This window comes from Halococcus saccharolyticus DSM 5350, assembly GCF_000336915.1.
Classification (GTDB): Archaea; Halobacteriota; Halobacteria; order Halobacteriales; family Halococcaceae; genus Halococcus; species Halococcus saccharolyticus.
On sequence record NZ_AOMD01000021.1, the window covers coordinates 55,750 to 286,435 of the forward strand.

The window sequence follows — 230,686 nt, forward strand, 5'->3', positions numbered from 1 at the left end:
GACTTCCGGGCGATCTTCGACGCGCTCGACGACATCGGCTACGACGGGTTCGCAACGCTCGAACTCTACACCTACCCCGATCGCCCAGACGAAGCCGCACGGGAGGCGTACGAGGAACTCTCGGCGTACTGCTGAGATCGCAGTCGGCTCGGTGGGAGCGGACGGTCACGGAAAACGATCCGAGATTTTCAACACAGTCCCCTATACGGGGAGGAGTCGTGGGAAACGGGGTGAACGAGCCCGTCCGATACTCTCAAACCACGTCCCCACGGGAATCCGATATGGAGTTCCACGACGCCGCGAACTTCCTCTTCGGGCTGCGGCGCTACCCCCCAAAGCCGCGGCTCTCCGCGACGCGCGACCTCTTGTCCGCACTCGACGATCCACAGGAGGGAATCGCGTTCGTCCAGGTCGCTGGCTCGAACGGGAAGGGATCCACCGCCCGGATGACCGAGTCGATCCTCCGCGAGGCCGGTCTCGATGTCGGGCTCTACACCTCGCCGCATCTCGATTCGGTCCGCGAGCGCGTCACGGTGAACGGTCGATCGATCACGGAGGCCGCCCTCACTGAGTACGTCGAGACAGTACGGCCCTACGTCGTCGATCGCGCGACCGACGGCGCGTCGCCGACCTTCTTCGAGACGGTCACGGGACTCGCGTTCTGGGAGTTCGCGCGCCAGGACGTCGACTGTGCGGTGCTCGAAGTCGGCATCGGGGGACAGTACGACGCGACCAGCGTCGTCGATCCGGTGGCGAGCGCGGTCACGAGCGTCACGCTCGAACACACCGACGTGCTCGGCGAGACAGTCGAGGAGATCGGACGCGACCTCGCCCACGTCGCGCCCGATGACGGCCCGCTCGTGACCGCCGCGACCGGCGACGCGCGATCGGGGATCGACACGGTGGCCGACGAGGTCGTGACGGTTGGCTCCGGAACTGACACCGATGTCGCCGTGAGTTACGACGGTCGCGTCGGTATCGAGAGTCGGGTCGAACTCACCGGTACTGACTGGGACGTCGAAACCAGACTCCCGCTCGTGGGTGCACACCAGGCCGACAACGCCGGCGTCGCGGCCCCGCTTGCCCGCCACGTCGGGGACGCACTTGGGGTCGAGATCGACACAGATGATCTCGCGAGCGGGCTGCGTACGGCTCACTGGCCCGGCCGGTTCGAGGTCATGGGCCGGGAACCGCTGGTCGCCCTCGACGGCGCACACAATCCCGGAGCGTGCGAGCGCCTCGCGAGCGTCCTCCGTGAGTTCAAGTACGATGATCTCCATGTGGTGTTCGGCGCGCTCGCCGACAAGGACCATCGAGGCATGGTCGAGGCGCTCCCGACGCCGGATCGTGCCGTCACCTGCCAGCCCGACGTCGACCGTGCGGAAGACGAGGGGGTGCTCGCGACATCGTTCGAGCGCGATGGCGTCGTCGTCGAGAGTCGAAACGCCGTCACCGATGGGGTGGCCGAGGCGGTCGCGGCCGCCGATCCCGACGACTGTGTCGTCGTCTGTGGCTCGCTCTACACCGTCCGGGAGGCCCGGACCCGGTGGAGTCGCCTCGACGTCCCGAAGCGCGTCGACGATCTCGACGACGCTCGCCGGGTGCTCTCCGGGGCACACGTCACCGATCCCGGCGTCTACCGGATGCGGGGCAAAACCGTCCACCGTACCCTGAAGACACGAGTGCGACCGCGCCAGGCGCAGTATCTCAAGGAGGAACTGCTCTCGCTCGGTGGCGAGTGTGCGGTCTCGGGATTGAACGACCAGAACGAGGAGCGACTCGACGTCGTGCTTGCGGGCACGCTCGCCCAGTTCAAACGGCTCGTCGCGAAGCTCGACGCCCAGCCATACGGACTCGGCCCGCTCGCCGCCGATATCGCCCGCGCGCTCGACATCGATTCGTCGGCAAGAAGCCGTGGCGACGAGGATACAACGGCGAGACTGGATTATCCGTGGGACGACGGCACTGCCGTCATGGGGATTCTCAACGTCACGCCCGACAGTTTCCACGACGGTGGCGAGTTCGACGAGACCGATGCCGCGGTTCGGCGGGCCGAGGAGATGGTCGCAGCGGGGGCCGACGTGATCGATATCGGTGGCGAGAGCACCCGCCCCGGTGCGGAGCCGGTGTCGGTGGTCGACGAGCACGATCGGGTGGTCCCCGTGATCGAGCGCATCGCCGACGTCGACGCGTTGCTCTCGATCGATACCCGGAAGGCCGAAGTCGCCCGGGCAGCACTGGAGGCCGGAGCCGACATCGTGAACGACGTCTCCGGACTCGACGATCCCGAGATGCGCTTCGTGGCTGCCGAGTTCGACTGTCCGATCGTCGTGATGCACAGTATCGACGCGCCAGTCGCTCCCGACGCCGAGCCGGAGTACGACGACGTGGTCGAGGACGCGATTCGGGAGCTCGAACCCCTCGTCAGGCGATGTGTGCAGGCGGGGCTCGACCGCGAACAGATCATCGTCGATCCCGGACTGGGATTCGCGAAAACCGAACGGGAGGACTTCTCGCTTCTCGGCCGTCTCGGGGAGTTCCGTGCGCTCGACTGCCCCGTCCTCGTGGGCCACTCCCACAAATCGATGTTCGGCCTCGTCGGCAGCGAGGCCGGCGAGCGACTCCCGGCCACGGTGGCGGCGAGCGCGCTCGCGGCCGAGCGCGGTGCCGACATCGTCCGTGTTCACGACGTCGCCGAGACCGTCGCCGCCGTAAGCGTGAGTGAGGCCACCACCGCACCGCATACGTTCGATCGCGACGAGTGAACCGGTTCTCCCTGTCGGGTGAGCCGTTAGCGCTCATAGACGGCGCGTGACCCGCTCGGCTCACTCTCCATCGGTCTCTCCCGTCGTCCCCGCTTCGTCGGTCGTCTCCTCCTCGTCAGTCGGTTCCTCGGCTTCGGTTTCGTCGGTGCCATCGCGCTCCGTGGTCGTGGCCGCCTGCTCGTCGTTCGCTCGTTCCGGCGGCCCGTCTTCACCGGTCGTCGCTCCCTGGCCGCTCTGTTCCTGGCTCGTCGGAGACGGTGACGATGTAGTGGTTTGACTCGCTGTCGCCGTGTTCGTCGTCGTTGTCGCCGTGGTCGTTGCTGTCGCTGCTGACGTCGTGGTGGTCGTCGTTGCGGTCGGCGTGCTCGTCGTCTGACTCGCTGTGGCCGTTCCCGTAGCGCTCGGTGTAGCGGTATCCGTCGATGTGTCTGTATCCTCGGTCTCCGATGTTGCCGTGGCCGTCTGCGTCGGGGTCGATGTCGCAGTTTCCGTCGAGGTCGGCGTTTCGGTAGTCGTTGGTGTCTCGGTCGCTGTCGGTGTGTCGGTAGTCGTTGACGAGGCTGTCGCCGAGGTTTCGCTGGGTGTTGGCGTCGCGGTTGGTGACGGCGTCGATGTGGCCGTTGGCGTCGCTGTCGGTGTTGCGGTCGGTGACGACGTGGGTGTCGGTGTAGCGGTCGGCGTAGCGGTGGGGGTCGGCGTTGGTGTGGTCGTCGCTGTCGGGGATGCGGTGGCTGTGGCGGTCGATGTTGTTGTCGGCGTCGCGGTTGGTGTCTGTGTAGTGGTGGCAGTAGGTGTCGGCGTATCGGTAGGTGTTGGTGTGTTCGTTGAGGTCGCTGTCGGCGTCGGTGTCTCGGTGGGCGTCGGCATGTCGGTGGCTGTCGGTGTGGCAGTTGTCGTCGCTGTAGCAGTCGATGTCGTCACTGAGGATGTGGGTGACGCGGTGGCTGTCGGCGTTGGCGACGGTGTCTGCGTCGATCGTTCCGTCGTGGTTGGTCCCGGTGTCGTGGTGGTTTCGTTCGTGGACCGCGTCGTTGGTTCCGTCGTCACGGTCGGTGTGGTCGTGGCGTTCGCGCCGTCGACGATCGGGCCGGCTGCGGCCGGCTCGTTTTCACTCCCCCCGGGATCGTCGAGCACGCTCGTGAGGAGAAACCCGACGCCTGCGAGGAGGATGACGATTACGAGGACACCGACTGCGGGTGCCAGCCACCGCTCGATGGCGGACAGTTCGTCCTGATCAAGCAGCTCCGATTCTGGCCCCGGTTCGATCACTTGGAGTACGTACGCCGTTCGAGCTTATCTGCCTTGTCGTGGCGTACGAAGGCACGATCGCTGGAAATAGTTCTTAGCGCACCCGTCGGCCGATGACTCCTGTCGTTCGGTTTTCCCCCAACCGAAACGGTTTGTAAGTGCTCCGTGAACACTGGCCGTGCTCTCCGACATCGAGCGCTACCTCAACGTCCGCAGTGCATCGACCGGGTCGTTCGCGCCCTCGGGCGACCTCGCTTTCCTGCTCGACACCACCGGCACGCCCCAAATTTGGACGCTTCCCGAACCCGGGGGCTGGCCCGACCAACGAACGTTCGCCGACGAGCGCGTCACCTTCGCTTCGTTTTCGCCGACACGCGACGAACTGATCTTCGGGCGGGACGAGGGCGGCAACGAGCGTGTCCAGCTCTCCCGACTCGATCCCGACGGCTCGGTGACGCCGCTCACCGACCGTCCCGCAGCCAAACATAGATGGGGCGGCTGGAGCCACGACGGCGAACGGTTCGCGTTCACCGCCAACCGGCGCGACGAGTCGGTCTTCGACGTCTACACACAGGTACGCGACGCGACGGGTGACGACGCCGAACTCGTTCACGAGGGTGACGGCTGGCTCACCGTCGCCGGCTTCGGCCCCGACGACGATCGCCTCGTCGTGAGCGAGGCGCATTCGAGCTTCGATCAGGACCTCCACGTGCTCGATCTCGATACTGGGGCGATCGAGCACGTCACGCCCCACGAGAACGACGTGCGCTTCATGGGTGTCGAATGGGGACCCGACGGCGACGCGCTCTACTGCCTGACCGACCGCGACGGCGACACCCTCTCGCTCGCGCGGCTCGATCTCGGCAGTTTGGAAATCGAACCGATCGTCGACGATCCGGAGTGGAACGTCGATCGATTCGTGCTCGACGGAGACACCGGCCGGCTGGTCTACGGACGCAACGTCGACGGCTACACCGATCTCACGGTCGGGCGACTCACGGGCGAGACGACGATCGAGACGTTCCCGACGCCCGATCTCCCCGACGGCCTCGCGGGCGCGATCGAGTTCGACGACGACGCCGAGCGCTTCGCGATCACGGTGACGGGTCCGCGCGAGAACGCGAACGTCCACGTCGTCGACATCGCATCCGGCGAGAGCGACCGCTGGACGCACGCCTCGACCGCCGGCCTCGCCGAGGATCGGTTTCACGACTCCGAGCTCGTGCAGTTCGAGAGCTTCGACGCCCGGGAGATTCCGGCGTTTTTCTCGCTGCCCGCCGATCCCGCGCCGGGCGACACACCGGTCGTCGTCGACATCCACGGTGGCCCCGAGAGCCAGCGCCGGCCACGATTTAGCCCCGTCACCCAGTACCTCCTCGATCAGGGGTATGCGGTCTTCGAGCCGAACGTCCGGGGCTCGTCGGGCTACGGCAAAGCGTACACCCACCTCGACGACGTCGAAAAGCGGATGGATTCGGTGGCCGACATCGAGGCGGGCGTCGAGTGGCTCGGCGATCTCTCACCTGTAGACCCCGACCGGATCGCGGTGATGGGCGGCTCCTACGGCGGGTTCATGACGCTCGCGGCGCTCACCGAATATCCCGATCTGTTCGCCGCCGGGGTCGACATCGTGGGGATCGCGAACTTCGTGACGTTCCTCGAAAACACCGGACCATGGCGGCGTGAACTCCGAGAGGCCGAATACGGGTCGCTCGAAACCGACCGCGATCTCCTCGAATCCATCAGTCCGATCCACCGCGCCGACCGTATCGACGCGCCCCTGTTCGTGCTCCACGGCGAGAACGACCCGCGCGTGCCGGTCGGCGAGGCAGAACAGATCGCAGAGCGCGTCAGCGAGCAGGGTGTCCCCGTCGAGAAACTCCTCTTCGAGGACGAGGGCCACGGGATCACGAAACGCGAGAACCGGATCGAGGCCTACACCGCCATCGCGCGGTTCCTCGACGAGCACGTCTGATCCGATCGCTGTGACGACCGCGGAGTGGCGCTTTCGCGACGTAAAATCATGTGAAACGAACGAAAACGTCCAAACGGTTTGACATCACACGACGGGACGGCGATGAAAGATACGGCGGATTTATTCCGCTGGCGGGAAATCGTCCGTGGTATGGACGCCGCCGGTCGTTCGGAGCAGTGGGTCGAAAACCAGCTCGGGAGGCTGACCGACGAGTACGATTCGTCGTCGGTCCACCAGACGAGCTGGGCGGTGTCGGCGGAGCGCTACGAGCGGATCGCGGGCGTCGCGGCCAACGAACGCGCCGCGGCGGGGGTTCGCGTCACGAACGCCGACGACGAGGTGCTGTTGGTGCGCGACCGACGCGATGAATGGGCCGCCCCACGGGGGCGGGTCGAGCCCGACGAATCGCTCGAAACCGGAGCCATCCGGAACGTGCGCGAGGCAACTGGCGTCGAGTGTGCGATCGAGGACGTCGAACGGATCTCGATCGTCGGCGTCGGCGACGAGACCGACCGCGACCGCTCTTCGATCTACTGCCTCGTGGTGCTGTTCGCCGGCTCGTGTGGCCCCGACGAACGCGTCGATCCCGCCGAGACGCCGGTCCGGTGGCGACGGAGCCGGCCGACCGACGGCCTCGATCCGGGCGTGCTCGCGATCTGACCACGAACAGTTCGTTTTTCTCCACAGCTGGACCAGCGGACGGCGGACCGACGGACAGATACATACTCACGGGGCGCGAACCTCAAGCCGATGCTTCGATCGGTCGCCGGGCTGCTCGCGTGGGTGGTCTCGGTCGTGCTGCGGCTCGCGTTCGTGGTCGCGATAATCGGGCTCGCCGCCGGGTTCGCGTTCGGTGGGGGCGATCTTCCGACCTCGGTCGCCGAGCTGGGCGACGACGTGGGCGGGGTCGCCGACGCTGCCGCCGACGGCGTCAGCGAACTCGGTGGCGTCGGCGGGGTGAGTGGTGTCGACGGTGCGGACGCCGCCGACAACGTGAGCGTCCCCTCGATTCCGGAGTCCGACGCCAGCGAGCTCAACGGCACTCGGGTCGAGTATCTCGTCCACCAGGAGGTCAACGAGGAGCGCGTCGAGCACAACCGTTCGAAACTCGCGTTCGACACCGAACTCCGCCCGGTCGCCCGGTATCACAGCGCCGATATGGCGAACCGAAGCTACTTCGCCCACGTCGGCCCGGACGGCGAGACGCTTGGCGATCGGTACGCGAAGTTCAACTACCAGTGTCGCGTCCCCACGAGCGGATTCAAGTACGCGACCGGCGGCGAGAACATCCTCTACACCTACTACGACGCACCGGTCAGGATGAACGACCGGTCGGTCAACTACGACACGCCCGAGGAGCTCGCCCAGGGGATCGTGAACGGCTGGATGAACTCCACGAGCCATCGGGAGAACCTTCTCAAACCCTACTGGCGACAGGAGGCGATCGGGGTGTACGTCCAACAGACCGACGGCCAGACCCGAGTGTACGCCACCCAGAACTTCTGTTGAGTCAGGCGTCGTCCGAACCGTCGGGTCGTGAATGCGACTCCCAAAAGTTCGCGAGCTGTGAGTCGAGGAACATCGGCGTCATCGTGGTCCATTCCTCGCGTTCCTCGGCCGGGAGGTACTCGTGGACCGATCGCGGCGCATCGGAGGTATAGCGCTCGTCGAGAAACGCCCGGACGCCGACCTCCTCGGGGCCCCGGATGACCCGGCCGATGGCCTGCCGCGCGCGCCGGACTGCGGGCACGGTGAGCGCGTACTCGAAGGCCTTGTCCTCCCCGAACGCCGCGCCGTAGGCCCGCCGCACGGCGCGAATCCGCGGTGAGGCGACGTTCACGAGCGGGACGCCGACGACCGCGCACGCGCTCAGTTTCGCGCCGTCGTAGTCTACACCTTCGGTCAGTGTCCCGCGCGTCGAGGTGACGAGCACCTTCCCGCCACCGGCGAAGAAGTCGCGCTTCAGTGCCTCGGTCGTCTCGGCGCTCGACGGCTCGTCGATCAGGACGGGTTTCTCGACCGACTCGCGAAGGCGATCCGCCGCCCACGCCGCCTCGCGGTAGCTCGGCAGACAGACCAGCACGTTGCCCGGGCTTCGTGCGATCTCCCGGAGCGCGTAGGCGTAGGTTTCGCGGACCTCGTTCCCCGAGTCGGGCGGACCGCGGTTCCGCGCGGTGAACGCCGGTACGTCGACGATCCAGCTCGCGCGGTTTTCCGCGGGGAAGGTCAGATCGTACGTCCGCTCGGCGATCGGGCGCTCGGTTCCTGTTCCTTCGTCCCTGGTCGTCCCGTTTTCGCCGTCAGCGTTCGCTCCCTCGTTTTCGTCGCCCGAACTCTCCTTCGGGCTCGGGAGGTCGACGCCGTCGGGAACCTCTGGAATGTCGGCGGCGTCCGCCGATTCGGTCACGAGTCGATCGAGTCCCACACACTCCCGGAAGACGTCCATCGGTTCGAGCGTCGCGCTCATCAACACCCCGCCGCCGAGGTCCGCGAACCGCTCGCGGAGGTCCGCAGCCGGCAGGCAGTCGTAGCATTCGAGCGCCGCGGTGTAGTGGCGTCGCCACTCGTCGCTGTGTTCGCGGTCGGTGCGTTCGAGCGTGACTTCTCGGAAGTACGCGGCGTGGTCGCGAGTCCACCAGTTTCGCACCAACCGTCCGACGCTTCCGCAGACACAGCTTCGATCCGGGTCGACCGTTTCGAGCACGTCCTCGACCGCCGCGCCGACGGTGTGGAGCGATTCGCAGAAATCCTCGGTGTAGCCCGCCTCGATCGCCCACTCGGTGAACGCGTCGGGCTCGTCGACCGTGGGATCGCGAAGTGGGATCTCGACCCGATCGGGGAGGTCGCCGCGTTCGGCTGCACGGTCGAGATCGTCGAACTCCTCGTCGAGGTGGGTCTCGACCCGACGATCGAGCCAGTCGATGGCGTCGTCGTAGAACTCCCGTGTCTGTGTGAGCGCGTCGGTCGAGAGCTCCCAGCTCGCGAGCTGGGTAGCGATCGCCTCGCGGTTCTCGCGCGATTGGCGCGCGTACGAGGCGAGCTGGGCGATATCGTTTCGCGCTCGCCGGAGCGACACGCTACCGATCCGGTCGCTCAGCAGATCCCGAACCCGACCCTCCAGCCGGTGGGCCTCGTCGACGATCACGAACGTCCGCTCGTCGACCACACCGTCGGTGAGAACCCGAGTTCGAGGATCGAACAGATGGTTGTAGTTGCCGACGACGACATCGCTCTCTTCGAGCAGCGCTCCCATCGCGCGGTGCGGGCAAGTCCCTGCTGGCACTGCCCCGGCGAGCAACTCCTCGGTCGTAATAACACTGTGCTCGCCGTCGGCGAACGACACTGGCGATCCCTTCTCGCGGGCGTACCAGTCGGCCTCGAACGGACAGAAAACTTGCTCACGGTCGCTCTCGGTCATTGATTCGGGAACGACTGGTCGGCCCGTCGAGTACGGTGCCTCGACGCCCGCCGTCGAGAGACCCTCGTCGAGCGTGCGCCACGAGTCGGCGTCGATCCGGGCCGACTCGACGAGGTCGGCCGCACGGCCGGCGTCCCACCACGCCTCGCCACCGTCGTCGCCCGCAACGAGGCCCGCGGTAGTTTCTCGGAGGTCCTCGCAAGCGTCCTGGACCCCGCGGTCGAACGCATCCGCGCGCTCGTACGGGCAGAGCGCGGGCTTGCCGACCAGCGCGAGTCCCGAAAACGGCTCGTCGAGATCGGCGTTGATCGCTCGGAGGTCCTGGATGAACTGCCGGCGCTGCTGTTTGACCGGTGTCGCCACCACGACGTTGTCGTAGCGGTCGGTGTTCCGGAGGAGATGGCCGGCGGCCGCGAGCGCGGCCATCGTCTTGCCCGTCCCGCAGGCCCCCTCCATCACGAGATAGCCACCCTCCTCGCCGGCGTCGATCGCCGCCTCGATCGCGTCGGCCTGGTTCGCGTACGGCTCGTCGTAGCCGAAGAACTCGTGCCAGTCGTGTTCGTTCTCGTGATCGCTCTCGGCAGCGTGGCTGGCGGTCCTCTCGGCCGTGGCAACTGTCTCGTCTCGACGCTCGTCGCCGCTCATCGATCGTAGTCTGCGTTCCGGCGGCATCCGTTATAGACTGTCGGTCCGCGAAACGGCCACCGCTGTTCTGCGTGACGTTTCGTTGTCCATCCCGAACGGAGGCCCGGTGCTGACGCATCGATGGACACGGTTTTGTCGGTACTCGCCCCCGTTCTCGCATGGCCGACTACGGAAAGGTGGACGCCGGGTTCTTCGACGAGCACATCTACCCGCGTCTCGGCGCAGACCGGGCTGACGTCGCACTCGGACCGCAGCACGGGGTCGATTTCGGGGTTGTCGAGATCGCGGATCAGGGCGTCGTGGTCGCGACCGATCCGATTTCGGTCCTGCCCGAACTCGGTTACGAACGGGCTGGTCGGTTCGCGCTCGACGTGGTGCTCGCCGATGTGGCCGTCAGCGGCCTTCCGCCATCCTTTCTCTCGATCAATTTCAGCCTCCCTCCAGAGATGACCGACGAGGAGTTCGCGACGCTCTGGGCGGCGATCGATCGCGAGGCCACCGCTCTCGGAACGAGCGTCATAGCGGGACATACGGCGCGGTACGAGGGATGTTCGTTCCCGTGGGTCGGTGGCGCGACCGCGCTCGCGGTCGGAGACAGCAAGGAGATCGTGCGACCCGACGGCGCACGACCGGGCGATCGGCTCGTGCTCACGACCGGCCCCGCCGTCGAGGCTGTCGGCCTCCTGACGACGCTGTTCGGCGATCGAATGGATCTCCCCGAAAGGACGCTCGAAATCGCCAGAGAGCGGCTCGACGACACCGACACCGTCCGCGACGCGCTCGTCGCCGCGGCCGCCGGCCCGGTCACCGCGATGCACGACGTCACCGAAGGCGGGCTCGCCAACGCGCTCTGTGAGGTCGCCACGAGTGCGGGTGTCCGCCTCGATATCGACCGCGAGGCGGTGCCAATGCGCCCCGGCGTCGAGCCGATCTGTGAGTACCTCGATATCGATCCGTGGACGGCGACCAGCTCCGGCTCCCTTTTGATCGCCGTGGCTCCCGAGGGACTCGATAACGTTCTCGCGGCGCTCGACGAACGGGAGACCACGGCGGCCGTCATCGGCACTGTCGCGGAGGGAGACGGCGCGTACGTCGAGGGCGAACGGATCGAAGGGCCGATCGTCGACTCCTCGTGGGGCGTGTACGCCGACTACGCCGCTGGTGAGAACGAATCGTGAACCAGTCCGCTCTGCCCGACGAGTTCTAACTCCTCGTGGCTCGGGCGACAAACGCCCTCAGAGTGAATAGCGGATCTGTCGGCAGTATTCGTACCGAACAACGAAGACTGGTGGATTTGGGTCCATACCGACACCACCGAGACAGGTCATCAACCTTCGTAGACGGCCCGGCAGGGTGGCGCTACCTCTGGTGTCCCGGTGTCCGATCACCCTGCTCGTCGCATCACGACGCCGGCGGCTGCGATCGACACCAGCGTGAACCCACAGAGCGCCACGACCGCGACCCAGAAGTCAGCAGCCGCGACCTCGATCACGAGATCGGCGTCCGCGCCGTCACCGAGGATGCTCCAGCGCTCGGCCGCCTCGCCCTCGCCGAGTACGACGTAGTTCATCGCGTCCAGGATATACGTGATCGGCATTGCGCGGGCGAGAAGTTCGAGGGCGTCGGGGAGTTCCTCGATCGGGATGAACGTCCCACCGAGGATGACCTGTGGAGCGATGACGACCGGCAGGAACTGGAGTGCCTGGAACTCGTTCTCCGCGAACAGCGAGAGCAGGATGCCGAGACCCAGCGCGGAGAGCGCGCCGAGGAGTTCGACGGCGAAAAACAGGATCACGCCGTGTTCGAACTCGATGTCGAGGAAGTACACCGCCGAGCCGAGCAGGACGCCCGACTGCACGGTCGCGAGCACGCCGAAGCCGAGAACGTAGCCCGAAACCACGCCGGTCCGCGAGGCGGGCGAGACCAGGATCCGTTCGAGGGTGCCCGCCGTCCGTTCGCGGAGGAAGCCGATGGCGGTCAGGATGTAGGTCAGAATGAACACGATGACGCCAAGCAGCACCGGAGCGACGCCCGTCGGATCCGGGAACACCTCGCTGAACAGGTAGATGAGCAGCGCGGGAACCACGAACACGAGTCCGAGAGTGCGCCGGTCGCCACGGAGCGAGAGCAATAGCCGACGAGCGATCGGCACTGCACCCCGTGTCGGAGCCGCCACACTCATCGAACCACTTCCACGGCGTCGTCAGCCCCCGGTGTGCCAGTACCGTCCCTGTTCGTGGCCGTCCGTCGATCCAGTAGCGCGAGGAAGGCGTCTTCGAGGTCCGTCGTGCCCGTCGCATCGAGGAACGACTCCGGTGCATCGAACGCGAGCACCCGACCGTCGCGGAGGAACAACACGCGGTCACAGTTGGTTGCTTCGCCGAGGTAGTGCGTCGACACCATCATCAGCGCCCCCGCGTCGCGGCGCTCGCGAAACGACGTCCACATGCTCGCCCGGAGCTCCGGATCGACACCCACAGTCGGCTCGTCGAGCAAGAGCACGTCGGGATCGTGGACGAGCGCACACGCGAGGCTCGTTCGTCGGACCATTCCCCCGGAGAGTTCCGTCACCGCTGCGTCGGTTCGTTCCCCGAGATCGACGAACTCGATCGCGCGCTCGACGGCGGCCTCGCGGTCGCGCACGCCGTAGAGCCTGGCGAAGAAGTCGACGTTCTCTCGAACGGTAAGGTCGTTGTAGACGGCCTCGTGCTGGGGCATGTAGCCGATCCGGGCGCGCTCCGTACTCCGGAGGTCCGCCGGGTCCGTGTCGTTGACGCGTGCCGATCCGTTCGACGGGCGGAGCAGCCCGAGCAGACACCGGATGAGCGTCGTCTTCCCCGAGCCGTTCGGCCCGGCGACACCGACGATCTGTGGGCCGTCGATCGTGAGATCGACATCGTCGAGCGCCGTGATCGCCCCGAACGACCGGCTGAATCCATCGAGTGTGATCGAAACGTCGCTGGCTGTGGTCATACGTGTCTGTAGGTACGCACTCATGCTGGACGTTTCGCCGAGTATGACGAGGAGGTTTATGTGTATTCAAGTACCATGGTTAAACCTCACATGCGTCACGTCCGCTTCACGGCCACCCTCCCGCCTGACGTGCGGCCGCCGCTGTTCGACCTGATCGCGGGGGTAGAGGCAGCGTGGATAGCGGAGACGCGATTGGTCAACTGGAACATCGCCAGCGAGTATCCGGCCGTGCTGTTCGTCGTGACAGCGGACCGCGAGCGCTTCGAGGCAGCACTCGAAGCGGTGCCCGAGGTGAAAACCGCCGACACGACCGCGCTCACCGCCGATCAGTTCGCCCTTCACCTGCGGTTGGAGCCACCATCGGTTCTCGCACAGATGTTCGATGCGGTCGTCAGGAACGGGCTGATTCTCGTCCGCCCCATCGTCTACCGTGACGGCACTGTCCACGGAAACGTGGTCGGCCAGCCCGCAGAGGTCCAGGCGCTCTTCGATGCGTTGCCCTCGGAGATCGCTCCGACGATCGAGGGGGTGAGTGAGTTCGATGTACGCCGGGAGGCCCCGGCGGCAGCCCTCAGCGACCGCCAGTTGGAAGCCGTCCGAGTCGCCGTGGAACTGGGATACTACGAGTCGCCGCACCAGGCCACCCATGCGGACATCGCGGCCGAGATCGGGTGTTCGCCGAGTACCGTCACCGAACACCTCCAGAAAGCGGAGCGGAAACTCGTGACCGGAGCGCTGGCGTCCTACACGGATTGACCAGATACACGTTCTGAGAACCGTCGAATGAACACCGTGTGCCGACCGCGTTTCACGGCGTGACTACCATGCTCTCTATCCAGTGACGACGTATCGGGACGAGCGAACCACCCGCCGATCCGAGCATCGCCCGGAGGCGTCAGACGACGCCGGTCACCCTCGCGACCTCGCGTGCGGCCGCCTCGTTCATCCCGTTGCCGAGAATGGTGTAGCGGTCCCGGATCCCGTGGGCGGTCGTGAGTGCCTTGATCACGTCGTCCGGATCGACGCCGAGTCCGTTGGCAGTCGTTGGCGCACCGATCCTGGCAAGCGCGTCGCGGACGTTTCGCCACTGACCCTCGTCGCCGGTGTGGAGGTACTCGGTCAGGATCGATCCCACGCCGACCTGGTGGCCGTGGAGCGCCGCGCCGGGGGCGATCCGATCGAGTTGGTGGCTGAAGAGATGTTCCGCGCCGCTCGCCGGCCGCGAGGAGTCCGCGATACTCATCGCAACCCCCGAGGAGACCAGCGCCTTCACGACGACCCACGCCGACTCTTCGAGCCCCTGCTTGATCGAATCGGCGTTGTCGACGAGCATCTCGGCGGTCATTCGGGAGAGTGCGCCCGCGTACTCCGAATATTCGACGTTCTGGAGTCGGTTGGCGAGCCGCCAGTCCCGGACCGCGGTGTAGTTCGAGATGATGTCGGCACACCCTGCTGTGGTCAGCTCCCACGGCGCGTCGGCGATGATTTCCGTATCGGCGACGACGGCAAGCGGCGGCTCGGCGGCGACCGAGTGACGGGTGTCGCCCTCCGGGACCGAGCCGCGCCCGGAGACGATCCCGTCGTGGCTCGCGGCCGTCGGGACCGAGACGAACCCCATGCTCAGGGAATCGCTCGCCATCTTCGCGATGTCGATCGGCTTGCCGCCGCCAACCCCGACGAGGAAGCCGGCCTCCTCCGCTTCGGCGGTCCCGATCACCCGCTCGACCGCCGCGAAGCTCGCCTCTTCGACCACGACCGTCACCGGTTCGGTCCCCGTGGCGGCGAACCCCTCGACGACGCGCTCGCCGGCTACCTCGCGGGCGGTCGGGCTAGTGACGACGAGGGGCCGTCCAGCGAGGTGGAGTTCGTCGACGGCGTCGGTAGTTTGGGAGAGGACGCCGTGACCAACCACGACGTTCCGTGGGAGACGGATCCACGTCGATTTGTCGAACATGACGTTCCCTATCCGGCACGAACCAAACCGTTTGCCCTCCGCAGCGCTTCCGCACGGAAACACGACTGGGACGGCGGACCCGCTGACGTTGCACCAGCGTGCACAAACAGTTTAGCACGCCGTCGAGTACCGGCATCGATGAACGTCGCGCTCGTCGTCCTCGATACGCTCCGCTACGACGCGTTCGAGGAACACTTCGACTGGTTGTCGGGGGTTCGCTTCACGAATGCGTGGGCACCGAGCCACTGGACCGTCCCCGTCCATGCGTCGCTGTTCGCCGGGAAGTACCCGAGCGAACTCGGGGTTCACGTCGACAACCAGGCGCTCGACTGTCCCGAGCCCGTGGTCGCCGAACGCCTCGCCGAGGCCGGCTACACCACCCGCGCGTTCGCCAGCAACATCATCCTCGCCAAACCGTTCGCGTTCGACCGCGGATTTGCCGAGTACACCGGTACGTGGACGTTCCGGGCGCTCTCGGGCGACGTGTTCGACTGGGAGAGCTTCGCGGAGGACGACGACGGCCCCGAGACCTACCTCGGGGCAGTACGAGAGTGTATCGCCGGCGAGTACGACACGTGGCCGTCGCTGAAACGCGGTGCGCGAGTCGCGCTGCGTGACCTCGGTGGCGGTCGGTTCGGAGGCGCTCGCTTCGGCGGCGACCCGCTCGACGAGCAGGGGTCCCAACAGGCGCTCGACTACGTCCGCCGGACAGAGTTCGGCGACCACGAGTTCCTGTTCGTGAACCTGATGGACGCACACATGCCGCACACGCCGCCCGAGGCATACCGAACAGTCGACACCGACGAGCCGATCGGCGACGTGACCGAGTACAACGGCCTCGTGGCGACCGCCGGTGACGGCCCCGACGCCGACGTCGAGGTGCTCAAGCAGGCCTACGACGACAGCGTCCGCTATCTCTCCGATGTCTACCGCGAGATCCACGCCAGGCTCCGCGAGGAGTTCGACGTCGTGATCACGCTCTCGGATCACGGCGAACTGTTCGGCGAACACGGCGTCTGGCAGCATTCCTACGGCGTCTACCCCGAACTCACTCACGTCCCGTGCGTGATCTCCGGCGACCGCATCGAGGACGCGACGCGCGCGGAGACGGTGAGCCTCCTCGACGTCCACCGAACGATGCTCGACCTCGCCGGCGTCGACGGCGACTCGGCGGGGAACGCGCTGCTCGACGTGCCCGACGAGTCCACCGAACCCGTCACGGCCGCGCCGACCGACCGGACGTGCGCCGCGGAGTATCTGGGACCGAACCCGCGAAACCGGGCAAAGGTCGAACGCCTCGGCTACGATCCGACGCGGTTTGACAGGGAACTGTTCGGCGTCGCGGTCGAGGGGGCCTACGGCTACGAGACGACCGACCGTTTCCGGGTCGTCGGCGAGACCGACGTCGCGCTCGACGAACTGCTCGCCGACCACCGCGACCGGATCGACCGGCGCGACACCCGGGATCGAACGGCGGTCTCGGACGCGACGCGGCGTCATCTCGAGGATCTCGGCTACGCGTAGGTGGGGCCAATGCTTCTCCCGACGTACTCCGACGACAGCACCGTAGATTCACAGCCGTCGCGTTCCGGCTGCTGCTTTGCTCAGTTGCCGGCGACCGATCGAGTCGGCGACAGCTCGAATTCGGCCTGGTGCTCGGTGACGGTTTCGAGTGCGGCCCGCTGGTCGTCGGGCATGACTTCGAGGACCACCGTGCCGTCGAAGTGTCGGTCGACTAGACGACAGACCGCCCCGATGTCGATGTCGCCAGCGCCGAACGCCAGGCCGTCCTGGACCGGCGTCGAGTCACAGAGATGCAGGAGACCGATCCGATCGCCGTACTCGGTCAGCAGGTACTCGATCGCCGTCAGGTAGTCCGCCTCAGCCATGAACAGGTGTGCGACATCGAGCGCGAGGCCGTGGCCAGGCTTCAGCACCATGTGTCGGAGGTGGCGAACACTCACCCCGGTCTTGTTCTCGTAGCCGTACGCCGCGGTCAGATCGAGTGTCTCCAACTCCGGCGTGTCGACGTGGTTGAGGTGTCCCGAGTGAAAGACGACGAATGCGTCGAGCGCCACCGCGAGCTGATCTGTTCGGTGGAGGTACTCCTTCTCCGCCAGCGAGACGTGGGGCGTGTGAACCGAGACGGCCGCGACGTCCGACGCCTCGACGTGCGCGACGCACTCGGCGACCGATTCGAGGTGGTCCTTCTCCAGATACAGTTCCACCACCTCGAACCCCCGGTCGGCTGCGGCGGCGAGCGCGTCCGGTTCCGGGGGGCACTTGCCAGCGATGAGCATTGTCCGTACAGTCGGGCCCCATCGTCCTATCGATGAGACCTGCAATTGCAAGGGTCGTTTACCGACGGTGGGTCGACTGACGGTCGTCCACGCCGCTCATCCGGCGTCCGTCGGCCGGACGAGGAGTTCGTCGACGTTGACGCGTGGCGGCTGCGTGACCGCGTACCGAACCGCCGCTGCGACATCGGCGGGTTCGAGCGTGTGCATCGACTCGATCGCCGCCTCGACTTCGTCTTTCGCCGCCGCGTCGGTGATGTGATCGGGGAGTTCGGTGTCGGTCGCGCCCGGTTCGACGGTCGTCACGCGAACCCCATCGTCGGCGACTTCCTCGCGGAGCGATTCCGCGAACGTGCTCACACCGGCTTTCGTGGCGGCGTACGCACCGAATCCGGTGCCCGGACCGCGCCGCGCATCCGAGGAGATGTTGACGACGTGGCCGGCCTCGTCCTCTCGAAGCGCCGGCAGCGCGGCGCGGGTGGCGTTCATGAGCCCCGTCAGATTGATCGACACCATCCGTCGCCAGTCGTCGGCGTCGGCCCGATCGACCGGCGCGAGCAGCATGATGCCGGCGTTGTTGACGAGAACGTCGAGCCCGCCGAACGCGTCGGTCGTCGTCTCGATCATCGTCTCGATGTCCGACTCCTCGGTGACGTCCGTAGTGATCGCCAGCGCCTCCCCACCCGACGCCTCGATCCGCCCGGCGAGTTCGTCGAGCCGGTTGGTGCGGCGCGCAGCGAGACTCACACTGGCCCCTTCGGCCGCGAGCGCCTCCGCAGTCGCCGCGCCGATCCCTGACGACGCACCGGTGACGAGCGCCGTCTTTCCGTCGAGTTCGCCGGCCGTGATGTGGTTCACGCCGCGGCTACGACCGTTGGTCGAAAGAAGCTGTCCTTCGGGCTGGGTAACCTGACGAGGACACGACGACGCGGTCCGCCTGTTCAGAGCGTATCCAACACTGAGAGCACGCGCTCCTCGGCCTCCCGGTCGGGGCCGTTCTCGCGGCCGGTACGATCGCTCGCTTGGTGATTTTCGACTGTCCGTTCGAGCGCCGTCTCGATGGGTGTTGCTTCCCAGCCAAGCTCCGCGATCTTTGCGGTCGAGAGTACGTGGGGGTACGAACGGTAGAGCGGGAAGTCGCCGGGTGCGAGCTCCGCCGCAGCGAGCTCGCGCTCGTTCGCCGTCACGATCTCGACGTCGGTGTCGAGGGTGTCGGCGATCAGCTCGACCCACTCGGCAAGAACGGGCAGCCGGCGATCGCCGACGTTGTACGTCTCACCGGGTTCACCCGCTTCGGCCACCGTTCGGAGGCCGCTCGCCACGTCGGGCGCGAACACGAGATGCCAGAGGCAGTCACCGTCGCCGGGGACGATCACACGGTCGTGATTGAGGACTCGATTGATCCAGTAGTCGAACCGCTCGGTGTAGTCGTGGGGCCCGTAGACCACGGGCGGCCGGACACTCATCGCGTTCACGCCCTCGTCGGCGGCCGCAGCGACCGCACGATCGATCTCGGCCTTTCGGGGGCCGTAGCTGTCCATCGAGTCGTCGGTCGCCTGCTCGTCGGTGCAGTCGTGAAGCGTGGTCGTGTCCTCGCGTTTCGGGATCTCCTCATCGCCGTAGGCCGACCCGCTCGAAATCGCGACGTAGGCCTCACAGTCGGCGAACACCGCGGTCGCGTGGCGCACCTCGCTGGGATGGTAGGCCACGCAGTCGATCACGATGTCCGGATCGACCTCGCGGGCGGCGCGTTCGACTGCGTTCTCGTTCGTCCGGTCGCCCGCGACGTGCGCGACGGCCTCGTCGTCGGCGAACGGGTTCTCGTGGTTCCCGCGGTTGAACACGGTGACGTCGTACTCGTTGTCGAGTAGCTCCCGGACCGTGTGGCGGCCGATGAAGCGCGTACCGCCGATGATCATGGCGTGAGGCATCGACGACCCTGCGGGCGGCCGCGAGATAACAGTTGTCGGTCGCGACGACTGGTTTCACTCGGTGTGAACGACTCGTCGTGCTCGCGTTTTCGGTGGCCGGCGGCCGCCCTCGATCTACTGGTCACCGTGTGCGAAACTCACTATGTGAACCAGTATTTTGGCAATGGCCAACTTTATCTAACAGAAGTTAAATCCCTCCGGAGCTAACCACGTGTATGGACAAGCGATCCACGCAGAAGAACGACCGAAACGAGTTCAGACCATATCTTCCGGCAATGCCACAGGCCTCCGCCGAACCGACCCGAATCGAGCGGTTCCTGACGCGGCTGTTCCGCCGGCGTGGCGGTCTCCGGCGCGTCATCCGATCGAAGCGCTAACGTCGACGCCGCCATCGAGCGGCGACGAGCGTGAGATATAGATAGCTGGCCGACGCCGATCACGATATGGGCTGGCTTCGGGACAACGCGCTCGCCGTCTGGCTGGGGGTGTTGCTCGTCTCCGGAATCCTCCTGACCGTCGTGCTCGGGTACGTGGGGCTCGTGGTCACTACCGCACTCGGTGGCGGGGCGGGAGCCGTCGGTGTTCTGTCCGGACTCGCGCTCCCCTATCTCCCCATCGTGGCCGTGCTGGTGGTGGCTACCGTAATCTCGGGTCTCGGGTTCAGTTGGTCGTTGCTGCGCCGACTGTCGATCCCCCGGAGCGAGCGGCTCCAGTCGGCGGCCGAGCGGGTGGAGCGCGAGTACCCGGCGATCGACGGACTCGGCCTCTCTGAGACCGTGGCTCCGCCAGAGCCATCGACCGAGGACGCCCTCGACGATCTGAAACGCCGGTACGTCGCGGGTGAGATAGACGAGCCAACGTTCGAGCGGAAACTCGATCGGCTGGTGGCGAACGAATCGGTCGACGACGTGCGTGCCGCCCGCGAGCGCGAGGCCGTCCTCGACGAGCGCTCCAGCGAACGCTCGTCGTGAGAAATACGCTGCTTTGTGACGATCGAGTGACTGATCGACGCTGGGTGAAATCGATTACACGAATTCGTCCGATCATGAATCACGGTGCAACTGAAAAACGCAGTCCACACCCTCCCCAACCGATTCGCTCACTCCGTTCGCTCATCTCTCGCGCGCGGGAGCACCCGGCAGCGGCCGTATTCCCGATCCGTGTGTCAGTCCGCCCCGCTCTCGACGACCGGCCGTTCGCTCCCCGCGGTCGTCGCGTGGGCGGGCGGCTGTGTGCGCACGTCGGCACTCTCGCGCTCGGCGATGACCTCGGCGTAGGCGTCGGGCATTACCTTCACGATGTGCTCTAACTCCGCCTTCCAGTTGTCGAGGACGTACTCGCCGCGGTCGGAACCGGTGTACGCGACGTGGTTCTCGACCAGGCGGCGGAGCATCTCTCGGTCCTTGTCCTCTAGGTCCCGAGTGGTGCTCACCATGCCGTGGTTGACAGAGGACTCGAAGTCGCCCTCGCGGTCGAGGACGTACGCGACCCCGCCGCTCATCCCGGCAGCGAAGTTCTTGCCTGTCTCGCCGAGCACCGCGATCGCCCCGCCGGTCATGTACTCACAGCCGTGGTCGCCGACCGACTCGACGACGCCCTTCACGCCGGAGTTCCGGACCGCGAAGCGCTCGCCGGCCTTCCCGTTGACGTACACTTCGCCCTGGGTCGCGCCGTAGAGCGCGACGTTGCCGATGAGGACGTTCTTTTCGGGTTCGTAGGGGGCGCGTTCGGGCGTGTTGACGACGAGTTTCCCGCCCGAGAGACCCTTGCCGACGTAGTCGTTCGCGGTCCCGGTCAGGTTCATCGTGACGCCTGCGGCGAGGAAGGCCCCGAAGCTCTGGCCCGCGACGCCATCGAAGTCCACAGTGATAGAGTCCTCGTCGAGCCCGTCGCCGCCGTGAGCGTTCGATATCCGGTTCGAGAGGGTCGCGCCGACCGCACGATCGACGTTCGAGATCTCCCGGTCGAGGTGGACGGGTTCACCGCGCTCGATGGCCGGCTCGGCGTCGGCGATCAGATCATGATCGAGCTGGTCATCGATCTCGTGGTTCTGTTCTCTGGTCTTGGTCCGCTGCTCGTCACCACTCCTGTCTCCGTCCTCGCTCGCGTCGCCGTCGGCCCACGGCTCGGCGAGCACCGAGGAGAGGTCCAGTTTCTTGGCTTTCTCCTGGGTGACGTCGTCGCGCTGGCGGAGGTGGCTGGGCCGACCGACCATCTCCTCCACAGTACGAAAGCCGAGTTCGGCCATGATCTCGCGGAGCTCTTGGGCGATAAACGTCATGTAGTTCACGACGTGTTCGGGCTCGCCGGGGAACCGATCGCGAAGCTCCTCGCGCTGGGTCGCTACCCCGACGGGGCAGGTGTTCTCGTGGCACTGGCGGGCCATCACACAGCCCGAGGTCACGAGCGATGCGGTGCCAAAGATGTACTCCTCGGCTCCCAGCAGCGCCGCAACTGCGACGTCGCGCCCGGTCTTCATCCCGCCGTCGGCCGACACCCGGATGCGCGAGCGGAGCCTGGTCTCCCGAAGCAGCTGGTTCGCCTCGGCGAGCCCGAGTTCCCACGGCAGTCCCGCGTTCTTGATCGACGTCCGGGGGCTCGCGCCCGTCCCGCCGGAGTGGCCCGAGATGTGGACGACATCGGCGTTGGCCTTCGCCACGCCCGCCGCAATCGTGCCGATCCCCGCCTCGCTCACGAGTTTGACGTTGATGTCGGCCTCCGGATTCGCGGCCTTCAGGTCGTGGATCAGCTGCTTCAGGTCCTCGATCGAGTAGATGTCGTGCAGCGGCGGCGGCGAGATCAGTCCGACTCCAGGAGTAGCGTACCGGACGTGCGCGATCATCTCGTTGACCTTTTTGCCCGGGAGGTGGCCGCCCTCGCCCGGCTTCGATCCCTGGGCCATCTTGATCTGGAGTTCGTCGGCCGAGGAGAGATATTCGCTGGTGACGCCGAACCGGCCCGACGCTACCTGCTTGACGTTGCACTCCTTCTCGGTGCCGAACCGTTCGGGTGGCTCTCCACCCTCGCCGGTGTTCGACTTCGCTCCTAACCGATTCATCGCGATCGAGTTGGTCTCGTGCATCTCGGGCGAGAGGCTCCCGAGACTCATCGCCGCCGTCGAGAAGCGTTTCACGATCTCGTGGACCGGTTCGACTTCCTCGATCGGGATCGGTTCCCGTGAACTGTCGAATTCGAGGAGACCCCGGAGCGTCTGGAGTTCCTCGTTCTGGTCGTTCATCAGCCGGGCGAACTCCTGGTACTGCTCGTAGTCGCCCCGCCGGACGGCCTGCTGGAGCGCGCCGACGGATTGGGGATTCCATTCGTGGAAGATCCCGTCCGAGCGGTGTTCATACTCGCCCTGGCGCTCGATGTCGGGGTCGTCACCGAACGCGACCGCGTGGCGATCGTGGAGGTCCGTTTCGATCTCGTCGATCCCGATCCCCTCGGTCCGGGCGGTGGTGCCCTCGAAGTACTCCGCGACGAAATCCGAGTCCAGTCCGATGGCCTCGAAGATCTGCGCGCCCTGGTAGCTCTGCACCGTGGAAATCCCCATCTTCGACATCGTCTTCAGCAGGCCGTCTTCGAGCGCACCGACGTACGACGCGACCGCCTCCTCGCGCGCCGCGCCGTCCGCACCTGCGGTGAGGTCCGCGATGGTCCGATAGGCGAGATACGGGTTGACCGCACCAGCGCCGTAGCCCACGAGCGTGGCGAGATGATGAACCGCCCGCGGATCGCCGGACTCGACCACGAGACCGACGTGGTTGCGGAGCCCGTTGCGTACGAGATGGTGATGGACCCCGCCAGTCGCGAGCAGGCTCGGGATCGGGACTCGGTCCGCGCTCGCCGTCCGATCGGAGAGCACGAGCACGTCGTGGCCCGCCTCGGCCGCGGCGGTGGCTTCCTCACGGACGTGTTCGACCGCGGTTTCGAGGTCAGTTTCCGAATCGTAGGTGATGTCGACCGTCGCCGTGGTCAGCCCGTTCGCGCTGTCGCCGTCCATCCCCTTGATCGCCGCCGTTTCGGCGTCCGAGAGCACCGGCGAGTCACAGACGAGCTGGCGGGCGTGGGCGGGCGACTCGTCGAGGAGGTTGCGCTGGTGACCGAGTCGAGTTTCGAGCGAGGTCACGAGCTCCTCGCGGATGTAATCCAGCGGCGGGTTGGTGACCTGGGCGAACAGCTGTTTGAAGTAGGTGAACAGCGGCCGGTTGAACTGCGAGAGAACTGATAGAGGAGTGTCGTCACCCATCGACCCCACGGGATCTCTCCCTTTGGTCGCCATCGGTTCGAGCAGGTTGTCGAGCTCGTCGTGGGTGTAGCCGTAGAGTGCCTGGTGCGAACGCAGATCGCCGACCGTCTCGCGTTGTTCGCGCTTGGCGTGCTCGTGTGCCGCGTCGCCGGCGATGTCGTCGAGCTGGACCTGTTCCTCCTCGATCCATTCGGCGTACTTCGGGTCAGTGAGGTCGTCGAACACTTCCGCATCGGGCACGATCCGACCTTCCTCGGGGTCGGCCAGAAAGAGTTGACCCGGTTCGAGCCGTCCGCGCTCCTCGACCTCCGCGGGATCGAGATCGAGCGCACCAGTTTCGGACGCCATCACCAGACGGTCGTCGGTCGTGACCTCGTACCGACACGGCCGGAACCCGTTGCGATCGAGCACCGCCCCGACCCGTGTCCCGTCGGTCGCCGCTACGAGGGCGGGGCCGTCCCACGGCTCCGAGAGCGAAGCGTGGAAGTCGTAGAACGCCTCACGGTCGTCGCTCATGTCGTGCTCCTCGCCACGGAACGCCTCTGGGATCAGGAGTCGCAGCGCGTGGGGCAGGTCTCGGCCCGACTGCATGAGGAGTTCGAGTGCGTTGTCGACGCTTGCGGTGTCGGATTGGTTCTCGTCGGCGATCACGGGCTTCACGGCATCGACGTCGAATACCTCTGTACTGATATCGGTCTCACGCGCGCGCATCCAGTTGATGTTGCCCCGGATCGTGTTGATCTCGCCGTTGTGGATGATTCCCCGGTAGGGATGGGAGAGATGCCACGCGCCGAGCGTGTTGGTCGAAAAGCGTGCGTGGACGAGGACGAACGTCGACCGGAGTCGGGAATCGGTGAGATCGGGGTAGTAGCTCGCGAGCTGGTCGCCCTTCAGCAGGCCCTTGTAGACCAACGTCTGGCGATCGAGCGAACAGACGTAGAAGCGCTCGCTTCTATCGGGGTCATGCTCTGTGACGCGCTTTTCGATCGCACGCCGACCGACGTAAAGTCGATGATCGAAGGCTTTGTGGTCGATCGGTTCGTCCGTCGCTGGGACGACGAACGCCTGATAGACCGCGGGTTCGGAATCGAGCGCGGTCTGTCCGAGGTCGCCGTTGTCGGTCGGAACTTCACGCCAGTGGACTACTGAAAGGTCGTGCTCGGCGAGCGTGTCGGCGACGAGGGTTTGGAGTTCCTCGCGGGCTTGCTCGTCCTGCGGGAAGAACAGCGAGCCGACCGCATACGTCTCGGGAAGCGAGACGTCGAGTTCGTCGGCGAAGAAGTCGTGGGGAGTCTGGACCATGATCCCCGCGCCGTCACCGGTCGATTCCTCGGCCCCGGTCGTGCCGCGGTGTTCGAGGTTCGCGAGGAGTTCGAGCCCATCGGCGACGACCGAACGATCGGCCCCACCATCGAGATCCATCACTACGCCAACGCCGCAGTTCGCCCGTGCGTCCGTGGGATCGGCGAGGCCCGCGGTGGCCGCCGAACGCTCTCCGGAGGGCGGTTGATCAGTCATATGGGCCCGCTACCTCGGTGGCCAATAAGAGGTTGTCCCTGAAAGACTATATGTGTGCTTGTACCAAATAAGGTGGTTCGTATTTCACACAGAATCATAGAGATGTGTCTCAGTGGAGGGTAAACGCAGAGAAAAATTGGTAGCGTCAGTACGATTTGGCGAAATACGCCGTCTCGACTGCCGCATCGTCACAGACGACACACTCATCGTGAACGGGGTCGGTATCGCGCTCCAGCGGCACCATCACGATCTCGGCGGCGATCTCGTCTTTGATCGCGGCCTCGCAGTCCTCGTCACCACACCACCCGGTCTTCACGATCCCGCCGTGGCGACCGATGGTCCCCAACAGCTCGTCGCGGCTCTCTGCCTCGCGGACGTTCTCTTCTAAGTCCTGCTCGGCGGCGGCGTAGAGTTTGGCGTGAATCGTGTCGAGGTGGTCGCCGATTGCGTCGGCGATCCCGTCGCGGGTCTCGACCGCCGACGCGCCGTCGGGACGGTGAACGACGGTCGCTTCGTCGTTCTCGACCTCGTTCGGCCCGATCTCGATCCGGAGCGGGACACCCTTGAGCTCCCACTCGTTGAACTTGAAGCCGGGATTGCGCTCGTCGCGGTCGTCGAGCTCCACTCGAACGTCCGCCTCGTCGAGTTCGGCGGCGAGGTCGGCGGCGTACTCGAGCACTTCGTCGCGGGTATCCTCCTGCCAGATCGGCACGACGACCACCTGCTCTGGTGCGAGCGTTGGGGGGAGGCTGAGTCCCTGATCGTCGGCGTGGGTCATGATCATCCCGCCGAGCGCGCGCCATGACAGCCCCCACGAGGCGGTGTGGGCGACGTGTTCGTTCTCGTCCTCGTCGACGTAGGTCACGTCGAACGCTTCGGCGAACCCATCACCCAGGTAGTGACTGGTCGCGGACTGAAGCGCCTTGCCGTCGGGCATCAGCGACTCGATCGCCGCAGTAGTGTGCGCACCGGGGAACTTGTCGTGTTCGGGTTTTCGACCTTCGAGGACGGGGACCGCGAGCACCTCCTCGTGGACCCGGCGGTACTGGTCGAGTCGGAGCATCGTCTCCTCCCACGCGCTTGCCTCGTCGCGGTGGGCGGTGTGACCCTCTTGCCAGAGGAACTCTTTGGTTCGGAAGAACGGCTTTGTGTCGGTGGCTTCCCAGCGGACCACCGAACACCACTGGTTCAGGCGCATCGGGAGGTCGCGGTGGCTCCGGATCCACTGGCTCATGAACGGCGTGATGATCGACTCGCTCGTGGGCCGGACCGCGAGGCGCTCGTCGAGTTCGTCGTTGCCCGCCTGGGTCACCCACGCCACCTCGGGATCGAACCCTTCGACGATGTCCTTCTCGCGTTCGAGGTAGCTCTCCGGGATGAACATTGGGAAGTAGGCGTTCTGGACGCCTGTTTCCTTGAACCACCCGTCGAGATGGTCCTGAATCCGTTCCCAGAGGGCGTACCCGCGGGGGCGCGTGACGATGAACCCGCCCATCGGGGCGTAATCCGCGAGACCCGCCTTCTGGACGACTTCGGCGTACCACTCGCCGGGGCTGTGCTCCTTCGACTCGGTGATCCCGAGTTCCTGTGTCTCTGGCTCGCTCATACGTACTGCTGTTTCCGGGGTGGCTTAAACGCGGTGCGATTCGATCGAGCCGAAGAGTCTCGAGTCGGTACAGGCGACGACCGGAAGATCGCCTGACGGCCGATTGAACGTTCGACGATCTTGTGGTGTGTACGCAATCCGTTTATCGTCGTTCTCACACGTTTCGGACGATTTATCCGGTAGGTTGATCTGTGCTGGGACAAATCTATCAAGAATGGCAGAGAAAGACGCCAACGATCGACGGGAAACGACCGATCAACACCAAAACACTTCACGCCGGCGATTCCTGCAAACGGCCGGTGCGGTCGGTGTCGTGGGTGCGACCGGTCTCGCGGGCTGTAGCGGCGGCGGTGGCGGTGAGAACGGCTCGGGTGACAACGGTTCCGGTGGCGGTGAGACCGCCTCCGGCGGAGAAGACACCGAATCCGGAAGCGGCACCGAAAGCGGCGCGGGCAACGAAAGCGGAAACGAGTCCGGCGGTGGCGGGGGCGGCAGCAGCAACCTCGTCTGGGACGCTGGCGGCACCGGCGGGACGTACTTCCCGCTGTCGAACGAGGTCAAGCAAGTCGTCGAAGACAACACCGACTTCAGCCTCCAGGTTCGCTCGACAGGTGCATCGGTCGAGAACGTCGGCAGCCTCTCGGACGGCTCCGCCGACTTCGCGCTGATCCAGAACGACATCGCCTCGTTCGCGAAGAACGGCGAGGGGATCGAAGCCTTCGAGGGGAACGCCGTCGAGAGCCTGCGTGGCGTGGGCACGCTGTACCCCGAAACCATCACCGTCGTCACGCCGGGCGATAGCGACATCGCGTCGATCTCGGACCTCAGCGGCGCGACGATCAACACCGGCGACCTCGGCAGCGGGACACAGGTCGACGCACTCACGATCCTCGAAGCGGTCGGTGTCTCGGATTTCACCGAGCAGAACACCGACTTCTCGCAGGCGGCCGAGCAGATCCAGAACGGCGACATCGACGCCGCGTTCATCGTCGGCGGCTGGCCGGTCGGCGCGATCGCCGAACTCGCCGAGACGAGCTCGATCGGGATCATTCCCATCGAGGGCGAGGAACGCCAGCAAGTCAAGGAAGCCGCGAGCTTCTTCGCCGACGACGAGATCCCCGGCGGCACCTACGCGGGCGTCGACGAGGCGAAGCCGACGGTCGCAGTCCAGGCGATGATCGCCACGACCACTGAGGTCCCCGAGGCCACCGTCGAGACCGTGACCGCAGCGATCTTCGACAACGTCTCCGATCTCACGATCAAGACGGAATTCATCAGCGCCGGCTCCGCTCAGGAGGGGATGTCGATCGAACTCCACCCCGGCGCGGCAGCGTACTTCGAATCGACGGGCGGCGCTGGCAACGCTACCAACGCCTCCGGCGGCAACATGACCGAGGGCGGGATGACCACGACGGACGGAAACATGACCGGCGGCAATATGACGGACGGCAACATGACGATGGCCGAAACGACCGAATCTGACGCCGGAAACACGACCGACACCAACGCCTCGTAATCCGGTGGCGCGGCCACCGGACGAGCCGTGAAATTCACCGGCTCATCCGGCTTCGAATCGATGCGATGACCAGCATCCGAACACGATCGCTCCGAGAATGACGACCGAACGTCTTCATCGATGACACGACGGCGACGGCTCCAGCGTGGCGTCCGCGCTCTCGTCGTGTTGCTGGCGCTTATCGTCGTGATCACTGCCGTCGCCGCGGCGACGCCTGCCGGCAGCGCGCTCGTCGTCGAGGACGCGAGCAGCGGTGAACAACTGCTCGCCACCCCGGTCGACGAGGGAACGACGGTCGCGCTCAACTACACACACAGCGTCGAGAAGACGCCGGTTCACGACATCTACACCGTTCACAACGGCAGCCTCGAAATGACGAGAATGGAGTTCCAGTCGTACGGTTGGGGACTGCCCGCCCGCGAGAACGTGACACGCGAGAACGGCTGGTTCGTCTTCGACCCACCGGGCGACTACGAGGAGCTGTACGTCGAACCGGGGCGGGTCGCGGGCCACCGACTTCGGGTCGGCGACCGGACGTACGATCTCGTAGCGCTCTCGAACGCGGAGGGCGTTCGCCTTCACGTCACCGAACGCTCCGTTCTGCGGACTGCACTCGATAGAATCAACTGATGACCTCCGATCCACCGCCGACCGACGATTCCGACGTATCGACCCCCGACACGGCGACCGCCACGCCATCCACCGCTCCGGCGACCGCCGACGTACTGACTGATGGCGGCACCGCAGACGGCACGGCGACCACGGACTCCTCGCCGGAGCAGGACGCGGACGAACTCGTCGAGGAGCTCGAACGCCGGCGCTCGCTCCGCGGACCCGCCGCCATCGCCGTGCTCCTCATCGGGGTCACGTTCTCGGCGTTCCAGATGTGGCTCGCCGCGCACGGGTTCATCTTCCAGCTCTCGCTCCCGCTCGTCGGCGAGGTCAGCCTCGGCTCGCTCCAGTCGCTCCAGGTCAACAGCCTCCACGTCACGTTCGCCCTCCTGCTGACCTTCCTGCTCTTTCCGGCGACACAGGGCGACGGCGCGCTCTCACGACGGCTGTCGCGGGTCGTGCCCGCACTCGAAACCCGTCTCGGGGGGACGAACCCCGTGACGCGCGGCGCACGCGGCGTCCGCGGCGGCATTCGCTGGCTGCTACTCGACCCCGACCGCAACCGCGTGACGCCGATCGATGTCGTGTTGATGATCGTTGCAGCACTCACGTCGCTCTACATGCTCACCGAGTTCGACGAGATCAACAGCCTCCGTGCGCTCGGCCTCGACGGCGGGCGCACGACCACGGAGGTCTTCGGATTCCTCGAACTCCCCGTTCAAGTGATCTCTAGCCTCGGGATCCCGCTCGACGAAGTGTCCTATGCGTTCGTCCTCGGCGCGCTCGGCATTCTGCTCGTCCTCGAAGCCACCCGGCGAACGCTGGGTGCGTATCTCATGGGGATCGTCGGGATGTTCATCGTCTACGCCCGGTACGGCTTCCTGATCCCGCGCGACGCGCCGCTGGTCGGCGTGCTCGGCCAGATTCAACAGACCGCGTGGAGCGATGTCATTCAGAACCTTTGGTACAATACCGCGAACGGCGTCTTCGGCGTTCCGGTCCGCGTGAGCGTCCAGTTCATCTACATCTTCATCCTCTTCGGCGCGTTCCTCGAGATGAGCGGTGCGGGTCGGTGGTTCATCGACCTCGCCTACAGCGCGACCGGCCGGCGGAAGGGCGGTCCGGCGAAGGCGTCGATCCTCGCCTCCGGGTTCATGGGCACTATCTCGGGCTCCTCGATCGCGAACACCGTCACTACGGGGGCGTTCACCATCCCGCTGATGAAGCGGACGGGCTATCGCCCCGAGTTCGCCGGCGGCGTCGAGGCGTCTGCCTCCTCGGGCGGACAGATCCTCCCGCCAGTGATGGGTGCGGCGGCGTTCCTGATCGTGGAGTTCATCGGGGTTCCATTCGCCGACGTCATCGTGGCGGCGACCGTCCCTGCGCTCGTCTTCTTCTTCGGGGTCTGGGTGATGGTGCACCTCGAAGCCTCGCGAGCGGGGATCGGCGGCGTCGATGCCTCCGAACTCGTCACGCTCCGTTCGCATCTCAAGCGAGGGTGGTTCTACCTGCTTCCGATCGGGCTCTTGCTGTACTACTTGATCGGTGCACGGCTGACGGTCGCGCGCTCGGCGTGGTTCACGCTGGTCGCGATCGCCGCGCTGATCGCCCTCGTGGCGGCGTACAACGACCGGACCCGATGGCCGCTGCTCGGCACGATCGCCGGCCTCGCGGCCGTCGAGTTCGTCGCCTACCTCGTCGCCGGGACGACCGTGGTCGGTGCGCTCACCGGCTCGGGTGGGACCGGGATGGCCCCATCGGCAGCCGCCGCGGCCGTCGTAGGCGAACTCGGCTGGATCGTGCTCGCGGTGAGCTTCTTCACACTGCTCGCGCGTCCACACGCCGACGCACCGTTGCTCGACTACGACGATCAGGTCGACGAAGCGACGGAGACCGCAACCGGAGCTCTCGGCCGCCCGCAGCTCGCCGACAATCGGGCTGTCGGCTACTTCTCGTTCGTCGTGCGGTCGATGGAGGCAGGTGCACGCACCGCGACCCCGGTCGTGATCGCGGTCGCCGCCGCCGGCGTCATTCCCGGCGTGATTAGTACTACAGGACTCGGGCCGAACCTCACCACGCTAATCCTCAACGTCGCAGGCGGTTCGCTCGTCCTCCTGCTCGTGATCACTGCGATCGCCTCGATCATCCTCGGAATGGGAATGCCGACTACCGTGACGTACATCATTCTCGTCTCGCTGCTCGGAAGCGCGATCGCTTCGTTCGATATCCCGCTGCTGGCCGCCCACCTGTTCATCCTCTACTTCGGCGTGATCGCCGACATCACGCCGCCGGTGGCGGTCGCGGCGTACGCGGCCTCCGGAGTCGCGAAGTCCGACCCGTTCCAGACCGGTATCGAGGCGTTCTCGCTCTCGCTCAACAAGGTCATCGTGCCGTTCGCGTTCGTCTTGGTGCCGGGGATCGTGCTGCTCCGACGGATCCCGGGTGCAGATCCGGACGCCGATCAGGTATACCGAGTCATCGGCTTCAGCGACGTGCTCGATCTCGGGTACTTCGTTCCCGAGGTCCTCATTCCGATCGTGGGGGTGTTCCTCGGGGTTGTCGCGCTCGGGGCGACGGTCATTGGCTTCCTCTACACCGACGTGTCCTGGTTCGAGCGTGCGCTGTTTGCGCTCGCCGCGCTTCTCCTGATGGCCCCCGGACTGCTGTTCAACAGCGTCGAAAGCCTGCTCGGGCTGGTCGGGATGAACGTCGGGTTCGGGACGGTCGTGCTCGACCTCGCGCTGCGCGCCGTCGGTGGGGTGCTGTTCGCCGCGCTCGCGCTCGCCAACCGTCGTCGATCGGGGTCGGGTGCCGAGCCGTCAGAACAGACGGAGCCAGGCGCGTCGGAGGCCTGAATCGCCTCACTGACGTAACGTTCGAGCTCTTTTCGGCTCAGTCGGTTCCTGCACTGTCGGGGGTCTGCTGGGCGACCCGCTCGCTTGCGCGCGCGACGAACTCCTCAGGGAGGTCGCCGATCTCGCCGGCTTGGACCCGCCAGAGGTTGGCGTACAGCCCGTCTTCCCCGATGAGCTCCTCGTGGGTGCCGCGCTCGGCGATTCGGCCGTCGTCGAGAACGAGGACCCGATCGGCGTCGCGCACCGTCGAGAGCCGGTGGGCGATGGCGAACGTCGTCCGGTCGGCGGCGAGGTCGTCGATCGAGCGCTGGATCAGGAGTTCGGTCTCGGTGTCGACCGCCGAGGTCGCCTCGTCGAAGATCAGGATGGCGGGATCCTGGAGGATGGTCCGCGCGATCGCGACGCGCTGGCGCTGGCCGCCGGAGAGTTTGACGCCGCGCTCGCCGATGTCGGTGTCGTACCCCTCGGGGAGATTGGCGATGAACTCGTGGGCCTCAGCGCGCTTTGCGGCCTCGATCACCGCCGCGTCGTCGGCGTCGAACTTCCCATACCGAATGTTCTCCCGCACTGTGCCGTCGAACAGGAAGTTCTCCTGGCCGACGTAGCCGATCGCTCCGCGGAGGCTTTCGAGCGTGAGGTCCCGGACGTCGTGGCCGTCGACGCGAATCGCGCCCTCGTCAACGTCGTACAGCCGGAGGAGTAGTTTGAGAACCGTTGTCTTGCCCGCGCCGGTCGGACCGACGAGGCCGACGGTGTCGCCAGGCTCGGCGGTGAAATCGATGTCGTGGAGGACGCGCTCCTCGCCGTAGCCGAAGGAGACATCGTCGTACTCCACCCGTCCCGCGACGGTATCGAGCGCAGTCGCGTCGGGTGCGTTCTCGATCGAAACGGGAATGGACATCAGTCCGAGGATACGCTTGGTGGAGGCTTTGGCGTCCTCGTAGCGGTCGACGATGGTCCCCATCTGTGAGAGGGGTTCGACGAGGCGCTGGGTCAGGAGGAGAAAGATGACGAGATCGCCCGTAGAGAGGGTCCCTGTGAGAGGACCGGGAGCCGTACCGGTGATGACCCAGAGACCGCCGACGACGAAGGTGAGAACGAACGAGATCGAGATCAGCGCCTCCAGTCCGGGCCGGTAGACGAAGTTGAGCCGGAGCGCGAGCCAGTCGAGCCGGAAGTAGTTGTACGAATGCTCGCGCACGCGCTCGTCCTCGTAACCCTCGGTGTTCGAGGATTTGATGACTTCGATCCCGCCGAGGTTGTTTTCGAGGCGGCTATTGAGGTCGCCGACCGACGAGCGGACGTCGGCGTAGCGTTCCTCCGCGACCCGCATGAACCAGTAGGTGAACGCCCCGGCCACCGGGATCACGGCGAGCGTGACCGCCGCGAGCTGGGGGTTGATCGCGGTCAGGATCGCGGCCGTTCCCAGAATGAGCACCCCGAGCTGGATCGCCTCGCCCATCATCGAATCGAGGAACTGCTCCAATCGATTGGTGTCGTTCGAGAGAATGCTCATGAGCTCGCCGGTCTGCATCTCGTTGAAAAACTCCATGTCGAGGCGCTGCATCCGCTGGTAGCTCGCGGTCCGGACCTCGTGTTTGACTCGGTGGGAGAAGAGGTTGAGCGTGGACTGGCGGACGAAGTTCAGTACGGCGGCCCCGACCATCGCGACCGCCATCACGACGACTGCGAACCAGAACTGCGCCGCCGTGGTTTCGGGCAGCCACGCCGTCGGAACGTACGGCAGCGTGAACGCTTTGGTGTTCTCGAAGAGCGAATCGATCGCGACCCCGAGTAGCACTGGTGGGATCAGCGAGAGAAAGCGTGCGAGGGTGCTCGACAGCACTCCAATGGCGAACCACCGGCGGCTCCCCTGTCCGAACTCGACGAACAGTCGGAGCAGCGGGTGCTCGATCGATTCGCGTCGCTGCTCGATGTACTCGGCGTCGAGGGCGCGATCCGAACTCACGGGTGGTTCTCTGCGGTTGGCCACTGCCGGTAAAACCGATTGGGGAAACCCGCATGTCTAGCCGATACTTTCGGCTTGTCTCACTACCTCACACCACTCGCGCGACGCGAACCTGGACACGAGTAGGGGTCGTCGTCAAGAGCGGGATTCGTCGGTGTCGACCGCGAACGGGCTCTCGCTTGCAGTCCACTTCCACCCTGGAAGGCGGGTCTGGAACCCCGCCGCGAGCGCAGCATCGAGATCGTCGAGCCCTGCTGTACCCTCGGTATGCGTCGTGACGTCGGCATAGTGGAAGGTTGCCTCACCGAGCAGCCGGAGCGGTTGGTTGCCGGCGATGGTCCCTGCGAGTTCGCGGCCCAACAGCTCGTCGACGACGAAGCCCGGATAGTCGCCCTCGACGTCGAGATCGCGGAGCAGCCGGGAGAGCGCCGCCACGTTCACCGCGAGATCACCGTCGGCGAACACTGCGTCGACCTCCGCACGGTACGTCTCCGGCGAGACACTGCCGACCTCGGTATCGAAGGCGGCAGCGAGGTCGGTCCGGACGTCGTTGAGCAGCGGAACCACGGTCGGGACGCGCTCTTTGATCCACTCGCGTTCGTCGGCGACGGCAGCCGGGGTGAGTCGCATACGGTCGAACGGACTGGCGGCGGGGTACGCTTTGCGAAAGGTTTTATTACCGTCAACGGATAGGAGCAGATACACGCGGGTTCTCCGGGCTCTCAGCAGTCCATCGTCACGAGTCCGGACCCCACGGGCCCGTCGTGCGGGCCGAACGACCTCCAGAGAGTATTGTATGCCACAGTCCGTGCCTCTCGCGAACGGTTCCCGTCCACCGAACGGACCGACCCACGCCGCCGCTCAGGAGCAGGTCCGATCGAGAGCCGGGCGCGACGACGGACCGGCATACGCGTGGTCTCTCAGCACATGACCCGAATCTTACTATGAGTACGGTTGACAAGCAGCTCGACGAGCTACAGGCAACGATAGTCGACGAACTCCCGAACGACATCTCGGTGTCGGACGTGACCTACGAAGGGCCGGAGCTCGTGATCTACACGCGCGACCCGAAGAAGTTCGCGCGCAACGGCGACCTGATCCGGAATCTCGCTGGCCAACTTCGCAAGCGGATCACCGTGCGTCCGGTCCCCGACGCGCTCACCGATCCGGCGACCGCGCGCGAGAAAGTCCTGAACGTGATTCCCGAGAAGGCCGACGTCTCGGATCTCGACTTCCACGCCGACACCGGCGAGGTCGTGATCGAGGCCGCCAAACCGGGGATGGTGATCGGTCGCCACGGCTCCACACTCCGAGAAATCACCCAGGAAGTCGGCTGGACGCCCGAAGTCGTCAGGACGCCGCCGATCGAGTCCTCCACGGTGTCGAACGTCCGGAGCTTCCTCAAGCAGGAACGCGAGGAGCGCCGGGACATTCTGGAACGCGTCGGTCGGCAGATCCACCGCGAGGAGATGGCCGACGACGAGTGGGTCCGGATCTCCACCCTCGGCTGCTGTCGGGAGGTCGGCCGCGCGAGCTTCATCCTCTCGACGCCCGAGACGAGGATCCTGATCGACTGCGGCGACAAACCGGGTTCCGACGACGCACCGTACCTCCAGGTTCCCGAAGCGAACCCGCTGAACTCGCTCGACGCCGTCGTCCTGACCCACGCTCACCTCGATCACTCCGCACTGATCCCGCTCCTGTTCAAGTACGGCTACGACGGGCCGATCTACACCACCGAGCCGACCCGCGATCTGATGGGGCTCCTCCAGCTCGACTACCTCGACGTCGCGGCGAAGGAGGGCCGCAGCCCCCCCTACGACAGCGCGATGGTCCGGGAGGCGGTCAAACACGCCATCCCGATCGAGTACGGCGACGTCACCGATATCGCACCCGACGTAAAACTCACGCTCCACAACGCCGGCCACATTCTCGGCTCGTCGGTCGCGCACTTCCACATCGGCGACGGGTTCTACAACGTCGCGTTCTCGGGCGACATCCACTACGACGACACGCGCCTCTTCAACGGCGCGGTCAACGACTTCCCGCGGGTCGAGACGCTCGTAATGGAGTCCACATATGGAGGACGGAACGACTACCAGACCGATCAGGCCGACTCCGAGGAGAAGCTGATCGAGGTCATCAACGAGACCGCTGACCGCGGCGGGAAGGTCCTGATCCCGGCATTTGCGGTGGGTCGGTCCCAGGAGATCATGCTCGTCCTCGAAGAGGCGATGCGCTCGGGGAAGATCCCCGAAATGCCCGTCCACCTCGACGGGATGATCTGGGAGGCGACCGCGATCCACACCACCTATCCCGAGTACCTCCGGGACGATCTCCGAGATCGCATCTTCCACGACGACGAGAACCCCTTCCTCGCGCCGCAGTTCAACCACATCGACGAGGGCGACGACGAGCGCGAGGAGGTCGCCGCGGGCGACCCCGCGATCATCCTCTCGACCTCGGGGATGGTCACCGGCGGCCCGATCATGTCGTGGCTCGATCATCTCGGGGCCGACACCGACACCACGATGGTCTTCGTCGGCTACCAGGCCCAGGGCACCCTCGGCCGGCGGATTCAGAACGGCTGGGACGAGATCCCGCGCAACGGCCGCGGCCGCTCGAACACCCTCAATCTCGAGTTCGACGTCGAGACCGTCGACGGGTTCTCGGGCCACGCCGATCGCCAGGGCTTAGAGAACTTCGTGAAGACGATGAATCCCAGACCTGAAAAAGTGCTCTGCGTCCACGGCGACGAATCGAGCGTCCAGGATCTCTCCTCTGCGCTGTATCACAACTACAACATGCGGACGTTCGCGCCGAAGAACCTGGAGACGTTCCGATTCAAATGAAAGCCCTCGGCGCGCCTTGGTGGCGCGCCTCGCCCTTTTCATGTCCACCGGGAGAGCAAAGCTCTCCCGAGCCCTGCCTCACTTCGTTCGGCAGGACACCAGGCAGCCTCCGCAACGCATTGCGCGCGCCGGGCGCGTAGCCCGGCACGCGCTGAGGCCTCGCCCTTCCCCATGTTCGCGCGCCCGGCGCTGTCGCGCTCGGACGCGCTCACGGCCACCGCTCCGCACCGCTACCGTAACCACTCCGGAACCACTCCGCAACCCCCTTCGCAGACCGCCCCGGCAGCCGGATCGAGCAGGGAGGAAACCTTTACCCCACCCCGCGTGAGGTGAGGACATGTCCGAACTCGTTGCCGACGACATCACCGACTTTGCATGCGCGGTCGGTCCTCAGCCCGACGAAGTTCTGACCGAGATGGACGAATACGGCGAGGAGATCGGCTTTCCGACTGTCGGCCCCGCGGTCGGCGGCTGGCTCGCCACGCTCGCGCGCCTCGTCGATGCGGAACGCGTCTTCGAGTTCGGCTCCGGGTTCGGCTATTCTGCGTACTGGTTCGCCCGGGCGCTTCCGCCAACGGGTGAAGTCGTCCTCACGGAGATCGACGCCGACGAACTCGATCGGGCGCGCGAGTACTTCGATCGCGGCGACCTCACGGACCGGGCGTCCTTCGAACACGGCGACGCGATCGATTTCGCGCGGGACTACGAGGGGCCGTTCGATGTCGTCTTGATCGACAACGAGAAAGATCGGTACGAAGAGGCGTTCGACGCCATCCGCGAAAAGGTCGCGCCGGGCGGCGTCGTGATCGCCGACAACGCGATGACGAGCACCTCCGTCGACTTCGAGACAGTGCTCGAACTCGTCGAGGGCGAGACGGTCGCGGACGCGAACGAATCGACCCGTGGCGTCGCGGCGTATCTCGCACGGGTCCGCGCCGATCCCGACTTCGAGACCGCCGCGATCCCGCTCGGCGAGGGGATCACCGTGAGTCACCGCACCGAGTGACACCGGAACCACCGCGACGAGACACCGGACTGCCGACGAGACGAGAGTGAGCGATCGGCACTCGGTGGGAAGAATCATTACGGACCGGCCATTGTGAGGTTGTATGCCACGAGGCACTCCCCAGACCCTGCGCCCGTTCCGCTGGCGTGCGGAGCGGATGTACCCCGATACCGAGATCGTCTCGCGCACCGCCGACGGGATCGAACGGTACGATTATTCGGAATACGGTGATCGCGTTGCTCGCCTCGCAAACGCACTTGACACCGCCGGCATCGGCGACGAGGCTCGCGTCGGCACGTTCTGCTGGAACCACCACCGCCACTTCGAGACGTATTTCGGCGTTCCCGACTCGGGCCGCCAGCTCCACACCATCAACCCCCTTCTACCCGACGAGCACATCCAGTACATCGTCGAGAACGCGACCGACGAACTCCTGTTCGTCGACCCTTCGCTCGCCGAGAAGCTCGCCGGCGCGTACGACGCCGACGCGTTCGGCAGCGTCGAGCAGTTCGTCGTGATGGCCGACAGCGTACCGGAGATCGACCTCGATCCCGTCACGGATTACGAGTCGTTCATCGCGGAGCAGGAGCCCGAGTACGACTGGCCCGCACTCCCCGAGGACCGCGAGGCCGGGATGTGCTACACTTCCGGCACCACCGGGCGGCCGAAGGGCGTCGAGTACTCCCAACGGATGCTCTGGTCGCACACGATGGCGACGGTAACGCCACAGGGCCTCGGCATCGAGGACACGGACGTCGTGATGCCGGTCGTGCCGATGTTCCACGTCAACGCGTGGGGGATGCCCTTCTCGACGACGGCCGCTGGCGCGAAACACGTCTACCCTGGACCCTCGCCCGATCCGGCCGACATCGCGCACCTCATCGAGGAAGAGGGCGTCACCATCACCGCGGGCGTTCCGACTGTCTGGCTCGGGCTACTCGAATACCTCGAGGAGAACGACGTCGACCTCTCCTCCCTCGAAGAGATCGTCATCGGCGGGAGCGCCGCTCCAGAGGCGGTCATCCGGCAGTTCGACGAACTGGGCGTGGATGTCCTCCACGCATGGGGGATGACTGAGATGAGCCCGATCGGCTCGGTCGCGCGGCTCAAACCGGGGATGGACGAGTGGGACGCTGCCGATCGGCACGCGAAACGCGGCAAACAGGGGTTGATGGTGCCAGGCCTCGAGTTCAAGATCATCGACGAGGACGGCAAGGAGGTCGAGTGGGACGGCGAGGAGTTCGGCGAGCTCTGGGTCCGCGGCCCGTGGGTCACCACCGAGTACTTCGAGCGCCCCGAGGCCAACGAGGAGGACTTCGAGGACGGCTGGCTCAAGACCGGCGACGTGGTCTCGGTCGACGCCGATGGGTACATCCAGATCGTCGACCGCGCGAAGGACGTCATCAAGTCGGGCGGCGAGTGGATTTCGAGCGTCGAACTCGAAAACGCGCTGATGGCCCACGACGACGTCGCCGAAGCCACCGTCGTAGGTGTGCCCCACGAGCGCTGGCAGGAGCGCCCGGTCGCGTTCGTCGTGCCTGGCGGTGATGTCGATCAGGATGTCCTGTCCGACGAACTCCTCGAAATGATCGCCGAGGACTACCCGAAGTGGTGGGTTCCCGACGACGTCGAGTACATCGACGAGGTGCCCAAAACCGCCACCGGGAAGTTCTCGAAGAAGGACCTCCGCGAGGAGTACGCCGACGCCTCGCTGGTCGAGGGTGAGGCACCCGCCGAGGCCGCTCCCGAGGACGAGTAGTCGACGCCGTAGCGGCGGAGCGACAGCCGCCGAACAACCCTCGACACACGGTTTCCGGTTTACGCGACCTATTTGGGCGTCGCGCTCCCATCGAGGATATGGAGCTACTCGACGAGTCGATCGTCCCCGAGCACGCCCGCGAGGTCAAAGCCGAAGCCCGCGCGTTCGCCGACGAGCATATCGCGCCCAACGCCGAGGAGTACTTCCGAACCGGCGAGTACCCGTGGGAGATCCTCGAAGCCGGCCAGGACGCCGGTCTCGTTGCCCAAGACATCGATGAGGAGCTCGGCGGACGCGGTCTCGGATTGGAGGCAATGCTCGCGATCGCCGAGGAGTTCTACCGCGCGGATGCCGGGATCGCACTCACCCTCCAGCTCGCGAGTTTCGGAGCCGAGATCGTCGAGAAGTACGGCAACGACGACCAGCACGAGGAGTACCTCCGGCCCGTGGCGGAGTGCGATCAGATTACTGGCCTCGCGGTTTCGGAACCCCAGACCGGCAGCGACCTCGCCGGGATGACCACGAGTGCCGAGAAGGACGGCGACGAATGGGTGCTGAACGGCGAGAAGTACTGGGTCGGTAACGCGGTCGAGGCCGAGTGGCTCACCGTCTACGTCAAAACAGGGGATGCCGACGATCGCTACTCGAACTACTCGATGTTCATCGTGCCGACCGACGCGCCCGGCTACGACGCCGAACACATCCCCGAGAAGATGGGCTTTCGCGCCTCCAAGCAGGGCCACATCGAGTTCGACGATTGCCGGATCCCCGAGGCAAACCTCGTCGGCAACGAAGGCACCGGCTTCTACATGCTCGCGGACTTCTTCAACCACGGCCGGGTCGTCGTCGGCGGCCACGGGCTGGGTCTCGCTGCGGCGGCCATCGAGGAGGCGTGGGACTTCGTCCACGACCGCGCGGCGTTCGGCCGGGACGTGAGCGAGTTCCAGGCCGTCCAGCATGACCTCTCGGACATGCTCATCGAGTTCGAGCGCGCCCGCGCGCTCAACTGGCGCGCCGCCGGGAAGGTCGCCGACCAGGACAACGCGGGCTACTGGGCCGCACTCGCCAAGGCGAACTCCACCGAGGCCGCCGTCGAGTGCGCAGAACGCGGGATGCAGCTCCACGGCGGTCGGTCGGTGCTGTCCGAAAACCGGATCGCCCGTGTCTATCGCGATTGCCGGATTCCGGTGATCTACGAGGGCGCGAACGCGATCCAGCGCAACCTGATCTACCGCCAGCGCTGACTGCTGCCCCGCCGAGCCGCTGCTCCGCCGTCCCGCGAGCTGGTGTCAGCTATCGAGAACTCGGTTCGTCGTTCGGTAGATTTGTCCGTGTGTGACGCCTCTTGCCGTATATCGATGCAACAGCAAAGCGATAGCGACAGCGAACACGCTGGTTCGACCGTCGACGGCCTCCGCGAACCGGTCGACGAACACCGCGATCCCGCATACGACATCGATCCGCTGTTCGTCAATCGGTGGTCGCCGCGGTCGATGACCGGTGACACGCTGCCCGAGGACGATCTCCTCGCGCTGTTCGAGGCCGCCCGCTGGGCTCCGTCGTCGTACAACAACCAGCACTGGCGGTTCGTCTACGCGACGCCGGACGACGATGCATGGGACGACTTCGTCGATCTGCTCGCCGAAGGCAACCGCGAGTGGGCGACCGACGCCGCGGCGCTCGTCGTAATTCTCTCGAAGACCACCTTCGATCACAACGACGAGCCTGCGCCCACCCACTCCTTCGACACCGGCGCAGCGACGGAGAACCTCGCGCTGGAGGGGGCACGCCGTGGCCTCGTCGTCCACGGGATGCAGGGATTCGACTACGACGCAGCCGCCGAGCTGTTCGATCTCACCGACGAGTACGCGGTCGAGGCGATGACCGCTATCGGCGAACGCGACGAGGACGCGATCGCTCCTGGCGACGACGACGGTGAACACCCGAACCAGCGAAAGAACTTGGACGAAATCGTCTTCGCCGGCGAGTTCACGCCGAGCTGAACCTTCGGCGCAGTGTACCGTCCTCCGAAATCTTGTTTTGACGGGACGAAAGGATCGATACCGACGAGAACGGAAGTCGTCGGTTGAACCGGCCGTCCGAACAACTCTCACTGACCAATAGCAGGCCGTTTCCGAACTCCCGACCCCATTACTGTCCATCGCTGCCCACTGCCAGAACGTTCAAATACCAGTACTCAGTACGCAGCGGACGTCGACCAAGAGAATGATTGGAGCCGATCACCACGACGGAACATCCGCTGACGCCACCCTCGATGGCGATACCGACACCGACGCCACCGAATCGAGGACACAGCACGTTCTCCAGCGGGTGCTCGCCCGTATCGACGCGCCGATGATCGATTCCGCGTACCAGCTCTCACGGACCGGGACACGCCCACGCCCCGGGCGCGAGCGGTGGTTAGAGCCCCCCGGAGAGGAGTGCGTCGACGACGCCCGGCAGCGAGGTCGCCGCGGACACGACCGCTAACACGACGAGTGCGGCGTTGATAACCGAGAGCGAGCGTGTGTTTCGGTGCTCACCCATCGTTTTCTCGTCGTTGACCGCCCAAAACAGTAGGACGGCCGTGATCGGGAGCCCGACGATGGCGTTGTACGCCGGGAAGAGAATGATCATGTCGATCACGCCGAGGCCCAAAAACATCGTGATCAGCGGCGAGAATCCGCTGATACCGACGAGAACTGCGTAGATGGCTTTGAAACTCCGGCTGGCCGAATCGGCCTCGTTCCCACGAGCGTGCTGGAAGAGATACGACGGCGTCCACATGATCGGGATGATGCTGTTGAACGCCGCAGCGACCGCGCCGACCAGGAACACCGTCCGCGCCCACTCGCCGATGACGTTCCCGAGCGCGCGTCCCGGGGTGAGAAACGTTTCGAGTTCGGTGTAGCCCGCCGGCCGGAGGACGGCGGCCGCGAGGACCAAGATCGCGATCGTGGTGATCCCGCCGACCGCGTAGCCGATCCCGAGATCTCGTCGCATCGGGGCGATATCCGACCGCCCGGTCCAGCCTTTCTCCGCGACGAGGTTCGATTCGAGGAAGAAGTTCGGCCAGAGCGCGGTCGTGCCGAGAATCGACGCCACGAGCGTGAGCGCGCCGACGCCGGGAACGCTCGGGACGAACCCGGTGGCGATCGCCGACAGTGGCGGGGCTGTCGTGCCGGTGACGACGAGATAGACGATCAGCAGTCCGATCATCATCGCGGTCATCAACTGCTCGATGCCCTCGTAGTTCAACACGCCGACGGCGACGGCAGCAAATCCCGTGAGGACGGCGAGCGGCATCCAGCCGACCGCGCCACCGACTAGCAAGGAGAGTCCTTTCCCAACCGCGGCGGTCAGCTCGAACGCCCAGAGCAGACAGCCGCTCGACAGAACGACGGCGAGTACGGTCGCGAGCCGCCCGCCGAGTTTCCGCCGGACGAACACCATCAGCGGCTCGCCGAAGATGCCGAGCCGGGCGCTCATGTCCTGTGCCATGAAACCGAGCAACGCTGCGCCGACGACCGCCCACAGCAGCGCGTACCCGAATCGAACGCCGGCCGAACTGGCGATGAATATCGATCCGGAGCCGAAGTAGCTAGCAACCATCACGAACGCCAGCCCGTACTGCTGGAAGAAGCCGGACGTCGTGTCGCGAACCCGCTCTCGATACGATGAGGTAGTACCTGACATGTTCATTTCGAAAACTTCGATCGCCCGAACTGCAGTCCGCGCCGCAACCGGAATTTTCCGTCATCTATCGCCGCAGTGACCGTGACAGTTCGATAGTAGATCGCGTGCCACCTAAGAGCGTTGCTTGCGAACGACTCGTTCCACGGCTGTGCGGTGGTTCAGTGCTCGTCGGTCGACGACGAAAACTACCGTTGACGAGGTGTTTCTGTGGAGTGGAGAGCGAACGGTGTCGGAGAATCGCCAGCACCGCCGGAGGGAGGCGTTCGTCCCGAGACTCCTCTGTGGATTCGATCCTCGTCATCGCCGATACTGAATAGGGCTCGTCACCGACCACTGGTGGATCGGTCGCGGATGGCAACCGACGGCGGGGACGATCGAGGGTGCGCTATTCCTCGCGGCCCGGGATTCCGCGCTCGGTCATCGCGCGCGCATCGAGCACGTCGTCGGCTTCCTCGGCGTCGAGATACTCCTTCTCGACGACGACCTCGCGCACGGTCTTGTCTTCTTTGAGTGCTTCCTTCGCCACCTCGCTCGCCTTGTCGTAGCCGAGGTGGGCGTTCAGCGCGGTCGCGAGCGCCATGCTCCGTTCGACCTGCTCCTCGCACCGTTCGCGGTTGGCTTCGAGCTTGTCGACGAACTTCTCGGCGAAGGTCTCGCTGGCGTTCGCGAGCAGCGCGACCGACTGGAGGGTGTTGTGGGCGATGACGGGTTTGTATAGATTGAGGTCGATCTGGCCGTTCGCCGCGCCGGTCGAGACCGCGGCGTCGTTGCCGACGACTTGGACGTGAACTTGATTCACGGCCTCGGCGACGACGGGGTTGATCTTCCCGGGCATGATCGACGAGCCGGGCTGGTTTTCGGGCTGGTCGATCTCGCCGATGCCGTTTCTGGGTCCCGATGCGAGAAGTCGGAGATCGTTGGCGATCTTGTGCAGCGATCCCGACACCGTACGAAGCGCGCCGTGGGCTTCCGCCATCGCGTCGTGGGCGGCCTGGGCCTCGAAGTGATCGGTGGCCTCCTTGAACGGTAATCCTGTTTCCCCGGAGATGTACTCGGCCGCGCGTTCGGGGAACTCCGGATGGGTGTTGAGTCCCGTGCCGACCGCGGTCCCGCCAAGCGCGAGCTCCGAGAGATTGCGAGTGGTCTTGTTCACGCGGGTGATCCCCTTGTCGATTTGAGCGCGGTAGCCGCCGAACTCCTGGCCCAGTCTGACGGGGGTTGCGTCCTGGAGGTGCGTCCGACCCGTTTTCACCACCGTGTCGAACTCCGCTTCCTTCTCGCCGAGCGCCGTCCGGAGGCGTTCGAGCGCGGGAACGAGGTCGCGCTCGATCGATTCGAGCGTGGCGACGTGCATCGCCGTCGGGATCACGTCGTTCGAGGACTGGCCGAAGTTGACGTCGTCGTTCGGGTGGACAGCTCTGGAACCGACGTCCTCACCGCGGATCTCGCTCGCACGGTTCGCGATCACTTCGTTGGCGTTCATGTTCGTCGAAGTGCCCGATCCTGTTTGGAAGACATCGACCGGGAACTGGCCGTCGTGTTCGCCGGAGATGACCTCTTCCGCCGCCGCGATGATCGCCTCCGCCGTCTCCTCGTCGATCAGATCGAGGTCGCGGTTGGCCTGCGCGGCAGCCTTCTTCACGATTCCGAGCGCGCGAACGAATCGCCGGTCGAAGCCGATCCCGCTGATCGGGAAGTTCTCGACCGCACGCTGAGTTTGTGCTCCCCAGTAGGCGTCCGCGGGGACTTCCATCTCGCCCAGACTGTCGGCCTCGGTGCGGGTGTCCTGATCGCTCATACACGCCCGCTTTGCGCCGGGGTTGGTAAAACTCACGGGAACCGGTCACGCGCTCGCTACGACCCGCCCGGCAGCCATCTCGTCCAGCACTGATCCGTCTCGGCAGTCCGTCTCGATCAGGCGCTACGCTCTTCGTACTCCTCGGGAGTGTACGTCTTGAGTTCGAGTGCGTGGATGTCGGTCGTCATGTGCTCGCCGAGCGCGTCGTAAACCTGCTCGTGTTGGGCGACGAGCGTCTCGTCCTCGAAGGCCGGCGCGACGACGACGGCGGCGAGATGGTCGTCGTCCTCGCCGCGCGGCTGGGTGACGGTCGCGTCCGCATCCTCGATGCCGGATTCGATGAGTCGCTCGACCTCGGTGGTGTCCATGTCCGAACGGGCGTGAGCCAGCGGCAAAACGCTTCAGGTCGCTCGTGGTGAGACCACTACCGGCGACCGACGTTCCGTGACGAGTTCGAAGCGGGGCTGTCGATCGTTTGCGGCACTAATCCGGCGATCCACGACGTATATACGGCGGCGATCGCTCGACGAAGACATGAAACTCCGCCGGCTTCCAGCCGACGAACCCGCCGTCCGTCGCTACGTCGAGGAGCTATGGCTCCCCTTCCACCACGATCTCGAAGCGAATGTCGACCGCCACGCGCTCGCCGAGGACATCGATCTCGTCGCCGAGGAGACGGCGTTCCGACTCGACCAGCTCGACGAAGCGGGCTATCGAGCGTGGATCGCCGTCGACGGCTCGTCGACCGATGATTCGGGAGCCGACACCGACCTCGCCACCACCGACGGCGACTTCGTCGGTTTCGTCACGACCGAGATCGACGAGGCATCTTCAGTTTTCGATCGGCCGGACCGGCTGGTCGTCGGAGATATCTACGTTCGCGAGCCGTACCGTGGTACGGGTCTCAGCCACCGGCTGATCGAGCGCGCTGTGGAGCGAGCACGCGAGGCAGGTTGTGCGGAGCTCGCGCTCGACGTCGATGTCGACAACGAGCGCGCCATCGGTTTCTACGAGAAGCTCGGCTTCGAGACGCACCGTCATCGAATGACGGTTTCCGTTGATGATGTCTGAGCTGTTCCTTATGGCAAAATTTCTACCCAACCTCCGATATGCGCATTCGTCAGTGATATCGTCAGCGTTGCTGATCAGCCGTTGGCACAGGTAGTCTTCAGGTCCAGCGATCGAGTCCCGACTGGACGACGCTCTCCTCGATCCGCTCGAAGCCGCGCTCGATCTCGCTCTCGGGGATCTCCCACTCGTCGGTCACGTACTCGCGCGCCGCGTCGAGGTCGGGGTCAATGTCGGTATCGAACTTGGCGTCGGTCACATCGGGGTTCAAAAACAGCTCTCGGATCAGATCGCCGTTCTCGATGTACGCATCCTCGGCCTCCAGCGCGGCCCAGAGGTCGCCGTGCTCGCGGACGAGTTTTACTGCGGTCTTCGGCCCGACGCCTGATACGCCCTCGTTGAAGTCCGTGCCACAGAGGATACCCACGTCGACGAGCTGCTCCCACGTGAGATCGTGCTCGGTGAGTGTGGCCTCGAACTCCATACACTCGGGGTCGCCTTTGCTCGTGAGGCCGCGGAGCGTGCGGGGCGCGCCGAACAGCAGGGTGTCGTAGTCCTCGCTGCCGGCGTAGTCGACAGTTCCAGAGCGGGCCATGTGGGCGGCCTGGGCCTCACCCTCCGCAGGGGCTTCGACCACCGGCACGTCGAGCAGCCCGAGGAGTTCGCGCGTGGTCTCGTGGATCGTGTCGGTGAGGCGCTGGGTGCGTGCCTCCAGTCTGGCGGCCTCGATCGCGTCGCCCGCCTCGCGCGCTTCGACGGCGCGCTCTTCGGCCTGTTCGCGCTGTTCGCGCCGACGTTCGACCTCGTTGGTTTTGAGGTCGGTGACGCCGCCATCGAAGACGAACACCGGCGTGACGTCGTGTTCGAAGAACTTGGGAAGGCCCTGGACGATTCCGACGAGGTTCGCGACCTCTTCGCCGGCCGTCGTGGTGTAAACCGCGTCGCTCGTCCACTTGACTGTCGTGGTGAGATATCGGTAGAGCCAGTTGTGGGCGTCGATCGCCACCGTTGCGCCCGCCAGCTCCGAGAACGCGATCGGCTCGATCGCGGCGAGTTGGCGGAGGTCTGCGTTACCCATTGGCCGTCGTACGCGCGTCGCTTGCTTGACTCTACTGCAATCGAATCAACAGCGAGAAGCGGTCGTTCGCAAGCACTCAGCGCGGCGGGAAGCGGTGGCGGTCCGGGACGGCAGCGCACTCCCGTGACCCCAATCGTTAACCAACGTGCTGCGCAACTGCTGTGGGAGCCGACGATGAATGGATTAGACGGGAGGACGGTTGTCATAACGGGAGCTGGATCCGGGATCGGGCGTGCGTCCGCGCTCCGTTTCGCTGACGAGGGGGCAAACGTCGTCGTTGCCGATATTGCGGAAGAGACCGGCCGTGAAACGGCCGATCGTATCGAGGATGCCGGTGGCAACGCGATCTTCGTCGAAGTCGACGTTTCCGATCCCACGTCGGTCGAACGAATGGTCGATGTCGCTGTCGAGACTTACGGGAGCCTCGATTTCGCTCACAACAACGCGGGGATCCTCACCGGCTTCACGGAGGTGACCGACATCGAAGAGGCCGACTGGGACCGACTCCTCGACATCAATCTGAAAGGAATCTGGACGTGCCTGAAGGCCGAACTCCCCGTGATGGAGGAGCAGGGACACGGAGCGATCGTCAACACCGCCTCTGAGGCCGGTCTGGTCGGGATGGGCGGCCTCTCTAGCTATTCGGCCAGCAAGCACGGCGTCGTCGGCCTGACGAAATCGGTCGCACTCGAATACGCCGGGCGGGGCGTCCGCATCAACGCGATCGCGCCTGGCCCAACGAACACGAACATCCAGTCCGGCATGATCGGCGGTGATTTCTCCTCGATGTCGCTTACCCAGCGAGTCGTGGCAGTCGTTCGGCTGATTCGGACGGCGGTTCGGACCATCCGTGCGGATTTCGATACATCGGCGATGCGGGACGTCCCGATGGACCGCATCGCAGATCCGGAAGAGATGGCTGGTGCGGTGGCGTTCCTGTGTTCGTCCGATGCCTCCTACATCACTGGACACACGTTGCCGATCGATGGTGGCCAGGCAGCCGACTAAGTGTTTACCTCACGTAGGCGGATCGATCACCGCCGGCGGGTCCGCCTCGCTTCTCGTGGCCAGAAAGTTCTCCTCGCCGTCGGAGAGATCGCGCTCGCGGTAGACATCGAGTCCTGCTTGGTAGGCCGTGCGTGAGCGCTCGGCTGGCCGGCCTGCGGGACGTTCGAGCACGAGCTCCGCGAGCCCGGTCTCCCGACCGGTGTAGCCGAACCCAGCCTTGTGGAGGGCTTCGTAGGCGAAGGGGTTGTTGACCGCGATCCGGAGGCGCTCGTAACCTCGATTCGCGGCCCGTTCGGCGGCGAACGCCGCGAGCCGCGCACCGATCCCGTCGCCGCGACGGTCGTCCCGAACCGTGATATATCGGAACCAGAGCGTGTCCGGGTCGGTGCGGTCCTCGTTGAACGCGACCGCCGCAACGACCCACTCGTCGAACTCGCTTTCGTCCGCACTCGCGGCCGCGTCCGTCTCGCGGGCGACGGCCTTCCCGGTCTGTGACATCACGAACTTGCCGGCGTAACTGAACCGCCGGTAGTCGAGCCGGAGGGTCGGGCCGTCCTCGGGCCAGCCGCACACGACGAACTCCACGGTGTCCCGTGGCGTGCGTGTGGGATATGTCCTCCGGGGAGGTTTTTAACCGGTGGCCGGTCTACGAGGAACCATGCACACGCCCGGCGACGTTGCGTACTTCGAGCGTTTCGCGCGCCACTACGAGCGGTTCATGCCCTCGACCGACGAGCGCGCGCTCCGGGCGGGACTCGCACTCGCCGAGCGCGACATCGAGCGCGTCGTCGACGTCGGCGGTGGCACCGGCCGAGCGGTGCGCACGATCGACGTTCCCGAGCGGATCGTGGTCGACGCCGCCCACGGGATGCTCGGCGAGGCGCGACGGCTGGGACTCGACGGCGTCCGTGCGGACGGCGCGTCGCTCCCGTTCGCCGACGAATCGATGGATTCGGTACTCATCGTCGACGCGCTCCACCACGTCGCCGACAGGGCAGGGGCGCTCGCCGAGGCGACCCGCGTCCTTCGACCGGGTGGCGTGCTGGTCTGTCGGGAGTTCGACCGTGCGACGCTACGCGGGCGCGCGCTGGTCGCGGCCGAACATCTCGTGGGGTTCGACTCGGAGTTTTTCACCCCCGAAGAACTCGCCGCAGGGGTCGAGAACGCGGGTCTCGACGCCGCAGTCCCCTCTCGCGGGTTCGGCTACACGGTCGCGGGCGTCAAACGCTGATCGACGGATACATTCTGCCGCGCTTCGAACCGGATACATGAGCAGTGCCGTCGCGTCGCTCCGCGCGCGCACCGACCGCTCACCGCGAACGTTCGCGCTCGCCGTCGGTGACCTCCTCCTGATCTCGCTGTTCGTCGTCCTCGGCGAACTCCAGCACGGCTACGATCTCGTGGCCGATGCGCCGCGGGTCGTCGGCACCGCGCTCCCGTTTTTCGTCGGCTGGGCGCTCGCATCGATCCTCGCCGGTGTGTACGCACCATCGACCTCCCGATCGGTCGGCTCCGCGATCCGACGGACCGCGCTCGCGTGGATCGCGGCGGCGCTGATCGGTCAGGCGCTCCGCGCGACACCGGTTTTCCCCGGCGGGTTCGCGATCGCGTTCGTCCTCGTCTCGCTCGGCGTCGGGCTCGTCCTGCTGGTACCGTGGCGCGCAGCAGTCGCGTACGTCAGCAGTCGGAGCTAAGCCGAACGACCGAACGATTCACCGCCACGGGTTCGACACCAGCTCGGCCTGGACGGAACTCCCGACCGCGATCCGACAATCAGACCGCGGTTCTGCGATACACAGCAGGACGTAACCCGACTCGTGGTGGCGCTCCTTCAGCGCCCGCGGCGGACGGGCGTGTTCGATCCGGCCGTCGAGGAGCTTCCCGGTGCAGGTCGCACACGCACCGGTCCGACAGCCGAAGGGGAGCGCGACGCCCGCGTGTTCGGCCGCCGCCAAAATCGGCTCGCCCTCGACGACCGACACCCGTTCTTCGCGACCGTCGGACCATTCGAGAGCGACGTCGTGCGCGCTACTGCCAGACGTCACTCGTGCAGTCGCCGTCTGGCCACCGGATCTCGTGGGCGCGCGCCGGGCCGTCCGGGAGGTCGCCGAAGTCCACGAGGAACTCCTCGTCGAGGCTCATGGAGCCGTTTCGCGGATCGACATCGGCTTTGAGCATCACCGATCCCTGCTCGGCTTCCTCGGGGTAGAACTGGTTGTCCCAGCTCGAAAACAGCGAGGTGGTCCAGTAGAGACGCTCGCCGTCGAGGCTGAGCTGGAGCATCTGTGGTCCGCCCGCGAGCTCGCGATCCTGTACTGGGGCTGGGTCGCCGAAGTGGCCGCCCGCCCAGATCCGATCTGCGAGCCGGGGGTTCGCCGGGTCCGAGATGTCGTACATCCGGACGTCGCCGTGGAGCCAGTTCGAGAAGAACAGGTAGCGGTCGTCCATCGACACGAGGAGGTCGGTGACGAGACCAGGTACGGGCATGTCCCAGCCGTCGTGCTCGCGGGCCTCGACGTCGATGACCGGCTCCGTGCGCCACTCGTCGCCGTCTCGCGGCTTATCGCCGCTCGACCGTTCCGAGGCGCTTCGCGCCTCGCTGGCCTCGTGGAAGTGGAACACGTTCGAGGACAGCGCCGCACCGACGTAGCCGTGGGTCGCCTCGGGGCTGTGGAGGAAGCGGACTTCGAGCGGGATCAGCCCCTCCTCCCCGAGATCGATCGTCTGCTCGACAGTTTTGTTCTCCCAGTCCCAGACGTGGAGTTTCCGGCCGTAGTTGCCCGCCTCGACATCGTCCATATCGAACCCCGGATAGTAGGTCTTCGGGGCGGCCCACTCCGAGGAGACCATCACGTTGTGTCTGGGTTGATACCAGTAGTCGTAGTTCATCTCGATCTCGCCTGGCGGCTCCCACCGACCGTCGACCTCGAAGTTCTCATCGAGCGCGAGGAATCCCCCGGGGAGATCGCCGTCGGCATCCCCCAGCATCGAAATCAGGATCTGCCCGTCGGGGATACAGTGAACGGTGTGCGGTGCGGAGAGGTCGTGCTCGAACACCTCCTCGGGCTCGATCACCGATTCGAGTTCGGGGTTGCGCCGATCCTTCGTGTCGACGACGTGGATGCGCGAGGAGCGCTGGCCGGGGATCACGAGGTGACGGCGGGAGAGACCGTCCATGTGACACGACGACGAGCAGGCGTTCCAACCGAAGTGGTGGAGCTCGTCGCCCCGGTTCGGCATCTCGACCCGATCGATAATCTCGGTGTAGGTGTCCGAATCGGGATCGACGTCGACCACCCCGAGGAAGTCGGGCGCGTCGACATCGGTGCCGACGTATAGTCCCATGACGTAGGCGATCTCCTCTGGCTCGGACTCCTCGATCGCGGCCTGTGGCGTCGCGTAGCCCGGTCCCTCGGTGTCGTGCGATTCGTGGTCCACCTGACCCGTCGTATCGTCCGGCTGTTGTGCGTCACTCATGCCCATACAACACTCGTGGGCAGCGGTATCACCCGCCCGAAACCAGCAACATGATCCTGTTGTTGCGGGCGACGGTCGGATGGTATCGACAGGAACACCCACGAAAGTTGTCGGTTGCCCTCGAATATCAGTAACGACACGTCCGTTGGATCAGGTGGTATTGTACACTGGCCGCCTTCCCGCCGGCTCCATCTCACCTGGACGAGCGCGGCGTATCGGCCGCGCGGGCGTCGATGAGCCCGACGAGTTCGCTTCTGGTCACTGGGTGTGAACCGGTGGGAAGGTGTGCCTCCCGAGCGACGCGGACGGCCGTCGGCGGGTGGAGGTTCGAACGCGCGAGGAGTTCCTCGTCGTAGAACACCTCACGCGGCGGCCCACGTCCGACGACGTTCCCGTCACACATCACGCAGACTCGGTCGGCGATCTCCGCCGCGAAATCGAGGTCGTGCGTCGAGAGCACGACACTGACCCCCGCCTCGTGGATGCGCTCGATTCGATCGGCGACCAGGCGGGATCGCTGGGGATCGAGCCCGGCCAGTGGCTCGTCAAGCACGATCACACTCGGTTCGAGCACCAGCACGCCCGCGAGGCCGACGAGGCGCTTTTCTCCCCCGCTCAGATAGTGTGGAATGCGATCCTGCAAGTGAAGTGCGTCGACGGTTTCGAGCGCGGCTTTGGCGCGTTCGCGGGCTTGTTCGGCCGGCACACCATAGTTCCGGAGTCCGAACATCACGTCGTCCACGACCGTGGGCGCGACCAGTTGCGTGTCGGCGTCTTGGAAGACGAACCCGACCTCCCGGCGAGCGTGAGCCGGGTCCTCGTCGGTAACCCGTCGGCCGGTCACATGGAGTTCGCCCTCGTCGGGTGTGAGTGTCGCGTTGAGGTGTTCGAGCAGCGTGGACTTCCCCGCACCGTTCCCACCGACCAGCGCGACGACCTCGTCGGCGTGAACGCTGAACTCGACGTCGCACATTCCGACGGTGCCGTCGGGATAGGTATGCGATTCACATCGGAGGTCGACGAGCGGATCGGTCACGTCGTCGCTCCCTCCAGAGTCATCTCCGTCGATCATATCGGCGTCACCTCGTAGGTAATCACGAGCGCGTACCCAACGACCATGCCGAACATGAGGACGACCACCGCCGTCTCGTGTGCTGGCGGCCGGTGGACATCGCCGTAGACGGTGATGTCGCCGTCGTACCCGCGCGCCTCCATCGATGTGACGAGTCGCTCGGACCGCTCGATCGCAGTCAGCATCGTCATGCCGAGAATCCGTGCGTAGAGTTGCCTGTTAAGCCAGAATTCGCTCAAATTCGCTCCGCGCGCGAGCGAGCTTTTCACGAGGTCTTCGAGGGTTTCGAGCATGACGAACGTGAACCGGTAGGTCAACAGCGCGACCTGGTCGATCGGTGCGGGGAAGACTCGCCCGAGCAGGTACGCGATATCGTTGTACTTCGTGGTCATCGAGGCCGTGAGCGCGAACGTGACCACCGTGAGCGACCGGCAGGTCAGCTCGACGAACAGCGCCGCACCTTGCCACGTGATCGATACCTCCCCCACCGGCGTCGCGAGCGCGCCGAGGACCGGTGTACCGGGTTCGAGGAAGGCGAGCGGCCCGGCCACCGAGACGATGAACAACATTGGCAGCGAGTACCAGAGGATCAACCGACGATACGGAAGTCCGGCGATACCGTAGACGGCGAGTGTCGCGGCGTACAATCCCGCGAGAACCGCGAGCGCGTCGACGACGGTAACCGCGAGGACGAGGGTGCCGACGACGCCGAGCTTCGTCCAGGGGTTCACGCGGTGGAGCGGCCCGTCGCGGCGCTCGGCGTAGGCGGTGATGAGCCGCGGGTCCGGAACGTGATTCGAGAGGGTCGTCATCAACTCAGACCGCGTCTCGCTCGCTGTCTCGGTCGCGCTCTCCACCACTCTCGTCCCGGTACCGGGCGGCGTAAACGTACAGTCCGATACCGACGCCGGCAAGTAGAACGACGAGCGCGACGTACTCCATGACGAGCCCACCCTTGCGAATGGGGCCGGCGATGATGATGCCCCGTCCAAGGTCGACGAGCGGGCCGCTGCCCTCGCGTGCGCCCTGCTGGAGCGCGGTTGCGAACCGCTTGGCGTAGGGGAGTGCGCCGCCGGTGGAGGTGAATCCGTAGAGACCGGCGGCGAGACAGACCGCGAGCAGTCCCGCGAGACCGCCATACTGCTTCCAGCGCTGCATCACGCACCCACCCCCGCGGGGGCTTCGCGTTCCTCGCGGGTCGCGCCCGGAACGAGATCTGGGCGAACCGACGCGAGGAACTGGACGATGAACCCAGTCAGGAGACCTTCGACGACGGCGACGCCGAGGTTGATCCCGACCATGCCGGCGACGGCGATGGTGAGATCGGAGCGGGGCAGTGCGCTGCCGTTGACGCCGCTGATCACGATGATCGCGCCCATGAGGATCGCACCCGTCGAGAGCCCGATGGTGGCCGCGCTCGCGCTCGCGGGGAAGACGTCCCAGTCCATGCGCATCAGGGTACGGAAGGCGTAGTAGGCGACGATCGCCTCGCTGGCATTGATAAGAACGTTCGCGCCGAGCAGACCGACTGCCCCGTGACCGAGCGCCGCCGAGAAGACATTGACCACGAATGCGATGAGTGTTCCCAATAACGGTCCGGCGAGGATCCCGACGAGTCCAGTGAGATTCATGTGGACGCCACCCCACACCGGGATATTGAGTTGAAAGACCGCGAAACTCGCCGCCGCGCCGATGCCGGCGAGTGCGATCTGATTGGTCTTGATGCCACCCTTGCGGACGCGATACGTGACGGCCCCGAGCAAGGCGATCCCGAGGACGGTCCAGAGGACGAGCGCCCATAGCGGGAACGAGCCTTCGCCGAGATGGATGTGTGCCATACAGAATGTTAATCTGGAAGGTTAGAATAATAATCTTGCGTATTTTGGCCATCCGAGTTAGCAACGTCAGTCGGTGATCATCGATCGGGCGAGCGATTGCAGAGCTCGTTGTGTGGTACCGAAGCAATATCCGAGCCTGTTCCTACTCACACCCGTACATCCTGTTGTGGCGGGCCGCAATCGACTTGAACCGACGGTCGATGGGTGTCCTATGGACGAGTACGCCGCAACAAATCGTCGGAACTGGGACGAGCGCGCGGCCCGCCATCCCGACACCGACTTCTACGATATCGAGGGATTTCTGGCGGGGGAGTCGAGCCTCTATCCTCTCGAACGTAAAGAGTTCGTCCCGTTCGTCGAACGCGAGTCCCCCAGCCTGCTCCATCTCCAGTGTCATTTCGGATTGGACACGCTCTCGCTGGCCCGTGCGGGCGCGAGCGACGTGGTTGGCGTGGATTTCTCGTCGGTGGCGATCGACCAGGCCCGCGACCTCGCGATGGAGGCGGGGCTCGCCGACACGACGGCGTTCGTCGAGGCCGACGTGCTCGATCTAGAGCTCGATCAGAGGTTCGACGCCGTTTACACCTCTTACGGTGTGCTCGCCTGGCTTTCGGATCTCGACGCATGGGCGTCCACCGTGGCCCGTCACCTCCGCCCAGGCGGGACGTTCTATCTCGCCGAGAACCATCCCGTTGCTGACGTTTTCGAACATGTCGGCGGCGACACCGCCGAACTCGCCTATCCGTACTTCGCCGACGAGCCGGTGATGTTCGACGCTCAGGGAAGCTACGCCGATCTCGACGCCGAGTTCGAACACACCGAGCAGTACCAGTTCACACACTCGCTTGGTGAGATCGTGACCGCGCTCACGGAGCGCGGCCTCCGGATCGAGTTCCTCCACGAGTTCCCGTGGGCGACGTGGCGGATGTACGAGGGAATGATCGAGGACGACGATGGTCGGTGGTGGCTCTCAGACGACGTGCCCATCGAACTGCCGCTGACGTTCTCACTGAAGGCGACGAAGCCGGGAACGAGCGCGACGTAGCACTCAGTCGTCCACGCTTGTGATCCAACCGACGCTTTTCGAACGCCGTCGGAAGTCAGTCCGCAGTGCTCTCGACTTTCGCGCCGCCGAGCCGCCGGTCGAGGAAGTCGTCGAGCAGCTGGTACGTCCGGATCTTTTGATCGATGTCGGAGGAGCCGTGACCCTCCTCGCCGAGCTCCTCGTACTCGTAATCGCCACCCTCACCCTCGTCGAAGCCGAGGTCGTCGAGCGCCTCCCGAAAGATGCGAGCCTGGGAAACCGGCACGCGGCGGTCGTTCACGCCGTGGACCATCAAGATCGGGGCCGAGAGGTTTGCGGCGTGGTTGACGGGGCTGCGCTCGTCGTAAATTTCAGGACTCTCCTCGGGCGTGCCGAGGTTTTTCTCCATCAGTTCGGTCCGGAAGTGCGGCATCGTGTTCTCGTACATGTCCTCCAGATCTGTGAGTCCGACCGACGCGATGCCGGCGTCGTACAGCTCGGGATACATCGTCATCTGACAGTAGGCGCTGTAACCGCCGTAGGAGCCGCCGTAGACCGCCACACGGTCGTCGTCGATCCAGTCGTACTCCGAGACGAGTCGGGTCGCCGCCGCGATATCGGCCTGCTCGCCACCACCCCAATCGTCGTACAGGAGTCGGACGAACTCGCGGCCATAGTGGGCCGAGCCGCGGTAGTTGACCTGGAGCACGCTGTAGCCGCGCTTGAGCAGAAACTGGGTTCGGGGATCGAAGCGTTTCAAATCCGCCCCGCGCGGGCCGCCGTGGGGATTGACGATCAACGGTGAGGGGCGCTCGCCCGAATCGTAGAGCAGTGCGCCGATCTCCAGGGTCTCGTTGTCGCCGGTCCACGCGGCGGCCGGCCCGGATTCGGTGTCGCCAGTGCTCTCGAAGGTGAAATACTCCGCATCGGCGAATCCATCGGGGTCGAACCCGCCGTACTCCGCTGCGAGGAGAGTCTCGTGCTCGTCCGTGGCGAGATCGTACGCCAGCAGTTCGGGCCGCCGGTCGGACGTGGTGTGCATCACGAGCACCCGATCATCGTCGAGCACTGCCTCGCCAGGGAACGTCGCAACACCCTCCGGGAGGTCGAGTTCGTGCGCATCGCCGGTTTCGCGGTCGTACACCAGCGGCATCACCGCCGCCTCGCGGACTCGAAGCGCGAGAAAGCGCTCGCCGTCGGGCAGAAAGCAGACCGGCATCTCGTCGGCTGTGAGGTCTCCGTACCACGTCACGTCGTCGCTCGCCTCACGGGCCGTTTCACTCCCCGTTCGGCCGCCCGAGGCGCGCAGGGCCTCGCTCCCCAGATCGTACACCCCACATCGGCCGAAGTTCTCGGTGTTGTCGGTGACGAGCAGCGACTCGCCGTCGGGGCTCCAGTCGCTGGGGGCACATTCCGCACCCGTCTCGCCGAGAGCGAGGTTCCGGGCGTTCGACCCGTCGGCCTCGGCGACGTAGACGTCCATGTTCTCGAAGTCGTCGGACTCGTTGGTGGCGTAGGCGATCCGCTCGCAGTCGGGCGAGAGCAGGCCGGCGGCGGCCGCACGGTCGTAGTCGGTGAGCTTCGTGGTCTCGCCGGCCGAGAGGTCGTGGCGATAGAGGTTCATCTGGCCGTCGCGGGTCGCACCTAGTAAAAGCGTCTCGCCGTCCTCGCCCACGTCGGCGAGGGATATCTGGCCGTCCATCTCGACGACAGGTTCGGTCTCGCCTGCTGTGGGTCCACTCACATCGATGGCGTGGATGTCGTTTTGCTCGTTACCGTCCTCGTCGAGGTGGAAGAACACCCGTTCGCCGTCGGCGCTCCACTCGACGCCCCACCGGGCGTTGCGTGGCACCTCGCCGTGGCTGACTTGATGGCGGTCGCCGGTTTCGACATCGAGAACGTGGAGTTCGTTGCGGCCCGATTCGTCGTAGTAGAACGCGACACGATCGCCGTCCTCCGAGGCGGTCGGATGGTGGAAGCTCGGGAGACTGGCGAGAGCTTCGAGCACGTCGTCGGGGTTGGACATCGTCCGTTCGTGACTCTGTGCCGTGGTAAAAGCTTCCAGAATGTTTCTTCGGTTGCAGAGCTAACAAAAATGCAGCCCTGAACGCGACTCGATCCCTGATCAGTCGTCGGCGCTTGCGGTCGCGCCCTCGCGGAGTGCTCGTGCGTCGATCTCGCCGTCGTCGAGTTTGCGCTCGACCTTCCGGGTGGCCTCGACCATGTTCGCCATCTTACCGTAGGCTACCTCGCGTGGGAGGAGTTTCACGCCGCAGTCGGGGCTCACGGTCAAGCGCTCCGGTGGCACGATCTCGAGGCCTTTCTCGATGTTCGCCTCGATTGCCTCGACGGATTCGACCTCGGCGACGTGGACGTCGGTCACGCCGAGCGCGAGATCGAGGTCGAACTCCGGCTCTTTGAACACGTCGAGCTGTTCGTAGTCGCCGTTGGCGAGTTCGACGTCGAACTCGTCGATCGGGAACTCGAGGATTTCGGGGTAGATCCGGGAGTAATCGCCGTAACAGACGTGGAGGCCGATCCGGACGTCTTCGGGCAGCCCGGCGACGATCCGATCGAGACAGTCGCCCACGATCGCGTGGTCGTCGGGCGTCGTAGCGAGCGCGGGCTCGTCGATCTGGATGTAGCGCGCGCCCGCTTCGACCAGCTTGCCGATCTCCTCGTTCACGAGGTCCGCGAGGTCGAGCGCGAGCGCGCGGTCGTCGTCGTAGACCTCGTTGAAACACCAGCTCGCAAGGGTATACGGTCCGGTTATCGGGACTTTGACGGGTTTGGTCGCGACGTCGTTGGTGAACTCGAACTCCTCGACAAGCCACGAGTCGTCGTACGCGACCTCCTCGACGACCGAGGGCTTGTCGAAGTAGTTGTGACCCCAGACTTTGACGGGTCCGTTGAACTCGTAGCCCTCGATCCGCTCGGCGAAGAACTCCACCATCTCGTTTCTGCGCATCTCGCCGTCGACCACGGCGTCGAGGCCGGCGCGCTCGTGCTCGTGGGTGATGAGCCGCGAAGCGTCGTCGGTCGCCTCTTCCCAGTTCGCGTCGTCGAAGTCGTCGGACTCCTCGTAGCGCTCGCGCACGCGGTCGAGCCACTTCGGTTTGGGATAGCTCCCGACCACGGTCGAGAGGATGAACTGTTCGTTCGGGTGGTCGTCCGGCCGGAACTGCTCACGAGTCATGCGTTCACCTCCTCGTCGGCGTCAGCACCAGCGAGTGCGACGCCCTCCGCGAGCGATGCGAGCTTCGCCTTCGCCTTGTTCACCGGCAGGTAGAACAGCTCGGTGTTCGTGGTGGCGTAGACCGTCTCGAACTCCGCCGCGGGGACGTTTTCGGTGACCCACTCGATCCGCTCGGCGATCGTCTCGCCGTCCTCGACGTTGGTGTTCTGGCCGTCGGCGAGGCCCAGTGCGATCCCCGCTTTCGTGCCGTACTCGTTGATGTTGTAGAGGTTCTCCTCGTGGTTCGTCACGAAGTCGTACCCCACGGCGTCGATGTCGGCGTCGAGCAGGTGGGCGTGGACCTTCTCCTCCAGCGCGCCCCAGTAGGTCTGGACCACGACGTCGGCATCGGTCGCGCCCGCCACCCGATCGATCGCGTCGCTCGCACGCTCGTCGAGACCGTCTTCGGGCGGGTTCGTGACCAGCGACGGTTCGAGCACGAACAGCGTCTCGCAGTCGGGGAACGCTCGGATCTCGCCCGTGAGGAACTCCGCGATCGCGTCGAGGAATGCCGACCGATCGCCGTAGAACTCGTCCGTCGCAAGATCCGAGAGAGAGTACGGACCCGGAACGACCGCCTGGCGCGCCTCGGCCACACCGTCGAGCGCCGCGAGCGCGTCGAGGTCGTCCGCGAGGTCGCCGTCGAAGGTCAACTCGCCGGTGACCGCCGGCTCGCGGTAGAAGTTGTTGTTGTCGTAATACCGGACGATCCCACGCGTTTCGACTGCGTCGTGGACGCAGAGCGGGTGAGCGAGCATGTCGTCCCACCGGAGCTGGCCCTCTACCACGCGATCGAGGCCGGCAGTCGCCTGCCAGTCGGTGACTTCCGCACGTGCCTCGTCGTAAGCGCCGGCGATGTCGCCAGTCTCTTCGCCATCGATCAGATCCTCCTTCTGGTGGCCTTTCAGGCTTCCGAGGCGATCCTTCGCCCAGTCGGGCAGCGGAAACACACCCGGCGTCGTTGCCACAAATTCGCTCATACCCGCTCCACGGAATGACGACGCTTAATATTTGCTACTCCGTTTGATGCACCACAGTAATCGTTGCTTTGGCCGATGGTCGAAAGGGGCACCGACTCGTCACAGCGTCTCGGAAGATAATCAACGTAACAAACAGGATCGATGACCAGTGACGGTTCTCGTTGGTAAGGGTGGGGTTCGGCCGGATCGGACCCGTTGTTCGTATGAGTCTAGCTCTAAGCTGTCGAGAGGTCCGAAAATTGAGGTCTACAGGCGCTTCCAACCGTTTCAGAATCTGATCAGTTACCGACATCGATGGTTCATCTGACAACTGTTGGCATGCGCAGAACGATGGGATCGTCTGCCGAGGCACCACTCTTGCTTTAGCAGCCATGTTTTCCTTCTTTTATTCTCCCGCCGGATCCTACGTCGTAGGGAGGAGGGGAGAGAATTCGGGAGGGTTCACAGATGAGTTCCTGCAGCACTCCATCTGTTGTGAGCCTCTGGCATCACTTGTGACGCTCTCCCCTTGCTCCTCGTATCGTACTCGAAACCCACAAGCGAGGAGAGACTCAAACATGGTTGAAGACAGGGTAGATGTCGTTGAGAGTCGCTTAGTCCAGTGCACCGACTGTGGGAGTGTCCATCCGGCCACGCTCTCCAGCGACGGCGACGAACTGGTTCCAGATGCGGGGCGAGCGTGCAGCACCTGTCGGAACGACGAGTTCGTTCAGGTGGTGATCGATGTCGAGTAGGACACCACCTGAGAAGGCTGCGTATCCTGCTGGATCCGTTTCTGTATGATAGAGGCCGCTGCGAACGAGTGGCCGACAACTACAATCCTGTTGACATCCCACAACGAGTCGTACGCAAGGGGAATGAGGTGATTCACGATGGGGACCACTCAGAAGATGGCGGCTGAACCAACCGAAACCATGCGCAAGTACGAGCGAAACTGCACAGCCGAGCTGTTCGTCCGATCGTTGGCACCGACAGGGGCACATCCACAGCAAGAACGAGTCCTCGACCGAATCGAAGCGCTCCAGCAGGAAGGACAGATCGCGTCGGCGAGCGTTACCGTGTGGGGCAACGGGATCGCGCCGGAGTCGGCAACCGCCCGGACCGAGACCGGCCAGGTGATCCTCGAGACGGTCGCCGAGTTCACCCGGTGGGCGTCCCGGAACGACCGCTCGTTTCCGTCGGCGTTCGACGAACGCGAGCGCACCTCGATGATCGACGGCGATCATCGGACGATGATCCCGTTTCCGACGATGTGTCTCGCTATTCGTGACGGCGACGAACTCCAGTGTGTCGCGCCGTGTTCGGGTGACGGATTGACACATTCGGTTCACGACTGCCTCAACGAACTCGGTGTGGATGAGCAGGAATCTTCCGTCCACGATTGGGAATCGGGGCGAAATGGGCGCGGATAGAGGTGATCCTGGACCTGGTTCGGTACTCAACGGGTATATCCCTGCACAAGGGCGGGGTTGGCTGCCAGTCAGTCCTCGCTTCGCGATGAGAACGAACGGACGACGAGCGAACTGAGTCGATCTCGCGAAACGACAGCTCTCGGTGGTGAATCACCTGCTGGCGTCGAACACGATATTCATCCCCGATCAGGACGTCCTCACGTGAGGGGCCTGGGAACTCATGTGACTCCTCTTTCCTCTCTGTACTTTTTGGATGAGGGGATGGATGAGTCCGAACCCCATGATCTCAGCGACGAGCCGAACTTCGTGAAGACGGCGGTCGGTGGGGTCTTTCCCGGTCCGTGATCGGTCTTGCTGTTCTCCGCTATCAGTAGAATTGTCTATATTCTTGCTACAGGAACCTCTCAGAGACGTTTGTGTGGTTTCAAGGGAGAGGATCGGATCAAGGAGCGGTGGGGTGAGGAAGTTGATGCCACGCAACGACCGCTTCCCTGATCCTACATGCGTGTTTGCACCGTCTGCCGATAATCATTTGTCATGAGCTCCCATGCATGTGATATAGAGGAGCGAGCCAATACAGTTCGCTATCAGTCGGGGTTCCCTGCACTGGCGTGACGAAGCAGTGGTGAAGATATTTCTCGGCACTCAACCGCGACGAAGGGAGCACCGACTCGCAGAGTACTGCCAGGCGAAGATTTGGGACAATGGTTATCGTTTCGACGACTCTCCACATGGTGTCATGGGTCCCACACACGTTCTCGGATATCGTCGAAGAAGGCGTTCGTGCAGTTGAACACGCCGCCGAGATTCACGTCGATCATGCGCTGCCAGTCCTCGCGGGTCATGTTCGAGAACGTCTTGTCGACCGTGATCCCGGCGTTGTTCACGAGGACGTCGACCGGGCTAGCCAGCTCGTGAACACGATCACGCATGGTCTCGACCTCGGCCGGATCGGAAACGTCGGCCTGGAGCGGGATGGCGGTCCCACCGTCATCCTCGATCGCCTTCGCCGTATCGTAGGCGGCCTCCGACGAGCGATAGTTCGCGATCACGGTCGCTCCCTGCCGTCCAAGTTCTTCCGCGATTCCCCGCCCGATTCCCCTCGATACACCCGTGACGACGCACGTTTGGTTCGAATTCAGCTGTTGGGTTGTGGCTAGAGCGTCGGAAGCGACTATCCGATCTGCCCTTCCCTATCGGTCTCGTCGTGACCGGGCTGGTACGTAGCTTCGTGCTACCCTCAGCGTTCCTTCCCCGCTGCGCTCTGTCACAAGCGACAAACCCGCACTGGAAAATCACAAACCCTGACATCCGAGGGAGTTATTTGTACCAGCAGCACCACAGTGTCACTGGCTCGGTCGCCGAGTCAGTCACAGACACACTCTGTGCTGGTAGTTGGTGACTGAGAACGCGAGTTCGTGACGACACCTGCCAGAATCGGACGGGTTCGGTATCAAAGGCAGCAAGATCGGTCAACAACCGACGCTATAGCACCAGTCCACGAGAGCCCTGGCGAGTGCTCTGGGCCGCGGATTTCGTTCGCAAACCGCTGCGCGGTAATGACTGAATCGGATGGCCTACTCGTTCCACAGTCCCTCCGGGTGTCGGTTTCGAATCTCGCTGATTTCGACGGTGTAGTCCTGGACGGCCGCTTGTGGTGAGCGAACGTCGTAGGCTCCGACGAGTTGGACGCCGTCGTCGTTCGCTTCGGTGACGAGTTCTGCGAGTCTGGTTTCGAACTCGTCTCTATCCATCGGATCGCTTCGCTGCCTGCGTGGTGGTACCATGAGTGGCTGCCTCCGGTACGAAGGTGTGCCCGAACAGGGAGGCGATTTCACGATGCAAAGGGGGTCGGTGGATACCCACCTCGACAGCGTGAAAGAACGCATGTCGCTGTTGGGAACGTACTCCGCACTCGTATGAATGAGGGACACAGGCATACGTCTTTGTGGTTTATCTGTGATGGGCTTCGTGTGGAGAGATGGTTACAGAAGAAACAAATATCCGATTCGCCAAAATACATCGATCAACAGCGCTCTCGTGCCCGTATTGGTGGGACAGCGACTACATGATCAAATACAAACCAGGTTCTTGTGCACCCTGTTATACGTGACTATTCGTCCAACTGGAAGGTTTCGGCGAGAATCCCGCGCAATCCGCGCTGGAGTCGACGCGAATACGCTTGTCTGCTGATCCCGACCTCTTCGGCGAGTTCAGTCAGCGAACTCTCGCGTGGCACCGTGAAGTACCCCTGTTCGAACGCCAGCGCGAGCGCTTCGTATTGTTTTGGGGTGAGTCCATACGAATCGATCTCGGTCTCCGTAGGGTTGTGATACACCTGGGTGATTTCGATCGGAATGTCGCGGTCGAGACACTCGCGCTGGAAGGCTTCGAGCACCCCCGTATTGTGCGCGCGGATCTGGAACCGCCACTCGGTCGCGGTCCCCTCGGCTTCCTCGACGAGGATGTCGTTGTCCCTGAAGACACCCAAGAGACCGTCGAGTTCGGCGTCATCGGTCCACTCGATATGATATAACGTCTTGGTCACTGAGCCATCGAGATCGGTGAGCGACGCCACGTGTGGGTCGGATCGAACCTGTCGTTCGAACGCTGCGGCGTCGTAGCCCGCCCCCACCCAGAAGTACGGCAGGAGATGGTTGCCGATCGGGACGAATTGTGTCAGTTCGATGCGCGCGCTCGGGTGACTGAGAACCTCACCGAGGGAGAATTCATCGCTCGGGATCGCGAGGCCAGCGATTGTCGTCATGGCTCGTGTGTGGACACCTCGGTGTGAGAGACGGCGAAACGGCTACGGTGGGTAGCTCTCAGTTGTGACTCCTCGTGGGTGCTGGCTATTAGGCGTTATTGGTGCGAAATTGACGTCACCGAAGTAAAAGCGGCTGCCTCAAACTGTGGAGTGACTCTCGCTGGAAAGTTGAGCGTTTCTCGGCAAATGATGGTGATACCCCCCAACTGATTACTCAATCGGTGGTGTCGAGACTGTTGTCGAGATGGTTGGCGAGGCCGCGGCGCAACCGCTCGGAAGCGGCCTGATCCGAAATGTCGAACTCCGCGGCGAGTTCCGCGAGACTCACTTCGCGCGGGATGGCGAAGTAACCGCGATTGACCGCAGCGGTGAGGAGATCGCGTTGTTTGCTGGTCGCCCCGTATCGATCCCGGGCTCGTTCACCCGAGGTTGAGGCCTTCTTCAGCTGGGTGAGGCTGAACCCCCATCCACGATCGCGACAGCACTCACGGAGCTCGGCGAGAGCCGCACGGTCGGGCAGACACATTCGCACCTCCCAGTCGTTCGGCCGTCGTGTCGCGGCGAGCAACACTGCACTCTCGGTGGCCCACTCCCAGTACAGCGAGTGCTCCCGGGGAATTTCCAGTTGATAGCGGCGCTCGTCCGCGGCTTCGACACCGAGTCGCTCGACACTCCTGACTGTTTCGTCGGCAGCGAGCGCGTCTTCGAACTCGTCGAGTGCCGTGCCCCTGGCCCTGATCGTCAGCAGCGTTCCCGTGTCGTCGACCGCGAGTTCCTGTTCGACTTCGACGGTCGTGTCGCGGACACGCTGGACCGTCTGACGGAGTAACGGTGCGTCGAGGCGGAACGTCACGAGCAGGCTCGCCTCCTTGGTCGATATTGACGGCTTCTCTCCCTCCCCCTCAACTCCCCCTTCTCTATGAGCCTTTCTGCTCATGGCGTCTGTTATACTGTACCGAGGACAGTATTCGTGGTCGGTGCACATGCACCCCCGTAAAGCCAGAATCGAACCAGTGCTGGAGAGTTTATCCCTCGTTCCATTATTTCTCTTAGATTTGTCCAGAATGAGTGGAATAGAGGGAAAATGAAGCAAACAACGGTGGAAAATGAATAATAACTGAGGCCGCGATGATCAGTTACCGTCTTCGTCGCTCTACTCGCCGTCTGACGGTAGCACTTCACTGAGCACGTTGCGTAGCCCTCGCTGGAGTCGGCGCGAATACGCCTGGCGACTGATCCCGATCTCTTCGGCGAGTTCGGTCAGCGTGATCTCGCGCGGCACCGCGAAGTACCCTCGCTCGAACGCCAGCGTAACCGCCTCGCGCTGCTTTCTCGTCAAACGGTGTGACGGTCCGTCAGCCTCTTCGGGATTGTGATGGACGCGCGTAATGTCGATCGGGACCTCTTTATCGTGACATGCTTCTTGGAAGGTCGACAACGCCGCTTGATCGTGCGCGCGGAGGTGGAACTCCCACTCCTCGGCCGTCCCAGAAGCCTCCTCGACGATCAGATCACGGTTCATGAGCACACCGAGCAGGCCGTCGATCTCCTCGGCCCATTCGAGGTGGTAAAGCGTCCTGCCGACCCCCCCCCGTCCAGCGGCGTGAGGCTCGCAACGCGCGAGTCGTCGCGCACCGCCCGTTCGAACAACTCTCGATTGACGCCGTCGTCGACCCAGAAGTACGGGAGCAACGCTTCACCCATCGTCACGAACTGTGTCACCTCGACGCGGGCACCGCCGTAGCCGAGCACCTCACCCAGCACGAAGGCATCTCCCGGGACGGTGAACTGTGCGATGAGGGTCATTGGAGCGTCGAGGTCGTGTTGCGGTCTCGCCGTTGCGGAGCCAGGCTGGTTCGTATCAGGCGGTCGTGCCAGCGACTATGACATCGTCTCCATCTGGTACAACGTTTCCAGCACATACGTGCTATAGCACACAGCTTGTACGCCACTCCTGTAATAACTACCAGTTCACATGCACCCATACTAATATAGATGATCTGGGTGTACGACACGTATCTAACCGGCCAGTATTTATCAATACAAACACCGTTAGGAGAGTCAGCGAGGTGTACGCGGGTGCGGAGTCTACTCCTCGGGACCGCGGAGCATGCTACTCAGTCCGTCACCACCGAGCGTGTTCAGAAGGAGCCCCCGCAGGCCACGGTTCAACCGGCGGGAGTAGGCTTGTCGGCTGATTCCGACCTTCTCGGCGAGCTCTGTCAGCGATGCCTCACGAGGAACGTCGAAATACCCGCTTTCGAGCGCCACTGTCACCGCCTCATGCTGTTTGGGAGTGAGTTCGAAGCGGTTGCCGTCGGGATCGTCGGGGTTGTCGATGACCCGCCGAATTTCGATTGTAATGCCCTTCTCGATGCAGTCGTTTTGAAACTTCGAGAGTGCGTCGCGACTCGCGCCTCGCAGTCGGAACAACCAGGTACTGTTGGTGCCGACGCCGCGCTCGACCATGATTTCGTGATCGGCGAGCGCAGCGAGCAGTCCATCGATGCCTTGCGTCCACTCGATCCGGTAGAGGGTGTGTCCGACGACGCCGTCGAGCGCAGTGAGCTCCTCGACCCGCGGATCGTTTCGGACGTCCGCTTCCAAGGCGTCGGTCCCGTCGTCCTCGACCCAAAAATACGGGGCGAGCGTCCTGTCGATCGGGACGAACTGGGTGAGGTCGACGCGCAGGTCGTGATCGGTGTGGAGGACCTCACCGAGTTCGAACTGATCGGCCTCGACCGCGACGGTCGCGATCACGCTCATGCTGACACCTTCCCCGGCTCGTCGAGAGCGATTCGCTCGTGTTCGCCGAGTTCGTTCACGGTCATGGTGAAACTCCGTCGCCAAGCCTTTTTCTTATTGTGAGGAGCCGGCAACGGAGACCACCCAGTTGATGGAGAGAGCCACGTACCGGTCATCACGATAGTTGATATCGGAGTGTTGCCCACCATTGGATCTGGTCGTCGGATATAAAAACGATTTGAACAGTTTCCCGACATATATCAATACACCAGGTGCATCTGGCGGGGTATTTATGATCGCTGGCAGGTTGGGGGTTGACCGGGATGCTGAGACTGCTGGACGGCAGCCGACCTACCAGTTGAGCGGTCTGTGAGAGCTACCGATCCAAATGAGTGCACGAGTAGCCGTATCCTCGAATGAGATGCTATTAGCACTGCTCAGGGCATCACCGATTCTCAGTGTTGCAGCCGAGTACACTGCTTGTCCGCGGGTCGTCGTGCGCCAGTCAGCCGATCTCTCCGATCGAAAACGTTCTTGACGGGCATTGCCAGTCATGTTCTCCAACTATCCACTACTCCGGGCAACCATATCGGTGAGAAACCCGATGTACTACTGCCAGGGCTGCGGAGCGGTCGTGACTGATATGTATGCACGAGTATGCGCACCGCCGGATATTCACCGTGTCCGGGTATGTCCGGAGTGCGACGACAAAGCCCGTGATGGGGCCGACGTCCGGGAAACCTACTGTCCCCGGTATTACAATGATTAACCCGATCACTCACTCACCAACAGTATCTCGTCGCTCGTCGGGCGTCGCCGAGATGAGTAGCGCGCGCTTCGCGCTGCCAGCCATGGTGATTCTTCCACGAGCGTGCGGATGACGGGAGGTAGCAAGACGGTCTGTGAGCATTGCGGCCGACAAATCGATTGGGACGGGACAGCAGCAACGAGTATTCCGTCAGCAGTGCTCTATCGCTGCCCACACTGCTCGCGATGGACCGAATCCCTACCAGAGACGGATCAATGACATCTTTTCCGGCAATAATTGGGGGAAAGGTTCATGCGACAGCACTGAGTATTCACCTATTCAAGTAGAGATATGATGAACTCACAGTGTCCCCTGTGCAGCGAAGCGGTGAGCGAATCGTCACATCCGCGCCACCGAATCATCCTCGAAGACGAGAGCTCTTCCGCCCCGAACCGCAGATCTGAGCTCAGACTCTGTGCGGAGTGCTGGGAGACACTCTACTCAGCACCCTCTTCTGTTCACATTCCCGCCTAGGATTGCATCGGGAACGGATCTGTCTCGCTGTCAACTTCTCTTGAGACCACCTTGATTTATGAGCCACCACACTGACCGGCTCCGCACAACTTCGTTTGGACGCCGATGAAAGGGAAAGAGATGCCACATGGGGGAGAACCGAGTATCGACAAGAGCCGTCTACTCCGGTGCGGAAAGTGCGGTGTGCTCCGTCCGGCACGGCCATCCGAGAACGGACTTATTCCACATGGACCGGAGAAAGGAGGCCGTTGTGATCTCTGTGGAAACGATGACTTCGTTCAGGTAATGGTCTAACTAAGCATTTGTTTCGGAAAGTGTCGGTTCTCTTTGTTTTCATATCGTATGGTGATAAATCCCACAGTAAATCCGAGTTGTGGCAGCACTGGTTCGAAATAGCACTGATTGCCGCGAGTGCAGGTATGTCGTTACGAAACCCCTGATTGACCACCTGATCGAACTATTACCATCCGGTCTGTGTCATGGCTTTAGCCATGGCTGTCGTAGAAGAGACACGAGGAACTGGTAGTTGCTCGATGTGTGAGAAGACTCTTGATGTGAACGGGACCCAACAGATCATCCTGAGAAGCATGAGTCGGTGGGGTGTACAGGATCGGGTGACCCACCAGGTGTGTTCGAGCTGTTGGAAGAATCTGCACAAAATCTTCGAGCCGCCGGACCAATGACCAAAGGATCGACCTCACTGTCGATGCGTTCCGGAGCTATTCTCGTCCGTGTGGATTCGATCAGTCGAACGTTCGTTCCCGACTCGCTCGAGTGTCCGTACGCGTTCGGGTTGGTGGTCGGAGCGCTATTGGCCGTGATCTTCGGAAGGTGTACGTGGTGTCCGAAGTATCCTCGACGGTCCACCCTGTGAGATCGAGTGGTGCGTCGCCGGTGTTCTCGTAGGTGAGGTACTGGTCGTTCATGTTGTCGTTGTCGTTGCCGTCCGCGTCGGTCTGCAGACCGGCAAGCGAGAGGTCGCCCTCACCGACTTCCGATTCCTCACCCACCTCGCCGTCGGTTCCCTCGCTCTCATTGACTCCGTCAGTCTCCCCGCTCCCATCGCTCTCGTTGACCTCATCGTTCCCGTCGTCACAATTAGACCTGATTTGACGGCTGATGAGCCGGAGAGACGATCTCTTGATTGATCTGGAGAATTCGGTTGACCTCGAAGTAATTCTCCAGAGAGCTACACTCATTCGCCCGAAATCCCTCATCTAGACAGTGCCGCTATGAGAGATATTCCATCCAACCGTTCGATTGTTTTCCAGCGGTGATCCATTTCGTCGAGTCGAACTATAACTGGCTGCCGACGAATGGATGCGTATGCCCAGCAGAACCGAAACCGCGGATGTCGTTGTCGTCGGTTGTGGTCCTGGTGGAGCTGTACTCGCGTACCTCCTCGCGCGGAGCGGTGTCGATGTCGCCCTTCTCGAACGGGCTAGTACCTTCGAACGGGAGTATCGAGGGTTCGGCTGGAACCCGGGCGTCATTCGATTGTTCGACGAGATGGACGTTCTCGACGACGTGCTCGATCTCGCTCACGAGACCGTCACTGAGGGGTCGTTCTCGCTCTACGGCGAGGAGGTCTCGGTTCTCGATTTCGACCTCCTCGATACCGACTACTCGTATGCGCTCATGATGGAGCAGCCGGCGCTCCTCGAGTGTCTCGTCGACCACGCCAGTGGGTACGATCGGTTCTCGTTCCATCCTGCGACGACGGCGACCGACCTTCGAGCAGACGAATCGGGTGGATGTGGTGGCGTACACGCTCACGACCGGCAGGCCAACGAGGACGTCGAGTTCGAGGCGCGCGTCGTGGTTGGTGCGGACGGCCGATACTCGACGGTCCGGTCGAGGGCCGGCATCGATCCGGGACTGTTCGATTCGCCCATCGATCTCGTGTGGTTCAAACTCCCGAGCGGGACGGTCGACGCCAGCTCACAGGGTCGTATCGACCGCGACGGCGTTCTCGTCTATTTCGGGTTGGGCGGCGGCGATATTCAGGTGGGATATCTCGTCGAAGACGGTGAATGGCCCTCCATCCGGAATGCAGGGTTCGATGCGTTCCGAACCCGAGTCGCTGCGATCGATCCACACCTCGGATCCGTGATCGACACGCATCTCGATGGGTTTCGTGACACGACCCTCCTGGATGTCGCACCAGGCCTCGCGGAGACGTGGACTCGGGAGGGTCTCCTGCTGCTGGGCGACGCTGCTCACGTCGCCAGTCCGATCGGTGCACAAGGCAATCCCCTTGCCGTGGAAGATGCCGTCGTCGCTCACGACCTCCTCGTCGACGAACTCGCGAAAACCGGAGGGGTGCTATCCGCTGAGGCACTTCGTGCTTTCGAGACTCGACGGCGACCGAGTGTTGAACGCGTCACTTCGCTCCAGCGTCGTGCCGCAGCGAACCTCGCGTTCTGGCTCAACTACGGACGGTACGTCCCACCGTGGCTGGTTCGTGCGTCGACAGCGGCGTTCGGCTGGACGGTTCCACGATCGAAGCGGATTCGAGGACTGGTCGAGTCGTTCGCACTCGGTGACCGGTCGATTTCGGTCGCTCGCACGCATTTCACCGATTGACAGAGCCAAAACCATTCTCTCAGGTATCGAGAGATGAGGATTCAGACCGGTTCTCCTGTATCCCCCGGTTCGCCGACGGAGGGGGTTCGATCGGTGTAAATGTGATCGGTGAGGAACGCCGCCATCGCCGCAGTGAAGAACTCGTGGTTGTCGAGGTTGGCGGCGTGACCGGCGTTCGGGACCTTCCGAACGGTAACGTCCGGGATCTCGGCGGCGATCCGCAGGACGTGACGACGGATGAATTGCAGTTCGTTCTCGCCGTACAGCACCAGGGTCGGAACGGTGATTGCCGTGAGATCCACCGTCGTTTCAGGGAAATCCGCGATCGCTCGGATCACCTTGGCGAACTCGTCGGTCGCCATGTTCGGCTTCCCTCTCCGGAGCCGTTCGATGTTCCCGTAGTCACCGGTAGCCCCCGCGTCGAACCGCTCGTGGAACCAGTTCTTGACGCGCTCGACCCGCTCGTAGCCGACGAGTCGGGCCGGCGGAACGGTGGCTCTCAGCGCGGCGAACTGGACTCTGTCGCGCCAGTCGAGGACAGCGGCGGTGAAGGTATCGGCGAGGACGAGCCCCGCGATCGACTCGGGGTGGCGGACTGCGTACGCCTGCGCGATGCAACCGCCCGTCGAAAGACCCACGATGACGGGCTGGTCGAGTTCGAGCTCCTCGACGAGTGCTTCGAGATCGTCGACGAAGAGATCGACCGAGTACTCCTCCCTCTCGGATCTGCCGGTCAAGCCGTGTCCACGAACGTCGTACGCGATGGTCGTGTACTCGTCGCTGAGCGCCTCGAGCTGCGGCAGCCACTGGCTGGCGTCGACGATAGCCGCGTGAACGAAGAGGAGAACCGGACCGTCGCCGCGTCGTTCGTAGTAGGTGTCGATGTCGTTGGTCCGAACGATCGGCATAGTGACATCCCTATCGACCCGATTGAAATGAAGTTACCGGGGGAATCTCAGAGGGAGTGGAACCACTACAAGGGTAGTCGGGCTTCTCTATGTCCACTCCGCCAACAATGGCAGAACACGATTTTGGACCCGCGATGTATCGAAGACATCGTGTGTTACCAGCAGTCGTTTCGAGTTCGCTGTCTGAAAAGACAAAAGAGCCGCTCAGGGGACGACCGTCCCCGTTTCACTCGAAGCGGTGTGGAGGTCCTGAACCGAATCCGTCGCCGCCTCGGGGCCGCTCGCGTTCGGTTGTGTGGACGACTCGAGGTCCATTTCGACCTCGTGGCGGCTCTTCTGGAACTCGGCTTCGGCCTTGCCGACTGACCGAGCGAGCTGCGGGAGCTTGCTCGGGCCGAACAGCAGGACGATCACCGCTAGGATGACGACGAGTTCCAGCCCGCCAGGCACTCCCACGAATAGCGGGAAGACCGTTTCGAACAGTCTCGTGCTGATCATGCCGACGCACCTCCGTGGTTGTGCTGGGCACCCTCGCGACTTTGCTGAGCGCCTCCATCGCTGGCCTGGGCACTGCCGCCGCCGGAGGCGGACTGGGCGAGTGCGACGAACACTGCGCCCTTCATGCCCATCGCCTCGTGGGGCTCACAGACGTACTTGTAGACGCCTGGCCGGTCGAAGGTGAACTCGAAGGTGGTGCCGGCGTCGGTCACCGGGGGGCCGCTGTTGAACGTGCCCTCATCGGCGATGACGTTGTGGCTGCCACCGCGGCCGGTCCATTCCCACGTCACGGTGGTGTGGGGCGACACCGCTACTGCGGCGGGGCCGAACCCGAAGTCGCCCATGTTGCCCTTCGACCCCACCTCGATGGTGATCGCGTCCTGATCACGCATGTCGTGGGTGTGATCGTAGTTGCTCACGTTGTCGAACCAGCCCTTGTAGTTGGGTTCGTTCGGGAGCTGCGGGCCGCTCGGTTGGCTCCCACTTGAGGTCGCTTGGCCGGTACAGCCGGCGAGGCCGGCCGATCCCACCACCGCCACAGCGCCGGCGGCTTTCAGGAAATCCCGACGACTCGTGGTCATCTACCTCACCACTCCCTTGGGGTCGCTGGTTTCGGTTCGGGTACGGTCGGCGACCGCACTACGATGTTCACTCACGTAGAGGGTGGTGAGCAGGCCGATCAACGCCACCTGGACGGTCTTGTCAGCCACCCCGAGCAGGAAGTCGGGCATCCCGAGCATCACCCACGCACTGATCTGGGTGAGCGTGAAGACGACTCCACCGAAGTAGAGCAGACGGTGGTCGAAGCTCGTCGCCATCAGCCCTGCGAGGGTGAGGAATCCTAACCCTGCGAGCAGGAACGGGACGAAGCTCTGGGTTGCGAACAGGTACAGGTGAACGCCACCCGTGATGGCCGCAAGCACCATTGCACTCAACTGGCTGCGAGTGAGTCCGCCGAGGTTCAGTCGGATGCCGAGCGTGTTTTGTTTCACATAGGTTGCAAAGCTCATGATGTTTCCTCCGCAGATACTCTATGGAGCCGTCACAGCATCATGCTTCCCTGCGGGAATTTCCCATGGCGTGAGCACCGCTCACGAGCCGAGCGCGTCGGCATCGAGCGCTTCTGCCTCGCGCCGATAGTTATCGAGGGTCGAGACGACCCACGAACGAATCGTCGGATCGGCGGTCTCGATCAGTGCCGACGGCGCGCCCTGGTCGTTGATCAGCGCGAAATTGGCGGTATCATCGATGACCGCGAGGTTGTACGGAACCGTTCCCTCGTAGCGGTAAACGCTCCCGCGCTCGCACGCGGCGAGCTCGCGGAGCCACGTCCCGACGTCCGGGTCAGTCATGACAGCATCGAGCGTCTCAGCGGCGAAGACGACTTCGAACGACTGGACGCCGTTGACGGTCGTTCGCCAGCCAGCCTCGACGACCTGCGGGGCCGAGCCGAAGGCGAGGATGGAGACGTCCTCGCCGGCTGCCACCAACTCGGCGGCACGTTCGACGGGCGCGATCGTATCGCTCGGTTTCGGGAGCGTGATGTCGGCGTCGGCGAAGCGGTCCAACGAAAAATCGAACTCGTCGGTCGGGAGCCACTCGATAACGCCACGGAGTTTCTGCATGGTCCCGACACCCTCGACTAGCGCGCGGAACTCCGCGACGAGGAAGCCGCCGAGCGGCGACGTGCGGTAGTGGTGGCCGTCGTGGACGACCCAACCTCTGGCCTCGAACTCGGTGACGATACGTCCGACCGTCGCGCGTGGGATGCCGGTTGCTGCTTGGAGTTCGGCACGGTCGTGTGGCCCCTCGATGAGCGTTTCGAGCACCCGAACGCGGCTAGCCGAACGGGCGAGAAACGCGATGTCGTCGAGTGCCGCGATGTTGTCAAGTGCGGTCATGGCCCCATCACAGGTCCGATCAACCTATACTTCAATAAACATTTGCCCGTCCGCTGAACGGATATGCCGGATAGCCTCATCCGATTCCTGAACGAGGACGAACTCAGGCCCTCTTCTCGACGGATTCTTGGGAAGGAGTCGATTTCTGGGTGCTCCCGTCGGGGGAGAGCCCGAGTCGTCGCTCGTGCTCGTCCATTGGAACCATTCTCGCGAATTTGCCGACTCCGATGGGCGGGACGTTCCGAAAGAACGTCTCGAAGGAGTCGCCGTCGACGACGTAGAGTTCTGCCCAGAACCCGAGTCCCCCGTCCGGGTCGGCCGTCTCGTTGTACCATTTCCAGGCCGGGATGTGAGAGCCGTTCGGATCAGTCGCGAACCGCTGGAGGTCCTCGAGTGACCGCCAGTACTGCATCGCAGCCCCCTTCCGGAGTCCGAGAAAGATCGGTGTATACCCGAGGAATCCGCTGTCCGGATCCGCCTCCAACTCTCTGAACATCTTCGCGACCTTCCAGTTCGCGACCAACCAGTGCGGGAGCGCCCGGAGCGTGTTGAGCCGCATCCCGTTGATGTAGATCACGAACCCCTCGTCCATCTCCGCAGCCATCCGTTCTCGGACTATCGGTGCCATTGAGCGGTAGCTACGCTACCACCGATAATAAACTAGTCAGACGATCTATCGATGGGCACCCGGTCGCACCGCCGGAATCGAACCGACGGGCAGTGATATCGAGGTCCAGAACATGATCTTCACCCGTATCGAAGATGGGAAAATCGCCGAGAGATGGATTCAACCGGACATGCTCGGCATGATGCGACAACTCGATGTCCTCGAAGATCTCTCACAGTAATCTCGGCTCCTGAATCAGCACTCAGTACGTGACCGCACTGAGGATATGACAGCGGAGGCGTTCCCACTCAGGACAGTACCATCTCCGCGAACAGAATGCCAGATTCGACCGGTGATGTCCATCCGGTGCCGATTGCGAATGGGGATGGCGGTACTCGTTCTCGGCGGCGTCCTGTACGTTCTTGCGACGGCTCCGCCGGCGAGTCTGCCTGGGTTGCTGAGTGTGTGTTTGTATAGTACCAGACTGCGCCGTGGGAAGGGTCAACGCCAAGCCAGTCGAACACTGCAACAGTTTCCCGCAGCGACAGCCCCATCGAATGAAGACGCACCTCGAACACCGTGGCGGTGTTCGAGGTGCGCTTGTTCTCTCAAACCTCATGACAGTCCACATCCAACGTCTCTCTGAACAGGTCTTTGAGTTTCATGAGTATTCTTGCTACGATCTGCTCGCTCCTCAAGCACCCTCAACTAGACAGTGCGGACGATGGTCGAGTAAAAACTTAATTTTGGATTCTCTATAACATACCGAAATGAAGCTATTCTTGAACTTGGTGCCATCTCATCCTCCATAGATAAGGTAAAGAAGATAGTTTAGGTGATATCGTCAACTGAAGCAGGTGGATCTCGAAGAGATCAACATCCACATTTTCGAAACAGAAGTTTGTGAACTGCCACATACTATGCATAAAATCCAATTAGAAGCGATTTAAACCAATCAGTGTTGGAGACGCTATATGAAAAGGATTTTTAATTTCTCAAAACACTGGATATGGAGAACAATTCGGTGAAACTGCCGCTTGTTAGTGGGATAGAGCTGTTTCTGAGGCAGTTCTAAGTGCTGAAAGACAATTAGTCCGCCGTATAAATACAAACTTGGCCGAAAGACGGTCACGCCACGACCTGGCTAGGTCCGATCCGTTCTGCATCGGATCGGTAAGACGTATACACCGATTCGGCCCACGTCACTGCAGACTTGTTTTCGGTTTCGATGAGTGCCCGTGGAATCCCTTGTTCGTCAGTACCTTCTATTAATAAAGTCTCATCAGCTATTGCCATGGTGTATGAAATTTCATCATCACTCCTCAGCACAGCGGCTTGGTTGGAGTTGAGTATCTCCTGAATCTGGGTCGTCATGCCTGTTTCAGCACTTACGTCATCGAGAAGGCCTGCTGGAATCACGGCCTCGAACGTCTGCGCCTCTTCAATCACCGCGTCTCGAACTGCGGTTAGTACTGGAGGAATGACCGAAGATGCGAGCATCTGGATGTGACTAGCAGTACCGAGACGAGTTGCCATTCGAAGAATCGGTATGAACGGATTGCTCTGTGTCGATGTGGTGATCTCTGCGTCTTGTAAAGTAGTGATGTCAAATTCCATCTGCTCGGTCGGTAGCCAATCGATCACTTCCTGAAGTTGTTCGACGGCTTCCATTGTCTCGAGCAAGCGGGCAAACTCGCCGCCGACGAGCTTTCCGACCTGCGTTACCTCGTAGTGATGCTCGATTCTTGTGATCCATCCCTTCGCTTCGAGATCGTCGAGAACACGTCCAATCGTGGACGAAGACGCACCGATCGATTCCCGAAGATCCGCCCGATCGTGTGGTCTCTCGATCAACGCTTCCAGCGCCGCGTGGCGATGGACCGACCGTGAGAGAAACTCAACGTTGTCGAGTGACGTATCCATGCTACTTCATGAAAACACCGAGTTACAAATCAGTCAACGCTAGATAGTTAGATATCCTATATAATTCTGATGTTTGGGTGGCAATAACAACCGCGAGTATGTCCGTTGATAGTTTCGGTATTACGGTCCACTCATAGCATGAGATTTCTTTGAGGGGATGGGATCTGTTTCACGAATAGTATATGTATAAGTACGCGAAAGGGCTGATAGAGACGACGTAGAGAGAAACACCACCGCGATGAAACAGTCGAGACACTACCCACCGCAAAATGAACACCAACACATACTGCTCGGACTCAACGGCGGTCAGTAGGTGAACGGCATCAGCACAACGGAGCGTCGTCCGATTGCGCCATCCGACGCTGAGGAGGTCAACTCGACCGAGTGAACGAACGTAATAATGCGTCACTACTCCGTAAAAGATCGTAAAGAAACGGATGGAGGAACATCCGCCCCATCCCCCTTCGAAACAGCAGGCAGCTACGCCTACGATCTGTTCCTTCACGGAGCCGGCGAAGGACGGATGAACTGGGAGGTCACGGAGTTATCCGATGACGACGTTGCGGTTGCCTTCCACTACGAACTTGACAATCAAAAATTCGACACGACCGTTACAGGCAGAACAGAAGCGATTAGGGACGAACTGCTCGCCACACCTGCCTATCCGTTCGTGACGGCTGTGCTTTTTCCATCCGTGCTTCCCATGCTCGGAGTCGGAGAACTGTCGATCGGCGATCAGCTCTCGGTCCCAGTACCAGGGGGAGAGGGAACCGTCGAGATTACCGGGAAATACACACACGCAGGCATCGAGGGCTACACATCGGTCTGGAGAGTCGACGGAGAGCGGCGATACGAGGACTGTGTCGCACCCGATCTCGAACTGTTGTTGAGCGCGACCTACTATCCGCCGGGAAGCACCGTGGCATTTCTCTGGCTAGGACTCGTTACGTACGAGCAATCGGGGGACGAAACGTGAGCAGAGCTACGTGCCGTTAGGAATTCGTTGGAAAAGCGGCAGTTTCCCCACGAGGTTCGGACGGCATTAGGTCGTGACTCGATCGGATTCGGTTTCGGCGTCGGGACGCCCACTACTCTCCGGTATCGGTGACTGAGCGTTGTCGTTTCGTTTCCGCTGGGAACTCGAAGGGTGCGATGAACTCCGCTGTTTCCAACCGTTGGCTGTGGTTTCGGGCTCTCGATGGATGGTACGTCGAGCAGTGGCCGATCTCGCTTGATTGGGTTCAGCAAGTCGAATTGCACGCCCTGCGTCGGCTGAACGGTAGATTGCGTCGATTAGCCGCTGCACTGTAAGCGCCTGTTCGAGGGGGTTTTGCTCGGCTGGCTCGTCGCATGCGATCGCCGCAAGGAATGCCGCCTGTTCGGCAGCCAACCGATCGTTCTGTAGGGAGACAACGTCCGTATCCGCGAACCGCTTTCCACCCTCAGTGTCGTTTTCGTAGAGCGTGAGCGTATCGTTTTCGCGGTCGAAACGCGCGCCAGCATCGGTTCCACGAACCAAAACGGTGTCATCGGCCGGTCGAGTAGCTGCCCATGCGACTTCGAGGTTCACAGTCGTGCCGTCGTCAGCGCGGAGGAAGGCAGTCACGGAATCGTCGACTTCATACCCGGTGTTCGGCACCGAGGTTTCGATTGCGCCATCGCCGATACCGAAGTTCGAACGGGTGGTGCCAGTGACTTCGACGATATCAGGGAAATCGAGGATATAGAGCGCGAGATCGATCGCATGGACACCGATATCGATGAGCGATCCGCCACCAGCAACGTCGCCGTCGGTGAACCAGGTGCCGATTCCGGGAACGCCGCGACGTCGAATGTAGTTGGCTTCGATATGGCGAACGTCGCCGAATCGACCCGTCCGTTGGAGGGTTTTGATGGCTTCGACGGAACCGGTGTAACGATTGGTGAATCCAACCATACAGAAACCACTACTCCAGCGGGCAGCCTCGGCGATACGTTCGGCACTTTCGAGGTCGTGGGCGAGCGGTTTCTCGAGGAGAACGCTGAGGCCAGCATCGAGAGCCCCGACGGCGTACTTTTCGTGATGACGGTTCGGCGTTGCCACAACGACCGCATCGACGTCATCGTACAACTCCCGAGCCTGCCCATACGTCCTCAGACCGTATCGTTCGACGAATCGATCATCAGCTCCGGAATTCGTATCCAGACCACCCACGAGACTCACGTCGTGCTCGACGAGCCGATCGGCATGTTCACGGCCGATATTCCCGAGTCCAACGATACCGACCCGGACATCACGCCAGTTCATGCCAGACTATTCCTTCGATCCGATTTTCCGTGTCTGTTCATCATATCGTCCACCTGTCTCGTGGTTTCACCTACAGCACCGATCCATATAGAATTATTTAATGAAAGTTAGTGGTGATATGCGAGAGTTCTCAATATCCAGAATTCGTTTCAATGGATGGGTTCATTTCAGCTCGTGGGAAATAGTTGCCTGTGGATGACCTAGTCGTATTTCGAAATTACTAATATCAACAACATATTCGGTATCGTTTTCGATGGTTTGTTCGGAATTGACATCTTCGCTGAGAAGCCTACTCTTAGCCTTTTCCACGTTGGTGTTGGAAAAAGGTAGTCATATTGATATAGTCTGCACAGTCAAGCGTAGAGCATGGGTGGGCACCGGACGAACGATGATCGGCGATCAGCGAACGATAAACTGTTCGAACGACGATCATATCTGAAGCTTTCCGCTGCCGCGGCGGTGTTCGGCGTTGCTTCGACTCCGCTACAAGGACCGATGGACGGGATGTATCGGGCGGTGCAAAACGGGCAGTGGGACGATCCGTCCGTCTGGGCGGACGGTGCTGTCCCGGATGACGACGCCCGCGTGCTCATCGAGCGTGGTGTGATCGTCACAGTCGCCCACCAAGGGACAGCCCGGCTCAAAACCGTCCACGTCGACGGGACGCTGACGTTCGATCCGACTGTCGACACACATCTCCAGGTCGATACGCTGGTGACGAACCCCAGAAGCACGCTCCGGATAGGCACACCGTCGACCCCCATTGAGGCCGGAACCGAAGCCCGGATCACGTTCATCGACACCGGCCCGATCGACGAAGCGCAGGACCCCGGTCGGCGACGCCGAGGGCTTCTCGTGAATGGGGATCTGACGGTCCACGGGGCAGCGAAGACGTCTTGGACCGAGCTCGCGCGTTTCCCGGCAGTAGGGGACCGCCAACTATCCCTCCCGGCGACACCGACGAACTGGAAAGCGGGTGACCGACTCGTCGTACCAGGAGTGAACCCCAACGAAAACAGGGACGAGGAGCGGCGGATCGAGGCTGTTGCTGGAACGACAGTACGCCTTGACTGTGCACTGGAGTACGACCACATCCCACCGGCAGACGACCTCGACGGATACGTCCTCAACCTGTCTCGCAACGTCATGTTCGAATCGGAATCGGCGGAGATTCCGCGGCGTGGACATGTGATGGTCATGAACCCCGCGACCGACGTCCGGTACGCTGCGTTCCGCGAACTGGGACGGACCGACAAATCGCAGGCGATCACCGATCCAGTTCGGGGAACAGCACCCGACGACGCGGAGACGAATCCGAAAGCGAGGTACTCGTTTCACTATCACAAGACGGGGATCGAACAGGAGCCACATCGGGCCGAAGGAGTCGTCGTCGACGGCAGTCCCGGGTGGGGCATCGTCAACCACCACTCTCACGCCGAAGTGACGGACTCGATCACGTACGACGTACTCGGTGCAGGATTCGTCGCCGAAGGTGGCAACGAACGCGGATCGTTCGGACGGAACTTCGCGCTCCGATCGAAGGGAAGTGGCGACAAGATCGACGACCGTGCGTTCGGCACTCGCCACGCCTCCATCGAAATCGACGACTTCGGTCACGCTGGTCACGGTTTCTGGTCCCAAAGCCCGATCGTCGAACTCACGGACAACGTCGCTGCTGGCCACCGGCACTACGGATTCGCCATCTGGACACGCCAACTCCTCGACGGGCCGATGGCCGAATGTACACAGGTCGAAGACAGTCGAGTGACCTACTGTCCTAACCTCCCGATGGAGTACGTAGAGGGACAGAAACCACTCATGGAAGCGATTTCTGCGGGGAGGTTCAGTCATGACCACGACGAACTGATGCGGGACACCGACAAGGTTCCGTCGTGTTTTGTTCGCCTCGAACGCTTCGAGGGCAACGAGGCGTTTGCATCGGCTGGCGGGTTGGACTTCTCGCGCAACAGCTTCAAGTGGAAACACGAACGGTTCGACCAGTTCAGCGAAATCCGTGACTTCACGGTGTACAACGTCGGCCCTCACATCGATGACGAGGGGAACACACGCGGCGTCGTCAAAAATGGGGCGAAGAAAGGTGGCAACCAGGGCATCAAACTCCGATACCTGTCGAACGTCGCCGTCCGAGACTGTCGCCTTCTCGGGACCGACGGGACGGGAGTCGGAATCCCCGGTCACGACTATTTCTGGACCAATATCGTCGAGAACTGTGACATCCGGGGTTGGAATCTCGGTGTCGTCCCGGGCGAGCATCGAACAACGATCGTCCGTGACAACGTTCTCGACAACGCCGTCGACATCGATTGGAAGATCGGTAACACCGGTCCGCTCGTTGCCGAGCGCAACGACGATGGGGCAGGGAAACAGCCCTTGCTACGCCATGACCTCAGCTACGATGACGTGAAAGCTGGAGAGTTGCTGGGGCTCGCTCGAAATCGCGGAACGGTCCTCGACGGCCGAACGGTCTATTATGAGGAACAACGTCCAGATTATGTCCCGATCAAATCCGAAGCGGAACTGGTTACGGTCACAACTGGCGGGAGCTACGGACACATGACCGATGTTATCGGTCATGACGATGCTGGAGCGGTTATCGGGCTCACGAATCAAGAGTTGATGGATCAGTTCGGTGTGTCGCTTGGTGGGTCACTGCTACCTGATACTGCCGTTGGCGAAGACTACGTCACTGGTGGGGTGCTCGACCCCATCAACCGTTCGACTCCACCCGAAGCAGCGTGGTTAGACGTAGCCGCTGGTGATATTCTCTCGGGAGCAGAAGTGGTGTCCGATGCCAACACAGAGAGCGGCGAGGCTGTGCGTGTGACTACAGGAACGGACGAACCGCCAGCCGATGATGCGTCCGTTGTGTCGATAAACTTCGACGTTTCTGAAGGGACCTACTCGCTGTATGGACGGTTCTTCACCCGTAGTTGGAACGGCGACACGGTGTACACTCGAATCGACGACGGTACGTGGAACGCGTGGGAGAAGTTGAAGCCGCCAAACGGGTTCAAGTGGTACACAGCAGCCCCGAACGATGAGTCTGAGTACACGTGGGACCTCTCAGCAGGAACACACACGCTCGAGATCGGGTGTCCGAACGATGGCGTTCTCCTCGACAAACTGTTCATTGCCTCGGATGCCACCATCCTCGGCGGTTTCGGGCAACCAGCGCAGAATCGGTGATCGACCCTGGCCGCTTATTCTCGTTCTCCGGAGAGCGGTATCCGTTTGTGACCTGTCACGCTCGCTTCGGTGGTCCGTTACCTCCCATCGATGCTGCAGCTTTTGGCTCCACCGGGGGAAGATTGATATGAGAACACACGAATAGGTGAACTGAAATGACTGTGGCCGAAAAACAGCGGCAGGTCGAGCTACCCGAACGGATCGTGGAGCGTGTCGAGAAACGTCTCCCACGTACCGAGTTCGATTCGACCCCCGAATATATCACCTACGTGATGGAAGAGGTTCTGTACCGAGTCGAGCAGGAAACCGAGGACGACGACTTCGAGGCGGTCGACGAGGACGAAGTACGCGATCGACTGAAGTCATTGGGCTATCTCAACGAGTGATCTCCCGCCGCGCTACAGCCTTTCCGGAATGGATTTCCTTACACATGTATTTCTTCCGTTGACGGTTGCCTATGTGCTGTACCCGGAATTGTTCGAACAACGATACCTGCTTGCGCTCGGTGGGTTCGGGGTGCTTTCGGATCTCGACAAGTTCCTCGGTATCCCTGGAGCCCTCCACTCGCTCGTCACGCTCGTTCCGCTCTGTATCGGTCTCATCGTTGCCGAAAGAGTTCTCCGTGGGAGAACCGCATACTCGCCGCTCGTCGCGGGATTCGTGCTCAGTCACCCGCTGATCGATATCATTGATGGTGGCCCTGTCCCCCTGTTCGCCCCGCTGATCGATGCGGGAATCGGCCTTCGGTATCCGATGCAAGTCTCGTTCGGCGAAGGCCCACTCGGTATCGTGTTCGAAGGGCCGCTACTGGCGCTCGCTACCGCCACTCCGAGAGCAGGATTCAACACCTACGGGTTCATTAACGCGTTCGGCGTCACATCGGTGTTGCTGTTCGCTGTCCTCTACGTTGGCCTCGAACGCCGTTCCCGGCACACGTCGGAAGCGGCGGAGGCGACGTCACCCCACCACCGAATCGAGCGGTGATCAGGCAGCGAGCTCTTCGTAAATATCGACGTACTGGTCGGTGATCGCTTCCCACCCGAACAGCTGTGCCCGTCGCTGGCTTCGCTGTCCCATCTGCCGACGGCGCTCGGGGTTGGCAAGGAGTTCCTCGATGGCATCTGCGAGTTGCTGTACGGATCCCGGTTCGACGAGGAGACCGGTCTCGCCGTCGTCGATCTGCTGTCGCACCCCGTTGATATTCGACGCAACCGGCGGTGTTCCTGTCGCCATGGCCTCTGAGACGACCATTCCGAACCCCTCCTCGAAGGACGGCAGGACGAAAATATCGGCGGTCTTGTACGCCGGAAGGAGATCGTGATCCCGGAGATAGCCGGTGAACACCACGTTCGTCTCGATCCCACGCTCGTCGATGACCGATCTGACCCGGCGAAAATATTCCTGATCGAGGTCTGTCTCACCAGCGAGGACGAAACGGACGTCATCGTAGCCTGCGTCGACGACATCGGCCGCGGCCTGCACCAGTTCCAGGACGCCTTTGCGGGGCATGATCGTTCCAGCGAAGAAAACGATCGGACGGCCGTCGAGATCGAACGACGCACGCACTCGTTCACAGTCGGCCGACTCGACCGACGCGAACTTCGCGATATCTACCCCATTCGGAACGTGGAGCACCTGCTGGGGCGAGATCCCGTTCTGTTCGAAAATGTGTTTGACACGCGGATTCAGCACCGTCGTACATGCTACTCTCCTCGCGAGATGAATGTCGGGGGAGAACCGCTGAAGCGCAGTTGGCACATCGGGGGCAACACCGTCCGTGCCGTCAGTCAGGGCATTCAATCGGAGTTCGCCAAGTTGAGCAGTAAATACCATCCGTGATCGCAGCCATGGCGCGATCGTGACGAGGACGTTGGCGGCGAACGGGAGATGAACGTGGATGGCGTCGAACTCCAGCGTGCGAAGCAGGTTCAGCGTCTTCAGCCCGAAGTTCGTTCGGTCGACGATCAGTTTCCCGAGCCCAGTCCGCTGCTCGACCATTTCGTATGGAACCTCTTCCCACGGCGTGTCGGAGCCAGTACGAAGACGCAGCCGCCGGAAATCAACGCCCTCGCGTTCGGCGGCCGGCGCAAGCCCATCCCACTGCCGTTCGAGTATCGTTACGTCGTGCCCACGGGCAGCCGTCCGCTTCGCGACGTTCCAGACGATCCTCGGCAGCGAACCCTGCCCCTCGTAGATCGCCTCGTGGCCGTCGTAGATGTGAACGATGCGCATTGTGCTGTAGACTTTTGTATACCTGCGCACAAGTAAGTGTAATGGAAACGATGGTCACACGACGAACGAGAAGAGTGGGAAGTGCTGGTAGCGAAAACCATCTTCGACGGTCCGAACCAGATCTGTTGGTGGACGGCTATGACTCATAGACAGTCCGATACATACACGACGAATCGGTCTATCCCGCCGAATCGGTGGTGGGCGACGCTTGACGGCGAAAGAAAACCCACGAACCAGCGATAACGCCCATGTCGACGTGTTCTGGTTCCACCGAGCGCTAGTTGTCTATGAACAGGCGCTCTGCCGCCGGTTTCTGGGTCCCACGCTCTTTGCGATGCTGGGCTCGGTCGCGTTTCTGGAATGGCGGGCACAGTGAATCCAGTTTGCCTGCGACTTCCATAGGCGTGGCCAGAGCGTCAGTACCGTCGATTCCGATGGTCGGTGGCACGGTGGTGATCGGCCAATTACCCAAATCTTTTTATTGGTTGGATGAGTAATCCATTCAATGAGTCTCGCTGCGATCGTCTCCGGTTCGTCGCCGTCCGGAATGTCGATAGTTTCTACCGCCGGGATCGGCATCGGTAGTCTCTTCGCGGCAGTGGCACTCGTCTTTCTCCTCGGCTACCTCGATCTCTACAACGCGACCAAGTCGACGGATGTCCGGCATCGACGGACCCTCATCGCAACCGTTCTCCCGCTGCTTGTGGTCTTTCTGGCCGTCGTTCTCGTGCAGTCAATGCGCGTGCTCGCCGAAGTGCAGGTGTAACGATCGATTTCCCGCAGAGGGTCACGGGTTCACGATTCGACGGCCACCGGAGGAACAGTGGTACGGAGTGGCGACGAACAGGACTGAATCCGGCGGGTAGCTATCGTGGCGTTCTCAGCGACCAACCTCGCTCTTCGCGAACGTCCGCACCGTTGGCTGGCGGTTTTGTCTGGCTTTCATCTCATTCGTCGGGATCGTCGGCACCTCGCGCGTGAGTGCGAAAACGGAGTTCCCGTTTTCGTCCACGGCCGCGAGACGGACTTCGTAGACGTCGACGCTCGCTGGCAGTTCGAGTGTGGTACTCCCCAGTGACGAGTCGCCATCGGCATCGAATCGTTGCTGCTCGACGCGCCGGGCCCCCTCGTCGGGTTCGGCGACCAGGGCTACCCGGACCGAAGTGAGATCACTATCGGGATCGGAGATACGCCAGTCGACGGTGACGAGAGTCGTTCCGTTCCTCGAACGATCGTCGACCGCGAACGTATCGATCGCTGGTCCTCGATCAGTTTGTCCGTCCGTTGTGATCCCCGTTGTGCTCGTTGTCGGCTCCGGCGTCGGCGATGGTGTTCGGGTCGGAGTCGGTGATGTCCGGGTCGGCGACGAAACGGTGGTCGATCGCGGTGGTTCCGCGGTCCCCGTTCGCGTCTCCTGTGGGGTCGTGGTCTGGGTTGCCGTCGCCGTCTCCGTTGCGGTCGGCGTCGTCGATGTTGTCACTGTCGTTGGCGTCGCTGTCGTGGTCCGTGTCGTCACGGACGATTCGACCGAGGTCGTCCGTTCGGGTGTCCGGAATTTCGTGGTTGGTGGTGTTGTAACGGTCGACGATCCCGTCTGCGTCGCGTTCGGTGCGGCTGTGCCGTTGGTATCGGCGATAGTACGTGTGTCGGTGGACTCGGTCTCAGTTCTGCTGCCGTCAGTTGGACTGAGCGTGCCAACGCGTCCGAGGGAGTCGTCACTTTCCTCAGGGGTATCGCCTGCCGTCCCCGTCGGAGCGGGCGTGCCATTGGTGAACGGTGCATCCGTCGAGTCGCCCGCCAGATCCACACCGAACAATCCCGTCACGAGCGGTTGTGTGACGTAGACGAGGGCGACGATGGCGATCAGGATGGCGGCAAAGACGAACGCGTTCGGTGCTCCGTCGTCCTCGCTGGTCGGTGTGTCGTCGACCATCGATCGATCACCGTCAGTTCGCAGCCGAGTTACTTATACGATCTGTCGGGATCGTTGTCATCAGTTGCTTCGGTTGTCGAGCCCCGTGTGCCTCTCAGACCGGGATGTACTGGTAGACGTATTCGACCAGCCATTGGTGGTACGGGACGACGGCGAACAGGAACAGATTCAGTGTACCGTGCATCAGGACGACGAGGACGAGGCTCCGGGTGTACTCGTAGACCAGTCCGAAGAACACCCCAATGCCCGTCGCAAACAGGATTTCCTGTGGAACTCCATAGCCGGAGTGCATGAATCCGAAGAGGACGCTAGCGACGACGATCCCGATCCCTCTCCCGAACCGGTATTCGAACGCGCGTTGGATGATGCCGCGATACAGGAGTTCCTCGACCACGGCGACGAAACCGAACATGACGATCCCGATCAGTAGTAGATTGCCAACACTCCACTCCGCAACGAGCGGAACGGGATCGAGAAGCGAGTACTCGACGACACCGAGGCCAGCGCTCAGTGGAAGGACGATGGGTGCCACGAGAAGGGCACGCAGTCCGCCGATCGAGAGATCGGTTTCCGGCCGGGACGTCGCAACGAGGTACCCCGCCGGAATGAACGGCCCATAGATGAGTGGGAGCCAGTAGAGGGTAGTTTCGAAGAACACCGGCATGCCGAGGTTGACGAGACGGAACACGGGGACGAGCGCGAGTGCCTGGAACAAGCCTGCATCCCGTCCGACGAGAAGCGGACCCAACACACAGAGGACGAGCGTGACGAGATACCCCCAGAGTGCGTACTCCAGCGCACCGTAGAAGACGGCCGTCTCGCTCCCGACGATGTTGAGAACGAGGAGCGTGACGAAAACACCCGTAAGATTTAATCCTCGCTTTTGCAAATACTCCGATGGGTTTTGGCGAACGGCGTCGAAGCTCATACGATCACGGACCATCCACACATACCACATGCTACCTTATCAGCGTACCGGCGACGAAACGAACGACCGAGGGCCCGACGGAGGAGCGGACAGTGAACGACGACCATAAGCGCCTGTTGACACAGGTACTGCTCGCCGTCCTCGTCGTTTCGGTGCTCGCCATCGTCTACTTCTCGTTCACGCCGGAGCAGCGGACCGATCCGTACACCGAGTTCTACGTGCTGGGACCGGAAGGCAACGCCAGCAACTACTCGGACAACCTCTCCGTGGGGGAGAACAGGGATCTCACCGTCGGCATTTCGAACCACGAGAACCGGGAAATGCAGTACACGCTGGTGTTGGAACTCGACAACGAGACGCTCAATACGCGGACCGTCTCGATAGCTGACCAGGAGACGTGGGAGCGAAATCGATCGTTCACACCCGAATCATCCGGTCGCAAGCAGCTGCAGCTTCTCCTCTACAGGGGTGAATCCGTCACTCCGGAGTTAGAACCCTATCGCACGTTGCGGTTGTGGATGACCGTCCAAGAGGCCAGTACCGCCAACAACCGACAGATTCCCGACAGCCGTACGTCCGGCCACCACAACGAATGACGATGGACCGTTCCGCTACCACGACACACACCGAGGGCGATCCGCCAGTCGTCAGCATCGTGGTGGTGAATTGGAACAACTACGACGACACGAGCGAGTGTTTGGACACCCTCACGGAGCTCTCGTATCCGAACTACCGCGTGGTCGTCGTGGACAACGGCTCGACGGACGGCTCGGGTGAGCGCCTCGCGGCGGGGTTCGATGGATGTGAGTTCGTGTTCACCGGTCACAATCGGGGCTTCGGCGGGGGCTGCAACGCGGGGATCGAGCGTGCGCTCGCGAACGGGACCGACTACGTACTGCTGCTCAACAACGACGCATCCGTGGCTGCCGATACCATCGACGAACTCGTGGCGGTCGCCGACGAGAGCGCCGCGGACATCGTCGGCGCGATGGTCCGCGATCAGTCCGATAAGCCGATCATCTCCCATCCGAACTGGTATCCGGACATGCTGTTTTACTCGGGCTATCGGGCCAACCTGCCGTTCGTTTCGGACTCCCGTGCGGCGTACGCCGACCGGCGCTGGTGGGCGACCGATCGCATCGAGGGGGCGGGCGTGCTTCTCTCGCGAGCGCTCCTTCGAGACCGCCGTGACTCGGTGGGACAGTTCCTCGACGAATCGCTGTTCATGTACTGCGAGGAGGTCGAACTCGCGCTGTGGTGTCGAGAGTACGACCGGACGAGCGTCGTCGCCGAACGCGCTCCCGTGGTCCACGACGGCGGCAACAGCTCGAACAGAGCCTTCCAGCTCTACTACCTGACGCGGAATCGGGTGCTCATCGCTCATCGGTATCTCTCCGGACCGGCGCGGGTGCTGTTTGATGTCCTGTACGTGTGTTCGAGGCTCGCCATTGCGGGACGTCACGTCAAGCGAGGGGCGCGGAGGGAAGCGAGAGCGATCCTTCGAGGACTCGCCGACGGGTATCGACACATCGAAGGACAGGTCGAACGCCCCAGTTGATGGGAAATGAGCTACGTCAGCAGTGTCTGACGAGAGCGACGAACAGTTATTATCCTTCCTCGACAAATAACAGACGATGCGAGCCATCGTGCATTTCTCTGTTGGCGTCTCCGGAATGTTGCTGATCCTCCTGGTCGTCGAGCGTTCGTTCCGTCAACAGTTCCTCTTGATATTCGCGAGCGGGCTATGGGCGGTCATCCCGGACCTGGGCTGGCTTTTGCTGCGGGTGGGAACGCCCGAGGCGTCCGTACTCTGGAAACAGGTGTTCAACTCGGTAGTTGGGTACCTGTTCTGGTTTCATCCCCTCTTGGACGCCATGGAACCTGAAAACAGAGTGTACGAAATGGGGGGAGCGTTCTCCCTCTTGGGGGTTGCCGTCGTCACGTTCTACCTGCTCAACGACTGGGACGCCGACCGAATCTGAGTCGGAGGTGTGTGGTCAGCGGTCCGAAGAAGCGATATACAGACGTCCAGTCGGTTCTCAGCTCGTCAGCTATACGATTGTTTCCCGTTTCTGACTGGTGACTACCTTTATGTATTGGCTCGTCGAAAATGCGTGACATGGCAGATAACGTCGTCCTCATAGTCCTCGACACGGTCCGAAAGGACTACTTCGAGGAGTTCGCCCCACGTCTCCAGTCGCTTGCCGACGTGTCGTTCGAACAGTGTCGGTCGGCGAGCTCGACCAGCGTGCCGAGCCACGCCAGCATCATCACTGGAGAACTCCCCCATCAGAACGGCATCCACAGCTTCAATCCCGACTACACGGGATTGACGCGATCGGATACATTCCTGGGCGATCTTCCCGATCACCGGCTGCTCGGCGTGAGCGCGAACACGTTTGCGGGCTCGCCGTTCGGGTTCGACCGACTGTTCGATGCGTTCACCGATGTCTCGTGGACCAGACGTCTCTCCGAGGGGATGGACGTCAAGGAGTACGCGATGATGACCGACAGCGACGGAGTGCAGTTCTACACCGACTTCCTCGCGACGGCGCTCCGCCGCGACCACACGCTCGCGACACTCATGAACGCCGGACTGGCACAGCTCGACATGCTCTTCTCGCACCTCCCGCTCGCCCGTCTTCTGGACGACGGTGCGGCGACCGCGCTCGAAACGGCACGTCGGACGGTGGACGAATCGACGGAGCCATTCTTCCTCTTTTGCAATCTCATGGAGGCACACACACCCCATCAAAACACTCGCGGATACGATCGATCGCTCCACGACGTGCCCAACGGCTGGAGTTCGACGAACGACCTCGATCAGTGGGACATCACGCTGCACGGCTCCACCGGCCACGAGACGGACATCGACCGGTTCCGAGGGCTGTACGGTGCGTCCATCGACTACCTCGATCGGCAGGTGGCGGCGTTCATTGAGGACGTCCGCGAGAACACTCGCGGTGAGACACGGTTTGTCGTCACCGCCGATCACGGGGAGAATCTCGGATTTGCGGCGGATGAGGGACTTTTCGGACACAAGAGTAGCCTGACCGAGTCGCTTCTCCACGTTCCGCTCTGCATCGTGAACCCGCCGGACGGGTACGACGAACATGAACGTCGCTACTTTTCACACCTCGAACTCGGGACGTTGATCGCGGGGCTGGCTCGTGGAGAGACGCCGGACGTGTTCGCGGACCGCATCCCAGCGGAGCTCGTCGGCACGACCAACGTTCCCGACATGCCCAACGAGGAACGCACGTTCTGGGAGCGCGCGATCAGGTGTGTCTACGACGGCGAGACGAAAGTGGTCTGGGACTCGCTCGGCGAGCGCGCGGCCTACTCGCTCGATCACTCGCGACCCTGCTGGCAGGAACGACGGGACGGCGACGTCACCATCCCCAAGTGGGAGGCACAGTTTTTCGACGAAGAGATCGGGACATACAAACGACGGGTCGATGCGACTGCTGACGTCTACGCCGAGGTCGACGAGTTCACTCTGGAACGGCTGGAGACGCTGGGCTATCGCTGAGACTCAGCGGATCCATTGTGGTAGTAGACGGTGCTCTCTCCCGTCGTGTACACTTTGCTCCGCTGTGGGAGCTCCAACTCATCAAGCGTCGTCGCTGGCGGTCCGTACTGGTTCGTCCAGACGCCGTCAAGGGCCCAGTTGTGACCGACCAAGAACACGTATCCCGGTTCGACACCCGGTGCGGCGAGTTCCGAGAGCCCGAGCGGTTTTCCGGCTATCGGTTCGATGTCGGTCCACGCTCTACTGGCCCCAGTGATGAGCTGGGGACGATACCAATCTGTCTGCCGGTTCGCGAACGTGTCGCCGTAGACTTCGATGCCCTCGTGATGGTCGATCATCCAGACGTGTGCCGCGATGTCCGTCTCTTTATATATCATCGTCTGGGCTCGTGGTGAGTCGGTCTCTGCAAGCCCGTTCTGGTTGGGGACGTTACTCGGGGCGAACCCGCCGAACAGAAGGGTGGCGGCGACGCCGCTGTTGAGGACGAACAGCACTAGCAACAGGATGCCAAAGACCTGTAGCGCCTCTCGATCCCTGTTCAGGATATGGGATTCGATCGCCCCGATGCCGACGACCGCGAAGATCACGGTCGTGACGTACGTTATCATCAGCGGCCGCCCGCCGCCCCAGTTGCGCACCATGATCGTCATCCCGAAGATTCCCATCATGGCAGCCGCGAGCGCGAAGTAGTGGTCGTCGAACTCGATGTCCTCGTTCGATAGCCGACGGTAGAGAACGATGAGCAAGCCGATCGCGATGAGCAGGCCGATCACGAGGTAGACGTACTTCGACAACTGGATCGAGAGCGTTCCGTAGTTCTTCTGAATCCGTGCCGCCGTTCGTCCGGAGAACGTCGACCCACCGAGCAACTGGATGTACGACTCCCGTGCGTGTTTCGGGAGGAGGTCGAACTTCCTGCCCCCATTCATGTACATGTACCACGTCAACGACGAAACCGAGTAGAAGACCACGAGACTCAGGGTGATCCGGGTTCTGGAGCGGGTTGCCACCAGTCGTGGTGTCACACTGTCGTCGATCACACCCCGAATATCCACTCCAGCGAGAGCGTCGAACCATCGGAGAGCAGCGAGCAGTACCAGCGTCACCCCGAAGGCCGCAACGACGTAGTAGGAGGTCCCATAGTGGGACACGACGATGCCGAGGACGAACGCCAGTCCCAGCGCGGAGGCGACGACGCGCGGGGAATCCCGGTCGCTGATCGCCAGGCCGAACAGCGCAAGGAAGAGTACGGGTGTTGCCGCCCGTCCCGCCGTCGGGTATTGCCGGAAGAACGGGTGTGCAAACACGAACACCGAGGCTGCGAGAAAGGCGCGATAGGAATCGGTGTACCGCCGGAACGTGAGAAAGAGCGCGAGCGGAATGAACGACACGAAGAAGGGGTTGATGACGTTGTACTGAGTGAGGATGTGAACCCCCGACAGTCGGGCGTAGATCGGATAGAGGACCCCGTTCGGGAGGAGTTCCGCCGACAGGAGATCCGATCGCACGACACCCGGAGTCCACTGCCTGGCTCGCCAGGTCCGTATCGCGTACGGCTGCCCGCTGTAGCCACTGAACTTCCAGATCGCCTTGTGATAGAGCACCGCAAGCGCCATCATCCACATTCCGAACGAGTGCCACCGTGTTGGAACCCGTTTCGTGACGATCAGCAAGGGAACCAACGCCACGGCGACGAGAACGACGACGAGCAGGAAGGCGTTCCCCGTTCGGTTGAGAAGTTCCACGCCCACGATGCTGAGCAATGGGAGGAGGAGAAGGGCGAGTGGCACCGGCGAAATACGGGAGACGACCAGGGAGGGAACCGACGCCATCCACTCGAACGCACCGTCATCGCCGTCGTGGGACAGAAACAGGCTCGCCGGGATCGTCACCGTCCCGTCACGTCGCATCCGGAGCACCAACGCCGCGAGAGTCACATCGAACACCGTCATTGCCGCCGCGAGAGGCACCACCGCCATCGGCGCGTCGTGGCCGACGAGGGGAAGCGTGACGTTCACGACGAACCCGATCGCCATCACCGACAGCAGGCTTATGCCGAAGGCGTATGTCACGTGTCTCGCACCGAGCGAACCGTCCGCGTAGACGAACAACACAGCCAGACCGCCAGGGACGAACGTGAGCGCGAGAACCACTACCGGCGCGCGTAGCTGATCCGGAATCGGCACACCGAACTCTTGGAGCCCGATCACGACCAGCGCGAGACCGTGGAGTCCGAGCAGCGCCGCAACAGCGGTCCGTTTGTCGATGTCGGTCGGGCCATCTGCCCACGCCCGAACTGGCCCGACGTCGCCGGCGAGCAGCGTCTTCACGCTCATCGATCCGGTTCACCTCCAGATCGCCGCGAGTACAACGTACCGACCGCATCCGCCCGTCGCGACCACTCGAACTCCATCGCCGCGTCCCGCGCGCGCTCGGCGAGGCGTGCCGAGAGTTCGTCGTCCTCGAGCGCGAGCCGAACACGCTTCGCGAAGCTGCCTTTCGAGTAGGCGGTCATCGCCGCGCGGCGCTCGACGAGGTGCTCGACGATCGAGGGGCCGGGCGTGACGACCATCGGCTTCCCCAACGCCGCGTAGTAGAATAGCTTTACCGGCGACGACGACCGTTGAATGGCCGAGACGACCTGTGGGTTGATCAGGACCTGTGACCGCGCCAGCAGGGCGAACGCTTCGTGGTCCGGGAGGCGGCCGGTGAGTCGGAGACCGTCGACTCCCTCACCGAGCCGCTGTAAACGCCGGTGCTGGGCTCCATCACCGATGACCACGAGCTCCGATACCGCTGGCAGACGAGCGACGGCGACGAGTGTCTCGATATCGACCTTCGGGTGAAGCGTCCCGAGGAAGGCGACGCGTCCGGGGACCGTCGATTCCGTGGCCTCGGGAATCGTCGTCGGGAAGTAGCCGTTCGGAACGACCGTCAGCCGCTCGTCCGGAACTCCCCACGCACGCATCGCGTCCCGCATCACGTCGGAAACGACGATGACGTGGGCCGCGCGCTCGACGGCTCTGCGTTCCAGTCGCCGGACGCCGCGCTTGAACGCGGGGGCAAGGCGTGTGTCGACGTGGTCGAATCGGGAGTACGCGAGGTCGTGCATGTCGAGGACATAGTCCTGACACCCACGGAACGTCCCGACGCCAGCGAGCGTCGAGTGTTCGATCTGGAGGATCGCGTCGCGGTCTCGGGCGACCCGCCGCGCCGCCGCGGCGACTCTCGCGGCCCTGATGAGTGGGTTCGAGAGCCGAACAGCGACGGGTTCGACGTTCACTGCCGCCAATCGTTCCGGGAGGGCCCCCGATGGCTCGGGAACGACGAGGGTCACATCGTGGCCTCGTTCGGCGAGGCCCTGAGCGAGCGCCGAGACGCGCTCGGTGCCGCCGCTCGGTTCGCCCATATCCCCGCCGTGCGCGATACACAGCGCTCGTTGTCCGGAATCCGGGCTCCAGTCGTCACCGGGCGACGGTGACAGCGACTGCTCCGATCGATCACTCATTGCCGACCACGCCCCGATTCGGACGGCACTCGACCGCCTCCCGTCGTTCCACCGCAGTCGTTCGCGCCGCGTCGGCGATGGTGACCCGTTCGTGTCGATCGTCGTGCTGTCGCTCGGCCAGCGGTCGCAACGACGAGGCCACCGCCGGGAACTGGGCGGCGACGCTCGTCCGTTCGTACGGGTCCGACGCGAGATGGTACAGTTCTTCGCCGTCCGTATTCAGTATGTACCGCCAGTGTCGCCCACTGACCGCCGTTTTCTCGCCGTTCTCGGTCGTGGACGTGACGAAATCGGTACCGAACGCAACCGGATCGAACGACCGGCGCTCCGCGAGCGCAGTAATCACGTTCGGAAGCCGCCGGAGCGAGGTCGGCGATCGAATGCGTGCTCGCTGCCCGGCGTTCGCAACGAGGAACGGCACGTGCAGGTTCTCCCCGTAGAGCTGGCGTTCGTGGCCGTACGTGCCGTGCTCGCCGAACGCTTCGCCATGATCGCCATGCACCACGAGTATCGGATCGTCGTCCGCGCAGTCGTGCCACAGCCGGTCGATGAACGCGTCCGTCGACCGGACGCTGTCGCGATAGGCCTGCCGGAGCCGGGTCTCGACGCGTCCCGGGATGGAGCCCTCGCGGGAGAGCTCGGTGAACGATGCGTAGTACATCCCGAGCGCCGAGCTCTCGCGGCGGAAGCGACGCGGTGTGATGTACGGCTGGTGGGTGTCGAGGAGAAACACCCACAGAAAGACGGGGCGTGAGGCTGCCGCCAGCCCGGTCGTGATGGTGTCGTAGAAATCCGTCCACCTGATGAACCACTCGCGCTTGTTGTGCCAGAAGAGGCGGTCGCCGAGCCGCGTACCGTGCAGTCCCCGATCGATTCGCTTGAACAGCGGCGGCCCGTACGATTCGAGCGTCTCGCCGTTCACCGCGACGAACCGATCGAACCCCGCGTCGAACGCGGTGCCCTGCGTCCAGGGGTTCGCCGTGACGCCGATCGTCGCGTACCCTCGGTCGCGAAGTCGCTCCGCAACCGACCGGTGGCGCTGCATGTGACGACGGATGCGGGCACGCTGGCGCTGCCAGTAATCCTCGCCATCGTCTTCCGCGGGTCGCATCGGTTCGCCGGTGAACGACGCGGGCATCGAAGACGGCGTTCGCGGTCCCGGTGCGATGGCGTTCTCGAAGACGACTCCCTCCTCGGCCAGCGTATCGAGCGTCGGCGTCAGGGTCGCGGGGTCGCCGTCGAGGAACCCGCAGTGGTCCGCCCGAAGGCTGTCGACGGTCACCAGCACGATGTTTCGCGTCATCGCTCCCGGACGACCTCCCGTGCCGCCTCGCCGATGGTTCGTTGCTCGGCCATCGACGCGTCGAACTGCGCCAGCACGCCCCGGCAGAGCGCGCCGAGCTGGTCGTTCGAGACTTGAGACTGCTCGTCACGGCCGATATCGTACAGCTCTTCGCCGTCGCCGTTCCGGAGGTATTTCACCCGTCCACTGTCGATGGCAGCGGTCTCGTCGGTCCTCGCTGCGACGAACGGATTCTCGATGTCGGGCACCGCTCCCGTCTCGGCGATACCGGTCAGGAGGCGTGGAATCGCTCGCAGGGATATCGGCCGGTCGATTCGGCGGGACGGGACGCCGGAAACGACGAGTGGCACATGAATGTTCTCTCGATACAACTGGTGTTGGTGCGTGTACGTCCCGTGCTCGCCGAACGCCTCGCCGTGGTCGCCGTGGACGACAATTACTGTGTCCTCCACGTCCGACCGCAGCCGCTCGAAGAACGCATCCGTGTACCGGATCGAGTCGTCGTACGCCGTCACCAGCTGTTCGTGGACCCGCGGACTGTAGGGCGTGTGCTGGTCTTCGAGGTAGAGCCGAAGGTTGGCCTCGTATTCTCGCCACCGCGACTGGCTTCGATAGGTGTCGCCGGTCAGGTACGGGAAGTGGACGTCCAGCAGGAACACCCAGAGGAAGTACGGCTTTTCGGCCCGTTGCGCCCACGAAACGATGTCGTCGTACATCGCGCTCCACGGCTTGAACACGTTTTCGCGCTGCATCCAGCTCAACACGAGCCGCGTCGCCGCGAGTGCCTTCGATCCACCCTCTTCGAGCATCCGGCTCCAGATCGAACTCGACAGGTCATCACCCATGAAATCCTCGAATCGGTCGAATCCCCGATCGAAGCCGAAGTACCGCGAGGTCCACGGGTTGGGTGTGAACGCGCCTGTCGCGTAGCCGCGCCGGGACAGTTTCTCCGCGAGCGTGTCGTGAGCCAGGACGTGGTCCCTGATCTCTGTGCGGGTTGAGGCGAGTTCGTCGCCGCTCCCGGCCCCGGTCGGGTACGTGCCCGTCATCGTTGCGGGGAGTGATTCGGGCGTTGTCGGTCCCGGTGCGATGGCGTTCGTGAAGACCGCACCCTCCTCGGCCATCACATCGAGGGCGGGGGTGGTCTCGTGCTCGTAGCCCATGAACGAACAGTGATCCGCACGGAAACTGTCGACGGTCACCAGCACGATGTTCGGTTGTTCACTCATAGTTCGGCCACCTCGATCTCCCGCGCCGTTCCGGCGATCCGCTCGCGTTCGGAGTTCGTCAGCCGGCGAGTTGATTCGAGGCTGTCCCACACGTCCGAGAGGTCGACTCCCGACTGTAGGTTCAACTCCTCCGGATCGGCGACCAGATCGGAAAACGCCACCCCTGCTCCGTCGTGGAGTAGTTTCCAGTCCTGTCCTCTCACCGCCGCCTTCTGCGCCGTTGACGTGCGTACCCGCGGCCGGGTGAACCGGGAGCGGTCGAGAGTTCTGGACGAACTCGCGAGTTCTTCGAGCAGGAACGGGAGTACCCGCAACGACACCGGCTCCTCGATTCGCTCACGCACGCCGGCGTTCCAGACGACCAGTGGGACGTGGACGTTCTCTTCGTATAGGTGACTGCCGTGTCCAAACGATCCGTGTTCGCCGAACGCCTCGCCGTGATCCGCGTGGAACACGTAGATCGGGTTCGCCTCGGATAGGTCGTCGGTGAGCCGCCGCACGAACTCGTCGACGTGTCGGATCGTTCCGTCGTAGAGCGAACGCACCGTCTGAACGCTCTCACCGGTGGGCGTACGATCCGAGAAGTTACTGCTGGTCCAGTTGGCGCGGTACATACTGGTCGCTGAGATGCCGTTTCGGTGTCGATCCGGCGGACGGTACGGCCAATGTGGTTCGAGCAGGAAGACCCAGAGGAAGAAGGGGTCGTTTGTGGCAGCGACGCTCTCGATTAGCTCTTCGTAGTAGTCCTCCCATGTCATCGAGACATCGCCCCGACCGACCAAGTTGAGGCCGAACCGGAGTCCGGCGACGAACCGGCCCCGCAGCCACCGCGAGACGATTGCGGACCGGAGTCGTGCGCTCGTGTCTAGGAAGTCCTCGAACCGATCGAATCCCCGGTCGAACCCGAAGTACCGCGACGTGAACGGGTTCGGCGTGAAGCCGATCGTCGAGTAGCCGGTCGCCGAGAGCCGTTCGGGGACCGTCCGCCCGCGCGAGAGGTGGTCACGGATGTGGTCACGGCTGGCGACGCCGTGGTGAACGTCGGCGATGCCTTCACCCGTAAACACCGCGGGCATTGACTCGGGCGTCGATGGTCCAGGAGCGATGGCGTTTTCGAAGACGACACCTTCCGTAGCCATCGCGTCGAGGATTGGTGTGGTCTCGCGCTCGTAGCCCATGAACGAACAGTGATCCGCACGGAGGCTGTCGACAGTCACGAGGACGATGTTCCGACTCATTGGGCGACTGCCTCGTAGTAGCGCTCCAGCTCCCGGACGATCGTGGTCCAGTCGTGGTTCGTCTCGATCAGCCGTCGAGCGTTTCGTGCGTAGCGTCGCTGTCGCTCCGGGTCCGAGAGCAGTTCGAGCGTTGCGGTTGCGAAGGACGACGCGTCCTCGGCGACGGAGACGTGCCGTCCGTCTTCCACGTCGATACCCTGGATGCCGACTGGCGTGGTCACCATCGGCTTGCCCATCGCCATCGCGTGCAGCGCCTTCATCCGGACGCCGGTTCCGACGCGGATGGGAATCACGACCACCGACGCACGGTCGATGTAGGTATGGATGTCCTCGACGAATCCGGTGACGGTGACGCCCTCGACCGCGTCGAGTGCCGCGACTGCGTCCGTGGGATCCTTACCGACGATCTCCACCACTGCATCGGGCAGCTCCGCCCGGATGCGTGGGAGCACCTCCTCGACGAACCAGACGGCAGCGTCCTCGTTCGGGTGGTAGTCCATACTCCCGAAGAAAGTGATTCGATCGGGGTCGGAATCGACCGTCGCCGGCTCGAACTGCGAGAGATCGACGCCCGCCGGAAGGACCTCGATCCGCCCACCGGCACCGTACTGCCGGAGTCGGTCGCGGTCCTCGGCCGTGATCGTCAGCGTGAGGCCACTCTCCTGTGGAATAGCTCCCTCGAACTGCCTCGTCTTTCGATACTGGAGAAACGCGTACGCTGCCTTGGCTGGATTGTTCGTATACCGTGCGTACTGCCGATAGATCGTGGACTTCACGTTGTTGAATCGAATGACGGTGGGCGTGTCGTCGCCGAGAGACGAGGCCAGATGCGAGGTCTGGAGTGCGTGCAGATGCACGATGTCCGCCCGGTCGAGGGTCGCCTCGACGGCTGCGGTGTACTCGGTCGTGCGTGCTTTCATCACCGGTAACGGCTCCCTCGTGAAGACGTTTGCAGCGAGGTTTCGCGGCGTCCGGTTCGGCAGCCCGGCAACGGGCTGGACGGTACAGCCGACCGCCGACTCCATCGCTCGCGCCTGGTCGGTATCGTCACAGTACGAGATCAACTGGAGGTCGTGCCCCCGATCGACGAGTCCCTCGATGATTCCGAAGGTCTCTGCCCGTCCTCCCGAGTTCGGCGGGTAGGGTATCCTGTGTGTGCAGAAGCAGACGTTCATCCTTCGACGAGCCTCCGTGCGGCCATCGTTATTGCCTCTCGCTCCCGTTCGGACGCGGACACGACGCCGAGCCGGCGACGACACAGCCGCTCCAGCTCCGGGTTCGACACTGGCGTCTCCTCTCCGGCAGCGAGAGCATACATCTCCATATCCGTTCGAGAGTTGATAACCGTTACCCGCCGTCCACGCAGCGCGGTCTGCTCTCCCGCACGAGTTCTGGCGACGGCGAACGGATCGGTAGTCGAGAAAGACATCGGGTCGTTACCGTTGCTCGCGTCCGTCAGCATCGTCGGGAGCGCGGCGAGCGAAACCGGCTCGGTCACCGTTCGGTCGGGAACGCCGTCGAGGACGAGCGGGACGTGGACGTTCTCCTCGTACAGGTATGGTTCGTGGCCGTAGATCCCGTGCTCGCCGAACGCTTCACCATGATCGCCATGCACCGCGATCACGGCGTCAGTGTCAGCCCGAAGTCGGTCGAGAAACGCATCGGTGTAGCGAATCGAGTCGTCGTACGCCGTGAGCAACTGCTGACGCAGGGCGGGATCGAAGGCGGATTCCTTGTCCGCTCGCCAGAACCGGTAGTTCGCGTACACCATCCGCCACCATCTCAACCGTCGGTACGCCTCGCTCGCCAGATACGGAACGTGGGGGTCCATGAGGTGAACCCAGACGAAGTACGGCTCCTCAACCGACTCGGTCCACTCGGTGACTTCGTCGTAGTAGTCCTCCCACGGTTTGAACACCTCCTCGCGCTGCCACATGTTCAGGACCATGCGCACGGCGAACGTGAGATCGCTCTCCCGGGCTAGCTGTGAGACGAGACGACGGAATCCCCGGCGGACGAACGTGTCGAGGTAGTCCTCGAACCGGTCGAACCCCCGATCGAACCCGAAGTACCGCGACGTGAACGGGTTCGGCGTGAACGCGGCGGTAGCGTATCCCCGCCGCCGGAACGTCTCGGCCAGCGTGTTCCGTGTCTCCATGTGTCGGCGGATGTTCGCACGAAGTTCGTCGACATCGCCCGTATCCCCACCGCCGACCGGGTCGTGGCCGGTCATGACTGTCGGCATTGATTCAGGTGTCGACGGCCCGGGGGCGATAGCGTTCTCGAAGACGAGACCGTCGTCGGCCATCGCGTCGAGGGTGGGGGTGGTCTCGCGCTCGTAGCCCATAAACGAACAATGGTCCGCCCGGAGGCTGTCGACGGTCACCAGCACGACGTTTCGGCGGTCAGTCATAGCGTCCCCTCGACGAGCGCTGTCGTGTCGTCGATCGAGCGCTTCTCGCGTTCGGTCGCGGTATGGTTGGCGAGGATCGCCTCGAACACGCTGGCCAACTCTCCGTGGTCGTCGACGACGTTCACCTGCTCATCCGGGTCGAGTCTGAGATCGTAGAGCTCCCGTCGGTTCGGATCGCGGATGAACTTGTGGTCGCGCGTCCTGATGGCGGTCCGGCGGTCGTCGCCGACCAGCACTTTCGAGATCGTCCACGGCCGTTCGGCTGCCGCGTGGAGCGACGGCGCGGGGAATCGATGAGTTGCCTCGGCCAACTCCGCGATCGTCGTCGGAATCGACCGGAGAGGAACCGGCGCGTCGACCGTTTCCTGTCTCCCAGCATTCGCTATCACCAGAGGCACGTGCACCAGACTCTCGTAGAGGTGTGGTTGGTGGCCGTACCGTCCGTGTTCGCCGAACTCCTCGCCGTGGTCCGCATGAACGACGAAAACGGGGTCATCGTCCCGAAGATCCGCTTGCAAGCGGTGGAGAAAGCGGTCGGCGTGCCGGATCGAGTCGTCGTAGAGATCGAGAAATCGCTGGCGTTCGTCCGGGCCGAAATCAGGCTCCCAGCCTGCGTTGAGCATTCGCCAGTACTGGCCGAACGAGCGGACGAGATCGCCCCGCGAACTCCACTGCCGGCTCGCTGCCGGCGGGAGCCATGGGTGATGCGGATCGAGCAACAGCACCCAGAGGAAGTACGGCTCCGGTGCCCGCTCACACCAGTCGTGGATCAGATCGTAGTAGTCGTCCCAGGGGCGGAGTGTCTCCTCACGACGGACGAGGTTGCGAGCCAGTCGGAGAGACGTCGCGGCTCCGCCACCCTCGATGGAACGCCGGAAGATCCGGTTCCACGCCCGCTCGGCCGTCCCACGGTCCTCGTGGAGGAAGTCCTCGAACCAGTCGAACCCCCCGTCGAACCCGAAGTAACTCGACGCCGGCGGGTTCGGTGACACCGCTCCGGTGGCGTATCCCGCCGCCGAGAGCGCCTCGGCCAGCGTCTTTCGGGAGGTCACCTGTTCGCGCTGCTCCTCGTTCAGCCCGATCTCCGGGCTAGCGAGCGAAAACGTCCCGGTCATGACGCTCGTCATCGAGGCGATCGTTGGGACCCCGGAGGCGATGGCGTTCTCGAAGACGACGCCCTCCGCGGCCATCGCGTCGAGGGTTGGTGTGGTCTCGCGCTCGTAGCCCATGAACGAACAGTGGTCCGCACGGAGGCTGTCCATCGTGACGAGAACGACGTTTCGTTTCTCTGCATCCATCGAGATCACTCCCGCTCGTCGGCTTTTCGACTGTGCGTCCCCGTGACATCGGCTGTGATACTACTTGCAGACCGCCATCTATCCCAGAGAAGCGAAGATAGCCAGTAGAGCATCGACCCAGCCCGGGTTCGAACGGCGACAGTAGTAACCATTACACTCACCACATCGTATGAATACGGATTGAAATAAATATACTGTCTAGAGGTCTAGCCACGTTCGTCGTGGGTGGCGTTGTTGTGGACGAATCCTTTGAAGCGGTTCGAGGCGTGAACGACCGCTCCGTCCGGCGGTAGTGTTCGACGGACATCACAGGTATCCCAGTTGCTGGAGTCGCGCTTCGACGTTCTCGGACGAGGCCGAACTCGATTGAGGGGTGATACTGGGGTCGTACTCTCCGAGATCGGTCGCCGAGGTTTTCACCCACGGGACGTTCTTCACGACCGGGTGGAGACAGCCGGCGGGGTGGTCGTAGATGCCCCACTCGCCGATGGCGTCCCCGTGGTCGGCCGTGATGGCGACGGTGTCGGCGTCCAGATTCCGGAGCAACAGTTCGACCTGATCGAGCACCGTCCTGAGTGTGTCGCGGTAGGCCGACCAGAACGTCTCGCGGTCGATTTTGCCTTTTCGCAGCGCATCGACGACTGTCTCGCCGCCATCGCGTCCGAACGGGTCCGCCGCGAACGAGTCGACGCCTTCGGTACCGACGAACGGGTGGTGTGGCTGCATGTAGTGAACGATCAGAAAGTCCGGGGCGTACTCCCGACCGACGGCGATGGCGCGATCGGTGACGGGGTCGGGCGGGACGGTTCCGAGTTCGTCGTCCCAGCCGTAGTGCCACACCTCGTCGAGCACTTGGAAATCGGCCGCGTCGAGTACCTCGGCCGAGAAAGCGTTCCCCGTGACGTACGCCGTCTCGCGGGTTTCGGCCGCGTACTCCGTTGTGAACGTCTTCACCATCCACTCTTCGGACATGCTACCGACGGAGCCGACTGATTCGACGCCACTCACGAACGCGTACTCGTCGGCTACCTCACGGAGGAGATCGACGCGACAGGCGTCGAGTACGATGAGGACATCCCACTCGCGGTCGTAAACGTTCACACCCCGTGGAACGTGCCAGCCGAGGTGTCGCCATGCGCCGGCGTAGAGTTCGTAGGTGCTGTCCCGCAATCCGTCGGAGGGGTTCTCGCGTATCCGCGTCGTTGTACGCCTCACCCAGTCAGCGAACGTCATGAGTACTCAGAGTGCGCTCTGTTCTCTTTAATCTTATCGGGAAACGACACAGTCGGCCACCGATTGTACATCCATATCGAGAAATCCTCAATCAGCATTCCAACCAGTGGTACCGTGTAAAATCCTATATTGAGTTGCTACGATAGCCGTCAAGTATTATATGTGGGATGACGAAGGACGAAGGGAGAAGCAGATGAGACAGACACGAGAGGTAGTTTCGGTAGTCATCACTACCTACTATCGCAACGACCGCTTGCGTGGTGCGATTGAGAGTGCGCTCGGTCAGACCTACCCAGCAGTAGAAGTCGTCGTTGTCGACGACTCCGGCGAAGCGCACGCGAAAAGCGTAGCGGACGAATACGACGTGAGATATATCCCACATGATGTGAACAAAGGAACTAACACAGCTCGGAACACCGGTATCGAGGGCTCATCCGGGCGATACGTACAGTTGCTAGATGACGACGACCGATTGCATCGAGAGAAAGTACAGGCACAGATGGAGGCCTTTGCTGTATCCGACTCGACTGGCGTGGTGTACTGCGGCGTCACCCTCAAAGGAGACAGTGAGACCCGAGAAGTGTTGCCCGACCCCGACGTCAGTGGTGACGTCCTAGCCTGCGCGCTCACGCTCGATCCGTTCCCCTGCTATACCAGTTCGATGCTGATCGATAGAGAGTACCTTGATCGAGTCCTGCCGCTTGCGGTTCGCCCGACCGTCGATGACCTATGGCTGATGATCGAGCTGGCAAAGATAACCGAGTTCGATCATGTGGCTCGGTCCTTGGTCACGAAACGGCAGACGGACAGCTCTCTCGGTCAAGGAATGACCAATGCCCGAGAACGATTCAATCTCATCGAGGAATACGACGAACTATACGAAAAGTTCCCTGCCGCCGTCCGTGGAACGGCGCTTGGCAACACACATCATCAGACTGGTTCGTTGTTGTTCGACGAGCGCATCTGGTCGTTCAAAGCAACACTCGCCTACTGGAAAGCACTGTATTATCGTCCGGAACCCTCAACTCAGTTCGTGGGCGCATGTATCGCCTCACTGCTCGGTAAGCCAGGGATATCTGCAGCGAAATCGCTTCGTTCTTTGGTCACGTGAGCGTTCATCCCTCGAACACACAGTTCGACAAGCACACCAACGGTACTCACTCAGCGGACCACGAACAAGAGTTCCGAGAATGTTCAATTGATTGGAAAATTATGGGTACGAACGGCCCCGTGCCGCTTGGAGCAAGTCTCCAAACGTAGCGAGTCACGAGCTCGACCACCATCAACACGCATAGTGAGAGTAGCCGTTCACAACAACGTTTATGATGTGATAGGAACAATGGTTTCGAGAACACGTACTACCGACGGCAGACCACGGGAGAATCCAAACCAATGAGTTGCCCTAGTGTGAGTGTCGTACTTGCCACGTACAATCGAGCGGACGTGCTCGGACGAGCGATTCGAAGCGTATTGGCGCAGACGTATTCGGACTTCGAACTCATCGTCATCGACAGTGGGACAGACAACGCCGACGAAATCGTTGCCTCGTTTGATGACCCGAGAATACGGTATCTGCGACAAAAGCCACAAGGGCTTGGAGCAGCCAGAAATCTCGGTATCGACGTGGCACGGGCCGAGTTAATAGCGTTTCAAGACGACGACGACGAATGGCAGCCAACGAAATTAACCAAGCAGGTGGACGCGATCCGAAACGCGCCAGAAAGCGTCGGCGTCGTGTATTCAACGGTCCAGAAGATACAGAACGGTCAGCAGTGGTGGGTTCCAAACGAGAACACAACCCAGACGAGCGGAAGTCTCGTCCCCGCACTCTGGCGGCATAACTTTGTCTCACCCCAAACGGTTCTCATCAAAAAACGATGCGTGGAGACGGTAGGCGGGTTTGACGAGAGCCTACCCGCACTTGAGGACTGGGAGATGTGGCTCAGAGTCGCGCAGACATTTGAATTCGAGCACGTCGATGAAGCCTTGGCGACAGCGCACATCAGCGAGGATAGTATGAGTGTCGATTATGAATCGCTTGCGGTAGCAAGAGACGCCATCGTTCGCAAACACCGACACACGTTCGACGAAGAGTCGGTAGCCCGACATCTGTTCTGGTCTGGACATGGGTTCATGAAAACGAACAATGTCGACCAGGGTCGAAGAAACCTACGAGAAGCACTTTCGGCCGAGTTCCGACCGTTGTATCTCGCCAGTTTTGCCGCCTCAATCTGTGGGCATCGTCTGTACAACCGTCTGTACAGCATGAGAAAAAGCGTTGGATGAAATACACTCTGTTCAGTTCAGACACCATCGGAAATGTCCTCGTACTGGCTCCACAGCGGGTAACCGCCGTCATCTGAAGGAGCTGATAACCGTATTGAAAACCGTGCTGATACCAATATCGAACCGTCGCTCTATGCCGACCATGACGAGAGAATAGAGGACGATTCCCACAGTAACCAGAAACAGGAACTCCACTATCGATGAGCCAATCGCCACGTTCGTTCGGACGAACCACACCCCGATCGCCATCACTGCACTACCAACGGCAGGGTACGAAACAACGCGGATGAGTCTGAAGTAGCTTCCCTCGACCTGTCTCACCGCGAGATAGTTGGCTATCGGGCTGGCGACGATCCCGCTCACGACGACCACGAATGCTGTCCCGGCGATACCCCAGCGATCAGTAGCAGAATAGATCAGTACAACGACAATAGCGAGCTCCAGAACCTGTAGTTTCGTGTTATAATCCGGCCGTCCAACGGCCTCAAACAATGGGCCAGTCGATGATCCGAGTGAGCGGATAGCGCCCCACAGGGTGAGTATCTGCATCGGCCATACCATGGGCAACCACTGCTCGCCAAGAAACCCCTGGACGAACACCGGGGCGGTGACGAAAATTCCTGCCGCCATCGGGAACGAGACCATCGTTGTCAGTTGAATCGTTCTGAAATATCCCTTCCGGAGCTTCGTGTCATCGGTCTGTAGCTGTGAGTACGCTGGAAACACGACGTTCGAGATCGTATGTGTGATCTCCGTCGCCGGTGCGTTCGAAAAGCGAAACGCGAGTTGATAAAACCCGAGCACGCTCGCACTGAGAAACCATCCAATGAAAGCATCATCGCCCTGATTGAGCAAAAAAGCAAGAACGCCCGAGCCCAAAATCCATTTCCCGTAGCCGAGAAGTTCGCGTGCCTGTGCCCTGTCGAACGCTGGCCACGGTCGGTACTCGTGAATCAGATATGACAGAACGATTGTGACGATATTGCCCGCGAGCCGCCCGAACACGAACGCCCATACACTCCGGAAAATCCACGCTGTAGCGATCGTCACCGCCGCGTTCACGAGTGAGCCAGTCAGGGTATAAGCGAACTGTTTGTGAAAATCCAGATTCTTCCGGAAATAGATCAACCCTGGATTCCGTAGGCTAGTGAGCAACGACGTGAGCGCGAGCACCCTGATGAGATCTGTCGATCGAGGTTCGCCGAAGAACACGGCCGCATACGGGGCCGCGACGTACGCGATACCGACAACGAGAACGCCTCTGATGATCTGCAAACTCCAAGCGGTGTTCAGATACTCGTTTATATTGCGTTCTTTCCGCTGGATGAGAGCTCTGTCGACACCGAACTCAGAAAACTGCTCCAGAACAGTGAGAACGAGGAGAGTAATCCCGATGAGACCGATCGCGGCAGGTGAGAGCAAACGGGCGAGGACGATCAGTTTTGCGAGCTGTAGTCCGCGGTCGAAGACGTTGATCAACGTGACCCAAATACCGCTTTTTACCGTGCGCTCCTTGACCCCTCCTTCCGGAACGAGCGTCCGCTTGACAAAATCCAGCAGTTGGTTGAGCGACAATCTATCGAACATCTTGGCGAGAGTGGTAATCAAGGCATCGGTCGTCGAGAGCACAGTCCGAGGATCTTCTCTCGTCTTGGGTTTCCACTAACGACCAGCGACGGACGTTCTCCAGACTGGGCGGCACCGACCAAGGCAGGTAGTGTGAACATCCCCAGCCGGTAACCTCACACTGGATTGGTGAATCGGATCGTCGATACTGAGCCCATATCTACATCAACGGTCGATGTACCATTCGACGAACTGCTCTAGTCCGGTTTCGAGATCCACTGACGGCGTCCAGTCCAAGTGCTCCTCGGCTCGGGTGATGTCCGATACGTACACCTTCTGATCACCCTCGCGCCAGTCGTCGAACCCGACGGCCGTCCGCCTGCCTGTCTGTGCCTCCAGCAAATCAAAGAGTTCGATCAGACTCGTCGTGGTGTGGGGACCACCACCCATGTTGTACACGGCCGGTTTGTCCGTCGGATTCGAGAGGAAGGCGTCGTAGGCTTCGACGAGGTCAGTAACGTATAGCGCGTCCCGAACCTGTTTGCCGTCACCGTAGACGGTCAGCGGTTCGTCTTCGAGCGTGCTGATGGCGAAGTGTGCGATCCATCCCTGATCTTCGATGCCGAACTGCCGGGGACCGTAGATACAGCTCATCCGGAACGCAGCAGCGTCGATCTCGTTTCGCGCTGCGTAATCCTGCAAGTAGAGGTCACCGGCGAGCTTCGACGTCCCGTACGGTGTGTGTTCACAGTCATCGATCGACAGCGATTCCGGGATTCCACGTTCGTATTCGGGGTCGTCGTACCAGTACCGAGTCTCCGCTTCTCGAACCGATATTTCGTTGACGTTCGATCCGTACACCTTATTGGTCGACGCAAAGACGACAGCGGGATCGCTCTCGGCCTTTCGGGCTGCTTCGAGGACGTTGAACGTCCCCTGGGCGTTCACCTCGAAATCCGTCCGGGGGTCATTGAGCGACGCAGTGACCGCCACCTGGCCGGCCAGATGGACGACCGCGTCGTGCCCCTCGACGATCGATTCGATGCGATCGCTGTTCCGGATATCGGCCTCGACGAAATCGATATCCGGGTACCGTTCTCGGAGATAGTCGTAATTGTACGCCGCCGTGTCGCGGCCCTCCGCTGTCGCTGCGAGCGTGCTGGCCCGCGAGAAATCGTCGAGCACCGTAACCTGAGGTCCCCGGGTCGCATAGTATTCGGCGACGTGGCTGCCGACGAACCCGGCTCCACCGGTGACGAGAACGCGGTTGATCGCTCCCATAACTCGTCAACAGTTCCCACAGATATATTCCTATTCATTGTTCTGTCACCACAACCACATACCATCGAAACCGCTCGATCGAAGCGTTCGTTCCCGCCGACGAGGGCTGCAAACCGCGCCGAGCTGGATGGACCATACGAACGAACGATCGGGACCCCAATAATATAAAAAATATTTAAAAAGAGTTTTATCTATCGATAGCAATTAGTGTATTGTGATGATCGACGGAGTCGAGGTGCGCGACCTTCGAGTCAACGCCGACGAGCGTGGCCATCTAGTAGAGGTCTTTCGCGAAGATTGGGAGCTGTACGACCCGGAGCCGGCAATGGCCTACTACTCGATGACGTATCCCGGAGTGATCCGGGCGTGGCATCGACACATACGTGGGCAGGTCGATCACTTCACCTGCCCCAGCGGGCGCATCAAGATCGGAATCTACGACGACCGCGAGGGATCGCCCACTTTCGGCGAGGTCGAGACATACGTCGTCGGCGAACACGAACAACGGCTCGTCAGGATCCCTGGCGCTTGCTGGCATGGGTTCAAGGCAATCGGCGACACTCCAGCGATACTGATGAACTTCCCGACGAATCTCTACGATTACGACGACCCGGACGAAGAGCGACTCCCACACGACACGGATGAGATTCCGCTCGACTGGGAAGCGGATCCGCATGGCTGAACGAAGGTGACAGACGATGAAGGGACTCATACTTTCAGGCGGGCAGGGAACGCGGCTGCGACCGATCACGCATACCGGTCCGAAACAGCTCGTGCCGGTGGCGAACAAACCCATTCTCGAATACGCCATTGAAGACCTCCGGGAGGTCGGCATCACGGAGATCGGCGTTGTACTCGGGAACCTGGGACGGGAGGCGATCCAGTCGTTCTTAGGTGACGGTTCTGCGTTCGGCGTCGACATTACCTATATCGTACAGGGGAATCCACTGGGACTCGCCCATGCTGCAGGCTGTGCCCGAGATTTCGTTGGTGACGAGGATTTCGTGATGTATCTCGGGGACAACATCCTGAAACAGGGGATCGACGAACTGGTGTCGAGCTTCCGGCAAAGCGACCACGCGGCCGGCATCGCGCTCCAGCACGTCGACAACCCACAGCAGTTCGGCGTCGCCGACGTCACGGCAGACGGACGAGTCGTCCGATTGGTCGAAAAGCCCGACGAACCGCCGAGCGACCTGGCGCTGATCGGGATCTACGTGTTCTCCCCGGCCATCTTCGACGTGATCGAGCGCCTCTCGCCGTCGTGGCGTGGCGAACTGGAGATCACCGACGCGATCCAGGCCCTGCTCGATGGTGGACACACCATCGACTCACACGTGGTTGGCGGCTGGTGGAAGGATACGGGAAAACCGGAGGACGTCTTGGAAGCGAACCGGCTCGTTCTGGAAGACGTTCGACCATCGATCGACGGTCGAATCGAGGACGGCGCGGACGTCACCGGTCGCGTCGATCTCGCCGAATCGGCCGTGATCGAAGCGGGAGCGGTCGTTCGCGGTCCGACCACCATCGCCGCCAACAGCGTGATCGGGAGCGACACCTACGTAGGCCCGTACACCTCGATCGGCCCGGGGTCGACGATCCGGGCGGCCCACATCGAGAACAGCGTCGTCATCGGCGAGGCGGAGATCGAGACGCGTGGGACGATCGTCGACAGTCTCATCGGTCGACGAGCTGTCGTCGGGAGCGCGGCGGATCTCCGTCCGGAAGGCCACCGCCTCGTCGTCGGCGAGAACTCGACACTCAAACTCTAACCATGCGTATCATCACCCACACCTGTCCCGACTGTGGAACCGTCGTCGCGGCGAACGAACTGGAGTCAACCCGTGTCGAGAAATGTCCCGGGGTGGACTGTGAACACGTGCTCCAGTTCGACGATCTCCCCGAGCACGAGCGACAGCACTTTCTGGCGAACCGGGACCGATACCGGCTCTGATCGCTGCGAGATGAGCCGTCCTGTGGTATCGTCGTTTCAGCTACCATCGTCCGTCCGGTGGAGTCGATCGTCGAGCGCATCGAGATCGTCGGCGAGCGACGGCTGGTTCCGGCTGAAACGATTCTCGATCTCCCCCACATCGAGACACGTTTGACGGGGACGGCTCGCGGGCCGATCGACAGCCGTTATGGATGACCGTTCGAGCAGTGTCGCTGGCGCATCCACTCGTTCGCGAATCGCCACACCGAACTCGTACGGCGTCACACAGGACCGGCACGCGACGTGGTACGTCCCCGTACACCGCTCCCGAAGGAGATCGAGGACGGTCTTGGCCGCCTGGCCCGCGCGAGTCGGCGTGACTCGCTGGTCGGTGAAGAGCGGAACGGACTCGCCCGCATGGAGTCGGTCCCGGACCCACGCCGGAAAGCCGGCCACTACCCCGGGTGGGTTCGCGCGGCCGATCCCGTAGACGAACGACAGTCGCACCACCAGAGGTGTGTCGTGTTGCCGTCTCACGGCTTGTTCACCGGCGAGTTTCGACCGGCCGTACTCCTGTATCGGGTTCGGTGTCGCCGACTCGTCGTACCGGGTATCGGCCCGTCCGTCGAACACGTAGTCCGTCGAGAGGTGGACAAACGGGATCGCGTCCTCCTCACAGACCGCCGCAAGCGCGCCTGGAGCGTCAGCGTTGACTGTCCGAGCCCGGTCCGGCTCGCGCTCGCACGCATCGACATCGGTCAGTGCGGCACAGTTCACCACCGCATCCGGACTGGTTCGGCGGACCACCGATCGGACTCGTTTTCGGTTCCGGATGTCGAGCTCGGTGAGCGAGACATCCAGCGTGGGTGGTTCGGAACGATAGGTGCCAGTGACCGACCACTCGCGAGCCACGGCTGCCGTCACGACGTTGCTCCCGACCAGGCCACCGGCCCCGAGCACGAGGAGGTGCATATTCTGCCGAATTATAGAACAGGCAATATTATAAATACACAGTGTGCGTAGATCGACGCATGCGGATACTCGTCACCGGCGGTGCCGGATTCATCGGTTCGAACTACGTTCACTACCTCATCGAAAACACCGATGACACAGTCGTCACGCTGGATGCCCTCACCTATGCTGGTACGAAGGAGAACCTGGAAGCAGTCATCGACCATCCTCGCCACGAGTTCGTCGAGGGTGATATTCGAGATCGAACACTGGTCACAGAACTGCTCGAAGACATCGATGCCGTCGTCAACTTCGCCGCGGAATCACATGTTGACCGGTCGATCCAAAGTTCCGAGCCGTTCGTCACGACGAACGTCCATGGGACGCAGACGCTTCTCGACGCGGCAGTAGAGGGTAATATCGAGCGATTCCTTCAGATATCGACGGACGAAGTGTACGGACAAGTCCTCGATGGCACCTTCAACGAAGACGACCCGCTCGATCCTCGGAACCCGTACGCAGCGACCAAAGCCGGAGCGGACCTCCTCGCCCTGAGCTACGAGACCACCTACGATCTCCCCGTACTCGTCACGCGATCCTCGAACAACTATGGACCTCGACAGCATCCCGAGAAGCTCATTCCGAAGTTGGTCTCACGGGCCACTGCGGGACAATCGCTTCCCATCTACGGCGACGGATCGAACGTGCGCGAGTGGACGTTTGTCGAGGACAACTGCCGAGCCATCCATCGTGTTCTCCAGGATGGTACACCAGGTGAAATTTACAACATCGGTAGCGGAGTGGAGATCCCGAACATCGAGGTGGCGAGGCGAGTCCTCGACACCGTCGGTGCTTCCCACGACCTCATCGAGTTCGTCGAGGACCGTCCCGGCCACGATCAGCGGTACGCACTCGACATTCAGAAAGTGTCGGCACTGGGGTGGGAGCCGCAGTGGTCGTTCGACGAGGGGCTCGAACGAACCATCGATCACTTCGTGTGAGCGGTCACCCCCACTGGGGAACACTGCCGACGGCACCGTCCATCGGTCAGTCAGGGACAGTAGGTCGTGATCGATTCGGGGTGGGTGCGTGCTCCCACAACGCTCGCGTAGAGCGTCTCGGTACTCTCGGCGATCCGATCCCACTCGTACTCGTGAGCAGTGTCCCTGCATGCCGTCGCCGACGCGTTCGAACGCGCCCGCCGGATGCCCGCAACGAGTCCGTCGATAGTCCTGTCACAAACAGCTCCCGTGACGCCATCGTCGACGAGCTCTTGGGCGGCGTTCTGGGGATGATCGACCGTCACGACCGGCGTGCCACAAGCCAGCGCCTCTAGAACGGAAATGCCGAACCCCTCTCTGCGGGATGGGGCGACGAAGACTGTCGCGGTCTTCATCAACGAGAGGACGTCGGTGTATCGATCGATCTCTCCGACGATGGTTACGTTTTCAGCGAGCCCGAGGCGTGCAACCAGCGATTCTATACGAGCGCGCTCCGGACCGTCGCCGACGATGATACAGTTGACGTCAGACTCAGTTTGTCTGAGCTGTGCGACCGCTCGTACGAGTACGCCGGCGTTTTTCTCCTCAATCAACCGCCCCACGTAGAGCAGGTCGACCGGCTTGTCGGCGGGTGGAACGGTCTCGACCTCCGCCACATCGATCCCGTTCGGCACGAGGCTCGCATCCGCAACGCCGAGACGGCGGAGGTCACGAACAGTCCGCCCTGAAACCGCCACATGTCGGTCGGGAAGCGTTGCAGTCAGCCGTTCGATGACTCTGCCGACCGTTCCCTTCCAGCCGAGATACTCCATCCAGTAGTCATCCCAGACCTCGTGCCACGTCAGTACTAACGTCGAGCGCCGCAGAACCGACTGGAGTTTACTCGGAAACACCGGAAAGAACGGGAACTCCTGACAGTCGATCACGTCGAATGATTCGTCCGCAAGCGGCCGCACCAGACGTGCAGTGAAGGCGAGAGCTTCGGTGATCGACCGCCTGCCATCGACGTAGAGATCGGTCGGGGACATAACGCCATGGAGTGTCACCCCATCGCGAGTCACAACCGCCGGACCATCCCAGTACTTGAGTCCATACCAGTGGATATCGTGGTGGACAGCCAGACGTCGTCCGATTTCCCAGACGCGTTTCTGGACGCCGCCGGTCTCCCACGGGAACACGGCGTCATATACGTACGCGATCCTCATCCGTCAGTCACACTCTTCCTTTTCATGGTCGGATACACGGGAACGACGTTCCCACTCCTGTTTTTCGAATGCAGCGGATCGACAACGCGACGTTCGATGGCGATCAGCAACCGACAGGAGTCGATCACACATCACCGCTGGGAACCTGGCGTAGTTCGTCCTGCTGACGGAACGAATCCACAGTGTACCGGATCCCGGTTTCCAGGTCGATGCTCGGCGTCCAATCGAGCATCGTCTCCGCGCGCGTGAGATCCGGTCGTCGTCGGCTGGGATCGTCCTCGGGCAGCTCCTGATAGCTGATCCCCGCGCGAGTGTCGAGCGCCGCCAGAATCGTCTCTGCGAGTTCCCAGATCGTCACTTCCTCCCTACTACCCAGATTGACGACCGCACCAGCGGCACGCTCACGGGGTGCCTCTGCGAGCGCTCGAATCCCGCTAACGAGGTCCGAGACGTAACAGAAACTCCGGGTCTGTGATCCGTCACCGTACACGGTGAGATCCTCGCCACTGAGTGCCTGATCGACGAAGTTCGGAATGACCCGTCCGTCGTTTCGTCGCATACGGGGGCCATACGTGTTGAAGATACGGACCGTTCTGGCGTCGACGTCGTGCTGGCGGTGATAGGCCGAGACCAGCGCCTCGGCCAACCGTTTGCTCTCGTCGTATGGAGCCCGCACGCCCCGAGGGTTCACGCGTCCGCGGTACTCCTCTCGTTGTGGATGGATCTCCGGCTCGCCGTACACCTCGCTCGTCGACGCGAGGACGATCGTGGCATCGTGAGTCCGTGCGGTTTGTAGCGCATGGTTAGTTCCCACGCTGTTCGTCAGCGCGATGTCGATCGCATTGGCTCTGAAATCGATCGGACTCGCGTGGGAGGCGAAGCTGTAGATCTGATCGACACGATCGAAATCGGGGAACGACTCCGTAACGTCGTGTCGCACGCTCTCGAAGCGGGCGGTCTCGATGTGGGCGTGGTTTTCGGGCCGACCGGACGAGAAGTTGTCGAGCGACGTCACGCGATACCCGTCATCGAGAAGCGCATCGACGATGTGACTCCCGAGAAACCCCGCTCCGCCCGTGACGATGGCGTGTGGTCGATCGTCACTGTGGTCCCCCTGTGTTTCGATCTGTACCCTCTGCTGTGGGTTTTCGGTTGGATTCTCCGGGGGTTTTCCGTTAGGACGGTTCATGCACCGTACCCCTCTCGGTCCGTCTCGTCGCTATCGATACTCTCATCCTCAGGGCTGGCGGTGGATCGCGGTTGATGGAGGAGTCCGAGAAAGAACGAACTGAAGAACGTCTGGGCTCCCAGAACGAGCGTCGTGAACGCAAGCATATCGGAGGTGATGAGCGGACGCTGTGTGTAGCCGCTCGCGATCCATCCGCCGAGGAGAAAGACGGTGTAGCCACCGCCAAGCGCGATCAGTGCAAGGCCGATCGCGAGACCGTATTCGAGCTGGAAGCGACGTTTGAGCCACCCTGTGATCGGGTCACGTTGGGGTCTCACTGGACTCGAGGTGACTGAGCTGAACACGGCGAGACCGCCGATCTGGTATCCGACGATCGTCAAGAGGCTCCCGGCGATTACCGTATGTGATCCGAACACGATTCCACCGAGAGTGAGACCGAAAAGCGACGCCGCCATCGTGAGAACCCCGGCCGAAAACAATCCGAACGCCGGGACAGAAAACAGGAGTCCTGGGGCGTTCATCGCCATGAACTTGACGTGCCGCCAGCCGTCACGGAAACTGCTGAGTGTGGCTTCACCCTGACGTTCGTGGTAGGTGATCGGAACCTCGGCGATCTGGAGATCGTTCGCTCCGGCCGCCATCACCATCTCGCTGGCGAACTCCATTCCGTTCGTTCGAAGTGAGAGTGTGTCGATCACCTCCTTTCGAAACACCCGAAAACCGCTGTGGGCATCGCTCACGCCCGCTCCGTAGAACAGGTTCAGGAATTTCGTCAACAGCGGGTTGCCGACGTATTTGTGCAATGCCGGCATGGATCCGGGCAGTATGTTGCCTGCCAACCGACTCCCCATCACGACATCGGCATCGCCGCGAGCCACGATCTCGAAAAGGTCCGGCAGCTCTTCGAAATCGTACGTCGTGTCTGCGTCCCCGATGACGACGTACTCGCCGCGGACGTACTCGAACGCGTACCGGTAGGCGTACCCGTACCCCGATCGATCCGGTGTAACGACGAACGCACCCATCTCCGCAGCGATCTGTGGGGTCCGATCGGTCGAGCTATCGCTGACGATGATTTCGCCCGTGATCTCTAGCTCACTGAGTGCATGTTTGATACTCGCGATGCACTCCCCGATACCTTCCTCCTCGTTGAGCGTCGGCATGACAACACTCACTGTCGGCTGTTGTTCGTCATCCCGCGCAACCAACGAGATGCTGTCGGAGTCCGTTTGAGGCGTCGTGAATGAGACCTCCTCTTTTGCTGTCGTTGGAGGTTTCGGCGCGTTCTCTGCTCCCGTATTCCTCTCAAGACTCATGCATGCCGATGGAATCAGACACACATATAACTATTCAGTAATTTTTGCCCAGCTTATCATTGAATTTCAATGTGTGTGGGATTTTCACAAGGAGAACCCGTTTTCATGGGATGATTGAGTACTACGTAACGGGAATACCTGTGTTACATCGCCAGTTTTTGTGACGAACGAGGGATGGACAATAGATTTCTGAGACACCGAGAACCGTAGATGATCTGGTCGATTCAGTAGCGGTCAGGCATCGCGATCAATCACAGCTATCCACAACTCTATACTCTACTGAGGATGACGACAGTGACAAGACTGTTGGCATCCAAATTTCTTAGTAATCTGGTATTTCATGGAAATCCAAACATCGAACTCCTTTGAGCAGCCCCACTCCATTGATATAGCAATATAAGATTCATGCGTTGTCCATCGGGCACGCTGGAAACTAAAAATTCTCACACTAACTGATAGATATTTTCTTCATAGACCTCACGGACGCGATTTCCCCAGTTGTGGGTGTAGGTATCGATGATGTCGCCGGCGACATCGCCACGGAGATACTTCACGATGCCGCGGTCACCGGTGCGATCCCGGAGATGGGTAGTGAAGAAATGACGGAAATAGTGTGGTGTGACGTTCTCGGTGGCGTCACCGCCGGTGTGGTACCAGTCCATCGCGCGCGCGTACTTCGACACGATCGAACGCACCATGGGTGGTGTGAGACGTTGCCCCCAGTCGTCTCGTGTGCTGAGAAACAGCGGCTCGGCGTCTGAGACGGCGTCCGGCCGAACAGCGAGCCACCGCCGGAGCGTACCGTGGAGTTCGTCGTCGACCGGGAGTATCGTCGCACGTCGACGCTTGTTTGCCGCGCGCCGTCGCTCGCCGTTGATGCTGTCCCCGCGGTTCACGTCGTTCGCGACGTATATCGATCCGACCCGTCCGTTCAGCTGCCCCCGTCCGCCGAGGGTGTAGGCTGTTTCGAGATCCTCGTCGTCGATCGCGAGGTCCCGTAAATCGAGGTTACAGAGCTCACCGACGCGCATTCCGGTTTTCAGTAGCGATACGATCACCGCTCGATCGAGCGGGTGAACGATTTCATCGACGAATCGACGCATTTCGGACACCGAAATATCGCGTCGCTGGGGGTCTTTCTCGATGGTTTCGTCCATCTCCTCGACGACGAGCGCCATCGGGTTCGATTCGAACACCTCGACTTGTATCATGTAGGTGTAGAACCGATGCAGATACGATGCGTATGTCGCTACCGTGCTCTGCCTGTGCTCGGCGCGAATCGAGTGGATCCAGGCCATACACTCGCGCCGTCCGGCTTCTGCCGGCGTAAATGGACCACCTGGACACCGATCGGGATCCGCGAGAAACGTCTCGAACCGCCGAAGAACGCGTTCGTAGGCCTCCTGTGTGCGTTCCGAACGTCCATGATACTCGAGGTCTTGAAGGAAGTAACCGATCGGGTCATCTACACCGGTTGCTTCAATCGCCATCGACATTCCTGAGGGTGTAGCCACCGTGACGTCCGCTGTACTGGACTCGATTCTCGCGTTGAAGGCGCTGGAGCGTGGTTTCGAGGTCCCCCTTGATGTCCTCGATGAGCGATTCGACGAGTTCATCCCACGAACAGTAGCCGTCGTCGAGAACGTCGAAGACCCGGTCTTCGAGGCCGTCGACCCCTGGGGTTTCGTCCTCAGAACCTGCTTGTCCTGCTTCATCGGTGTCGACGGCGAAGCCACGTCGACCGGCTTGTGTCATCGTCCGGACGAATTCGCTTTGGTTCATGCCCAGTTCGTCGGCGTGTTCGCGCCACTGCGCTTTCTGGTGTGCCGAAACGCTCACCCTGACTTCTTTCTGGTCGGTATCCGTCCCGTCGGTCATTGGCTGAACAACGAATCGCTTCCGTCATCAAAGTTCCGTCTCTCAGTCGATAAAGTCTCTTATCTCGCACGTGGTGGAAACAACTATCTCACCGCCGTACTGCGATTCTCACGCGCCCTTGCAGGACGAAAACGAGCTTTCTTGCAGCTTACCCTTGCAGGCTTGCAGGATTGTGTGTCGATTCGTGGTGGGTGTACCGTGAGGGGTCACGGAGTGCTGAATACCCAGACAATTAAACCACACGGTTCGGAGTCGGCGACGTTTAGTCAAGCGGTGCTGGTTGAGGAGACCATGCCAGGTAGGGACTGGAAGGGACGACACGACTGAGGACCGTGATTCGAGAGATGTCGGGGGCGTCTCTCATCATCTCGAGAGGGCTTCGCTCTCTCGAACGACAGCGAGTCCCGGACAGTCAGGGAGCGAAGCACCCTCGGGCCGTGCGAGCAGAACCTGAGTCGGCCAGGGGCTTTCGAGTCGGCCGCAGTCGCTGTCGCTACTTCAATACTCCCTGCTTATCTGAACACTACCGGGGAATCAGGAACTTTCGAGAGCCTCTACCATGGACTGACGATCGCTTCACGAGTTTGTCGCGTCCTCAGCGGCCACATCGAACGTTGTGAACAGGTGTCTCCGCTTTGCGGATCGTGGCGAGCTGCTCGTTATCGTCTCCAACTGGAACGGTCCTCTCTGACAGTATTCTCGGTCAGAAGTGCATAGCGGAGACCTGTCTCCGTACCGACTGCCGCGGTGATTTGATTATATATTCGACACGTCCTGACAACGTTGAGTGCAGCCGCACTATCTGACGCTCGCAATTGATCGTTCCACTCTATGTAACGAAACACATCACCTATTCGAGATGGATCGTGGACTCGCTGTAGCCCGTCGCGTTTACCGATAGTACGTGCACTGCCAAGAGTCCATGACCGCTGCGGCTGTCAGGATCCCTTTCCGAATCTGTGACTACGAGACCACCTTCGCAGGGATTTTCTCCGTGTGGGTCGCTCGGTCGACATGGCAAGCGACGACGGCACCACGATCGGCGTCTGGATCGGGTCGAACGACGATGTTCTCGACGAGTTCGACGATACACTCAACTGTGGTCCCGAGCACGCTGGCTCGCGCTCGGCAGCGGTCAAAGACGCGCTCGCACTTGCGACCGCTGTCGAGGCAACGCTCGACGACCTCGACTACGAGTTCGACTCGCCAGTCTCGAAGCGCCATTTCGTCACCCAGGCGATCCTGAACCAGGCCCAACGAGAATCCGAGTAATTCCCGATCCACGAGTGTTCGAACTACAACCCATAAACTATATGCTGCGATACGAACTCTTTGGGCTCAAAATGACAATTTTCGAATTGTTTCGTCCGGCGAAATCAGCACCGACCAACTGGATAAACGAGCGCGAATAGTCACAGATCCCCCTCGCAAGCACGGTTTCATCGTCGTGGGGGCGGCATCGCTCCCCGTTTTGATCTGGACGTAGCGATACGAGTCGGAACGAGCAACACGGGCCGCATTCCGCCCGTACATCCACGTCGAACCCGTACCGTAGATGATTCCATGTCTCAGTCGACACAGGCAGAGAGGCCCGATATTTCGGTCGATGCGGAGTGGAACCGACTCTATCTCGACGGTGAACACTCGCCGACCGGCCACGATTCGTTCGTGGTCGAAAACCCGGCGACACACGAACAGATCGCCACGGTACCGAAAGGAACCATCGACGATATCGACGAGGCTTACGAGACCGCCACAGCTGCTCAGGCGGAATGGGCGGAGCGGTCGCCCGGCGAACGCGCGGCCGTCGTCTCCCGTGCGGTAGAGGTACTTCGGGACAATCGCGAGAGTATCATCGAACTACTGGCCGTCGAGTCCGGGGCAGCGAAGATAAAGGGGGCGAGCGAGTTCGAGAGTGCCGTCGGCATCACACAGGAGGCAGCGAGCTTTCCGACGCGGATCTCCGGCGACCACCGCGCATCGAACATCGACGGCAAGCAGAACTTCGTCAAACGCGAGCCGGTCGGCGTCGTCGGGGTCATCTCGCCGTGGAACTTCCCGCTGCATCTCTCGATTCGGGCGGTCGCGCCGGCGCTTGCGGCCGGAAACGGCGTCGTTCTCAAGCCCGCATCCGACACGCCGATCACTGGCGGCTTACTCATCGCGCGCGTCTTCGAGGCGGCCGGGCTGCCCGATGGACTCCTCAACGTCGTTCCGGGGCGGGGGTCGGAGATCGGTGATCGGATGGCTGGCCATCCCGCCGCTGGCGTCGTTGCGTTCACCGGATCGACGGCCGTCGGCCGTCGGGTCGCAAAGCAGGCGGTCGATCACCTCGCGTATCCCGCGATGGAACTCGGTGGGAACGGTCCGCACGTCGTGCTGGAGGACGCTGACGTCGAGGAAGCGGTCGACGCTGGCGCGTTCGGCACGTTCCTCCATCAAGGACAGATCTGCATCTCGATCAACCGCCATCTCGTCCACGAGTCACGCTACGACGACTACGTCGACGCGCTCGCCGAGAAGGCGAACTCTCTCCCCGTCGGCGACCCCACGGTGAAAAACACGGTTATCGGGCCGATCATCAATGAGAGCCAGCGCGATCAGATGCTCGGCTACATCGAGGAGACGGTCGAGGCAGGTGCGACGCTCGAAACCGGCGGTGCGGCCGTCTCGCTCGACGATATCGAGGGCACGACACGGGCGGGGGAGCTCGACGCGGAGACCGCACTCGGCGATGCCACAGGACCGTTCGTACTTCCGACGGTGCTCTCGGGAGCGACGAACGAGATGGCAGCAGCGTGTAACGAGCACTTCGGACCGGTCGCACCGGTGATTCCGTTCGCCGACACCGACGACGCCGTCGAACTGGCGAATGACACCGAGTACGGGCTCGCCGCGTCGGTGTACGGAGACGACGTCGGTCGCGCCCAGCAGATCGCCGACCGAATCGACGCCGGAATGGTCCACGTCAACGATCAGCCGGTGAACGACGAGCCGCACGTTCCGTTCGGCGGTTACAAGGCCTCGGGTATCGGTCGATTCAACGGCGAATACGTGCTCGAAGAGGTCACTCGATCGAAGTGGATCTCCGTCCAGAACGAGCCCCGGGAGTATCCGTTCTAATACAGCCCCTGTCGAGGTGTGTTCGGGACGTAGCGTTCTCGAATCGACGGCTGCGAGCCGACAGCTACGAGCGATCGATACTGTTATTCGTTCTGTCCGAGCCGCGAGCGTATGGAAATCACGAACGTCGCGGCGGAGACGGTTTCGGTGCCGGTCGTCCCGCTCGACGACGGCGGACTCGCGCCGTATGTAACGAACCACGGCGAGGTCGAGTCGATGGAGCGGGTGCTCGTCCGCGTCGACACCGACGAGGGGATCTCCGGCTGGGGTGAGATGCGAGTGTTTCTCTCGCCCCGGACGACCGAAACGATCCTGGAGGACGGTATCGCGCCGTGGGTCGTCGGCCATTCGCCGTTCGAGACCGAGTCACTCCGTCGTCAGGTATTCATCGAGTACACGAACGTGGACATGTTCTTCGCGCCGATCGAGATCGCGTGCTGGGACATCGTCGGGAAGGTCCTCGATAAACCGATCGACGAGCTACTGGGCGGGCGGACCGCACCCGGTCTCACTGAACGGACGATCGATCCGAACAGGCAGGAAACGTCGCGGGTCGACGTCGCGTACTGTCTCGGCATCCTCCCGCCGGCGGAGTCGCGCGAACACGCGAGACACGCCCACGAGCAGGGGTACAGCGTGCTGAAAACGAAAGCAGGACGCGACTGGCGCGAGGATGTCGACCGGATCGTGGCGATGCACGACGAAGTCGACGGACGACTCGACTTCCGGCTCGATCCGAACCAGGGCTGGCGATTCGACGAGGCAGTCCGAGTGGCCGCGGCGCTCGAAGATGCGGGGGTTTACCTCCAGTACATGGAGCAGCCGATCCGGGTCGACGCCCACGGAACGCTCGCGCGGCTCCGCCAGCGAACGTCCCAACCGATCGGACCGAACGAGGACACCTACATCGCGCACAACCTCCGCGAGCTGATCGAGCGCGACGCGCTCGACGTCGCAGTGCTCGACATGACCCCCGCCGGCGGCATCGCGGCCGTCCGCCAGCTCGCCGGCATCGCCGAGGACGCCGGCGTCCCGGCCGCCCACCACTGTGCGTTCGACCTCGGAATCCGAACCGCTGCCGTTCTCCACGCCGTTTCGGGGATCCCGGGGTTCACCCTTCCGCCGGATACGGTCTACTACGCGTGGGAGGACGACGTACTGACCGAGCGGCTCGCCGTCGAGGACGGATCGATCGCCGTCCCGGACGGTCCGGGACTGGGTGTCGAAATCGATCCGGCGAAAGTCGAGGAATACCGAGTCGACCACGACTGAACCGAGCAGCGCTCGACACACGCAACCGAGGAGTATCGAGCGGACCGTCATCGTTCCGTAGATCCTGTCCACCGACAACGTGATCATATCCCCCCGTATCGGTACCCACACCATGTCCGATACAATTGGATCGCATCCGGCGTCGTGGGCGGGGAAACCGTACCGGGAAATCGAAGAACTCGCCACGAGCGACGGATCCGTGTTGGTCGTCCCAGTTGGAAGTATCGAACAGCACGGTCATCACCTGCCCGTCGCGACCGATACGATCCTGGCCGATGCGGTAGCGAAGGCCGGTGCGGAGCACGCCGACGATTCGGTTCCGGTGCTCCTCACGCCGCCGGTCTGGGCGGGCTACTCGCCACATCACCGCTCGTTCGGCGGCACGATCACCCGCGAGCACGGGTCGCTCCGCGAGACGCTCGAAGAGATCGCCGATGCGGCGCTCGACAACGGATTCGACGCGCTGTTGTTGCTGAACGGCCACGGCGGGAACGCCTCGCTGATCGACAGCGCCGTGAGCACGATCGGCGTCGACCAGCCCGATAGCGAGGTGCTCGGACTCACGTACTTCGAACTGGCGGAGCCGTTCATCGACGAGATCCGCGAGAGCGAGATCGGGGGGATGGCCCACGCCGGCGAGTTCGAGACGTCGCTCATGCTGCATCTCCGCCCCGAACTGGTACACGACGACCGCGAGGGGACGTATCAGGAGGAACCGTACGATCGGAGCCAGCAGGACCTCTTCGTCGGCGGACCGCTCTCGGTGTACCGGCCGTTCGAGGACTACTCGCCGTCCGGTGCGATCGGCGATCCGACGCTCGCGACCGCCGAGAAGGGCGCACGGATCCACGACCGACTCGGCGACGCAATGGGTGATCTGCTGGAACGAATCCACGAGGAAAACCGCTGATCAGCGCTTTGGGATCGTATAGGAGCCTGTTGGACGAGTGTTCACCTCTGCCAGTGGGTTGAGCGAGACAGCGAGGGTGATGACGGTATCAGGGCCGTTCCGCCGCGGTCAGAGCTCGCCGAGTTCCTGCTGTTTTCGCATCAAGTAGAGGAAGTACGGACCGCCGATCAGGCCGGTGACGATCCCGACAGGGATCTGGACCGGGTTGAGCGCGAGTCGCGCCCCGACATCGGCGGCGACCATGAGCGCGGGGCCGGCGAACACGCAGCCAACGACGAGACGCTTGTAGTCGCTGCCGACGATGTTCCGAACGACGTGCGGGACGATCAGGCCGACGAAGCCGACGATCCCCGCGACCGCGATGCTCGCCGACGCCGCGAGGATCGCGACGCCCGAGAGCGCGAAGCGGACCTTCTCGACGCTCATTCCCAGCGACTTCGCGGTCCGTTCGCCGAGCAGGAGGACGTTGAGCTGGCGTGCGCCAGCAAGCGCGAGGAACATCGCCACCACCGACCACGGCAGCGCCATCCGGACCTGCGCCCAGTCAGTGCCCGTGAGCGAACCGGTGGTCCACGCGATCGCCTCCTGGACCACGCCGATGTCGTCGGCGAAGAAAAAGAGCGCCGTCTGGAGCGAGCCGAACATCGTCGAGACGATCACGCCCGCGAGCACCAGCCGCACCGGCGAGGTCCCGCCCTTCCACGCGATGGCGTAGACGAGTAGGAACGCGATCGCCCCGCCGAGCGACGCGATCAACGGCAGAAACGCCGACAGTCCGCTGAACACGACGAGCGTGAGCAGGATCATCAGCCCCGCACCCGACGAGACGCCGAGAATGAACGGGCTCGCGAGCTCGTTGCGGGTGACTGCCTGGAAGATCGCGCCAGAAACCGCGAGATTCATCCCGACGAGAACAGCCACGAGCACCCGCGGCAGACGGATGTTCCAGACGATCAGGCTCCGTCGCCCCATCTCGGGCACCTCGCCGCCGAGCAGGAACGCCTCCAGCGCTGCCGGGTTCAGGATGACGTCGGGGTTGAAGACGGCCCCCCACGCCTGTGCGATCGTCATCGAGTACGCGCCGAAGCTGACCTGGACGAGCCCGGCGACGACGACGATTCCGATACTGCCGAGGACGAGCGAGGCGAGCGAGCTATCGATCCATCCGAGCCACCCCTGCTCGTCCGCCGTCTTGTCGTCCTGGCTGGTGATCTCGGTCATGCGGACCAGCGATCACCCGATTTGCCCGAGCGCGGTGTAGCGCCACCGAAATCGACACACGGACGCTCGTCGTTTGTCATACGATTTAGGCTGCCCTAATCGGATATAACGCCTTCGGGTTTCGACTGCCGCCGGAACCGATGGTAGCGTGTCGATCGAAGATCCAGCAGAACTAATCGCATCGTGTGACAGCATGCAGCCGAACCGACTCGTACGGTCCTGGAGGTATCGATTCGATCCGAACAGTCGTCGATTTGGAGGAACTACGCCGGGAGGAGCTACGGCGTCCACTGTCCGCTGCCGCGGTCGTCTGAGTCGCTCTCCGATTCCGGCCCGGCCGGCGGCCGTGGCGGCACGCGGTATTCGAGGCCGGCCTCTTTCATCAGCCGGCGACAGCTCGGTTCGGAGTACTCGACGCCGAACGCGTCGCGGACGAACCGGCCGACGAGCGCCGGCGTCCACGCCGGCTCGTCGTAGCCGACTTCGGTGGGAGATCCGTGGAGCGCAGCCTCGAACTCGTCGCGCTGCTCCGTGGTGAGCTTTCGCGGTCGGCCGGAGCGTGGCGCGTCGACGACGGCCTGATCAAGCGGCCCGTCGTCGAGGCGCTTGAGCCAGCTGTAGATCGTCCGTCGCTGGACGCCGTACCACTCGGCGAGTTCGGTCTGGGTGATCCCGTTCTTGTACGCGATCGCCGCGAGGAGGCGCTGGGCCGGCTTCGCGTCGTTCACCTCGTCGAGCGCTTTCTGCAGTTCTTCGATCGAGATATCGTCGAGGTGGTCCATCGATCTCGTCTTCAGGCCCCGGGTAGAAAATTCTGACGACAGGATTTCGATGATGCAGGTTGGGGGTCGGTAGTACACGGGGAGCAGACGCTGGACGATCTCGTCGGTTCGACCGCTCTTCGCGAAAACGTCGACGGCTGCCGATGTATCCACGGACCGATGGTGAATGAGATGGGACCGACTTGGTACTCGGTCAGTCAGGCGCGTTTGAACCCGAGGAAGAAACCACCGACGAACCCTGCTCCGACGGGCAGTGTCGTACCGAGCGCCGTGAGCCACGGCGGGACCGTCTGGAGACTCTGCTGGACGCCCGCAAGCACGTGGTCGAGTGCCGCCCATTGGACGTCGAGCACGCCTTGATGGTCGAGATACGTGAACACCGCCAGCTGTATCCCGACGATCGCGACGGCGATCTTGGCCAGCTTCTTCGCGGCGAACCCGGTGACACCGCCCGCGAGCGCGCTCCCGCCGAACGCCGTGCCGAGATTGCCGAGCGCGGTTTCGAACCCCATCACGTGTCTTCGTCCTCTCCGTCGTGGCGGGGGTACTTATAATCCGTCGTTCGGTAGGGTGCGGTGCGACCATCGGAAACGATTCGATCGATTCGGGCTGCTGCGTCAGAGATGGCGGCGGATTCAGACGAAACCGACAGTGGTTGGTGCCCGGATCGACAACTGTGGATACCGTGAATTTGGCTCCACTTCGTCGTATCGCGGAGTCGTATCGATCGATCCCTATCGTCTACCGCATCGCCGCCGGGTTCGTCCTCGGCGCGATCGTCGGACTGGTCGTCGGCGAACCGGCGACGCGACTTCAACCGCTCGGTGATCTCTTCCTCTCGCTGCTCAACATGCTCGTCGTCCCGCTGGTCGTCTTCACGCTGCTCGCCGGCATGGAGCGCCTCTCGCCCGCTCGGCTCGGTCGCGTCGGTGGGACTGTCGTGGGTCTCTACATGGTGACGACCGCGATCGCCGCGACTATCGGCCTCGCGGTCGCGAACCTGCTCCAACCGGGGGCCGGCCAGGAGTTCGTCCCCGGCAAGGCCGAGTCAGCGAGCGCGCCCTCGATCGCTGAAGTCCTTCTGGGGATCGTCCCCGACAACCCGATCGGGGCGATGGCTGAGGGCGATCTCCTCTCGATCATCTTCTTCGTCGTGGTGTTCGGGCTCGGCCTCGCGTGGGTTCGGGATCGAACCGACGACGAGCGGGTGCGAGCGGGGAGCGAGACGTTCTTCGAGTTCGTCGACGCCGGCACCGAGGCGCTGTTCGCGATCGTCTGGGGCGTGATGGAGTACGGCGTCCTCGGCGTGTTCGCGCTGACCGCAGCGTCGCTCGCGACCAACGGGATCGCGGGCATCGTCTCGCTCGCGTCGCTGGTCGGCGTGGTCGCGCTCGGGATCGCGATCCACATCGGCGTGACCTACCTCGGACTCATCACCGCAGGGCTGCTCGGCCAATCGCCGATCGCGTTCCTCTCCGGTGCGAAGGACGCGATGGTGACCGCGTTCTCGATTCGGTCGTCGAGCGGCACGCTTCCGGTGACTATTGCCGACGCTCGCGACAACCTCGCGGTCGACGAGTCGGTGTATGGATTCTCCCTCCCGCTGGGAGCCACGATCAACATGGACGGCGCGGCGATCCGTCAGGCCGTCACGGCGGTCTTCGCGGCCAACGTCGTCGGCGTTCCGCTCGGACTCGGTGAGCAGGTGACGGTCCTCGCAACCGTCGTCCTCGTCAGTATCGGCACCGCGGGCGTCCCCGGCGCGGGGCTCATCATGCTCACGATCATCCTCAACGCGCTGGGGCTTCCACTGACTGTCGTGGGCTTCGTCGCCGCCGTCGACCCGATCCTCGGCCGGATCGCCACGATGAACAACGTGACCGGCGACCTCGCGGTGACGGCACTCGCGGCGAAGTACAACGACGCCATCGATTTCTCCGACGGAGTCTGGGCCGACAGTCGGTCGACGCTCGATTCGGCAACTCCCAGCACGAACGACTGAGACGACGCTCAGGATTTCCCCTCGACCACGAGCGTGGCTGAGACGCAAACCGTTTGTCCGCAGTCGTCCTCTCACCGAGTAGTGACCGACGCGAACGACGACTCGCCGGATGAGAACGAGACAGAGTCCGAATCGACGGTGCGGGACGTCGACACCGAACCAACGGAGGACCATCCCGAGCCGGCGATGACGGCCGAGCGATTCAGAGCGACGCTCGAAGACCTCGGTCGGCCCGTCGCGACGGCCGGGGAAGTAGCGCGGACGCTCGACTGGACGCACGCCGAGGCGAGCGACGCGCTCGACGAACTGGCCGGAACGGGTGGGATCGAGCGCACGGACGTGACCGACGATCCCGTGGTCTGGTATCCGGCCGAGTTCGCCGCGTTCGTCGATCGCGAGCACGTCGTCGTCTTTCCGGAGCGTCGGGAGATCGTGGTCGAACATCCCGAACAGTTCACCCGCGCTCAGCTTACCCAGTTCGCCCACCTCGTCGACTCGTCGGGGGAGGGCGCGTACATCTACGAAATCCGCGAGGAGGATGTCTGGTGGTCGCCACAGGACCACCTCGACGAGTTCATCGGCACGATCCGCGACGTGCTTCCAGAGCGTGCGCCCGACCTCGAAGAGTGGATCACGAGCCAGTGGGATCGCGCCAGACAGTTCGCACTGACAACCCATCCCGACGGGTACACCGTGCTCGAAGCCGCGAACCCGTCGCTGATGGGCAACATCGCCCGTCAGCAGCTCGACGACGAGCACCTCCACGCGCCGATCACCGACACCGAGAGCTGGGTGGTCGAAGGAAGTGAAAGCGAGATCAAGCGAACGCTCTACGACGCGGGCTACCCCGTCCAGGACCAACGCGATCTCGAACGTGGTGCGGAACTCGACGTCGAGCTCGGGCTCGAACTTCGAGAGTATCAACGCGAGTGGGTCGAGCAGTTCCTCGATTCGGGTGCGGGCGTGCTGGTCGGGCCACCGGGCAGCGGGAAGACGATCGCCGCACTCGCCACGCTCGCTGAGGTCGGTGGCGAAACCCTCGTGCTCGCACCGAGTCGCGAACTCGCCGGCCAGTGGCGCGACCAACTCCTCGCCCACACCGATCTCGATCCGGACCAGATCGGCGAGTACCACGGGGGCGAAAAATCGATCCGGCCGGTGACGATCGCCACGTACCGAACGGCCGGGATGGATCGCCATCGCAAACTCTTCGACGAGCGCCGGTGGGGACTGATCGTCTACGACGAAGTACATCACATCCCAAGCAAAGTGTTTCGCCGGAGTGCGGATCTCCAGGCCAAACACCGGCTCGGGTTGTCCGCGACGCCAGTCCGCGAGGACAACAAAGAATCAGAAATATTTACTCTTATTGGCCCACCGATCGGCACCGACTGGGCGAAGCTGTTCGAAGCGGGGTTCGTCGCCGAGCCCGAGGTCGAACTCCGGTACGTACCGTGGGGAAGCGAGATCGACCGCGAGGAGTACGCGAGCGCCGAAGGTCACGAACGTCGGCAGGTCGCTGGGACGAACTCAGCAAAACTCGACGCCATCCGTTCCTTACTCGACGATCACGCCGATGCGAAAGCGCTGGTGTTCGTCGAGTGGCTCGACCAGGGCCGCGAGTACGCGGAAGCGCTCGGCATTCCCTTCATCAGCGGTGAAACCCGCCACGCCGAGCGCGAGCGGCTGTTCGACGAGTTTCGGCGTGGCGAACGAACGCGACTGATCGTCTCGCGGGTCGGCGACGAGGGGATCGACCTGCCGAACGCCGAGGTCGCCATTATGGCCTCCGGGCTGGGTGGATCGCGCCGCCAAGCCTCCCAGCGTGCCGGTCGGACGATGCGGCCGGCGGGGAATTCTCGGGTATACGTACTCGCGACCCGAGGCACCCGCGAGGAGGACTTCGTTCGCCAGCAGCTCCGTCACCTCGCCGGCAAAGGGGTCCGACTGTCCGAGGCCGAAATCGACGACCCGACCGATCCGTAGCGATCGCCACCTGACCGAGGACAGGCGCGGACAAACGCAGGATCTCACCACTATCTTGACCCGAGATAACGTGCAGTCAGTTATGATCTATTTTGACTGCTGTGAACCGATTAGTGTTCCCGTTTCGTTCGATTGCGCCTGTTTCGGGCGTCGACATCCCGAACCTACTGCCGTCGAACCGCGTGATTCGTATCCAACGTTGTAACGATCCTACCCCTGTTATGCAGCGGACGCCGCACCGGCGTATCGTCGTCCGACTGCGGACGGCAGAAAGGGCCGGACCGTGATGTCGATTTCGCGCAAGGCGCGCTGTCGGATTTTCCGAGCGGTTCGATATCGCACTGTGGAACGTTTCATCGTCGATCTCGCTCGTCACGGAGCCTTCGCCGACCCCGGCAACCGAACTCGTCCGCCGACTGTGTTCGATGAGCGTCGCTCGGTCTTCTGGAGGGTGCTCTGCGCCGTTCGAGACGACTCCACCGAGTTCTCAGTCGGCGCTGGATATTCATGTTCTTTGTTCACGCTCACCGTTCCGGAGGACGGGAATCACGGCCTTTCGGACGGATTCGATCCCGAGTGCTGCTGAGTGGGATTTTCGCGGTTTCTACGTCCGTTCGATCGATGTCGGAGTAGAGGCCAACGAATAATTCCGGCGACGGCTCGGAATCGGTGGTTCGATCGCTTTGTTCTTCATCACGGAACGCTATGTGACGGCCGAATTCGAGCCAAAGTGGAGACCTGCTGGTTTTCGTCGCTCGTATCGGTAGTGTCGTCAGTCCCGCAATGCGGTACATTTAGGTAGATAGTGGGAAATAACCTCATGCATGGCAACGGATGATGAAACGATCGGCGCGGTCGGACGGACACTCGACGTCTTGGAGTTCCTTCGCGAACACGGGGCGGCGACGCTGTCTACCGTTGCGACCGAACTCGACGTGAGCAAGAGTACGGCCCACCGACACCTCCGGACGCTTGAAGGGCGGGAATACGTGGTCGAGCACGACGATGGGTTCCACCTCGGGCTTCGATTCCTCGACCTCGGCGAGTTTACCCGGCGGTGTCGGCCCGAATATCGTCTCGCGAAGGAGAAGGTGGTCGAGCTCGCCGACGAGGTCGACGAACGAGTTCAGTTCATGGTCGAGGAACACGGGCGAGCCGTCTACGTCCACCAGCACTCGGGTCGCCACGCGGTCGAGGCCAACACCCACCCCGGAAAGCGCGTCCCGATCCACGCGAGTGCGGCCGGGCTCGCGATCCTCTCGGAGCTTCCATCGGCGGCCATCGATCGGATCACAGACCGCCATGGGCTCTCAGCCGTCACCCCGAAGACGCTCTCGACGCGCGAGGCGCTGGAGCGAGAACTTCAGGCGACCTGTGATCGGGGGTACAGCATCAACGATCAGGGAATCATCGAAGGGCTCCGTGCTGTCGGTGCGCCGGTGACGGGACCCGAGGGAGGAGTGATCGGCGGGCTGAGTATCTCCGGCCCCCTACACCGGATGGAGGGCGAGCGGCTCGAAGAGCGGATTCCTTCACTCCTGCTCGGTGCGACCAACGAACTCGAACTCAACATCGCCTACCAGTGACCGGGGACGACGCTGCACGAGCCACGGCACGGATTTTTATAGGAGGGGTGAGAACCGGGAGAGTGTATGCTAGACGGGTACGAGATGCACGACCTGACCCAGCCGTGGTGTGAGCACACGCCGGCGTGGCCGACCTACGACAACCCCAAGATCTGGTACGAAAAAAGCCTCGACACCGAGAAAGTCAACGGCCAGAAGATCGAGTTCATGAATCACACAGGAACTCATCTCGACGGCGAGAAACACTTCGACGCGAGCGGCCGGGACATCGAGAGTATGCCGCTCGACGAACTTGTCGGCGAGGCGGTCGTCGCCGATATCTCCGACGAAGTCGGGGATTACGACGTCTACACAAGCGACATGATCAAAGACGTCGTCGACGTTCGAGAGGGTGACATCCTCTTCATCCACACCGGGTACCAACAGCACGCGTGGCACCGCGAGGACGCCGACCCACACAAGTTCTTCTGCAAGCACCCCGGCCCGAACGCGGAGTTCGCCGAGTGGTGCGCGGAGAAGGGACTCAACTACCTGATCCTCGACTGCGGGAGCGCCGACCATCCGATGAACACCGTCGTCCGGGACGTCCGCCCCGAACTCGCCGACGAGGCTGCCGACCACCTCGGCGTCGACGACCTCGACGAGATCTTTCCGCCGGAGGGGTATCAACTGATGCACACCGAGCTGTTCCCCGAGGGGATCGTTCACGTCGAGAACGCCCAGGTTCCTGAAGAACTTCTGAACGAACGAGTGCAGATCGGGACATTCCCGTGGCGGTTCCGTGGCGGCGAGTCGAGCGTCTGTCGGTGCGTCGCGTTCACCGAGGCCTGAGCGGTTTCCCGCTGCCTCGTCCGCGGACGACGGGTGCCGGCGGGCAACGCTTTTCACACCGCGGCGCGCCGAGTACTTGCATGGACGCTTCCGGGTACGTACTGGAGGGTGTGTCCGTGCTCGACCTGTCGACGTTCGTGACCGGTGGGTTCTGCTCGCTGATGCTCGCAAACCAGGGTGCGGACGTAGTGAAGATCGAACGGCCCGGTGCCGGCGACGACATCCGTCACTCCGGACCGCCCTTTATCGACGGCGAATCACCGTACTACTGGACGGTCAACTACGACAAACGGAGCATCGAACTCGACCTGAAATCCGATGCGGGCCGTGAGGCGTTGTACGATCTCGCGCGCGAGGCCGACGTCTTCATCCAGAACTACCGCCCCGGAACCGCCGAACGGCTCGGCGTCGACTACGACCGGATCGCGGCCGAAAACGACGAGATCGTTTACTGTGCCATCTCGGCGTTCGGCCAGACCGGCCCGTGGCGGCAGCGACCAGGCTACGATCTGCTCGTCCAGGGGCTGAGCGGGATCATGGACGTCACCGGCGCTCCCGACGGTCGGCCCGCGAAGGTCGGCCTGCCCATGACCGACCTCATCACGGGGATGTGGGCCGCGTTCGGGATCGTCACCGCGCTCTACCGCCGTTCGGCTACCGGTGAAGGGGAGTACATCGACCTCGGGATGCTCGACGCGACCCTGCCGTGGCTCACCAAACAGGCTGGGAGGGTGTTCGCGGGCGAAGAGCCCCAGCGGATGGGGACCAAGGATCCGGTGTTGGCACCGTATCAGACCTTTCGAACTGCCGACGGCCACATCAACGTCGCCTGCCTCAACGGGAAACTCTGGCGAGCGTTCTGCGGAGCGATCGACCGCGAGAACCTCGCCGACGCCGAGCGGTTCGCGACCAACGCCGACCGAGTCGAATCGATGGACGAACTCGAAGCCGAGATCGAGCGCACACTGACGAACCGGCCGACCGACGAGTGGCTGGATCGGTTCGTCGATGCCGGGATTCCCGCAGCCCCGGTCCAGGGCGTCGAGGACGCGCTCTACAACGAACAGACCGCCGAACGCGACGTCGTGGATACAGTCACGAGGGACGATGACGACGAAGTGCCCGTCATCGAACACCCACTCAACTTCCGCCACGCGACGAGCGGCTTCCGGTCGCCGCCGCCACGTCTCGGCGAGCACACCCGCGAAGTCCTCCGGGAGGCGGGCTACGAGGAGTCGACTATCGACCGACTGTTCGAGCGCGGCGTCGTCGGCAGCGAGACCGACACGTCGGGATGAGTCGGCACCGCCGCCCGTCCACCGTCATCGCCTCCGCCGACGGCTCCGATCGCCCATCCGAACCACCGGAAGAGGAAGGGAACTGCTACCGCGGAAAGCTTTAACACGATATCGACCCTCACGCACGTCATGGTCGATCATGAGTGCTGATACACCCGGAGACGCCGCGGGTCGACCGACGCGAGAGGTCTCGCTCACGGTGAACGGCGAGACGGTCGAAGCCGAAGTCGAGCCCCGGCTGAAGCTCTCGGATTTCCTCCGGAACCACTGTGGCCTCCGCGGGGTCCGGGTCGGCTGCGAGCACGGCGTCTGCGGGGCGTGCACGGTGAGTCTCGACGGCGACATCGTGAAGAGCTGTCTCGTCTACGCGGTCCAGGCCAACGGTCGCGAGGTCGGGACCGTCGAAGGGCTCGCCGAGAGCGGCGAACTCGGTCCCGTGCAGCGGGCGTTTCACGAGGAACACGCGCTCCAGTGTGGGTTCTGTACGAGCGGATTCGTGATGGCGACTCACGATCTCCTCGAACGAAACCCAGACCCGTCCGACGAAGAGATCAGAAAGGGACTCGCGGACAATATCTGTCGGTGTACGGGCTACCAGAACATCTACAAGGCAATTCATCGGGCCGCCGACGAGATGGACACGGAACCGACCGACGCGACGGACACCAGTGCGGAGGAGAACTGATGTCGGGAGCCGAAACCGGTCCCGAGTCCGCTCCGGAGCCGGATGCCGACGCGAGTGCGGACGAGCGCTCGGAGTCGTTTACCGGGTCGGGACTCGAACGCGTCGAGGACCACCGTATCCTTACCGGCGAGGCCGAATACATTCACGATATCGCGCCAGAGGGCTGTCTCCACATGGCGCTACTGCGGACGACCCACCCCCATGCCGAAATCGAATCGATCGACACGAGCGCCGCCGAGGACCATCCCGATTGCGAACTCGTGCTGATCGGCGCGGATCTCCAAGAAGAATACCATCCGATGCCCTGCGGTCTCCCCGGGTTCGAGGAGTGGTCGCTCGCGGTCGACCGGGTGCGGTTCGTCGGTGAACCCGTCGCGGCGGTCGTCGCCACCGATCGGTACGTCGCCGAGGACGTGGTTGACTCAATCGGTGTCGAGTACGAAACCCTCGATCCCGTGGTCGATCCCCGTGACGCGCTTGACGACGAGACGATCATCCACGAGGACGTGGGCACCAACGTCCCCGACGGTGAGGAGTTCGTCTTCGGCGACGTCGACGATGCCTTCGCCGACGCCGACCGCGTGATCGAACGTGAATACTCGTGGGGCCGGATCTCGGGCGTCCCCCTCGAAACCGGCGGCGTCGTCGCGGAGTACGACACCGAGAACGATTCGTTCGCCATCGACTGCAACATCCAGCTCCACACGCTGGTCGACGACACGGTGTACGAGACGCTCGGCTACCCTCCCGAACGCGTCTCGCTCGACGTCCCCGCCGACGTCGGCGGGAGTTTCGGGACGAAGATCGCGATCCATCGGTACTGCTGTCTCGCGGCGATGGCGAGCCAGCAGCTCGACGGCACCCCCGTGAAGTTCGTCGAGGATCGCGTCGAGAATCTTCAGGGCGGGGACATGCACTCCACTCAGCGCGAGTACGAGGTCCGGCTCGCGGTCGACGACGACGGTACGATCCAGGGTCTCGATACGTGGTTCGTCGACGACTTCGGCGCGTGGCCGCACTACCCCGTGAATCAGGCACTCAAACCCCTCTCGGTACTCACCGACGCCTACGACATTTCTCATGTCCGGTACGACTACGATCTCGTGCTGACAAACAAGACCTCACAGACCGCGTATCGGGGATTCGGCGTCCCGCCACACCTCTACGCCATCGAGATGATCGTCGACGAGGCGGCCCGCGAGCTCGATCTCGACCCTGCCGAACTCCGCCGGATGAACTTCGTCACGCCCGAGCAGATGCCTCACGAGATCCCCTCGCACAACATCTACGACTCGGGGGATTATCCGGCGGCGCTCGATCATCTTCGGGACCGCGTGGAGGAACGAGAGGCCATCGACGGCGGTCTCCTCGATCCGGACACGATCGAGGAACGCCGGGAGGAGGGCCTGTATCGTGGGGTGAGCTACACCCTCCACATCGAGCCGGGCGTGAGCGGCTCGGACTGGACCGACCGCCAGCGCTCCGACCGCGACGCCCTCGCGGAGCGCGACCGCGAGGACGTCGCCGAACTCCCCGAGCACCTCCGGGCCGAGATCACTCGCGAGGGGACCGTACGCGCGTTCCTCGCGACCGACTCGTCGGGCCAGGGCCACCAGACCATCGTGACCCAGCTCCTCGCCGACGAGCTCGAAGTCCTCCCGAGCGCGATCGAGGTCGAGTACCTCGACAGCGTGGCTGCGCCCACCGAGTACGGCAGCGCTGCCTCTCGGATGGCGGTGATGCTCTCGGGGGCGGCCCAGGGACTCGGCGCGACGATGAAGGAGAACCTCGAAACCCTCGCCGCCGAGGAGTGGGGCGTCGACGAGGACGCAGTTCAGTACCGCGACGGGGTGGTCGAGCGCCGCGACGGCGACAGCATCTTGGAACTCGCGGATCTCGCGGAGGTCGACGCTACTGGCGGGCGCGGCAGCGACCGGTTGACGCGGGCGAGCTACGATTACGAGCACCCGGCGGCGGTCTTATCGAAGTTCGACGAGGCGCTCGCAGGCAAGTTTCCCGTGTATCCGACCGCGGCGTTCGCGGTCAACGCGCCGATCGTCGAGGTCGATACCCGGACTGGTGAGGTCGAGATCCTGAAATTCTACACGCTCCGTGACTGCGGGACCCAATTGAACCCCGTCATCGTCGAGGGTCAGGCCCACGGCGGCATCGCCCAGGGCATCGGGGCCGCCCTAATGGAGGAGTTCGGCTACGACGAGTCGGGTCAGCCCCAGGCAGTCACGTTCTTCGATTATCTCTCACCCTCGATTTCGGACGTGCCGGAGATCGACATGGACCACTCCGAAACCCCATCACCGTTCACCGCGACCGGCGCGAAGGGCACGGGCGAGGGCGGGATGATCGACGCGCCGGCGAGCATCGCGTCGTCGATCAACCGGGCGCTCGAACCGCTCGGTGTCGTCGTCGACCGGATCCCCGCGACGCCGAACCGGGTTCACGACTGGGTCCGCGACGAGCAGTCGAGTAGCGAGCCGACGACCGCCGAATCCGAGGACGCCACGGGCGCGGAGACCGACGGCGGTGAGCGCGCCGGAGGCGCGCGATCCTCGCCAGACCTCCGGTCTGGCGGCGATGAGCAGGCCGAAGGCCTGCGAACGTTGGAAGACGAGTGAAACGAGTCTTCCGGAAGTGAGTGCGAGCGAAACGAGACCGACGGTGGCGTTTCCGACGAAGCTTCGCGCTGAGAACGAGACGGTTGCCGGCACCGATTCGCCTGTCTTCACGCCTCACGAGTCAGTTTTCGAGCGTGGCTTCGGCCTCGGGTTTGGCTTCGAGCTGCGATTCGGCAGGAACGCCTTCGTCGGCTTTCGCTTCGAGATCCTCGAAAAAGTTGTTCACGATCCGGGCGGCAACGCTGCCGAGCGCGCGCTGACCCATGCTGGCGATGAGTCCGGCGACGTTCGTGCGGGCCTCCCACGTGGCGGTCGTCCCGTCGTCGTCCTCGATGAGGCGCATTTCGGTGACGGCCTCGAAGGAGTTCCGGCTCGCGTCGCCACCGACCTCCATCTCGAGGATTTCGGGCGCATCAGCCCGCGTAACGGTCATGTCGACGTCGAACGTCGGCTTGACGCTGCCGACGCCGACCGTGATCGTCGCCGACAGCTCGCCAGGCGACTCCATCGTGATCTCGTCACAGCCTGGCGCACAGTCGGCGAGGATCGCGGGATCGGTGAAGTAGTTCCAGAGCTCGTCGCGGGGGTGATCGGACGTGAACTCGCCGTCGAATTCCATCATGGTGTTGTGGTATCCGTAATGCCCGTGGTATCCGTGGTGTCGACCGCACGTTCGTACGCTGTTTCGAGCGAGCGCCGGGTGTACTCGCCGGCCAACTTCTCCTTGTACGCCGCGTCGGCGTGCATCTCCTCGCCCGGTTCGGCGGCCTCACTCGCGGCCTCGGCGGCCGACGCGAGCGTCGTCTCGGCGAAGGATTCGCCCTCGACGGCCGCCTCGGCATCCTCGACCCGGAGCGGCACGTCGGCGGCGTTTGCGAGCGCGAGTCGTGCCTCGTCGACGGCGGGCGCGTCCGCGTCGGGGTCGTCGACCCGGACGGCCGCGGCTGCGCTGATCGTCGGCCACGTCTGGGCCGCGGGCTTCTGTTCGAGGAAGGCCATTCCAGTCCGGTCGATGGGGAACGGCTCCCGATCGACCGAGACGCCGGTGATCAACTCGTCCTCGGCGAGGTCGGTGAACATATACGCGATGAAGTACTCCGACGCCGCCACGGTGCGCTCCCCGTCGGTCGAGGCGACGTGAAGGTCGCCGTCGAGCGCGGTGAGGACGGTCGGATAGTTCCCCGCGGGGTCGGCTTCGCCGATGCTCCCGCCGATCGTCCCGAGGTTGCGGACGCTCGGTCCCGCGATCTGCTCGGCAGCCGCCGGGAACATCGGCAGCGCGTCGGCGAGAGCGGTCGAGGTCTCGATGGTACGGTGGCTCGTTAGCGCGCCGATCTCGACTCGTTCGGTGGAGACGTCGACGTAATCGAGGTCGTCGAGCCCATTGATGTCGACGATATGCTCCGGCGTGGCGAGCCGGTTCGCCATCACGATGCCGAGCGACTGATTGCCCGCCATCAGCTCGGCGTCGTGTTCGTACTCGGCGAGGAGGTCGGTCGCCTCCGTCACCGACGTCGGCTGGTGGTACTGAAACGCAGCCGGTTTCATCCGTCGTCACCGCCCGCCGGCGACCGATCCACTTCGAGTCGGTTGTTCGTGTGTCTCATACGAACACGGTTTTCCCGTAGCCCCACCGTGGGTATAAGTGTTGCCGTGAAATCCATTCAGGACAGGTCCGCTCAGCCGTTTCGGACCGGTAGCTCGATTCGTGTCGGGTGGGCGGCGCTGTGGTGGACGGTGTTCGTCGTGACTTGGTACTCGCGGTCGTCGTAGAGCGGGCCGCCGGTGTTGTGATTGACGTCGAACCGGGGGAAGTTCGACGAGGAGATGTCGAGCCGGATTCGGTGGCCCGCTTCGAAGACGTTCGCGGTCGGGTACGGCTCCATCGCGAACTCGTAGACCTCGCCAGGTTCGACGAAGTCGGGTTCGTCGCGGTAGCCCCGGTACCGTGCCCGACAGATCGAGTCCGCGAGGTTTAGCGCGAACCCGTTCGGGAACGCTTCACTGGGTGGGTACTCCTCGATCAGTTTCGCCGTGAAGTCGGTGTCGGGAGCGTCGGTCTCGGCGTGAACCCGAACCCGGATCGGGCCGACGATCTCGAGAGTCTCGTCGAGCGGCGGCGTGCGGAAGACGAGCACGTCGTCGCGGTGTTCCAGCGGGCCGTACGGCGGCTCCGTGGCGAAGGTGTCCTCGCGGGTGCGCTGGTCGAACCCGCCGCGACCGGTGATGTCGTGGAGATTGCGCTCGGCGAGCGGGTACTCGATCAAATTCTCCTCACGAGGTTCGTAGGTGATGTACGACGAGCAGTTGCCACCGAGAGTGGGAACCGGGTCGCGGGGATCGAACTCGTAGCTCGTCGCGCCGCCCTCGGGGTCGGGTTCCGCGGTCGCGAGCGTCCCATCACCGTGGGCGTAGTAGGTGGTGTGCTCGACATCGCTCGGGGGCCACTCGTCGGCCGTCGACCACTCCCCGCCGTGGAACAGTCGCCCGTCGGTGGTCCGGCCGCCGTCGCCGGTCCCCATCCGGAAGAACTCCACTGTGGCCTGGTCGCTCCAGGAGTCCTCGCCCTTGAGGTAGTGATCGAAGAATCGGAGGCGGGTTTTCTGGTAATTCCGAAGCGCGGCCTCGCCGAAGGCGAGTTCCCCCGAATATGGTTTGTTCCACGACGGCAGTGGATATCCGTTCCAGCCGTGGGTCCACGGCCCCATCAGGAGAAACTGATCCGCGTCCTTCAGATCGGCGAGTGCCGCGAAGTTGTCGCAGGTCGCCTTCGTGTAGGAGTCGTACCACGCGCCCGCGTACACCGTGGGCACGTCGGCCATCCCGTCGTAGTGGCGCTCGAAGTCGATGCCTGGCGACTGCCAGAGTTCGTCGCTCGCCGCCCCCTGGGTCATGATGTCGAACGCCCACTCCTCGTAGTTCGGGATGTGCCGGAGCGGGGACTGACCCCGGTGGATCGGTCCGTCGGCGAGCACGTCCCGGACGTCGACGTTCGCGAGGAGCGCCTGGACGTCGGAATCCTCCAGCGCGCGCTTCGCGAACCCGCCGCCGAGGGTGAGCGCCCAGCACAGCCAGCGGAGTTCGAACGCGCCGTTGTGGCGAAAGGTGGCCTCTCGGCCGTTCGCCGCCCCCTGGTTCACGAACATCGCTTCGAGATGGGGTGGGTCCTGGGTCGCGAGCGCGCTCTGGACCCACGCCCCGTAGGAGGTGCCGATCGTGCCGACCTGGCCGTCACAGTACGATCGGTCGGCGAGCCACTCGACGGTGTCGTATCCATCCTCCGGCTCGTTCACGAAGATGTAGTACTCGCCCTCGCTGTCGAACCGGCCGCGACAGTCCTGGATCGCGACGACGTAGCCGCGCTTGGCGTACCATTCACCGTGGCGCTCCATCCGTCCCCGCTTGCCGTACGGCGTCCGGTCGAGCAGCGCCGGTTTCGAGTCGTCGATCGGCTCGCCAGTCGTCGGATCCGCCGGCCGATAGATGTCGGTCGCGAGTTCGATCCCGTCGCGGGTCTCGACGGGAACGTTCAGTTCGGCGGCGACGCCGTACTCCGGTTGACTACCCATACAGACTCCCTCTCACAATGGTACCAAGTAACTTGCGTCCGGTCCGGTGCGCCGTCGCCACCGAAGAACCAACGACGAGACGACGGACGACGATCGAGAGTCCGGATTGCGTTCCTCCCGGTAGTCGTGACGACAACCCATAGATTTATGTCTTCATTAGACAACGATGTGCAAGGAGTGTACGATATGACATACCACAGACGACGCCCATACTGGTGGCAGTCATGAGCGGGGACACCAGCACCGAGAGAGCGGGAGCACACGAGAGCAGCATGGTCGAGTACGGAATCGACGACAAGCCACCGCTCGGCCAGTCGGCCCTGCTCGGCGTCCAGCACTGGCTGACGATGATCGGTTCGACGATCGCGATCCCGCTCGTCCTCGCGGGAGCGATCGGGTTCGACGCCGCACAGACCGCCCAGCTCGTGGCGACCTTTTTCGTGGTCTCGGGGGTCGCGACGCTCGCACAAGCCACGATCGGGAACCGCTATCCGATCGTCCAGGGCGGGACGTTCTCGATGCTGGGGCCTGCGCTCGCGATCGTCGCGGTGCTCGCAGCGGGTGACGCCGCCCCGACTACGATGATCCGCGAGCTCCAGGGCGCAGTCATCGTCGCGGGTCTCGTCGAGGTCGCGATCGGCTACCTCGGAATCTTCGGTCGGCTCAAGCGGTACGTGGGGCCGCTCGTCATCGCGGTGGTGATCGCGCTGATCGGGCTCGCACTCCTCACCGTGCCGCAGATCACCAGTCCGACGAACAACTGGTATCTCGTCGGGCTGACGCTCGCGCTCATCGTGCTGTTCTCGCAGTATCTCGACGGCTACTCCCGGATCTTCAAACTGTTCCCCGTCCTCCTGGGTCTCGGCGGGGCGTATCTGCTCGCTCTCGCCCTCTCGATCACCGGGCTCGTTCCCGGCCTCGTGGATCTGAGTCCGGTCGCGAACGCACCCCCGATCCGTGTGATCGTCCCGTTCCAGTGGGGGCTCCCGCTCTTTACGACCTCGTTCATCGCGGGGATGATCGCCGGGATGCTCGCCTCGGCTATCGAGAGCTTCGGGGACTATCACTCGGTCGCTCGGATGGCGGGCGAGGGCGCGCCCAACGCACGCCGAGTCAACCACGGGCTCGGGATGGAGGGGCTCGGCAACGTCTTCGCGGGCATCATGGGGACCGGCAACGGCTCGACCTCCTACACCGAGAACATCGGCGCGATCGGCATCACGGGCGTGGCCTCGCGGTACGTCGTCCAGGTCGGCGCGGTCGTGATGATCCTCGTCGGATTCGTCGGCTACTTCGGGGCGCTGGTGACGACGATCCCGAGCGCGATCGTCGGCGGACTGTTCCTCGCGATGTTCGCTCAGATCGTCGGCGTCGGGCTCTCGCAGCTCCAGTACGTCGATCTCAACCAGAACCGGAACGTGTTCGTGCTCGGGTTCGGGCTGTTCGCCGGGCTCTCGATTCCGGAGTACGTCACCAACGTCCAGAACGCCTCGGACATCTCGCTCGAAGCCGGCCTCGCGAGCGTCCCCGTACTCGGGGCGGTGCTCGGCCTCCCCACGGTCGCCCAGACCATCGGGATCATCCTCGGCACGCCGATCGCCGTCGGCGGCATCGCCGCGTTCGTGCTCGACAACACGATCCCCGGTACCGCCGACGAGCGCGGCCTGACGGCGTGGGAGGAGATCACCGAGGACGACGACGCGTTCACGCCGTATCACGCACGATTCCTCGGCGGAGAGTCGAGGGAACCCGACGTCGCCAACGACTGATCGCCGCTACAGAGTCTCGCTTTTCGTGTCCTCATCCGAGATCGACTCCCGCAACGCGAAAGTGACCGTGCCACCACGCAACCGCATGAACGATCGCGGCGGTGGAACGGATGAGACGACGATCACCCGAATGGGGCTCCGGCGGGGCGGCTGGATCGGCTACAACGAGGAGGGCGTCTACGTCGACCGGGACGACGAGACACGGATCAAGATCCGACACGGGAACGTCACGCAGGTCGGGCTCAAGAGCGCCGAGTGGGATCTCGTGGTGATGAGTCTGGTGCTCGTCGGCGTCGGCGTCTTCGTCGGCACGACACGGAACCCCCTCGTCGGGATCGGGTTCGCTGCCGTCGGTCTGGGAAGCCTCTACTGGAGCTATCGAAAGCGCCACGAGCTCGTCATCCATGTCGCAAACGAGCGGAAACCGATCGCGGTTTATCCCACCCATCCCGCGGAGTGTCACGAGACACTCGCCGAACGAGTCCGGACGAGTACCGAGGACTAATCCGTCCTGACTGCACCAGCACCGAGTTCACATCGCCCCGCCCCCGACAGTTAAGTTCTCGCACGCCGAGGGGAGAACGACGATGACACGAGCAGACCTGCGGGTGGTTGACGCACGAGTGGTGACGCCGAGCGGAACGCTACCCGGGGGCGTCGCGGCCACGGACGGACGGATCGTCGCAGTGGGAACCGAGACGAACCTCCCCGACGCCGACCGCGAGATCGACGCCGAGGGGAACTACCTGATTCCGGGGTTCATCGATCCGCACGTCCACTGGGGGCTCTCGCGCTACGAGTTCGAGGACTACCACGAGGGGCTCGCCCACGACTTCGAGACCGAGACCCGTGGCGCGGTCCACGGCGGTGTCACAACAGTCGTGAACTTCCTGCTCCAGCGCGAGCCGTACCTCCCCGACATGGACTTCTTCCGTGAGGTCGGTCGCGAGAACTCCTACATCGACTTCGCGTACCACGCGATCGTCCACCAGGACCACCACGTCGAGGAGATCGAGGGACTGGTCGACGAGGGGATCCGATCGTTCAAGGTGTTCTTCAACTGGTACAAGCACGCGAGTCCCGAACTCGGTATCGACCACTCCGACGCCGGCCGGGTGTACCAGGTGCTCGATACGGTTTCGGACGTCAATGGAGGTGTAGTGATGTTCCACGCCGAGAACGAGGACCTCGCCTACGAGCGCCGCCAAGAACTCAAAGAGGAGGGCCGCAACGACCTCGAAGCGTGGACGGAGGCTTCGCCGAACGTCGCCGAGGCGATGCAGATCGAGCAGATCGGCCGACTCACCGAGTACACCGACTCGCGGGCGTATATCGTTCATATGAGTACCGCCGAGGGCGTCGACGTCTGCGAGCGATTTCAAGATCGGGGCATCAACCTCCACGCCGAGACCCTGCCTGCCTTCCTCGCCCACACCAACGACGAGGATCTGGGAGTCTGGGGAAAGATCTCGCCGCCCCTCCGGAAAGAACGAAGTAAGACGCGGCTTTGGGAGGGGCTCCGAACCGGCGTGGTCGACTACCTCGGCACCGATCACTGTCCTCACAAGATCGAGTTCAAGGAGAAAGACGAAGGGAAGTACGGCGACATGTGGGACGCGATCCCTGGCGACAACAACGGTATCGAGTACTTCCTGCCGGTGATGATGAGCGAGGGTGTCAACGAAAACCGGCTCAGTATGGAGCGCGTAGTGGAGGTCTGTGCGGAAAACAACGCCAAGCGATGGGGGCTCTATCCACGGAAGGGCGCGCTCGTCGAGGGTGCTGACGCCGACATGGTGATCGTCGATCTCGAAAAGCGCCGGACGGTCGACGACGAGTTCTACCACACGATGGAACCCGGCTACTCCACGTTCCACAGCGACGAGCTCACCGGCCTGCCGACCCACACCATCGTCGGCGGCGAAGTCGTCGTCGAGGACGACGAACTCCAGGTCGAGCCGGGTGATCGCGAGTACCTCCCCCGAGGAGAGAACGGTGTTCCGATGTAGGGCGTCGAATAGATCTTCAGATAACGTGTGGATAGATATAATTGTCTCATGAACCATATTACTTCTATAAGTACTGGCCACAGCTCGAAATCAGAGGTTTTGAACCGGTATACGGGATCGATTCAGCCACAATCTATAGAAACCAACCCATAAATTTGAAACGACTATTTCAAAGTCGGAAGGGGTGGATGGAGTTGTATATCTATCTGAGGCGATTCCGGCCCAATATTTGGCCAATTTGCTGATCTTATTTCGGTCGGTGGGTTTTAAAATAGATAACCCGCATTTCTGGTTGGTGAGGACTTCGATGACATTGTTGGTCCGTCCGGAGCAGCAGGCTGGCACCGTCTCCCTCGTCATACGGAGCGATATATAGCGGACAACACCCCACATATCAAGCTTGACCACCACGGTTTGCGACGGACCACACATGGAGACGAGGAAGGTCCAGCTCTCCGGCGGGACCACGTACACCGTCTCGCTACCGAAGTCGTGGGCGACCGAACACCGAATCGATGCGGGTTCGATCTTGCGTCTCCATCCGAAAGGGAATGGCTCGCTACTCGTCGAGTCCACGGGTGATACCAACGGTGATGGTGACGAACGGACCACAACCGTCGACAGCGGTGGTCTCGATCGAGACGGGCTCGCACGGACGCTCCATGCGCTCTACATCGTCGGCGTCGATCGCATCCGACTCGTCGACGACACCACTCACTCGACCGAACGCCGGAGCACGATCACGCGTCTCGCCGGGCGGTTGAGCGGGCTCGAAGTGCTCGAAACCACCGAAACCGAGATCACGCTTCGGAGCCTCCTCGATCCGGGGTGCGTTTCGATTCACAAGAGCGTGCTACGATTGAAGCTCATCACGCTCGGAATGGCCCGGGATGCGGTGCGAGCGTTCGTGACCGGTGATCGATCGTTGGCAGACACCGTGATCGAGCGCGACGACGAGGCCGACAAACTGTTCGCGATGGTCACACGGTACTTCCGGCGGTCGCTTTCCAATCTCGCGGTGATCGACAAACTCGATCACTCGCGCGACGAACTCTTCGAGTACTACTACGTCGCCCGCCAGTTCGAACGGATCGCGGACCACGCCGAGAAGATCGCCCGACTCGCCAACGAGGACGCGCTCGCCGACGACCTCGACGAGACGCTTTCCTCGTACGCTGACCGCGCACGGACGATCGTCGATCACGCCGCTGACGTCGCGCTCTCGAACGCCCACGTCGGGATGGCGTACGACGCAACCGCCAACCGTGACGCGCTCGTCGATGAGATCACCGCGTTCAGTCACGAACTCCACGGTCGCGGCGAACCGGAGGAGATCCATCGAGTGAGCTTGCTGCTCGACAGTACCGAGCGAACCGCGGAGTACGGAGCCAACGTCGCCGAGATGGCAGTCCAGCGGACCGCCCGTCAGGACGAACTTCCCGACGCGTAGTCCGGAGTTCGGGTGTGGCGACTGGGACGCGACCGACTAGGGGCTACTCCAGTCCGAGCGCGAGACCATCGACCAGCGCCGCGGCCTTCGCATATGGCGAGCGCTCCTCGTTCGTGGGTCGGGGACGCCGTTTACCGGCGCACCGAAAAGCGCTCTCGACGAACGCGTTGCGGACGTTCCGATTCTCGAACAGCCCGTGAAGATACGTGCCGAGGACGCGATCGGTCGCGGCGCTTCCCTTACCGATGGGCCGTTCGACGGCCGCGGTGGCGGTGCTCTCACCCATGTGGATTTCGTAGCCTGCGACGGTACCGCTCGCGCCATCGATTGGGCCGGAGCCGTCGACGTCCCGAGTGACGCGTTCGACGCGCTTCTCGCGGGAGAAGCTGGTTTCGACGGGCAACAGACCGAGTCCCTCGACGATCGATCGATCGCCCGTGCCCTCGATGGCGGCGTTCGTGATCTGCTCGCCGAGGATCTGGTAGCCACCACACAGTCCGACGATCGGGCCCGACATCCTGGCGAGTGCCTCGTCGAACCCAGCCTCTCGAAGCGCCAGCAGATCGTCGACGGTGTTTTTGGTTCCGGGAATCACGACTGCGTCCGCGCTCGCGAGATCGGTATCGAGCGGCACGTAGGCTACCCTAACGCCCGGTTCGCGCGCCAGCGGTTCGAGGTCGGTGAAGTTCGATATCCGGGGGAGCCGAGGGACTGCGACGGTCACCGCGACCTCGTCCGCCACGCCGTCGTCGTCGCCCGACACGCGACGCTCGCCAGCCGCCGGCAGCGAGACGCTGTCCTCGGCGGGCAGTCCGGGATCGTCGTACGGGAGGACGTCGAGCACCGGTATTCCGGTTTTTCGCTCCAGCTCTTCGATCCCCGATTCGAGGATCGAACGATCGCCACGGAACTTGGTGAAGACGACGCCCATCACTCGGTCGCGGAGATCGTCGGGCAGGAGTTCGAGTGTACCGTAGGCGCTCGCGAACGCGCCGCCGCGCTCGATGTCCGCGAGCAGCAGGATCGACGCGTCGGCGAACCGCGCTGTCGCGACGTTCGCGAGGTCGCGGTCGTGGAGGTTGATCTCTGCGATCGAGCCTGCGCCCTCAGCCACGATCACCTCGTACTCGGCCGCGAGGCGCTCGTGGGCCGCTTCGGCAGCCTCGCGAGCGCGCTCCCAGTGCTCGTCGTAGTACGCTCCGGCGGCGTAGTGACCGACGGCTTCGCCGTCGATCACGAGTTGACTCTCGGCGTCGCCGCGGGGTTTGAGGAGGACGGGGTTCATGTCGGTCGTCGGCGTGACGCCGGCAGCGCGAGCCTGGACGTACTGCGAGACACCGATCTCGCCCCAGCCGTCAGTGGACGCTTCGCCGTCCTCAGACGGCCGGCGCTCCGTGCCGGCATCGTCGCCTTCGGCGACACCGTCGGCGGTCACGACCGCGCGGGCGTTGTTGCTCATGTTCTGGGCCTTGTACGGTGCGACCGCGACGCCCTCGCGCGCGAGGCGACGACAGAGGCCGGTGACCACCGTACTCTTGCCGACGTGACTCGCGGTGCCCGCGACGAGGACGGTCGAGGTCATTGGATCTCAGTACTCCGTTCCCTTCCGTGCGCGATGGCCCGCGTCGAACGGGTGGGCCTCCTTTCGGACGTTCGTGACGAGGTCCGCACGGTCGGCGATCGCCGGCCGCTCGTGACCGCCCGTCAGAACGAGTTCGAGATCGTCGGGTTTGTCGTCGACGAGATCGGCGACCGCGTCGGGATCGACGAGATCGCGGTTCGCGGCGTACAGGATCTCATCGAGGATCAGGAGATGCACTCCCTCGTCTGGCTCGCCGTCGAGCGCGAGCGGCGCGGTCAGGTCGGCTTCGTCCGCTGCGGCGACGAGTTCGCGGGCGCGTTCGAGCGCGCCCTGGGCCCGGGCGGCGTGCTCGTCGTCGGCCGAGCCGTCGAGCAGGCCGTGCCAGCCGTAGTGGCCCGAGTTCTCGTAAGTGAATCCAGATACGACATCGATCGCGTTGTATTCGCCGCGGGTGGCCTCGACGCTCGCCGCGCCACCCTTCATGAACTGGAGGAGGTGGACGCGGTAGCCGTGGCCCGCGGCCCGGAATCCCATCCCGAGCGCGGCGGTGGTCTTCCCCTTCCCGTCGCCCCACCACGCCGAGACCAGGCCGAACTCGTCGGGGGCCGACGGCTCGATCGGCTGCGATTCGGGTGTTTTCCCCTCGCCGGGGGTTCGACTGTGCTGTGCGTCGCGGTCGGCGTCGGAGCTGTTGTCAGTCATGGCTGTAACGCAGGTCGCGTGCGGTGGTCGGTTCGGCCGGCGTCGACTGGCGAGCGATCACGGCGAGAACACCTCGGCTCGTCGGTCGGTGACGACGCCGTACTCGGCGTCGGCCACGCTCGAAGGGATTGCGCGGTGCTCGTATCGCGACGCGAGGCTCGCACGCACCGCCTCGCGGACGCAGGCGCGCGCTGCGGCCCCGACCGGGGTCGCGCTGCCGGTGAACTGTGCGGGGTCGCCGTCGGGATCACAGCCCACGACGACCGCGTCGGTGGTCGTCCCCGGAAAGCCGGTCGCCGCGAGCAGCGTCGCGGCTTTCGCCTCGACGGCGACCGCGAGCAGGTTCGCAAGTCCGGCGTCGTCGAGCGCCCGCGTCGTCCCGACGACGATGTTGACCGTGCCGACGCCGTCCTCGTCGGCTCGGCCGTCGGTATCGGCGTCCTGGGCAGGATATGCTAAGGGATTCTGCGGCAGCGCGGCAGGGTTCGACACGCCTGCGGTGGCGTAGGCTACTACCGAGTCGAGCCGTGCGCCGCGGGCGTGTTGCAGGTCGACGCCGGTGAGCAGCGACGGCCCCGAAAGATCGAACCCAGCCCGGTCGCACCGCTCCGTGACGTAGGTTCCGAGATCCGTTCGGCTCCAGCCCTCGGGCACCGAGACGTTGTAGGCGGCGTCCGCGCGCTCGAACCCGCCGTCCCAGCCCGTCGAGAGCCACGCGGTGTCCCGCCGCGCGATCTGTAGAACACCGGCCTCGACGCTCGCCTCAAACATCCCCGAGTACCTCGATCAGGTGGTCATTCTCGGCAGGGAGCCGCACTGCGACCCGAATGTGTGAGTCGAGACCCCGAAACGTTCGAGCGTCCCGGAGCGCGAGACCCCGCTCGCGGGCGTATTCGAGGATCCTGTCGACGTCACGATCGCCGACGTCACACAGCAGGAACGGCGCGTCGGACGGACGAACGTCGAACTGCTCGGAGAGCGCGTCGCGGAGTCGGGGGCGTTCCGTGCGGACCCGTTCCCGAGTTTCCGCGACGAATTCGGTCTGGCGCAGACAGTACGCCCCGGTCGCCAGCGCGGGCCCGCTCACGTTCCACGGCCGGCGCGCGGCGGCCAACGCTTCGCCATACTCGCCCGTGGTGACTGCGAACCCGGACCGAAGCCCCGGCAGCCCGAACAGCTTGGTCAGCGATCGCGCGACTACGACGCCCGGCGTCCCGGCGAGCGACGGCTGGTCGGTGAACCCGAGGAACGCCTCGTCGACGAGCAGCGGCGTGTCGACGTCGCGACACCGCGCCGCGAACGTATCGAGCGCGGCGGAATCGTACGTCTCGCCGGTCGGGTTGTTCGGGTTGCAGACGATCGCGAGAGCGTGTTCTGCGAGGTCGGATCGATCGATGTCGAGCACCGCGTCGTGGGGAACGAACGCCGGCTCGCCACCCTGGAGGGGAACCTCACGGGCGTACTCCCCGAAACTCGGGAACGGGACCAGCACCGAGTCGCCTGGCGAGACGGCGAGATCCACGACCGAGCGAATCGCCGCGAGGCCGCCAGGCGTCGGGATCACCTCGTCCGGCTGGCAGTCGACGTATTCTGCCGCGGCGTCGCGGTAATCGGCGGGCGGTTCGGACGGATACGATCGAGACTCGGCGAACGCGTCGCGGTAGACCGCCTCGACTCCCTCGGGCACTCGTGGGTTCGTGTTGGCGCTGAAATCCAGCACATTGGGATCGTCGCTGCTGCCGTGTGGAGCTCTGTCGACGCCGAGCGCGTTGTCGAGGTTCACGCGAGCGCCTCCGCAACCTGGGCGTCCGCGCGCCGGTTGACGTTGACCGCGAGGCGCTCGTCGTGGCTCACGAGCGTCGTCTCGGCGTCGCCTGTCCCGACGACGTTGATCCCGGTCGGCGCGACCGTCCGTCCCTCGTGTTCCATCGTCGTGTCGACGCTCACGCCGAGCGCGCGCTTGAGCGTGACGGGAACGCAGACCGCGAGCGAGTCGCCCTCGAACGCGTCGATCACGCGATCGACGCTCTCGCCGGTGAGCAATGGGAGGTCCGCCACGACCGTCAGCACGGGCAGATCGATCGAATCGAGCGCGGCGGCGAGGTCGGTGACGTACCCCTTGCCAGGCGTCTCGACGAACGACTCGACGTGCGGCCCGCAGCGTCGAGTCCCGTCCCGAGAGACGTCGGAACGTCCTGGATCGAGACGATCGCGCGTTCGGGGCGCGTTCGACGATCCGACTGCGTGGATCGCCTCAATCCGGCTGGCGCGGAGCGCGTCGATCACGCGGTCGACCATCGGTCGACCGTCGATATCGTACAGCGGCTTTTCGGTGTCGGCGTCGAGACGAGTGCCGCGACCGCCGCACATCACCAGTGCGTCCACGCGATCACCCCCGCGTGGAGCGCCGCGACGCGCGCGATCTCGTTGGCTGCGCCGAGAACGTCGCCGGTGACGCCGCCGAGATTCGATCGCGCCCATCGGAGTACGGCGAGCGCCACGACCCCGGCGGCGAGGAGCGCTACCGCAGCGGGAACTATCGCGGGCCACGCGAGGAGGGTCGCCGGCAGGGCGAGCAGCCAGACTGGACCCAGCGCTCGCGGGCTGGCGTTCGCTGTGAACCCCGCGCCGAGCCCGTCGTGGGGTGACGAGCCGACACAGACCAGGCTCGCCATCCCGGCCTTCGCGCCCACCTCCGCGGCGACGGCGAAGAACGCGGCCTGTGCCGGTAGCGCCGCGATCGCGCTCCCCGCAGTGACGAGGCCGGCCACGACCAGCGCGACCGCGAGCGCACCCCCGACGCCGAGCGTGGTGTCTTTCATGACCTCGCGCTGCGCGGTCGCGTCGCCGTGGACCGCGAGCGCGTCGCCGAGGTCCGCCACCCCGTCGACGTGGTTGATCCCCGTCACGGCGTAGACGCCGACGGCGAACGCGATCCCGACCGTCGCGGGTGGTCCCGGTATCAGGAGCGAGAGACCGACGAGCGCGCCGAGGAGGTATCCGACGAGCGGGAAGGCGATCGGCCGCTCGGCGAACGCCGCCCACGCGTCGCCGTCGCGCCCAACGGGGAACCGTGAGAGGAAGCCGAGCGCCCCCCGGAGCGCGGTCAGGACCACGCGATCACCCCGCAGAGGACGAACGCGCCAAGCCCCGCGAGGCCGACGACGCGAACCCCCTCGCGCGCCCGCTCGACGCTCGGTAGATCGGCGTCGGGGTTGAGGACGTACGCGCCGCGCTTTTTGAGCCGGATATCGAGGGCCGCGGCGAGCGTCGCCATCGGCCAGCCCGAGTTGGGAGAGGTGGGTGCGTGGCTCCACTCGCGGGCACGGGCCAGCGCGCGCGGCGATCGGCCGGCGGCCGCGAGCAGCACGGCGCTCGTGCGGGCCGGAAGCCACATCACGAGGTCGTCGAGTCGCGCGCTCGCCCCGCCGACCGGTTTCGAGTGGTAGCCGAGCATCGAATCGAGCGTGTTGACGGCCTTCACCCACGCCGCGCCCGCCACCCCGACCGCGAGCGAGACGCGCGCGCCAAGCGCGAACGCTAGCAAGGGTGCGACCAGCCCATCGGCGAGGTTCTCGGCCGCGCTCTCGACCGCCGCGCTCCGGAGCTGGACCGGGGTGAGATCGTCGGTCTTCCGTCCGACGAGCGCCCGGACCGAGGTTCGTGCGGCTGCCGGGTCGGTCGCGGTCAGATCGATCACGTCCTCCGCGACCGACAGCAATCGTGCTAGGCTCGTCGTGGCGAACACCACGAGACCCGCGACCGCGCCGCCGACGATCGGATTCACGGCGACCGCGAGGGCGGCGACGAACCCCGCGACTGCGGCAGCACCGATCGGGAGACCGAGTGCGATCGTCGCCCCGACGAGCCGCGGGTAAGCCCACGACCGATCGAGCGGTGTGACGGCTCGCCCGAACCACGCGACCGGGTGAATGCGCTGTGGGAACTCCTCGAACGCGGTGTCGAGTGCGAGACCGACGGCAAGCGCTCCGACGGCGGCGAGACTCATCGGTCCCTTCCTCCGGTGATCATCGTCTTCCCCTGGCGATCATAGCGCATCCACGAACCGATCGAACGCGGTGCTCTCGGGGTGGACGTGGGCGTAGGTTCCGAGCGTGCGGTGTTCGGTGAGCCCGTCGTGCTCGCCATCGATCCCCTTGCCGCGCTCGACATCGAAGGCGAAGCGTGCGTCCGCGCCGACGGTCGCATCCGAGTAGTGGAACTCGTGGCCCCGGAGGGAGCCGTTCGCGTTCGCCGTCAGCGTCGATTCGCGCGCACTGAGTTCGACGTGATCGAGCGCCTGATACCGATCGCACATCTCGATCTCTGCGGGGAGAACGCCCGCCATTTCGTGGGTGTCACCGTCGACGGTCATGAGCGATTCGGCGAGCGCCATCATCCCGCCGCACTCGCCGAGGATCGGGACGCCCTCTGCGGCGCGGTCACGGAGGGTGGCGAGCACCGGCCCGTCGGCGATGGTGGCGGCGTGAAGCTCTGGGTAGCCCCCTGGGAGATAGATGCCGTCTGCCGGGGGCACATCGTCGCCCGCAGCCGGGGCGAACGTCACGACCTCGGAGCGCGCCCGGAGACGTTCCATCGTCGCGGGGTAGACGAATCGAAACGCTTCGTCGCGCGCGACCGCGACGCGCTTTTCCCGAGCCAGTCCCGGATCGCCGGGATCGACCGTGGGCGGCTCGCGGGCGATGTCGAGCAGCCGGTCGGTCCGCACGCCCGCTGCCACCTCGTCGAGTGTTGCGGGGTCGATCGGGGCCTCGTCGCCCATGTGGAGGCCGAGATGACGATCTGGGATTTCGAGATCGGGCTCGGGTGGTATCCGCCCGAAGTACGTGAGATCGTCCGGCAACGCCTCCTTGATCCCGCGCTCGTGGCGGCCGCCGTGGGCGCGCTGGGCGATGATTCCCGCGACCTCGATGTCGCGCCCGGCGTGGGCGGCGTAGCGCTCGAAGCCGACCGCGGTCGCCGCGACGCTCTCCATTCCGGCGCTCGCGTCGACGACCAGCACGACAGGGAGATCGAGTGTCTCGGCCACCATCGCCGTGCTGGAGCGGTCGCCGTCGTACAGCCCCATCACGCCCTCGACGACGCAGATGTCGCCGTCGCCGCGGGCGTAGTTCCGCCGGAGTCCCTCGATCCCTTCGAGCCACGCATCGAGGGTTCGCGAGACGCGCTCTCTGTCGTGGTTCCTGGAACCGTCGGAGCCGCGAGCGGAACCGACGATAGCAGTGTGGTGGCTGGGATCGATGAAGTCCGGACCGGCCTTCGCGGGCTGGACCGTGTGGCCCGCTGCTTCGAGCGCGCGGATGACCGCGAGCGTGGCGACGGTCTTGCCGACGCCCGATCGTGTGCCGCCGATCACGACGCCGTTCATGATTCGACTCCGGACCCGGTCGCCAGCAGTCGGTCGTGGATCGTGACGACGTGATCGCGGACGTCAGCCATCGGGATTCCTCGACGTTCGGCCAGCGCGAGCGCGCCGCCCATCCCGACGCCCTCCTTGGCTTCGCCCGCAACGTAGGCGTCGAGCGCGGGGTGGGACTCTCGATCGAAGCCAGGATCGGTGACCGTGAGATCGAGGCCGAGATCGTCCGCCAGGCCCTCGACGTCCGCGGATTTGTCGGCAGCGAGAAACGACGTCGTGGCGAGCGAGAGCGGCGCGTCGACGCCTGCGTGGCGGGCGAGTGCGGCGGCGGCACACAGCTGCGTCCCGCCGGCGAGCGTGACCTCAGTGCCACCTGCGGTCGCCCCGGTGACGAGTCCAGCGACCGCGGCGAGCACCGGATCGCCCACCGCCCGCACCGCCGCGATCGGTGTTCCAGCAGCTCCACCGGCTGCGATTTCGGCAGTATCGAGCGCCTCACCGACCACTCGTCGCTTGAGCGCGATCGGGTTCTCGGGAAGCGACGACGAGGTCGCCCGGCGTTCGCCGAGCGCGGCGAGGACACAGCGTGCGGTGGTCGTCCCGCCGGGGATCGTCTCGCCGATCACGAGTTCGTCGTCCGGAAGCGACCGGCCGTACTCCTCGGCGGCCGTGAAGATTTCCCGAGCCCCGGGAACCGCCCGCCCCGTCCGCACGTCCCGACCCGGCTCCGCGTCCACCGCGACGGTCGGCGCGGCGGTCGGTTCGGCGAGTCCCGCATCGATCACGACGGTCTCGAATCCTGCGAGTTCGCGGACCGCGCGGGTGACGACTGCGGGCGTCGGACAGCCCGACGGACTGACCGGGACGACCGGCGAGCGCACCGGCCGGCCGTACGCGACGATCTCGCAGTCGGCGCTCGGTGTGTGTGCCATCACAGCCGGGTCCGCACCGGCGGCGCTGATCCCCTCGATCCGTGCGGTCGCCGTGCTCCCGGCGACGACGGCGACTCTCATCGATCGGCCACCGCCGCTGCCGCCGTCGTTCCCGCCGCCACACCGACCCCGCGTTTCGGCCCGTCTCGTCGTCCCAACACGCCAAACCGTGGTTGGTGTAGCACAATAGTAGTTGCTCTTTCGCCGGTTCGCAAACGCCCCCTCGATGTTCGTTCGCGCGCCACGACCATCGATCGACGACCGAGAACCGAGCGCCATCCCTCGTCCATGGTGGACCATCCGATAGCCGAAAGGTATTTGCTGTCGCCTCGTGTCGCCTTTAGCAAGCCCATTTGTACTAACTAAACAAAACTTGGGCAACTTCAGCCATGACAACCGAAGCGATCCTTCTCGTCGGCCGCGGTGCGGCGCGCACCCGAACCGTGCTGAAAACCCACGCGGAGCAGCTCGAACGCCGGACCGGGACCACGGTCCGTGTGGCGACGTACGAACACGAGCCGGTACGGGAACTCCGGGACCCCCTGGCACGGATCGACGCCGAGCGGGTGTACGCAGTGCCGGTCCGTGTCGCTCACACCTACGAGACGCTCGACGACCTTCCCGCGGCGCTTTCGATGGTCGCTGGCGACGTCCGATACTGCGAGCCGATCGGCCGGAGTCCCGCAATCACCGACCTCATCGTCGAGCGGGCCACGGCGCTCCGACCGGCCACGCCCGACGTCTCGGTGGTGCTCGTTGGGTTCGGCAGTAGCGCGAAGCCGTACCACCAACAGATGGCGGCGTACCACGCTACGCGAATCGACGAGCAATCGGAGTACGGCGAAGTGGTCGCCTGTTATCTCCACCAGAACCCGACCGTCGAGTGCGTCCGCTACGCGATCGAAAACGATGCCGCGGTCGCCGTCCCGCTGTTCCTGACCGCGACCACCGCGACCACCGAGGCGATCCCGGCGAAGCTCGAACTCGACCGCGGCGGGATCGCGTACGCCGAGCCGTTCGGCGATCACCCACGGGTCACCGATGCGATCCACGCCGAGATCGCAAAACAGCGCGCCCTCGCAGTCGGCGACAGGAGTGACACCTGTCTCTTATACACATCTCTGAGCGGGCTGGCNCGTCGTCCGGTCGCCACCGACGGCGAAGGCCCGATCGAATAGCGCCGGATCAGTCGGCCCGGACGACCAGCACCGAGAGATCCGAGAAGCGAGATTCGTCCGCGGTTGTGTCGCCAGCATCGTCCTGCACCCTGCTCGCGAGATCGCCGAGCGTCGTCCGCGTGACTCGCTCGTCGTCGTGGGTCAGCCGCTCGAACACGAGTACATCGAGCGACGCGGCCACGCCGGCCTCCACCAGCACTGCGGCGATATCGCCCGGCATCCAGTCATACGGACGCGGCAGCACCAGCAGGTGACGGTCGCCGACGGCCTCGCGGAGTCGGCGGAGTTCGGCGTCGATCCCGCCGCGCTTGTGGAGCGTGACGAACGTCGACGCCTCCATCGGCGTCCGCGCGCGGCTGGCAGCGATCTGGAGCGACGAGATCCCCGGCACGACGGTCACGGGCCGATCGACCGCGGCCTCGACTTTCCCGACGAACTGGTAGCCCGAGTGGTTCGGATCGCCCATCAGGACGGCCGTGCCCCGTTCTCCGTCGGCGACCCGCTCGGCGAACGCATCGAGCGTCGCCGCCTCGTCGGCATACCCACAGGTCAGCAGGTCGGCGTCGGTTCGTCCGCTGATGAACGCCACCACCGTCTCGAACCCCACCACGACGTCGGCTTCTCGGATCGCGCGCTCGCCCCGCGACGTCAGGTATTCGGGGTTACCCGGCCCGATCCCGACCGCTTCGACGGGCCGTTCGGTTGCCTCGAACGCTGCCCTGGTCTCGGGTTCCGCAGCCGCGACTGCCGCCGGATCAGGACCGTCGCCGCGATCGTCGCCATCGCTCACGACGGATCGATCTCCCCGTTGCGAACGTCGCTCGCGACGTGGACGAGTTCGTTCGTCACTCCGGCCGCGAGTCCGCTGCCGCCGCGCCGGCCGACGTTCGTCACGGCGGGGACGCCGTGCTCGCGGGCGACCTCGCGGACGCGCTCGCGGCTCTCGGCGGCCTTCACGAACCCCACCGGCGTGGCGACCACGACTGCTGGCCGGGTCCCGTCGGCGATGCAATCCGCGAGCGCGAGCGCCGCCGTGGGCGCGTTCCCGACCACGGCGACCGCGTCGTCGTAGACTCCCTCGCTATCGAGTTCGAGCACCGACGCCGCAGTCCGGGTCATCCCCGTCCGCTTGGCGAGGTCGGTTCCGTTCCCGATCGCCTTGCGAACCGGACAGTCGTGGCCCCGACCGGTGATACCAGCTTTCACCATCGTGATGTCGGTCACGATCGGTCGCTCCTCGCGCACCGCTCGCGCGCCGGCCCGGACGGGTTCGTTCTCGCCCGCACCGGTGAATCGAACGAGGTGTTGGAACTCGGGATCGCCGGTGGCGTGGACCGCTTTCTGGCGCAGCCGGTCGGCAAGGCTCTCGTCGGGGACGAGTTCCCGCACGCGATCCATGCTCGACTCGGCGATCGCCATCGCGTTCTCGGTGGTCGCGCCGAGATCGGCGTACGCCTCGACGTCACTACCACTCTCGGCGTTCGCGCTTCCGTCCACACTGTTGTCAGTGGTTGCATTCACTCCGGCGTCCGCTTCCGGGTCAGTCGTCATCGCCCGACACCTCCGTACTCTCACCTTCGCTCGTTCCGCCAACCCCGTCGCCCGCACGTGCTTCGAGATCGGCGTCGACCCGGAGGTTGACGTCGCGTAGGCGGTCGGCGGTCGCGTCGTCGGCGTCCCAGAGGCCGCGGTCGATCGCCTCCAAGAGGGTGTCGGTGATGCTGTCGAGCGCCCACGGGTTCACCTCGCGCAGCCATTCCTGTCGCTCCTCGTCGAAAGCGTACTTCTCGGCGACGTCGCCCCAGAGCGCGTCGCTCACGACGCCCGCGGTGGCATCCCAGCCGAGCGCGACGTCGACCGTGGTCGAGAGGTCGCCAGCGCCCTTGTAGCCGTGCTCCTCCATGCTGTCGAGCCAGGCAGGGTTGAGCACCCGGGCGCGCATCGCCTTCCGGACTTTCTCCTCGTTGGTGTAGACGTCGACGTTGTCGGGGTCCGAGGAGTCGCCGACGTAGGAGGCGGGTTCCTCGCCAGCGATCTCCGAAACGGCGGTGATGAACCCGCCGTGGAAGGCGTACCAGTCCGAGGAGTCGAACTCGTCCTGCTCGGCGGTGTCCTCGATCTTCACCGTGGCCTCGACGTTGCCGAGCCGGCGCTCGAAGGATGCGTGGGCTTCCGAAACCCGGCCTCGACTGCCGAGGGCGTACCCGCCCCACTGGACGTACACCTCGGCGAGGTCCGAGCGGTCGTCCCAGTTGCCCTCATCGACGGCTTTGTTGGTTCCCGCGCCGTAGCCGCCCGGACGGGTGGTGAACACCCGGTGGCTCGCCGCCGCGCGGGCGTCGGACTCGTCCATCCGCTCCTCGTCCGCGCTCGGCTCGCCCTCGCCCGTTCCGTCCGCGCTCTTCGCCCCCTCGGTTCCGTTCGCCACGTCGTCTAGCAGTCGCTGGGTCTCCTCCTCGACGTGCTTCTTGACGTAGTTCCGTTCGTGCGGCTCGTCGAGATCGACCACAGTCTCGACCGCGTCGTGGATCACGCTCGCGGCCTGAGGGAACGCATCGCGGAACAGCCCCGAGACCCGCGTCGTCACATCGATTCGGGGTCGATCGAGTTCATCGAGCGGGATCGGCGTCACGCCGTCGACCCGTCCGGCGTCGGTCCACTCGGGTTCGACGCCCATCAGCGCGAGCACCTGGGCGATCGTCTCGCCACGGGTCCGGACGGTGGGCGTGCCCCACGCCACGACGCCGATCTCTTCGGGGTACTCGCCTTCCGCAGTCCGGTGGCGCTCGGCGACGCCCGCCGCGACCTCGCTGCCGACTGCCCACGCGCTCTTGGCCGGCACTTTCCGGGGGTCGAGGGTGTAGAAGTTCCGCGCGGTCGGGAGCAGGTCGACCCCGCCGCGGGTCGGCGCGCCGCTGCCGCCCGGCGGGACGTACTCGCCTGCGAGCGCGTCCGCCGTCCGCGGGATTTCTTCGGCGGCACCCTCGACGCGCGGTGCGGCCGTCTCGCAGATGTATCCCAACACCTCTCGGAGATCGTCGTGCGCACCGGATATCGCACGAGAATCGCCCAGCGGATCGATGTCGACGACGAGCAGGTTCATGTTCACTTCCTCGTCCGGCCCGGCCGCGGACTCGTCGGCCGGGAGATCGAAGTCGTGCTCGGCGAGCGTCGTCACGAGGCCGAGACTGGTCTCGTACACCGCGTCGGCGGCCTCGGCGTAGGTGGTCCCGAGCGCCTCGTCGTAGACACCGGGCTCGTCGAGCAGCCGGTCGTAGTCGACGCCGAGCACGCCCGCCACGCTCTCGCGGAGGCTCGGCGCACCCGGGTTCTCCAGCCGGGTGAGCGCGACGAGATACTCAACGAGCCGGTCGCCGCCCGGCGGTTCGCCCATCGTGTGCAGCCCCATCCGTATCTGGGTGGTTTTCACGTCGGTGAGATACTCGTGGACCCGCTCGACGAGCTCGTCGATCCCGACTTTATCGCCCGCGACCTCACCCTCGGCGAGCGTCGTGCCAGCTTCCTCGGGCCCACGGATGTCGGCGCGCTCCTCGATCTCGCCCGCAATGCCGAGCTCGACCGCGAGATCGAGATCGTCGACCGCCTCCCGGAGCAGCCGTTCGAGGGTCTCGCCGTCGTCGGCGCGGGCATCCTCCATGCCGGCCTCGCGGTAGCGGTCGGCGAGCTCTTCGATTTCGGCGAGCTCGTCGTAGGTTCCCGCGTTCGCCATCACCGGCGTGAGGTAGTCGACGATCGCGGCGTACGACCGGCGCTTGGCCTGTGTTCCCTCGCCGGGGTTGTTGACGATGTACGGATACACGTTCGGGAGGTCGTCGATCAGCTGGTCGGGTGCGCTCTCGCCGTTCAGCCCGACGGTCTTGCCGGGGAGCCACTCCAGCGAACCGTGCGTACCGAGGTGGACGACTGCATCGGCCGCGAAGGTGTTTCTGAGCCAGCTATAGAACGCCACGTAGTCGTGGGGCGGCTGGAGGTCGGCGTCGTGATACACTTTCGAGGGGTCCATCCCGAACCCGCGCGGCGGCTGGACGGTCACGAGAACGTTTCCGAACTCGACCCCCGGAACCGCGAACGGCCGGTCGGGGGCCTCGTCCCACTCCGTGAGGACGTTCTCCCGAAAGCGGTCGTCGAGGCCGTCGAACCACTCACGGTACTGGTCCGGGGCCACGGTGTCGACGCTCCGCTCGCGGACGTCCTCGGGCGCGACCCACCGATCGTCGAGGGTGAGCTGCGCGGTGAGTCGTTCGACGAGTGCCTGACCGCTCTCGGGCATCGCACCGCCGAGATCGTAGCCCCGATGATCGAGTTCGTCGAGGAGATTCACCGTGCTCTCGGGGCTGTCGAGGCCGAACGCGGTCCCGATCCCGTCGTCGCTCGGCGGGTAGTTGTGGAGCACGACCGCGACCCGCTTGTCGTCGTTCGGGGTGTGTCGGAGGCGCGCCCAGTTGACCGCGAGCCGCGCGGCGTGATCCACGCGGTCGTCGATCGGGAAGTGCTGTTTCGGTGCGCTCCCGATCCCGGCCGCGTCGTCGGTTCGTTCCTTCCCGCTGATCGGGTGAGTGATGACGTTGCCGTCGAACTCCGGGAGCGCGACCGAGAGCGCGAGCTCGAACCCCATCACGCCCGTGTCGCTCGACTCGTACCGCGACCGCGAGCGCATCGTCGTGACCGTCTGGATCACGGGCACGCCGAGGCGATCGAGGAACACGTCCTCGGCGCTGTCGCCCTCGTCGTCCGCCGCCCGCCCCCGTTCGTCCATCGAGAGCGAGAACATGAACGACGACAGTACGGCGTCGACGAGTGGCTCGCTATCGGCGGTTTCACCGCCTCCCCGAGGCGACGGAGTCGCCTCGCCATCCAGCAGCCAGTTCTCGGTCACCCACTCGGCGTTCTCCTGGCCCGTCTCGTCGGCCGCGGGGTTACAGAAGATCGGGAGTGCGTCCGCGCCATGGGCCTCGATCGCGCGCACCTGCGCGTCGACGTATCGGGTGTTCTCGTGGGTCCAATGGGACTCGTAGAACCAGACGGCGACTGTGGGCGTATCGGGATCGAGCGTCGCCACGAGGTCGTCGTAGGACGCACCGGGATGGTCGGGATGATAGACGCCCTCGGTCGGGAGCGCAACGGGATCGTCGTACTCGCGGTCGATTCCCGTGCCGCCGAACTCGTCGACGAGATAGCGGATGCAGTTCGCCACGTTGCTCGTGCCGCCCCGATCGAGATACTCGTAAATCCGATCGCGGCTCGCGGCGTCGACGGTCGTGTCCTCGACGGCGTAGGCGTCGCCGGTCGATTTTACGATCAGGGGAACGTTCGCCGCGTCGAGCCGCCCGATCGCGCGGTCGTAGCCCGGCATGCTGTCCTCGCCGCCGTGGAGCCAGCAGACGACTGCCGTCGCGTCGGTGAGTTCGTCGACGAACGCCTCCACGTCGGCAGGCTCGTCGAGGTCGCTCTCCGAGCGGACCACGAAGTCGGCGTCGACCTGCGCTGCGGCGTGCTGGACGGCCCCCAGTTCGTTCTCGGTCGCGGTGTACAGACCAACTGTTGGCATAATACTGTTAAACCTCCGTTTGTCTAATGCAAGTATGTTTGATTACGCTGCGGGCAAAAACTCTTCGCCCGTTGGGCGAGCCGGATCTGACTCCCAACGGATCGACTCCGGGCTGTCGTTCGGGGAGATCGTCGGTCAGGACGGGTTCAAGCAAGCGCTGCTGGCGGTTGCGGCGAACGACGCGCTCGATGGACTGTTGATCCGCGGCGAGAAGGGAACTGCGAAATCGACGGCGGTCAGGGCGCTGACGGACCTCCTCCCCGCACAGACCGTGATCGCGGACTGTCCGTACGGCTGTCCGCCCGACGACCCCGCCGCCCAGTGTGACGATTGTCGCGCGCGCGAGGAGCCGCCGGCCACGGAGCGGCCGGTCCCGCTGGTGACGCTCCCGCTGGGAGCCACCCGTGAACGGATCGTCGGGACGCTCTCGGTGGTCGAGGCGCTCGACGGCGAGCACGCGTTCGATCCCGGGCTGCTCGCGCGCGCGAACCGCGGCATCCTCTACGTCGACGAGATCAATCTCCTCGACGACCATCTCGTCGACGTGCTGCTCGACGCCGCCGCGGGCGGCGTCAACCGCGTCGAGCGCGACGGGATGAGTCACAGCCACCCCGCGGATTTCACGCTCGTCGGCACGATGAACCCCGAGGAAGGCGATCTCCGCCCCCAGCTCCGCGATCGGTTCGCGCTCCAGACCACCGTCACCGCGTGTGAGGATCTCGATCAGCGGGTCGCAATCATCCAACAGGCTCTCGACGGGGACGCCGGCGAGGGCCGACAGGCCGAAAACGGCCGGCCGGACCCGGAAACGAGCGCCGCACGGGAGCGTCTCCTGCGGGCACGTGAGGGACTCGACGCGGTGGAGCTGTCCCGAGAGCAGACCACCGAGATCGCGGCGCTGTGTCGTGACGCTGGCGTCGATGGCCACCGTGGGGACGTCGCCACGGCGCGCGCTGCACGGACGTTCGCCGCCCTCGACGGCCGGTCGACGGTCGCCGAGACCGACGTGCGACGCGCGGCCGAACTCGCGCTCGCCCACCGCCTCCAGTCACAGCCGTTCGAGGACGCACCCGACATCGAGGACGTGCTCGACGATCACTTCGATCGCGACGAACCCTCATCCGGCGAACAGGACGCGAACGGCGATGACGGAAAGAGGGAAAGGACCGGCGGCGGCAGCGACGACGAGCGCGCGGATGACGGCAACGCGAGTGGGGGCGACGCTGACGACGCGACTCCCGATGATCGCGGCGGGAGCGGTGGCGACACCGACACCGACGACACGGAGAGGACCGAGGAGTCCGACGAACGAGAGACGCCGCCGACGAACGATGGCGAGACGGGAAGCGATGGTCCGGCCGAGAGCGGCTCCGATAGCGGCGCTGCGGTGGACGGTGGGAACGGTGCAGCCCGGATGGACGACGGAGATAGCGAAGCTGGCGAAGCCGACGAGGACGGGGGACATGATCCGGACGCGGCGGACGACGCCGATGACGTCCCGCTCGTCCCCGGACAGGAGCGCGCCGATGTCGGGACCGCTCGCGCCCCCGAAGTGGCCGCGCCCGAGATCGACACCGATGTGAGCGACGGCGCAGGAACCGGCTCCCGAGCGGAGGCGCGATCCGCAGTCGACAGTCAGGGATCGAAGATTCGATCCCGGCGGGCGGAGTCGGGGGACGGCATCGACGCGGCGGCGTCGGTCCGGGCCGCAGCGAACCGCGGCGCGTCAGGGATCGAATCGCGCGATCTGCGGCAGTCAGTGCGCGCAGGATCGGCGTCGACGCTGGTGGTGTTCGCCGTCGACGCGAGCGCGTCGATGCGGCCCGCGATGCGAGCGGCGAAAGGCACCGTGATGGAGCTCCTGAAGGGAAGTTATCAGGAACGCGATGCGGTTGCGCTCGTCGCCTTCGCCGGAGATGAGGCGGACGTGCTTCTCCCGCCGACCGACAGCGTCGGCCTCGCGGCGCGACATCTGAAGGAACTACCGACCGGCGACCGGACGCCACTGCCCGACGGCCTCCGCAGCGCTGCCGGGGTGATCGCACGGGCCGATCCCGCCGCGAGCGTGACCGTGCTCGTCACCGACGGCCGGGCGAACGTCGCCGAGGGCAGCCCCGTCGCAGCGACCCGCGAGGCCGCCGGCCGGCTGGCGAGTCTCGGATCGAACGTCCTCGTCGTCGACGCCGGCGACGGAGGACGTGCGGGCGTCGCGAAACTCGTCGTCGAGGCGACGACGGGCGAGCGCGTTCCGCTGTCGGCGCTGTCGGCCGATCGAGTCGATGCGGCTGTCACGACTGCTCGTGACCAGGACGGGTAGCCGGGCGAAAGTTTTACAACTCCACTTGCCACTATACAACTGTAGTTGCTATGGCTGCAACCAACGACTCAATCCATCGTCGTATCGAGCGTGCCAGGATCGAACTCACGCCGGCACAGGTCGCCGCCGGCCTCGCGGTGATCGCGGCCCTCGGGTTCACGCTGCTGTTCGTCCAGGAGCCCACGGCTCACGACGCGCTCCACAACTTCCGTCACGCCGCCGGGATCACCTGTCACTGATGCTCACGACGTACCTCCTCCGCGGTGCGAAGGCGGGCCTGATCGCGGGACTCGTCTTCGGCGTCTTCATCGCGCTGGTCGGCAACCCGCTGGTGGGGCTTGCCGAGACGTTCGAGGGCGGCGAGGCCGGCGGCCACGGAACGGAAGCACAGGCGGGCGATGCGGGTGGCGGCCACCACGAGAGCGGCGCGGGCAGCGCGGATGGCGCGGGTGGCGGCCATCACGCGAGCGCGGCGGTTTCGGCGCTCACCACGAAACTCGTCTCGATCGCCGGCGGCATCGGGTGGGGGCTGCTGTTCGGCGTCGCCGGGTTCGGAGCCGCATACTACTTCCTCGAACCCGCGATCCCCGGCACGGGTGCAACCAAGCAGTACCTCCTCGCGGCGGCGGGGTTCGTCACCATCTCGGGGGCTCCGTGGCTGGTCCTCCCGCCCCAGCCACCGGGGGCCGAGCAGGCCCTGGCGACCGATACCCGACTGGTGTGGTACGCCGTCCTGATGGCCGCCGGTGCTGGGGCGTGCCTGCTCGCGGGTTACACCTACAACCGACTCAAGCCAGTTCGAGGAACCGCCGTCGCGGTCGCTGGAGTGGCGGCGTCGTTCGCGGTGCTCGCAGTACCAGTCCTGCTTGCCCCATCGAATCCGGTTTCCATCCCGACCCCGACCGATCTCGTGACCACGTTCCGTGGGCTCGTGGCCGCGAGCCAGGCGATGCTCTGGTTCGTGCTGGCCAGCGTCCACGCGTGGCTCGTGCGCCGCGAGGCCGACGCGTCGGCCGCCCCCTCGGAGCGCGGTCCGACGCCAGAGTCGGTCGCGGCAGAACCATGAACCGACGCACTGCGGACGTACTCGACAACGGGTTCACCGATCACGTGCTGGTCTGTACGAACGACCGAACGTCGGAGTACGCCTGCTGTGCGGACGCGGACGGACCGGCGGTCCTCACGGCGGTCAAAGAGTGGCTCCGCGAGCGCGATGTCTTCTGGTCGCGCGTTCACGTTGCCGAGACGGGCTGTCTCGGACTCTGTAGTGCCGAGGGCACGGCAGTGGCGATCCACCCGCGAAACCAGTGGTACTCCGACGTCACGCCCGACGACGTTCCGGAACTCCTCACGACCGAGTTCGGGGAGGAGGCGACACGGCTGGGCACGAAGGACGCGATGGCCGGTGAGAATCGTTCGGTCGGCGACTGAGATTTTTCGGCCACTCGGCTATCGTATCCGATGTCGAGCGGCGACCAAGAGGAGTTACAGCCCGCCAGCGTGGAGTCGGTACGCACCGCGGCGCTGGCCCTCGTCGTGGTAGACGACCGGCTCTTCGATCGCCGCGAGCGATCGTTCGTCGACCGCGACCGTGGTGACGATTCCCTCGGCGTCGTGTTCGACACGGCGACCCTCCTGCACGTCGAAGACGTGGAGACCATGCGTTGCCGGATCACGGGTTCTGAACTGCTGTGCGCAGGGCACTGCGACACGATCGCCGGACGCCGCGATCTCACCAGCGAACCCGCCGACCGACGCCGACCACGCGCATTCGCCATCGGGTGAGTAGCCGAACGCGGTGTGTTCGCCGGGATGGAGCGACGCGGTCTCCCGGCCTTCCTCGGGGTAGGTGTTCCCGGTGACGAAGACGCAGCCTTCGGCGGTCGCGTGGACGTGGTTCGGGTAGGCGTAGAGCGTCTCGCCGTCGACTTTCGTCGGTGTGGCGAGATCGACAACCCACCGCTCCGCGCCGCCCGCACCGAGCCGGTAGCCGCGGTAGTCGCCGTGGCTGGCGACCGCGACGCCCGTTTCGAGCAACGATACATCGCCGACCCGACGCTGGCCGGCGGTTCCGGGGTCCCATTGCCATTGCACTGTGCCAGTCTCGGCATCGAGAACGACCACGCCATGTTGGTGGTCGCCTGGACAGCGGTTGTACGCCACGGCGACGCGGCCGTTCGGCTCGTCACCTGCCGCTCGTCGACCGTCGCTCCGTTCGGTTCCGTCCACGTCGAGACCGATCGGCGATGCGTCGGTCTCGTAGGTCCACGCGACGTCGCCGTCCGTCCCGAAGGCGTAGACCACGCTCCGGAACGAGCGGTCGTCGCCGTCGCGCTCGTAGCGCCGCGCCGCGACGTACAGCCGATCGCCACTGGTCTCGACATCGACGACGAACGGCAGGAAAAAGCGGCTTCGCTTCTGGGGTTCGCCGACGTCGTCCGCCGTGACGTATCGCCAGCGCGTCCTGCCGGTTGCGGCGTCGTGGAGCCGTATCTCACCAGCGGGACCGCGCTCACCGACGGCAACGCCACCGGCAAACGGTGTCGCCGCGACGACGCTCGTTTCGTCGTTCGTTCCCTCGGCGGTCCAGCGCTCGTCGAGGGATGATCGCTCGTACGCGCCGACATCGCCTGCCGCCGTGCCGACGACGATCAGTTCGTCCGTCAGCGCCACGGCAGAGCGTCGGCCCGCGTGGCGCGACCGTGCCGGCTCGATGTCACCGAGGGGAATCGTCGTAGTGTCGGTCGTCGCGTCCGGGCTACTCATCCGCCGGGAACGCCTCGTGGAGAAGGTCGTGTGCGTCGCCGAGTCCATCGAGGACGCTCTCGCCCTGGTCGGTCAGTCGGTGCACGGCGCGCTCGGCGTCACGGACGGCGACGAGTCGCCCACGGAGATAGTCGTACTCGGGGTCATCGGCGTCGGTGGCGGCGATTTGCTCTTCGAGATCGACGAGCGCGGCGTCGAGATGTCGTTCGATCTCGGAGAGGGTGCTGGCGTTCGCCAGCCCCTCGATGGGACCGTCGAGATGCCCCTCCAGTTCCTGTTCGGCGTGGTCGCGTGCGGTTCGGTCCTCGGTCCCGAGGACGTTCATCAGTCCGAGTCGGAGTGCTTCGAGTTCGTGGCAAGCCATGGGTGTGGTACTCTCTGTGAGTAGTGGTGTGGCTGTGGCGTCACAGCGTCTGATCGACGAGATCGCTCACGATGCGCTCGCGGTCGAGATGCGAGGAGACGATGCGGTCGGCGTCGTGCTCGTCGACGCCGCCGTACCAGACGCCGTCGGGGTAGACCGCGACCATCGGGCCGTCGCCGCACCGGCCGAGACACGACGAGCGGGTGATCCGGGCGTCGCACGCCTCGGAATCGCGGGCCGCCTGGCGCAGGCGTTCGAGCACCGCGGGCGCGCCGTCGGCGGCGCAGGTCTGGTTCGTACAGACCGCGACGTGCTTCGCAGGCGCGTCGTGGGCGTGGGGATCGTCGTCGACGCTCTCGCGGTCGGCGTGGGATTCCTGATGGGTGAGCGCGCGGAGCATCGCACGCGCACCGCCGGCGTCCGCCTCATAGCCGTCGAGCTCGACCTTGTACTTGCAGGTGTCACACGACATCTCGACGCTGTCGGTTCGGGCGGCCTGCCACCGATCGCAGAGCACGTCGAGCAGTCGCGGGTCGGTACCGAGCGGGTCGCCGGCCGCCACGTCGACGTAGGGGTACTCGGCGTCGAATTCGGCGGTGCGGTCACGGACCCGCTGGGTGAGCACGCCGTCGCCGAGCATGTACGGCAGCACGACGATCGCATCGGGGCGGTGTTTGGCGACCGCGTGGAGCGCCCCCGACAGCCGTGGCTCGGTGACGCCGACGAAACACGCCTCGACCCGATCGAACGCCCGGCCCTCGTACAGGAGTCGCGCCAGCTTGTGAACGTCGGCGTTGGCGTCGGGATCGCTGGACCCGCGCGCACAGAGCACGACCGCGACCTCCTCGGCTCCGCGGTCCGCTTCCAACTCATCCTCCACCGCGGCAGCTCGATCGTCGAGCAGATCCACGATCGCGGGGTGAACACCGAGATGCGAGCCGTTGTGCAGCGTCAGGTCGGGGTGTTCGGAGCGGGCACGTTCGACCGCGAGCGGTACGTCGTTTTTGACGTGGCTCGCGGCGAACAGCGAAAGCTGGACGACCGTGACCCGCGACACCGCCGGAGCGAGTCCCGCGATCGCCTCGGCGATCGACGGCGCGGCGAGTTCGAGAAAGCCGACATCGACCGGGACGCCGAGTCGGTCTTCCATCCCACTAGCGAGCTCGCGGACCTGCTCGTTCGACCTCTCGCGCCGGGAGCCGTGCCCGACCAGCAGCACGGCCTCGTCGTCGAGTCCCGTGGGGGCGGCCTGCGCGCTCGCGGTCATCCGGAAAGCTCCCCGACGTCGCTGCCGGTCGCGCGCTCGACGCTCCGGCGGAGTTTCTGGCGTCGATCCGCGGAGTAGAGTCCCGACGCGTCGCTGCCGGTGTACACCCACCGGGCGAACCCGGCGACGTCGGCGTCGTCCGCCAGCCCGAACCAGTACCCGCCCGAGGAACTCTCCGCGAGGTCGTCGGTCGGCAGGTGGGGGTCGGCAGCGTCGAGGAGCGAGCGGACCGTGTCGAGCAGCCGCTCGTCGTCGTGGACGAACGAGATCCCGACCTTCCCCGCAGACTCCCGGAAGCAGACCGTGCCGCAGGCTTCGAGGAGGCCCCGGACCAGCGGCGCGCGCTGGTCGGCGAACGCGTCGAGCCGGTAGCCACCGGGCTGGCCGTCGATCGGGAGCCCGAGTGCCGCGCTCGCGCGCTCGGCGGGTGCGCCGATCACCTGGAGTTCGTACTCCTCCTCGTACCGGACGATCGACGCGTCGTGGGCGGATTCGCGCGCCGCGACCCGGTGGTCGGTCCGGTTCGCGCCCGCGACCGCCGCCAGCGCGTCGGCCGCGGTGTCGTCGCCCGCGCGCACGGTCACGCAGTTCTGTGAGAGTTCGCCGTCGCCCGCGACCCGACCCCAGAAGTACGCCGTTGCTGGCGACGCCGCGAGCAGGTCCGCAACGGGGGCTGGCGTCGTCGCTCTGCTTCCGACGTCACTCATCGTCGGCCTCCGCCGTGTTGGTTCCGCCGTCGACTCCGCTCACGCTGATCGCATCGACCGGACAGGCACGGGCGGCCTGCCGGGCGGCGTCGACGCGGTCATCATCGAACGTCGTGACGAGCTCCATCTCGGCCGTTCGCTCGCTCGTCGCGCTGTCGTTCGGGACTTCGATCGTCGCCAACCCGTCCGCAGCCTCGGCGAAACGGTCGTCGCGGACGAGGCAGGCGAAGATCCCGTCACACCGATCGCGATCGAGACGGACTTCGTACTCAGTAGTCATACTTCGACTCGTAGCCACGTGGAGTGACCATCCGGCCGTCCCAGACGTACGTCTCTTCGTTGCCGACGAGGAACGTCGTCGTCATGTCGATCAAGTCGGTTTCGCCGAGTTCCTTCAGCTCACTCAGCTCGACGATTTCGGCCGCCTCGTCCTCGCGGCTCGCACCGTGAACGACCCCGACCGGCGTCGACGGATCGCGGTGTTCGAGCAGGATTTCACAGCACGTCTCGAAGTTCTCCCGGCGCTTCCGGCTCCACGGGTTGTAGACCGCGATCGTGAACCCCTCGCTCGCAACCGCGTGGAGCCGGGATTCGATGGTTTCCATCGGCGTGAGGTGATCCGACAGTGAGACGCTCACCGTGTCGTTCACCAGCGGTGCACCGACGCGCGCGGCACAGGACTGGGCCGCGGGCACGCCGGGAACAACGTCGAAGTCGACCATCGAGGCGGTCGCACCCTTCGATTCGAGGATTTCGAGCGCGAGGCCCGCGAGGGCGTAGACGTTCGGATCGCCGCTTCCGATGATGGCGACCTCGTGGCCCGCGAGGGCGCGATCGACTGCCTCCTCCGTCCGAGAGACCTCGCCGCACATCGGCGTCGAGTGGATGTCGTCGGCGTCGTCGGTGATCCCCTCGGGCAGCAGATCGACATACGTGGTGTAGCCCACAATGTGTTCGGCATTAGCGAGCGCCGCTTTCGCACGACTCGTCATCCCCTCGGGTTCGCCGGGCCCGAGACCGACAGCGATCAGTCGGCCGGGATCGGCGTCGAAGTCCGCGACCGTCGACCCCACCTTCTCGTCGGTCGTCTCCGCCGTCGAACCACCGCAGTTCGAGGTGGATTCGTCGGCATTCGATGCACCACACTTCGATTCCGTCGTCGAACTCGACGCCCCGCACTCGCTCTCGGCGCTTGTCGTGGTGGTTCCCGCGTCTGTGCTCGCCTCGGTTTCCGTCATCGTGTCAGTGGTGTCGTCGGTGCTCATGATCAGAAATCGTCGACGTCACGCCCGCCGCGCGGGGTGACGAGGTGTTCGCCGTGGTCGTTCTCCCAGACCGCCGTCTCGTGATTGCCAACGAGAATTGAGGTCCCCATCCCGCCGACCTCGTCGTCGTAGTCGGTCGCCGCGCCGAGGGTCGTGATCGTGTGAGTCTCGTCTTCCAGATTCCGGCCGGCATCGCCACGGCCGGCGTCGTTGAAGATGCCCACCGGAACCTCGTCGCTGCGCTCCTCGCGGAGCACGTCGATCGCGCGCTCGTAGTCGCGCCAGCAGTTGTACAGCACGATCACGAATCCGCTGATGGCGGCGGCCCGGAGCTTCTCGGCGATCTCGTCCCACCCGCGCCACTTGTCCGACAACGAGACCGTACAGAAGTCGTTCGAGAGGGGCGCGCCGAGGTTCGCTGCGCCGCCGAGCGCCGCCGTCACACCCGGCACGACCTCGATCGGGACGTCCGTCGCTCCCTCCGNTCACTTGTCCGACAACGAGACCGTACAGAAGTCGTTCGAGAGGGGCGCGCCGAGGTTCGCTGCGCCGCCGAGCGCCGCCGTCACACCCGGCACGACCTCGATCGGGACGTCCGTCGCTCCCTCCGCCTCGGCCATCGTGAACAGCAGGTCGCTCTTGCCGTAGACGTTCGGATCGCCGCCAGAGACGTGGGCGACGTCCTCGCCGTCGCGGACCCGATCGAACGCCTCGCGCGCGAGTTCGATCTGCTGGCCCATCGACGACCGGACGAGCGTCTGGCGGGTGCCGTTCGGTCGTTCGAGCACCGTCGCCCCGTCGGCACCGGCGGCAGTCCCGCCGTCGGTGGCCGCAGCGACTACGGCATCCGCGGGCGGCAGCGTGCCGTCCCGTTGAAGGAACTCCTGGTAGAGATTGGAGGCGATCACGCAGTTGGCGGTGGCGATCACGTCCCTCGCGCGCTGGGTCATCGCGTGGGGCAGGCCGGGACCGATCCCGACGACGGAGAGCGTTCCGAGGCCGTCGCTCGAAGCGGAGCCCGAATCCCGAGCGGAGCCGTCGCCGCTCATCTATCGCCCCACCGCCACGGTCACGGCGTCGTCGAACCGCTCCTTTTCGCGCGCGAGTTCGTGGTCACGGCCGCCGGCGATCGCTGACGCCTCGGCGATCCCCGGCCACCCGATCAGCTCTTTCGACCGCGACGGCGACGGTCCCTCGAACCCCTCCAGAGTCTCTTTCTCGAAGAGCACGACCCCCGCTCCGATCTCCTGTGCAGCCTCGTAGAGGCCCTCCTCGTCCTCCTTCCGGGTGCCGGTCGCGACGAAATCGACGTCGTCGAACCCGCAATCGAGGTCGTCGAGAGCGGCCGCCCACGCGTCGCGGACCTGCTCCGCTCGGACGCCCGAGACGGTCCCCGTCCCGAGCACGACGCCCGCGTCGCTGTTGCGCTTGAGAACGGTGATGTCGTCGCCGACCAGCACCGCTCGGGGGCCGTCGAGCCGCGCGACGGGGCCGAGGTCGTCGTTCAGCACCGCGAGGTTGGTCGCCACCGTCGAGTCGCCGTTGACGACGTGCGCATCGAGCGCCTTCGCCTTGCTCTCGACGCCCTGCTCGCCAGCGGCCTCGCTCGCGGTCGTCATCGCCGGGACAGCACCCATTTCGGCGAGATCGCCCGCGACCTGGTTCGCGCCGTGGTGGCCGCCCGTGATCGGGATCGCCCACGTGAGTTCCTCGTCGACGACCACGATCGCGGGGTCGTCCCACTTGCTGTCGAGCAGCGGCGCGGTCTTGCGCATCGCGATGCCCGAGGCCATCAGGCCCACGAAGCAGTCGTACTCGCCCCAGTGCTCCTCGAAGACGTCGCCGTGGTACTCGACGATGTCGACGCGGTCGTAGTCGTCACCGATGCCCGCCTCGATCTCGCGGGCGATGTCGAGCTTGCGCTCGAAGCTCACGATGGCGATCTCTTCGGCCACTTCGCCATCCGAATCCGGCGTGGAGCAGTGGCCGCTCGATTCGTTCTGTTCGTTCGTTTCACTCGAATCCGTCTCGTTGGTGTCCGTGCTCATGATCTAATCTCAATCGTCCGCCTCGCTCTCATTTTCATCCGTGCCTCGGTTCGCCCAGTCGCCGTAGAGGTACGATCGCTCGTAGCCCGCGCCCGTCGCCGCGTCGCCGATGATGACCATCGCCGAGGCCCGGTAGCCCGCCGCCGCGACTCGCTCGCCGATGGTCCCGATCGTGCCCTCGATGACATCCTCGTCGGGCCACGAGGCGTGGTAGACGACGGCCACGGGGGTATCGAGATCGTGACCCATCTCGACCAGCCGCTCCATCGTCTCGGCGATCGCGTGGGTTCCGAGGTAGATGCAGGTCGTGACGTCGCCCATCTCGACGAACTCGCCGATGTGATCCTCGTCGGGATCGAGGGTCTCGCCCCGCGGGCGGGTGAACGCGACGTGGTTCGCCACGCCGTTGAGGGTGAGCTGGGTCCGGAGCGTCGCGCTCGCCGCGAACGCCGACGTCACGCCCGGCACGAGGTAGGTGGGCACGCCTTCGTGTTCGAGCGCGTCCATCTGTTCGAGAGCCGCACCGTAGATCGCGGGATCGCCGCTGTGGAGCCGCACGACGCTCCGTCCGGTCTCGTAGGCGTCGCGCATCAACGGAATCAGCTCCTCCAAGTCCTTCCCGATGCTCGACACCTGCTCGGCGTCCGCACAGTACGCGTCGAGGAGTTCGCTGTTGACCAGCGATCCCGCATGGACCACGAGATCGGCGGTCTCGACCAGCTCTCGGCCAGTGACCGTCAGCAGGCCGGGATCGCCCGGCCCGGCTCCGATGAACGGAATTCCGTCTTGGATCTCGCCGGCGGTTCGCTCGCCGATGCGCGGATCGCGCTCCGCCTCGCGGACGTCGCCCGCCGCATCGATCGCGTCTTGAGGATCGGTCATCGGGAGCGGACCTCCGGCGTCTCGTCGCCGCAGCCCTCGCCTTCGGCACACTCCGCGACGGCAACGCTCCCCGCTCCGTGGCTGTCGGTGGTTCCGGCCCGAGCGTCGGCCGCCGTTCGACTCGGTCCGTCCGACCCGCCGTCGCTGGTTTCTGCCCCCGATTCCGCCACGGGAACGCCTGCAGACTCGTCTTTCTCGAACGCGCCGGTCGCCGGTGTGGTGTCGAGATCGTGCTTCTCGGCGTAGGCCAGGGTGTAGTAGTCCCGCTCGGCGATCGCGTCGGGGTCCTCGGTCACGATGGTCTCGCCTTGTTCCATGAACAGCCGGCGGCCGTACACCACGTCGTAGCCCACTTCGTGGAGTCCCTCGTGAGTCGTCGGCGCGTCGGTGACTTTGAACAAAATCATGCGATCGGGTCCCGTCGGAGCCGCACCGCGGGCGGCCTCGCGGAGCGCGAGGCTCGCGCCTGCCGCGATCTCGACGCCGAGTGCGGTCGCAAAGGCAGTGACCGCGCTCACGCCGGGGACGATCTCGATCCCGACGTCGGGATGAAACGCCGCGAGCGTCCGTCGGAGGTGGCCGAACGTCGAGTAGACGTTGGGATCGCCGAGGGTAACGAAGGCGGCCGTTCCGTCACGCGCTCGCGGTGCGATCTCCAAGGCGGCCGCCCGCCACGCTCGCCGGAGTTCCTCCTCGTCGCGGGTCATCGGGAAGTCGAGATCCCCGATGCGTTCGTCGGAAACGTGCTCGACCGCCACCGACCGCGAGAGGCGACCCGGTGAGTAGACCACGTCGGCCGTTTCGAGTACGCGCTTGCCACGGATGGTGAGGAGGTCCGCCTCGCCGGGGCCGAGTCCGACACCGTAGAGGGTCATGTCGTTTCTCCATCGACGGTCTCACTGCCGTCGCTGTCACCGTCACCGCCGTCGGCGGCGTCACCGGCTCCGCCGACCAGCATGTACACCGGGTTGTCGGCGTCAAAACTCGTCGCGCCGGCGAGCTCGTACCCGTGGCTCACTTGGAACTGGACGACCTCGTCGAGGAGATCGCGCTCGCGGAACGCCGCGGTGGCCGCCCCGGCGACTTCGAGCCGCGAGACGTTCATCACGACCCGATCGACGCCGGTTGCGACGGCGTGATCGAGCACGGCCTCGTAGTTTCGACTGCCGCCGACGAACAGCGCGTCGGCATCCTCCGGCAGACCGTCGGGCGCTTCGGCTTCGCGGAGCTCGACGTCCGCAGTGACATCGTTGGCCGCGAGGTTTTTCTCGGTTACTGCAAGGCGTTCGGACTTGCGTTCGAGCGCGGTGATCCGACCCGCGCGCCGTGCCGCCGCAACGGTGACGGCCCCGGTACACGAACCGACCTCGACGAAGTGATCCGTCGGCGTCAGGGCGAGCTTCTCGAGCAGCACGGCCCGCACCTCCGACTTGGTCGGACCGGCCTTCGCGTCGTGGGGAAGCGCTACACGCGACATCACCAACTACAACTCCGGTGGGCAGTAAAACAATTTTGGTTGTTTTAGTACAGGTTGTTTTTCTCCCAATGGTGACAAAGCCGGCTCAAATACAATCGTGCCCGGAGTACACCAAAACTACTTGCGTTCGCGGTGCGCACCGTCGACGATGACGAACGCGGACGACGCCGGGGACGTGGGGGTGCTCCGGAGCAAGCGCAACGCCACCCGGTATCGGATTCTCACGCAGATCGCCGAGCGCCAGCCGGCGGTCAGCCAGCGCGAGGTCGCCGACGCGATCGGTGTCACCTCCCAGGCCGTGAGCGACTACCTGAAGGACCTGATCGACCAGGACTACGTCGAGAAACACGGCCGTGGACGGTACGAGGTCACCAACGAAGGCGTCGACTGGCTGATGTCTCGGACCGACGAACTCCGCGAGTTCGTGGACCACGTCGCCACGGACGTCATCGAGGAGGTCGACATCGATACCGCGCTGGCGACGGCCCCGATCACTACGGGCGAAACGGTCTCGCGCACGATGCGGGAGGGCGTGATGTGCGCGACGCCTGGCGGTACCGGGAACGCAACCGCGGTTGCAGTCACCGACGCCGAAGCTGGCGAGGATGTCGGAATCACGGAGTTCGCGGGCGTGCTCGATTACGATCTCGGGATGGTGACGGTGCTGTCGGTCCCGCAGATTCAGGACGGGGGGAGTGCGGCGCTCGATCCCGAGACGATCGCCGACGCCGCTGCGGACCACGATCTGGTGGCGACGGCGGGGACCGAGGCGCTGGCCGCGGCGCGGGCGGCGGACGTCGACCCCGACATCCGGTTCGGGACGGCGACTGCGGTCCGGGAGGCTGCCACGAAAGGACTCGATGTCTGTCTTCTCGCCGTCGCGGACCAGCTGTCGGCCCACACCGGCGAACTCCGCGACGGCAACGTGAGCTACGAAGTCGTGGATACGGCCACGTAGCAATCGCTTACGAGGGTCGTCGCGCACCGCGAAAAATCGCTACCGGTCGCGGCCTTATGCGTTGTCGTCGACGAGGTCGCGCACGGTGTCGGCGCGCCCGGCGTCGGTCACGAACTTCGAGAACGTCCAGTCGAGCTTGTCGACAACGGCCTCGTAGCCCGGGTCGGTGAGCTCGTACTGGTTGGTGCGCTTGTCGAGTTCGCTCTTGGCGACCAGATCCAGCTCCACGAGGTCGTCGAGGTTGGGGTAGAGTCGCCCGTGGTTGACTTCCGAGTCGTAGTACTCTTCGAGCTGGCGCTTGATCGCCAGGCCGTACATCGGCTCGTCGGACAGGATGACGAGGATGTTTTGTTGGAAAGCCGTCAAGTCGCGTGCGATACTCCGGTCCGGTGCCGCTTGTGCCTCTGACATCGCACCGTGATATGTCATCGGTCTATTTAATAGTTTGCAACTTCATCCGGGAGTACGGCAGTTTTAGTGGCTGATACCGTTACAACCAGTAAATACCACCGCCAAATCCGGTTGGTTCGACAGTGGGATATTCACTGTTGACGGGCGAATAGAAAATATTTTTTGGCTGCCCCCTGGAGATCCGGTCGATGACGAATCTCTGGGAAGACCTCGAAACGGGCCCCGATCCGCCCGAGGAGATCTACGCAGTCGTCGAGTGTCTCAAAGGCGAGCGCAACAAGTATGAGTACGACAAGGACGTGCCCGGCGTCGTCCTCGACCGGGTGCTCCACTCCAACGTCCACTACCCCTCCGACTACGGGTTCATCCCGCAGAGCTACTACGACGACGAGGACCCCTTCGACGTCCTCGTGTTGGTCGAGGATCAGACGTTCCCCGGCTGTATCATCGAGGCCCGCCCCGTGGCCCTGATGAAAATGGACGACGACGGCGAGCAGGACGACAAAGTCATCGCCGTCCCGAGCGAGGACCCCCGCTACGACCACATCGAAGATCTGGAGGACATCACCCAGCAACAACTCGACGAGATCGACGAGTTCTTCGAGACCTACAAGAACTTGGAGGAAGGGAAGGAAGTCGAGACGCAGGGCTGGGAGGATCGACAGGCGGCCTACGACGCGATCGAACACGCTCAGGACCTCTACGCCGAACAGTTCGGCTGAATCTGCGAGAGTTCCTCTCCATCAGTCGGATAGTGAGCGTTGATGAACGCCGATTCTGCCAAGGGATGGACTCTTCGAGCAGTGGGATTTCTCGTCTTGATTGTGAGCCAGAGCGGGGATTTCTGGTCGGCCATCCCGGAAAACGCCCAAACTCTACTGCTCACATCTGGTCTGGTGCTATGTCTCTCCTCTCGATACTATGATACCAAGGCGTATCAGTCGACGAACGATTGAACTCTGAGAACAGGTTCCGGGGAAAACACATCTTCAACGTCTACGTCCATCACAAACGAAGGCCACTCCCTCCCCAACCGATTCCTTCGCTCGGCGGCCCTCACTTCGTTCGCGCCGCCCGTCGCTCAGTCATCCCTCACACGGTGTTAGCGCTCGGTGCTCGCTTTCGCTCGCACACGAGCGCGAGCGCGCGCCACCGCAGACGGTGAGCGGCCCCAGCCGTCACTCCCGCGGACAGGTGTCGATGCTGAGTAGCTTGTTCAGCCCGCAGCGCGCCGTGGCGAAATTGAACAGCAGTCCGGCGCTCCCGAGTGCCGCGACGATCGCCGTCGAGCGCCGATCGGCACGAAACGAACCAACCGCGATCGCGAGGAGGCACGCACCGATCACGCCACGAGCGATCCGATCGAGACCGCCGACGTTTCGCTCGAACATGCTCACATCTCGGCGTTCCATCGACAAAAACCGTCGTATTCATCACGGTTATGCCGGAGGTCGCGAGGAATGTGTTAGAATTATGGATAATCTTTTGCGTGCGGGATGCGTAGCGATGATCGTGATGGCCGCAAAACGTTCCGGTGCTGGCTTGCAGCACCCCACGGTGGTCCCCGAGAACCTCGTCGACGACGCGGACGGTGCGGACGACGGGACAGCGCGCTGTCCGGCCTGTGGACAGCCGCTCGGCGAGCACTGACTGCTGGCGGCTCCCGACGATCCTCGTCCCGTGAGGGGTGACGCCGAAACGAACGTTCTTTGTGCCCCTCGTGAGTAGCCGCCCCATGGGACTGTTCGACCGCATCCGTGGCGACGACGCCCCGCGCGTCGCCTTCTTCGGTATCGACGGGGTTCCGTACAGCCTGATCGAGGACAACCCGGACGTCTTCGAGAACCTCACCGCGCTCGCCCGCGAGGGGAGTTCGGGCGCGATCGATTCGATCGTGCCTCCCGAATCGAGCGCGTGCTGGCCCTCGCTCACGACTGGCGTCAACCCCGGCGAGACCGGCGTCTACGGCTTCCAGGACCGAGAAGTTGGCTCGTACGAGACCTACGTTCCGATGGGCCGAGACGTCCAGGCGACTCGTGTCTGGGATCGTGTCGAGGACGAGGGCCGCGACGCAACCGTGATGAACGTCCCCGTGACCTTCCCACCCCAGCGTGACGTCCAGCGGATGGTTTCGGGTTTCCTCTCGCCCGGCGTCGACGAGGCCGCCTACCCCGACGAACTCCGGGACACCCTCAACGGGCTCGACTACCGGATCGACAACAACGCGAAACTCGGTCACGACGACGACAAAAGCGAGTTCATCGAGGACGCCCACGCCACGCTTGACGCCCGGTTCGAAGCCTTTTCGCACTACGTCGAGCAGGACGACTGGGACCTCCTCTTCGGCGTGTTCATGACCACCGACCGGGTGAATCACTTCCTGTTCGAGGACTACGAGCGCGACGGCGAGTACAAAGAGGAGTTCTTCGAGTTCTACAAGAAGGTCGACGAGTACCTCGGTCGGCTGCGCGAGATGCTCCCCGACGACGTCACGATGGCGGTCGCCTCCGATCACGGCTTCACAGTCCAGGACCACGAGGTTCACTTCAACGAGTGGCTCCACCAGAACGGCTGGCTCGACTACGAAGACGACGATCACGAGAGTCTCGCGGACATCTCCGACGACACCGAGGCGTACGCGTTCATCCCGGGTCGGTTCTACATCAACCTCGAAGGCCGCGAGCCACGCGGCGCGGTCGCCGAAGAGGACTACGAGGAGAAACGCACCGAGCTCAAGAAGGCGCTCGAAACGCTCGAAGGCCCCGACGGCCGGAAGGTCTGCGAGCGCGTCGTCGAGAAGGAGGACGCCTTCCGCGGGGCCCACGACGATATCGCCCCCGATCTCGTCGCCATCCCGAACCACGGCTTTGACCTCAAGGCCGGCTTCTCGGGTCACGGCAGCGTCTTCGACACCGGCCCGCGCAACGGGATGCACAGCTTCGACAACGCCTGCCTGTTCGTCGACGATCCGAACGCCCGCGTCGGTGACGACACCGACCTGTTCGACATCGCGCCCACGCTGCTCGACGCGATGGAGATCGACTACGACCGCAGCGAGTTCGACGGATCGAGCCTCGCCTAACACACCCACTTCCACTTTTTTACCGCGTCCCAAATCGTGCACTGCGGGCGCTCGGAGTCCCTGTAAAACCTGGACTAAAAACACCCGCTCACTCGCGCTCCGCGCTCGTTCGCGGTACGACTGCTTGCGCTCTCCGCGACCGCACAGCACCCCCCGAGCCCTCGGCACTCCCTGCGGTCGTGCCTTCGCCCTCGACCCACCAGGAGAGCTTTGCTCTCCTGAGCCTCGACGAGTGAAGCGAGTCGAGACGCCAGGACCGTACTGCGACCACAGCCGCACCGCAATCACCCACCGCCGCCGGCAAAGGTTCAAATCAGAAACCGCGACCACCGTGGGGCATGCAGGACGCGTTGGATCGGGCGACGACAAACGCACACGACGACTGCGGCTGCGAGCCACGCATCGAGGGCCGCCGGCTCGTTGTCGACGCCACCGACTGCCCGGAGGAGGGTCACCTAGCGGCGAGCCCTGCCTGTCGTGCGAGTGTCGTCGACGCGCTCGTCGGCCGCCCCGTCGTCAGAGTACGAACTCGGATCGAGACCGGGGTGTACGTCCACAACGACGGGGCAACGGCGCTGCTGGTCGCCGCCGGGCGGTTCGTCGCGCTCGCCGCGGACCACGATCGGGCGCTGGCGACCCACGCGCTCGGCGACCCGCTCGGTGCGGCCCGCGTCGCGGCCGGTCGCACCGGACCCGTTGCGGAATTCGCGGCCGCAACCGGGCTGATCGAGGGCGCACGGCGCGCCACGGGCTACGACGACGCGTTCGCCACCCGCTCCACGACCGAACTCAATTCACTTACGTCGGCGAGCATTACTCCGAATATGTTCCACGACATCGACGATGCGGGCGATCTCTCGCCCGACGAACTCCGCGCGCGCTACGATCAGCGCCTCCGAGCCGTGATCGAGGAACACGGTGTCGAGATCGTCGCCGACGAGGCTGGCGTCGCGAGCGAGCCGGTCACGGCGCTCGCCGAGGGCGAATCACCCGAACTCACGCTCGAAGAAGCTGCGGCGATCCTCGCCGTGAGCGAGGACGAACCCGACGCGGAGGCCATCGTGCTCGAAACCCGTGATCACCTCCTGATGGGGATGACGACCGCCGTCCTCGACGTCGAGGCGGTCGAGTCCGGGATCGATGGCGCGCTCGACGCCCGCGAGATCCAGCAGAAGATCGAGGGGCGGCTCCCGATGGATCTCGACGAACTCGCCACCATTCACGGCTACATCGAGGAGCGCAAACCGTGACCCGCGTCGCCATTCTGGGGTGTGGCTACGTCGGTCTCGAACTCGGCCGCCAGCTCGCGCCCGATCACGACGTCGTCGGGGTGCGCCGCTCGGCGGACGGCGTCGAGCGGATCGAGCGCGCCGGATTCGACGCCATCCAAGCCGACGTCACCGATCCCGACGGCCTCGCGCGCGTTCCGGACGCCGACGCCGTGGTGTTCGCGGCGAGTTCGGGTGGACGGGACGCAGACGCCGCGCGCGAGATCTACGTCGACGGCCTCCGGACCGCGATCGAGATCTTCGGCACGCGAGACCACCCGCCAGACCGCCTGGTCTACACTTCCTCGACCGGTGTCTACGGCGACCACGACGGCGCGTGGGTCGACGAGGACACGCCGATCGAGCCGACGACCGAGAAGACCGAGGTGCTCGCCGAGGCCGAGCGGATCGCCCGCGAGGAAGCCAGCGATCACGGCATTGCGGGAACGGTCGCGCGCTTTGCGGGGCTGTACGGCCCCGACCGCTACCGGCTCGACCGCTACCTCGACGGTCCCGTGACGGCGGGCTATCTTAACATGATCCACCGCGACGACGCCGCCGGCGCGATCCGATTCCTCCTCGAAACCGACGCCGCCCGCGACGACACAGTGCTCGTCGTCGACGACGAACCCGTCCCCAAGCACGCGTTCGCCGACTGGCTCGCCGACGAGTGCGACGTTCCGCGCCCCGCAAAGCGCACCAAAGCCGAGCGCCTCGAAGACGGCGACCTCTCTGCGGCTGCACGCCGCCGGATCGAGACCTCGAAACGGTGTGCGAACGACGAGCTCCGCGATCTGGGCTACGAGTTCACGTACCCGACCTACCGCGAGGGGTATCGGGCGGCGATCGACGCGTACCGGAACGGATGACGGCGGCAGTCAGAAACCCGCTTGCGGTGGCGCGCGGGAGCGGAGCGCGGCGCGACCGAAGGGAGGGCCGCGGATGCGAACGGGGAGCGAAGCGACCCGTGAGCGCGTCAGCGGACGCGCGACTCGCGCGAGGGATGAGCGAACGAGCGAAGCGGCTGGGGAGGGTGTGGATTGCGGTCTCTCGTTTGCCTCGTGATCGGTGCTGTCGCTGAGCATCGCAACGATGCTGTTTCGTGGTGGCGTTGTTCGGATACGTCCGACCAACAGCATATCAGCACGAGCTACCAACCGCTCACATGGCAACCAGCGAGGCGACGTGGGCGTACCGCGACCGCCACACCGACGGGTTCGGACGGACGTACTTCCGTCGGTTCGGCGACTGCATCGTCTCCAGCATCGGCTTCGGCACCTACCTCGACGATCCAACCGACGCGGTCGACGAGTCCTATCACGACTCGATCGTGCGGGCGCTCGACTCCGGGATCAACGTCGTCGACACCGCGATCAACTACCGTCACCAGCGCTCCGAGCGGGTCGTCGGACGCGCGCTCGATGCGGCCGACATCGATCGCGACGCGGTGGTGATCACCACCAAGGGCGGGTTCGTCCCGTTCGACGGCGAGCGACCCGACGACCCTGGCGAGTACATCCGCGAGGAGTACGTCGAGCCCGGAATCGTCGACCCTGACGACCTCGTCCGCGGGATGCACTCTCTCGTGCCCGCGTTCGTCGACGATCAGCTCGATCGCTCGCTCTCGAATCTGGGGATCGAAACGATCGACTGCTATTACGTCCACAACCCCGAGTTCCAACTCGACGAGCGCTCGCGTGAATCGGTCTACGACGATCTGGAGGCGACGTTCGTCCGGCTGGAGGAGCGCGCGGCCACTGGCGACCTCCGCCATTACGGCGTCGCGACGTGGGACGCGTTCCGTGTCACACCTGACGATCCGAACCACCTCTCGCTCCCCGAAGTCGTCTCGCGCGCCCGCGCCGCCGCCCGGACCGCGGGCAACGATGCGACTCACTTTCGGGCCGTGCAGCTCCCGTTCAACGTCGTCATGGCCGACGCGTTTACCGTCGCGGCCCACGACGGTCCCGACGGCCCCCAGAGCGCGCTCCGGTTCGCGCGCGAGGCTGGACTCGACGTGTTCGTGAGCGCCCCGCTCGCCCAAGGCCGTCTCGCTGACGAAATCCCGACCGACGTTGCCGAGCGACTCGACGGCGAAACGCCGGCCGCGAAGGCGCTCACGTTCGCGCGCTCGGGGCCTGGCGTGACGTGTGCGCTCGTCGGGATGCGTCGTTCGGAACACGTCGTGGCGAACGTCGATTCGGGTCGAGCGGACGCGATGGGGGCGGACGCATTCGACGCGACCTTCGAGTGAGCGACCCACCCCACATGTGTGAAGTGTACAGAGTCGAGCGTGTTAACACTATGAGTAGTTCTCCATCGATTGATCCAAAAGACGTATATAGTACTACTGGGGAAGTCCGAACCAATGGGACCGCGCGAGCACATCGCGTTTCTGGCCGGCTCAGCGAACCGGGTACGGATCCTCGAAACGCTCCGCGAGCAGCCCCATCGCCAGTGTGGACTCACCGAGGCGTGCAACCTGTCACGCTCGACCGTCCACCGCGCGCTCGACGGACTCGAAAGTCGGGGGTGGGTCGAGCAGACGGACGGCAAGTACCGGCTCACCATCGGCGGCGATCTCGTTCTCAGCCACTACGAAGCGCTCGAATCGGCGATCGACCGGATCGACGAGTGGGGAACGTTCCTGAACCGACTCGGCGACCTCGCCGACACACTCCCGCTCGCAGCGCTTTCGAAGGCTACGCTGGTGACGAGCACCCGGGAGAATCCCCACGCGGCTGCCACCCATTTCACTGAGCAGTTCAGGACGGCCACGACCGAAACGTTTCGTGGCATCGCGTCGGTTGTCAGTCCACGCTTCACAGAGGCCGCACAGCCGCTCATCACGAGTGGTACCGATATGGAGTTGCTCATCGACGAATCGGTGCTCGACGCCTCGTCAACCCACTATTCGAGCGAACTCGAAAAAGGATATTCGCTCGACAATTTCGCGCTGTACTGTTATCCCGCCGAACTCAACTTCGGTCTCGCAATTTTCGACGAACGCGTGCTAATCAATGCACACGACGAGCGTGGCGTCCTCCGCGAGTGTCTCGACAGTACCGACGAGACACTCCGATCGTGGGCACAGGACGTCTACGACGATCACCGGACTGCCGCCCGCCGCGCCAAGCACCTCGCCGAGCCGGAGTGAACATCTATGTCTCGCGGTACGGAACATGTTTCACACCTTGACACACGATGCAGGAGGTAAGTATTCCATACTCGGGGTCATCCGTACGGATGGAACCGCCTCTGGTTCCGTGCGCACGGGATCCGGTCCGTTGCCCTGGCATCATCTCCCGTGCCTTTTCGCCACGACAGTAGATCGCAGCGCTCGCCGTCACAAACCGGCGAGCGCGGGTGCATCCGGAAGATTTGATTGATCGCCTCGCGTAGCGTCGGCCGTGTCACGGAGCCCGCTATCCGGCCCGCCGCGTTCGTCGCGACCTCGCCCGATTCTCTGCCGCTCGCTCTCCGCTGTCAGGTTTCCCAAACCCCAGAGTACCGACGGGTCGCCGACCGTGAGGACGGCCGTACGGGGATCGTAATCGTGGAGTACGTTCAAGAACGGATCGCGACGCTCCACGACTTCGGCGACGCGGTCCCGGACGCACCCACCGACCAGGCGACCGTCGTCGTGCCGATGACCGACCGGGAGTACCGGACGCCGGCGGCCGAACGAGTTCTCTCGACGCTCGCCGATATCGACCCTGCGCGGGTGATCGTCGCCCTCCGAACCGAACCGGCGAACGTCGACGCGTTCGACACGTGGCTCGCGGCGTTCGATCCGGTCGAGACGCTCTGGTGTGGCGGCCGGCGGGTGCAGAAACTGCTGGCCGAGCACGGTCTCGACGGCGCGCAGGGCAAAGGACGGGACGTCTGGCTCGGACTCGGCGTCGCTGCACTCGACACCGAGTACGTCGTGATCCACGACGCCGACGCGACCTCGTACTCGTCGGCGCACGTCCGCAACCTCCTCGCGCCGCTCGACGGTGAGTTCGGGTTCGTGAAAGGGTACTACGCCCGTGTCGAGCGAAATCAGCTGTTCGGACGGCTGTTTCGGCTATTCTACGTTCCCCTAGTGCGCGCACTCGCCGACCGCCACGATGCGGGTATCCTCTCCTATCTCGACGCGTTCCGGTACGCGCTCGCGGGCGAAGTCGCGCTCACGACCGACCTCGCGCGCCAACTTCGGGTGAGTCGCGAGTGGGGTCTCGAAATCGATACGCTCGGGGCTGCGTTCGACGCCGTGGGGTTCGCGGGCACAGCTCAAGTAGACCTCGGTACCCACGTCCACGACCACCGCGACGTCGGCGGGTCGGCGGGGCTGGCGGCGATGAGCCGTGCGGTCGGCGCGGCGGTCTTTCGGACGATCGAGACACACGGGGTCGCGCCAGCGTACGAGACGCTTCCCGCGCGATACGAAACCGCCGCAAAAACGCTCGTCGAGCAGTACGCTGCCGACGCCGCACACAACGGGCTCGACTACGACCGGGCGGCCGAGCGCGACCAGGTCGCCCGGTACGCTGCTGCGATCGAATCTCCCGGTTCGGACACGCGGCTCCCGGCGTGGGAAGACACGTCGCTCGATCCCGAGCGTCTCCGCCGAGCCGCGCAAGCGGACCTCGAATCGGTTGAGTGAGTCGGTAACGCGACTGACGCCGCTGGCGATCGAGATGTCCTCCGTCGTCACCCGGATCGCGATTCGAGCGCCGTGCCGACGCCGATCCCGATGGCGACGCCGACACCCAGCCACAATCCCATCTCGCCCGTCGCCGTCCCGAGGGCTGCACCGAGTCCGACTCCGATAGCGATCCCCACCCCGAGCCGTCCGCCGTCGAGTGCGTCGTCCCCGTCGCTGGTTTCGGTCGTCACGACTCAGATGGGGGAGCCACTACCAAAACGGTACCGCGGGATCGGTTCGAGTCGGCTGACCGCGGGCGACCCAAAGAGCCATTGGCGTCGACCGGCACCGTCGAACGATGGAGTTCAGCCACGACGAGCTCGCTGGCGTGGTCGATCTGTTCGGCGCGCTGACCCGTCCGGAGCTGTCACAGGCGTGTGACGAACTCGCATTCAAGCGTGGCGTCGAGTTCGAGTCGGCGGAGACGATCGACGACGCGATCGCGGCCTACCGTCTCGTCGCGATCGAGTCCGCCGACGCCGACCTCGTGGAGGCGAGCTCGGAGACGGTCGCGGACGAGCCGCTGCTCGCAGCCGGTCCGACGGCGTTTCCGACGCTCCCGGATCGAGCCGAGGACCTGCCACACATCCTCGATATCGAGCCACGCGAGATCGACCGCACAGTGTTGGGGGCCGTCGCCGAGGAACGGTTCCGTGCCGACGCAGCGCGGGCGGTCGCTACCGGCGACCACGCGCGGATCACGCAACTGCTCGACGTGAGCTACGATCTCGAAGCGTGGGCTCCGGTCGCGCTCGACGGCGTCCGTGATCGGCTCGACGATGCGGCGGCAGGGATGGATGCGGCCGACGACCGCGTCGGAAACGCCGTAGCCGAAATCGACGAGCGGACGAATTAAGCCCCGGCGGCGCGTTCGATGGGTATGGATCTCGCGCGGGTGGCTCGGTACGCGGCCACGGCGGTCACCGACGAGCAGCGGGAGGCGGCCGTACTCGCGCCAGTCATCACCCGCGAGGACAACCCGTACCTCCTCTTTACCAAGCGCGCCGACCACCTCGGCGAGCATCCGGGTCAGATGAGCTTTCCCGGGGGCGGCCGCGAACCGAGCGACGAGGACCTCACCGCAACCGCGCTCCGGGAGGCAAACGAGGAGATCGGCCTCGATCCGGAAACCGCCGACGTGATCGGCCGGCTCGACGACATCCGGACGGTGACGGAGTACGCGGTCCGGCCGTTCGTCGCCCGCGTCCCCGACCGCGAGTACGTCCCCGACGAGCGCGAGGTCGCCGAGGTAGCAGTCCTCTCGGTGGCAGAGCTCACCGACCCGGCGAACTACGACTCAGAGCGCCGCGACCACCCTCACTACGGCGAGATCCGACTTCACTTCTTCCGGGTCGACGACTACGTGGTCTGGGGCGCGACTGGGCGCATCCTCGCCCAGCTTCTCGAACTGACGACCGACTGGCGCGTGCCCGACGAGCCGGATCGCGTGGTCGATCCCGACGCCGACTTTCCGGTGTAATCCCACCGTTTGCTGCGCTCAGTCGCGCGCTACGCGCGCTCCTTCGCTGGCAAAATGTGGATCAAAAGCCTCCTCCCTCCCGGTGGTCGGTCGTCGGCCCGCTCGTTCACGTTGCTCACTCGCGGTGGAGGCGCTGGCGCAACCACCACCGCACCGCGCTCACTCTCCGACCGCTTCCTCCACGATCTCGATTTCTCCGTCAGTCAGCCCGTACAACTCATAACTCATAGACGATCTCGTCGATCAGGTCGTCGGTGCGCTTGATTTTCTCGTCCAACTCCGCCGCACGCTCGCGGGCGTCCATGTAGCGCTCGATGCCACCCTCGATATCCGCCAGCGCGGGCAGCGTCAGGTCCTCCAGCCGGTCGAGCGGCGAGATCGTCGCGGTGGCGTTGTCTCGATAGCCCGCGAAGCCGCCGGCCTCGGCGACCGCGTGGGGCACGAACGCCTCAATGAGGTCGGCCTCGGCCCCACTCAGCCCGGCTACACCCGCCGGACGAGATGCGCCCGGATCGCCCGCTGGCACCGATCGCAGACCTCGATGACCCGAGCCACCGTCGAAAGAATCGGATACGCCACCGGGAACGCGTCGTAGAGACACGCCGCGAGATCCTGGTGGGCGATACCGGCCTCGCCGTCACCGGTGGTGGTCGCACGAAGCACCGACTGCCGGTCGCGAGCAACGGTTGCACACTCCTCCCGGAACTCGTCGAGCCGATCGTGACGTGCTCGAAGCGCCTCGAAACCGAGCTCGGTGAGCGGTGTCTCGTTGACCTCGACGATCCACCCGAGCACGTCGTCGAGAGTGTCCGTCGCCTCGACGAGCGATTCGGCTTCGCGATCGAGCGCCCTCTCCATCGCCCGCAGCTCGGATCGTCGCTGTGTTACCTCGGACAGGACACCGTTCTTGATCCCGGCGGTGAAGCCGACGGTGGCGTTCTGTGGCGCGAGCGCCACCGCAACTTGCTCGGACAGCTCGGCGGCGATCGCTTCGAGCAGCGTCTCGCCGTCGTCGACGTCCGCAGTGCTGTGCGGGCGGACGGTCGTGGCGAACTGTTCTCTGACCCGTTCACAACGATCCGATCCACCCGTCCCGCTCGACTGCATCGTGGCAACCGAACCGGCCGTCGTCTGCTGGCCAGCCGTCGCCTGCCGGGTGGCCTGTGTTCCGGATGGCGTGTCGACCGACAGCTGCTCGATCTCGCGGACGAACCGCCCGTAGGCAGTCTGCTTTTCCGTGACAACGGCCTGTTCGTCCCGAACGCGGTCGAGTGCCTGTCGAACGTGTGTTTCGACGGTCATCGATCCCCCTCCGCGGTCGCACGGAGCCGAGCCAGCTCGCGGTCGGCAACTGCCCAGAGCTGACGGTGCCACTCGGCCCCTCCGTGGTCGGGCCGACCACGAACCCCGGCCACGTCCTCGCAAACGATGAGGTCGTGGATCGCGACCCGTGGATCGTACCGTCGCAGCCGAGCGCGGTAGCGCCGGGCGACGCGGGCCGCCCGGGCCGCCGTGGCTCGGTCGTCGAACCGTAGCCCGGCAACCGGTACCGGGTGCTCGCCGGTGCGAGCGCACACGACACAGTACCGGCCGCCGTCGGTCGCCAGCGCGTCGAGAGTAGCGCGGATGGTGTGGAGCGTTGATCCGGTCATGTGTGATGGGTCCTGTCTCGTCGTGCGGGGTCGGTCGTTCAGTCCTCCGTCTCGACAGCCCGTCGCTCGGCTTCGATCTCACGAGCGCGTTCGAGAACCCGATCGTCGTCGACGTGTTCGAGCAATCGAGACTGTCCACGCCGAGTCCGGGTAACGATTTCCTCCTCGCTGAGATACTGATCGAGACGACGATCGATCTCGTGCTCGCGCAGCTCGTCCAATCGGTCCTCTGAACCGTCGTGATCGTCGGGCAGGCGGTCGTCGAACCACTCGCCCCAGCGCTCGCGGTCACGCCATTCGTCCGTCAGTTCGGCCTCCTTGCGCACCCAGTCGTACTGCTCGGCGACGGGATCGGGATAGCCGCGATCGCGACGGACGTCCGCGATGAGAGCGTGTCCGGCGCGCGCGCCGCGTCCGGCCGCGATGATCGCCTGGCGGTCCGCCCCGTTCGATGGCGACGCGACGTAGCAGCCATCGATCGGCGTCCGGCCATCGACGTCGGCGTACGACCGATCGAACCGCTCGTACTCCTCGCCGTCGTGTTCGCGGGTCGCGAACATCGCATCGTCGCCGAGCGACCGGAGATACTCGCCGTCGTAGCGCGTTGCTGCGATGGCCCGCGCAGCAGTAACCCGGCGACCTTCCTGGGGTTCGATCACGAACCCGTCGCCGTCGTCGGAGTGATCGATCGATTCGACGAGATCCGGAACGATCTCGCAACCCGCTTCCGTGGCGTGGTCGTGGAGCAGCGCGGAGAACGTCTCGATGTCGATACCGGCGGGGAAACCGGGGTAGTTCTCCAGATACGCACACCGGCGGATCGAGGAGCGACCGCGATCGAAGATCACGGTGTCGAGGCCGTACCGGGCGGTGAACACGCCCGCCGAACAGCCCGCTGGACCACCGCCGATGATAGCCACATCGACGTCGTCGATTTCTCGATCCGTACTCATTCCTCCAGCTCCCTCACGATCCGGCCCGGATCGATGTCACGAGCACGCAGGTGTTCCTCGACGGCACAGAGGGTTCGTATCGTCCGCTCGTCCGCGCCGTACTCCCGGAGGAGGACGCTGTTGCGCCGGTAGCAGTCGATCAGGCGCTCGTCGGACCACTCGTGGTACTCGACTGCTGGCAAGCCGGTGACGTCGTCCGGGGTCGAACCCATCCGCTGGACGGTCGACGGAGTCTCGTCGGTCACGATCAGCTATCTCCGTTGATGATGTCCGCGACGCGCTGGCGGTCGAACAACTGTTCGTCCCGGTCGAACTCGTCGGGGTACAGCTGCCATGCGCCGCGTTCGGTCCACGCGAGGTTGATGATCGGTCCTTGGTATATCCCGGCTCCACGGTACACGTCGTCGTTGTTCACCGCAGTCAACTGGCTCGCCACGTCGTGGTCCTGCATGAACGACACGAGGGTGCTCTGGAACTCCTCGCGGGACATTCGCTCGAATCGACCACGGCCGTCCCACATGAGGAGTACGTCCGGATCGGCCTCCGCGACGGCTTCGTAATCGATCGTGCTGCCGGACCGATAGAAGTCCTCGATCCCGGCCTCGGTAAGCGCACTCCTCGCGCCGAGGTCTCGCCACTGCTTGTACGACGTGCCCTGATTGATGGGATACGGGTAGAACTCCTCCGGCTGGTCGGACGTGACGAGGAGGATCGCGACCGACGGTCGATCGGACTCCGACGGCAGTCGTTCTCGTATCCGGCCGATGAACTCGTCGTGCAGCCGTTCGAACTCCCGATATCGCTGTTCCTGTCCGAACACCTGCGCGAGCTTCTCGAAGGCCTCGTAGAGGCTGTAGTACTGATGATCGTGCCACTGGAACGCCTGTGAATAGATGCTGTTTCCGAAGACCGGCCCGATGTTCTCGTCGACTTCGTCGAGATCGGCCTGCTTCCACTTCGAGCGGCTCAGTACGAACACCGGGTCGAACACGTGAACATCGGCGTCGAGCTCGTAGAACAACTCCTTGCTCAGCGATTGCCCCCACAGTTCGTCGATAGTGGTCTTGTCGACGCTCACACCGGGGATCTCGTCGTAGATGTGCGTGTGATACCGATTGGGTCGCCAGAGACCCTTCGGCGGCTCCTGGCCGAGCGCGATCCCCATGTCCGCCCAGCTCCCGTTGTTCGCGACCCACGTCTCCGGCACTTCCTCGAAGCTCACCTCGCCCATGGGGGCCATCGTCACCGAGTACGAGCTCTCGCTCCCACCCGCCGTCGTGTTTCCGTCGCCGGAGTCGTTCGAACCGTTCGCCCCATCGCCAGGACTGCTTCGCCCAGCACAGCCGGCGAGCAGCGCCCCACCGACGACCGCACTACCGTACTTCACGTACTCCCGCCTCGTCGGGCCCCGATACCCAGTGGAGTCGTCCGGCATATGAATTAGGGCTGCCTAAAACAATAAAGCCGTTTCGGTTTTTCGGCGGGCCTAAACAATGTGCGAAACGGGGCATCCGGCGAAGAACGCACCAGCGAGCCATCGACCGGGGATGCGGGCTTGCAGCGAGGAGATGCTCCAGCCAGGAGGTCGTGAAGCCCTACGCGCCACCGATCGTCCCACGAACGTCCGCTTCGAGAACACTACTCGCGACCGACACGACGAGACGACCGCCGCTGCCCGACAGTATATCACCCAGCAGGACGAACGACCGGTATGCCTGTTCCCGGGTACGACCCCGACGACCTGGATTCCGAACTCGAAGGCAAGCTCACCGACGATGAGATCCGCGACCGACTGAACGACGAGGAGTACGAGCGCTACGAGAACGGCGAGAGTCTCGTCGGCCTGCTCGACGAGGACGAGCTCGACGATCTCCTCGACGACACGTAGCGACCGCTCTCCGCATGTCACGGCAGCGTCGAATCGCCCGCCTCGGATCGTCCGAACCACCGCATCCCGAACGATTTTGTGCGGCACCGTCCACCACCGGTCATGGAATACACTTCCCTCGGTTCCACCGGCACGAAGGTATCGAAGCTCTGTCTCGGCACGTGGCGCTTCGGCAAGCAGACCGGCGACGTGCTCGAAACCGATCGTGAGGAAGCCCACGAACTGCTCGACGCCGCGGCCGAGCGCGGGATCAACTTCATCGACACCGCGAACGGCTACGGCGACGGCGACTCCGAGCGCTGGATCGGCGAGTGGCTCGACGACCGCGATCGCGAGGAGTACGTCATCGCCTCGAAGGTGTACTGGAGTCAGGAGAGTCGCTTCACCGAGAACCTCGGCCGGAAGAACATCCGCACTGAGATCGAAGGTACTCTCGACCGACTCGGTACGGATTACCTCGACGTCTACTACATCCACCGCTTCGACGACGACACGCCGGTCGAGGAGACTCTCCGCACGCTGAACGATCTCGTCCGCGAGGGGAAAGTCAACCATCTCGGCGCATCCACGATGGCCGCCTGGAAGCTCACGAAGGCGCTCTGGAAATCCGACGTCGAGGGACTCGAACGCTTCGAGGTGACCCAGCCCCTCTACCACGCCGCCTACTACGAGGACGTGAGTGACTACCTCGAAGTCTGTGCCGATCAGGACCTCGCGGTCTGTCCGTACTCGCCACTCGCCGGCGGCTTCCTCACCGGCAAGTACGAACGAAGCGGCGAGGGCGTCCACGACGTCGAGGCTCCCGACGGCTCCCGCGGGAGCTTCGACGAGTTCTTCGACGACTACTACGTCTCCGAGCGCGGCTGGGACGTGCTCGACGCCGTGCGAGGGGTCGCCGACGAGATCGACGCGACGCCCGCCCAGGTCGCGCTCCGATGGCTCATCGAGCGCGAGCAGTTCACCTGCGTCCCGATCGTGGGCGCGCGCACGGTCGACCAACTCGACGAGAACCTCGGCGCGGTCGACATCTCGCTATCGAGCGACCACCACGACCGGATCGACGCGGCGCGTGCCGGCGAGCAGTAACTGAGCTCGAACGACCAACGCACGACCGCTCGTCTACTTCTCTCGCGCTGGGTCGAGGAGCTGCACCGGGTGCCGACTCGGCCGCTCCAGCAGCGAATCGAGCTGTTCGGAACACGACGTCCCGCTCGCCACCACAGTCCGGTCGCGGGCGTCCTCGGTCGTGAACTGAGCTTCGAGGTCGCTCCCGACGTCCATGCTCAGTTCGTAGTACTCCTGCTTGTAGCCGAACGAACCGGCCATCCCACAACACTCGGTCTCGGAGGTGAGCACGTCGTAGCCACACTCCTCCAGCACGGCCACGGTGTGGGCTTCGAGTCCCAGCGTCCGTTGCTGACAGTGGCTGTGGTACGCCACTTGCTCGCCGTCGTCAGGCCGCAGCGCCTCACGCTCGGCCCCGTTTTCGAGCAGACCGTAGACGTACTCGATCATCTCGTAGCTGCTCTCGGCCAGCCGCTCGGCCGACATCTCGGGCAGGAACTTCTCGTACTCGTTCGCGAACATCGCGAGGTCGGAGGGTTCGATTACCACCACGTCGCGGCCCGCGTCGATGTGTTCGGCGAGGTCGGCGTAGGCGTCGTGGGCGTGACGCTCGGCGGTGGCGATCATTCCCTGAGAGAATGGTGCGCGCCCGCTCGACGCGACGTCGGGTACGCGTACCGCCACGTCGAGCGCCTCTAGAACCCTGACAGCGGCCTTCCCACGATCGGTGTGAACGTGGTTGGTGTAGACGTCGGGATAGAGCACCGCCTCGCGGTCGGCGTTGGCTGCTGGGATTCGCGACCCACCCCGTGTGTCGAACCACTCGACGAGCGTCTCACGTTCGAATTTCGGGAGTGCACGCCGGCGGTCGATCCCGAGAAACCGCTCCAGCACCGCGCGGCTCGGCCCCGATCCCGCGAGCCAGTTCGACACCGGTGCGGTGGCGCTGCCGAGTTTCGCGAGCGTCGCGTAGTTGCCGAAAAAGCGCTTTCGAGGAGTGAGTCCGCCAGGCTCCTCGTCGGGCGTCAGCCCCTCGACGAGGAAGTCGAGTTCGGGCGCAGCACCGTCCTCGTGGTTGATCCGGTCGCGCACCACGGTGTTGATCCACGGGATGTCGATCTTCACGGGACAGGCGTTCACGCAGCGCGAGCAGCCGGTACAGAGGTCGTTGAACTCGGCGGCGCTGTCCTGTCCGTGGACGCCGGCCTCCCAGCCGGTGGCGATCCCGCCGGTGTAGGTCTCGCCGCCGAAGGCGTGGCCACCGACGTGCTGGAAGTTGGCACACGAGTTCGCGCACGCGCCACACCGGATGCAGTACAGCGTCTCGCGGAGCTGGTCGTCATCGCGCATCGCCGACCGGCCGTTGTCGAGCAGCACGAGGTGGAACTCGCGGTCGTCGTTGCCGGCGCTGCCACCGTTACCATCCCCGACACCGGTCTTACTCAGCGGCGTGTCGGGATCCCCGAAGTCGAGCGTCGGCGTTTCGACCGGCGGCGAGAGGGTCGTGACGTACTGGGCGATCGACTGACCAGTGGCCGAACGCGCGATCAACTCCACGAACGGCTGGAGCTCGCGGATCGAGGGGATGAGCTTCTCGACGCCCGCAACGGCGACGTGGGTGTCGGGCGCGACCGCACACTTCCTCGCGTTGCCCTCGTTGGTCACGAGCGTGATCGAGCCCGATTCCGCGAGCACGAAGTTCGCGCCGGTCATCCCGACATCGGCGTCTTGAATCCGTTCGCCGAGCCAGTCCCGCGCGAACGCGGTGAGTTCCTCGGCAGCTTCGAGCGGTTCGTCGGGATCGAACTGCCGGTTGAACAGCTCGGCGATCCCCTCGCGGGACTTGTGCATCGCTGGTCCGACGATGTGTGAGGGCGACTCGTCGGCCACCTGAAGCACCCACTCGCCGAGGTCGGTCTCGTGAACGTCGACGCCGGCCGCTTCGAGGGCGTCGTTGACGTCGATCTCCTCGGTGGTCATCGATTTCGATTTCACGAGCGAGTCGGCGTCGCCGGCCACCGATTCGATATACTGGTTCGCGTCCGCGGCGTCGTCGGCGAGATAGACTTGCCCGCCGTTCGCCTCGACCGCCGCGGTGACCTGATCGATCAGCTCGGGCAGCCGCTCGATCGCCTCGGCCTTGATCTCACGGGCTTCGGTCCGGAGCTCCTCGTGCGCCGTGAACTCCTCGACCGCGTCGTAGCGCGCCTCGTTGAAGTGCGTGGCGTCGGCGTGGACGTTCTCGCCCTCGGTGTCGAGCAGGTGGCGGATCTGTGCCGCCTTCTCCCGGCGCGTCTCGGCGCTCACGCCTCGATCACCACCACGTGGACCGCGGCTGGGCCGTGGACACCCTCGACCATCGCACCCATGTCGGCGGTCGCGCTCGCACCCGTCGCGAACACCACGCTGTCCCGGCCCGCCTCGAACCCCTCGTCGAGCCGCGTGAACGCCTCGTCGAGCCCCCACACGACGTCTTCCTCACGGACGACGGCGACGTGGCGCTCGGGAAAGAGACTCACCGGCTCGTCACCCGCCGCCGAGGACTCGATCGCGAGCGTGCCGTAGGTCGCGACCGCCGTCCCGACCGGCGTCACGCCCGTCCGCGCGGATTCGAGCTGAGCGGGCGTCGGATCAACGGTGACCGGCACGCCGTCAAGTGAAACACCGTCGATCCGGAGCGGAACGCCGATCGCCGGCTCGTCGATGATCGCCGCGAGCGCGTCGTCGAACCCCGCCGGATCGGTGCGCGTCATCTCGACACCCAAATCGTCGAGTGAGGACTCGAACGTCGCGACCGTCTCGGTTGCCATACCATCACGATCGATCCAGCGAGGTATTCGTCTTTTGCCCAAATGTCGGTGGTGCAGTCGGTACGTCTCAGGACAGTGTCGATTCTATCGATCGACTGCCGATACCCGAACACTCGTCCGGTCGCGGATCGACGAATCAGCCGTGACAGACACCAACCGCCAGTTCGTTCTGGGCAAGCGTCCCGACGGGAAACCCGATCGCGACACGTTCGAGCTCGAAGAACGCGACGTTCCCGAACCACGCCACGGCGAGGTGCTCGTACGAACGCTCTATCTCTCGGTCGACCCATACATGCGCGGACGGATGCGCGACCGCGAGTCCTACGCCGATCCGTGGGAGGTCGGCGATCGGATGGCGGGCCACGTCGTCGGTGAGGTCATCGAGTCCGCACACGACGACTGGGCCGCTGGAGAGTTCGTCTTCGGCGAGGGGTTCTGGAGCGAGTACGCCGCCCTTGACGGCGACGACCTCACGCCCGTCGACCCCTCCCTCGAAAACCTCTCGCTGCCCGCCTATCTCGGCGTGCTCGGGATGCCAGGCCGGACGGCGTACTTCGGCACGCTCGACGTGCTCGAACCCGATCCGGGCGACACGGTGGTGGTCTCCGGGGCGGCGGGCGCGGTCGGCTCGACCGTCGGCCAGATCGCGAGTCTCGCTGGCGCGCGCGTCGTCGGGTTCGCGGGCAGCGACGAGAAAGTTCGTTATCTCGAAGACGACCTCGGGTTCGACGCCGGGATCAACTACAAGACGACTGACGACTACCGCAGAGCGCTCGCCGACGCCGCACCGAACGGCGTCGACGCGTACTTCGACAACGTCGGTGGGCCGATCTCGGACGCGGTGTTCACCCAGTTGAACGTCGACGCGCGAGTGGCGATCTGCGGGCAGATCGCGCTATACAACGAGGAGGGCGTCCCGACCGGCCCGCGCAAGCTCCCGCAACTCATCGCGCCACGTGCCCACGTCGAGGGGTTTCTCGTCTTCGACTACGCGACGCGGTTCGAGCACGCGAACGACCGACTCCGCGACTGGGTGGCGAACGACGACATCGAACACCGAGAATCGATCGTCGAAGGGTTCGCAAACGCTCCCGACGCCTTCCTCGGGCTGTTCGAGGGTGACAACATCGGCAAGCAGGTCGTGAAGGTCGCCGAACCGAGCGAATCGTGAAAACCGTCGAGACCGACGAGACCGACGGCTTCTTCGAAGTCGTCGCCGATACTGATCGATCCCAGGCCGCAACGATGGTGCTCTCGCCGGGTCAGTCCACGGGCGGTCCCGAGAACCGCCACCCCGACGCCGACCAGTGGTGCTACGTCGCCGATGGAACCGGGATCGCCGTCGTCGGCGGCGAGGAGCACCGCCTCGAACCGGGGACGCTCGTCTGCATCGAGGCCGGCGAAGCCCACGAGATACGCAACGACGCTGGCGCTGGTGGCAGCGACGATTACGACGATGAGAGGGGCCTTCGGACGATCAACGTCTACGCACCACCGGTGTACTGACCTCGACGTTCGTCGCTGTGGCCATCGTCGTATAAACGACACCGCACGTGGTGGGTGTGTAGTCACGTGTCCCTGCTCCCTTCCTGTGTCTATGAGTACCGAATCACAGGACAAAACGTGGGCCATCGACGGCGTGCCGTCGGCCCGCGACATCGACGAGATCGACCTCAACGAGTTCGAGACCGGGCCGATAGCGAAGTTCGTCGTCGCGTTCGCCGTCGGCGCGGTCTTCTTCCTCGTCCCGGTGCCGTGGCAGGGCGAGATCACCGTCCCGTTCGACATCGTCGTCAGCACGATCACCACCTCGTTCCCGGACGCCGTCGGGGTGTACGCACTGGCAATCATCGTTGCTGGCGGCGTATTGACGACTGCCGCCGAACTCGACGCTCGGGAAACTGTCTCACTCGACGCCGATCTGTCGTACTTCGAGAGTTCGGTCGCGTTCTGGGCACTCCGGGTGCTCGGTGCGGTGCTCGCGCCGGTGATGTTCTTCAAACTCGGACCCGAATGGCTCCATACCCCGGCGACGGGCGGGTTCATGTGGGGGACGTTGATCTACAGCGTCGGCGTCATCATCCCGATCGGCGCGATTTTCATCACGATCTTCGTCGAACTCGGCGGGCTGGAGTTCGTCGGCACGCTCGCGAGGCCGGTGATGAACCCGCTGTTCAAACTTCCTGGAAGAGCGGCCCTCGACAGCCTCGCGTCGTGGGTCGGGTCGTACTCGGTGGGCCTCTACGTCACCCGGAACGTCTTCGATCGCGGTGGCTACAACAAGCGTGAGGTGTTCATCATTGCGACCTGCTTCTCGACGGTCAGCATCGGGTTCGTCGGCGTGGTCGCCGCCACGGTCGACATGCTCGCGCTGTTCCCGGTCATCTTCCTCGCGTACTTCGTGTGTGTCGTGATCTGTGCCGCGATCCTCGTCCGGGTGCCGCCGATCAGCACCGTTCCGGAGGAGTACGTCGCCGAACCCGATCCCGAAATCCCGTTCGTCGGCTCCCCACGGGAGTACCTCCGGTTCGCGCTGAGCGAGGCGGTCGGGAAGGCGAAGGAGGGCGAGACGTTCGCCGGGGCGGCGTGGCGTGGGTTCGTCGACGGGCTGAAACTCACGAGCCTGATCCTCGGGACGATCCTCGCGGTCGGTCTCGCGGCGGTGCTCCTCTCGGCGTACACCCCGACGTTCGATATCCTCGGTGCGCCGCTCGTGCCCGTGATCGAGCTGCTCGGGCTGCCGAGCGCCGAGACGGTCGCGCCGGCGACCATCGTGGGGATCACCGAGATGTACGTTCCGGTCCTACTGGTGGAGGAGGCCGCGCCGATGGCGCGGTTTTTCATCGCCGTGCTCGCGGTCTCCCAGCTCATCTTCTTCTCCAGCGTCGGCCCGATGACGATGGACATGTTCAGCGATGTTCCGGTGCGATTTCGCGATCTCGTGATACTGTTCGTCATGCGCACGGTCATCCTCGTGCCGCTGATCGCCGGGATGACCCACCTCGTCGCCGCACTCGGGCTGCTCTAAGCCCGAACGTACTCGATCAGCGCTGCGACCAGCTTGTTCTCCGCCCGCCGGAGGTGTTCCTCGGCGGTCCGCCGCTCGACCCCGACCGCGTCGGCGATCTCGGTGGTCGTGGTCTCGCGGGGAATCTCGTAGTACCCCCGATCGTAGGCGACCCCGAACGTCTCTCGCTGGCGCGCCGAGAGATCGGGGAGGACGCCATCGAGCGTGAGCAGCGGCGCGTCGTGAGCGACCGTCTCGATCTCGCGCTTTTGCTCGACCGAGACGGAAAACCCGTCATCGATGAGATCGCGGTAGCACGCCGTGAGGTTGGCCGGATCGAGCGCGAGCACTCGACAGGATTTCGCGCCGCCGGTGTAGCGCAGCGGCGGCAGGAGGAGGCAGTCGTGGCGGGCGAGGTACGACTCGATCAGGTCGCCCTTGCGTCGTTTGAGACATTCGGCGGTGACGACCACCAGCTCGTCCGGCCGCCGGAGGAGGTCTTGGACGCCGACGCGCTCGCGGACGTGTGCGAGGATCTCGTCGGTCGCGTCGTCCGTGACATAGAGGAGATCACAGTGGTCGTTACACCACAGCTCGACTGCGGCGTCGGTGCCGGCGGTCGCGACGGCGTAGGCCCCGTCGCCCTCGATCCGAAAGGTGGCTTCGTACATACGCTGGAGAACGAACCCTCACTAATAAAAGACACTCCACGTGGAGCACCAACGGTATCGTGAGTCGTTCGCATAGATGGAGGGGATGAGCGAACAGGAATCCGCCGCGACCGAGTCCGGCATCGGCGAGCCGTCCGAGCAGTGGCGCGAGTACCAGGGCGCACCGACGGGCACTGAGATCGAGTGCAAGGGGTGGCGACAGGAGGCCGCCCTCCGGATGCTCAACAACAACCTCGATCCCGAGGTCGCCGAAAAACCCGAGGACCTCGTGGTGTATGGTGGGACCGGCAGAGCGGCCCGAAGCTGGGACGCCTACGACGCCATTCTCGCCGAGCTACGTGACCTCGACGACGAAGAAACCCTGCTCGTCCAGTCGGGCAAGCCCGTCGGCCGCTTCGCAACTCACGAGCGAGCGCCCCGGGTGCTGATCGCGAACTCGAATCTCGTGGGGAAGTGGGACGACTGGGAGCATTTCCACGAGCTCGAAGCCGAGGGCAAGATCATGTACGGCCAGATGACCGCCGGCTCGTGGGCGTACATCGGCACCCAGGGCATCATCCAAGGAACCTACGAGACGCTCGCTGAACTCGGTCGGCAGGAATACGACAGCAACCTCGAAGGAAAAATCGTGGCCACCGGGGGTCTCGGCGGGATGAGCGGTGCACAGCCCCTCGCAGTCACGATGAACCGCGGCGTCTGTATCGCCGCCGAGGTCGATGCGCGCCGGATCGAACGCCGACTCGATACGGACTACCTGATGGAACGCGCTGACAGTCTCGACGAGGCGCTCGACAACGCTGAGGAAGCGGCCGAAGCCGGCGAACCGTACAGCGTCGCCGTCGAGATGAACGTCGCAGACATGCTCGAAGCGATGCTGGAGCGCGGGTTCGTCCCCGACGTCGTGACCGACCAAACCAGCGCCCACGACGAATTGGGGGGGTACTACCCCAGCGGCTACTCCGTCGCGGAGGCCGACGAACTTCGAGAATCGGACCCCGAGCGCTACCGCGAGGAGAGCCTCGACACGATGGAGCGTCATGTCGACGCCATCCTCGAACTTCAAGAGCGCGGCGCGGTTGCCTTCGAGTACGGCAACAACCTCCGTGGCCAAGTCGAGGATCACCGCGGGCGCGAGGACGCTTTTGATTTCCCCGGGTTCGTTCCTGCCTACATCCGGCCGATGTTCTGTCGCGGCCGCGGCCCGTTCCGGTGGGCGGCGCTGTCCGGCGATCCAGCCGACATCCACCGCACCGACGAGGCGGTGACCGAACGATTCCCTGACAACGAATCGCTCAACCGCTGGATCGAACTCGCTCAGGAACAAGTATCTTTCCAGGGACTTCCTTCACGAGTCTGCTGGCTTGGGTACGAAAACGACGAAAATGGATTGACCGAGCGCGCGCGCTTCGCGCTCCGGATCAACGAACTCGTCGCCGACGGCGAAATCAGCGCACCGATCGTCGTCACCCGCGATCACCTCGACGCCGGCAGCGTCGCCAGCCCACACCGCGAGACCGAGGCCATGCGGGACGGCACCGACGCGGTCGCGGACTGGCCGATCCTGAACGCCCTCCTGAACTGCGCCGCGGGCGCGGACATCGTGAGCGTTCACGACGGCGGCGGCGTCGGTATCGGCAACGCGCTCCATGCCAACAACCACGTCGTGCTCGACGGCTCCGATCTGGCTGCGGAGAAGGCTCGCCGCGTGTTCACGACCGATCCGGGGATGGGCGTGATCCGCCACGCCGACGCGGGCTACGACGAGGCCATCGACGAGGCCGACCAGTCGGACGTGGCGGTGCCGATGCGGGACCGACGATGAGCCTGCACGAACCGCCGGCGTGGTCGGGGTCGTCGTCGGATCCGAACGACGAGCAGTTCGGTGACGTCGTCGAACCCGCGACGCTCGATCGTGCCGGCGAGTTCGACGCCGTCCTCGTCGGCGAGCCGTACGATGATGCGGTGATCGGCCGGCGCGGCGCGCGCGAAGGACCGGCGGCGCTCCGCGACGCACTCGCCGGCGTCAAAACCCATCACTTCGATGCGGGTCCCGTCGAATCGATCGGCGATCTCGGCAACGTCGTGATTCCGGATGGCGATGTCAGCGCGGTCCAAGAGACCGTCCGCGAGACCACCCGCGACGTTCACGCTCAGGACGCGCTTCCGGTCTTTCTCGGCGGCGACAACTCGCTCACGTACCCGAACGCTGCGCCGCTGCTCTCGGAATCGGCCGGGATCGTCAATTTCGATGCGCATCTCGACTGCCGTGAGGTACAGGAAAAACCGACCAGCGGGACGCCGTACCGACAACTCCACGAGGACGGTCTCGACGCCTACGCCTGCGTCGGGGCGCGCCACTTCGAAACCTCGACCGCGTACGCCGAGTACGTCGACGAACAGAACGGGGCGATCGTTACGAGCGAAGCTGTCGGCGACGATCCCGCTGGAGCGGTCGACCGTGCGCTCGACGCGATGGCTGGCGTCGAGACGGTCTACGTCAGCGTGGACCTCGACGTGCTCGACGCCACGGCTGCGCCGGGCGTGAGCGCGTCCACACCCGGTGGGATCACGACGCGGGAACTCTTCGAGGCCCTCCGCCGTGTCGCAGCCGACGACCGGGTGGCGGGATTCGAAGTCGTCGAATGTGCGCCGTCGCTCGACACCGAGGGGCGGACTGCCGCCGCGGGCGCACGAGCCGTCGCCCACTTTCTGACGGGGTACACGGAGGAACACGATGACTGAACTCACGACACTAATCCACGACGCGAGCGAGATCGTCGTCGGACCCGGCGAAGACGACACGCTCGAACAGCACGAAAACGCCGCTCTCGCCGTCGTCGACGGTCGTGTGGCCGCGGTCGGTCCGACCGACGAGATCACCGAGGAGTACCCGCCCGAGAACGCCACTCACGCGATCGACGCCGATGGACGAAGCGTGATCCCGGGGTTCGTAGATTCACACACCCACGGCCTGTTCGCGGGCGATCGCTCCGACGAGTTCGCGGCGAAGCTCCGCGGGAAGACGTACCAGGAGATTCTGGCCGAGGGCGGTGGAATCCTTCGAACCGTGCGCGCCGTCCGGGAGGCGAGCAGCGAGCAACTCCTCTCGAACCTGCTCGGTCATCTCGATACGATGCTCGCTCACGGCACGACCACCGTGGAGGTCAAGTCCGGCTACGGGCTCGATACCGAAACCGAGCTCCGGATGCTCGACGTCATCCGACAGGCCGACGACACGCACCCAGTCGACGTGGTCCCCTCGTTCATGGGTGCCCACGCCGTTCCCGAGGGAACCGACGCCGAGGCGTACACCGAGCGAGTCATCGACGACCAGCTTCCCGCAGTCGCCGATCAGGGGATCGCCGAGTTCTGCGACGTGTTCTGCGAGGAGGACGTCTTTTCGGTCGAGCAGTCCCGCAGCATTCTCGAAGCCGGAATTGAGTACGGACTCACGCCGAAAGTCCACGCCGAGGAGTTCGTCCGGCTCGGCGGCGCACAGCTCGCGGCCGATCTCGGTGCGGCGAGCGCCGACCATCTGCTTCACGCGAACGACGACGATCGTGCGGCGCTCGCCGAGGCGGGTGTCACGCCCGTCCTTCTCCCCGGAACGGCCTTCTCACTCGGCGCGGAGTACGCCGACGCGCGGGCGTTTCTCGACGAAGGAGGGTCGATCGCGGTGGCGACCGATTTCAACCCGAACTGCCACTCCCAGAGCATGGGTTTCGCGATCGCGCTCGCCTGTATCGGGATGGGGATGACGCCCGCCGAAGCGCTGCTGGCCGGGACACAGGGCGGCGCACGCGCGCTCGACCGTGCTGGCGAGAGTGGTTCGCTTCGCGAGGGAATGGCTGCCGACGTGGCCATCATCGACGCCCCATCGCACGTTCACGTGCCGTACAACTTCGGTGTGAACACCGTCGAAACGGTGCTCAAGGACGGCGAGCTAGTATCGGGGACGGAAGAAAGCCATGAGTGAGCGCGAACCAGTCGTCCTTGATGGGACGTCGCTCACTCCCGAGGACGTGGCGCGGGTCGCTCGTGACGACGCCCGGGTGACGATCGCCGAGTCCGCACGCGAAGCCGTGCGGGGATCTCGAGAGCGCGTCGAGAAGGTTCTCGACGGCGACGAGGCGGTCTACGGCTTGAACACCGGTTTCGGCCAGCTCGTGACCGAACGCATCCCCGAAGGCGAGCGCGAACGCCTCCAGACCAACCTCGTCCGGAGTCACGCTTCGGGTGTGGGATCAGAGCTCGACCGCGAGGCGGTCCGTGCGATGATGCTCACGAGGATCAACGCCTTGGTGAAGGGGTACTCGGGGATCCGCGAGATCGTCGTCGATCACCTCGTGACGATGTTGAACGAAGACGTCCATCCGGTCGTCCGGTCGCGGGGCAGTCTCGGCGCGAGCGGCGATCTCGCGCCGCTCGCCCACCAGGCACTCGTTCTGTTGGGCGAAGGCACCGCCGAAGTGGATGGCGAAGAACTCGACGGCGAGGCGGCACTCGCACGGGCGGGCCTCGAACCGCTCTCGCTCGCCGCGAAGGAGGGACTCGCTCTCATCAACGGCACACAGCTGTCCGTCGGGCTGGCTGCACTCTGTGTCGTCGACGCCGAGCGCGCCGTCCGCGGGGCTGACATTGCGGGCGCACTCACGACCGAGGTTTCGATGGGGACGACCGCCTCGTGCGCTCCGGCGATTCAGGACGTTCGCCCCCACGACGGCCAGGCGACGAGCGCACGGAACATCCGCAAACTCACCGCCGATTCGGAAATCGTCGAGTCCCACCGCAACTGCGATCGGGTTCAGGACGCCTACTCGCTACGCTGTCTCCCGCAGGTCCACGGCGCAGTGCGTGATGCGATCGTCCATCTCCGTGAGGCCGTCGAGACCGAATTAAATAGCGCGACCGACAACCCGCTCGTCTTTTCGGGCGCTGACGTCGACGATCGCGCCAGTGGAACGGCGTCGGTCGGCGTGCTCTCCGGCGGCAATTTTCATGGGGAGCCGCTCGCGCTCCGACTCGATTATCTCGTGAACGCGCTCACGGAGCTCGCTGCGATCGCCGAGCGCCGCACCGATCGGCTGCTCAATCCCAACCTTCAGGAAGAACACCTCCCGCCGTTTCTCACGCCCGAAAGCGGCGTGCGCTCGGGCTACATGATCGCCCAGTACAGCGCCGCCACGCTCGTGAACCAGAGTCGATCGCTCGGGTCGCCTGCGACCGACAACACGCCCGTGAGCGGTGGCCAGGAGGACCACGTGAGTATGAGCGCCGAAAGCACACACCACGCCCGGACCGCCGTCGAGAACGCGCTGACGACCGTTGGGATCGAACTCCTCTGTGGCGCACAGGCGATGGAGTTCGTCGACGACGATCTCGATCCTGGAACGGGGACTGGCGCAGCCTACGATGCGATCCGCGAACACGTGCCGCCGCTCGACGACGATCGGCCACTCCACACCGAGATCGAAATCGCGACGGAGCTGGTGGCTACAGGACGGCTCGACGACGCTATCGAGTGCGCCCTCGACGATTCGATCGAGTAGGCGTCGTCGCTTCGTCACGGTGATTCGGCGTCGTGCCGAACTCCCTCCATCTAAGTCTCTGCTCGAACTTACGTACTATGCGAGGTACGTTTAAGTGACTAACGACAGTACCGACGAACCACCGACGATGAACGACGAAGAGACACCGTCTTCCATAGCGCCGAAACCCGACGAGGGAACGGGGGAAGTTCTCCAAAATGTCGTCGCGGAATTCGACTGTACGTCAGGCACGCTCCACCGAACGGACGAAGACGGATTACAGCTCGTTGCTTCCGTCGGTATTCCGGACTCCGTTCTTCCGCGGATCGAGACGATTCCGGTCGGCAAAGGAATGGCTGGATTGGCGGCCGAGCGAATGGAACCAGTCGATATCTGTAATCTCCAGACGGACGACTCCGGCGTCGCCGAAGACGGCGCACGCGCGACGGGGATGGAGGGGTCACTTGCTGCCCCGATCATCGGAGAGGACGGCACGCTCGAAGGAACGATCGGGGTTGGCAAGCCGGAACAGTACGAGTTTACCGCCGAAGAACGTGATAAGCTGATGAGGATCGGCAAGCAGATCATCTCCCATGACAGCACAGAATAACCCGCCACTCGGTGAGGAACTCCGAGATCGCCGCCAGACCCGTGGCCTCCACCAGATGGAAGTCGCAGCCAATCTCGAAACAACGACGGCCGTGGTCGCGGCGTGGGAGGACGGCGACCGGGTCCCGAGCGACGAGCACGCGGCCGCGCTCGTAGAGCTGTTCGGCGAGAGTGAGCAATCCGGATCGTCGACCGAACCGCGAACGAGTGACGGCTAGTCGCATTCCTCTTTCGGACGGGGCGAGAGCAATCTAGACCAACACACAGGCCACCCGAAGGAGCGTCTGATTACACGATGAGAACTATCGAGTTTTCGGTCCGAAGCGGAGCGTAACTGCGCTCGTGGCGTTCCGCGGAGCGGGCACGCCTCGCAACGTTTGTAACCCGACGGGCGGTGGGTGCGGTATGTCCCTCCTCTCGATCTTTGCGAGCGCCATTCTTCCGATCGTCACGATCGCGGCGGTCGGTTTCGTGCTCGGCCGCGTCCGGTCCATCGCGGTCGACCCGCTCAACACCGTGACGATCTACGTGCTGGCTCCGGCGCTCGTCTTTCACAGCATCGCGACCACCGACATCGGTGGCGAGACGCTCGTGAAACTCGTCGTGGGTGTCGTCGGATTCATTCTCGTCATGGCGATGGCCGCGGAGATCGTCGGGCGCGCACTCGGCGAGGACGAACCAATTCGGAGCGCGCTCGTCCTCGTGAGCTCCTTTTCGAACTGCGGGAACTTCGGCATCCCACTTTCGGCGTTCGCGTTTGGGGTGGTCGGCCGCGCGACTGCCGTGGTCTATCTCGTCGGCCAGAGCGTCGTGGTCTACACCGTGGGAGTCTATCTCGCCTCTCGCTCCGGGGGCGACGGCGGATTCGGCTCGGTCAAGCGGGTGTTCGAACTCCCCCTCGTCTACGCGGTCGTGCTCGCGGCGCTCGTGCGCTGGCTTGGGGTCGTCCCTCCCGCTGACGGTACAACGATGGAAACCCTGAAACTCGTCGGCGATGCGGCGATCCCACTGATGTTGTTGCTCGTCGGCATCCAGCTCGCTAACACGAATTACGGCACTGCGGTCGCGCGCGTTGGCACCGCGAACGCGCTCAAACTCGTGATCGCACCGGTCGTCGGATTCGCGATCGCGGCCCTGCTCGGCTTCGAGAACACGACGGTCGCACGGGTGTTCGTGCTCGAATGCGCCGCGCCCGCGGCGATCACGCCGCTCATCCTCGTGATCGAGATGGGCAGCGACCGTTCCGTGGGCGGCGTCACCGCCCCCGAGTACGTCAGCGCCGCCGTCCTGACCACGACGCTCGCGAGCGTTCCCGTCCTTACCGGCGTGATCGCCGTGCTCGAAACCGATCTCGTCGGTTCGTTCCTCTGAGTCTCCTCCACCGTTCAGAAGAAGCCATCGCGACAGTCACGAACGACAGCCCGCACCGCGGTCAACCACGAACCTGATCGGTGCAAGCCTTGGGGGCCATCCCAGTGTTTAACATTATCTACCGCCGAAAATACGTATGGCTGCCGAGGAGGCTTCCGATACAGCCGACTTTTCGACATCGGTCGACGCGCTGGGGCACGATCACGCTGACGTCGCCGAGTACCGTGCGCTCGCCGCCGATCTGCGCGAGGCGGTGCGCGGCGAAGTGGCGTTCGACGAGTACTCTCAGGTGCTCTACGCCACCGACGGCAGCATCTATCAAGCACGGCCCGCGGGCGTGGTCCGTCCGCGCGACATCGAGGACGTGCGGGCGGCGGTCCGGATCGCCGCCGAGCACGATGTCCCCGTACTCCCGCGCGGTGCAGGGTCATCGCTCGCCGGCCAGACCGTCGGCCCGGGCTGTGTGGTGCTCGATTGCAGCCGTCACATGGACTCGATCCTTGACGTCGATCCCGAAGGACGGACCGCGACCGTCCAACCGGGCGTCGTTCAGGATCACCTCGACGCCCACCTCGACGAGTGGGGACTCAAGTTCGCGCCCGATCCCGCTTCCTCGAACCGTGCGACGATCGGCGGCGGGATCGGGAACAACAGTACAGGCGCGCACTCGGTCCGGTACGGCATCACCGACGCCTACACCGAGGAACTCCGAGTGGTGCTCGCCGACGGCTCGCTGATCCACACCCGCGAGGTCGTCCTCGACAGTCCGGAGTGGGAGGCCCTCGTCAGCAAGGACGACCGCGAGGCCGCACTCTACCGCACGGTTCGTGAACTCGTTGAGAACAACCGAGAAAAGATCGCAGAGCGCTATCCGAGCCTGAAGCGCTCGGTGTCGGGCTACAACCTCCACAAGGTCGTGTACGAAAACGACGACGGAGAGGAGGTCATCAATCTCTCGAAGCTGTTCGTCGGCGCGGAGGGGACCCTCGGCGTCGTGGTCGAGGCGACGCTCGGCCTCGTCACGAAACCCGACTCGACCGCGCTCACGCTCTACTGTTTTGCCGATCTCGTCGACGCGATGGCCGCCGTCCCCGAAGCGCTCGACTTCGACGTGAGCGCGGTCGAGCTGATGGACGACGAGGTGTTCCGGCTCGCAGGTGACTCCACCGAGTTTTCCCAGTACGTCGATCCGATTCCCGAGGGCACGGCAGCGGCGCTGATGCTGGAGTTCGACGCCGAACTGTGCGACGACTTCGAGGCCGCCATCGAGGGAACGAACGCCCACTTCGTGGAACAGGGTGCGGCGTTCGACGTGCTGGAAGCGTACTCGGCCGAGGATCAATCGAAGCTCTGGAAACTCCGGAAGGCCGCGATCCCGCTGCTGATGAGTCTGGAAGGCGATCCCAAACCCTACCCGTTCATCGAGGACGCCACCGTTCCGCCGGCGGAACTCGCGGAGTACGTCGTCGAGTTCGAGGCAATCCTCGACGACCACGACACCTCGGCGGCGTACTTCGCCCACGCCGGGTCGGGGACGCTCCACATCCGGCCGATCCTGAATCTCAAAGAAGGCGAGGGTATCGAGGCGATGCACTCGATCTCCGAGGACGTCACCTCGCTCGTCATGGAGCACGACGGAGCCTTCTCGGGCGAACACGGCGACGGCCTCGCGCGCACCGAATTCAACCCGAAGATGTACGGCCAAGACCTCTGGGGGGCGTTTCAGGAGTTGAAACTCGCCGCCGATCCGGATCGACTGATGAACCCCGGAACGGTCGTCTACTGGAACGAAGACGACGAGAGCGCGCCGGCGGACGGACGCGGCGTCGGCGCGGACATGCGCGAGAACCTCCGATACGGTGCGGAGTATTCGTCGCTCGAACCGCAGACGACGATGGCGTTCGACGAGAGCGCAAGCGACGAGGTCGGGAGCGACGGGAGTGGGGACGGCGAGGGGTTCTCACACCTCGTCGAGCTCTGCAACGGCTGTGGGACCTGCCGCCAGACCGACAGCGAGACGATGTGTCCGACCTATCGCGCTTCGCGCGAGGAGATTCAGACCACCAGGGGCCGGGCGAACCTCCTCCGGGCGGCGATTTCGGGAGAGCTTCCCCAGGAAGAGCTCTACTCCGAGCGATTCCAAGAGGAGGTGCTCGATCTCTGTGTCGGCTGCAAGGGGTGTGCGAGCGACTGTCCGACCGGCGTCGACATGGCCAAGCTCAAAACCGAGGTCAAACACCAGTACCACGAGCGCGAAGGGATCGGCCGCCGCGAGCGCCTGTTCGCGAACGTCGACCGACTCGCGGCGCTCGGGAGTCGGTTCGCGCCGCTCTCGAACTGGCTCCCGAAACTGCCGGGGGCACGGGCTGCGATGGAGAAGACGGTGGGAATCGCCCGTGAGCGCGAACTTCCACACTTCGCGAGGGAGTCACTCGAGGAATGGTTCGAAGCGCGTGGCGGTGCGGCGATCTCGCCCGACGAGGCCGAGGCGAAGGTGGCGCTCTTTCCCGATACGTACACCAACTACAGCCATCCTCGGCCGGGGAAGGCGGCGGTCCTCGTGTTGGAGGCCGCCGGCGTCCACGTTACGATCCCCGACGACGTCGCGCCGAGCGGACGGCCCGCCTACTCGAAGGGTCTGCTCGACGTCGCCAGCGATCGCGCGCGGACGAACGTCGAAGCGCTCGACCCGCTCGTCCGGGACGACTGGGCGGTCGCGTTCGTCGAACCCTCCGACGCGGTGATGTTCCAGGACGAGTATCTCGATCTGCTCCCCGACAGCGCGGCGGCGACGCGTGTTTCCGAGAGCGCATATGGCGTGCTCGAATACCTCGATCGGTTCCGACTCGACGACCGGGTCGATTTCACCGCACCCGACACGTCGCTCACCTACCACGGCCATTGCAACCAGAAGGCGCTCGCGAAGGACCACCATGCGGTTGGCGTCCTGCGACGAGCAGGCTACGACGTCGATCCGCTGGAGTCGGGCTGCTGTGGAATGGCCGGCTCCTTTGGCTATGAGGCCGAACACTACGAACTCTCACAGACGATCGGGAACATCCTCTTCGATCAGGTCGACGCGAGCGACGGCGATCGAGTGGTCGCACCTGGCACCTCCTGTCGTACTCAGATCGGCGACCGATCCGACGAATCGCGACCACGTCACCCGATCGAGGCAGCCGCGGTAGCTCTCGTTCGCTGACAGGACCTCGGAACCCCGATGCTGCTCGGTCGCTCTGACAGCAGGCAGGAGGGTCCGTGATCCCGAGACTCACCGCCGCGCGTTCGAGTCCTCGTTACCGAGCGCTTGCTTCAGGAACGACATCCAGCGCTTTCGGTCGGCGGCCTCGTTCGCGTCGGCCTCACGCTCGATGTCGGTGGTCCCGAGATCAGAGAGTGCGTTCAGCGCGCGATCGATGCCGACGATGCTCTCAACCAGCCGCTCGCCCTCTTCGCGCGGGATGTCGGCGTCTTCGAGGCGCTGCTTGCGCTGGAGGCGCTCGCGCCGGAGGTTCTTCTTCGCCTGCTCGACGCGCTCGCGCTCGTTCGCCGGCACTGACTCACGTGATCGTGTTTCGAAAACGAACTCCCGAAGCGCGAGCCGGTCACCCTGGATGTCGATCGTTTCGGGGATCGACGCGCCAACGGTCGCGCCCTCGCGTTCGACTCGCGCGAGGAGCTGTTTTCGCTCGTACGGCTTCACGCTGGACACTCGGTGTTGCCGGGCTTTCACTCCGTCGGGTGCGTTTGACCGGCGGCAGCACTCGAACGCGCCGCGACCGTTCGGCAGTCCCGTTTCGCTCTTCGGAACCCAACCGATTTTAGCCGGCGTCACTAACCCACAGTAAATGGCGACGTGCGACCAGTGTGGTCGGAGCGAGAACATGCCGTATCACTGCCGACACTGCGGTGGCACCTACTGCGGCGAGCACCGCCTCCCCGAGAATCACGGCTGTTCGGGGCTCGACGACTGGAACGATCCATCGGGGATCTTCGACAGCGGCTTCGACGACAGCGTCGACAACCCCGGCAGCCAGACGTCGTCGGAGCGGTTGTCCGGCGTCCTCGATACCGGCGTCGGCGGACCGCTCGGGTTCTTCCGTGGGAACATGACGTTCGTGTTCCTCGGACTGATGTTCATCACGTTCGGGTTGCAGTTCATCTTGTTCCCGTTGTTCGGGATTCCGATCAATTCTCAGCTCTGGAACGCGGCGTTCGTCATCTCACCGATCCATCCGGAGTACGTCTGGACGTGGGTCACGTCGATCTTCGCCCACGGTGGGCTCTGGCATCTCCTCGTCAACGCCATCGTGATCTACTTCTTCGGCCAACTGGTCGAGGAGTACGTCGGCTCGCGGGATTTCGCCCTGCTCTTCATCGGGAGCGGTGTGCTCGCTGGCCTCGCCCAGATGGGGGTCGGGATCGTGCAGAACGACCCCACGGGTGCGCTCGGCGCGAGCGGCGCGGCCCTCGCCATCCTCGGTGTACTCACGGTGTTGAACCCCGATCTCCGGGTCTATCTCTACTTCTTCATTCCCGTCCCGATCTGGCTGCTCACCGTGGGGTACGCCGCGGTCTCGGTCTCGGGGGCACTCGGCGTCCCGATCCTCCCCGGCGTCGCCAACGTCGCTCACCTCGCTGGGCTCGTCATCGGGCTCGTCTACGGTCAGCACGTCAAGGGTCGGGTGAACGCACGGAACCGCCTCCAGTTCGGCGGCGGCCGCGGCGGTGGCGGGATGGGTGGCCGCGGGCGCGGCCCGTTCTGACGCATGGAGCCCGCTCGCCCCGCGTTCGTTCCCGATCCGTCGGCCTCGCGTGAGACGATGGAAACGCTTCAGCGCGAGATCGCTGCCACCGCGACCTTTTCCGACGATTTCGGATTCGATCCGGCAGCAGTGTCGACCGCCGACACACACACCCTCGATGCGATCACTGACGATCGAACGGCCACGAGCCCGTCGCATGACGACCAACCGATCGTCGTCGGCGTCGATCAGGCCTTCCTCGACGATCGGGCGGTCGGAGCGATCGTCGCCTTCCGTGGTGGGGAGGTGATCGAACGCGCCCACGCCGTCGTCGATCTCGAATTTCCGTACGTGCCCGGCCTCCTCTCCTTCCGGGAGGCCGGCGCGATCCTCGCGGCGTTCGAGCGTCTCGATGTCGAGCCAGATCTCGCGGTGTTCGACGGCAGTGGTCGGATTCACTACCGCGAGGCCGGTCTTGCGACTCACATGGGCGTCACGCTCGATCTGCCGGCTGTCGGGGTCGCCAAAGGATTGCTCTGTGGCGCGCCCCAGCGATCGCTCGACGATCTTTCTGAAGGAACCCGCGTCGCCATCACGGCCGACGACAGCGTCGAGACAGCGGACGACACCGACACCGTCATCGGCTACGCGCTCCAGACCCGCCAGTACGACTCCGGAAACCGATACATCAACCCAGTGTACGTGAGTGCAGGCCACCGTGTCGGCAGCGAAACGGCTGCTGATCTCGTCGAACGGCTCTGTAATGGGTACAAGCTCCCCGAACCGACGCGACTCGCCGACAGCTATGCCGACGAGGTGAAGCGCGATCACGACGACTGACGTTTCGATCGCCGTGCTGTGACGCACGATCGTGGCGACGAACGGCGGAAGTTAACTACCCGGCCCGAGAGTGCGGAGATATGACCGCGAAGACCGCGCTGATCACCGGCTGTTCGTCGGGTATCGGTCGCGCAACTGCGGAAGCCTTCCGCGACGAGGAGTGGACGGTGTACGCGACCGCCCGCGACGAGGACGATCTGTCGGCGCTCGACGACGCCAGTTGTGAGACCGCAGCGCTCGATGTCACCGACGACCAGGCGGTAACGGCCGTCGTCGAGCGAGTTATCGACGACACTGGTCGCATCGACTGCCTCGTGAACAACGCTGGCTACGGGCAGTTCGGCCCGATCGAAGACGTGCCGATCGGCCTCGTCCACGACCAGTTCGACGCCAACGTCTACGGTCCACACCGACTGACTCGCGCCATCCTGCCGCACATGCGCGATCGCGGTACGGGAACCATCGTGAACGTCTCCAGCACCGCCGGCCGGTTTGCCACGCCCGCCAAGGGCGTCTACGCGGGCTCGAAGTTCGCGCTCGAAGCTATGACCGACGCGCTCCGCACGGAGGTCGCGGACTACGGGATCGACGTCGCGGTCGTCGCACCGGGTCCAGTGAACACCGACTTCGAGGACCGCGCCGAGGACGAACTCGCCGGCCTCGAACGGTCGGGCGCGTACGAGACGTTCTACGATCTCCTTGACGATTCGCGCACCGTCGTCGAGGGCGGCGTCGGCACCGTCTCGCCCGTCGAGGTCGCTGAGGCCATCGTCGATGCGGCAGTCTCGCCGAACCCACCCGCGCGCTACCCCGTCGGGCCGCTCGCGAGTCTCGCCGAGTACGCCCGTTTCCTCCCCGCCGGTGTCCGGAACCGGCTCTACAGCCTCGCCCGTCGCGTGGTGTGATTCCGGGAACGATCGAGCAGCGCTCGTTCGCGGTTCGATTACCGACACCACCGCTCCGTACAGCCCACATACCTCCCCAACCGATTCGTTTGTTCCGCTCGCTTTGCTCACTCCACTCACTCATCCCTCGCACGGAAGTTGCGCGCCGATAAACGGCGTTTGCCCACGGGCGGCGCGAGGCGGCTTCGCCGCCTCGAATGCGCGGCGCGTAGCGCCGCGCATGGCCCGTTCGCACGGCCAGCGGGACGGCGAGCCGTCCCGCTCGGCGCAGCCGCGCGCCACAGCATCTCAAAACTCGATCGGCACAGTCACTCGAAAAAGTCGGCCAGCCGTCGGGCCGCATCCACGACATCGGGTGTGACGAGCGCAAACCGGAACCAGTCGGCGCGGGTCTCGCCGAACGTCTCGCCCGGCATCCCGGCCACGCCGGCCTCGTCGATCAGCCGCTCGGCGTTCGCCATCGTGCCTGGGAATCCCGAAAATCGTGCCATCACGTAGAACGCGCCGTCTGGAGTGGAGTACTCCGCTCCAGCGTCGTCGAGCGCGTCGGTGAACGTCGCGACCCGCTCTTCGAGCCGGTCGCGATTCGCGGCGTAGTACTCGCGATCGGTCGAACGCAGCGCTTTGAGGACGGCGTACTGAGCCGGCCGACTGCCGGTGACGTTCGCGAGCATGTGTCGCGTGCGCGCCGCGTCCCGCAGCGCCGGCGGGAAGATCCCGTAGCCTACCCGAAACCCCGTGATCGCCATCGACTTCGAGAAGGAGTTCGTCACGACTCGGTGGGCGGAGTCGACACCGAGCGCGCTCGCGAACTTGCCCGAGTAATCGAAGTGGTCGTACACCTCGTCGCTCACGAGCACCGCACCGCAGTCTTCGGCGATCCCGACGAGCTCGGCCATCGTGTCCTCGGGGTAGACCGCGCCGGTCGGGTTGTTCGGCGTGTTGACGACGATCGCAGCAGTGTCCGAGCCGGCGCGCTCGCGGACCGCAGCGGGGTCGAGCCGGCCGTCGTCGGCGACCGGGACGTACCGCGGCGTGCCGCCGAGAAGCTTCGTCTTCCCGGGGTAGTAGGGGTAGACCGGATCAGTGAGCAGGACCTCTCGGCCCGCTTCGCGATCGAGCGCCGCCGCGAGTGCGAGGTGGTTCGCCTCGCCTGCGCCGTTCGTGACGACCACCGATTCGGGATCGACGTTCCGCCGGGCAGCGATCTCTTCGCGGAGTTCGGTCAACCCCTCGCTCGGTGGGTACTGGTAGTCCACCCCGCCGAGGTCGGCGTACTCGTGGAGCCCTTCGGTGATCCCGGCGGGTGCGTCCCAGTCGGGATTGCCGCTCACCATGTCGATCACGTCGCGATCGGCGGCCGCCGCGTACTGCATCACCCGGAAGAACTGCGGCGTCTCGTAGTCCATACCGTCGGTGTGGCCCGGCTCGTACTCGGTCTTTCGCCTCGGAGTGTCGGCTAGATGGGTTTGAATACACACCCGTAGTATCAACACTAGTACTGATTCATCGGAGACAAATCACGACGCAAATGAGAAACCGCAAGCCACACCCTCCCCAACCGATTCCTTCGCTCGGGCTTCGCCCTCACTCAGTCATCCCTCGCACGAGTCGCGCGTTTTCGACGCGCTCCCGCGCGCCACCACTTCTTCAGGGTACCTGACCACCGGCTTCTTACTCGATGGCCGCCATTGCTCGTGCATGACACGGGACCCGGACGAACCACCGATCGAGGAACGACTCGGCACCGCACTCCGGGAAACCGACGCGACGATCGCGGTCGCCGAATCCTGCACGGGCGGTCTCGTCGGCTCGCTGCTCACCGACGTACCGGGGTCGAGCGACTACTTCGACCGCTCGGTCGTGACGTACTCCTCGCGGGCCAAGCGCTCGCTGCTCGCCGTTCCGCGCGAGGAACTCGACGCCCACGGTGCAGTCAGCGCGCCGGTCGCCCGCGCGATGGCCCGCGGCGTGCGCGATACCGCCGACACGACGTGGGGCGTCGCCACGACTGGGATCGCCGGCCCCGACGGCGGCACCGACGAGAAACCCGTCGGCACGGTCCACATCGGGGTCGCCTATGCAGGCGAGTGGGAGAGCGGCGATTCGGCCGCAGCCACCGAACATCACGTCTTCGAGGGATCGCGCCGCGAGGTCAAGCGGAAAATCGCCCGGCGCGCGCTGACGGCAGTGCTCGAACGACTTGACGAGCGGCGGAACCGCCGCTCGAACGACACGGCTTAACCGCTGCCGGTCGTCGCGGCGCACGATGAACGGGATGAGTTGTTGGCGACGATGAGTAGGGAGGCGTCCGGACGATGAACAAGAAGGGGCACGTCATCAACGCGCTCGTCCTGAGCGTCGGACTCGCGTATCTCACTCACCCCACGGGCGACGCCACTACCGCGCGCGCGGTCGTCGGGTTCGCGGTCCCGGTGGTGCTCGGGGCGCTCGTCCCCGACGTCGACACCGCGTTCGGGAGCCACCGGAAGACGTTCCACAACCTCCCGACGCTCGGACTCTTCGTCGCGTATCCTCTCTACTTCGACAATCTCGAACTGGTGTGGATCGGCGTGGCGACCCACTACGTACTCGATCTGCTCGGGACGAAGCGGGGACTCGCGCTGCTGTACCCGCTCGACAGCACCGAGTTCGATCTCCCCGTGGGAGTCCGGGTGGAGAGTCGGTACGCGACCCTCGTGGTCCTCCTCATCACGGGCGTCGAGATCGCCGTCGCCGCGGTGCTCGCAGCCGACACTCCCCGACAGCTTCTCACCGACGGCCTGCGCGCGGCCGGCCTGTTCTGACGGCGGTTCGCCAATCCCTCGACGGCGCACCGACCGGCGATCGCCCGGGATGGAACAGAACAGGTATGGGCCACGCGCCAGTCGTCCCGACAGAGTGATGGGTTCATCGAAACACGCTGTGGTCGTCGCCTGCCTCGTCCTCGCGGCGTCGGTCGTGGGTGTCACCGGCGTTGCACCCGTCGGCACCGCGAACGCCCAGTCCGGGGGCGGCCCGATCCCGATCGATTCCTGCCGGACGATCGCCGACGACGGCAGCTACGTTCTCACTGAAAACGTCACGAACAGCTCAGCCGACACCTGCATCCAGATCCTGTCGAGCGACGTCGTCTTCGATGGCGGTGGTCACACGATCGACGCCGGGCCGAACGCGACCCCGAACGCCACCAACGGCTCGAACGGAACGGCAAGCGTCGGCGTCCGAGTCAACAACTCGCTCACGACGACCGCGAACGTCACCGTCCGCAACGTGACGACGACCGACTGGACGTCCGGGGTCGCTTATCGTGACGTGAACGGCGGGTCCATCCAGGACGTCAACGCGAGCGCGAACGCCCGCAACGGGATCCAGCTCGTGGGATCGGACGACACACGACTCGAAAGCGTCACCGCGGTCAACAACAGCCGATGGAGCCTCTACACCGCGGGCAACGCCACGAACACCCGAGCGACGAACCTCACGACCCGCTCGGCGACGGTCTCGTTCACCGCGAGCGACGTCGCGCTCACGGGTGTTTCCAACCCGCCGCTCGGCACGGAAAACCGGACGAATGTCGGGCAGTTCGTCGGAGCGGTTGCCACCGCGCCGAACGCCTCGCTCGAGCTCACCGTTCCGTACACCGACGAGACCGTTACCAACGCGAACATCACTGAGCGATCGATCCGACTGTGGACCTACGACGGCACCTGGCAGCAGGTTCCCGGCGTGAACTACGTCAACCTCACCAGCAATCGCGTCGTGGCGACCGTCCCATCTCCGGAGAACGCGTCGGTCCTCGCGCCGCTGGGCAAGACAGCGACCCCGACGCCGACACCAACGCCGACGGCGACCGCGACGCCGACGCCAACAGCAACAGAGACGGCGATCACCACAGCGACCCCGACGACGGGTGACAGTGGTGAATCGGGCGGAACGACCGCAGCGAACGGGACCGCCAACGAATCCGGCGGCAACAGCGGTGCGTTCGGCCCTGGATTCGGAACGATCGCCGCCATCGCCGCTCTCTTCGGAGCCGCCGTCCTCGCGCTTCGCCGCCGCTGAAACGGATCGTTTCGCTGGCCACATCACCGACGGGTCCCGACGATCAGTAAACGGACAGTTCGTCGAACCGACCGTCGTAGTGCTCGTGGTGCGGATGGGTCGCCGTTCGGCCGGGGAGGACGAGCCGATCGAACTTCCCCCACGAGTTCTCGTAGCCGAGATGGGCGAACTCCGCCGCCCGCCTGGCGCGGTGAATCGCGCCGCGTCGCCGCTGGACCCAGCGTGGCGCGTCTTCCGTAAACGCCGCCACGAGGTCGGCCTCGGTCTCGATCGACTCGTCGAACGCCGTCCAGACCTCGCCGATGGTCCCGCGGCGATGAGCGTACGATGAACCGAAGGCGGAGAGGCCGAACCGATCGGCGATCTCGCGTGCCCGGCGGGCGTGGTGCGGCCAGTATTTCGCGTTGTCGACCTCGACGGCGTCGATGGTTGCACGGTGTCGACCGATGGCGGCCGCGTCGAAGCCCACGTTCAAGAACTCGGGATGGGGAACCAACACCGCCGCGTTCTGGCGACGGAGTTCAGCCATCGTTCCATCCAGCGTGAGGAAGTCGGGCACCGGATCGGAAAGGCCGATCGCGAGCACGTGCTGGCGATCACGCCACGATCCGGTGAACAGTTCGCGTCCCGGCACCACCAGCAGATCGTCGTCGGAGAACGCGCGGGCTCTGGCCCGAATCTCGGGTAGACGGGTAAAATGCGGCGCGTACACCACGGCATCGAGGCCGTAGCGCTTGGCCCGGCGGACCACTCGCTGATCGAGGACTTTGACGTGGACGTCGATGCGGGACTCGCTCACGGCTGACCTACAGTACCGATTCTCGCAGACGGCGGTTAACTCGTTCGACCTGTGGTCGTGAGCCACCCGGACCATCGCCGATCAACCACATCCATGAACTCTCGCGAGACAGTTCCGAAAGCGGACAACGGGTCAGCCTACGTGGTTACGCCGGCGAAGCGAGTGGAAAAATTAGAAGAACGTGCTAGCGTTCTTCGGAGTTCACTCACAGTAGCTTCGCTGCCGTTCGGGTGCTAGATAGCGAGGAGCGCTTCGCTACGCTCAGCGCTCCTCGCTATCTAGCACCCGAATCTGGTCGCCACGGACGGTGACGGGGATCGGCACCGTCGCCTCGTAAAGTTCGACCGTCACCTGATCCTTGCCCTCGTCGATGCGCTGGACCTGAGCCTTCTCGCCCTTGAACGGGCCGGCGATGAGCTCGACGATGTCGCTCTCGGCGATCCCCTCGACATCGGGTTTCGGCGAGAGGAAGTGTTCGACCTCCGCGATCGAGGACTCGCCCGGCACGAGATTTCTGGCGTGGGGGATCTCGTCGAGCACGCGTTCGAGGATCGCGTGGTCGTCGGCCTCGACCATCACGTAGCTCGTGAGCGAGTCGGGCGCGAGCGCGGCGTGGATGTCGTTTTCCTCGCGGTTCATGATCATGTCCGCCACCGTACGCTCCTGGCTCGCGGTGGTCTTCACGGCGTACACGCTCATCTCAGAGCCCTCCCGGCACGAACCCCATCACGAAGGCGATCAAGAATCCGAGGATGCCCACAAGGACGATCCCCGCACCCGCGATGAGTGCGATCTGTGAGAACTCCTCCCAGTCGGGCGTACTGGCGAGCTTCAACACTCGCGTATAGCTCGAAAGGTCGTATTTGATGTCCATGTTGGCGGCTGTAGCGTTCCGACGGGTTTCTATGTGTTGTTTCGACTGGCGATCGCCGTCGCGTTACTCCACGTAGTCGATGTCGTTGTCGACCCGACCGGTTTCGTCGGCGAGGTCGGACTGGCCGTAGATCTGGGGCGACTCGACACCCGTAACCACGATCATGGTCTCCATCGTGCCGCTGAAGCTCTCGTCGACCGACGCGCCCCAGATGATCCGGGCGTCGGGATCGATCCGGTCGTAGATCTCCTCGACGACGCCCTCTGCCTCTTCGATACTCATGTCTGGACCGCCGACCACGTTGACCAGCGCGGAACTCGCGCCCTTGAACTCCACGTCCAGCAGCGGCGAGCGCAGCGCCGACTGGATCGAGTCGCGGGCCTTGTTCTCCGAGTCGGACTCGCCGAGCCCGATCATCGCGACGCCGCCGTTCTCCATCACGGTGCGCACGTCGGCGAAGTCGACGTTCACGAGGCCGGGCTTGGTGATGAGTTCGGTCATCCCCTTGACCGACCGCATCAGTACGCGGTCGCAGATGGTGAACGCGTCCTGGAGCGGGAGATTCGGCGCGTACTCGAGCAACCGGTCGTTCGGGACGACGATCACGGTATCGGAGACCGCACGCAGCCGTTCGAGACCCGCGTCGGCGTTCGATCGCCGGCGCTCGCCCTCCGCAGTGAACGGGATCGTGGCGATCGCGATTGTGAGCGCGCCCGCCTCCTGGGCGGCCTGGGCGACCACCGGGGCCGCGCCGGTACCGGTGCCGCCGCCGAGGCCCGCCGTCACGAACACCATGTCCGAACCATCGATCGATTCCCGGATGTCGTCCAGGGTCTCGCGGGCGGCCTCCTCGCCGATCTTCGGTACCGAGCCCGCGCCGCGCCCGCCGGTGCGCTCGCGGCCCATCAAGATCTTGGTGTCGGCCTGGACCTGTTCGACGAGATGCTGAGCGTCGGTGTTGGCGGCGACCAGCTTCGCACCGTGGATCCCCTCCTTGTCCATTCGGGTGACGGTGTTCGAGCCCGCGCCGCCACAGCCCACCACCGTGATCTGGGTCTTGAGATCGTCGACGACTCCGGCGAGTTCCTCGTTGGTCATCGTCCCCTTTTCGCGCTCGCCGGCCGGCGTCTCGTGGCCGTCACGCTCGTCGCCCGCTTGACTCTCGTCGATGGCATCCTCGATGATCGAATCCATTTATGACCGCATGACGCACGGCGGCTATTTATCTTTCCCCTTCTGTTCGAGGTGTGTCATTGTCCTCGTCGAGCGGAAATCGTCGCTCGCGACGTTCGTGGACCGTCTCGGGCTCGATCGTCCGGCCGTCGACCGTGACTGCCTCCCCGTCGGCGAGTCGGCCGAACGCCGGCCCCTCTGACACACCCGCGTCGCGTGCCGCCGTGGGGTCGAACGCCGTTTCACGCGCTATCAGCGCGTCGTCACGGCGTTCGACGGTCTCGTACTCCTCGTCGAGAACGTCGGCGAACGCGTCGACGATCTCGGCGAGGTCGTCAGTCTCTCGAAGGACGACCTCGCCAGCGAGCCGCGAACCGCCGTGATCGGTGTCGAACGCGATCGTGCGACGCTCGACCGCTGCACGCGTCGCTGCGGCGTCGATCCCCTCGGCTTCGGCGAGGAGCGCCGCCGGGAGCGAGACGGTCGTGATCCCGTTGATCGCCTTGCCGGCCTCGTGAGCGCGGTCGCCGAATCGGAGTCCAGCGTCGACTGATCCGATCGCGCACTCGACCTGTGCGACGAGGTCGAGGGAGACACCCGCGGTCTCGCGGAGCCATGTCTCGGTCACGACCCGATACCCGAGATCGTCGATCGCGTCCGTCAGCGTGGGTCGGTCGCCCTCGACGAGCGCGCGGGTCGCGCCGCTTCGCTCGAACGCTTGCCGGAGGACGTCACGGTTTTCGCTCGGATCACCCATCGCGTCGAGCGCCCAGTCAACGCCGATGTGTCCCACTGCCCAGTCGGTCTCGCGCACCACACGCCCGAATCGGGGGACGTAGTGGCCGCCACCGAACCCCACCACCTGGCGATCGCGATACGGCCCGATCCCCCGCAGATCGAGGATAGCGCGCGCGACCGCTCGTGCGCCGTCGGGGTCGTCCCACTCCGTTTCGCCACTCCCTAGTTCGACGAACATCGAGGGCGCGCCGACGTCGGAGGGGCCGTGGTGAGTGCCCTCCATTCCGACGTCGTACCCCGATGGCGCGTGTTCGCGGAGCGCATTGAGCACTCGGGCTTGGGCGTTCGGGCAGGCTGTGGCGAGTTCGCCGTCCGCACCACCGTGTTCGGCGGGACCGAAGTTGCCGGTGTGGTGGGCGGTCAGGAGCGGTCCGGTGTCACCGGCGTGTTTCGAGGCGAACACCACGAACTCGGGAGCGGCGAAGACGTCGGCCACGCCCTCGAGATCGAGGTGGAGATCGTCGAGCGAACGGAGTTCGAACCCTGGTGTGCGGTGGACGGTGCCGCCGCCCTCGCTGTCGGAGCGGGCATCGTCCACGACTCGTTCCCAGTCAGTGAGTTCGAGCAGGTGGTCGCCGATGTGGACCGACGCCGGGTCGGCGCGGCTGACGACGATACCGATCATACTGAGACGCGACGGGCGAGCGAGTAAACCCGTTCGTTTCGGTTTTCAGTCGGCCCGTTCCGGCTGGGTTCTTTCCGGTCCGACGGCCTCCCGAGCGGTCGTGGTCGTCCGTCCGAGGAGGTCGGCCAGCGCGTCGCGGCGGGCATAGAACAGCGCCGCGCCGAGAACGAGGTATATCGCCGTGTAGACGTAAAGGACGTTGATGCTCAGTGCGGTCGCCTGCGGTTCGGGGACTGTCTGGATGATGGCGAACTCGATACCGACCTGCGAGACGAACAGGACGAGCAGGCCGACCGCCTCGCGCATGCTAATCTCGAAGTTGGTCAGGAGCGCGATCGCGAAGAGACTCTGGGCGGCGGTGATCCAGATTTCGGCCATCTGTTTCTCGTCGAACGGCAGTCCCCCGAGGTGGCCGGCTGCGATGGAATAGACCACCGCGAGGGTACCGATGAGCAGGGTCCACTGGTTGAGTTTCGAGGAGATGAGCGCGTTGAACCCCGCGGTCGAGCGTGCCTTGTTCACGAGGTAGGCGACGACGATGAGTTCCGGACTCTCGCTTGCGAGCGGTGCGAGCCACTGAATCATGAAGAACTCGGGGATACCGTACTGGAGACCCAGCTGTTCGAGACCGACGGCGAACGGTTCGACGGCGATGAAGATCAGGACGCCCGAATAGGTGAAGAGCGCGAGAACGCTGGCGATGCGCGGTCCCTTCGACCACGACTGGAGATAGGCGGGCACGCCGACGTGTTCTTCGCCTTCTTCGACATCGCCGCGGATGATGATAGCGATATAGAGGACGTAAAGCCCAACGAGGACGAGCGTATCGAGCAACCCGATACCGCCGATCGGGCCGTTGCCGCTGAACGTCGTTCCACTCAACGGGACGACGAAAGCAAAGAGGGTCGCCGCGAGCAGGAAGGAGATTTCGAGCGCGAGGTCACGATCGAGCGTGACGGCGCTTTTCAGGAACCCCGAACGGTGATCGACGGCGGGATCGTCGGCGTGCCGCGCCCGATACACAGTAAAGAGAGCGATGCCGGCCCAGCCGAGACCGATGAGAATGCGGTTCGCGCCGGTCATGTTGGCGACCGCGAGGTTGGCGTTGGCCATGCCCTGTGCGGTCCCCTCGAACGCACCGGCGTTCCACGCATAGAGCGCGTCGACGGCGTACTCCGGCGCGACGGCGAGAACTGCCAGCACCGCGATGGCGAACGCGCGTGGCACGTCCTTCTCTGCGGTCTCGGCCCCCCACGCGAGCAGGAAGGCGGCCCCGAGAACGGCCAGTCCGGCGACGACGACCGCCGTTCCCGGGGCGATGTTCTCGCCCGGGTGGATGGTCATGTACCCGCCGTAAGAGATGAACGTCGCCACGAACGGCACCGTCAGCAACAGCGCTGCGGCGACGGCAGCAAGTGGATGGCGAAAACGGTCGAGCATTACCGGAAATCGCGAGGGGAGCATACCTATCTCTTTTGCTGTCGCGTGCAGCACCGGCGTTCGTCGACCGGCCCGCTTATCGCTCCGGCTCACGACGATCGCCCATGCAGGTGTTCGGGCTGGTCGGCAATCCCGTCGGTCACTCGCTGTCGCCGCCGATGCACGAGGCGGCCTACGAAGAGTGCGGGATCGACGCGCGGTACGTCACGTTCGAACCCGATCCCGACGATCTCGAAGCGGCCATCGAGGGCGCACACGCTCTCGGTATTTGTGGCCTGAACGTCACGATCCCGTTCAAACAGGGCGTCCTCGATCTCGTCGAGCCCGACGACCTCGCGGCGCGGATCGGTGCGGTCAACACCATCGATTTCGGCGACGCTGACGACCGGGCGTCGGTGCCAACGGGTCACAACACCGACGCCGAGGGTGTCAGACGGGCGTTCGGACATCATGACGTGTCACTCGACGGACGAGCGGTCGTCGTCGGGGCAGGTGGGGCGGGCCGTGCAGCAGCGTTCGCGCTCGCCGATGCAGGCATGTCGGTCGCGATCGCTAACCGTACAGTGGAACGCGCGGACGAACTCGCAGACGAGATCGACGGTGCGAACGGACACGGACTCGACGCGCTCGAACGAGTCGTCGCCAACGCCGACGTGGTGGTGAACGCCACGAGCGTCGGGATGGAGGCGAACGAAACGCCGGTCCCTGCCGAGGCGCTTCACGCCGATCTCGCCGTCCTCGATGCGGTGTACTCGCCGATCGAGACCCGACTGCTCCGAAACGCTGCGGCGGTTGGCGCGACGACGATCGACGGCGGGTGGATGCTGCTGTATCAGGGCGTTGCGGCGTTCGAGCGGTGGACCGGCCAGGATGCGCCGATCGACGTCATGAACGAAGCGCTTCGGGCACGTATTTAAGTCCGGGGGGAGACAATCCCGATCCATGACGCTGCTGGATACCATCAAGTCGATGCTCGGCATCGATGACCGAGATTCGGGCGACGACCGATCGAGCGACGACCGTGGCGGTGTGACGGTCGAACGCGAACCGGACGATCGTAGTTCGGGGACAGCCCCGGAGACGGGTTCGGAGGACGCGGTCAAGGGGACGGAGACGAGCGAAACGGATCGCGACACGGACGAGCCGGCTGCCGCCGGGACCGACGCCGCGGGATCGACCGAATCGATGGTCGACGAGGACGCGGAAGGTGGGGCGGAACCGGGCGAAGTGACCGGACCGACGACCGGCGACGCCGAGCCATCCGAGCCCGCAGTCGAGACCACCTCAACCGAGGACGCCGACGAGGACGAAACCGTCAGCGACACGGGCGATGCGGTCGACGACGCCGACGAAAGCGTCGCGGCCGGCAGCGATGCGACGGGCTCGACCGGATCGATCACCGAGGAGACGAACGAATCGATCTCGGCGGCCGAAGATGCCGAGGCTGCGGGACCGACCGACGAGGAGCCGGGCGACACCGCCGAACACGACGTGGACGTGCTCAAGGGCATCGGACCATCCTACGCCGAACAGCTCGAATCCGCCGGCGTCGAGACCGTCGCCGATCTCGCCGACGCCGACTCGGCGGACCTCGCTGAGGAAACCGACATCTCCACGAGCCGGATCGATCGCTGGACCGAGCGCGCGAAGGCTCGACGGCAGTAATCCGCGTGCGAATGGACACGGCAGGTGCTATCGATATCGGAACGCGACTCGCTCCGATATGGGCTGCGTCCGCCACCGCAGCCGACGCTGTGTTCGACAGCCGCAGTGGGGACCGATGAAGTACCACGTCGACGGCGACCTCGTGTCGGCCGACGAGGCGAGCGTGAGCGTTCGCGATCGAGGGTTTCGCTACGGTGACGCCGCGTTCGAGACGCTTCGTTCCTACAACAGGTCGATCTTCGAGTGGGACGCCCACGAGGCGCGACTCCGCCGAACTGCCGAACAGTTGGGATTCGCCGACGCGGTGCCCAACGACCTTCGAGAGCGCGTTCGGGCGACGCTCGCCGCGAACGATTGCGACGAGGCGTACGTCCGACTCTCCGTGACGCGCGGGGCCGGAGCGGGACGACTCACGCCCCCGCCCGACATCGACCCCACGGTCGTGATCATCGTCGAGGAACTCCCGCGGGGCGGTCTCAGTGGCGAATCGGTGTGGGACGGCCCGGCGACGGTTCAGACTGTGAAGACCCGTGCGGTGCCGGACGCGGCGGTGCCGAGCGACGCCAAGACCCACAACTATCTCAACGGAATCCTCGCACGGCTCGAACTCCAGCGAGCGGCGAACGAGGAGTACCGTGCGGACGAGGCACTGTTGCGGGACGACGAGGGGCATCTCATGGAAGGAGCGACGAGCAACGTCTTCTTCGTCGACGACGGGACGCTCAAGACGCCCAGCACCGACGGGCCGTTACTGGACGGGATCACGCGGTCCGTCGTGCTCGACCTCGCTGCCGACGAGGAGTTTCCTGTCGAGACTGGCCGGTACACAACCACCGACGTACGGGAGGCCGACGAGGCGTTTCTCACCAACACGACGTGGGAACTCCGACCGATCGCGCGCGCCGACGGGGTCGCGGTCGGCGGCGGGCCGGTGACGCGGCTGTTGGCGAGGCTGTTCGACGAGCGGGTCGAGCGTCGACAGTACGAGTGATTCGAGCCGCGTGCGGCCGCACGACCGGCATAGACAGCACGCCGGATCGTCAGCCATCTCAGTTCGTGGTAGTGCTCAGTTGTGAGTCGTCGCTGAGTTCATCGAACAGATCCACCACACGCTGGTGAATGTCGTCTCGAATCGAACGCACCGTGTCGATGTCCTCTCCATGAGGATCGAGAAGGTTCCAGTCGCGGATGTCAACCGTTGAATCCTCCTTATCAATCTCAAGCGTCGAACAGCCCATCGTCGCCACGTAATCGCACGACTGGAGTTCCTCGCTCGTGATTTCGCGCGGCGTCCGCTCCGAGAGATCGAATCCTTCCTCGCGCATGACTTCGATGACCCCCTCGTGAACGTGGTCCGCTGGGCGGGTACCTCCAGTGAGAATCTCGACGGCGTCGTCGAGATCTCGGCGTTGGCGTTCGTACTCGGCGAATGCGGTCGCCATCTGCGAGCGGCCAGCGTTCTGGACGCACATGAACGCGAGTCGGATCGTGTCAGTGGAATCGGTAGTGGTGGACATTGGTTTTGGTTCGTGTGGTGGTTAGTCGTCAGTTGTTGGCTCCGAAGCGGATGCGTCGAAACTGCCCGTTCCAGCCCCACCCCAGTCGAGGTTGCGCTGGAAGTAGAGTGCAACGTTGACCAGCGCGAGCAGGACGGGCACCTCGATGAGCGGGCCAACGACGGTCGTGAAGGCGACGCCGGAGCCGACGCCGAACACCGCGACTGCGACCGCGATGGCGAGCTCGAAGTTGTTCGATGCCGCTGTGAATCCGATTGCGGTCGTCGTCGAGTAGTCCGCACCGATGCCCTTCCCCATGCCGAAGCTCACGAAGAACATCACCACGAAGTAGATCGTCAGCGGCACGGCGATCAACAGGACATCTGCGGGTGCAGCGATGATGTTCTCGCCTTGCGTGGCGAACATCACAATCACGGTGAACAGTAACGCGACCAGCGTCAGCGGGTCGATTTTCGGGATGAGCTCCTCGTCATACCACTCCTCGCCCTTGGTGTGGGTGCCGACGTAGCGAGTGAGAAAGCCGCCGACGAAAGGAATGCCGAGAAAGACCACGATCGCTTGAAACACCTGCATCGGCGTGATATCGAAGGTCGTGATGCCGGCAACGAGCGAGTCCATTCCCAGCAGCGGCGGCAGGAACAACCCAAAGAACCAGACGTAGACGCCGTAGGTAACGATCTGGAAGAGGCTGTTGAACGCCACTAGTCCGGTAACGTATTCGGGAGAGCCTTCGGCGAGTTCGTTCCAGACGAGCACCATTGCGATACACCGGGCCATCCCAATGAAGACGAGTCCGAGGAAGAACTCGGGGCGCGCCGGTAGGCCCGGAACGAGTCCGCTGAAGAAGACGACCGCCAGTCCGAACATCAGCGTCGGGCCGATGAGCCAGTTCTGGATGAGGCTCAGCCCGAGTACGCGCCAGTTGCTGAACACCGTTCGGAGCTGCGAGTAGTCCGCCTTCGCCAGCGGCGGGTACATCATCACTATGAGGCCGATCTCTACGAGGTGGAGGTTCTGAATCGGTTCAGTCACCGATGGGGCGATATAGCCCAATCCCACCCCAATAGCCATCGCGCCGAAAATCCAGACGGTGAGATACTTGTCGAGAAAGTCCATCGAGCGCGGGTCACCACACTGCGGACACGAGCAGTCCGGGCCGTGCTCGTGAGCATCGACGCTACTCATCGCTCACGCTCCCTTCAAGGACTGTCACAAGGGCGATGGCACGGTTGGTAGCTTGGTACTTCTTCCAGCGTCCGTCCTTGCGTCCGGTCACGAGCCCCGCGTCGACGAGTGCCGAGAGCGCGTGACTGAGCCCGCTCTCGCTCACGTCGACGACGGCCTGAAGCTCACAAACACAGAGTTCCTCCTCGGCTGCTACGAGCACGCGAACGAGCGTGTAGCGCGTCTCGTTGGCGAGCGCAGCGAGCACGTCGAGCTCGACGTCGACCTGCTCCGGGCCGAGTGCCGCTTCGAGCGTGCCGAGTTCGTCGAGTCGCCGCTCGACGTCCTCGTCTCGACACTCCCCGAGTTCGTCTTCGAGGTATCGCTGAAGTCGTTCGGTCGCTTGCGCCATGGAAATTCAGTTGACTACTGACTCAATTAACTGTTCCGATATCAAAACGGGTGATACCCTAATTTTGTATATTTCTGCCTCTGAATTGCTTATCTGGGTGCGGGCGAAAGGGTTTTTAATTGAGAGAGTGCTAAATCAGAACGTGCAATCAGAGCAAGCCAACAGATCGATTCCGGACCGAGCGAGCGAAGCCAGCCGAAGGCAGCGCGCTGGGACGGAGTTCATCGGCGGCTACGGAACAACGACCGGCGACTCGGACCTCCGTTTCATCGAGGGGCAACTTCCCGAGCACGAGGGCCGGGTCGAAAGCGACAAATCGCCAGCCCAGCAGCTCAAACTCGTCTTACAGAACCTCGAAGCCACGCTGAATCAGCGCGGGCAGAGGATGGACGATGTGCTTCAGCTAACGCTGTATCTCACCGACATGGATGCCTACGAATCGGTCAACGATACCTACGAGAGATACTTCGAGGACACGCATCCGGCGCGCACGACCGTCGGAGCCTGCGAACTACTCGGTGGTGCCGCCGTCACCGTCGACGCGGTCGCCGCCCTCGAGTAGCACCGAACAGACTGCTACGGATACGAAGTCGGTTCCGGGCACTCGTGATCGAGACCATCAGAGCGGCGAAATCGATGTTGTTACGGTACTACTGGACGTGCAGATGGGGGGCTATTTGGCCAGTAGTGTATGTTAGAAGCAGAGATCGTTCTCTCCTCGCGCGGACGGATCGACTTCTCCGAGACCTGATGCCGCTCTCGGACCTCGATCGCGGCGCTCGCTTCACTCGATCCGAAAGAGCGGCTCCTCGATCGATTCACTCCGACACTCGGGACATCGCGAGGGACGGTTCGCGTGGTCGTCGAACCCCGAAAACCCGCAGTCGCGACACTCCGGTGGGGCGACGAGGAGCTGTTCGTCCTCGGCTTCGAGCGACTGGGCGATGTGCTCGACGTGTTCCAGCACCGCTTCGGTCGTGATCGCAAACTCCTCGGCCAGCATGCCAGGTGGTGCCGTTTCGCCACGGAGGAACTCCGCGATGCGTTGGCGCGTCGTCGCATCCTCGTCCGCTTCGCGCATACCCCACCTCCGAACGCGACTGATAAAAACGGTTCCCGGTTTTCTGGTTGGGGCGGTTCGCGGCCGGCGGCCGCGGTGCAGCGCGGTGGCGGTCCTGGTGGACCGAGGGCGAGGACGCGACCAGTGGGAGCGTTCGAGGGCTCGGGCGGTGCTGTACGGTAGCGGTTGCGGTGCGGAGAGGACCAGCCGCTGTACCGCGAGTGAACGAAGTGAGCGAGCGGGTAGTTTTTGATCCACATTTTTGCGAGGAGAGGTGGCCGACCACAGGGAGGCCACCCGACGAAGTAAAAAGGTGGGGCTCTATTCAGTCGGTGTCGTTTCGACCTCGCGGCCCTCCTCGACGGCGGTGGTAAGCGAGACGTTGAGGACCACCATGGCGACGACGCCGCCGATCACGGTGACGACGTTCTTCACGGCGTGATCGACGATGGCCGCGCCGAGCGCGACCGGGGTGGCGACGGGCGTGAGCCCGACAACGAGCAGGCTGAACGCGCCCTCGTAGAGCCCGATGCCGCCGGGCGAGAGCGGGAGCACCTTGGCAAGGTTGCCGACGCTCACGGCGAAGAAGCCGACCGCGACGAGCGTCGTGAGCGGGAGCGAGACGTCGAAGGCGGCGAACACCAACAACGCGGTCACGACGTCGAGCGTCCAGATCAGGAGGCTCGTCGCGCCGACGCGGGCAAACGCACGTCGGTCGTTCGCGACCGTCTGAATATCCCCGACGAAGCGTTCGATCACGCCCGCGACCCGATCGGCGTAGGCGTCGGTGCTGAAGCGGCGGACCCCGCGACGGACGAGGTTCCGATCGGAGCGCGCGCTGGCGACGATCACGCCGACCGCGACGATCGCGGCGAGACCGACGCCGCTGGCGACGAGGATGGCGGTCCGGCCGCTTTGGCTCCCGTCGGCGACGGTCGCACCGAGGCCAGCGAGGCTGGTGATCCCGGTTGCGGCGAGGCCCATCAGGACGACGCCGGCGAGCAGGGTGATCGTGAGGAGGTCGAACACGCGTTCGACTGCGAGCGAGGCGAAGCCCGTCGGATAGGGCACGCGCCGGCGAGTTTTGACCACGTATGCCCGGACAGCGTCGCCTGCCCTGGCGGGGAAGACCAGATTCCCCGTTTGGGAGATGAACACCGCACCCGTGAGGAAGCCGACGCCTTCAGTGAATCCCAACTCGTCGAGAATGTCGCGGTAGCGCGCGCCACGGACCGGCCACGAGAGCACGTAGATGAGTGCGGCCGCGGCGACGAGCGCGGGATCGGCCGCGCGCATCTCTTCGAGTACAGTCCCGACATCGAGATACTGGGTCATCAGCCCGATCGCGAGGATCGTGAGGAGGGTGCCGGCGACGAGCGTCACGCGCCGCGTGATCCGGGGCGCAACGGCGAGCTGCCACCACGTCCGCAAAATGGCGCTCCCCATTCCGAGCACGTCCCGAACGAAGTCAACGGTGGTATCACCCTTCGGTGTCCACGCGACCGGGAATTCCTCGACCCGGTAGCCCGCGCGCTGGGCGCGAACGAGGAGTTCGGTGTCCCAGAACCAGTGGTCGTCCTCCACGTCGTCGAGCAGCGTTTCGAGGACCGCACGATCGAACGCCTTGAACCCACACTGGTGATCGTGAACCGACGAGCGGAGGAACAGTCTGACGAGTCCGTTGTAGGTGCGACTCGGCACGTCGCGTTTCGCGGGGCGGTCGGCCTCGCTCGCCGTGAGCAATCGTGAACCGGTGGCGACGTCGGCCTCGCCCGAACGGACGCTCTCGACGAGCTCCTCCAAGTGGGTCATGTCCGTCGCGAGATCGGTGTCGAAGTAGACCAGGGTCTCGCCCCTCGCCGCGCGGAAGGCTCGCGTGAGCGCGCCGCCACGACCGAGCCGATCGTCGCTGTGGACGTGTCGTACCCGATCGTCCTCGCTGGCGAGTCTCGCGGCGATTTCGGGCGTGCGGTCGGTACAGCCGTCCTCGGCGACGAGCACCTCGAAGCTTCCCGCCGGCAGGAAGGATCCGAGCGCATCGAGGGTCGTTTCTACTGTGCCCTCGATCGTCGCAGCCTCGTCGTAGGCCGGCAGCACGACGCTCACGTCGACCCCGCGACTCATTGGCTCGACTGCGCCAGCCACGGACAAAGCCCTTCTGGGTCGTGGTTCAGCCGTCGATTTTCTCCGACAACCACGAGAAAAATCAGTCCGCGCCTTCGGGCGTGTGCGCCGTCGTGAACCCTGGGAGGTCGATCCCGAGCGTCGCCGCAGCCTCGTCGGTCGAATCGTACGGGCGGTTCACCACCAGACTGCCGGCGCGCTGGTCGCCGAGTCCTGGTAGTGCCGCGAGCTCGTCCATCGAAGCGCGGTTGAGATCGAGCGGCGTAGGCACCCCGGACACCGACCGGTAGCCGTGATCCGTGATCGCGACGTCGATCGTCCGACCGAGTTCGCGCTCGCCCGGCACCGCGACCAGCAGCGGGTACGTCCCGAGCTGGCGGCCGAACGTCCGGCCGTCCTGGTGGTATTCGAGGTGGACGTCTGGGAGAACGGTCCCAGGAGGCGCGACTCGCTGGAGCATCGGGTTGTCGATCTCCTCGCGCACCTCCCCTTTGTACTGTTTGAACAGCTTCTTGTGATCGTCGGCGATCTGCGCGCCGGTGTCACTCATCTCGGTCCCATCGAAGGCCATCACCTGGCGGATGTTGATCCGACGGAGCAGCAGCCCGGCGTCGTACACCCGCTGGAGGAACTGCTTGTTGAGTTCGTAGGTCTCCTCACGCTCGCCCTTCAGCCCGTGGAGCAGGTTGATCCCCGGAAGGAGTTTGGGGAGGCGGTCGACGGCGTCGGCTCCGTACGTCGGCGCAGCCGAGCGATCCTCGCTAGGCCGCCAGCCCGCCTCCTCGTTGACGATCTCCACGGCGCGAAAGCACTCGTCGGCGGTGACGTTGAGATCGTTCGCCTCCTGAACCTGGGGATCGGCGCTTTCGAGCCCGAACGCGGCGGTATCCCCGGGCGTGTTGTGCTCGGCGATGATCCGGAGTCCTTCCCGTGAGTCCTCGGGCCACCGCACGATCGTGACCGGGTTGATGTTGTCGAGGTGAAGGGTTTCGAGCTCGGGGGCCACTTCCCGAATCCCGCCGTAGAGGTCCCGAAGCGCCTCGGGGTTCGGGGCCTCGCCATCGCCACCGTACGCGAGAATGTCGGCCTGACGGCCTAGCCGGAAGTGGCGCGCGCCGCGGTCCGATAGCGCGTCGACCTCGCTCACGACCGACGGCGGTGGGCGGAACGAGGGGTTGCCGTAGAGCGGTTCGGTACAGAACGAACATCGGTACGCACAGCCGCGGGAGGTTTCGAGCTCGCAGATCAGGTACTCGGGATGATTTGGGTGTTGTTCGACCACGAACGCACCCTCGCGCGCCCACTGTGTGACCTCCTCGACGTCGCGCATCCGGTCGCCGAATCCTTCCAGGCCATTGGCAACGAGATCGTGGGCCGCGGCCTCGACGTCGCCTTTCGCCACGAACTCGAAGTCCAGATCCGATCGTTCGGTTTCGGTCGCGCCGGCGTTCTCCTCGCCGACGCCGAATTTGACTGGGCCGCCCATCAGACTCGTGCCCTCCGCAGCCCACGCGATCTCCCGGACTTCGTCGGGTTCGGCCGGCGTCCCGCCGACGTACTTACCGGGGACAGTCATTCCGCCGAGGTAGATCATGAGGTCCGCATCGGCCACATCGCGCCACTTGTTCCGCTCGTCCCGCAGTTCGTCGATCGTGTGGTAGGTGATCTGCTCTTCGGGAACGCCTGCGTCCACGAGCGCACCGGCGGTGAACCGTGGATAGGTAGAGATGTACGGTGGGACCCCGAAGTGGGCGGGTTCGTCGACGTACCCATCTATGAGAGTTACGTCGAGGTCGGCGGGATCCGGCGCAGTCATACCAGTCCATTCGGCGTCGAGACGTAAAAACGCGACTCTACGGGTTCGAGATCGCCACTTGCACCTTGGATCGACCGCCCCGCCGAGACCCGTGGGTTGATAGGCCACGCGGGACTACGAACGAGTATGCCGGCAACCCTCGAAGTCGTCTGTACGGACGACAGCTGCGAGATGGACATGTTCGAGATGCACTACACCTACGACATGCCCGACGGCGTCGGCGTTGAGGACTTCCAATGTCCCTACTGCGGCGGCACCGACTGTCTCGACGCCGTCGAGCTATGATTCGCGACGTCGGCGAGTCGCTCGGCAACGCGGTCCTCGATGGCGTCGGGCGGATCGCGGGTCGCACCCAGGAGCGTCGCCCGCTCCCGACCGACATTCTGGAGAGCGACGACGCCTACCTCGTGGTGTTCGACGCGCCCGCTGCGAGTTCGGAGGACGTCCAGGTTCGCTTCTCGGAGGACGCGGTCCACGTCCGGATCGATCGCGTCCGCGACCACCACGAGGGGTTCGAGATGCGCGCGCCAGGGCGCGGGCTCGCGCTCGACGGCCAGGCCGACCTCCCCGACGGCGCAGTAGTCGACCCCGAAGCCGCGACCGCGACGCTGACAAGCACCGGCACGCTCGAAGTCGAAATTCCGAAAGCCGAGGAACGTGA

General features: G+C 64.3%; 210 protein-coding genes and 7 pseudogenes (2 of these 217 running past the window's edge). 99 read left to right on the forward strand and 118 right to left on the reverse strand.

What is annotated here, in order from left to right:
* Positions 1-135, forward strand: the 3' end of a protein-coding gene (locus C449_RS08585; RefSeq protein WP_006077600.1) for a sugar phosphate isomerase/epimerase family protein. 714 nt of this gene lie to the left of the window's left edge; 135 of the gene's 849 nt are visible here — the last part of the coding sequence; its start codon lies off the left edge, out of view; it ends in the stop codon at positions 133-135.
* A 146-nt stretch (positions 136-281) separates the two neighbouring features.
* Positions 282-2,765: a dihydropteroate synthase gene (gene folP, locus C449_RS08590; protein WP_006077601.1), complete on the forward strand. Its 2,484-nt coding sequence runs from the start codon at positions 282-284 to the stop codon at positions 2,763-2,765.
* A 60-nt stretch (positions 2,766-2,825) separates the two neighbouring features.
* On the opposite strand, the gene C449_RS18100 is transcribed toward folP, so the two are convergent.
* Complete coding sequence (locus C449_RS18100) at positions 2,826-4,034, reverse strand: AAA family ATPase (protein ID WP_161606446.1); 1,209 nt, start codon at positions 4,032-4,034, stop codon at positions 2,826-2,828.
* A gap of 157 nt (positions 4,035-4,191) precedes the next feature.
* Here C449_RS18100 and C449_RS08600 point away from each other — a divergent pair, with 157 nt between their 5' ends.
* The 3 genes from C449_RS08600 to C449_RS08610 all read left to right on the forward strand — a co-directional run bounded on the left by C449_RS08600 (position 4,192) and on the right by C449_RS08610 (position 7,497).
* Entirely contained in the window at positions 4,192-5,988 is a 1,797-nt protein-coding gene (locus C449_RS08600; RefSeq protein ID WP_006077603.1) for a S9 family peptidase, read from the forward strand.
* A gap of 150 nt (positions 5,989-6,138) precedes the next feature.
* Positions 6,139-6,648: an NUDIX domain-containing protein gene (locus tag C449_RS08605; RefSeq protein WP_006077604.1), complete on the forward strand. Its 510-nt coding sequence runs from the start codon at positions 6,139-6,141 to the stop codon at positions 6,646-6,648.
* A 90-nt stretch (positions 6,649-6,738) separates the two neighbouring features.
* Entirely contained in the window at positions 6,739-7,497 is a 759-nt protein-coding gene (locus C449_RS08610; protein WP_006077605.1) for a CAP domain-containing protein, read from the forward strand.
* 1 nt (position 7,498) lies between these two features.
* On the opposite strand, the gene C449_RS08615 is transcribed toward C449_RS08610, so the two are convergent.
* Positions 7,499-10,051 (reverse strand): ATP-dependent DNA helicase, encoded by a 2,553-nt coding sequence (locus C449_RS08615; protein ID WP_006077606.1) that lies wholly within the window; start codon positions 10,049-10,051, stop codon positions 7,499-7,501.
* Between the two features lie 158 nt (positions 10,052-10,209).
* Here C449_RS08615 and C449_RS08620 point away from each other — a divergent pair, with 158 nt between their 5' ends.
* Positions 10,210-11,229, forward strand: coding sequence for an AIR synthase family protein (locus C449_RS08620; RefSeq protein WP_006077607.1), 1,020 nt, complete (start codon positions 10,210-10,212; stop codon positions 11,227-11,229).
* Positions 11,230-11,435: 206 nt separating this feature from the next.
* On the opposite strand, the gene C449_RS08625 is transcribed toward C449_RS08620, so the two are convergent.
* Both C449_RS08625 and C449_RS08630 read right to left on the reverse strand, forming a co-directional pair.
* Complete coding sequence (locus C449_RS08625) at positions 11,436-12,233, reverse strand: ABC transporter permease (protein WP_049913986.1); 798 nt, start codon at positions 12,231-12,233, stop codon at positions 11,436-11,438.
* Positions 12,230-13,024, reverse strand: a complete 795-nt coding sequence (locus tag C449_RS08630) for an ABC transporter ATP-binding protein (protein ID WP_152415687.1) — start codon at positions 13,022-13,024, stop codon at positions 12,230-12,232. The genes C449_RS08625 and C449_RS08630 overlap by 4 nt, the downstream gene beginning before the upstream one ends.
* Before the next feature lie 90 nt (positions 13,025-13,114).
* Between C449_RS08630 and C449_RS08635 the strand changes: the two genes are divergently transcribed.
* Complete coding sequence (locus C449_RS08635; RefSeq protein WP_006077610.1) at positions 13,115-13,780, forward strand: helix-turn-helix domain-containing protein; 666 nt, start codon at positions 13,115-13,117, stop codon at positions 13,778-13,780.
* Positions 13,781-13,919: 139 nt separating this feature from the next.
* Here C449_RS08635 and C449_RS08640 read toward each other — a convergent pair whose 3' ends face one another.
* Positions 13,920-14,978, reverse strand: coding sequence for an NAD(P)-dependent glycerol-1-phosphate dehydrogenase (locus C449_RS08640; protein WP_006077611.1), 1,059 nt, complete (start codon positions 14,976-14,978; stop codon positions 13,920-13,922).
* A gap of 138 nt (positions 14,979-15,116) precedes the next feature.
* On the opposite strand from C449_RS08640, the gene C449_RS08645 reads away from it, so the two are divergent.
* Entirely contained in the window at positions 15,117-16,502 is a 1,386-nt protein-coding gene (locus C449_RS08645) for a sulfatase-like hydrolase/transferase (RefSeq protein WP_006077612.1), read from the forward strand.
* Between the two features lie 80 nt (positions 16,503-16,582).
* On the opposite strand, the gene C449_RS08650 is transcribed toward C449_RS08645, so the two are convergent.
* The 3 genes from C449_RS08650 to C449_RS08660 all read right to left on the reverse strand — a co-directional run bounded on the left by C449_RS08650 (position 16,583) and on the right by C449_RS08660 (position 19,206).
* Complete coding sequence (locus tag C449_RS08650; RefSeq protein ID WP_006077613.1) at positions 16,583-17,278, reverse strand: sugar phosphate isomerase/epimerase family protein; 696 nt, start codon at positions 17,276-17,278, stop codon at positions 16,583-16,585.
* Positions 17,279-17,374: 96 nt separating this feature from the next.
* A complete protein-coding gene (locus tag C449_RS08655; RefSeq protein WP_006077614.1) occupies positions 17,375-18,133 on the reverse strand; it encodes an SDR family NAD(P)-dependent oxidoreductase in 759 nt (252 codons plus the stop codon).
* Between the two features lie 83 nt (positions 18,134-18,216).
* Positions 18,217-19,206, reverse strand: coding sequence for an NAD-dependent epimerase/dehydratase family protein (locus C449_RS08660; protein ID WP_006077615.1), 990 nt, complete (start codon positions 19,204-19,206; stop codon positions 18,217-18,219).
* 215 nt (positions 19,207-19,421) lie between these two features.
* Here C449_RS08660 and C449_RS18105 point away from each other — a divergent pair, with 215 nt between their 5' ends.
* Together C449_RS18105 and C449_RS08665 are read left to right on the forward strand one after the other, a co-directional pair.
* Positions 19,422-19,583 carry a hypothetical protein gene (locus tag C449_RS18105; protein WP_161606447.1) on the forward strand — a complete coding sequence of 54 codons (162 nt, stop codon included), beginning with the start codon at positions 19,422-19,424 and terminating at the stop codon, positions 19,581-19,583.
* Between the two features lie 66 nt (positions 19,584-19,649).
* On the forward strand, positions 19,650-20,177 hold the full coding sequence (locus C449_RS08665; protein WP_006077616.1) for an SHOCT domain-containing protein: 528 nt from the start codon (positions 19,650-19,652) through the stop codon (positions 20,175-20,177).
* Between the two features lie 194 nt (positions 20,178-20,371).
* Here C449_RS08665 and gltB read toward each other — a convergent pair whose 3' ends face one another.
* Positions 20,372-24,973 carry a glutamate synthase large subunit gene (gene gltB, locus C449_RS08670; RefSeq protein ID WP_049913987.1) on the reverse strand — a complete coding sequence of 1,534 codons (4,602 nt, stop codon included), beginning with the start codon at positions 24,971-24,973 and terminating at the stop codon, positions 20,372-20,374.
* A 145-nt stretch (positions 24,974-25,118) separates the two neighbouring features.
* On the reverse strand, positions 25,119-26,579 hold the full coding sequence (gene proS, locus C449_RS08675; protein ID WP_006077618.1) for a proline--tRNA ligase: 1,461 nt from the start codon (positions 26,577-26,579) through the stop codon (positions 25,119-25,121).
* Between the two features lie 214 nt (positions 26,580-26,793).
* On the opposite strand from proS, the gene C449_RS08680 reads away from it, so the two are divergent.
* The 3 genes from C449_RS08680 (at position 26,794) to C449_RS08690 (ending at position 31,562) form a co-directional block, all read left to right on the forward strand.
* Positions 26,794-28,095, forward strand: coding sequence for a TAXI family TRAP transporter solute-binding subunit (locus tag C449_RS08680; RefSeq protein ID WP_006077619.1), 1,302 nt, complete (start codon positions 26,794-26,796; stop codon positions 28,093-28,095).
* A gap of 120 nt (positions 28,096-28,215) precedes the next feature.
* Positions 28,216-28,725 carry a DUF1850 domain-containing protein gene (locus C449_RS08685; protein WP_006077620.1) on the forward strand — a complete coding sequence of 170 codons (510 nt, stop codon included), beginning with the start codon at positions 28,216-28,218 and terminating at the stop codon, positions 28,723-28,725.
* Positions 28,725-31,562 carry a TRAP transporter permease gene (locus C449_RS08690; protein WP_006077621.1) on the forward strand — a complete coding sequence of 946 codons (2,838 nt, stop codon included), beginning with the start codon at positions 28,725-28,727 and terminating at the stop codon, positions 31,560-31,562. The genes C449_RS08685 and C449_RS08690 overlap by 1 nt, the downstream gene beginning before the upstream one ends.
* A 37-nt stretch (positions 31,563-31,599) precedes the next feature.
* Here the strand turns inward: C449_RS08690 and C449_RS08695 are convergent, their stop codons facing one another.
* Together C449_RS08695 and C449_RS08700 are read right to left on the reverse strand one after the other, a co-directional pair.
* On the reverse strand, positions 31,600-33,531 hold the full coding sequence (locus tag C449_RS08695) for an ABC transporter ATP-binding protein (protein WP_049913988.1): 1,932 nt from the start codon (positions 33,529-33,531) through the stop codon (positions 31,600-31,602).
* Between the two features lie 135 nt (positions 33,532-33,666).
* The gene (locus C449_RS08700; RefSeq protein ID WP_006077623.1) at positions 33,667-34,161 is read right to left on the reverse strand and encodes a hypothetical protein; all 495 of its coding nucleotides are present in this window, start codon (positions 34,159-34,161) and stop codon (positions 33,667-33,669) included.
* 314 nt (positions 34,162-34,475) lie between these two features.
* On the opposite strand from C449_RS08700, the gene C449_RS08705 reads away from it, so the two are divergent.
* The 5 genes from C449_RS08705 (at position 34,476) to C449_RS08725 (ending at position 41,151) form a co-directional block, all read left to right on the forward strand.
* Positions 34,476-36,383: a beta-CASP ribonuclease aCPSF1 gene (locus tag C449_RS08705; RefSeq protein WP_006077624.1), complete on the forward strand. Its 1,908-nt coding sequence runs from the start codon at positions 34,476-34,478 to the stop codon at positions 36,381-36,383.
* 337 nt (positions 36,384-36,720) lie between these two features.
* Entirely contained in the window at positions 36,721-37,389 is a 669-nt protein-coding gene (locus tag C449_RS08710; protein ID WP_006077625.1) for an O-methyltransferase, read from the forward strand.
* Between the two features lie 103 nt (positions 37,390-37,492).
* On the forward strand, positions 37,493-39,148 hold the full coding sequence (locus tag C449_RS08715; protein WP_006077626.1) for a long-chain fatty acid--CoA ligase: 1,656 nt from the start codon (positions 37,493-37,495) through the stop codon (positions 39,146-39,148).
* A gap of 98 nt (positions 39,149-39,246) precedes the next feature.
* Positions 39,247-40,392: an acyl-CoA dehydrogenase family protein gene (locus C449_RS08720; protein ID WP_006077627.1), complete on the forward strand. Its 1,146-nt coding sequence runs from the start codon at positions 39,247-39,249 to the stop codon at positions 40,390-40,392.
* Positions 40,393-40,506: 114 nt separating this feature from the next.
* Positions 40,507-41,151 (forward strand): nitroreductase family protein, encoded by a 645-nt coding sequence (locus tag C449_RS08725; protein ID WP_006077628.1) that lies wholly within the window; start codon positions 40,507-40,509, stop codon positions 41,149-41,151.
* A gap of 418 nt (positions 41,152-41,569) precedes the next feature.
* Here the strand turns inward: C449_RS08725 and C449_RS08735 are convergent, their stop codons facing one another.
* The 3 genes from C449_RS08735 to C449_RS08745 all read right to left on the reverse strand — a co-directional run bounded on the left by C449_RS08735 (position 41,570) and on the right by C449_RS08745 (position 45,010).
* Entirely contained in the window at positions 41,570-42,844 is a 1,275-nt protein-coding gene (locus tag C449_RS08735) for an Nramp family divalent metal transporter (RefSeq protein WP_049914024.1), read from the reverse strand.
* Between the two features lie 385 nt (positions 42,845-43,229).
* Complete coding sequence (locus C449_RS08740; protein WP_006077630.1) at positions 43,230-44,642, reverse strand: class II fumarate hydratase; 1,413 nt, start codon at positions 44,640-44,642, stop codon at positions 43,230-43,232.
* Between the two features lie 116 nt (positions 44,643-44,758).
* A complete protein-coding gene (locus C449_RS08745) occupies positions 44,759-45,010 on the reverse strand; it encodes a BolA family protein (protein ID WP_006077631.1) in 252 nt (83 codons plus the stop codon).
* 166 nt (positions 45,011-45,176) lie between these two features.
* Here C449_RS08745 and C449_RS08750 point away from each other — a divergent pair, with 166 nt between their 5' ends.
* Positions 45,177-45,713 (forward strand): GNAT family N-acetyltransferase, encoded by a 537-nt coding sequence (locus tag C449_RS08750; protein WP_006077632.1) that lies wholly within the window; start codon positions 45,177-45,179, stop codon positions 45,711-45,713.
* Positions 45,714-45,810: 97 nt separating this feature from the next.
* Here C449_RS08750 and fen read toward each other — a convergent pair whose 3' ends face one another.
* Entirely contained in the window at positions 45,811-46,788 is a 978-nt protein-coding gene (fen, locus tag C449_RS08755; RefSeq protein WP_006077633.1) for a flap endonuclease-1, read from the reverse strand.
* Between the two features lie 174 nt (positions 46,789-46,962).
* On the opposite strand from fen, the gene C449_RS08760 reads away from it, so the two are divergent.
* Positions 46,963-47,796 (forward strand): SDR family NAD(P)-dependent oxidoreductase, encoded by an 834-nt coding sequence (locus C449_RS08760; RefSeq protein WP_006077634.1) that lies wholly within the window; start codon positions 46,963-46,965, stop codon positions 47,794-47,796.
* Positions 47,797-47,805: 9 nt separating this feature from the next.
* On the opposite strand, the gene C449_RS08765 is transcribed toward C449_RS08760, so the two are convergent.
* Entirely contained in the window at positions 47,806-48,381 is a 576-nt protein-coding gene (locus C449_RS08765; protein WP_006077635.1) for a GNAT family N-acetyltransferase, read from the reverse strand.
* Between the two features lie 73 nt (positions 48,382-48,454).
* Here C449_RS08765 and C449_RS08770 point away from each other — a divergent pair, with 73 nt between their 5' ends.
* Positions 48,455-49,027, forward strand: coding sequence for an SAM-dependent methyltransferase (locus tag C449_RS08770; protein WP_006077636.1), 573 nt, complete (start codon positions 48,455-48,457; stop codon positions 49,025-49,027).
* A 37-nt stretch (positions 49,028-49,064) separates the two neighbouring features.
* The gene (locus tag C449_RS08775; RefSeq protein WP_006077637.1) at positions 49,065-49,490 is read left to right on the forward strand and encodes a DUF3054 domain-containing protein; all 426 of its coding nucleotides are present in this window, start codon (positions 49,065-49,067) and stop codon (positions 49,488-49,490) included.
* A gap of 18 nt (positions 49,491-49,508) precedes the next feature.
* Here C449_RS08775 and C449_RS08780 read toward each other — a convergent pair whose 3' ends face one another.
* The 6 genes from C449_RS08780 to C449_RS08805 form a co-directional block, all read right to left on the reverse strand.
* Positions 49,509-49,841 (reverse strand): 2Fe-2S iron-sulfur cluster-binding protein, encoded by a 333-nt coding sequence (locus C449_RS08780; protein ID WP_006077638.1) that lies wholly within the window; start codon positions 49,839-49,841, stop codon positions 49,509-49,511.
* Positions 49,825-51,273, reverse strand: coding sequence for a selenium-binding family protein (locus C449_RS08785; RefSeq protein WP_006077639.1), 1,449 nt, complete (start codon positions 51,271-51,273; stop codon positions 49,825-49,827). The genes C449_RS08780 and C449_RS08785 overlap by 17 nt, the downstream gene beginning before the upstream one ends.
* A gap of 193 nt (positions 51,274-51,466) precedes the next feature.
* Complete coding sequence (locus tag C449_RS08790; protein WP_006077640.1) at positions 51,467-52,345, reverse strand: energy-coupling factor ABC transporter ATP-binding protein; 879 nt, start codon at positions 52,343-52,345, stop codon at positions 51,467-51,469.
* Positions 52,342-53,157, reverse strand: coding sequence for an energy-coupling factor transporter transmembrane component T family protein (locus C449_RS08795; protein WP_049914027.1), 816 nt, complete (start codon positions 53,155-53,157; stop codon positions 52,342-52,344). The genes C449_RS08790 and C449_RS08795 overlap by 4 nt, the downstream gene beginning before the upstream one ends.
* Before the next feature lie 4 nt (positions 53,158-53,161).
* On the reverse strand, positions 53,162-53,503 hold the full coding sequence (locus tag C449_RS08800) for a hypothetical protein (RefSeq protein ID WP_049913990.1): 342 nt from the start codon (positions 53,501-53,503) through the stop codon (positions 53,162-53,164).
* Positions 53,503-54,183 (reverse strand): energy-coupling factor ABC transporter permease, encoded by a 681-nt coding sequence (locus C449_RS08805; protein WP_006077643.1) that lies wholly within the window; start codon positions 54,181-54,183, stop codon positions 53,503-53,505. Before C449_RS08805 ends, C449_RS08800 begins: the two co-directional genes overlap by 1 nt.
* A gap of 211 nt (positions 54,184-54,394) precedes the next feature.
* On the opposite strand from C449_RS08805, the gene C449_RS08810 reads away from it, so the two are divergent.
* Positions 54,395-55,228: a class I SAM-dependent methyltransferase gene (locus C449_RS08810; protein WP_006077644.1), complete on the forward strand. Its 834-nt coding sequence runs from the start codon at positions 54,395-54,397 to the stop codon at positions 55,226-55,228.
* A 55-nt stretch (positions 55,229-55,283) separates the two neighbouring features.
* On the opposite strand, the gene C449_RS08815 is transcribed toward C449_RS08810, so the two are convergent.
* The 3 genes from C449_RS08815 to C449_RS08825 all read right to left on the reverse strand — a co-directional run bounded on the left by C449_RS08815 (position 55,284) and on the right by C449_RS08825 (position 59,422).
* The gene (locus C449_RS08815; RefSeq protein ID WP_006077645.1) at positions 55,284-57,233 is read right to left on the reverse strand and encodes a S9 family peptidase; all 1,950 of its coding nucleotides are present in this window, start codon (positions 57,231-57,233) and stop codon (positions 55,284-55,286) included.
* A 99-nt stretch (positions 57,234-57,332) separates the two neighbouring features.
* Entirely contained in the window at positions 57,333-58,403 is a 1,071-nt protein-coding gene (locus C449_RS08820) for a methionine synthase (protein WP_006077646.1), read from the reverse strand.
* On the reverse strand, positions 58,400-59,422 hold the full coding sequence (locus C449_RS08825; RefSeq protein WP_006077647.1) for a 5-methyltetrahydropteroyltriglutamate--homocysteine methyltransferase: 1,023 nt from the start codon (positions 59,420-59,422) through the stop codon (positions 58,400-58,402). The genes C449_RS08820 and C449_RS08825 overlap by 4 nt, the downstream gene beginning before the upstream one ends.
* Before the next feature lie 557 nt (positions 59,423-59,979).
* On the opposite strand from C449_RS08825, the gene C449_RS18110 reads away from it, so the two are divergent.
* Positions 59,980-60,156 (forward strand): hypothetical protein, encoded by a 177-nt coding sequence (locus C449_RS18110; RefSeq protein ID WP_161606448.1) that lies wholly within the window; start codon positions 59,980-59,982, stop codon positions 60,154-60,156.
* A gap of 156 nt (positions 60,157-60,312) precedes the next feature.
* Entirely contained in the window at positions 60,313-60,834 is a 522-nt protein-coding gene (locus C449_RS08830; RefSeq protein ID WP_006077648.1) for an HTH domain-containing protein, read from the forward strand.
* 755 nt (positions 60,835-61,589) lie between these two features.
* Here C449_RS08830 and C449_RS08835 read toward each other — a convergent pair.
* From C449_RS08835 to C449_RS08860, 7 genes and pseudogenes are all read right to left on the reverse strand, one after another.
* Positions 61,590-61,976 (reverse strand): annotated as a pseudogene (locus tag C449_RS08835) (SDR family NAD(P)-dependent oxidoreductase); the annotation flags it as partial.
* A gap of 435 nt (positions 61,977-62,411) precedes the next feature.
* Positions 62,412-62,621, reverse strand: coding sequence for a hypothetical protein (locus C449_RS17815; RefSeq protein ID WP_152415688.1), 210 nt, complete (start codon positions 62,619-62,621; stop codon positions 62,412-62,414).
* A gap of 326 nt (positions 62,622-62,947) precedes the next feature.
* Positions 62,948-63,601: a helix-turn-helix domain-containing protein gene (locus C449_RS08840; protein ID WP_006077650.1), complete on the reverse strand. Its 654-nt coding sequence runs from the start codon at positions 63,599-63,601 to the stop codon at positions 62,948-62,950.
* Positions 63,602-63,815: 214 nt separating this feature from the next.
* Positions 63,816-64,538, reverse strand: a complete 723-nt coding sequence (locus tag C449_RS08845) for a helix-turn-helix domain-containing protein (protein ID WP_161606450.1) — start codon at positions 64,536-64,538, stop codon at positions 63,816-63,818.
* A 216-nt stretch (positions 64,539-64,754) separates the two neighbouring features.
* Entirely contained in the window at positions 64,755-65,123 is a 369-nt protein-coding gene (locus C449_RS08850; protein WP_006077652.1) for a helix-turn-helix domain-containing protein, read from the reverse strand.
* Positions 65,120-65,407 (reverse strand): hypothetical protein, encoded by a 288-nt coding sequence (locus C449_RS08855; protein WP_006077653.1) that lies wholly within the window; start codon positions 65,405-65,407, stop codon positions 65,120-65,122. The genes C449_RS08850 and C449_RS08855 overlap by 4 nt, the downstream gene beginning before the upstream one ends.
* 282 nt (positions 65,408-65,689) lie before the next feature.
* On the reverse strand, positions 65,690-66,367 hold the full coding sequence (locus tag C449_RS08860) for a helix-turn-helix domain-containing protein (RefSeq protein ID WP_006077654.1): 678 nt from the start codon (positions 66,365-66,367) through the stop codon (positions 65,690-65,692).
* A gap of 583 nt (positions 66,368-66,950) precedes the next feature.
* On the opposite strand from C449_RS08860, the gene C449_RS19060 reads away from it, so the two are divergent.
* The gene (locus C449_RS19060) at positions 66,951-67,115 is read left to right on the forward strand and encodes a DUF7563 family protein (protein ID WP_449271584.1); all 165 of its coding nucleotides are present in this window, start codon (positions 66,951-66,953) and stop codon (positions 67,113-67,115) included.
* 1,256 nt (positions 67,116-68,371) lie between these two features.
* Here C449_RS19060 and C449_RS17820 read toward each other — a convergent pair.
* On the reverse strand, positions 68,372-68,827 hold the full coding sequence (locus tag C449_RS17820; RefSeq protein WP_152415689.1) for a hypothetical protein: 456 nt from the start codon (positions 68,825-68,827) through the stop codon (positions 68,372-68,374).
* Positions 68,828-68,954: 127 nt separating this feature from the next.
* Between C449_RS17820 and C449_RS08870 the strand changes: the two genes are divergently transcribed.
* Positions 68,955-70,214: an FAD-dependent monooxygenase gene (locus tag C449_RS08870; protein ID WP_006077656.1), complete on the forward strand. Its 1,260-nt coding sequence runs from the start codon at positions 68,955-68,957 to the stop codon at positions 70,212-70,214.
* A gap of 41 nt (positions 70,215-70,255) precedes the next feature.
* Here C449_RS08870 and C449_RS08875 read toward each other — a convergent pair whose 3' ends face one another.
* The 6 genes from C449_RS08875 to C449_RS08900 form a co-directional block, all read right to left on the reverse strand.
* Positions 70,256-71,122, reverse strand: coding sequence for an alpha/beta fold hydrolase (locus C449_RS08875; RefSeq protein WP_006077657.1), 867 nt, complete (start codon positions 71,120-71,122; stop codon positions 70,256-70,258).
* Positions 71,123-71,326: 204 nt separating this feature from the next.
* Positions 71,327-71,620, reverse strand: a complete 294-nt coding sequence (locus C449_RS08880) for a twin-arginine translocase TatA/TatE family subunit (protein WP_006077658.1) — start codon at positions 71,618-71,620, stop codon at positions 71,327-71,329.
* The gene (locus C449_RS08885) at positions 71,617-72,201 is read right to left on the reverse strand and encodes a halocyanin domain-containing protein (protein WP_006077659.1); all 585 of its coding nucleotides are present in this window, start codon (positions 72,199-72,201) and stop codon (positions 71,617-71,619) included. Before C449_RS08885 ends, C449_RS08880 begins: the two co-directional genes overlap by 4 nt.
* Complete coding sequence (locus tag C449_RS08890; protein WP_006077660.1) at positions 72,202-72,630, reverse strand: hypothetical protein; 429 nt, start codon at positions 72,628-72,630, stop codon at positions 72,202-72,204.
* Positions 72,631-72,711: 81 nt separating this feature from the next.
* Positions 72,712-73,521 (reverse strand): helix-turn-helix transcriptional regulator, encoded by an 810-nt coding sequence (locus C449_RS08895; RefSeq protein ID WP_006077661.1) that lies wholly within the window; start codon positions 73,519-73,521, stop codon positions 72,712-72,714.
* Positions 73,522-73,624: 103 nt separating this feature from the next.
* The gene (locus C449_RS08900) at positions 73,625-74,149 is read right to left on the reverse strand and encodes a monooxygenase family protein (protein ID WP_241430097.1); all 525 of its coding nucleotides are present in this window, start codon (positions 74,147-74,149) and stop codon (positions 73,625-73,627) included.
* A 61-nt stretch (positions 74,150-74,210) separates the two neighbouring features.
* Here C449_RS08900 and C449_RS18830 point away from each other — a divergent pair.
* A pseudogene (locus tag C449_RS18830) lies at positions 74,211-74,369 on the forward strand (ester cyclase); the annotation flags it as partial.
* Between the two features lie 181 nt (positions 74,370-74,550).
* Here C449_RS18830 and C449_RS18650 read toward each other — a convergent pair.
* A pseudogene (locus C449_RS18650) lies at positions 74,551-74,793 on the reverse strand (IS6 family transposase); the annotation flags it as partial.
* Between the two features lie 463 nt (positions 74,794-75,256).
* On the reverse strand, positions 75,257-76,051 hold the full coding sequence (locus tag C449_RS08905) for a helix-turn-helix transcriptional regulator (protein ID WP_006077664.1): 795 nt from the start codon (positions 76,049-76,051) through the stop codon (positions 75,257-75,259).
* A 523-nt stretch (positions 76,052-76,574) separates the two neighbouring features.
* Here C449_RS08905 and C449_RS08910 point away from each other — a divergent pair.
* Positions 76,575-77,027: a hypothetical protein gene (locus C449_RS08910; protein ID WP_006077665.1), complete on the forward strand. Its 453-nt coding sequence runs from the start codon at positions 76,575-76,577 to the stop codon at positions 77,025-77,027.
* Positions 77,028-77,297: 270 nt separating this feature from the next.
* Here the strand turns inward: C449_RS08910 and C449_RS08915 are convergent.
* Positions 77,298-78,338: pseudogene (locus tag C449_RS08915) on the reverse strand (Gfo/Idh/MocA family protein); the annotation flags it as partial.
* A 459-nt stretch (positions 78,339-78,797) separates the two neighbouring features.
* Between C449_RS08915 and C449_RS08920 the strand changes: the two are divergent.
* The 3 genes from C449_RS08920 to C449_RS08930 all read left to right on the forward strand — a co-directional run bounded on the left by C449_RS08920 (position 78,798) and on the right by C449_RS08930 (position 82,529).
* Positions 78,798-81,545, forward strand: a complete 2,748-nt coding sequence (locus C449_RS08920) for a G8 domain-containing protein (protein ID WP_206536530.1) — start codon at positions 78,798-78,800, stop codon at positions 81,543-81,545.
* Between the two features lie 155 nt (positions 81,546-81,700).
* Positions 81,701-81,931, forward strand: coding sequence for a hypothetical protein (locus C449_RS08925; protein ID WP_006077668.1), 231 nt, complete (start codon positions 81,701-81,703; stop codon positions 81,929-81,931).
* Positions 81,932-81,959: 28 nt separating this feature from the next.
* Positions 81,960-82,529, forward strand: a complete 570-nt coding sequence (locus C449_RS08930) for a metal-dependent hydrolase (protein WP_152415690.1) — start codon at positions 81,960-81,962, stop codon at positions 82,527-82,529.
* Here the strand turns inward: C449_RS08930 and C449_RS08935 are convergent, their stop codons facing one another.
* The gene (locus tag C449_RS08935; protein WP_006077670.1) at positions 82,530-83,777 is read right to left on the reverse strand and encodes a glycosyltransferase family 4 protein; all 1,248 of its coding nucleotides are present in this window, start codon (positions 83,775-83,777) and stop codon (positions 82,530-82,532) included.
* Between the two features lie 505 nt (positions 83,778-84,282).
* Here C449_RS08935 and C449_RS08940 point away from each other — a divergent pair.
* Entirely contained in the window at positions 84,283-84,543 is a 261-nt protein-coding gene (locus C449_RS08940) for a hypothetical protein (RefSeq protein ID WP_006077671.1), read from the forward strand.
* A gap of 114 nt (positions 84,544-84,657) precedes the next feature.
* On the opposite strand, the gene C449_RS08945 is transcribed toward C449_RS08940, so the two are convergent.
* Positions 84,658-85,710, reverse strand: a complete 1,053-nt coding sequence (locus tag C449_RS08945) for a hypothetical protein (protein ID WP_006077672.1) — start codon at positions 85,708-85,710, stop codon at positions 84,658-84,660.
* Between the two features lie 94 nt (positions 85,711-85,804).
* Complete coding sequence (locus tag C449_RS08950; RefSeq protein ID WP_161606452.1) at positions 85,805-86,638, reverse strand: CPBP family intramembrane glutamic endopeptidase; 834 nt, start codon at positions 86,636-86,638, stop codon at positions 85,805-85,807.
* A 92-nt stretch (positions 86,639-86,730) separates the two neighbouring features.
* Between C449_RS08950 and C449_RS08955 the strand changes: the two genes are divergently transcribed.
* The 4 genes from C449_RS08955 (at position 86,731) to C449_RS08970 (ending at position 90,170) form a co-directional block, all read left to right on the forward strand.
* Positions 86,731-87,234 carry a DUF1616 domain-containing protein gene (locus C449_RS08955; RefSeq protein WP_006077674.1) on the forward strand — a complete coding sequence of 168 codons (504 nt, stop codon included), beginning with the start codon at positions 86,731-86,733 and terminating at the stop codon, positions 87,232-87,234.
* A 2-nt stretch (positions 87,235-87,236) separates the two neighbouring features.
* Positions 87,237-88,196 carry a glycosyltransferase family 2 protein gene (locus tag C449_RS08960; protein ID WP_049913995.1) on the forward strand — a complete coding sequence of 320 codons (960 nt, stop codon included), beginning with the start codon at positions 87,237-87,239 and terminating at the stop codon, positions 88,194-88,196.
* Positions 88,197-88,272: 76 nt separating this feature from the next.
* Complete coding sequence (locus C449_RS08965; RefSeq protein ID WP_006077676.1) at positions 88,273-88,620, forward strand: hypothetical protein; 348 nt, start codon at positions 88,273-88,275, stop codon at positions 88,618-88,620.
* A 137-nt stretch (positions 88,621-88,757) separates the two neighbouring features.
* Positions 88,758-90,170 (forward strand): sulfatase-like hydrolase/transferase, encoded by a 1,413-nt coding sequence (locus tag C449_RS08970; RefSeq protein WP_006077677.1) that lies wholly within the window; start codon positions 88,758-88,760, stop codon positions 90,168-90,170.
* On the opposite strand, the gene C449_RS08975 is transcribed toward C449_RS08970, so the two are convergent.
* From C449_RS08975 to C449_RS09015, 9 genes are all read right to left on the reverse strand, one after another.
* The gene (locus tag C449_RS08975; RefSeq protein ID WP_006077678.1) at positions 90,161-92,506 is read right to left on the reverse strand and encodes a DUF2206 domain-containing protein; all 2,346 of its coding nucleotides are present in this window, start codon (positions 92,504-92,506) and stop codon (positions 90,161-90,163) included. The two genes, C449_RS08970 and C449_RS08975, sit on opposite strands and share 10 nt — an antisense overlap.
* Positions 92,503-93,678, reverse strand: coding sequence for a glycosyltransferase (locus C449_RS08980; protein ID WP_006077679.1), 1,176 nt, complete (start codon positions 93,676-93,678; stop codon positions 92,503-92,505). Before C449_RS08980 ends, C449_RS08975 begins: the two co-directional genes overlap by 4 nt.
* Entirely contained in the window at positions 93,671-94,981 is a 1,311-nt protein-coding gene (locus C449_RS08985) for a sulfatase-like hydrolase/transferase (protein ID WP_006077680.1), read from the reverse strand. Before C449_RS08985 ends, C449_RS08980 begins: the two co-directional genes overlap by 8 nt.
* Positions 94,978-96,210 carry a sulfatase gene (locus C449_RS08990; protein ID WP_006077681.1) on the reverse strand — a complete coding sequence of 411 codons (1,233 nt, stop codon included), beginning with the start codon at positions 96,208-96,210 and terminating at the stop codon, positions 94,978-94,980. Before C449_RS08990 ends, C449_RS08985 begins: the two co-directional genes overlap by 4 nt.
* Complete coding sequence (locus C449_RS08995) at positions 96,207-97,448, reverse strand: sulfatase (RefSeq protein WP_006077682.1); 1,242 nt, start codon at positions 97,446-97,448, stop codon at positions 96,207-96,209. Before C449_RS08995 ends, C449_RS08990 begins: the two co-directional genes overlap by 4 nt.
* A complete protein-coding gene (locus C449_RS09000; protein WP_006077683.1) occupies positions 97,445-98,623 on the reverse strand; it encodes a glycosyltransferase in 1,179 nt (392 codons plus the stop codon). Before C449_RS09000 ends, C449_RS08995 begins: the two co-directional genes overlap by 4 nt.
* The gene (locus C449_RS09005) at positions 98,620-99,861 is read right to left on the reverse strand and encodes a sulfatase (protein ID WP_006077684.1); all 1,242 of its coding nucleotides are present in this window, start codon (positions 99,859-99,861) and stop codon (positions 98,620-98,622) included. Before C449_RS09005 ends, C449_RS09000 begins: the two co-directional genes overlap by 4 nt.
* A complete protein-coding gene (locus C449_RS09010) occupies positions 99,858-101,159 on the reverse strand; it encodes a sulfatase (RefSeq protein ID WP_049913997.1) in 1,302 nt (433 codons plus the stop codon). The genes C449_RS09005 and C449_RS09010 overlap by 4 nt, the downstream gene beginning before the upstream one ends.
* Positions 101,160-101,465: 306 nt before the next feature.
* Positions 101,466-102,392 carry a hypothetical protein gene (locus C449_RS09015; protein ID WP_006077686.1) on the reverse strand — a complete coding sequence of 309 codons (927 nt, stop codon included), beginning with the start codon at positions 102,390-102,392 and terminating at the stop codon, positions 101,466-101,468.
* Positions 102,393-102,585: 193 nt separating this feature from the next.
* Between C449_RS09015 and C449_RS09020 the strand changes: the two genes are divergently transcribed.
* Both C449_RS09020 and C449_RS09025 read left to right on the forward strand, forming a co-directional pair.
* Positions 102,586-103,503, forward strand: coding sequence for a glycosyltransferase family 2 protein (locus tag C449_RS09020; RefSeq protein ID WP_161606453.1), 918 nt, complete (start codon positions 102,586-102,588; stop codon positions 103,501-103,503).
* A 296-nt stretch (positions 103,504-103,799) separates the two neighbouring features.
* Complete coding sequence (locus tag C449_RS09025; RefSeq protein WP_161606454.1) at positions 103,800-104,678, forward strand: glycosyltransferase family 2 protein; 879 nt, start codon at positions 103,800-103,802, stop codon at positions 104,676-104,678.
* 69 nt (positions 104,679-104,747) lie between these two features.
* On the opposite strand, the gene C449_RS09030 is transcribed toward C449_RS09025, so the two are convergent.
* Together C449_RS09030 and C449_RS09035 are read right to left on the reverse strand one after the other, a co-directional pair.
* Positions 104,748-106,307, reverse strand: coding sequence for a lipopolysaccharide biosynthesis protein (locus C449_RS09030; RefSeq protein ID WP_006077689.1), 1,560 nt, complete (start codon positions 106,305-106,307; stop codon positions 104,748-104,750).
* Positions 106,308-106,469: 162 nt separating this feature from the next.
* On the reverse strand, positions 106,470-107,525 hold the full coding sequence (locus tag C449_RS09035; RefSeq protein ID WP_006077690.1) for an NAD-dependent epimerase/dehydratase family protein: 1,056 nt from the start codon (positions 107,523-107,525) through the stop codon (positions 106,470-106,472).
* Positions 107,526-107,742: 217 nt separating this feature from the next.
* Between C449_RS09035 and C449_RS09040 the strand changes: the two genes are divergently transcribed.
* Genes C449_RS09040 through C449_RS09050 form a run of 3 tightly spaced genes read left to right on the forward strand, consistent with a single transcriptional unit; the run spans position 107,743 to position 109,479 of the window.
* Positions 107,743-108,207 (forward strand): dTDP-4-dehydrorhamnose 3,5-epimerase family protein, encoded by a 465-nt coding sequence (locus C449_RS09040; protein WP_006077691.1) that lies wholly within the window; start codon positions 107,743-107,745, stop codon positions 108,205-108,207.
* 16 nt (positions 108,208-108,223) lie between these two features.
* On the forward strand, positions 108,224-109,297 hold the full coding sequence (locus C449_RS09045) for a glucose-1-phosphate thymidylyltransferase (RefSeq protein WP_006077692.1): 1,074 nt from the start codon (positions 108,224-108,226) through the stop codon (positions 109,295-109,297).
* 2 nt (positions 109,298-109,299) lie between these two features.
* The gene (locus C449_RS09050; protein WP_006077693.1) at positions 109,300-109,479 is read left to right on the forward strand and encodes a hypothetical protein; all 180 of its coding nucleotides are present in this window, start codon (positions 109,300-109,302) and stop codon (positions 109,477-109,479) included.
* Positions 109,480-109,515: 36 nt separating this feature from the next.
* Here C449_RS09050 and rfbD read toward each other — a convergent pair whose 3' ends face one another.
* On the reverse strand, positions 109,516-110,430 hold the full coding sequence (rfbD, locus tag C449_RS09055; RefSeq protein WP_006077694.1) for a dTDP-4-dehydrorhamnose reductase: 915 nt from the start codon (positions 110,428-110,430) through the stop codon (positions 109,516-109,518).
* Between the two features lie 59 nt (positions 110,431-110,489).
* Here rfbD and rfbB point away from each other — a divergent pair, with 59 nt between their 5' ends.
* Positions 110,490-111,410 (forward strand): dTDP-glucose 4,6-dehydratase, encoded by a 921-nt coding sequence (gene rfbB / locus C449_RS09060; protein WP_006077695.1) that lies wholly within the window; start codon positions 110,490-110,492, stop codon positions 111,408-111,410.
* 50 nt (positions 111,411-111,460) lie between these two features.
* On the opposite strand, the gene C449_RS09065 is transcribed toward rfbB, so the two are convergent.
* From C449_RS09065 to C449_RS09085, 5 genes are all read right to left on the reverse strand, one after another.
* Entirely contained in the window at positions 111,461-112,615 is a 1,155-nt protein-coding gene (locus C449_RS09065; protein ID WP_006077696.1) for a glycosyltransferase family 4 protein, read from the reverse strand.
* A gap of 124 nt (positions 112,616-112,739) precedes the next feature.
* Positions 112,740-113,804, reverse strand: coding sequence for an NAD-dependent epimerase/dehydratase family protein (locus C449_RS09070; RefSeq protein WP_006077697.1), 1,065 nt, complete (start codon positions 113,802-113,804; stop codon positions 112,740-112,742).
* Positions 113,801-115,120, reverse strand: a complete 1,320-nt coding sequence (locus C449_RS09075; protein ID WP_080504916.1) for a glycosyltransferase family 2 protein — start codon at positions 115,118-115,120, stop codon at positions 113,801-113,803. Before C449_RS09075 ends, C449_RS09070 begins: the two co-directional genes overlap by 4 nt.
* Before the next feature lie 443 nt (positions 115,121-115,563).
* Positions 115,564-116,616: a tyrosine-type recombinase/integrase gene (locus tag C449_RS09080; protein ID WP_006077699.1), complete on the reverse strand. Its 1,053-nt coding sequence runs from the start codon at positions 116,614-116,616 to the stop codon at positions 115,564-115,566.
* Positions 116,600-116,998 carry a DUF5805 domain-containing protein gene (locus tag C449_RS09085; RefSeq protein ID WP_006077700.1) on the reverse strand — a complete coding sequence of 133 codons (399 nt, stop codon included), beginning with the start codon at positions 116,996-116,998 and terminating at the stop codon, positions 116,600-116,602. Before C449_RS09085 ends, C449_RS09080 begins: the two co-directional genes overlap by 17 nt.
* A 1,014-nt stretch (positions 116,999-118,012) precedes the next feature.
* On the opposite strand from C449_RS09085, the gene C449_RS09090 reads away from it, so the two are divergent.
* The 4 genes from C449_RS09090 to C449_RS09105 all read left to right on the forward strand — a co-directional run bounded on the left by C449_RS09090 (position 118,013) and on the right by C449_RS09105 (position 122,303).
* On the forward strand, positions 118,013-118,270 hold the full coding sequence (locus C449_RS09090) for a hypothetical protein (protein WP_006077701.1): 258 nt from the start codon (positions 118,013-118,015) through the stop codon (positions 118,268-118,270).
* A gap of 291 nt (positions 118,271-118,561) precedes the next feature.
* A complete protein-coding gene (locus tag C449_RS09095) occupies positions 118,562-120,121 on the forward strand; it encodes an aldehyde dehydrogenase family protein (protein ID WP_006077702.1) in 1,560 nt (519 codons plus the stop codon).
* 111 nt (positions 120,122-120,232) lie between these two features.
* The gene (locus C449_RS09100) at positions 120,233-121,393 is read left to right on the forward strand and encodes a mandelate racemase/muconate lactonizing enzyme family protein (RefSeq protein WP_006077703.1); all 1,161 of its coding nucleotides are present in this window, start codon (positions 120,233-120,235) and stop codon (positions 121,391-121,393) included.
* A 112-nt stretch (positions 121,394-121,505) separates the two neighbouring features.
* Positions 121,506-122,303 carry a creatininase family protein gene (locus C449_RS09105; RefSeq protein ID WP_006077704.1) on the forward strand — a complete coding sequence of 266 codons (798 nt, stop codon included), beginning with the start codon at positions 121,506-121,508 and terminating at the stop codon, positions 122,301-122,303.
* Between the two features lie 108 nt (positions 122,304-122,411).
* Here the strand turns inward: C449_RS09105 and C449_RS09110 are convergent, their stop codons facing one another.
* From C449_RS09110 to C449_RS09120, 3 genes and pseudogenes are all read right to left on the reverse strand, one after another.
* The gene (locus C449_RS09110; protein ID WP_006077705.1) at positions 122,412-123,524 is read right to left on the reverse strand and encodes a FecCD family ABC transporter permease; all 1,113 of its coding nucleotides are present in this window, start codon (positions 123,522-123,524) and stop codon (positions 122,412-122,414) included.
* 302 nt (positions 123,525-123,826) lie between these two features.
* Positions 123,827-124,306, reverse strand: a pseudogene (locus C449_RS09115) (helix-turn-helix domain-containing protein); the annotation flags it as partial.
* Positions 124,307-124,503: 197 nt separating this feature from the next.
* A complete protein-coding gene (locus C449_RS09120; protein ID WP_006077707.1) occupies positions 124,504-124,818 on the reverse strand; it encodes an FUN14 domain-containing protein in 315 nt (104 codons plus the stop codon).
* A gap of 164 nt (positions 124,819-124,982) precedes the next feature.
* On the opposite strand from C449_RS09120, the gene C449_RS09125 reads away from it, so the two are divergent.
* From C449_RS09125 to C449_RS09160, 7 genes are all read left to right on the forward strand, one after another.
* Complete coding sequence (locus C449_RS09125; RefSeq protein ID WP_006077708.1) at positions 124,983-126,308, forward strand: dicarboxylate/amino acid:cation symporter; 1,326 nt, start codon at positions 124,983-124,985, stop codon at positions 126,306-126,308.
* A 186-nt stretch (positions 126,309-126,494) separates the two neighbouring features.
* Positions 126,495-128,294 (forward strand): DEAD/DEAH box helicase, encoded by a 1,800-nt coding sequence (locus C449_RS09130; protein ID WP_049914032.1) that lies wholly within the window; start codon positions 126,495-126,497, stop codon positions 128,292-128,294.
* An 824-nt stretch (positions 128,295-129,118) separates the two neighbouring features.
* Positions 129,119-129,880, forward strand: coding sequence for an IclR family transcriptional regulator (locus C449_RS09140; protein WP_006077711.1), 762 nt, complete (start codon positions 129,119-129,121; stop codon positions 129,878-129,880).
* 66 nt (positions 129,881-129,946) lie between these two features.
* A complete protein-coding gene (locus C449_RS09145) occupies positions 129,947-130,711 on the forward strand; it encodes a cyclase family protein (protein ID WP_006077712.1) in 765 nt (254 codons plus the stop codon).
* Positions 130,712-130,791: 80 nt separating this feature from the next.
* Complete coding sequence (locus C449_RS09150) at positions 130,792-132,009, forward strand: CaiB/BaiF CoA transferase family protein (RefSeq protein ID WP_006077713.1); 1,218 nt, start codon at positions 130,792-130,794, stop codon at positions 132,007-132,009.
* Between the two features lie 139 nt (positions 132,010-132,148).
* Positions 132,149-132,694: a (2Fe-2S)-binding protein gene (locus C449_RS09155; RefSeq protein WP_006077715.1), complete on the forward strand. Its 546-nt coding sequence runs from the start codon at positions 132,149-132,151 to the stop codon at positions 132,692-132,694.
* Positions 132,694-135,327, forward strand: coding sequence for a xanthine dehydrogenase family protein molybdopterin-binding subunit (locus C449_RS09160; protein WP_006077716.1), 2,634 nt, complete (start codon positions 132,694-132,696; stop codon positions 135,325-135,327). Before C449_RS09155 ends, C449_RS09160 begins: the two co-directional genes overlap by 1 nt.
* A 121-nt stretch (positions 135,328-135,448) precedes the next feature.
* On the opposite strand, the gene C449_RS09165 is transcribed toward C449_RS09160, so the two are convergent.
* The 3 genes from C449_RS09165 to C449_RS09175 all read right to left on the reverse strand — a co-directional run bounded on the left by C449_RS09165 (position 135,449) and on the right by C449_RS09175 (position 138,896).
* Positions 135,449-135,949, reverse strand: coding sequence for a CoxG family protein (locus C449_RS09165; protein WP_080504917.1), 501 nt, complete (start codon positions 135,947-135,949; stop codon positions 135,449-135,451).
* Entirely contained in the window at positions 135,946-136,875 is a 930-nt protein-coding gene (locus C449_RS09170) for an FAD binding domain-containing protein (protein WP_006077718.1), read from the reverse strand. The genes C449_RS09165 and C449_RS09170 overlap by 4 nt, the downstream gene beginning before the upstream one ends.
* A gap of 131 nt (positions 136,876-137,006) precedes the next feature.
* Positions 137,007-138,896 (reverse strand): CocE/NonD family hydrolase, encoded by a 1,890-nt coding sequence (locus C449_RS09175; RefSeq protein WP_006077719.1) that lies wholly within the window; start codon positions 138,894-138,896, stop codon positions 137,007-137,009.
* A 224-nt stretch (positions 138,897-139,120) separates the two neighbouring features.
* On the opposite strand from C449_RS09175, the gene C449_RS09180 reads away from it, so the two are divergent.
* The 4 genes from C449_RS09180 to C449_RS09195 all read left to right on the forward strand — a co-directional run bounded on the left by C449_RS09180 (position 139,121) and on the right by C449_RS09195 (position 144,124).
* On the forward strand, positions 139,121-140,665 hold the full coding sequence (locus C449_RS09180) for a uracil-xanthine permease family protein (RefSeq protein WP_006077720.1): 1,545 nt from the start codon (positions 139,121-139,123) through the stop codon (positions 140,663-140,665).
* Positions 140,666-140,750: 85 nt separating this feature from the next.
* Complete coding sequence (locus C449_RS09185) at positions 140,751-141,170, forward strand: hypothetical protein (protein ID WP_049914035.1); 420 nt, start codon at positions 140,751-140,753, stop codon at positions 141,168-141,170.
* An 82-nt stretch (positions 141,171-141,252) separates the two neighbouring features.
* On the forward strand, positions 141,253-142,674 hold the full coding sequence (locus C449_RS09190) for a dihydroorotase (RefSeq protein ID WP_049914001.1): 1,422 nt from the start codon (positions 141,253-141,255) through the stop codon (positions 142,672-142,674).
* A 430-nt stretch (positions 142,675-143,104) separates the two neighbouring features.
* Complete coding sequence (locus C449_RS09195) at positions 143,105-144,124, forward strand: phosphate uptake regulator PhoU (RefSeq protein ID WP_006077723.1); 1,020 nt, start codon at positions 143,105-143,107, stop codon at positions 144,122-144,124.
* Between the two features lie 43 nt (positions 144,125-144,167).
* Here the strand turns inward: C449_RS09195 and C449_RS09200 are convergent, their stop codons facing one another.
* From C449_RS09200 to cobT, 9 genes are read right to left on the reverse strand one after another with little or no spacing between them, the layout of a single operon-like run.
* Positions 144,168-145,706 carry a cobyric acid synthase gene (locus C449_RS09200; RefSeq protein WP_006077724.1) on the reverse strand — a complete coding sequence of 513 codons (1,539 nt, stop codon included), beginning with the start codon at positions 145,704-145,706 and terminating at the stop codon, positions 144,168-144,170.
* Between the two features lie 6 nt (positions 145,707-145,712).
* Entirely contained in the window at positions 145,713-146,408 is a 696-nt protein-coding gene (locus tag C449_RS09205) for a cob(I)yrinic acid a,c-diamide adenosyltransferase (RefSeq protein WP_006077725.1), read from the reverse strand.
* A 57-nt stretch (positions 146,409-146,465) separates the two neighbouring features.
* Positions 146,466-147,179, reverse strand: coding sequence for an adenosylcobinamide amidohydrolase (locus tag C449_RS09210; protein WP_006077726.1), 714 nt, complete (start codon positions 147,177-147,179; stop codon positions 146,466-146,468).
* Positions 147,172-148,191, reverse strand: a complete 1,020-nt coding sequence (locus tag C449_RS09215; RefSeq protein ID WP_006077727.1) for a threonine-phosphate decarboxylase — start codon at positions 148,189-148,191, stop codon at positions 147,172-147,174. Before C449_RS09215 ends, C449_RS09210 begins: the two co-directional genes overlap by 8 nt.
* Complete coding sequence (locus C449_RS09220) at positions 148,188-148,778, reverse strand: NTP transferase domain-containing protein (RefSeq protein WP_006077728.1); 591 nt, start codon at positions 148,776-148,778, stop codon at positions 148,188-148,190. Before C449_RS09220 ends, C449_RS09215 begins: the two co-directional genes overlap by 4 nt.
* On the reverse strand, positions 148,778-149,524 hold the full coding sequence (cobS, locus tag C449_RS09225) for an adenosylcobinamide-GDP ribazoletransferase (protein ID WP_006077729.1): 747 nt from the start codon (positions 149,522-149,524) through the stop codon (positions 148,778-148,780). The genes C449_RS09220 and cobS overlap by 1 nt, the downstream gene beginning before the upstream one ends.
* Entirely contained in the window at positions 149,515-150,417 is a 903-nt protein-coding gene (locus C449_RS09230) for a CobD/CbiB family cobalamin biosynthesis protein (RefSeq protein WP_006077730.1), read from the reverse strand. Before C449_RS09230 ends, cobS begins: the two co-directional genes overlap by 10 nt.
* 39 nt (positions 150,418-150,456) lie before the next feature.
* Complete coding sequence (locus tag C449_RS09235) at positions 150,457-151,797, reverse strand: cobyrinic acid a,c-diamide synthase (protein ID WP_006077731.1); 1,341 nt, start codon at positions 151,795-151,797, stop codon at positions 150,457-150,459.
* A complete protein-coding gene (cobT, locus tag C449_RS09240; RefSeq protein WP_049914037.1) occupies positions 151,794-152,801 on the reverse strand; it encodes a nicotinate mononucleotide-dependent phosphoribosyltransferase CobT in 1,008 nt (335 codons plus the stop codon). The genes C449_RS09235 and cobT overlap by 4 nt, the downstream gene beginning before the upstream one ends.
* Positions 152,802-153,109: 308 nt before the next feature.
* Between cobT and C449_RS09245 the strand changes: the two genes are divergently transcribed.
* Complete coding sequence (locus tag C449_RS09245; protein WP_006077733.1) at positions 153,110-153,898, forward strand: CbiX/SirB N-terminal domain-containing protein; 789 nt, start codon at positions 153,110-153,112, stop codon at positions 153,896-153,898.
* A 7-nt stretch (positions 153,899-153,905) separates the two neighbouring features.
* Here the strand turns inward: C449_RS09245 and C449_RS09250 are convergent, their stop codons facing one another.
* From C449_RS09250 to cobN, 3 genes are read right to left on the reverse strand one after another with little or no spacing between them, the layout of a single operon-like run.
* Positions 153,906-154,688: a cobalt-precorrin-7 (C(5))-methyltransferase gene (locus tag C449_RS09250; protein WP_006077734.1), complete on the reverse strand. Its 783-nt coding sequence runs from the start codon at positions 154,686-154,688 to the stop codon at positions 153,906-153,908.
* Positions 154,685-155,449 (reverse strand): precorrin-8X methylmutase, encoded by a 765-nt coding sequence (locus tag C449_RS09255; RefSeq protein ID WP_006077735.1) that lies wholly within the window; start codon positions 155,447-155,449, stop codon positions 154,685-154,687. The genes C449_RS09250 and C449_RS09255 overlap by 4 nt, the downstream gene beginning before the upstream one ends.
* Entirely contained in the window at positions 155,439-159,467 is a 4,029-nt protein-coding gene (gene cobN / locus C449_RS09260) for a cobaltochelatase subunit CobN (RefSeq protein ID WP_006077736.1), read from the reverse strand. Before cobN ends, C449_RS09255 begins: the two co-directional genes overlap by 11 nt.
* A gap of 34 nt (positions 159,468-159,501) precedes the next feature.
* Here cobN and C449_RS09265 point away from each other — a divergent pair, with 34 nt between their 5' ends.
* From C449_RS09265 to C449_RS09280, 4 genes are read left to right on the forward strand one after another with little or no spacing between them, the layout of a single operon-like run.
* Positions 159,502-161,784, forward strand: coding sequence for a VWA domain-containing protein (locus tag C449_RS09265; protein ID WP_006077737.1), 2,283 nt, complete (start codon positions 159,502-159,504; stop codon positions 161,782-161,784).
* Positions 161,785-161,834: 50 nt separating this feature from the next.
* A complete protein-coding gene (locus C449_RS09270) occupies positions 161,835-162,023 on the forward strand; it encodes a CbtB domain-containing protein (RefSeq protein WP_006077738.1) in 189 nt (62 codons plus the stop codon).
* A complete protein-coding gene (locus tag C449_RS09275) occupies positions 162,023-162,850 on the forward strand; it encodes a CbtA family protein (protein ID WP_006077739.1) in 828 nt (275 codons plus the stop codon). Before C449_RS09270 ends, C449_RS09275 begins: the two co-directional genes overlap by 1 nt.
* Positions 162,847-163,215, forward strand: coding sequence for a (2Fe-2S) ferredoxin domain-containing protein (locus tag C449_RS09280; protein ID WP_006077740.1), 369 nt, complete (start codon positions 162,847-162,849; stop codon positions 163,213-163,215). Before C449_RS09275 ends, C449_RS09280 begins: the two co-directional genes overlap by 4 nt.
* Before the next feature lie 54 nt (positions 163,216-163,269).
* Here C449_RS09280 and C449_RS09285 read toward each other — a convergent pair whose 3' ends face one another.
* The 11 genes and pseudogenes from C449_RS09285 to cbiT all read right to left on the reverse strand — a co-directional run bounded on the left by C449_RS09285 (position 163,270) and on the right by cbiT (position 172,560).
* On the reverse strand, positions 163,270-164,550 hold the full coding sequence (locus C449_RS09285) for an outer membrane protein assembly factor BamB family protein (protein WP_006077741.1): 1,281 nt from the start codon (positions 164,548-164,550) through the stop codon (positions 163,270-163,272).
* Positions 164,543-164,914 carry a DUF3209 family protein gene (locus C449_RS09290; protein WP_006077742.1) on the reverse strand — a complete coding sequence of 124 codons (372 nt, stop codon included), beginning with the start codon at positions 164,912-164,914 and terminating at the stop codon, positions 164,543-164,545. The genes C449_RS09285 and C449_RS09290 overlap by 8 nt, the downstream gene beginning before the upstream one ends.
* Positions 164,915-164,954: 40 nt before the next feature.
* Positions 164,955-166,181 (reverse strand): CbiX/SirB N-terminal domain-containing protein, encoded by a 1,227-nt coding sequence (locus C449_RS09295; RefSeq protein WP_006077743.1) that lies wholly within the window; start codon positions 166,179-166,181, stop codon positions 164,955-164,957.
* Entirely contained in the window at positions 166,178-166,888 is a 711-nt protein-coding gene (locus C449_RS09300; RefSeq protein ID WP_006077744.1) for a hypothetical protein, read from the reverse strand. The genes C449_RS09295 and C449_RS09300 overlap by 4 nt, the downstream gene beginning before the upstream one ends.
* The gene (locus tag C449_RS09305) at positions 166,881-167,168 is read right to left on the reverse strand and encodes a ferredoxin (RefSeq protein ID WP_006077745.1); all 288 of its coding nucleotides are present in this window, start codon (positions 167,166-167,168) and stop codon (positions 166,881-166,883) included. Before C449_RS09305 ends, C449_RS09300 begins: the two co-directional genes overlap by 8 nt.
* Complete coding sequence (cobJ, locus tag C449_RS09310) at positions 167,158-168,153, reverse strand: precorrin-3B C(17)-methyltransferase (RefSeq protein ID WP_006077746.1); 996 nt, start codon at positions 168,151-168,153, stop codon at positions 167,158-167,160. Before cobJ ends, C449_RS09305 begins: the two co-directional genes overlap by 11 nt.
* Positions 168,154-168,155: 2 nt before the next feature.
* Positions 168,156-169,202, reverse strand: a pseudogene (locus C449_RS18995) (precorrin-3B C(17)-methyltransferase).
* Entirely contained in the window at positions 169,203-170,201 is a 999-nt protein-coding gene (gene cbiG / locus C449_RS09320) for a cobalt-precorrin 5A hydrolase (protein ID WP_006077747.1), read from the reverse strand.
* A 9-nt stretch (positions 170,202-170,210) separates the two neighbouring features.
* On the reverse strand, positions 170,211-171,083 hold the full coding sequence (locus C449_RS09325; RefSeq protein ID WP_006077748.1) for a cobalt-precorrin-4/precorrin-4 C(11)-methyltransferase: 873 nt from the start codon (positions 171,081-171,083) through the stop codon (positions 170,211-170,213).
* Complete coding sequence (locus C449_RS09330) at positions 171,080-171,958, reverse strand: cobalt-factor II C(20)-methyltransferase (protein WP_006077749.1); 879 nt, start codon at positions 171,956-171,958, stop codon at positions 171,080-171,082. The genes C449_RS09325 and C449_RS09330 overlap by 4 nt, the downstream gene beginning before the upstream one ends.
* Positions 171,955-172,560, reverse strand: a complete 606-nt coding sequence (gene cbiT, locus C449_RS09335; RefSeq protein WP_006077750.1) for a precorrin-6Y C5,15-methyltransferase (decarboxylating) subunit CbiT — start codon at positions 172,558-172,560, stop codon at positions 171,955-171,957. Before cbiT ends, C449_RS09330 begins: the two co-directional genes overlap by 4 nt.
* Positions 172,561-172,708: 148 nt before the next feature.
* On the opposite strand from cbiT, the gene C449_RS09340 reads away from it, so the two are divergent.
* Positions 172,709-173,518 (forward strand): DUF7839 domain-containing protein, encoded by an 810-nt coding sequence (locus C449_RS09340; RefSeq protein WP_006077751.1) that lies wholly within the window; start codon positions 172,709-172,711, stop codon positions 173,516-173,518.
* Between the two features lie 54 nt (positions 173,519-173,572).
* Here C449_RS09340 and C449_RS09345 read toward each other — a convergent pair whose 3' ends face one another.
* Entirely contained in the window at positions 173,573-173,929 is a 357-nt protein-coding gene (locus tag C449_RS09345; RefSeq protein ID WP_006077752.1) for a PadR family transcriptional regulator, read from the reverse strand.
* A 188-nt stretch (positions 173,930-174,117) separates the two neighbouring features.
* On the opposite strand from C449_RS09345, the gene C449_RS09350 reads away from it, so the two are divergent.
* Positions 174,118-174,651, forward strand: coding sequence for an inorganic diphosphatase (locus tag C449_RS09350; RefSeq protein ID WP_006077753.1), 534 nt, complete (start codon positions 174,118-174,120; stop codon positions 174,649-174,651).
* A gap of 456 nt (positions 174,652-175,107) precedes the next feature.
* On the opposite strand, the gene C449_RS09355 is transcribed toward C449_RS09350, so the two are convergent.
* Positions 175,108-175,341 (reverse strand): YgaP family membrane protein, encoded by a 234-nt coding sequence (locus C449_RS09355; protein WP_241430099.1) that lies wholly within the window; start codon positions 175,339-175,341, stop codon positions 175,108-175,110.
* Between the two features lie 103 nt (positions 175,342-175,444).
* Here C449_RS09355 and C449_RS18835 point away from each other — a divergent pair, with 103 nt between their 5' ends.
* From C449_RS18835 to C449_RS09385, 7 genes are all read left to right on the forward strand, one after another.
* Positions 175,445-175,579: a hypothetical protein gene (locus C449_RS18835; RefSeq protein ID WP_275039167.1), complete on the forward strand. Its 135-nt coding sequence runs from the start codon at positions 175,445-175,447 to the stop codon at positions 175,577-175,579.
* Between the two features lie 85 nt (positions 175,580-175,664).
* Positions 175,665-177,011, forward strand: coding sequence for an alkaline phosphatase family protein (locus C449_RS09360; protein WP_006077755.1), 1,347 nt, complete (start codon positions 175,665-175,667; stop codon positions 177,009-177,011).
* Positions 177,012-177,349: 338 nt separating this feature from the next.
* Positions 177,350-178,261 carry a DUF5791 family protein gene (locus C449_RS18465; protein ID WP_006077756.1) on the forward strand — a complete coding sequence of 304 codons (912 nt, stop codon included), beginning with the start codon at positions 177,350-177,352 and terminating at the stop codon, positions 178,259-178,261.
* Positions 178,258-179,148: an SDR family oxidoreductase gene (locus tag C449_RS09370; protein WP_006077757.1), complete on the forward strand. Its 891-nt coding sequence runs from the start codon at positions 178,258-178,260 to the stop codon at positions 179,146-179,148. Before C449_RS18465 ends, C449_RS09370 begins: the two co-directional genes overlap by 4 nt.
* Positions 179,149-179,444: 296 nt before the next feature.
* On the forward strand, positions 179,445-180,533 hold the full coding sequence (locus C449_RS09375) for an aldo/keto reductase (protein ID WP_006077758.1): 1,089 nt from the start codon (positions 179,445-179,447) through the stop codon (positions 180,531-180,533).
* Between the two features lie 114 nt (positions 180,534-180,647).
* Positions 180,648-181,436 (forward strand): helix-turn-helix transcriptional regulator, encoded by a 789-nt coding sequence (locus C449_RS09380; RefSeq protein ID WP_006077759.1) that lies wholly within the window; start codon positions 180,648-180,650, stop codon positions 181,434-181,436.
* A gap of 399 nt (positions 181,437-181,835) precedes the next feature.
* Complete coding sequence (locus tag C449_RS09385) at positions 181,836-182,927, forward strand: glycosyl transferase family 2 (protein WP_049914040.1); 1,092 nt, start codon at positions 181,836-181,838, stop codon at positions 182,925-182,927.
* Positions 182,928-182,974: 47 nt separating this feature from the next.
* Here the strand turns inward: C449_RS09385 and C449_RS09390 are convergent, their stop codons facing one another.
* Positions 182,975-183,160: a hypothetical protein gene (locus tag C449_RS09390; protein ID WP_006077761.1), complete on the reverse strand. Its 186-nt coding sequence runs from the start codon at positions 183,158-183,160 to the stop codon at positions 182,975-182,977.
* A 107-nt stretch (positions 183,161-183,267) separates the two neighbouring features.
* Here C449_RS09390 and C449_RS09395 point away from each other — a divergent pair, with 107 nt between their 5' ends.
* Together C449_RS09395 and C449_RS09400 are read left to right on the forward strand one after the other, a co-directional pair.
* A complete protein-coding gene (locus tag C449_RS09395) occupies positions 183,268-183,825 on the forward strand; it encodes a DUF7109 family protein (RefSeq protein ID WP_006077762.1) in 558 nt (185 codons plus the stop codon).
* Positions 183,826-183,849: 24 nt separating this feature from the next.
* Positions 183,850-184,449 carry an NUDIX hydrolase gene (locus tag C449_RS09400; RefSeq protein ID WP_006077763.1) on the forward strand — a complete coding sequence of 200 codons (600 nt, stop codon included), beginning with the start codon at positions 183,850-183,852 and terminating at the stop codon, positions 184,447-184,449.
* A gap of 159 nt (positions 184,450-184,608) precedes the next feature.
* On the opposite strand, the pseudogene C449_RS18515 reads toward C449_RS09400, so the two are convergent.
* The 6 genes and pseudogenes from C449_RS18515 to C449_RS09430 all read right to left on the reverse strand — a co-directional run.
* Positions 184,609-184,936, reverse strand: a pseudogene (locus C449_RS18515) (restriction endonuclease); the annotation flags it as partial.
* On the reverse strand, positions 184,933-185,751 hold the full coding sequence (locus C449_RS09410; protein ID WP_006077765.1) for a DUF7260 family protein: 819 nt from the start codon (positions 185,749-185,751) through the stop codon (positions 184,933-184,935). The pseudogene C449_RS18515 and the gene C449_RS09410, both read right to left, overlap by 4 nt.
* Entirely contained in the window at positions 185,748-186,101 is a 354-nt protein-coding gene (locus C449_RS09415) for a DUF7552 domain-containing protein (RefSeq protein ID WP_006077766.1), read from the reverse strand. Before C449_RS09415 ends, C449_RS09410 begins: the two co-directional genes overlap by 4 nt.
* Positions 186,102-186,139: 38 nt before the next feature.
* Entirely contained in the window at positions 186,140-187,054 is a 915-nt protein-coding gene (locus tag C449_RS09420) for an NAD(P)/FAD-dependent oxidoreductase (RefSeq protein ID WP_006077767.1), read from the reverse strand.
* Entirely contained in the window at positions 187,051-187,299 is a 249-nt protein-coding gene (locus tag C449_RS09425) for a hypothetical protein (protein WP_006077768.1), read from the reverse strand. Before C449_RS09425 ends, C449_RS09420 begins: the two co-directional genes overlap by 4 nt.
* Positions 187,300-187,301: 2 nt before the next feature.
* Positions 187,302-188,489: an ABC transporter substrate-binding protein gene (locus C449_RS09430; protein ID WP_049914002.1), complete on the reverse strand. Its 1,188-nt coding sequence runs from the start codon at positions 188,487-188,489 to the stop codon at positions 187,302-187,304.
* 276 nt (positions 188,490-188,765) lie between these two features.
* On the opposite strand from C449_RS09430, the gene C449_RS18320 reads away from it, so the two are divergent.
* On the forward strand, positions 188,766-188,942 hold the full coding sequence (locus C449_RS18320) for a hypothetical protein (RefSeq protein ID WP_006077770.1): 177 nt from the start codon (positions 188,766-188,768) through the stop codon (positions 188,940-188,942).
* Positions 188,943-189,044: 102 nt separating this feature from the next.
* Entirely contained in the window at positions 189,045-190,028 is a 984-nt protein-coding gene (locus C449_RS09435) for an aldo/keto reductase (RefSeq protein WP_006077771.1), read from the forward strand.
* Positions 190,029-190,061: 33 nt separating this feature from the next.
* On the opposite strand, the gene C449_RS09440 is transcribed toward C449_RS09435, so the two are convergent.
* Both C449_RS09440 and C449_RS09445 read right to left on the reverse strand, forming a co-directional pair.
* Positions 190,062-192,314 (reverse strand): LUD domain-containing protein, encoded by a 2,253-nt coding sequence (locus C449_RS09440; RefSeq protein ID WP_006077772.1) that lies wholly within the window; start codon positions 192,312-192,314, stop codon positions 190,062-190,064.
* Positions 192,311-192,817, reverse strand: a complete 507-nt coding sequence (locus C449_RS09445; RefSeq protein WP_006077773.1) for an LUD domain-containing protein — start codon at positions 192,815-192,817, stop codon at positions 192,311-192,313. Before C449_RS09445 ends, C449_RS09440 begins: the two co-directional genes overlap by 4 nt.
* Before the next feature lie 142 nt (positions 192,818-192,959).
* Between C449_RS09445 and C449_RS09450 the strand changes: the two genes are divergently transcribed.
* The 3 genes from C449_RS09450 (at position 192,960) to C449_RS09460 (ending at position 195,845) form a co-directional block, all read left to right on the forward strand.
* Positions 192,960-193,988: an NADP-dependent oxidoreductase gene (locus C449_RS09450; protein ID WP_049914045.1), complete on the forward strand. Its 1,029-nt coding sequence runs from the start codon at positions 192,960-192,962 to the stop codon at positions 193,986-193,988.
* Positions 193,985-194,323, forward strand: coding sequence for a cupin domain-containing protein (locus C449_RS09455; RefSeq protein WP_006077775.1), 339 nt, complete (start codon positions 193,985-193,987; stop codon positions 194,321-194,323). Before C449_RS09450 ends, C449_RS09455 begins: the two co-directional genes overlap by 4 nt.
* A gap of 91 nt (positions 194,324-194,414) precedes the next feature.
* Positions 194,415-195,845 carry a YjiH family protein gene (locus tag C449_RS09460; RefSeq protein WP_006077776.1) on the forward strand — a complete coding sequence of 477 codons (1,431 nt, stop codon included), beginning with the start codon at positions 194,415-194,417 and terminating at the stop codon, positions 195,843-195,845.
* Here C449_RS09460 and C449_RS09465 read toward each other — a convergent pair.
* Complete coding sequence (locus C449_RS09465) at positions 195,842-196,495, reverse strand: helix-turn-helix domain-containing protein (RefSeq protein WP_006077777.1); 654 nt, start codon at positions 196,493-196,495, stop codon at positions 195,842-195,844. The two genes, C449_RS09460 and C449_RS09465, sit on opposite strands and share 4 nt — an antisense overlap.
* An 85-nt stretch (positions 196,496-196,580) precedes the next feature.
* Between C449_RS09465 and hutU the strand changes: the two genes are divergently transcribed.
* From hutU to C449_RS09505, 8 genes are all read left to right on the forward strand, one after another.
* Positions 196,581-198,317: a urocanate hydratase gene (hutU, locus tag C449_RS09470; protein WP_049914047.1), complete on the forward strand. Its 1,737-nt coding sequence runs from the start codon at positions 196,581-196,583 to the stop codon at positions 198,315-198,317.
* Complete coding sequence (gene hutG, locus C449_RS09475; protein WP_006077779.1) at positions 198,314-199,237, forward strand: formimidoylglutamase; 924 nt, start codon at positions 198,314-198,316, stop codon at positions 199,235-199,237. The genes hutU and hutG overlap by 4 nt, the downstream gene beginning before the upstream one ends.
* Complete coding sequence (gene hutI, locus C449_RS09480; protein WP_006077780.1) at positions 199,230-200,471, forward strand: imidazolonepropionase; 1,242 nt, start codon at positions 199,230-199,232, stop codon at positions 200,469-200,471. The genes hutG and hutI overlap by 8 nt, the downstream gene beginning before the upstream one ends.
* Positions 200,464-202,044, forward strand: coding sequence for a histidine ammonia-lyase (gene hutH / locus C449_RS09485; RefSeq protein WP_006077781.1), 1,581 nt, complete (start codon positions 200,464-200,466; stop codon positions 202,042-202,044). Before hutI ends, hutH begins: the two co-directional genes overlap by 8 nt.
* A gap of 127 nt (positions 202,045-202,171) precedes the next feature.
* On the forward strand, positions 202,172-202,633 hold the full coding sequence (locus tag C449_RS09490; RefSeq protein ID WP_006077782.1) for a GAF domain-containing protein: 462 nt from the start codon (positions 202,172-202,174) through the stop codon (positions 202,631-202,633).
* Entirely contained in the window at positions 202,617-202,850 is a 234-nt protein-coding gene (locus tag C449_RS09495; protein ID WP_006077783.1) for a helix-turn-helix domain-containing protein, read from the forward strand. The genes C449_RS09490 and C449_RS09495 overlap by 17 nt, the downstream gene beginning before the upstream one ends.
* Before the next feature lie 187 nt (positions 202,851-203,037).
* Entirely contained in the window at positions 203,038-204,003 is a 966-nt protein-coding gene (locus C449_RS09500) for an AEC family transporter (protein WP_006077784.1), read from the forward strand.
* Positions 204,004-204,139: 136 nt separating this feature from the next.
* Entirely contained in the window at positions 204,140-207,205 is a 3,066-nt protein-coding gene (locus C449_RS09505; protein ID WP_006077785.1) for an FAD-binding and (Fe-S)-binding domain-containing protein, read from the forward strand.
* A 69-nt stretch (positions 207,206-207,274) separates the two neighbouring features.
* Here the strand turns inward: C449_RS09505 and C449_RS09510 are convergent, their stop codons facing one another.
* Positions 207,275-207,706, reverse strand: coding sequence for a DUF5788 family protein (locus C449_RS09510; RefSeq protein ID WP_049914003.1), 432 nt, complete (start codon positions 207,704-207,706; stop codon positions 207,275-207,277).
* 145 nt (positions 207,707-207,851) lie between these two features.
* Between C449_RS09510 and C449_RS09515 the strand changes: the two genes are divergently transcribed.
* From C449_RS09515 to C449_RS09525, 3 genes are all read left to right on the forward strand, one after another.
* On the forward strand, positions 207,852-208,769 hold the full coding sequence (locus C449_RS09515; RefSeq protein WP_006077787.1) for a rhomboid family intramembrane serine protease: 918 nt from the start codon (positions 207,852-207,854) through the stop codon (positions 208,767-208,769).
* 3 nt (positions 208,770-208,772) lie between these two features.
* Positions 208,773-209,588 carry an endonuclease V gene (locus tag C449_RS09520; protein WP_006077788.1) on the forward strand — a complete coding sequence of 272 codons (816 nt, stop codon included), beginning with the start codon at positions 208,773-208,775 and terminating at the stop codon, positions 209,586-209,588.
* Positions 209,589-209,668: 80 nt separating this feature from the next.
* Complete coding sequence (locus C449_RS09525) at positions 209,669-210,493, forward strand: SDR family oxidoreductase (protein ID WP_006077789.1); 825 nt, start codon at positions 209,669-209,671, stop codon at positions 210,491-210,493.
* A gap of 308 nt (positions 210,494-210,801) precedes the next feature.
* Here the strand turns inward: C449_RS09525 and C449_RS09530 are convergent, their stop codons facing one another.
* A complete protein-coding gene (locus C449_RS09530) occupies positions 210,802-211,902 on the reverse strand; it encodes a pyridoxal phosphate-dependent aminotransferase (protein WP_006077790.1) in 1,101 nt (366 codons plus the stop codon).
* Between the two features lie 292 nt (positions 211,903-212,194).
* Here C449_RS09530 and C449_RS09535 point away from each other — a divergent pair, with 292 nt between their 5' ends.
* The 3 genes from C449_RS09535 (at position 212,195) to C449_RS09545 (ending at position 214,558) form a co-directional block, all read left to right on the forward strand.
* On the forward strand, positions 212,195-212,737 hold the full coding sequence (locus tag C449_RS09535) for a CinA family protein (RefSeq protein WP_006077791.1): 543 nt from the start codon (positions 212,195-212,197) through the stop codon (positions 212,735-212,737).
* Between the two features lie 74 nt (positions 212,738-212,811).
* Positions 212,812-213,300: a metal-dependent hydrolase gene (locus C449_RS09540; protein ID WP_006077792.1), complete on the forward strand. Its 489-nt coding sequence runs from the start codon at positions 212,812-212,814 to the stop codon at positions 213,298-213,300.
* A 97-nt stretch (positions 213,301-213,397) separates the two neighbouring features.
* A complete protein-coding gene (locus tag C449_RS09545) occupies positions 213,398-214,558 on the forward strand; it encodes a PGF-CTERM sorting domain-containing protein (RefSeq protein ID WP_241430101.1) in 1,161 nt (386 codons plus the stop codon).
* A 43-nt stretch (positions 214,559-214,601) separates the two neighbouring features.
* Here the strand turns inward: C449_RS09545 and C449_RS09550 are convergent, their stop codons facing one another.
* From C449_RS09550 to C449_RS09575, 6 genes are all read right to left on the reverse strand, one after another.
* Entirely contained in the window at positions 214,602-215,357 is a 756-nt protein-coding gene (locus C449_RS09550) for a PHP-associated domain-containing protein (RefSeq protein WP_006077794.1), read from the reverse strand.
* A gap of 261 nt (positions 215,358-215,618) precedes the next feature.
* Positions 215,619-216,056, reverse strand: a complete 438-nt coding sequence (locus C449_RS09555) for a transcription elongation factor Spt5 (RefSeq protein ID WP_005042118.1) — start codon at positions 216,054-216,056, stop codon at positions 215,619-215,621.
* Between the two features lies 1 nt (position 216,057).
* On the reverse strand, positions 216,058-216,231 hold the full coding sequence (locus C449_RS09560) for a protein translocase SEC61 complex subunit gamma (protein WP_006077795.1): 174 nt from the start codon (positions 216,229-216,231) through the stop codon (positions 216,058-216,060).
* A 63-nt stretch (positions 216,232-216,294) separates the two neighbouring features.
* Positions 216,295-217,425: a cell division protein FtsZ gene (gene ftsZ / locus C449_RS09565; RefSeq protein WP_006077796.1), complete on the reverse strand. Its 1,131-nt coding sequence runs from the start codon at positions 217,423-217,425 to the stop codon at positions 216,295-216,297.
* A gap of 28 nt (positions 217,426-217,453) precedes the next feature.
* Complete coding sequence (locus tag C449_RS09570) at positions 217,454-218,827, reverse strand: D-aminoacyl-tRNA deacylase (protein WP_006077797.1); 1,374 nt, start codon at positions 218,825-218,827, stop codon at positions 217,454-217,456.
* 45 nt (positions 218,828-218,872) lie between these two features.
* Positions 218,873-220,267 carry a sodium/calcium exchanger membrane subunit gene (locus tag C449_RS09575; protein WP_006077798.1) on the reverse strand — a complete coding sequence of 465 codons (1,395 nt, stop codon included), beginning with the start codon at positions 220,265-220,267 and terminating at the stop codon, positions 218,873-218,875.
* A 104-nt stretch (positions 220,268-220,371) separates the two neighbouring features.
* Between C449_RS09575 and C449_RS09580 the strand changes: the two genes are divergently transcribed.
* The 3 genes from C449_RS09580 to C449_RS09590 all read left to right on the forward strand — a co-directional run bounded on the left by C449_RS09580 (position 220,372) and on the right by C449_RS09590 (position 222,923).
* Positions 220,372-221,184: a shikimate dehydrogenase gene (locus tag C449_RS09580; RefSeq protein ID WP_006077799.1), complete on the forward strand. Its 813-nt coding sequence runs from the start codon at positions 220,372-220,374 to the stop codon at positions 221,182-221,184.
* A gap of 25 nt (positions 221,185-221,209) precedes the next feature.
* The gene (locus C449_RS09585) at positions 221,210-221,932 is read left to right on the forward strand and encodes a helix-hairpin-helix domain-containing protein (protein ID WP_006077800.1); all 723 of its coding nucleotides are present in this window, start codon (positions 221,210-221,212) and stop codon (positions 221,930-221,932) included.
* 115 nt (positions 221,933-222,047) lie between these two features.
* Positions 222,048-222,923, forward strand: a complete 876-nt coding sequence (locus tag C449_RS09590) for an aminotransferase class IV (RefSeq protein ID WP_006077801.1) — start codon at positions 222,048-222,050, stop codon at positions 222,921-222,923.
* Positions 222,924-222,981: 58 nt separating this feature from the next.
* Here C449_RS09590 and C449_RS09595 read toward each other — a convergent pair whose 3' ends face one another.
* From C449_RS09595 to C449_RS09605, 3 genes are read right to left on the reverse strand one after another with little or no spacing between them, the layout of a single operon-like run.
* A complete protein-coding gene (locus C449_RS09595; RefSeq protein ID WP_006077802.1) occupies positions 222,982-223,449 on the reverse strand; it encodes a low molecular weight phosphatase family protein in 468 nt (155 codons plus the stop codon).
* Positions 223,450-223,470: 21 nt separating this feature from the next.
* A complete protein-coding gene (gene arsB, locus C449_RS09600) occupies positions 223,471-224,634 on the reverse strand; it encodes an ACR3 family arsenite efflux transporter (RefSeq protein WP_049914004.1) in 1,164 nt (387 codons plus the stop codon).
* The gene (locus tag C449_RS09605; RefSeq protein ID WP_006077804.1) at positions 224,627-225,025 is read right to left on the reverse strand and encodes an ArsR/SmtB family transcription factor; all 399 of its coding nucleotides are present in this window, start codon (positions 225,023-225,025) and stop codon (positions 224,627-224,629) included. Before C449_RS09605 ends, arsB begins: the two co-directional genes overlap by 8 nt.
* Before the next feature lie 142 nt (positions 225,026-225,167).
* On the opposite strand from C449_RS09605, the gene C449_RS09610 reads away from it, so the two are divergent.
* Positions 225,168-225,587, forward strand: coding sequence for a RidA family protein (locus C449_RS09610; RefSeq protein ID WP_049914005.1), 420 nt, complete (start codon positions 225,168-225,170; stop codon positions 225,585-225,587).
* A gap of 222 nt (positions 225,588-225,809) precedes the next feature.
* On the opposite strand, the gene C449_RS09615 is transcribed toward C449_RS09610, so the two are convergent.
* The 3 genes from C449_RS09615 to C449_RS09625 all read right to left on the reverse strand — a co-directional run bounded on the left by C449_RS09615 (position 225,810) and on the right by C449_RS09625 (position 230,025).
* Positions 225,810-226,106: a transcriptional regulator gene (locus C449_RS09615; RefSeq protein ID WP_006077806.1), complete on the reverse strand. Its 297-nt coding sequence runs from the start codon at positions 226,104-226,106 to the stop codon at positions 225,810-225,812.
* Positions 226,107-226,406: 300 nt separating this feature from the next.
* On the reverse strand, positions 226,407-228,209 hold the full coding sequence (locus C449_RS09620) for a flippase-like domain-containing protein (protein WP_006077807.1): 1,803 nt from the start codon (positions 228,207-228,209) through the stop codon (positions 226,407-226,409).
* An 82-nt stretch (positions 228,210-228,291) separates the two neighbouring features.
* The gene (locus C449_RS09625) at positions 228,292-230,025 is read right to left on the reverse strand and encodes a radical SAM protein (protein WP_006077808.1); all 1,734 of its coding nucleotides are present in this window, start codon (positions 230,023-230,025) and stop codon (positions 228,292-228,294) included.
* Positions 230,026-230,151: 126 nt separating this feature from the next.
* Between C449_RS09625 and C449_RS18325 the strand changes: the two genes are divergently transcribed.
* Together C449_RS18325 and C449_RS09630 are read left to right on the forward strand one after the other, a co-directional pair.
* Positions 230,152-230,310 (forward strand): DUF7559 family protein, encoded by a 159-nt coding sequence (locus tag C449_RS18325; RefSeq protein WP_006077809.1) that lies wholly within the window; start codon positions 230,152-230,154, stop codon positions 230,308-230,310.
* Positions 230,307-230,686: the 5' portion of an Hsp20/alpha crystallin family protein gene (locus tag C449_RS09630; RefSeq protein ID WP_006077810.1), read on the forward strand. It continues 109 nt past the right edge of the window; only the first 380 of its 489 coding nucleotides appear in the window; the start codon lies at positions 230,307-230,309; its stop codon lies beyond the right edge, outside the window. Before C449_RS18325 ends, C449_RS09630 begins: the two co-directional genes overlap by 4 nt.

Coding starts and splice junctions, on each gene's coding strand:
- C449_RS09045 (WP_006077692.1), top strand. CDS start 108,224: ATGAAGGGACTCATACTTTCAGGCGGGCAGGGAACGCGGCTGCGACCG.
- C449_RS08825 (WP_006077647.1), bottom strand. CDS start 59,422: ATGAGCGAATTTGTGGCAACGACGCCGGGTGTGTTTCCGCTGCCCGAC.
- C449_RS09160 (WP_006077716.1), top strand. CDS start 132,694: ATGTCGGGAGCCGAAACCGGTCCCGAGTCCGCTCCGGAGCCGGATGCC.
- C449_RS08870 (WP_006077656.1), top strand. CDS start 68,955: ATGCCCAGCAGAACCGAAACCGCGGATGTCGTTGTCGTCGGTTGTGGT.
- C449_RS09415 (WP_006077766.1), bottom strand. CDS start 186,101: ATGACCGGATCAACGCTCCACACCATCCGCGCTACTCTCGACGCGCTG.
- folP (WP_006077601.1), top strand. CDS start 282: ATGGAGTTCCACGACGCCGCGAACTTCCTCTTCGGGCTGCGGCGCTAC.
- C449_RS09410 (WP_006077765.1), bottom strand. CDS start 185,751: ATGACCGTCGAAACACACGTTCGACAGGCACTCGACCGCGTTCGGGAC.
- C449_RS09290 (WP_006077742.1), bottom strand. CDS start 164,914: ATGGCTTGCCACGAACTCGAAGCACTCCGACTCGGACTGATGAACGTC.
- C449_RS09085 (WP_006077700.1), bottom strand. CDS start 116,998: ATGACCGACGGGACGGATACCGACCAGAAAGAAGTCAGGGTGAGCGTT.
- C449_RS09395 (WP_006077762.1), top strand. CDS start 183,268: ATGGAGTTCAGCCACGACGAGCTCGCTGGCGTGGTCGATCTGTTCGGC.
- C449_RS09270 (WP_006077738.1), top strand. CDS start 161,835: ATGGCTGCAACCAACGACTCAATCCATCGTCGTATCGAGCGTGCCAGG.
- C449_RS09555 (WP_005042118.1), bottom strand. CDS start 216,056: ATGAGCGTGTACGCCGTGAAGACCACCGCGAGCCAGGAGCGTACGGTG.
- gltB (WP_049913987.1), bottom strand. CDS start 24,973: ATGACTGATCAACCGCCCTCCGGAGAGCGTTCGGCGGCCACCGCGGGC.
- C449_RS09430 (WP_049914002.1), bottom strand. CDS start 188,489: ATGCCGGACGACTCCACTGGGTATCGGGGCCCGACGAGGCGGGAGTAC.
- C449_RS09505 (WP_006077785.1), top strand. CDS start 204,140: ATGGCTGCCGAGGAGGCTTCCGATACAGCCGACTTTTCGACATCGGTC.
- C449_RS09330 (WP_006077749.1), bottom strand. CDS start 171,958: ATGACCCTCTACGGTGTCGGACTCGGCCCCGGCGAGGCGGACCTCCTC.
- C449_RS09015 (WP_006077686.1), bottom strand. CDS start 102,392: ATGACGTTCGCTGACTGGGTGAGGCGTACAACGACGCGGATACGCGAG.
- C449_RS08705 (WP_006077624.1), top strand. CDS start 34,476: ATGAGTACGGTTGACAAGCAGCTCGACGAGCTACAGGCAACGATAGTC.
- C449_RS09205 (WP_006077725.1), bottom strand. CDS start 146,408: ATGACTGACAACAGCTCCGACGCCGACCGCGACGCACAGCACAGTCGA.
- C449_RS08840 (WP_006077650.1), bottom strand. CDS start 63,601: ATGACGACAATCGCTGGCCTCGCGATCCCGAGCGATGAATTCTCCCTC.
- C449_RS09190 (WP_049914001.1), top strand. CDS start 141,253: ATGACACGAGCAGACCTGCGGGTGGTTGACGCACGAGTGGTGACGCCG.
- C449_RS18320 (WP_006077770.1), top strand. CDS start 188,766: ATGCCTGTTCCCGGGTACGACCCCGACGACCTGGATTCCGAACTCGAA.
- C449_RS09545 (WP_241430101.1), top strand. CDS start 213,398: ATGGGTTCATCGAAACACGCTGTGGTCGTCGCCTGCCTCGTCCTCGCG.
- hutI (WP_006077780.1), top strand. CDS start 199,230: ATGACTGAACTCACGACACTAATCCACGACGCGAGCGAGATCGTCGTC.
- C449_RS09300 (WP_006077744.1), bottom strand. CDS start 166,888: ATGAGTGACGTCGGAAGCAGAGCGACGACGCCAGCCCCCGTTGCGGAC.
- C449_RS09465 (WP_006077777.1), bottom strand. CDS start 196,495: ATGTACGAAGCCACCTTTCGGATCGAGGGCGACGGGGCCTACGCCGTC.
- C449_RS17820 (WP_152415689.1), bottom strand. CDS start 68,827: ATGAGTGTAGCTCTCTGGAGAATTACTTCGAGGTCAACCGAATTCTCC.
- C449_RS18325 (WP_006077809.1), top strand. CDS start 230,152: ATGCCGGCAACCCTCGAAGTCGTCTGTACGGACGACAGCTGCGAGATG.
- C449_RS09445 (WP_006077773.1), bottom strand. CDS start 192,817: ATGGCAACCGAGACGGTCGCGACGTTCGAGTCCTCACTCGACGATTTG.
- C449_RS09185 (WP_049914035.1), top strand. CDS start 140,751: ATGAACGATCGCGGCGGTGGAACGGATGAGACGACGATCACCCGAATG.
- C449_RS09530 (WP_006077790.1), bottom strand. CDS start 211,902: ATGGACTACGAGACGCCGCAGTTCTTCCGGGTGATGCAGTACGCGGCG.
- C449_RS08795 (WP_049914027.1), bottom strand. CDS start 53,157: ATGACGACCCTCTCGAATCACGTTCCGGACCCGCGGCTCATCACCGCC.
- C449_RS08990 (WP_006077681.1), bottom strand. CDS start 96,210: ATGAGTGAACAACCGAACATCGTGCTGGTGACCGTCGACAGTTTCCGT.
- C449_RS09585 (WP_006077800.1), top strand. CDS start 221,210: ATGACGCTGCTGGATACCATCAAGTCGATGCTCGGCATCGATGACCGA.
- cobJ (WP_006077746.1), bottom strand. CDS start 168,153: ATGAGCACCGACGACACCACTGACACGATGACGGAAACCGAGGCGAGC.
- C449_RS09615 (WP_006077806.1), bottom strand. CDS start 226,106: ATGCGCGAAGCGGACGAGGATGCGACGACGCGCCAACGCATCGCGGAG.
- C449_RS09535 (WP_006077791.1), top strand. CDS start 212,195: ATGACACGGGACCCGGACGAACCACCGATCGAGGAACGACTCGGCACC.
- C449_RS09575 (WP_006077798.1), bottom strand. CDS start 220,267: ATGCTCGACCGTTTTCGCCATCCACTTGCTGCCGTCGCCGCAGCGCTG.
- C449_RS08620 (WP_006077607.1), top strand. CDS start 10,210: ATGGCCGACTACGGAAAGGTGGACGCCGGGTTCTTCGACGAGCACATC.
- C449_RS09070 (WP_006077697.1), bottom strand. CDS start 113,804: ATGAACCGTCCTAACGGAAAACCCCCGGAGAATCCAACCGAAAACCCA.
- C449_RS08680 (WP_006077619.1), top strand. CDS start 26,794: ATGGCAGAGAAAGACGCCAACGATCGACGGGAAACGACCGATCAACAC.
- C449_RS08810 (WP_006077644.1), top strand. CDS start 54,395: ATGGACGAGTACGCCGCAACAAATCGTCGGAACTGGGACGAGCGCGCG.
- C449_RS18465 (WP_006077756.1), top strand. CDS start 177,350: ATGCAGGACGCGTTGGATCGGGCGACGACAAACGCACACGACGACTGC.
- C449_RS08845 (WP_161606450.1), bottom strand. CDS start 64,538: ATGAGCAGAAAGGCTCATAGAGAAGGGGGAGTTGAGGGGGAGGGAGAG.
- C449_RS09435 (WP_006077771.1), top strand. CDS start 189,045: ATGGAATACACTTCCCTCGGTTCCACCGGCACGAAGGTATCGAAGCTC.
- C449_RS09065 (WP_006077696.1), bottom strand. CDS start 112,615: ATGAGGATCGCGTACGTATATGACGCCGTGTTCCCGTGGGAGACCGGC.
- arsB (WP_049914004.1), bottom strand. CDS start 224,634: ATGAGTAGCGTCGATGCTCACGAGCACGGCCCGGACTGCTCGTGTCCG.
- C449_RS09495 (WP_006077783.1), top strand. CDS start 202,617: ATGACAGCACAGAATAACCCGCCACTCGGTGAGGAACTCCGAGATCGC.
- C449_RS09005 (WP_006077684.1), bottom strand. CDS start 99,861: ATGACTGACCGCCGAAACGTCGTGCTGGTGACCGTCGACAGCCTCCGG.
- C449_RS09605 (WP_006077804.1), bottom strand. CDS start 225,025: ATGGCGCAAGCGACCGAACGACTTCAGCGATACCTCGAAGACGAACTC.
- C449_RS09620 (WP_006077807.1), bottom strand. CDS start 228,209: ATGAGTCGCGGGGTCGACGTGAGCGTCGTGCTGCCGGCCTACGACGAG.
- C449_RS18110 (WP_161606448.1), top strand. CDS start 59,980: ATGGTTGAAGACAGGGTAGATGTCGTTGAGAGTCGCTTAGTCCAGTGC.
- C449_RS09265 (WP_006077737.1), top strand. CDS start 159,502: ATGTTTGATTACGCTGCGGGCAAAAACTCTTCGCCCGTTGGGCGAGCC.
- C449_RS08830 (WP_006077648.1), top strand. CDS start 60,313: ATGGCGGCTGAACCAACCGAAACCATGCGCAAGTACGAGCGAAACTGC.
- C449_RS09345 (WP_006077752.1), bottom strand. CDS start 173,929: ATGTCAGAGGCACAAGCGGCACCGGACCGGAGTATCGCACGCGACTTG.
- C449_RS08975 (WP_006077678.1), bottom strand. CDS start 92,506: ATGAGCGTGAAGACGCTGCTCGCCGGCGACGTCGGGCCAGTTCGGGCG.
- C449_RS09020 (WP_161606453.1), top strand. CDS start 102,586: ATGAGACAGACACGAGAGGTAGTTTCGGTAGTCATCACTACCTACTAT.
- C449_RS08715 (WP_006077626.1), top strand. CDS start 37,493: ATGCCACGAGGCACTCCCCAGACCCTGCGCCCGTTCCGCTGGCGTGCG.
- C449_RS08940 (WP_006077671.1), top strand. CDS start 84,283: ATGAGTCTCGCTGCGATCGTCTCCGGTTCGTCGCCGTCCGGAATGTCG.
- C449_RS09095 (WP_006077702.1), top strand. CDS start 118,562: ATGTCTCAGTCGACACAGGCAGAGAGGCCCGATATTTCGGTCGATGCG.
- C449_RS09180 (WP_006077720.1), top strand. CDS start 139,121: ATGAGCGGGGACACCAGCACCGAGAGAGCGGGAGCACACGAGAGCAGC.
- C449_RS08625 (WP_049913986.1), bottom strand. CDS start 12,233: ATGAGTGTGGCGGCTCCGACACGGGGTGCAGTGCCGATCGCTCGTCGG.
- C449_RS09105 (WP_006077704.1), top strand. CDS start 121,506: ATGTCCGATACAATTGGATCGCATCCGGCGTCGTGGGCGGGGAAACCG.
- C449_RS09000 (WP_006077683.1), bottom strand. CDS start 98,623: ATGAACGTCTGCTTCTGCACACACAGGATACCCTACCCGCCGAACTCG.
- C449_RS08805 (WP_006077643.1), bottom strand. CDS start 54,183: ATGGCACACATCCATCTCGGCGAAGGCTCGTTCCCGCTATGGGCGCTC.
- C449_RS09520 (WP_006077788.1), top strand. CDS start 208,773: ATGGAGCCCGCTCGCCCCGCGTTCGTTCCCGATCCGTCGGCCTCGCGT.
- C449_RS09195 (WP_006077723.1), top strand. CDS start 143,105: ATGGAGACGAGGAAGGTCCAGCTCTCCGGCGGGACCACGTACACCGTC.
- C449_RS09010 (WP_049913997.1), bottom strand. CDS start 101,159: ATGGATGCAGAGAAACGAAACGTCGTTCTCGTCACGATGGACAGCCTC.
- C449_RS08875 (WP_006077657.1), bottom strand. CDS start 71,122: ATGCCGATCGTTCGGACCAACGACATCGACACCTACTACGAACGACGC.
- C449_RS08725 (WP_006077628.1), top strand. CDS start 40,507: ATGCAACAGCAAAGCGATAGCGACAGCGAACACGCTGGTTCGACCGTC.
- C449_RS08900 (WP_241430097.1), bottom strand. CDS start 74,149: ATGGCACCGATAGTCCGAGAACGGATGGCTGCGGAGATGGACGAGGGG.
- C449_RS08770 (WP_006077636.1), top strand. CDS start 48,455: ATGCACACGCCCGGCGACGTTGCGTACTTCGAGCGTTTCGCGCGCCAC.
- hutH (WP_006077781.1), top strand. CDS start 200,464: ATGAGTGAGCGCGAACCAGTCGTCCTTGATGGGACGTCGCTCACTCCC.
- C449_RS08685 (WP_006077620.1), top strand. CDS start 28,216: ATGACACGACGGCGACGGCTCCAGCGTGGCGTCCGCGCTCTCGTCGTG.
- C449_RS09235 (WP_006077731.1), bottom strand. CDS start 151,797: ATGAACGGCGTCGTGATCGGCGGCACACGATCGGGCGTCGGCAAGACC.
- C449_RS09490 (WP_006077782.1), top strand. CDS start 202,172: ATGAACGACGAAGAGACACCGTCTTCCATAGCGCCGAAACCCGACGAG.
- C449_RS08710 (WP_006077625.1), top strand. CDS start 36,721: ATGTCCGAACTCGTTGCCGACGACATCACCGACTTTGCATGCGCGGTC.
- C449_RS08640 (WP_006077611.1), bottom strand. CDS start 14,978: ATGTTCGACAAATCGACGTGGATCCGTCTCCCACGGAACGTCGTGGTT.
- C449_RS08895 (WP_006077661.1), bottom strand. CDS start 73,521: ATGACCGCACTTGACAACATCGCGGCACTCGACGACATCGCGTTTCTC.
- C449_RS08970 (WP_006077677.1), top strand. CDS start 88,758: ATGGCAGATAACGTCGTCCTCATAGTCCTCGACACGGTCCGAAAGGAC.
- proS (WP_006077618.1), bottom strand. CDS start 26,579: ATGAGCGAGCCAGAGACACAGGAACTCGGGATCACCGAGTCGAAGGAG.
- C449_RS09275 (WP_006077739.1), top strand. CDS start 162,023: ATGCTCACGACGTACCTCCTCCGCGGTGCGAAGGCGGGCCTGATCGCG.
- C449_RS09210 (WP_006077726.1), bottom strand. CDS start 147,179: ATGTTTGAGGCGAGCGTCGAGGCCGGTGTTCTACAGATCGCGCGGCGG.
- C449_RS09050 (WP_006077693.1), top strand. CDS start 109,300: ATGCGTATCATCACCCACACCTGTCCCGACTGTGGAACCGTCGTCGCG.
- C449_RS08880 (WP_006077658.1), bottom strand. CDS start 71,620: ATGATCAGCACGAGACTGTTCGAAACGGTCTTCCCGCTATTCGTGGGA.
- C449_RS08980 (WP_006077679.1), bottom strand. CDS start 93,678: ATGAGTGATCGATCGGAGCAGTCGCTGTCACCGTCGCCCGGTGACGAC.
- C449_RS08665 (WP_006077616.1), top strand. CDS start 19,650: ATGGGCTGGCTTCGGGACAACGCGCTCGCCGTCTGGCTGGGGGTGTTG.
- C449_RS09110 (WP_006077705.1), bottom strand. CDS start 123,524: ATGACCGAGATCACCAGCCAGGACGACAAGACGGCGGACGAGCAGGGG.
- C449_RS09130 (WP_049914032.1), top strand. CDS start 126,495: ATGACGGCCGAGCGATTCAGAGCGACGCTCGAAGACCTCGGTCGGCCC.
- C449_RS09120 (WP_006077707.1), bottom strand. CDS start 124,818: ATGGGGTTCGAAACCGCGCTCGGCAATCTCGGCACGGCGTTCGGCGGG.
- C449_RS08635 (WP_006077610.1), top strand. CDS start 13,115: ATGCGTCACGTCCGCTTCACGGCCACCCTCCCGCCTGACGTGCGGCCG.
- C449_RS08650 (WP_006077613.1), bottom strand. CDS start 17,278: ATGCTCATCGCTGGCAAGTGCCCCCCGGAACCGGACGCGCTCGCCGCC.
- C449_RS08905 (WP_006077664.1), bottom strand. CDS start 76,051: ATGGATACGTCACTCGACAACGTTGAGTTTCTCTCACGGTCGGTCCAT.
- C449_RS08775 (WP_006077637.1), top strand. CDS start 49,065: ATGAGCAGTGCCGTCGCGTCGCTCCGCGCGCGCACCGACCGCTCACCG.
- C449_RS08985 (WP_006077680.1), bottom strand. CDS start 94,981: ATGACGCGAAACATCGTGCTGGTGACCGTCGACAGCCTTCGGGCGGAC.
- ftsZ (WP_006077796.1), bottom strand. CDS start 217,425: ATGGATTCGATCATCGAGGATGCCATCGACGAGAGTCAAGCGGGCGAC.
- C449_RS09295 (WP_006077743.1), bottom strand. CDS start 166,181: ATGACCGCGAGCGCGCAGGCCGCCCCCACGGGACTCGACGACGAGGCC.
- C449_RS09355 (WP_241430099.1), bottom strand. CDS start 175,341: ATGGAACGCCGAGATGTGAGCATGTTCGAGCGAAACGTCGGCGGTCTC.
- C449_RS08960 (WP_049913995.1), top strand. CDS start 87,237: ATGGACCGTTCCGCTACCACGACACACACCGAGGGCGATCCGCCAGTC.
- C449_RS08815 (WP_006077645.1), bottom strand. CDS start 57,233: ATGTCCAACCCCGACGACGTGCTCGAAGCTCTCGCCAGTCTCCCGAGC.
- fen (WP_006077633.1), bottom strand. CDS start 46,788: ATGGGTAACGCAGACCTCCGCCAACTCGCCGCGATCGAGCCGATCGCG.
- cobT (WP_049914037.1), bottom strand. CDS start 152,801: ATGAGAGTCGCCGTCGTCGCCGGGAGCACGGCGACCGCACGGATCGAG.
- C449_RS08610 (WP_006077605.1), top strand. CDS start 6,739: ATGCTTCGATCGGTCGCCGGGCTGCTCGCGTGGGTGGTCTCGGTCGTG.
- C449_RS19060 (WP_449271584.1), top strand. CDS start 66,951: ATGTACTACTGCCAGGGCTGCGGAGCGGTCGTGACTGATATGTATGCA.
- C449_RS09075 (WP_080504916.1), bottom strand. CDS start 115,120: ATGAGTCTTGAGAGGAATACGGGAGCAGAGAACGCGCCGAAACCTCCA.
- C449_RS18105 (WP_161606447.1), top strand. CDS start 19,422: ATGGACAAGCGATCCACGCAGAAGAACGACCGAAACGAGTTCAGACCA.
- C449_RS09515 (WP_006077787.1), top strand. CDS start 207,852: ATGGCGACGTGCGACCAGTGTGGTCGGAGCGAGAACATGCCGTATCAC.
- C449_RS08910 (WP_006077665.1), top strand. CDS start 76,575: ATGAACTGGGAGGTCACGGAGTTATCCGATGACGACGTTGCGGTTGCC.
- C449_RS08720 (WP_006077627.1), top strand. CDS start 39,247: ATGGAGCTACTCGACGAGTCGATCGTCCCCGAGCACGCCCGCGAGGTC.
- C449_RS09560 (WP_006077795.1), bottom strand. CDS start 216,231: ATGGACATCAAATACGACCTTTCGAGCTATACGCGAGTGTTGAAGCTC.
- C449_RS08785 (WP_006077639.1), bottom strand. CDS start 51,273: ATGAGTGACGCACAACAGCCGGACGATACGACGGGTCAGGTGGACCAC.
- C449_RS08950 (WP_161606452.1), bottom strand. CDS start 86,638: ATGAGCTTCGACGCCGTTCGCCAAAACCCATCGGAGTATTTGCAAAAG.
- C449_RS08935 (WP_006077670.1), bottom strand. CDS start 83,777: ATGCGCATCGTTCACATCTACGACGGCCACGAGGCGATCTACGAGGGG.
- C449_RS08925 (WP_006077668.1), top strand. CDS start 81,701: ATGACTGTGGCCGAAAAACAGCGGCAGGTCGAGCTACCCGAACGGATC.
- C449_RS08740 (WP_006077630.1), bottom strand. CDS start 44,642: ATGAGCGATCAGGACACCCGCACCGAGGCCGACAGTCTGGGCGAGATG.
- C449_RS09580 (WP_006077799.1), top strand. CDS start 220,372: ATGCAGGTGTTCGGGCTGGTCGGCAATCCCGTCGGTCACTCGCTGTCG.
- C449_RS09280 (WP_006077740.1), top strand. CDS start 162,847: ATGAACCGACGCACTGCGGACGTACTCGACAACGGGTTCACCGATCAC.
- C449_RS09145 (WP_006077712.1), top strand. CDS start 129,947: ATGCTAGACGGGTACGAGATGCACGACCTGACCCAGCCGTGGTGTGAG.
- C449_RS09255 (WP_006077735.1), bottom strand. CDS start 155,449: ATGACGACTGACCCGGAAGCGGACGCCGGAGTGAATGCAACCACTGAC.
- rfbD (WP_006077694.1), bottom strand. CDS start 110,430: ATGCACCTCCTCGTGCTCGGGGCCGGTGGCCTGGTCGGGAGCAACGTC.
- C449_RS08965 (WP_006077676.1), top strand. CDS start 88,273: ATGCGAGCCATCGTGCATTTCTCTGTTGGCGTCTCCGGAATGTTGCTG.
- C449_RS08890 (WP_006077660.1), bottom strand. CDS start 72,630: ATGAGCTTTGCAACCTATGTGAAACAAAACACGCTCGGCATCCGACTG.
- C449_RS09140 (WP_006077711.1), top strand. CDS start 129,119: ATGGCAACGGATGATGAAACGATCGGCGCGGTCGGACGGACACTCGAC.
- C449_RS18835 (WP_275039167.1), top strand. CDS start 175,445: ATGGCCGCAAAACGTTCCGGTGCTGGCTTGCAGCACCCCACGGTGGTC.
- C449_RS09170 (WP_006077718.1), bottom strand. CDS start 136,875: ATGAAACCGGCTGCGTTTCAGTACCACCAGCCGACGTCGGTGACGGAG.
- C449_RS09040 (WP_006077691.1), top strand. CDS start 107,743: ATGATCGACGGAGTCGAGGTGCGCGACCTTCGAGTCAACGCCGACGAG.
- C449_RS08750 (WP_006077632.1), top strand. CDS start 45,177: ATGAAACTCCGCCGGCTTCCAGCCGACGAACCCGCCGTCCGTCGCTAC.
- C449_RS09285 (WP_006077741.1), bottom strand. CDS start 164,550: ATGAGTAGCCCGGACGCGACGACCGACACTACGACGATTCCCCTCGGT.
- C449_RS08745 (WP_006077631.1), bottom strand. CDS start 45,010: ATGGACACCACCGAGGTCGAGCGACTCATCGAATCCGGCATCGAGGAT.
- C449_RS09525 (WP_006077789.1), top strand. CDS start 209,669: ATGACCGCGAAGACCGCGCTGATCACCGGCTGTTCGTCGGGTATCGGT.
- C449_RS09230 (WP_006077730.1), bottom strand. CDS start 150,417: ATGAGTCTCGCCGCCGTCGGAGCGCTTGCCGTCGGTCTCGCACTCGAC.
- C449_RS09155 (WP_006077715.1), top strand. CDS start 132,149: ATGAGTGCTGATACACCCGGAGACGCCGCGGGTCGACCGACGCGAGAG.
- C449_RS09500 (WP_006077784.1), top strand. CDS start 203,038: ATGTCCCTCCTCTCGATCTTTGCGAGCGCCATTCTTCCGATCGTCACG.
- C449_RS09035 (WP_006077690.1), bottom strand. CDS start 107,525: ATGGGAGCGATCAACCGCGTTCTCGTCACCGGTGGAGCCGGGTTCGTC.
- C449_RS08995 (WP_006077682.1), bottom strand. CDS start 97,448: ATGAGTCGGAACATCGTCCTCGTGACTGTCGACAGCCTCCGTGCGGAT.
- cobN (WP_006077736.1), bottom strand. CDS start 159,467: ATGCCAACAGTTGGTCTGTACACCGCGACCGAGAACGAACTGGGGGCC.
- C449_RS09100 (WP_006077703.1), top strand. CDS start 120,233: ATGGAAATCACGAACGTCGCGGCGGAGACGGTTTCGGTGCCGGTCGTC.
- C449_RS09625 (WP_006077808.1), bottom strand. CDS start 230,025: ATGACTGCGCCGGATCCCGCCGACCTCGACGTAACTCTCATAGATGGG.
- C449_RS08660 (WP_006077615.1), bottom strand. CDS start 19,206: ATGCCTCACGCCATGATCATCGGCGGTACGCGCTTCATCGGCCGCCAC.
- C449_RS09220 (WP_006077728.1), bottom strand. CDS start 148,778: ATGTGCGGCGGTCGCGGCACTCGTCTCGACGCCGACACCGAAAAGCCG.
- hutG (WP_006077779.1), top strand. CDS start 198,314: ATGAGCCTGCACGAACCGCCGGCGTGGTCGGGGTCGTCGTCGGATCCG.
- C449_RS09325 (WP_006077748.1), bottom strand. CDS start 171,083: ATGACCGATCCTCAAGACGCGATCGATGCGGCGGGCGACGTCCGCGAG.
- C449_RS09175 (WP_006077719.1), bottom strand. CDS start 138,896: ATGGGTAGTCAACCGGAGTACGGCGTCGCCGCCGAACTGAACGTTCCC.
- cbiG (WP_006077747.1), bottom strand. CDS start 170,201: ATGAGCACGGACACCAACGAGACGGATTCGAGTGAAACGAACGAACAG.
- C449_RS09460 (WP_006077776.1), top strand. CDS start 194,415: ATGAGTACCGAATCACAGGACAAAACGTGGGCCATCGACGGCGTGCCG.
- C449_RS09590 (WP_006077801.1), top strand. CDS start 222,048: ATGAAGTACCACGTCGACGGCGACCTCGTGTCGGCCGACGAGGCGAGC.
- C449_RS08605 (WP_006077604.1), top strand. CDS start 6,139: ATGGACGCCGCCGGTCGTTCGGAGCAGTGGGTCGAAAACCAGCTCGGG.
- C449_RS08855 (WP_006077653.1), bottom strand. CDS start 65,407: ATGACCCTCATCGCACAGTTCACCGTCCCGGGAGATGCCTTCGTGCTG.
- C449_RS09150 (WP_006077713.1), top strand. CDS start 130,792: ATGGACGCTTCCGGGTACGTACTGGAGGGTGTGTCCGTGCTCGACCTG.
- C449_RS08800 (WP_049913990.1), bottom strand. CDS start 53,503: ATGCAGCGCTGGAAGCAGTATGGCGGTCTCGCGGGACTGCTCGCGGTC.
- rfbB (WP_006077695.1), top strand. CDS start 110,490: ATGCGGATACTCGTCACCGGCGGTGCCGGATTCATCGGTTCGAACTAC.
- C449_RS09090 (WP_006077701.1), top strand. CDS start 118,013: ATGGCAAGCGACGACGGCACCACGATCGGCGTCTGGATCGGGTCGAAC.
- C449_RS09165 (WP_080504917.1), bottom strand. CDS start 135,949: ATGATGGAATTCGACGGCGAGTTCACGTCCGATCACCCCCGCGACGAG.
- C449_RS08850 (WP_006077652.1), bottom strand. CDS start 65,123: ATGAACCGTGATCTGATCGTCGAGGAGGCTTCTGGGACGGCCGAGGAG.
- C449_RS08885 (WP_006077659.1), bottom strand. CDS start 72,201: ATGACCACGAGTCGTCGGGATTTCCTGAAAGCCGCCGGCGCTGTGGCG.
- C449_RS08630 (WP_152415687.1), bottom strand. CDS start 13,024: ATGACCACAGCCAGCGACGTTTCGATCACACTCGATGGATTCAGCCGG.
- C449_RS08760 (WP_006077634.1), top strand. CDS start 46,963: ATGAATGGATTAGACGGGAGGACGGTTGTCATAACGGGAGCTGGATCC.
- C449_RS08860 (WP_006077654.1), bottom strand. CDS start 66,367: ATGAGCGTGATCGCGACCGTCGCGGTCGAGGCCGATCAGTTCGAACTC.
- C449_RS09350 (WP_006077753.1), top strand. CDS start 174,118: ATGACGAATCTCTGGGAAGACCTCGAAACGGGCCCCGATCCGCCCGAG.
- C449_RS09375 (WP_006077758.1), top strand. CDS start 179,445: ATGGCAACCAGCGAGGCGACGTGGGCGTACCGCGACCGCCACACCGAC.
- hutU (WP_049914047.1), top strand. CDS start 196,581: ATGAGCGAACAGGAATCCGCCGCGACCGAGTCCGGCATCGGCGAGCCG.
- C449_RS09080 (WP_006077699.1), bottom strand. CDS start 116,616: ATGTCGATGGCGATTGAAGCAACCGGTGTAGATGACCCGATCGGTTAC.
- C449_RS09540 (WP_006077792.1), top strand. CDS start 212,812: ATGAACAAGAAGGGGCACGTCATCAACGCGCTCGTCCTGAGCGTCGGA.
- C449_RS08690 (WP_006077621.1), top strand. CDS start 28,725: ATGACCTCCGATCCACCGCCGACCGACGATTCCGACGTATCGACCCCC.
- C449_RS09380 (WP_006077759.1), top strand. CDS start 180,648: ATGGGACCGCGCGAGCACATCGCGTTTCTGGCCGGCTCAGCGAACCGG.
- C449_RS09360 (WP_006077755.1), top strand. CDS start 175,665: ATGGGACTGTTCGACCGCATCCGTGGCGACGACGCCCCGCGCGTCGCC.
- C449_RS09340 (WP_006077751.1), top strand. CDS start 172,709: ATGACGAACGCGGACGACGCCGGGGACGTGGGGGTGCTCCGGAGCAAG.
- C449_RS08645 (WP_006077612.1), top strand. CDS start 15,117: ATGAACGTCGCGCTCGTCGTCCTCGATACGCTCCGCTACGACGCGTTC.
- C449_RS08790 (WP_006077640.1), bottom strand. CDS start 52,345: ATGATCGACGGAGATGACTCTGGAGGGAGCGACGACGTGACCGATCCG.
- C449_RS08735 (WP_049914024.1), bottom strand. CDS start 42,844: ATGTCAGGTACTACCTCATCGTATCGAGAGCGGGTTCGCGACACGACG.
- C449_RS08700 (WP_006077623.1), bottom strand. CDS start 34,161: ATGCGACTCACCCCGGCTGCCGTCGCCGACGAACGCGAGTGGATCAAA.
- C449_RS09200 (WP_006077724.1), bottom strand. CDS start 145,706: ATGACCTCGACCGTCCTCGTCGCGGGCACCGCGAGTCACGTCGGCAAG.
- C449_RS09570 (WP_006077797.1), bottom strand. CDS start 218,827: ATGATCGGTATCGTCGTCAGCCGCGCCGACCCGGCGTCGGTCCACATC.
- C449_RS08930 (WP_152415690.1), top strand. CDS start 81,960: ATGGATTTCCTTACACATGTATTTCTTCCGTTGACGGTTGCCTATGTG.
- C449_RS08945 (WP_006077672.1), bottom strand. CDS start 85,710: ATGGTCGACGACACACCGACCAGCGAGGACGACGGAGCACCGAACGCG.
- C449_RS09420 (WP_006077767.1), bottom strand. CDS start 187,054: ATGAGTACGGATCGAGAAATCGACGACGTCGATGTGGCTATCATCGGC.
- C449_RS08615 (WP_006077606.1), bottom strand. CDS start 10,051: ATGAGCGGCGACGAGCGTCGAGACGAGACAGTTGCCACGGCCGAGAGG.
- cbiT (WP_006077750.1), bottom strand. CDS start 172,560: ATGTCGCGTGTAGCGCTTCCCCACGACGCGAAGGCCGGTCCGACCAAG.
- C449_RS17815 (WP_152415688.1), bottom strand. CDS start 62,621: ATGGTACCACCACGCAGGCAGCGAAGCGATCCGATGGATAGAGACGAG.
- C449_RS09595 (WP_006077802.1), bottom strand. CDS start 223,449: ATGTCCACCACTACCGATTCCACTGACACGATCCGACTCGCGTTCATG.
- C449_RS09305 (WP_006077745.1), bottom strand. CDS start 167,168: ATGACTACTGAGTACGAAGTCCGTCTCGATCGCGATCGGTGTGACGGG.
- C449_RS09400 (WP_006077763.1), top strand. CDS start 183,850: ATGGATCTCGCGCGGGTGGCTCGGTACGCGGCCACGGCGGTCACCGAC.
- C449_RS08820 (WP_006077646.1), bottom strand. CDS start 58,403: ATGACTCGTGAGCAGTTCCGGCCGGACGACCACCCGAACGAACAGTTC.